This window comes from Shewanella alkalitolerans, from assembly GCF_019457575.1.
Classification (GTDB): Bacteria; Pseudomonadota; Gammaproteobacteria; order Enterobacterales; family Shewanellaceae; genus Shewanella; species Shewanella loihica.
Window position 1 is genome coordinate 517928 of record NZ_CP080422.1, and the last position, 230686, is coordinate 748613.

General features: G+C 54.7%; 195 protein-coding genes, 8 tRNA genes and 1 riboswitch (2 of these 204 cut by a window edge). Of the genes, 98 read left to right on the plus strand and 105 right to left on the minus strand.

The features are described 5' to 3' along the window. Positions 1-972, plus strand: partial view of a zinc-dependent metalloprotease gene (locus K0J45_RS02360; RefSeq protein ID WP_220044085.1) — the final stretch only. The gene continues 1428 nt to the left of window position 1, outside the view; 972 of the gene's 2400 nt are visible here — the last part of the coding sequence; the start codon falls outside the window, past its left edge; its stop codon occupies positions 970-972. A gap of 72 nt (positions 973-1044) precedes the next feature. On the opposite strand, the gene K0J45_RS02365 is transcribed toward K0J45_RS02360, so the two are convergent. Continuing rightward, entirely contained in the window at positions 1045-1584 is a 540-nt protein-coding gene (locus K0J45_RS02365; protein ID WP_220044086.1) for a hypothetical protein, read from the minus strand. Positions 1585-1893: 309 nt separating this feature from the next. Between K0J45_RS02365 and K0J45_RS02370 the strand changes: the two genes are divergently transcribed. Then, on the plus strand, positions 1894-2202 hold the full coding sequence (locus K0J45_RS02370) for a hypothetical protein (protein WP_258406748.1): 309 nt from the start codon (positions 1894-1896) through the stop codon (positions 2200-2202). A gap of 118 nt (positions 2203-2320) precedes the next feature. On the opposite strand, the gene K0J45_RS02375 is transcribed toward K0J45_RS02370, so the two are convergent. The 5 genes from K0J45_RS02375 to K0J45_RS02395 form a co-directional block, all read right to left on the minus strand. Continuing rightward, on the minus strand, positions 2321-2704 hold the full coding sequence (locus K0J45_RS02375) for a DUF6677 family protein (RefSeq protein ID WP_220044087.1): 384 nt from the start codon (positions 2702-2704) through the stop codon (positions 2321-2323). Between the two features lie 52 nt (positions 2705-2756). Continuing rightward, the gene (locus K0J45_RS02380) at positions 2757-3158 is read right to left on the minus strand and encodes a hypothetical protein (protein WP_220044088.1); all 402 of its coding nucleotides are present in this window, start codon (positions 3156-3158) and stop codon (positions 2757-2759) included. A gap of 163 nt (positions 3159-3321) precedes the next feature. Further along, a complete protein-coding gene (locus K0J45_RS02385) occupies positions 3322-3732 on the minus strand; it encodes a c-type cytochrome domain-containing protein (protein ID WP_220044089.1) in 411 nt (136 codons plus the stop codon). A gap of 195 nt (positions 3733-3927) precedes the next feature. After that, the gene (locus K0J45_RS02390) at positions 3928-7002 is read right to left on the minus strand and encodes an efflux RND transporter permease subunit (protein ID WP_220044090.1); all 3075 of its coding nucleotides are present in this window, start codon (positions 7000-7002) and stop codon (positions 3928-3930) included. Positions 7003-7005: 3 nt separating this feature from the next. Then, a complete protein-coding gene (locus K0J45_RS02395) occupies positions 7006-8088 on the minus strand; it encodes an efflux RND transporter periplasmic adaptor subunit (RefSeq protein WP_220044091.1) in 1083 nt (360 codons plus the stop codon). A 196-nt stretch (positions 8089-8284) separates the two neighbouring features. Between K0J45_RS02395 and K0J45_RS02400 the strand changes: the two genes are divergently transcribed. Next, a complete protein-coding gene (locus K0J45_RS02400) occupies positions 8285-9229 on the plus strand; it encodes a LysR family transcriptional regulator (protein ID WP_220044092.1) in 945 nt (314 codons plus the stop codon). 2 nt (positions 9230-9231) lie between these two features. Here the strand turns inward: K0J45_RS02400 and K0J45_RS02405 are convergent, their stop codons facing one another. Next, the gene (locus K0J45_RS02405) at positions 9232-9903 is read right to left on the minus strand and encodes a Qnr family pentapeptide repeat protein (RefSeq protein WP_220044094.1); all 672 of its coding nucleotides are present in this window, start codon (positions 9901-9903) and stop codon (positions 9232-9234) included. A gap of 16 nt (positions 9904-9919) precedes the next feature. After that, complete coding sequence (locus K0J45_RS02410; protein WP_220044095.1) at positions 9920-11287, minus strand: MATE family efflux transporter; 1368 nt, start codon at positions 11285-11287, stop codon at positions 9920-9922. A 227-nt stretch (positions 11288-11514) separates the two neighbouring features. On the opposite strand from K0J45_RS02410, the gene K0J45_RS02415 reads away from it, so the two are divergent. Together K0J45_RS02415 and groL are read left to right on the plus strand one after the other, a co-directional pair. After that, positions 11515-11805 (plus strand): co-chaperone GroES, encoded by a 291-nt coding sequence (locus K0J45_RS02415; RefSeq protein WP_011864277.1) that lies wholly within the window; start codon positions 11515-11517, stop codon positions 11803-11805. Positions 11806-11861: 56 nt separating this feature from the next. Next, positions 11862-13511: a chaperonin GroEL gene (gene groL, locus K0J45_RS02420; RefSeq protein WP_144199893.1), complete on the plus strand. Its 1650-nt coding sequence runs from the start codon at positions 11862-11864 to the stop codon at positions 13509-13511. 774 nt (positions 13512-14285) lie between these two features. Here the strand turns inward: groL and K0J45_RS19725 are convergent. The 4 genes from K0J45_RS19725 to K0J45_RS02440 all read right to left on the minus strand — a co-directional run bounded on the left by K0J45_RS19725 (position 14286) and on the right by K0J45_RS02440 (position 16980). After that, positions 14286-14513 (minus strand): hypothetical protein, encoded by a 228-nt coding sequence (locus K0J45_RS19725; RefSeq protein ID WP_258406749.1) that lies wholly within the window; start codon positions 14511-14513, stop codon positions 14286-14288. A 1-nt stretch (position 14514) separates the two neighbouring features. Then, positions 14515-15495 carry a GAF domain-containing protein gene (locus K0J45_RS02430; protein WP_220044098.1) on the minus strand — a complete coding sequence of 327 codons (981 nt, stop codon included), beginning with the start codon at positions 15493-15495 and terminating at the stop codon, positions 14515-14517. 282 nt (positions 15496-15777) lie between these two features. Beyond that, a complete protein-coding gene (locus tag K0J45_RS02435; protein WP_220044099.1) occupies positions 15778-16575 on the minus strand; it encodes an NYN domain-containing protein in 798 nt (265 codons plus the stop codon). Positions 16576-16605: 30 nt separating this feature from the next. Beyond that, positions 16606-16980 (minus strand): molecular chaperone DnaJ, encoded by a 375-nt coding sequence (locus K0J45_RS02440; protein WP_220044100.1) that lies wholly within the window; start codon positions 16978-16980, stop codon positions 16606-16608. 847 nt (positions 16981-17827) lie between these two features. On the opposite strand from K0J45_RS02440, the gene K0J45_RS02445 reads away from it, so the two are divergent. The 4 genes from K0J45_RS02445 (at position 17828) to K0J45_RS02460 (ending at position 21084) form a co-directional block, all read left to right on the plus strand. Next, the gene (locus K0J45_RS02445) at positions 17828-18064 is read left to right on the plus strand and encodes a helix-turn-helix domain-containing protein (protein WP_220044101.1); all 237 of its coding nucleotides are present in this window, start codon (positions 17828-17830) and stop codon (positions 18062-18064) included. Positions 18065-18066: 2 nt separating this feature from the next. Further along, a complete protein-coding gene (locus K0J45_RS02450) occupies positions 18067-19368 on the plus strand; it encodes a HipA domain-containing protein (protein ID WP_220044103.1) in 1302 nt (433 codons plus the stop codon). A gap of 87 nt (positions 19369-19455) precedes the next feature. Continuing rightward, entirely contained in the window at positions 19456-20544 is a 1089-nt protein-coding gene (locus tag K0J45_RS02455; RefSeq protein WP_220044104.1) for a tetratricopeptide repeat protein, read from the plus strand. 135 nt (positions 20545-20679) lie between these two features. Beyond that, entirely contained in the window at positions 20680-21084 is a 405-nt protein-coding gene (locus K0J45_RS02460; protein ID WP_220044105.1) for a hypothetical protein, read from the plus strand. 274 nt (positions 21085-21358) lie between these two features. On the opposite strand, the gene K0J45_RS02465 is transcribed toward K0J45_RS02460, so the two are convergent. Next, positions 21359-22003 (minus strand): lipoprotein, encoded by a 645-nt coding sequence (locus K0J45_RS02465; protein ID WP_220044106.1) that lies wholly within the window; start codon positions 22001-22003, stop codon positions 21359-21361. A gap of 459 nt (positions 22004-22462) precedes the next feature. Here K0J45_RS02465 and K0J45_RS02470 point away from each other — a divergent pair, with 459 nt between their 5' ends. Both K0J45_RS02470 and K0J45_RS02475 read left to right on the plus strand, forming a co-directional pair. Beyond that, the gene (locus K0J45_RS02470; protein ID WP_220044107.1) at positions 22463-23629 is read left to right on the plus strand and encodes a BamA/TamA family outer membrane protein; all 1167 of its coding nucleotides are present in this window, start codon (positions 22463-22465) and stop codon (positions 23627-23629) included. Between the two features lie 44 nt (positions 23630-23673). Further along, positions 23674-24444: a hypothetical protein gene (locus tag K0J45_RS02475; protein ID WP_258406750.1), complete on the plus strand. Its 771-nt coding sequence runs from the start codon at positions 23674-23676 to the stop codon at positions 24442-24444. Between the two features lie 146 nt (positions 24445-24590). On the opposite strand, the gene K0J45_RS02480 is transcribed toward K0J45_RS02475, so the two are convergent. The 5 genes from K0J45_RS02480 to K0J45_RS02500 all read right to left on the minus strand — a co-directional run bounded on the left by K0J45_RS02480 (position 24591) and on the right by K0J45_RS02500 (position 28323). Further along, positions 24591-25862 carry a hypothetical protein gene (locus K0J45_RS02480; RefSeq protein ID WP_220044109.1) on the minus strand — a complete coding sequence of 424 codons (1272 nt, stop codon included), beginning with the start codon at positions 25860-25862 and terminating at the stop codon, positions 24591-24593. Between the two features lie 40 nt (positions 25863-25902). Continuing rightward, complete coding sequence (locus K0J45_RS02485) at positions 25903-26508, minus strand: excalibur calcium-binding domain-containing protein (protein ID WP_220044110.1); 606 nt, start codon at positions 26506-26508, stop codon at positions 25903-25905. A 92-nt stretch (positions 26509-26600) separates the two neighbouring features. Further along, positions 26601-27617, minus strand: a complete 1017-nt coding sequence (locus K0J45_RS02490) for a permease (protein ID WP_220044111.1) — start codon at positions 27615-27617, stop codon at positions 26601-26603. Between the two features lie 27 nt (positions 27618-27644). Next, entirely contained in the window at positions 27645-27893 is a 249-nt protein-coding gene (locus tag K0J45_RS02495) for a thioredoxin family protein (RefSeq protein WP_220044112.1), read from the minus strand. A 70-nt stretch (positions 27894-27963) separates the two neighbouring features. Further along, on the minus strand, positions 27964-28323 hold the full coding sequence (locus K0J45_RS02500) for an ArsR/SmtB family transcription factor (RefSeq protein WP_220044113.1): 360 nt from the start codon (positions 28321-28323) through the stop codon (positions 27964-27966). Positions 28324-28600: 277 nt separating this feature from the next. Here K0J45_RS02500 and K0J45_RS02505 point away from each other — a divergent pair, with 277 nt between their 5' ends. Continuing rightward, on the plus strand, positions 28601-29029 hold the full coding sequence (locus K0J45_RS02505) for a hypothetical protein (RefSeq protein ID WP_220044114.1): 429 nt from the start codon (positions 28601-28603) through the stop codon (positions 29027-29029). A gap of 119 nt (positions 29030-29148) precedes the next feature. Next, positions 29149-31176 (plus strand): dipeptidyl-peptidase 5, encoded by a 2028-nt coding sequence (locus K0J45_RS02510; protein WP_220044115.1) that lies wholly within the window; start codon positions 29149-29151, stop codon positions 31174-31176. Between the two features lie 81 nt (positions 31177-31257). On the opposite strand, the gene K0J45_RS02515 is transcribed toward K0J45_RS02510, so the two are convergent. Further along, complete coding sequence (locus tag K0J45_RS02515) at positions 31258-31512, minus strand: DUF2999 family protein (RefSeq protein WP_160796138.1); 255 nt, start codon at positions 31510-31512, stop codon at positions 31258-31260. Between the two features lie 121 nt (positions 31513-31633). After that, complete coding sequence (locus K0J45_RS02520) at positions 31634-32140, minus strand: hypothetical protein (RefSeq protein ID WP_220044116.1); 507 nt, start codon at positions 32138-32140, stop codon at positions 31634-31636. A 254-nt stretch (positions 32141-32394) separates the two neighbouring features. Between K0J45_RS02520 and K0J45_RS02525 the strand changes: the two genes are divergently transcribed. Both K0J45_RS02525 and K0J45_RS02530 read left to right on the plus strand, forming a co-directional pair. Beyond that, positions 32395-33147, plus strand: coding sequence for a hypothetical protein (locus K0J45_RS02525; protein WP_220044117.1), 753 nt, complete (start codon positions 32395-32397; stop codon positions 33145-33147). Between the two features lie 223 nt (positions 33148-33370). Next, the gene (locus tag K0J45_RS02530; RefSeq protein WP_258406751.1) at positions 33371-34033 is read left to right on the plus strand and encodes an arginine N-succinyltransferase; all 663 of its coding nucleotides are present in this window, start codon (positions 33371-33373) and stop codon (positions 34031-34033) included. A gap of 354 nt (positions 34034-34387) precedes the next feature. On the opposite strand, the gene K0J45_RS02535 is transcribed toward K0J45_RS02530, so the two are convergent. Further along, positions 34388-35761 (minus strand): alanine/glycine:cation symporter family protein, encoded by a 1374-nt coding sequence (locus K0J45_RS02535; RefSeq protein ID WP_220044119.1) that lies wholly within the window; start codon positions 35759-35761, stop codon positions 34388-34390. A 241-nt stretch (positions 35762-36002) separates the two neighbouring features. Continuing rightward, positions 36003-36122, minus strand: a riboswitch (glycine riboswitch). A 530-nt stretch (positions 36123-36652) separates the two neighbouring features. On the opposite strand from K0J45_RS02535, the gene K0J45_RS02540 reads away from it, so the two are divergent. Continuing rightward, entirely contained in the window at positions 36653-39049 is a 2397-nt protein-coding gene (locus K0J45_RS02540; protein WP_220044120.1) for a PKD domain-containing protein, read from the plus strand. A 332-nt stretch (positions 39050-39381) separates the two neighbouring features. Further along, positions 39382-41091, plus strand: coding sequence for a C4-dicarboxylic acid transporter DauA (gene dauA, locus K0J45_RS02545; RefSeq protein WP_258406813.1), 1710 nt, complete (start codon positions 39382-39384; stop codon positions 41089-41091). A 5-nt stretch (positions 41092-41096) separates the two neighbouring features. Here dauA and K0J45_RS02550 read toward each other — a convergent pair whose 3' ends face one another. Continuing rightward, positions 41097-41726, minus strand: coding sequence for a flavin reductase family protein (locus K0J45_RS02550; RefSeq protein ID WP_220044122.1), 630 nt, complete (start codon positions 41724-41726; stop codon positions 41097-41099). A gap of 219 nt (positions 41727-41945) precedes the next feature. Between K0J45_RS02550 and K0J45_RS02555 the strand changes: the two genes are divergently transcribed. Both K0J45_RS02555 and K0J45_RS02560 read left to right on the plus strand, forming a co-directional pair. Then, positions 41946-42230, plus strand: coding sequence for a DUF134 domain-containing protein (locus K0J45_RS02555; RefSeq protein WP_160796126.1), 285 nt, complete (start codon positions 41946-41948; stop codon positions 42228-42230). Between the two features lie 9 nt (positions 42231-42239). Then, on the plus strand, positions 42240-42767 hold the full coding sequence (locus K0J45_RS02560) for a NifB/NifX family molybdenum-iron cluster-binding protein (protein ID WP_220044123.1): 528 nt from the start codon (positions 42240-42242) through the stop codon (positions 42765-42767). A gap of 5 nt (positions 42768-42772) precedes the next feature. Here the strand turns inward: K0J45_RS02560 and K0J45_RS02565 are convergent, their stop codons facing one another. After that, positions 42773-43114, minus strand: a complete 342-nt coding sequence (locus K0J45_RS02565; protein WP_220044124.1) for a thioredoxin family protein — start codon at positions 43112-43114, stop codon at positions 42773-42775. Between the two features lie 259 nt (positions 43115-43373). On the opposite strand from K0J45_RS02565, the gene K0J45_RS02570 reads away from it, so the two are divergent. After that, the gene (locus K0J45_RS02570) at positions 43374-44585 is read left to right on the plus strand and encodes an NnrS family protein (RefSeq protein WP_220044125.1); all 1212 of its coding nucleotides are present in this window, start codon (positions 43374-43376) and stop codon (positions 44583-44585) included. Between the two features lie 56 nt (positions 44586-44641). Further along, positions 44642-46018: an ammonia-forming cytochrome c nitrite reductase subunit c552 gene (locus K0J45_RS02575; protein ID WP_220044126.1), complete on the plus strand. Its 1377-nt coding sequence runs from the start codon at positions 44642-44644 to the stop codon at positions 46016-46018. A gap of 69 nt (positions 46019-46087) precedes the next feature. Here K0J45_RS02575 and K0J45_RS02580 read toward each other — a convergent pair whose 3' ends face one another. Then, a complete protein-coding gene (locus K0J45_RS02580; RefSeq protein ID WP_220044127.1) occupies positions 46088-47005 on the minus strand; it encodes a LysR family transcriptional regulator in 918 nt (305 codons plus the stop codon). A gap of 127 nt (positions 47006-47132) precedes the next feature. Here K0J45_RS02580 and K0J45_RS02585 point away from each other — a divergent pair, with 127 nt between their 5' ends. Further along, positions 47133-48224, plus strand: coding sequence for an alkene reductase (locus K0J45_RS02585; RefSeq protein WP_220044129.1), 1092 nt, complete (start codon positions 47133-47135; stop codon positions 48222-48224). 73 nt (positions 48225-48297) lie between these two features. Here the strand turns inward: K0J45_RS02585 and K0J45_RS02590 are convergent, their stop codons facing one another. Continuing rightward, complete coding sequence (locus K0J45_RS02590) at positions 48298-49455, minus strand: putative sulfate/molybdate transporter (RefSeq protein ID WP_220044130.1); 1158 nt, start codon at positions 49453-49455, stop codon at positions 48298-48300. A gap of 358 nt (positions 49456-49813) precedes the next feature. On the opposite strand from K0J45_RS02590, the gene K0J45_RS02595 reads away from it, so the two are divergent. Continuing rightward, positions 49814-50146 carry a hypothetical protein gene (locus K0J45_RS02595; protein WP_258406752.1) on the plus strand — a complete coding sequence of 111 codons (333 nt, stop codon included), beginning with the start codon at positions 49814-49816 and terminating at the stop codon, positions 50144-50146. Between the two features lie 52 nt (positions 50147-50198). On the opposite strand, the gene K0J45_RS02600 is transcribed toward K0J45_RS02595, so the two are convergent. The 7 genes from K0J45_RS02600 to K0J45_RS02630 form a co-directional block, all read right to left on the minus strand. Beyond that, positions 50199-58580 (minus strand): VCBS domain-containing protein, encoded by an 8382-nt coding sequence (locus tag K0J45_RS02600; RefSeq protein WP_220044132.1) that lies wholly within the window; start codon positions 58578-58580, stop codon positions 50199-50201. A gap of 9 nt (positions 58581-58589) precedes the next feature. After that, positions 58590-59915, minus strand: coding sequence for an HlyD family type I secretion periplasmic adaptor subunit (locus tag K0J45_RS02605; protein ID WP_011864317.1), 1326 nt, complete (start codon positions 59913-59915; stop codon positions 58590-58592). Then, positions 59908-62007 carry a peptidase domain-containing ABC transporter gene (locus K0J45_RS02610; RefSeq protein WP_220044133.1) on the minus strand — a complete coding sequence of 700 codons (2100 nt, stop codon included), beginning with the start codon at positions 62005-62007 and terminating at the stop codon, positions 59908-59910. The genes K0J45_RS02605 and K0J45_RS02610 overlap by 8 nt, the downstream gene beginning before the upstream one ends. Further along, positions 62007-63677, minus strand: a complete 1671-nt coding sequence (locus K0J45_RS02615) for an ABC transporter transmembrane domain-containing protein (RefSeq protein ID WP_220044134.1) — start codon at positions 63675-63677, stop codon at positions 62007-62009. The genes K0J45_RS02610 and K0J45_RS02615 overlap by 1 nt, the downstream gene beginning before the upstream one ends. Positions 63678-63943: 266 nt before the next feature. Next, entirely contained in the window at positions 63944-65350 is a 1407-nt protein-coding gene (locus K0J45_RS02620; protein WP_220044135.1) for a tetrathionate reductase family octaheme c-type cytochrome, read from the minus strand. 44 nt (positions 65351-65394) lie between these two features. Next, positions 65395-67107, minus strand: a complete 1713-nt coding sequence (locus K0J45_RS02625; RefSeq protein ID WP_220044136.1) for a DUF3373 domain-containing protein — start codon at positions 67105-67107, stop codon at positions 65395-65397. 64 nt (positions 67108-67171) lie between these two features. After that, positions 67172-67501 (minus strand): c-type cytochrome, encoded by a 330-nt coding sequence (locus K0J45_RS02630; protein ID WP_220045201.1) that lies wholly within the window; start codon positions 67499-67501, stop codon positions 67172-67174. Between the two features lie 512 nt (positions 67502-68013). Here K0J45_RS02630 and K0J45_RS02635 point away from each other — a divergent pair. After that, on the plus strand, positions 68014-69210 hold the full coding sequence (locus tag K0J45_RS02635) for a conjugal transfer protein TraF (protein ID WP_220044137.1): 1197 nt from the start codon (positions 68014-68016) through the stop codon (positions 69208-69210). 63 nt (positions 69211-69273) lie between these two features. Here the strand turns inward: K0J45_RS02635 and K0J45_RS02640 are convergent, their stop codons facing one another. Next, positions 69274-70014, minus strand: coding sequence for a sulfite exporter TauE/SafE family protein (locus K0J45_RS02640; RefSeq protein WP_011864324.1), 741 nt, complete (start codon positions 70012-70014; stop codon positions 69274-69276). A 78-nt stretch (positions 70015-70092) separates the two neighbouring features. Then, positions 70093-70407, minus strand: coding sequence for a met regulon transcriptional regulator MetJ (metJ, locus tag K0J45_RS02645; protein WP_011864325.1), 315 nt, complete (start codon positions 70405-70407; stop codon positions 70093-70095). 224 nt (positions 70408-70631) lie between these two features. Here metJ and metB point away from each other — a divergent pair, with 224 nt between their 5' ends. The 7 genes from metB to K0J45_RS02680 all read left to right on the plus strand — a co-directional run bounded on the left by metB (position 70632) and on the right by K0J45_RS02680 (position 78606). Beyond that, on the plus strand, positions 70632-71798 hold the full coding sequence (gene metB / locus K0J45_RS02650; protein ID WP_220044138.1) for a cystathionine gamma-synthase: 1167 nt from the start codon (positions 70632-70634) through the stop codon (positions 71796-71798). Between the two features lie 19 nt (positions 71799-71817). Next, complete coding sequence (locus K0J45_RS02655) at positions 71818-74211, plus strand: bifunctional aspartate kinase/homoserine dehydrogenase II (RefSeq protein WP_220044139.1); 2394 nt, start codon at positions 71818-71820, stop codon at positions 74209-74211. 264 nt (positions 74212-74475) lie between these two features. After that, positions 74476-75366: a methylenetetrahydrofolate reductase gene (gene metF / locus K0J45_RS02660; RefSeq protein WP_011864328.1), complete on the plus strand. Its 891-nt coding sequence runs from the start codon at positions 74476-74478 to the stop codon at positions 75364-75366. A 124-nt stretch (positions 75367-75490) separates the two neighbouring features. Then, complete coding sequence (locus tag K0J45_RS02665) at positions 75491-76090, plus strand: c-type cytochrome (protein WP_220044140.1); 600 nt, start codon at positions 75491-75493, stop codon at positions 76088-76090. 10 nt (positions 76091-76100) lie between these two features. Beyond that, complete coding sequence (locus tag K0J45_RS02670) at positions 76101-77162, plus strand: c-type cytochrome (protein WP_434086949.1); 1062 nt, start codon at positions 76101-76103, stop codon at positions 77160-77162. A gap of 82 nt (positions 77163-77244) precedes the next feature. Next, positions 77245-77460 carry a cysteine-rich CWC family protein gene (locus tag K0J45_RS02675; protein ID WP_258406753.1) on the plus strand — a complete coding sequence of 72 codons (216 nt, stop codon included), beginning with the start codon at positions 77245-77247 and terminating at the stop codon, positions 77458-77460. Positions 77461-77463: 3 nt separating this feature from the next. Further along, positions 77464-78606, plus strand: coding sequence for an NAD(P)/FAD-dependent oxidoreductase (locus tag K0J45_RS02680; RefSeq protein WP_350355021.1), 1143 nt, complete (start codon positions 77464-77466; stop codon positions 78604-78606). Between the two features lie 72 nt (positions 78607-78678). Here the strand turns inward: K0J45_RS02680 and K0J45_RS02685 are convergent, their stop codons facing one another. The 3 genes from K0J45_RS02685 to uvrA form a co-directional block, all read right to left on the minus strand. Beyond that, positions 78679-80478: a DEAD/DEAH box helicase gene (locus tag K0J45_RS02685; protein ID WP_011864337.1), complete on the minus strand. Its 1800-nt coding sequence runs from the start codon at positions 80476-80478 to the stop codon at positions 78679-78681. A gap of 247 nt (positions 80479-80725) precedes the next feature. Next, a complete protein-coding gene (locus K0J45_RS02690; protein WP_220044143.1) occupies positions 80726-81754 on the minus strand; it encodes a M28 family peptidase in 1029 nt (342 codons plus the stop codon). A 132-nt stretch (positions 81755-81886) separates the two neighbouring features. Continuing rightward, complete coding sequence (gene uvrA, locus K0J45_RS02695; protein WP_220044144.1) at positions 81887-84712, minus strand: excinuclease ABC subunit UvrA; 2826 nt, start codon at positions 84710-84712, stop codon at positions 81887-81889. Positions 84713-84914: 202 nt separating this feature from the next. Here uvrA and K0J45_RS02700 point away from each other — a divergent pair, with 202 nt between their 5' ends. From K0J45_RS02700 to K0J45_RS02725, 6 genes are all read left to right on the plus strand, one after another. Further along, positions 84915-86282: an MFS transporter gene (locus K0J45_RS02700; RefSeq protein ID WP_220044146.1), complete on the plus strand. Its 1368-nt coding sequence runs from the start codon at positions 84915-84917 to the stop codon at positions 86280-86282. 72 nt (positions 86283-86354) lie between these two features. Next, a complete protein-coding gene (locus K0J45_RS02705) occupies positions 86355-87008 on the plus strand; it encodes a single-stranded DNA-binding protein (RefSeq protein ID WP_220044147.1) in 654 nt (217 codons plus the stop codon). Between the two features lie 196 nt (positions 87009-87204). After that, positions 87205-88194 carry a tRNA dihydrouridine(20/20a) synthase DusA gene (gene dusA / locus K0J45_RS02710; protein WP_011864342.1) on the plus strand — a complete coding sequence of 330 codons (990 nt, stop codon included), beginning with the start codon at positions 87205-87207 and terminating at the stop codon, positions 88192-88194. Positions 88195-88480: 286 nt separating this feature from the next. Further along, entirely contained in the window at positions 88481-88759 is a 279-nt protein-coding gene (locus K0J45_RS02715; protein ID WP_011864343.1) for a hypothetical protein, read from the plus strand. A 180-nt stretch (positions 88760-88939) separates the two neighbouring features. Next, the gene (locus K0J45_RS02720) at positions 88940-89146 is read left to right on the plus strand and encodes a PspC domain-containing protein (protein ID WP_144199788.1); all 207 of its coding nucleotides are present in this window, start codon (positions 88940-88942) and stop codon (positions 89144-89146) included. A gap of 18 nt (positions 89147-89164) precedes the next feature. Beyond that, positions 89165-89524 (plus strand): hypothetical protein, encoded by a 360-nt coding sequence (locus tag K0J45_RS02725; protein WP_220044148.1) that lies wholly within the window; start codon positions 89165-89167, stop codon positions 89522-89524. 15 nt (positions 89525-89539) lie between these two features. Here K0J45_RS02725 and K0J45_RS02730 read toward each other — a convergent pair whose 3' ends face one another. Beyond that, positions 89540-90277, minus strand: coding sequence for an enoyl-CoA hydratase (locus K0J45_RS02730; RefSeq protein ID WP_220044150.1), 738 nt, complete (start codon positions 90275-90277; stop codon positions 89540-89542). Between the two features lie 49 nt (positions 90278-90326). Between K0J45_RS02730 and K0J45_RS02735 the strand changes: the two genes are divergently transcribed. From K0J45_RS02735 to K0J45_RS02745, 3 genes are read left to right on the plus strand one after another with little or no spacing between them, the layout of a single operon-like run. Continuing rightward, a complete protein-coding gene (locus tag K0J45_RS02735) occupies positions 90327-90794 on the plus strand; it encodes a copper chaperone PCu(A)C (protein WP_220044151.1) in 468 nt (155 codons plus the stop codon). 12 nt (positions 90795-90806) lie between these two features. Further along, positions 90807-91778 carry a DUF2333 family protein gene (locus K0J45_RS02740; protein WP_220044152.1) on the plus strand — a complete coding sequence of 324 codons (972 nt, stop codon included), beginning with the start codon at positions 90807-90809 and terminating at the stop codon, positions 91776-91778. A 4-nt stretch (positions 91779-91782) separates the two neighbouring features. Then, positions 91783-92541 (plus strand): TIGR04219 family outer membrane beta-barrel protein, encoded by a 759-nt coding sequence (locus K0J45_RS02745; RefSeq protein WP_220044153.1) that lies wholly within the window; start codon positions 91783-91785, stop codon positions 92539-92541. A 66-nt stretch (positions 92542-92607) separates the two neighbouring features. Here the strand turns inward: K0J45_RS02745 and tolC are convergent, their stop codons facing one another. Beyond that, positions 92608-93933, minus strand: coding sequence for an outer membrane channel protein TolC (gene tolC / locus K0J45_RS02750; RefSeq protein ID WP_041406334.1), 1326 nt, complete (start codon positions 93931-93933; stop codon positions 92608-92610). Between the two features lie 284 nt (positions 93934-94217). Between tolC and nudF the strand changes: the two genes are divergently transcribed. From nudF to parC, 7 genes are all read left to right on the plus strand, one after another. After that, positions 94218-94826: an ADP-ribose diphosphatase gene (gene nudF / locus K0J45_RS02755; protein WP_220044154.1), complete on the plus strand. Its 609-nt coding sequence runs from the start codon at positions 94218-94220 to the stop codon at positions 94824-94826. Then, complete coding sequence (locus tag K0J45_RS02760; protein ID WP_011864352.1) at positions 94823-95269, plus strand: DUF1249 domain-containing protein; 447 nt, start codon at positions 94823-94825, stop codon at positions 95267-95269. Before nudF ends, K0J45_RS02760 begins: the two co-directional genes overlap by 4 nt. Positions 95270-95278: 9 nt before the next feature. Beyond that, a complete protein-coding gene (gene cpdA, locus K0J45_RS02765) occupies positions 95279-96118 on the plus strand; it encodes a 3',5'-cyclic-AMP phosphodiesterase (RefSeq protein WP_220044155.1) in 840 nt (279 codons plus the stop codon). A gap of 194 nt (positions 96119-96312) precedes the next feature. Further along, positions 96313-96891, plus strand: a complete 579-nt coding sequence (locus tag K0J45_RS02770; protein ID WP_220044156.1) for a YqiA/YcfP family alpha/beta fold hydrolase — start codon at positions 96313-96315, stop codon at positions 96889-96891. A 48-nt stretch (positions 96892-96939) separates the two neighbouring features. Continuing rightward, positions 96940-98826, plus strand: a complete 1887-nt coding sequence (gene parE, locus K0J45_RS02775; protein WP_011864355.1) for a DNA topoisomerase IV subunit B — start codon at positions 96940-96942, stop codon at positions 98824-98826. An 86-nt stretch (positions 98827-98912) separates the two neighbouring features. Beyond that, positions 98913-100040, plus strand: a complete 1128-nt coding sequence (locus K0J45_RS02780; protein WP_258406754.1) for a PQQ-dependent sugar dehydrogenase — start codon at positions 98913-98915, stop codon at positions 100038-100040. After that, positions 100037-102304 carry a DNA topoisomerase IV subunit A gene (gene parC / locus K0J45_RS02785; RefSeq protein WP_220044158.1) on the plus strand — a complete coding sequence of 756 codons (2268 nt, stop codon included), beginning with the start codon at positions 100037-100039 and terminating at the stop codon, positions 102302-102304. Before K0J45_RS02780 ends, parC begins: the two co-directional genes overlap by 4 nt. 77 nt (positions 102305-102381) lie before the next feature. Here the strand turns inward: parC and K0J45_RS02790 are convergent, their stop codons facing one another. The 7 genes from K0J45_RS02790 to rsgA all read right to left on the minus strand — a co-directional run bounded on the left by K0J45_RS02790 (position 102382) and on the right by rsgA (position 110944). Further along, entirely contained in the window at positions 102382-102573 is a 192-nt protein-coding gene (locus K0J45_RS02790) for a bacterioferritin-associated ferredoxin (RefSeq protein WP_144199766.1), read from the minus strand. A gap of 340 nt (positions 102574-102913) precedes the next feature. Then, positions 102914-103840, minus strand: coding sequence for a D-2-hydroxyacid dehydrogenase (locus K0J45_RS02795; protein ID WP_220044160.1), 927 nt, complete (start codon positions 103838-103840; stop codon positions 102914-102916). Between the two features lie 231 nt (positions 103841-104071). Beyond that, positions 104072-104779, minus strand: a complete 708-nt coding sequence (locus tag K0J45_RS02800) for a glycerophosphodiester phosphodiesterase (RefSeq protein WP_220044161.1) — start codon at positions 104777-104779, stop codon at positions 104072-104074. Continuing rightward, positions 104779-107961 (minus strand): mechanosensitive ion channel domain-containing protein, encoded by a 3183-nt coding sequence (locus K0J45_RS02805; protein ID WP_220044162.1) that lies wholly within the window; start codon positions 107959-107961, stop codon positions 104779-104781. The genes K0J45_RS02800 and K0J45_RS02805 overlap by 1 nt, the downstream gene beginning before the upstream one ends. A 124-nt stretch (positions 107962-108085) precedes the next feature. Beyond that, a complete protein-coding gene (locus K0J45_RS02810) occupies positions 108086-108976 on the minus strand; it encodes a DMT family transporter (RefSeq protein WP_220044163.1) in 891 nt (296 codons plus the stop codon). A gap of 8 nt (positions 108977-108984) precedes the next feature. Next, positions 108985-109845: an archaetidylserine decarboxylase gene (asd, locus tag K0J45_RS02815; protein WP_011864363.1), complete on the minus strand. Its 861-nt coding sequence runs from the start codon at positions 109843-109845 to the stop codon at positions 108985-108987. 43 nt (positions 109846-109888) lie between these two features. After that, on the minus strand, positions 109889-110944 hold the full coding sequence (gene rsgA, locus K0J45_RS02820) for a small ribosomal subunit biogenesis GTPase RsgA (protein ID WP_220044164.1): 1056 nt from the start codon (positions 110942-110944) through the stop codon (positions 109889-109891). 115 nt (positions 110945-111059) lie between these two features. Between rsgA and orn the strand changes: the two genes are divergently transcribed. The 31 genes from orn to K0J45_RS02975 all read left to right on the plus strand — a co-directional run bounded on the left by orn (position 111060) and on the right by K0J45_RS02975 (position 138144). Next, the gene (gene orn / locus K0J45_RS02825) at positions 111060-111605 is read left to right on the plus strand and encodes an oligoribonuclease (protein WP_220044165.1); all 546 of its coding nucleotides are present in this window, start codon (positions 111060-111062) and stop codon (positions 111603-111605) included. Positions 111606-111791: 186 nt separating this feature from the next. Continuing rightward, a tRNA-Gly gene (locus K0J45_RS02830) sits at positions 111792-111867 on the plus strand. 45 nt (positions 111868-111912) lie between these two features. Continuing rightward, positions 111913-111988: transfer RNA gene (locus K0J45_RS02835), tRNA-Gly, on the plus strand. A 7-nt stretch (positions 111989-111995) separates the two neighbouring features. Continuing rightward, a tRNA-Gly gene (locus tag K0J45_RS02840) sits at positions 111996-112071 on the plus strand. A gap of 45 nt (positions 112072-112116) precedes the next feature. Next, positions 112117-112192: transfer RNA gene (locus K0J45_RS02845), tRNA-Gly, on the plus strand. Positions 112193-112231: 39 nt separating this feature from the next. After that, positions 112232-112338 (plus strand) — tRNA-Gly (locus tag K0J45_RS02850). Positions 112339-112377: 39 nt separating this feature from the next. Continuing rightward, positions 112378-112477, plus strand: a tRNA-Gly gene (locus K0J45_RS02855). A gap of 39 nt (positions 112478-112516) precedes the next feature. Beyond that, positions 112517-112613: transfer RNA gene (locus K0J45_RS02860), tRNA-Gly, on the plus strand. Positions 112614-112655: 42 nt separating this feature from the next. Next, positions 112656-112777, plus strand: a tRNA-OTHER gene (locus K0J45_RS02865). Between the two features lie 392 nt (positions 112778-113169). Further along, on the plus strand, positions 113170-113625 hold the full coding sequence (locus K0J45_RS02870) for a hypothetical protein (RefSeq protein WP_011864366.1): 456 nt from the start codon (positions 113170-113172) through the stop codon (positions 113623-113625). Between the two features lie 436 nt (positions 113626-114061). Beyond that, the gene (locus K0J45_RS02875) at positions 114062-115540 is read left to right on the plus strand and encodes an NAD(P)H-hydrate dehydratase (protein WP_220044166.1); all 1479 of its coding nucleotides are present in this window, start codon (positions 114062-114064) and stop codon (positions 115538-115540) included. 100 nt (positions 115541-115640) lie between these two features. After that, positions 115641-116114, plus strand: coding sequence for a tRNA (adenosine(37)-N6)-threonylcarbamoyltransferase complex ATPase subunit type 1 TsaE (gene tsaE / locus K0J45_RS02880; protein WP_011864368.1), 474 nt, complete (start codon positions 115641-115643; stop codon positions 116112-116114). Next, positions 116101-117420, plus strand: a complete 1320-nt coding sequence (locus K0J45_RS02885; protein WP_220044167.1) for an N-acetylmuramoyl-L-alanine amidase — start codon at positions 116101-116103, stop codon at positions 117418-117420. Before tsaE ends, K0J45_RS02885 begins: the two co-directional genes overlap by 14 nt. Before the next feature lie 9 nt (positions 117421-117429). After that, positions 117430-119325, plus strand: coding sequence for a DNA mismatch repair endonuclease MutL (mutL, locus tag K0J45_RS02890; protein WP_220044168.1), 1896 nt, complete (start codon positions 117430-117432; stop codon positions 119323-119325). Continuing rightward, positions 119318-120244: a tRNA (adenosine(37)-N6)-dimethylallyltransferase MiaA gene (miaA, locus tag K0J45_RS02895; protein WP_220044169.1), complete on the plus strand. Its 927-nt coding sequence runs from the start codon at positions 119318-119320 to the stop codon at positions 120242-120244. Before mutL ends, miaA begins: the two co-directional genes overlap by 8 nt. 92 nt (positions 120245-120336) lie before the next feature. Continuing rightward, positions 120337-120615, plus strand: a complete 279-nt coding sequence (hfq, locus tag K0J45_RS02900; protein WP_011864372.1) for an RNA chaperone Hfq — start codon at positions 120337-120339, stop codon at positions 120613-120615. 20 nt (positions 120616-120635) lie between these two features. Beyond that, positions 120636-121934: a ribosome rescue GTPase HflX gene (gene hflX / locus K0J45_RS02905; RefSeq protein ID WP_011864373.1), complete on the plus strand. Its 1299-nt coding sequence runs from the start codon at positions 120636-120638 to the stop codon at positions 121932-121934. Between the two features lie 43 nt (positions 121935-121977). Continuing rightward, positions 121978-123120 carry an FtsH protease activity modulator HflK gene (gene hflK, locus K0J45_RS02910; RefSeq protein WP_220044170.1) on the plus strand — a complete coding sequence of 381 codons (1143 nt, stop codon included), beginning with the start codon at positions 121978-121980 and terminating at the stop codon, positions 123118-123120. A 2-nt stretch (positions 123121-123122) separates the two neighbouring features. Next, complete coding sequence (gene hflC / locus K0J45_RS02915; protein ID WP_011864375.1) at positions 123123-124001, plus strand: protease modulator HflC; 879 nt, start codon at positions 123123-123125, stop codon at positions 123999-124001. Between the two features lie 334 nt (positions 124002-124335). After that, positions 124336-124926 (plus strand): ubiquinol-cytochrome c reductase iron-sulfur subunit, encoded by a 591-nt coding sequence (petA, locus tag K0J45_RS02920; protein ID WP_011864376.1) that lies wholly within the window; start codon positions 124336-124338, stop codon positions 124924-124926. Then, complete coding sequence (locus tag K0J45_RS02925; protein WP_011864377.1) at positions 124926-126140, plus strand: cytochrome b; 1215 nt, start codon at positions 124926-124928, stop codon at positions 126138-126140. The genes petA and K0J45_RS02925 overlap by 1 nt, the downstream gene beginning before the upstream one ends. After that, on the plus strand, positions 126140-126841 hold the full coding sequence (locus tag K0J45_RS02930; protein WP_011864378.1) for a cytochrome c1: 702 nt from the start codon (positions 126140-126142) through the stop codon (positions 126839-126841). The genes K0J45_RS02925 and K0J45_RS02930 overlap by 1 nt, the downstream gene beginning before the upstream one ends. Before the next feature lie 108 nt (positions 126842-126949). Beyond that, positions 126950-127579: a stringent starvation protein SspA gene (gene sspA / locus K0J45_RS02935; protein ID WP_011864379.1), complete on the plus strand. Its 630-nt coding sequence runs from the start codon at positions 126950-126952 to the stop codon at positions 127577-127579. A gap of 1 nt (position 127580) precedes the next feature. Next, positions 127581-128039 carry a ClpXP protease specificity-enhancing factor gene (locus K0J45_RS02940; protein ID WP_220044171.1) on the plus strand — a complete coding sequence of 153 codons (459 nt, stop codon included), beginning with the start codon at positions 127581-127583 and terminating at the stop codon, positions 128037-128039. A 206-nt stretch (positions 128040-128245) separates the two neighbouring features. Next, on the plus strand, positions 128246-128833 hold the full coding sequence (locus tag K0J45_RS02945; protein ID WP_220044172.1) for an aminodeoxychorismate/anthranilate synthase component II: 588 nt from the start codon (positions 128246-128248) through the stop codon (positions 128831-128833). Between the two features lie 169 nt (positions 128834-129002). Next, on the plus strand, positions 129003-131489 hold the full coding sequence (locus K0J45_RS02950) for a S9 family peptidase (RefSeq protein ID WP_220044173.1): 2487 nt from the start codon (positions 129003-129005) through the stop codon (positions 131487-131489). Positions 131490-131599: 110 nt separating this feature from the next. Then, entirely contained in the window at positions 131600-132745 is a 1146-nt protein-coding gene (locus K0J45_RS02955; RefSeq protein ID WP_220044174.1) for an HDOD domain-containing protein, read from the plus strand. A 614-nt stretch (positions 132746-133359) separates the two neighbouring features. After that, a complete protein-coding gene (locus tag K0J45_RS02960) occupies positions 133360-134577 on the plus strand; it encodes an aspartate aminotransferase family protein (RefSeq protein WP_011864384.1) in 1218 nt (405 codons plus the stop codon). Between the two features lie 136 nt (positions 134578-134713). Beyond that, positions 134714-135733, plus strand: coding sequence for an arginine N-succinyltransferase (gene astA, locus K0J45_RS02965; RefSeq protein WP_220044175.1), 1020 nt, complete (start codon positions 134714-134716; stop codon positions 135731-135733). A 9-nt stretch (positions 135734-135742) separates the two neighbouring features. Continuing rightward, a complete protein-coding gene (gene astD, locus K0J45_RS02970; RefSeq protein WP_220045204.1) occupies positions 135743-137203 on the plus strand; it encodes a succinylglutamate-semialdehyde dehydrogenase in 1461 nt (486 codons plus the stop codon). 140 nt (positions 137204-137343) lie between these two features. Beyond that, positions 137344-138144, plus strand: a complete 801-nt coding sequence (locus K0J45_RS02975) for a DUF1338 domain-containing protein (protein ID WP_220044176.1) — start codon at positions 137344-137346, stop codon at positions 138142-138144. Positions 138145-138269: 125 nt separating this feature from the next. Here the strand turns inward: K0J45_RS02975 and K0J45_RS02980 are convergent, their stop codons facing one another. From K0J45_RS02980 to crp, 4 genes are all read right to left on the minus strand, one after another. Beyond that, complete coding sequence (locus K0J45_RS02980; RefSeq protein ID WP_220044177.1) at positions 138270-139601, minus strand: ATP-binding protein; 1332 nt, start codon at positions 139599-139601, stop codon at positions 138270-138272. Next, positions 139598-140272 (minus strand): response regulator, encoded by a 675-nt coding sequence (locus K0J45_RS02985; protein WP_011864389.1) that lies wholly within the window; start codon positions 140270-140272, stop codon positions 139598-139600. The genes K0J45_RS02980 and K0J45_RS02985 overlap by 4 nt, the downstream gene beginning before the upstream one ends. Positions 140273-140382: 110 nt before the next feature. Then, entirely contained in the window at positions 140383-140721 is a 339-nt protein-coding gene (locus K0J45_RS02990; protein WP_220044178.1) for a PepSY domain-containing protein, read from the minus strand. A gap of 81 nt (positions 140722-140802) precedes the next feature. After that, positions 140803-141438, minus strand: a complete 636-nt coding sequence (crp, locus tag K0J45_RS02995; protein WP_011864391.1) for a cAMP-activated global transcriptional regulator CRP — start codon at positions 141436-141438, stop codon at positions 140803-140805. 444 nt (positions 141439-141882) lie between these two features. On the opposite strand from crp, the gene K0J45_RS03000 reads away from it, so the two are divergent. Further along, a complete protein-coding gene (locus K0J45_RS03000; protein WP_220044179.1) occupies positions 141883-142662 on the plus strand; it encodes a tetratricopeptide repeat protein in 780 nt (259 codons plus the stop codon). Positions 142663-142999: 337 nt separating this feature from the next. Here the strand turns inward: K0J45_RS03000 and K0J45_RS03005 are convergent, their stop codons facing one another. The 3 genes from K0J45_RS03005 to K0J45_RS03015 form a co-directional block, all read right to left on the minus strand. Then, positions 143000-143887, minus strand: coding sequence for a phosphoribulokinase (locus K0J45_RS03005; protein ID WP_220044180.1), 888 nt, complete (start codon positions 143885-143887; stop codon positions 143000-143002). 83 nt (positions 143888-143970) lie between these two features. Beyond that, positions 143971-144234, minus strand: coding sequence for a YheU family protein (locus K0J45_RS03010; protein WP_220044181.1), 264 nt, complete (start codon positions 144232-144234; stop codon positions 143971-143973). A gap of 2 nt (positions 144235-144236) precedes the next feature. Beyond that, a complete protein-coding gene (locus K0J45_RS03015; RefSeq protein ID WP_220044182.1) occupies positions 144237-145235 on the minus strand; it encodes a hydrolase in 999 nt (332 codons plus the stop codon). 134 nt (positions 145236-145369) lie between these two features. Between K0J45_RS03015 and K0J45_RS03020 the strand changes: the two genes are divergently transcribed. Together K0J45_RS03020 and K0J45_RS03025 are read left to right on the plus strand one after the other, a co-directional pair. Next, the gene (locus tag K0J45_RS03020) at positions 145370-145876 is read left to right on the plus strand and encodes a twin-arginine translocation signal domain-containing protein (protein WP_220044183.1); all 507 of its coding nucleotides are present in this window, start codon (positions 145370-145372) and stop codon (positions 145874-145876) included. Between the two features lie 80 nt (positions 145877-145956). Further along, on the plus strand, positions 145957-147546 hold the full coding sequence (locus tag K0J45_RS03025; protein WP_220044184.1) for a GMC family oxidoreductase: 1590 nt from the start codon (positions 145957-145959) through the stop codon (positions 147544-147546). A 24-nt stretch (positions 147547-147570) separates the two neighbouring features. Here K0J45_RS03025 and K0J45_RS03030 read toward each other — a convergent pair whose 3' ends face one another. Both K0J45_RS03030 and K0J45_RS03035 read right to left on the minus strand, forming a co-directional pair. After that, complete coding sequence (locus tag K0J45_RS03030; RefSeq protein WP_220044185.1) at positions 147571-148026, minus strand: TIGR02444 family protein; 456 nt, start codon at positions 148024-148026, stop codon at positions 147571-147573. Between the two features lie 67 nt (positions 148027-148093). Next, a complete protein-coding gene (locus K0J45_RS03035) occupies positions 148094-150004 on the minus strand; it encodes an ABC transporter ATP-binding protein (RefSeq protein ID WP_220044186.1) in 1911 nt (636 codons plus the stop codon). Between the two features lie 174 nt (positions 150005-150178). Here K0J45_RS03035 and K0J45_RS03040 point away from each other — a divergent pair, with 174 nt between their 5' ends. After that, the gene (locus K0J45_RS03040) at positions 150179-150379 is read left to right on the plus strand and encodes a YheV family putative zinc ribbon protein (protein WP_011864400.1); all 201 of its coding nucleotides are present in this window, start codon (positions 150179-150181) and stop codon (positions 150377-150379) included. A 16-nt stretch (positions 150380-150395) separates the two neighbouring features. Here the strand turns inward: K0J45_RS03040 and K0J45_RS03045 are convergent, their stop codons facing one another. Then, positions 150396-150707, minus strand: coding sequence for a hypothetical protein (locus K0J45_RS03045; protein ID WP_220044187.1), 312 nt, complete (start codon positions 150705-150707; stop codon positions 150396-150398). Between the two features lie 213 nt (positions 150708-150920). On the opposite strand from K0J45_RS03045, the gene K0J45_RS03050 reads away from it, so the two are divergent. The 5 genes from K0J45_RS03050 to K0J45_RS03070 all read left to right on the plus strand — a co-directional run bounded on the left by K0J45_RS03050 (position 150921) and on the right by K0J45_RS03070 (position 158041). Further along, positions 150921-152330 carry an MFS transporter gene (locus K0J45_RS03050; RefSeq protein ID WP_220044188.1) on the plus strand — a complete coding sequence of 470 codons (1410 nt, stop codon included), beginning with the start codon at positions 150921-150923 and terminating at the stop codon, positions 152328-152330. 225 nt (positions 152331-152555) lie between these two features. Beyond that, on the plus strand, positions 152556-153962 hold the full coding sequence (gene dbpA / locus K0J45_RS03055) for an ATP-dependent RNA helicase DbpA (RefSeq protein WP_011864404.1): 1407 nt from the start codon (positions 152556-152558) through the stop codon (positions 153960-153962). Between the two features lie 832 nt (positions 153963-154794). Then, positions 154795-155247 carry a protein kinase family protein gene (locus K0J45_RS03060; protein ID WP_220044189.1) on the plus strand — a complete coding sequence of 151 codons (453 nt, stop codon included), beginning with the start codon at positions 154795-154797 and terminating at the stop codon, positions 155245-155247. Positions 155248-155920: 673 nt separating this feature from the next. After that, the gene (locus K0J45_RS03065; RefSeq protein WP_220044190.1) at positions 155921-156580 is read left to right on the plus strand and encodes a hypothetical protein; all 660 of its coding nucleotides are present in this window, start codon (positions 155921-155923) and stop codon (positions 156578-156580) included. 807 nt (positions 156581-157387) lie between these two features. Further along, positions 157388-158041 carry a methyltransferase gene (locus K0J45_RS03070; RefSeq protein WP_220044191.1) on the plus strand — a complete coding sequence of 218 codons (654 nt, stop codon included), beginning with the start codon at positions 157388-157390 and terminating at the stop codon, positions 158039-158041. Between the two features lie 24 nt (positions 158042-158065). Here the strand turns inward: K0J45_RS03070 and K0J45_RS03075 are convergent, their stop codons facing one another. Both K0J45_RS03075 and K0J45_RS03080 read right to left on the minus strand, forming a co-directional pair. After that, positions 158066-158485 carry a GFA family protein gene (locus K0J45_RS03075; RefSeq protein ID WP_220044192.1) on the minus strand — a complete coding sequence of 140 codons (420 nt, stop codon included), beginning with the start codon at positions 158483-158485 and terminating at the stop codon, positions 158066-158068. 191 nt (positions 158486-158676) lie between these two features. Beyond that, complete coding sequence (locus K0J45_RS03080) at positions 158677-160152, minus strand: DEAD/DEAH box helicase (protein ID WP_220044193.1); 1476 nt, start codon at positions 160150-160152, stop codon at positions 158677-158679. A 271-nt stretch (positions 160153-160423) separates the two neighbouring features. Here K0J45_RS03080 and K0J45_RS03085 point away from each other — a divergent pair, with 271 nt between their 5' ends. Further along, positions 160424-160759 (plus strand): DUF3622 domain-containing protein, encoded by a 336-nt coding sequence (locus K0J45_RS03085; protein WP_220044194.1) that lies wholly within the window; start codon positions 160424-160426, stop codon positions 160757-160759. Between the two features lie 80 nt (positions 160760-160839). On the opposite strand, the gene nrfD is transcribed toward K0J45_RS03085, so the two are convergent. The 4 genes from nrfD to K0J45_RS03105 all read right to left on the minus strand — a co-directional run bounded on the left by nrfD (position 160840) and on the right by K0J45_RS03105 (position 165548). Beyond that, on the minus strand, positions 160840-161781 hold the full coding sequence (gene nrfD, locus K0J45_RS03090; RefSeq protein WP_220044195.1) for an NrfD/PsrC family molybdoenzyme membrane anchor subunit: 942 nt from the start codon (positions 161779-161781) through the stop codon (positions 160840-160842). Further along, positions 161778-162350, minus strand: a complete 573-nt coding sequence (locus K0J45_RS03095) for a 4Fe-4S dicluster domain-containing protein (RefSeq protein WP_011864413.1) — start codon at positions 162348-162350, stop codon at positions 161778-161780. Before K0J45_RS03095 ends, nrfD begins: the two co-directional genes overlap by 4 nt. A 12-nt stretch (positions 162351-162362) precedes the next feature. Beyond that, positions 162363-164645, minus strand: a complete 2283-nt coding sequence (gene phsA, locus K0J45_RS03100; RefSeq protein ID WP_220044196.1) for a thiosulfate reductase PhsA — start codon at positions 164643-164645, stop codon at positions 162363-162365. 303 nt (positions 164646-164948) lie between these two features. Continuing rightward, positions 164949-165548 carry a response regulator transcription factor gene (locus tag K0J45_RS03105; protein ID WP_220044197.1) on the minus strand — a complete coding sequence of 200 codons (600 nt, stop codon included), beginning with the start codon at positions 165546-165548 and terminating at the stop codon, positions 164949-164951. 356 nt (positions 165549-165904) lie between these two features. On the opposite strand from K0J45_RS03105, the gene K0J45_RS03110 reads away from it, so the two are divergent. The 5 genes from K0J45_RS03110 (at position 165905) to cydC (ending at position 175260) form a co-directional block, all read left to right on the plus strand. Further along, positions 165905-167689: a sensor histidine kinase gene (locus K0J45_RS03110; protein WP_220045205.1), complete on the plus strand. Its 1785-nt coding sequence runs from the start codon at positions 165905-165907 to the stop codon at positions 167687-167689. A gap of 423 nt (positions 167690-168112) precedes the next feature. Continuing rightward, positions 168113-168958, plus strand: coding sequence for a hypothetical protein (locus K0J45_RS03115; RefSeq protein WP_220044198.1), 846 nt, complete (start codon positions 168113-168115; stop codon positions 168956-168958). A 657-nt stretch (positions 168959-169615) separates the two neighbouring features. Next, on the plus strand, positions 169616-171016 hold the full coding sequence (locus K0J45_RS03120; RefSeq protein ID WP_220044199.1) for a S8 family peptidase: 1401 nt from the start codon (positions 169616-169618) through the stop codon (positions 171014-171016). Between the two features lie 705 nt (positions 171017-171721). Then, positions 171722-173485 (plus strand): heme ABC transporter permease/ATP-binding protein CydD, encoded by a 1764-nt coding sequence (cydD, locus tag K0J45_RS03125; RefSeq protein WP_220044200.1) that lies wholly within the window; start codon positions 171722-171724, stop codon positions 173483-173485. Beyond that, positions 173485-175260 (plus strand): heme ABC transporter ATP-binding protein/permease CydC, encoded by a 1776-nt coding sequence (gene cydC, locus K0J45_RS03130; protein WP_220044201.1) that lies wholly within the window; start codon positions 173485-173487, stop codon positions 175258-175260. The genes cydD and cydC overlap by 1 nt, the downstream gene beginning before the upstream one ends. Positions 175261-175374: 114 nt before the next feature. Here the strand turns inward: cydC and putA are convergent, their stop codons facing one another. The 4 genes from putA to K0J45_RS03150 all read right to left on the minus strand — a co-directional run bounded on the left by putA (position 175375) and on the right by K0J45_RS03150 (position 181708). Continuing rightward, positions 175375-178554 (minus strand): bifunctional proline dehydrogenase/L-glutamate gamma-semialdehyde dehydrogenase PutA, encoded by a 3180-nt coding sequence (putA, locus tag K0J45_RS03135; protein ID WP_220044202.1) that lies wholly within the window; start codon positions 178552-178554, stop codon positions 175375-175377. A 330-nt stretch (positions 178555-178884) separates the two neighbouring features. Beyond that, on the minus strand, positions 178885-179433 hold the full coding sequence (locus K0J45_RS03140; RefSeq protein WP_011864422.1) for a TIGR04211 family SH3 domain-containing protein: 549 nt from the start codon (positions 179431-179433) through the stop codon (positions 178885-178887). A 301-nt stretch (positions 179434-179734) separates the two neighbouring features. Next, positions 179735-181003: an inorganic phosphate transporter gene (locus K0J45_RS03145; protein WP_220044203.1), complete on the minus strand. Its 1269-nt coding sequence runs from the start codon at positions 181001-181003 to the stop codon at positions 179735-179737. Positions 181004-181027: 24 nt separating this feature from the next. After that, positions 181028-181708 (minus strand): TIGR00153 family protein, encoded by a 681-nt coding sequence (locus tag K0J45_RS03150; RefSeq protein ID WP_011864424.1) that lies wholly within the window; start codon positions 181706-181708, stop codon positions 181028-181030. Positions 181709-181961: 253 nt separating this feature from the next. Between K0J45_RS03150 and K0J45_RS03155 the strand changes: the two genes are divergently transcribed. Further along, entirely contained in the window at positions 181962-183449 is a 1488-nt protein-coding gene (locus K0J45_RS03155) for a CYTH domain-containing protein (RefSeq protein WP_220044204.1), read from the plus strand. A 121-nt stretch (positions 183450-183570) separates the two neighbouring features. Here the strand turns inward: K0J45_RS03155 and K0J45_RS03160 are convergent, their stop codons facing one another. From K0J45_RS03160 to K0J45_RS03195, 8 genes are all read right to left on the minus strand, one after another. Next, the gene (locus tag K0J45_RS03160; RefSeq protein ID WP_220044205.1) at positions 183571-184374 is read right to left on the minus strand and encodes an ion transporter; all 804 of its coding nucleotides are present in this window, start codon (positions 184372-184374) and stop codon (positions 183571-183573) included. Positions 184375-184454: 80 nt separating this feature from the next. Beyond that, positions 184455-184787 (minus strand): hypothetical protein, encoded by a 333-nt coding sequence (locus tag K0J45_RS03165; protein ID WP_220044206.1) that lies wholly within the window; start codon positions 184785-184787, stop codon positions 184455-184457. A gap of 60 nt (positions 184788-184847) precedes the next feature. Continuing rightward, positions 184848-185492, minus strand: coding sequence for a DUF4178 domain-containing protein (locus K0J45_RS03170; protein WP_220044207.1), 645 nt, complete (start codon positions 185490-185492; stop codon positions 184848-184850). A 182-nt stretch (positions 185493-185674) separates the two neighbouring features. Continuing rightward, positions 185675-186361: a PspA/IM30 family protein gene (locus K0J45_RS03175; protein WP_011864429.1), complete on the minus strand. Its 687-nt coding sequence runs from the start codon at positions 186359-186361 to the stop codon at positions 185675-185677. A 70-nt stretch (positions 186362-186431) separates the two neighbouring features. Further along, positions 186432-186845 carry a YjfI family protein gene (locus K0J45_RS03180; RefSeq protein ID WP_041508415.1) on the minus strand — a complete coding sequence of 138 codons (414 nt, stop codon included), beginning with the start codon at positions 186843-186845 and terminating at the stop codon, positions 186432-186434. An 89-nt stretch (positions 186846-186934) separates the two neighbouring features. Then, the gene (locus tag K0J45_RS03185; RefSeq protein WP_220044208.1) at positions 186935-188662 is read right to left on the minus strand and encodes a polyamine aminopropyltransferase; all 1728 of its coding nucleotides are present in this window, start codon (positions 188660-188662) and stop codon (positions 186935-186937) included. Between the two features lie 13 nt (positions 188663-188675). After that, a complete protein-coding gene (locus K0J45_RS03190) occupies positions 188676-189575 on the minus strand; it encodes a DUF350 domain-containing protein (protein WP_220044209.1) in 900 nt (299 codons plus the stop codon). An 11-nt stretch (positions 189576-189586) separates the two neighbouring features. Continuing rightward, the gene (locus tag K0J45_RS03195) at positions 189587-190543 is read right to left on the minus strand and encodes a hypothetical protein (protein WP_220044210.1); all 957 of its coding nucleotides are present in this window, start codon (positions 190541-190543) and stop codon (positions 189587-189589) included. A 265-nt stretch (positions 190544-190808) separates the two neighbouring features. Here K0J45_RS03195 and glnE point away from each other — a divergent pair, with 265 nt between their 5' ends. Then, positions 190809-193679, plus strand: coding sequence for a bifunctional [glutamate--ammonia ligase]-adenylyl-L-tyrosine phosphorylase/[glutamate--ammonia-ligase] adenylyltransferase (glnE, locus tag K0J45_RS03200; protein WP_434086950.1), 2871 nt, complete (start codon positions 190809-190811; stop codon positions 193677-193679). A 110-nt stretch (positions 193680-193789) separates the two neighbouring features. Then, entirely contained in the window at positions 193790-194500 is a 711-nt protein-coding gene (locus K0J45_RS03205; protein WP_223294757.1) for a substrate-binding periplasmic protein, read from the plus strand. A 2-nt stretch (positions 194501-194502) separates the two neighbouring features. Here the strand turns inward: K0J45_RS03205 and K0J45_RS03210 are convergent, their stop codons facing one another. The 31 genes from K0J45_RS03210 to K0J45_RS03360 all read right to left on the minus strand — a co-directional run bounded on the left by K0J45_RS03210 (position 194503) and on the right by K0J45_RS03360 (position 228768). Further along, the gene (locus K0J45_RS03210; protein WP_258406755.1) at positions 194503-195315 is read right to left on the minus strand and encodes an ABC transporter permease; all 813 of its coding nucleotides are present in this window, start codon (positions 195313-195315) and stop codon (positions 194503-194505) included. Between the two features lie 3 nt (positions 195316-195318). Then, positions 195319-196500, minus strand: a complete 1182-nt coding sequence (zapE, locus tag K0J45_RS03215) for a cell division protein ZapE (RefSeq protein WP_220044211.1) — start codon at positions 196498-196500, stop codon at positions 195319-195321. Between the two features lie 86 nt (positions 196501-196586). After that, positions 196587-198032, minus strand: coding sequence for an OmpA family protein (locus tag K0J45_RS03220; RefSeq protein WP_220044213.1), 1446 nt, complete (start codon positions 198030-198032; stop codon positions 196587-196589). A 67-nt stretch (positions 198033-198099) separates the two neighbouring features. After that, positions 198100-199557: a leucine-rich repeat domain-containing protein gene (locus K0J45_RS03225; protein WP_220044215.1), complete on the minus strand. Its 1458-nt coding sequence runs from the start codon at positions 199555-199557 to the stop codon at positions 198100-198102. Between the two features lie 97 nt (positions 199558-199654). After that, positions 199655-200056, minus strand: coding sequence for a hypothetical protein (locus tag K0J45_RS03230; protein ID WP_011864440.1), 402 nt, complete (start codon positions 200054-200056; stop codon positions 199655-199657). A gap of 233 nt (positions 200057-200289) precedes the next feature. Beyond that, the gene (locus K0J45_RS03235) at positions 200290-200985 is read right to left on the minus strand and encodes a hypothetical protein (RefSeq protein WP_220044216.1); all 696 of its coding nucleotides are present in this window, start codon (positions 200983-200985) and stop codon (positions 200290-200292) included. A 137-nt stretch (positions 200986-201122) separates the two neighbouring features. Then, positions 201123-201581 (minus strand): hypothetical protein, encoded by a 459-nt coding sequence (locus tag K0J45_RS03240; RefSeq protein WP_220044217.1) that lies wholly within the window; start codon positions 201579-201581, stop codon positions 201123-201125. A 136-nt stretch (positions 201582-201717) separates the two neighbouring features. Continuing rightward, the gene (locus tag K0J45_RS03245; protein ID WP_220044218.1) at positions 201718-202749 is read right to left on the minus strand and encodes a hypothetical protein; all 1032 of its coding nucleotides are present in this window, start codon (positions 202747-202749) and stop codon (positions 201718-201720) included. Positions 202750-202810: 61 nt separating this feature from the next. Then, positions 202811-203254, minus strand: coding sequence for a hypothetical protein (locus K0J45_RS03250; protein ID WP_220044219.1), 444 nt, complete (start codon positions 203252-203254; stop codon positions 202811-202813). A 128-nt stretch (positions 203255-203382) separates the two neighbouring features. Beyond that, entirely contained in the window at positions 203383-204060 is a 678-nt protein-coding gene (locus tag K0J45_RS03255; RefSeq protein ID WP_220044220.1) for a hypothetical protein, read from the minus strand. Positions 204061-204242: 182 nt separating this feature from the next. Beyond that, the gene (locus tag K0J45_RS03260) at positions 204243-208466 is read right to left on the minus strand and encodes an IPT/TIG domain-containing protein (RefSeq protein WP_220044222.1); all 4224 of its coding nucleotides are present in this window, start codon (positions 208464-208466) and stop codon (positions 204243-204245) included. A 78-nt stretch (positions 208467-208544) separates the two neighbouring features. After that, complete coding sequence (locus K0J45_RS03265; RefSeq protein ID WP_011864445.1) at positions 208545-209192, minus strand: pilus assembly protein; 648 nt, start codon at positions 209190-209192, stop codon at positions 208545-208547. Between the two features lie 32 nt (positions 209193-209224). Continuing rightward, the gene (locus K0J45_RS03270; RefSeq protein WP_220044223.1) at positions 209225-209707 is read right to left on the minus strand and encodes a tetratricopeptide repeat protein; all 483 of its coding nucleotides are present in this window, start codon (positions 209705-209707) and stop codon (positions 209225-209227) included. Next, on the minus strand, positions 209695-210039 hold the full coding sequence (locus K0J45_RS03275; protein WP_220044225.1) for a DUF192 domain-containing protein: 345 nt from the start codon (positions 210037-210039) through the stop codon (positions 209695-209697). The genes K0J45_RS03270 and K0J45_RS03275 overlap by 13 nt, the downstream gene beginning before the upstream one ends. A 1-nt stretch (position 210040) precedes the next feature. Further along, a complete protein-coding gene (locus K0J45_RS03280) occupies positions 210041-210904 on the minus strand; it encodes a type II secretion system F family protein (protein WP_011864448.1) in 864 nt (287 codons plus the stop codon). Between the two features lie 8 nt (positions 210905-210912). Beyond that, positions 210913-211764, minus strand: coding sequence for a type II secretion system F family protein (locus K0J45_RS03285; protein ID WP_220044227.1), 852 nt, complete (start codon positions 211762-211764; stop codon positions 210913-210915). Further along, positions 211757-213469, minus strand: a complete 1713-nt coding sequence (locus K0J45_RS03290; RefSeq protein ID WP_220044228.1) for a TadA family conjugal transfer-associated ATPase — start codon at positions 213467-213469, stop codon at positions 211757-211759. The genes K0J45_RS03285 and K0J45_RS03290 overlap by 8 nt, the downstream gene beginning before the upstream one ends. Positions 213470-213478: 9 nt before the next feature. Further along, positions 213479-214789, minus strand: a complete 1311-nt coding sequence (locus tag K0J45_RS03295) for a type II and III secretion system protein family protein (RefSeq protein ID WP_220044229.1) — start codon at positions 214787-214789, stop codon at positions 213479-213481. Next, a complete protein-coding gene (gene cpaB, locus K0J45_RS03300) occupies positions 214786-215682 on the minus strand; it encodes a Flp pilus assembly protein CpaB (protein WP_220044230.1) in 897 nt (298 codons plus the stop codon). Before cpaB ends, K0J45_RS03295 begins: the two co-directional genes overlap by 4 nt. 14 nt (positions 215683-215696) lie before the next feature. Next, positions 215697-215888: a hypothetical protein gene (locus tag K0J45_RS03305; RefSeq protein ID WP_220044232.1), complete on the minus strand. Its 192-nt coding sequence runs from the start codon at positions 215886-215888 to the stop codon at positions 215697-215699. A 7-nt stretch (positions 215889-215895) separates the two neighbouring features. Beyond that, positions 215896-216567, minus strand: coding sequence for a hypothetical protein (locus K0J45_RS03310; RefSeq protein ID WP_220044233.1), 672 nt, complete (start codon positions 216565-216567; stop codon positions 215896-215898). 4 nt (positions 216568-216571) lie between these two features. Next, positions 216572-217432 carry a hypothetical protein gene (locus tag K0J45_RS03315; RefSeq protein ID WP_220044235.1) on the minus strand — a complete coding sequence of 287 codons (861 nt, stop codon included), beginning with the start codon at positions 217430-217432 and terminating at the stop codon, positions 216572-216574. Then, complete coding sequence (locus K0J45_RS03320) at positions 217432-218832, minus strand: hypothetical protein (RefSeq protein ID WP_258406756.1); 1401 nt, start codon at positions 218830-218832, stop codon at positions 217432-217434. Before K0J45_RS03320 ends, K0J45_RS03315 begins: the two co-directional genes overlap by 1 nt. Positions 218833-218864: 32 nt before the next feature. Further along, positions 218865-219173: a Flp family type IVb pilin gene (locus K0J45_RS03325; RefSeq protein WP_220044236.1), complete on the minus strand. Its 309-nt coding sequence runs from the start codon at positions 219171-219173 to the stop codon at positions 218865-218867. An 85-nt stretch (positions 219174-219258) separates the two neighbouring features. Continuing rightward, positions 219259-219534: a Flp family type IVb pilin gene (locus tag K0J45_RS03330; RefSeq protein ID WP_011864458.1), complete on the minus strand. Its 276-nt coding sequence runs from the start codon at positions 219532-219534 to the stop codon at positions 219259-219261. Positions 219535-219657: 123 nt separating this feature from the next. Continuing rightward, on the minus strand, positions 219658-220278 hold the full coding sequence (locus K0J45_RS03335) for a helix-turn-helix transcriptional regulator (RefSeq protein WP_011864459.1): 621 nt from the start codon (positions 220276-220278) through the stop codon (positions 219658-219660). A gap of 375 nt (positions 220279-220653) precedes the next feature. Further along, on the minus strand, positions 220654-222096 hold the full coding sequence (locus K0J45_RS03340; RefSeq protein ID WP_220044237.1) for a M16 family metallopeptidase: 1443 nt from the start codon (positions 222094-222096) through the stop codon (positions 220654-220656). After that, entirely contained in the window at positions 222093-223523 is a 1431-nt protein-coding gene (locus K0J45_RS03345; protein WP_220044238.1) for a M16 family metallopeptidase, read from the minus strand. The genes K0J45_RS03340 and K0J45_RS03345 overlap by 4 nt, the downstream gene beginning before the upstream one ends. A gap of 24 nt (positions 223524-223547) precedes the next feature. Continuing rightward, positions 223548-225083 (minus strand): nitric oxide reductase transcriptional regulator NorR, encoded by a 1536-nt coding sequence (gene norR, locus K0J45_RS03350; RefSeq protein WP_011864462.1) that lies wholly within the window; start codon positions 225081-225083, stop codon positions 223548-223550. A gap of 174 nt (positions 225084-225257) precedes the next feature. Next, positions 225258-227549, minus strand: a complete 2292-nt coding sequence (locus K0J45_RS03355; RefSeq protein WP_220044239.1) for a nitric-oxide reductase large subunit — start codon at positions 227547-227549, stop codon at positions 225258-225260. A gap of 292 nt (positions 227550-227841) precedes the next feature. Beyond that, positions 227842-228768, minus strand: a complete 927-nt coding sequence (locus K0J45_RS03360) for an LpxL/LpxP family Kdo(2)-lipid IV(A) lauroyl/palmitoleoyl acyltransferase (protein ID WP_220044240.1) — start codon at positions 228766-228768, stop codon at positions 227842-227844. Positions 228769-228873: 105 nt separating this feature from the next. Between K0J45_RS03360 and hldE the strand changes: the two genes are divergently transcribed. Further along, positions 228874-230304: a bifunctional D-glycero-beta-D-manno-heptose-7-phosphate kinase/D-glycero-beta-D-manno-heptose 1-phosphate adenylyltransferase HldE gene (gene hldE / locus K0J45_RS03365; protein WP_220044241.1), complete on the plus strand. Its 1431-nt coding sequence runs from the start codon at positions 228874-228876 to the stop codon at positions 230302-230304. Continuing rightward, positions 230301-230686, plus strand: the beginning of a protein-coding gene (locus tag K0J45_RS03370; RefSeq protein ID WP_220044242.1) for a hypothetical protein. It continues 451 nt past the right edge of the window; the window shows 386 of its 837 coding nt (coding positions 1-386); its start codon is at positions 230301-230303; its stop codon lies beyond the right edge, outside the window. The genes hldE and K0J45_RS03370 overlap by 4 nt, the downstream gene beginning before the upstream one ends.

Sequence of the window (230686 nt, forward strand, 5' to 3'; positions counted from 1 at the left end):
AGCCCGGAGGATCAACAGGCTAAGCTGACCGAGCTGATGCAGGCGGTGGAGCGTCAGGGGCTAAGATATATCGGCGAGGCAGATTCGCGCCGCGCCGGTGCCAGCCATGCCTACGCCAGCCTGTGGGACAATGGCCAGGATCCTGTGGCCGAGCTGAGCCGCCTGGCCAAGGTGCGTGAGGTGGCCATCGATGGCTTTAGCGATGCCGCCTTGCTGCAAGGCCAGCCCTATGGCGAGCTGCGCGATGCCTTCGTGCCCATCTATCTGCTGACCCGCTATCAGATAGAAGCCGCTGCCAAGTTTATCGGCGGCACCGACTATACCTATTCCACCCAGGAGGGTGGGCGCAGCTGGCACTATATGGCGCCTGAGCTGCAAAAGAATGCGCTGGAGGCCCTGCTGCAGAGCCTGAGCGTGGATGCCCTGGCGCTGCCGACCAAGGTGACCGATGCCCTGGTGCCTAAGTCGGGCAACTATGGCACCACCCGCGAGAGCTTCGATAGCGCCACCGGCGTGGTGATCGACCCTATCGGCATGGCCGAGGTGCTGAGTCGTCACACCTGCGGGCAGCTGCTGCAGCCGATGCGACTCAATCGCGTCAATCAGGGCTACTTTGCCGACAAGGAGCAGCTCTCCGTCGTCACTCTGGTAAACAAGCTGCTGGCCAAGACAGTGTTTGCCGATGCCCCTAACGGTCAGGCTCAGGGGGTATGGATGCGGGTCAACGCCGTGGTGCTCGACGCCCTGCTGGCCAGCTACCACGACGCGACGAGTTCGCCCGAGGTGAAAGCGCAGCTGGCGGGCCGTCTGGCCTTCGCCCAGAAGCAGCTCAGCCGACTGGTGAAGCGCAGCAGCGACTATGAGGCAGCTCACTATCAATGGCTGCTCGATGGCCTGGAGAAGGGGCTGAAGGATAGCAAGCACAAGCTGATCCACAAGCCGCTGGCTATGCCGCCGGGCTCGCCGATTTAAGCTCTGTTACATTAGCTAAAAGCCCCGCATCGCGGGGCTTTTTTATGGTCTAAATTTTCCCGAGCCGGCAGGCTAGAGGCGCTGCACCGAATCGAGGAAGTTGCGGGCGGTCTGCTCTTCGCGGCTGGACTGATAGCTGGCCATCAGCAGCAATAGGTGGTCGTCGATGATATAGATGTGTTGCAGCATGCGGGTATCGTCCTTGGGAAGACGCATCTCTACCTCGTAGCCGCGCATGCCGTTGGTGTTGATATAGCCCTTGCTGAGGATCAACTCCTCGAGAATGGCGGCGACTTCAGGCCCCGCCATGGCGGTGTATTTATCCATCTCATACGGAAGAAACTCTAAGTCCTCTGGCTCGAAGCGTTCCATCGACGACTTGAAGGTCATCACGAACATGGTGAGCTTGTCATCGGCCTTTTTCTGGGTATTGAGGGACTCGAATTCCACTTGGGTGTTTTGCTTGTGCAGCACCTTAGGATCAGGCAACAGCTTAAGGCTTACGGGCACAGAGGTGAGGCGATAGGTTTGCAGCGGGTAGGGGGCAAACCAGTGTTGGTAGCCAAAGTAGAGCGCAGCCACCAGGGCCGCCAGTTTGATCAGGTGCGACATGTTTGTTTCCTTGTCTGCTTAGCCTGGGGCTAAGGGTTATCCGTAACGCGTCATTGGGTCTTGCTAGCCATATCTGCCCGACTTGCCATATTTGCTGTGCATTGCGCACTTGCCATGCAAATAGACTTGGGGGCCGCTGCAACCAAGTCAGTTTACCCAGCAAATCACTCAAATAGCAAATTTGCTGCTGGGTGGATTGCCATGCAAAAAGTGTAACAATTTGCAAGCCTTACTGTGATCTTGTTCAAAAAATGTGGGGTTTAGGTTAGTATCTTTGTTAGCTAATTGTGGTCAATAAGATTGGAGTACATGATGAAGTTGTTAGCCAGCACGACCTTAGCTTTAGCCTCTCTACTACTTACTACCCAGGCGTTTGCCGAGAGACCGGATTTCTCGAAGACCGCCGCGGCAAGAGCCGATTATCTCTTTGCCAACAACTCAAGTGCGCAGCTGGATCAGGTGCAGCGTTCAAGCAGTCGTCATGATTTTTCCAAGACGACCGCCGCCAACAGTGAGTATCGCTTCGCCGACAATCCTCCCGCCGATGAAACTGAGCTTGAGCCGAGAACGACTCAGCACGATTTCTCGCGCACGGAAGCGGCCAGGAAACAGAGCTAAAGCATTTTTGATCTTGTGAAGGAGCCGCTTAGGCTCCTTTTTTTATGGCTGTTTTTGCGGTTGTTTTGCAGAGTTAGCTAAGGATTTGAGTCGGTCATTTGAGCCAGTCTCTTGAACCCTAGCGGTTAGCCTCGGCGTGCGTCTCGCCCTGCTGTGCCTCCAGGCGCATCAGCTTCTTGCCCTGGCGATAGGCGTCTATGATGCCGATGAGCCAACCGAGGATGAAGGCCCAGGTGGCGGCCTCGACCCAGAAGGCCTCACCACCCTGGGGTGCCTGGCTGATGGCGGCATAGATAGCGCCATAGTCCAGCGGCAGCTCCCCCGACAGAATCTGGTCCGATACCGTCACGGCGCGGTTGACCGCCTGATACAGCAGGTAGGCGAGGCCACTCAGGCTGATGCAGGAGATCAGCGTCCCGGCGTTATAGCGCTTGAGGTAGAAGTGGCCCGAACCCGGGCAGACGAAGGCCGAAAGCAGGGTGGCTATGATGGCTTTATTCATAATGTTCGCTTCTGAGTTGTTTGGTTTCAGCCTCTACACATTAGTGGCTGAACTATTCCATGTCGATGCGCCTGATGGCGGCCCTGAGGTGTTCGGCCTTGGCCCGCATAGTCTCGGGTGCCCCGTCGCCATGGGCGGCGAGCTGACTCTCAATGCCGCTCAGCTCCTGCACCAGCCAGCCACGCACCATCACATAGTAGCGCGAATCCGTGCCGTAGCGGGCGATCACCTCTAGCTGCTCGGGCGATGGGCTGGCAATTGCCTGCTGCAGCGCCTGCACCATGGCCCCCAACTCTTGCTTCTCTGCCTGGAGACTAGATTGAGACTGAGTTTGGGACTGAGCCTGAGTTTGGGACTGATCTTGGGCCTGGCCGTGATGATTGGCGCAGCCGGTCAGCAGTCCGGTGATGAGCAGGTTGGCTGCAATTAGGGTGAGCAAAAACAGACGAGCCATGGGCGTGTCCAACTAAGTGGCCTATAAGTGAGTCTGATGATAACAGCTCTTTTGGGCCTGTTTAGTCTTATGGATTAATTTTTATGCAAGCTACACCCGCGCTGTTTATTTGTGAAGCAGAAAAAAAACCACCGCCTCGGGGCGGTGGTCAGCAGGTGGAATCTTAGTTCTGTTTCGCGCCTTCATCTATCCAACGCTTGATGAGGGCGATCTGCTCGCTGCTGAGGGGCTTTCCTTCGCCTTGCGCAAATTTATCACTGTGGTGGGGCGGCATCTGGATCTTGCTGTCGACCTTATGGTCGATCGCCAGATAGAGGGTGCTGGAGGCTGAGCTGCCGGGAACCACGACGGGGCCAAGCTGGGTACCGCGCATCACGCCCTGATAGCTATCCAGTGCCAGATGGGTTTTTGCCATGCCTTCGCCTGCACCCGAATGACAGCTGATGCAGGAGGCGTTGAGTATGGGCTGTACTTCGGATGAGAAGCTCACCGGCCGCTCACAGCCCAGTAGCGCCGTGGCGGCCAATGCTGCCACCAGTAACAGGCGCCTGTTGATGGAGTGATGAGCATACATAGTATCCTCCCAATAACCTTGTATTATGTACGGTTTAAGTATAGTCCCGCCGCGCCTAATCCTCCTGTGTGGTGAGTGAGACAAGGTGCCTGTGGTGAGCGGGTGTAAATCCAGCTTGCCGCTAATCCGAGATGAAACAAAGAAAAAGCCCGACTCTCTCGAGCCGGGCACGCCGGGAAGCGAAATGGAAAGGGGTTATTGCGCCTTAGGCACCTTGATGCCGAAGACCAGGGTGTAGGCCACCGGCAGCACCACCAGGGTGAGCACAGAGGCGAAGCCCAGGCCGAAGATGATGGTGATCGCCATGGAGCCGAAGAAGGCATCCGGTAGCAGGGGGATCATCCCCAGCATGGTGGTGATCGCCGCCATCAACACGGGACGCACACGACTCACCGAGGAGTCGAATACCGCGCGGTAGGCTTCCTTACCCTGGCTCAGCTCGAGGTTTATCTGATCCACCAGGACGATACCGTTCTTGATGATCATCCCGGTCAGACTCAGCAGGCCCAGCAGCGCCATGAAGCTGAAGGGGGCATCGAACAGCAGCAGGCCAGAGACCACACCGATCAGCGCCAGCGGCACGGTAAACCAGATCACCAGGGGCTGCCTGACCGAGTTAAACAGCAGCACGGTGATGAGGAACATCGCCAGGTAGCCAAGTGGGATCGAGCTAAATACCGACTGCTGCGCCTCGCTGGAGGTCTCATATTCGCCGCCCCATTCCAGCTCATAGCCGGCAGGTAGACTGATGGCCTCGACCTTAGGTCGCAGCTTTCTAAATACCGAGTCTGCGGTCTCGTTGCCGCCGTTCACCGGGTCAGCGAGCACAGAGATCACTCGCTTACGGTCGCGGCGCATGATCAGCGGATCTTCCCACTCAGTGGTGAAGTCGCTGACCACCTGAGAGATGGGCACGAAGACGTTGTTTTCCGTGCTCCACACCTGCAGCGCCGAGATGCTGTCGGCATTGAGACGTTCATCGGCCGGCGCGCGAGCGATAATCGGCAGCAGATGGCTGTTCTCGCGATACAGGCCGACATGCTTGCCGCTGAAGTTGGTCAGCAGGGCATTATCCAGATCTTGCTTGCTGATGCCAGTTTCCCGGGCCTGAGCCAGTGCCAGCTGTGGACGCACCAGGGTCACCTGATTACGCCAGTTGTGGCGCACGCTGGTGGCGCTCGGCTCGGCAAGGAAGATCTCGCTCGCCTGCTGGGCCAGCTGTCTCAGCACCTCTGGGTCTTCGCCGTAGAAGCGCGCCTCGATCTTGGCCGCCGGGCTGGGGCCATTCTCCATATACTTGAAGCGATATTCCGCCTCGGGATAGTGCTGTACCAAGTCCTGCTCCAGCTTACGCATATAGGCGTTGAGGGTCTCAAGATTGGTCATCTCGATCAGCAGCTGGCCATAGGCGGCGTAGCCCTTCTCCGGCACATAGGGCAGCACGAAGCGCTGGGCGCCCTGGCCGACCACGCTGGTGATGTTTACCAGGCCAAGATCCTGTTTTGCCTGCTCCGCCATCAGATCCTGCTCGATACGACCCAGCAGCGCCTCGGTGGCCTTGATGTCGCTGCCTTCCGGCATCCACACATCCACGAAGAAGATAGGGGTGTTTGAGGCCGGGAAGAAGACGTTCTTCACCTGACCGAAGCCCATCACCGAGCCCACCAGGGCCAGCAGCACGACCAGCAGGGTCAGGCCGCGAAAACGCATCGCCAGGCTCAGGCTGCCGCGATAGAGCTGGAACAGCCAACCCTTGTAGGGGTCGCTATCTGCCTCATCGGGGATCTCTCCATCCTTAAACAGCAGATTGCAGAAGAAGGGGGTCAGCGTCATGGCGGTGATCCAGCTGATAAACAGGGAGATCAGCAGCACCAGGAACAGTGAGATACAAAACTCACCCGTGGCGTTGTCCGACAGACCGATAGGTGCGAAGGCGATGATGGCAATAACCGTCGCCCCCAGCAGTGGCCACTGGGTCTGAGTGATCACCTGCTTGGCGGTCTCCAGGCGCGACTGGCCGCGCTTGAGGCCTATGATGATCCCTTCGGTTACCACGATGGCGTTATCCACCAACATCCCCAGGGCGATGATCAATGCCCCCAGCGAGATGATCTGCAGCTCGATATTGAGCACCTTCATCATGATGAAGGTACCGAGAATGGTGAGCAGCAGCACCAGTCCCATCAGCAGGCCAGATCTCAGCCCCATGAAGATCAGCAGCACGCCGATCACGATGGCGATCGATTCTGCCAGGTTTACCAGAAAGCCGTTGATGGTCTGATCCACCATCTTGCTCTGGTCATAGACTGTGGTGAGCGTCATGCCCACCGGCAGCTCGTCGCTCAGCGCCATCATCTTCTGGTTGACGGCTTCGCCCACCTTGACCACGTTGACGCCGCTGGAGAAGGCGATGCCCACAGACAGCGCCATGTTGCCGCCGCTGTGATACAGGTTGCTCGGGGTCTCGTCCATCGCCTTGTAGATGTTGGCGATATCCCCCAGGTAGATCAGCTTGGCGCTACTGGGCGCACTCACCACCAGGCGTGATAGCGCCTCGACGCTGTCGAACTCGCCCGTGGGGTGGATGCGGATACGGTTGTCGCCCACGCGAATGCTCCCCGCGTTAGAGACCACGTTCTGGCTGTTGATCAGGCCATAGATATAGTCCTGGTTCAGGCCTAAGGCGTTGATCTTCTGAGTGGAGATCTCCACCACCACCTGTTGGTCGACGATACCCGCGATATTAACGCGCTTGATCCCATCGACCAGCACCAGCTCGCGGCGCAGAAAGTCGGCGTAGTTTTCCAGTTCGCGTTCGCTGTAGCCGTCGCCGCTCAGGTTGAGCAGAATGCCATAGACGTCGCCGAAGTCGTCGATCACCTGAGGCGTCATGGCGCCGCTGGGCAGACTCCCCTGGGTATCGCTCACCTTACGGCGCACCAGATCCCAGATCTGCGGCAGCTTCTCGGCGTCGTACTTGTCTTCCATCTCAATCTGGATCTGCGACAGGCCGGCGCTGTTGATCGAGGTGATATGTTTCACCCCATCGAGCTGTTGCAGTGCGTCTTCCAGGGGCAGGGTAACTTCTTCTTCCACCTGCTCCGGCGAGGCGCCAGGGTAGGCGGTGACGACCAGTGCCTCTTTAATGGTAAATTCGGGAAATTCCAGCTGCCCCAGGCTCATGAACGATAGACTGCCACCTATGAGGAGCAGCAGGGCAAACATCCAACTGACCACCTTGTGGGTGATCGAATACTCGGCAAAATTCATCTGTTAAACACCTCGTTGCCAGCGCAGAGGCTTGACCTGCTGACTCTCGTGCAGCTGGGCCACACCGGCAACCACCACACAGTCACCTACCGCCAGGCCCTGGGTGATCTCTATGCCCTGACTGGTCACCTTACCCAGGCTCACTTTGCGGGCGCTCACCTGGCCCGTGCCCAGATCATAGGTCCAGACGATAGGCTCGCCGTCTTGATCCCGCTTGAGCACGGCGCTCGGCGGCACTATGGCGCTTTTCTTTTTGGCGTCGGGACCGGCGATATCCAAGATCAGTTGGGCACTCATGCCCGGCAGCACGCTAAATTCGGTCGGGGTCGGCAGGGTAAACACCACCTCGTAGCTCTGGGTGCCTGGCGTCACCTGAGTGGCGAACTCCTTGAGACGCGCGGCATACTGCTGCTCTGGGTGATTGCTAAAGGTCACCATGGGCAGCGAAGGCGAGTGTGGGTTAAAGGAGGTCACACGGCTGGCCAGCGACTCGGGCACCTGGATCACCACGTCGATGAAGCGATCTTTCTGCAGCACCAGAACCGGCTGGTTGGCCTGTACTATCTGGAAGTTCTCTATCTTGGTCTTGGCGACCGTGCCGCTGAAGGGGGCTTTGATCACCGTATAGCTCAGCTGATCCTGGGCGCTGGCCAGGTTGGCGGCGCTGGATTTCAGCTGGGCCTTGGCCAGGTCATATTCCGCCTGGGAGATCAGCGCCTGACGCAGTAGCTCGCCCTTACGGTTAAAGTCGGCCTGGGCCAGTTCATGATCTGCCTCACGGTTAAGCAGCTGGTTGCGTGCGTCTCTGTCGTCGAGGCGCGCCAGCACCTCGCCCTTGGTGACGCGCTGGCCATCCACCAGAGAGAACTCGACCAGCTGGCCCGATAATCTGAACGACAGTTCTGCCTGCTTGGTGGCGGCGACCTTGGCGGGGAAGCTTCTCAGGGTGCCGCTTCCCAACTCGGTGATCTCCAGCAGCTTAACGGGACGAACACTCTCGGGAGCGATCTCGGCAGATTCTGTGCTGCAGCCGGCAAGTACTAGAGTTAATACGAGTAGTGAAAGTGACGTGGTAAGGGGTTTCATATCGTAAACTCCATCATTTGTGACAAGGTGTATCTCATGGCGGCTAAGATAGCAGCGCGATACATCTATTAAAATGGAATTATGTGGAACCGTGAGTTCCAAAAATTGAAACTGTATTAACTTGATTTACCCTGGTGACTGTGTGCAAAGTAATAACAGAATCGGGTCTGCCGCCTGTTATTGAAGTGAGACTGTGATGAAAACCGAAGATATTGCCCTGTTCCACCGCATCGTCGAGACAGGCAGCCTGGTCGAGGCTGCCGATATCCTCAACGTGCCTAAATCGACCCTGAGTCGGCGCCTGCAGACGCTGGAAGATGAGCTCAATGTTAAGCTGTTTCATCGCCAGAGTCGCGCCATGACTCTCACCGCCTCGGGCAGTCATTTCTACAATAAAACCACGCCCTTGCTGGCGACTCTGGAGCAGACCTTCTCCGAGCTGTCGGGGAAGGAAGCGGCGGTTACCGGCCATCTACGAATACTGATCTTTCCGATCCCCGAGCTCTTGTATATCACTCAAGCGATATTCGAGTTTATGGATCTTAATCCGGCGCTCACGGTGGAGATCATCGTCAGCTCAGAGCCCAAGGATATGATCCGCAACAACATCGATCTGGCCTTCATGCTCGAAGATGCGTTTAACGAGAATGAGATGGTGGCGCGGCATATCATCAGCGAATTCGTGCATTTCTATGCCAGCCCGGAATACCTGGAGAGGGCGGGTAAACCCACCAAGCCGGAGGAGTTGCCCGAGCATAACTCCATTCTGTTTCGCTATCCCAACGGTAGGATCTTCAACGAGGTGCCCTTCGGCAAAGACAGGATACTGTCGGTAACGGGTAACCTGTGTGTCAACAGCCTGAGTACCTGTCTTGAGGCCGCCTTGATGGGGCGTGGCATCGCCATGATGCCGCTGCCGATCGCCCGGGAATATGTGGAAAATGGCAAGCTGGTGATGCTATTTGAAGATATCGAGCCCTATGAGGGTAAGTGCTTCCTCGTCTATCCGTCGCGGCGTTTCATTAGCCTCGCCAGCCAGCGCTTTATCGACCATGTGTTGAAGGCGTTAGATGAGTGTCTTCAAAATGGTGCCTGCGATCGTGAAGCCAGGACCAAGGGGGCGATTAAGCCGTTAATTTAACGCTATTCGCCACAGACAATTAAGCCGAAGGGCGCCAGCAGCTGACTCTGCTGCCAGGCGTCTATCATCACCCCTTCCAGTGCCACCTCGCGGGGATCAAGCCCCTCAAGATCCACCCTCGTCAGGTTGGCGCCCCTGAGATCGAACTCGCCCCACAGCTCAGGGCTAAACTCGCCGCCGCTGAGGTCACTGCTTTTAAGCGATGCCCCGGTCAGGTTGGCGCCGCGCCAGCGATTGTCGGTGAGTTCGCACTCTTCCAATATCGCCTGGGACAGGTTGGCGTAGGCGAGGTTACAGCCGCTGAACACGGCGCTGCAGAAGTAGTGGTTAATGCCTATCTGATTGGCGAAGCTGGCGCGGTAGAAGTCGGCGCCCTGCAGGTTAGAGTCTCGAAACTCTGCGCCGAAGCAGCGGGCACCCGTGAAGCGCGCCAGGTTGAGGCGACAGTCGCTGAACTTGGCGTTGATAAGTGTGGCGTAGCTAAAATCACCCCCCAGCAGATCGCCTGGCTCGACAAACTGGCACTGCTCGAAGTGGCAGTCGGTCAAATCCGCGCGGTTAAAGCTGCAGCGCACGAAGCGGCAGCGACGAAACTGCAGCCCCTGCATATCCTCACCGCTGAAGTCATGCTCAAAGTAATCCTGTTCAAGCGTCTCGTGTTGCAAATCATCCATGGCGGCTAGCCCTCTGTTAACGCTTGTAGATCTCGACGTGCTTGGGCGTGGTGTCTGGCTCTGTGATGCGACTGGCCAGGATATAACAGGCGATGCCCATCACGGCGTTGGTGATCGGCAGCGCCAGCAGCAGTCCCTTCACGCCGCCCAGATAGGAGCCCAGCGCCGCCAGCGGCAGCAGGAGCAGAAACAGGCGACAGACGTTAAGTACCAAGGAACTCATCGGCCTGTGATAGGCGTTGAGTGAGGTGGCGGTAAGGATCACCATCCCCAGCGGGCCATAGGCGGCGGGCAGGGCGATGATGTAAAAAGCGAGCCACTCGATCACCTGGGGATCTTTACTGAACAGCTGGGCGATAGGCGTCGCCATGAGTGCCAGCGGCAGATAGATGAGGGTTTGGAACACCAGCACGAAACGCAGCGACAGCATGAGGGCGTCGCGGGCGCGCTCCGTCTGTCCCGCCCCCAGGTTTTGGGCGATAAAAGGCACCAGGCTGGAGGAGAGCGCCATCACGGCGATCAGCAAAACCGACTCTAAACGGGTACCGGCGCCGAAGGCCGCCACCGCGCTGTGGTCGATGCGCGCCAGCATGGCCATTATGATGGCGTTGGCCACAGGGTTGAGCAGGTTCATCAGCGCCGCAGGCTGGGCGATATGGGCCAGCTGGCGCCAGTTGCAGTGAATACGCTCAAGGTTAAATTCGGCAAAGTCTACCAGGTTGCGCTTGATGATAAGCAGATAACCCGACAGAGACAGCGCAACTACCCAGGAGATCAGGGTGGCGATGGCCGCGCCCTGAATTTCCAAGCGGGGAAAGGGCCCCAGGCCGAAGATCAGCAGTGGGTCCAGCACCAGGTTGATCACCGCCGCCAGGGCCATGATCTTGGCCGGCGATTTAGTATCGCCGGTGGCGCGCAGTCCCTGGTTGCCCACCATCAAGAGCACCAGCAGCGGCGCCCCCAGATACCAGAGAAACATATAGTCGCGGATCAGCGGCAAGCTGTCGTCGTTGGCGCCCAGCAGGGTAAACAGCGGGCCGATAAACAGGCTACCCAGCAGTGACAGGGCGGCGATCATCCAGAAAGTGATCAGCAGGGCGTCGTGCAGAAACACCTTGGCCTTGGGGCTGTTGCCACTGCCGATGAGGCGGCCGAGGTTAGTCGATACCCCGGCCCCTATGCCGATGGCGATGCTGGAGACAATCAGGGTGACCGGAAAGGTAAAGCTGATGGCGGCCAGGGCTTCTGTGCCTAACTGGCTGATAAAAAAAGTGTCTACAAGGCTGAACCCAAGAATGGTGAGAATACCAATCAGGTTCGGAAGGCTCATATTTAGCAGTACACGACCAATTGGCTGGCTGAGCAGCCCGTGTCTGTCTCTCATGTATGTGGAATGCCTAGGTAACAGAAGGAGGGCAATTCTATCAGGAAAGGCTGATCTTTTATAAAACCCAGTTAAAAAAAATCAGATTTTTTTTGTAAAGCCCTTGGATCTGCTAAACCTTATCCCCATATATCGAACATCCCGCGGCGAAAGCGAAGTCGCCGCACTTTTAATTTGATAAACCGCCAACGTTTGTTGGGCAAAAAAATCATTAGGAGAGTCCGTAGATGAATATTCGTCCATTACATGACCGCGTCATTGTTAAGCGTTCTGAAGTTGAATCAAAGTCAGCCGGTGGCATCGTACTAACAGGTAGTGCAGCCGAGCAGTCAACTCGCGGTGAAGTTCTTGCAGTAGGCAATGGCCGAATTCTTGAAAATGGCACAGTGCAACCACTGGACGTGAAAGTGGGTGACATAGTGATCTTCAACGAAGGTTATGGCGTGAAGAAAGAGAAGATCGACGGCCAAGAGGTGTTGATCCTTTCTGAATCAGATTTAATGGCTGTAGTGGAATAATCCACTAAGTTACTCAATATCCCGTTTAACCAGAATTTTATTAAAGGATACAGAACATGGCAGCTAAAGAAGTTTTATTTGGCAATGACGCTCGCGTAAAAATGCTTGCGGGCGTAAACGTACTGGCTAACGCAGTTAAAGTTACCCTGGGCCCTAAAGGTCGTAACGTAGTTCTAGACAAGAGCTTCGGCGCGCCGCTGATCACCAAAGACGGTGTATCGGTCGCTAAAGAGATCGAACTGGAAGACAAGTTCGAAAACATGGGCGCCCAGATGGTGAAAGAAGTTGCTTCTAAAGCCAACGACGCCGCCGGTGACGGTACCACTACTGCAACCGTACTGGCACAAGCCATAGTTACCGAAGGCCTGAAAGCCGTTGCCGCTGGCATGAACCCAATGGATCTTAAGCGCGGTATCGACAAGGCGGTTGTGGCTGCCGTTGCCGAGCTGAAAACCCTGTCTCAAGAGTGTAGCGACACTAAGGCTATCGCTCAGGTAGGTACCATCTCTGCTAACTCTGACGAGTCAATCGGCGAAATCATCGCAACTGCGATGGAAAAAGTCGGTAAAGAAGGCGTGATCACAGTTGAAGAAGGTCAGGCCCTAGAGAACGAGCTGGACGTGGTTGAAGGTATGCAGTTCGACCGTGGTTACCTGTCTCCATACTTCATCAACAAGCCAGAAACTGGCAGCGTTGAACTTGAAAACCCATACATCCTATTGGTTGACAAGAAGATCTCTAACATCCGTGAGCTACTGCCTATCCTTGAAGGTCTGGCGAAAACTGGTAAGCCACTGATGATCATCGCAGAAGACGTTGAAGGCGAAGCCCTGGCGACTCTGGTTGTGAACAACATGCGCGGCATCGTTAAAGTAGCTGCGGTTAAGGCACCAGGTTTCGGTGACCGTCGTAAGGCGATGCTACAAGATATCGCTATCCTGACTGGCGGTACTGTGATTGCCGAAGAGATCGGTCTAGAGCTTGAAAAAGCGACTCTGGAAGACCTAGGTACCGCTAAGCGCGTGGTTATCACCAAAGATGACACTACCATCATCGACGGTACCGGCGAGCAAGAGCAGATCTCTGCCCGTGTTGCCCAGATCAAGATCCAGGCAGAAGAGTCTACTTCAGACTACGACCGTGAAAAACTACAAGAGCGTATGGCTAAGCTAGCCGGCGGTGTTGCAGTGATCAAAGTCGGTGCCGCTACCGAAGTTGAAATGAAAGAGAAGAAGGCTCGCGTAGAAGACGCGCTGCACGCGACTCGCGCCGCTGTTGAAGAAGGTGTGGTTGCCGGTGGTGGTGTTGCCCTGATCCGTGTTGCCTCTAAGATTGGCGAGCTGGACGTGGCTAACGAAGACCAGAAGCACGGTGTGACTATCGCACTGCGCGCCATGGAAGCGCCTCTACGTCAAATCGCGACCAACGCAGGTGAAGAAGCCTCAGTTGTAGCGAACAATGTTAAGAACGGCTCTGGTAACTATGGTTACAACGCCGGTAGCGATGTGTACGGTGACATGCTAGAGATGGGTATTCTTGACCCAACTAAGGTGACTCGTAGCGCGCTACAGTTCGCTTCATCTATCGCAGGTCTGATGATCACTACCGAAGCTATGGTTGGTGATGTACCGCAAGAAGCTGGTGCTGGCGATATGGGCGGCATGGGCGGAATGGGTGGTATGGGCGGTATGGGCGGCATGATGTAAATTTTACGGGCCTAAATCTGTGATAGCTGCGTTGCTTCACCACTCGTTTAGTGTACTAAACGTCGCGGTAAAGCGCCTTGCTCTAACAAGATTTATACCACGTAAAATACTCTGCTGGTCTTAAGCTCAGAAGCTTAGAACGTAAAATGAAAGCCCCGATACTTAACAGTATCGGGGCTTTTTCATATGGATATAATTGTCCCCGGAGTATATGGATATACGAAAAGGGGATTTTCTTTGTGGTGAGTGAGCAGCGTTGTGTTGCCACATGCTTGTAAGGTGTTAGTAGACAGCTAAACGTCGCGGCAAGATTCCTTGCTCTAAAACGATTTTTCCTGCGCTAGAAGCAATGCTGGTCTAAAGCCTAACAGCCTGAAACCAAATGAATATAAGCCCCGGTATCGTGAGATGCCGGGGCTTCTTCTTTGTATGTGTTGTCACATGCTTGTAAGGTGTTAGCAGACAGCTAAACGCCGTGGTAAAGCGCTTTGCTCTAACAAGATTTATCCCTCGTAAAATTTTTGCTGTGAATACCTAATAATCTGAAATAAAATGAAATTTTCAATGCTGTCGGTTATTGAGGATAATCAAGGTTTGTATTTTTTGATAGTTGACTTCGCTATCCAAAGCCTATCATCGGTATTTGAACTTAGCTTATTGAATATCCATCTAATAGACTACCTCTTGGCATTTAGGCTAGAGATAGTCTGAGCTTGATGGTGGAGTAGATCTGGTAGATATTGTTTTTGAGGAAAACAGCTTTATGGGTTTGAACTATTTTACATTTGCGGCAATTTCGTCGGAAAGTTTTCTAGTTCTTACTTCAATAACGCGCTGTAATCTTTCGAGTTCTTGCTCCAACTCATTGAGCATTTTTTGGGCGTCAGGTTTGTAAGTATTTGGAACAGTTGAATCATGGAAGTCGACTTTAAGTGTGTACCCATCATTAGCTGTTCCAACTACAGCTTGGCCCATTATGAAATGAGGACGTCTTTTACTCATTTTAGGTTCCCCCTTGGGCTGTGTTATCAGTATGATCGAAGTAAGTTTGAAGTTTTTCAACGAGGATGGCTATTAGATTAGCATAAGTCTGTAAAAAATGAGCGTCTCGATCTAAATTAAATTGCTCTGCGGCACTACTAGTCATAATTAAAACCCCTAAGGGTTTGTGATCATCTTCACTGGAGCCATCGATGCAAGGTACGATTGGAATTGCAATGATGCTTTTATAAGTTTCAATATCCCAACGACTATTGTGACCACTGTTGTTAGCAATTTTCGAGATATCTTCATAATATTTTATTGATTTGTAAACAAAAGATTCTCCAACCACGCCAATTCCAGGTTTCCAAGTTCGATTCTTAGGGACAATTCTATCATCATGCCTTCTCCATACCGATACTAATTCATCATTATTTTCGATCTCTGGTAAATAAATTGCAATATTCCACAGGGTTTCAGCCTCAAGTGAGAAAAGTTTTTCTCTGAAAATATGTAGAGGTCTAACTAAACTGTCAAGCATCGTATCGAATTCTTCTTCTGTAACTTCTCTATCTGCTGCTTCAACATTTCTTATTAAACCAATTGAATAGCTGAGAGAGTTTACGGCATTTCTTAATGCTGTTCTCTGACTATAAAAGCATGTTGAATCTTTAGTATATTGTGTTTTTAGGTTTTCAAACTCATTTTTTATATTTGTTAATGCAGCATTTTTGTCTCTATACTCCATTATCATTGTGTCAAAAGAGGAACCCTTGTGTTGAATAATTGCCACAAAAAACTGTATCATTATAAATATTGAAACTATTATCCAAACAAAAGTAGGTATTTCATCAACTTTAGTTTTTTTATCAAGGATGTAAGCCAGGAATACGCCAATTAGCAATGGCAGTACTAAGTTGTTCCAAGTGGTAACAGCTCTATTGAGGATCATTACGATGTTGTTTAATTTGGATATTATTTTATTCTCTTTTTCGAGGCTCATAATCTTTCCATTCTGGTTTGAAAGCAATTTTGTGATTTTCTAATTAATATTTATAAATCTTTTATATCTTTTAAAATACTGGGTCGTTTCCAGCTTGTGACTTGGTACCCATCCCGGAAATTAATTGACGCTAAAAGTATAATATCCTCGTAATATAAACCCTAAGTTATTAGTTGTTTTCAACTCACTTTAAATAATTAAACGTGGATGTTTCTTACTTTGTTTGCTATTTCAATGATCGAGCAGGCTTATTTCGTCGGTATTTTTTTGTACTCAGCCCACCTATTTCCCACTCTTCTTGGCTCGTTTGCTTTCTCTGATCCACATGACTGAACCGTTGGTTTTTCGCATCTCGAACAGGTCTATGGCGGCGAACAGATCGCTGAGTTTCTTGAAGCCATAGTTTCTTTGGTCGAATGAGCTGTGGTTCGAAATGTGAGAGCCAATTGGGCCGAGGCGTGACCAGCCGTCATCTTCTTCTGTTGCCTCAATTGCTTGTCGCAGTAGGTGAATTAACTTGGTGTCACCTTTAAGGTTTTGTTTACGGGGGGGACTGGCTTTTGTGGTTGTCGTGGCTGCTTTGTGTTCTTTCTCTGTTGCTGACTCAGTAACTTTCTCTATAGGCACTTCTGCTTCGGTTTCGACCTCGGGTTCTGCGTCTAGGTAGAGGAAGCGAGAGCAGCTGTTGACGAAAGCGGTTGGGGCTTTACGTTCACCAAAGCCGAATACCTTTTTGCCGTCTGAGAGCACTCTTGTGACCAAGGGGGTGAAGTCGCAGTCTGAGGAGATGAGGCACATAATATCTATGTCTTTGGTGTATAAGATGTCCATCGCATCGATCACCAAAGCGATATCGGTGGCGTTCTTTCCTTTGGTCAGGTCGAACTGTTGAATAGGTTGAATGGCATATTCGTGGAGAATATCTTCCCAATGCTTCAGGCCTGGGCTTTTCCAGTTGCCGTAGGCTTTTCGAATACTCACCACCCCATGTTTGGCAAGCTCAGCCAAGATCACATCAAACTTTCTTGCCGGTGCATTATCTGCGTCGATAAACACCGCTATTTTCGCTACGTCTTGCATCAGTTAGCCCCGAATTAGTCTTTATTAGAATTAGTTTTGACTCTTAATGGCAGAGAAGTAAAAGCCACAGATAGAACCTATGATGGCGCTCGAAAATGCAAGAATTTCAGAGAAGTACTTGTTTTCAAAAACTGCTGCCGTCGCAATGATGGCTAATAGGCTTGCGACGATAGCTATTGCTAGCAAAGGAGCGATTCGTTTGTTCATTCTCTCGGTTAATGGCTCTGCTTTACCTATGCCGCCACATGAGCCACATAGGAGTCCGTGCTGATTTTGTCTACGCCAGAAAGGGAGTTCGTTCTTCTTGGCACAGGCTTCACATGAACAATTATCTTTGCCGTTGGTGCAGGTACCTGTACCCGAGCAGTGTTGACAGTCATACAGGTTTACTTTGACTTCTTGCATCGAACTCATTCCTTTGAAAATGCTTTCAAGTGGTGCGCTGGAGCGTTGAGGGATTGATAAGGGCGATTGCTCGTAGAGCGCTCATGAGCGCGAACCATGGATGGTGAGCTGGCACTTTTGCATGGACGCAATTGCCTGTCGAAACGGTCCCCTTTCCCCCGGTGTGGTGTGGAACACCACGACTTTCGCCAAGCGCAGCTTGGCATCTAAAATCCAAAGCGTTGGCACTATCACAAGCGATAGCTACCGCCCGAAATTCTAGCTATTCCAGAGCGCGTTGAATCCAATTAATGCTAATAAAAACAAGGTTAAAGCTATCAGTCAGCTGCGGATAAAACCTTATCCAAGGTCAAAAACCATGCAGATTGGCTGAGCCAGAGCCAGAGCCAGAGCCTGGGCCAGAGCCAAGAGCCAGAGGAAGTGGTTTGAGGTGAGGTGTGAAAAGCTGTCCTTGCCTTATGCCGTCTCTCTGATGAGAGCGGCGCCATCCCTGACATTTATTCGCGTACTTTAGCTAACGCTTAAATGTTGTTTTAACAACAAAATATTAACTTATCCTACAGTATCGCCGCCGCGCAAAGCAATAGTGAAGAAGGCACCGCTTCGAAATGGTCGAGAGCCGTCAGATTAGTGTCGATGGTGTTTTGCGGTGTTAGAGACTCTAAAGGTGTAACAAGTGACACTTTTGGTTCATTTGCTAACTTGAATAGATAGAAGGTGTATGATGTTACACTTTTTGCTCTATTGGTCTTGTTAATACTCAAAAAGTGTATGTTGCTACACTTTTATGTTGAATCATCCCTTTATCGTGGCTAAAGTGTAGCAAAGTACACTTTATGGTGATCTTATGAGCTCTTCGTTAAACCAAGATTCGTTGGGATTACTGATTAAAACCCGCAGGAAGGAAGCGGCGCTGACTCAAGAGGTGGCGGCAATGTTGTGCGGTGTCACTAAGAAAACCCTGATTCGTGTCGAGAAAGGCGAAGATGTCTACATCTCTACCCTATTCAAGATACTTGATGGTCTGGGGATTCGGCTCGCTGTCGAGTCAAAGTCGGATGCCGGCTCAAGTGAGTGGTACTAGCCATGGCCGAATCACCAATCCTTGTGTTAGATATGCTACTTGGTGACCAGCTTATCGGCGCGTTGTCATTTGATCCAAGCGATGAGCGTTTTGCGGTCAGCTACACTCAAGCCTGGCAGCAAAGCGGTTTTCCGTTATCACCTATGATCCCTTTGGATGGCTCGGGTAGCAGTACGCAAATTGCCATGTTTCTGGTTAATTTACTGCCTGAAAATAAGGGGCTCGATTATCTTGTTGAATCGCTTGGTGTTGCAAAGGGCAATACCTTTGCGCTTATTCGAGCCATTGGCCTAGACACTGCGGGTGCCATCGCCTTTTCTTCTAAAGGTTCTGCATTTCCACCGACAAGATTCCGGACTATTAGTGACGATGAGATCGTTCAGCGACTGGAAGATCCTGAGTTCTGGCCGATGGAGGTTTGGGATGGTAGACCCAGGCTGTCGGTGGCTGGGGTACAGTCAAAGTTAAATCTCTTCTTTAATGGTGAGGAGTTTGGCTTCGGTGAAGGAGCACTGTCATCGACACATATCTTGAAGTTTGAACAGCATCCGCATCTGGTCATCAACGAGTTCCTTACTATGCGCTTGGCTAAGGCGCTGGCCTTGAATGTCGCGAATGTCGAGATTCGTTGTTTTGGTCAGTATAAATCCTTGTGTGTCGAACGTTTCGATCGTCGCTATCTGGCCGATGAAAACAGGGTGCAGAGGCGGCACATTATCGATAGTTGCCAAGCCCTTGGTTTTAGCGTCAACAAGAAATATGAACGTAACTTTGGTAGTGGACGGGATGTCAGGGATATTCGTGAAGGTGTCAGCCTGCCAAGGTTGTTTGGTCTTGCGAATCAATGTATTAATCCGGCTGCAGCCAAGCAGGATATGTTGCGGTGGACGCTGTTCAATTTATTGAGTGGCAATGCCGATGCCCATGGGAAAAACTACTCGTTTTTTATGACGCCTAAGGGGATGTCACCTACACCTTGGTATGACTTAGTTTGTGTCGCCCTGTATGAGGATTTTGAACAAGAGTTGGCAATGGCGATAGATGATGAATTCGATCCCAATAAGATTTATGCCTATCAGCTTGCCGCTTTTAGCGAAGAGGTGGGATTACCAAGAGCCTTAATCGTAAATAGCCTGGATAAGATGGTGGCTAAGATAAGGCTCGAAATTAATGGTGTCATCGCCATGCTCAATGACTTGGATGAAGATGAGCAGGCTTTTGTGGAGGCATATAAGGCACAACTGCTGGCCAGATGCGAACGTTATTCGGCGATCGCTCCTGACATCAAGGCAATTGAGCTTTAACCCTTAACAGGCCATCGGCATCAGCCGAGCTGTTTTTAATGATTAGGAAAAATTTCCTTAAGTGGATCTATGGTATGGATACACAACATGTATGAAGATCTTATGCCGGTTTTGATGATCGCCGTGATGCTGGCGCTGCTCGTTGCCGTCATGCTTTTTATCGAGGGGCGGCGTAAGCCGACCATAATGCCGGGCTGGTTAGACTTGCAGGGCTTTGAGCGTCTGTTCATCTACTGGGACGCGCCGAGCGCGAAGGAGTATGGCGAAAAGCAACCCCGCCGTTATCAGCGTCTGCTCGAGGCCTGGCAAGATTTGCCGCCAGAGGAGGCTTGGTTTCACTATAACCTCTCCTGCATCGGCGTGACGCCTGTGGGGGCGAGTGTGCGTAGTGCGAAACGTTGGTGTCAGAAGGCTTGGCTGAAGAAGCTGGATGTTGAGGCGGCCTATCATCTGGGGATGATGCAGCTTATGGGGTTGGGCGGGACGCCTAAATATCGCTCGGCGCTGGCACTGTTTGAGGCGGCGGAGCAGGGGGGCATCATACGCGCCACTACCGCTCGCGGCCTGATGTTGCTGCGTGACCCTGGTTTTATGAATAATGGCTGTGTAAATACAGGCGATGGCAACTCATGTATAGGAGATTCTGGCTTAGCAGACGACTGGCCAATCGAGGTGCCCAAGGCGCAGCGCCACGCCGAGGCGCTGGCGTGCTTCATGGGAGCGTTTGAACAGGGCGATATGTTGGCGGCGCTAAACCTGGGTTACATGTTGGAGCACGGCCTTGGTTTTGGCTCTGGTGTAGAGACCCGTTTAGAGAACCGTTTAGAGAATGGTTTAGAGGCTAGTACAGAAGCTAAAAGCGCGGCCAATCTGGATCGCGCCATCGAGAGTTATCTGCTGGCCGCCAATGCCGGCTTGCCCGCCGCTCAGTATCGTTTGTCTATGCTGTTTGAGGCTCGCGGCGAGCTGGTCGATGCCTATCGCTGGGCCTATATTGCCGCAGCCTGTTCTGAGTCGGACATTCCCATGGCCCGCAGCCAGAGGTTGGCGACATCGCTGGATAGTCGCACCCTGCAGCAGGCGCAGGAGTCGGCCAGAGCTACCGCCCACAGGATCATGACGCCACGTGTGCTTGCCATGCTACATAACCTTAAGCATCTGCGCAGCGCGGCCTAATCCTCTGTCTGGCCTTTGCGCTAACGCTCGGTTTTAACCTGAACAATTGAGCCATTTTTAAGATTTGCCTCAGCTTGCTTGGGTAGCATAGTGACTGTTTTGTGTCTGGAATGGTTATCAAAGGGAGCGAGCGGCATGGGAAATCAGCATTTAAATGGGACTAAGCGGGGGCCTTGGATGGCGATTGGGGTGAGTCTGGCCGTGGTGGGCCTGATCGCGCTGCTGCTTATGATGATGCCCAAGGGCTTTAAGGCGACCCATGAGGAGATAGGCAAGGGCACGCCGACCCTGGTGTTTGTCTACGACCCAAATCTGGCGGTGAGCCATACCCAGACAGAGCAGATGAACGAGGCGCGGGGGCATCTAGGCGATAATGTACTGTTTCTGCTGGCCAGAGTCGGCACCCCTGAGGGTGAGCAGCTGATCGCCAAATACCGCGCGGGCGCCGCCGAACTTCTGCTGTTTGATGGTTCGGGCAAGTTGGTTAAGCGCCAGCTCGCGGTACAAGACGCCAATCAGCTAATGCGTTGGGTACGTTAATAACAGCTTGGGTAATTAAGTAGACACAGGTGCAAATTCTTTGGGGGTAGTAAATAACGAGGTGATTACTTAGTTTGAGCTTTTCGATGTAGAGATGAAAATCTGCAAACAGGAGAAATGAATCTGTGTAGCAGTTTTGATAAACGTTTTATAGCACCTCATCGTTGAATAATGAGGTGCTATCAGAATGGTAGTGAAAAGTTTCACGTCTAGATATTAGGTGCAGATCTAATTCTCGCTACGGCAACTTTTCTTAATACTTTAAACCATTATATTAATTGGTTTTTGTTTCATTAACGAAAGCGCCTTTCCAATTACTTGGAATGTAGCTGTCGACAACCTTAGTTTCAAGATTCTCATTGGAAAGAGCTAACTCAACTCTTTTCATGGTTCTAGGAATGATCTGACTAGTATCGCCAACTATAGAGCGAGCTAACGATGCGCTTAGAGCATTTACAGATAATCCACCACTGCTTTGTTGAAAGGTTGAGTAAATATCAACGTGATAGCCTTGTTGATACTGAACAACGCAGATGAAGAACGAAGTTTTTTCACTAAAACCCTCGGTTGAGTCATCTGATTTCATTGTTAGCAGTGGATCTTGGCAACTAGGTACCTTAATCATGCCACCTTGAGATTGTACTAGCGCACCGAAAGCGGAATCTCCAAAAGGAGAAGTTAGTTTAAATCTTGTTGCTTTTTCGGGCAGTTCTGCCGGTGGAATGCCACGACTTACTGTTAGCGTGTCCATGCTTTTTTCTACAGAACTAACAACGGTATTTAAGACTCTCTCTCTGATCGAAGAGTCTCCCTTTACGTCGATAATCATGTAGGCTTGTTCAGTTGTATTTTTTTGTGCTGTAGAAGCACACCCTGAAAGAATTGCTAAACCAACGGCGAGTAATATGCTGCGTTTCATGAATTTGCTAAGTCCCTATAAGTTGTAATTTTTCAGCATCTATAAAAATTATGCGGCGAAATGTTTACACCTTTGCTCTTGTTTTTCAATTATTTATTTACAAATAAAAACAAAACTGTAACAAGTGTTGCAAAATGTGTTTGCTGTGGATTTATCTTCCTGTTTTTCATTCGTTTTTAGTTTTTTTTTCTAAGCGCAAAGAGTCGTTGTAGATCTGGAACTGCTTTGGCTTATCAAGTAATCAATCTGAGTTGATTGTTCATAGATGTTGTAGAAGCAATAAATAGCGACAAAGCTCCTGTTTTAATGATGAATTGTTAATCGAAAAAGTCGTTGTTGAAACCCGCTGGGGTGTTAAAATGCCGCTCGGCTTGCGGTTGCTGCTGTTTAACACAGCAACAAATACGCAGCCCATAACTCCTAACATCTTATTTTTCCTGACTAATCATTAGAGTGTTTATGAAACGGATTTTATGCTTGTCCCTGCTGGCCTTTTCTCAAATGGCCGCCGCCGTAGAGCCCCTGATTGAAACGCCAAAAGATATGCAGCCTACCTGGGTCGATGAGATCCTGGACGTCTTCGGCGCCGACGGTGAGTTTGACGAGAGCAAGACCATAGACATGAGCTACCTGCCGACCGCCTATTACACGCCCGAGAAGAAATTCGGCGTGGGCCTGCTGATGGTGGGCCTGTATAAGACAGATGGCGCGGCGCCCGAGGAGCAACCTTCCTCTTTGGTGCTGAACTCCTTTGTGTCGATGAACAACTCCTACGGCGTCGAAGTGGAAAACATGACCTTCTTCAACGGCGGCAAGCAGCGTCTGCTGCTGGGGCTGGAGCTGCATAACGAGGCGTCTGTCTACTACGGCCGTGGCATCGCAGACGGCAACATCGACAGCAATCACCATGAGTTCGACGAGCAGCTCTACAGCTTCACGCCGCGCTGGATGACTCAGGTGGCCGACAACTATTTTGTTGGTGTGGGCGCCGACTTCACCTACGCCAGTGCCGATAAGTTCACTCGGGTAGAGGGCGATATTTCCCTGCCATCCGACGGCATCTTGCCAAGCAACTTCAGCTCGGGCCTGGTGGTGACCAGCATCTATGATTCCCGCGACTATCGCCTCAACGCCACCAAGGGCTGGCTGTTCCAGCTCGATGCGGGTCTGTATCAAAACAGCGAGTACGACAGCTTCGCCAAGTATGACCTCGAGCTGGCCAACTATATCGATCTCAGCGCTACCTCTTTGTTAAGCCAGATGCCTGGGCTTATCGCCTGGCAGGTACAGGGCCACTTCACCAGCGGCGACGTGCCCTGGAACATGCTGCCGGATCTCGGCGGTTCAAGCGCCATGCGCGGCTACATCAAGGGTCGCTACCGTGACAAGCAGATGATGATGGGCCAGGTCGAGTACCGTCTGCCCATCTTCCAGCGTTACGGAATGGTGTTCTGGGGCGGTGTGGGTAGCGTGGCCGACAAGGTGAGCGATCTTAACGATGAGCTGCTGACCTCTTACGGCACAGGTTTCCGCTTTAAGATCAAAGACAACATCAACCTGCGTCTGGATGTGGGTGTTGGCGAGAACGAGACCAACTTCTACCTCAACGTCAACGAAGTCTTCTAGCCATGACTGTGCTGCCTGTTCGATTGTGTGTTAACGCCAAGCTTATGCTTGTCGCCTCTGCCGTTGTTGCGGCCCTGGCGACGAGCCATTGCGCGAAGGCGGGCGAGACTCAGATCCGTGATGCACAAGACAAGGCTGTTATCGATGCGGCCCCAAAGCAGCAGCCACAGTGTACTCGCCGCTCGGATTACGACATCTATCTCAGCGGCATACACACGGGCACCATGAGCCGCACGGAGCAGTGGCAGGGCAAACGCGCGGTAGTGACCTCAAACAGTGAGGCCAGCATCCTAGGCATAGGCACCCGCTATCGGCAGCGAGCCGAACTTAGCTGGTCAGAGGCCACAGAGGAGTGGATCACCCAGGCGTTTCATCAGCAGGTGAGCGGCTTTCGCGCCAGAGACATGCAGGTGCGTTTCAGTCACAATGGCCGCGCCGCGCGGGTGGATTTGGATGGTGAGGTGACCGACTATCGCTCCAAAGACAAGGCCCTGCGGGATGTGGACACCCTGGCGATAGAGATGCGCCGGCTATTGATGCAGGGCAGGCACCAGTTTGCCTTGGTTCGTCAGGCGTCCGATGCCATGGAGCCCTATCAATTTTATGTTAAGCCTCCGCAAGCCGCCGAAGTGGCGCCTTGGGGAGAATTGATGTTGGTGCCAGTGGAACAGACTGGCGCCGAAGAGGTGACCTACTACTTCGCCCCCGAGCTGGACTATCAGCTGATCAAGGCGCGCTATCACGGCATCTTGCTGCAGGGCCTCATTGAGCTGAACCACTACAGCTCGAGTTGCGACTTGGCCCCCTCGGCGTGAGTCGTCCGCTTTCTTTCTTATCCAAGCGCGGCGGCTAACATAAACGCTCAAGATAAACGCCCAAGATAAACGCCCAAGATAAACGCTCAAGATAAACGCTCAAGATAAACGCCTAGCTTAAGCGACTAATTTAACCCAAGAGCCTGCTAGTTGGTTTCGTAGTGGGCGATCGGCAGCTGGCTGACGCTATCGAGTCGCCAGGCGCCCTTCTCATACACAAAGCTGACGCTGTGCAGCGCATCCTTGAAGTCATAGCGCTCGCTTGATTTGGGCAAGGCGTCTTTAAATTCGACCTGAATGTTTTGGTAGCCTTGCTCGAGTGACATCTTACTCAGATGGCTGGGCAGGTCTATCAGGCGGCTCAGCGCCTTGTCTAACTCACGATCCTTAATTGGCAGCTTGAGTTTAAACTGCTCGCTGAACAGCGCCGAGAAGGCCTGTTTATCTTTGCTGTGGGTGTAGGCGGCGACAGTCCAGTCGGCCAGCAGCAGTTCGAATGCCTTGTCGGCCTGGGTGAGCGAGGCGATAGGCGTCTTGTTGTCGTTGGCGAGGTATGCCTTGAGGGTCGCCTCGGCTTCTTGGTAGCCGTCGATGAAGATCTGCGCCACCTGAGTCGCCGCCGGATCTTGGCTCGCCTTAAGCTCATCGGTTACGGTCGCAATGGCGTCCCCGCGGGCCTGCCAGCTGTCGAAGCCCTTCATCAGGCCTTGGAGTGAGGCCTTATGTTGTTTCACCACCTCGGCAACTGCCTTATCCTGTTGGCGCGCCTGCCTGATCTTAGTGCCGACATACTCGCTGTAGGTGCCGCCGAGCAGGCTGGCTGGCGACTCGAAGTAGAGACCCGCACCGCTATAGGGATCGACCCAGAAAGCGCTGCTATCTATCGGCGCCATGGTCTTGGGCGTCATGCCGTTAAAGTAGAGATCTGTGAGTGTCTTCTTGTGCTTAGCGTAGAAGGCCGCTATCGCCTTGCTATCCAATGCGGGCACTTGCTGGTATTGCGCCGCTAGTTGTTGCAGGCCAGGGGATGCCTGGATCCTCTGACTGGCATAGTAGCCGCAGCGCATGTCACAGGCCTGTTTGGTCAAGGTAGAGGCCGCACCTAAGTTTATCGCCTCGCTCTGCACGAAGACCTCGGCGGTATAGATACCTCTGGGGATGGCGCCGCTCTTATCCATCAGATAGATGGTATTGTTGGGGCTGTGGCGGCCGACGACCTGGAGATCTTGCTTGCTGGCGCAGAGGGAAAAGTCGCGGCTGGTGACCGGCAGCTCCTTGTTATAGGTGGAGACCACTAGCTTCTCCAGGCTGACGCCCTCGGGCACTGTGCCTGTGATGCTGAGGTCACACTGCTGAGCGTTAGCGCTCATTGTTATCGTGCCTAAGCCTAGGCCGATAATTAGACATCCTTGTTTCATAAAGCTTCCTTGTTGATTCAAACCGATTTTGTGTATTTTCTTAGCCGCACCACTGTCTTTCGCAGGGAATGCCATCGTGGTCACCATCCATTTCTGTGCCGGGACAATTGCGGAGGTAGAATTTGGCTTCCTCGCAGGATCGCATATGACTGCAATGTGTCTTGCCTGCCTCACAGCGAAACTTGGGGGTGGCCGGTTGCCACTCTTGAGCCTCTACGGCGGGGAGGTCTTCAAAGCTGGTGACAGGCGTGGCGTTGAGTGCCTGATATTGTTTAATGGCGAAGCTGCCAATACTCACCAGTATGATAATGAAGATCATCCGCTGCAGGCGTGAGCCGGAGCGGCGATGAGAATAGTGGGACGTGGGCGTATGGTCTCTATATTGGGAGCGAGTCGGTTTATTCGCGAGGCCAGAAGCTATGCCTGAAACCACGGCGACGCCTTCAATGCTGGCCTTGACCGCCTTTATCTTGCCATCGCTCTGTTGCTGGCTTTGATAGACAATTTCGTCGCCCACCACAGGCTTTCTGGCCATCTGTTTCAGGGCCGAGATATGGATAAACACATCTTGGGCATTGGGCGTGTTCGGCTTGATGAAGCCAAAGCCTTTGTCATCGTTCCAGCGAACCAGGGTGCCTCTTTCCATGGCTAAGATTGTCCTTTTATGAATTATTTGCCTGTTGATTCAGCAGCTAAGCAATATTGTTCGTCTATGCTATCGCGAATGCTCCTGCTTTGTCATCCGCTAATGGTGACCAGGTTCAGCACCCAACCCATTAGGGTGAAGGCGACCAGTAGCAGGGCAAACAGCAGGGCCAGTAGGCGCCACTGCATCACCTGTTTGAGCATGACAAATTCGGGAAAGCTGGCGGCGACCGTGCTCATGCAGAAGGCCAGTGTGGTGCCCAGGGGCACGCCTTGGATCAACAGGCTCTCCAGCACCGGGATCACCCCGGTGGCATTGGCATACAGGGGGATGCCCATCACCACGGCGATGGGCACAGACCACCACTGGCCGTCGCCCAGGTTGGCTTCAAGATAACCTGCGGGCACGAAACCGTGTAGCGCCGCGCCGATACCTACCCCAATAATCACCCATTTCCACACCCGGCCGAAGATGGTGAGCGTCTCCTCCTTGGCAAATTGGTGACGCTGGCGCCAGCTTATACCGGGCGTGCTCTCGCCTGGCGTGTAAGTGTCAGACACAGAAGTTGTGTTTTGCGTCTGGGTGGCGCCACGTCGGTAGGCGTTGGCGGCGAGGGGCTGTAGCCAGCGCTCAGCATGCAGTAGGTCGAGCAGGGCGCCGCCGAGCATGCCAATGGTGATGCCGGTGAGGGCGTAGAGCAGGGTGATCTTGGCCCCCAGCAGGCTAAACAGCAGCAAGATGGCCACCTCGTTGATCAGCGGCGAGGTTAGCAGGAAGGCCATGGTGATCCCCACGGGGATCCCCGCCGTGGTAAAGCCGAGGAACACGGGAATACTGGAGCAGGAGCAGAAGGGGGTGATGGCGCCAAAGCCGGCCCCCAAGCCATAACCCAGCAGCTTAGGCTTGCCCGCCAGATAGTCGCGCACCCGCTCGACATTGAGCGCTGCCCGCAGCCAGCCGATCAGGTAGATCATCACCACTAGGAGGGCGAAGATCTTGCTGGTGTCTTCAACGAAGAAGTGCAGCGCCTGCCCGGCGGCGCTTTGGCTGGAGAGGCCGAGCAGATCGTAGACCAAGAGATCGGCGAGTTGGGTAAACCAGGCTAGCATGGGGCCTCCCTAGAGGTGACTGAGGCGCTATTGCACCTTGTTAATCTTGGTCAGCAGCTGGGCGAGCTCGTCCTCGCTGGGCAGGCGGCCGGCGGCCAGGACTTCACCATCTACCACTATGGCCGGGGTCGACATCACGCCGTAGGCGGCGATCTGCGCCATGTCGGTCACCTTGGTCAGCTCTATGTTGAGGTTAAGCTCATCGGCGATCCTGGCGATGTCACTGGCGAGGTTAGTGCAGCGTTTACAGCCGCTGCCGAGTACTTCTATCTTCATCTGTTTCCCCTTGTCTAACGGATTGAATAGCTTTGGCTTTATCTACTTTGGCTTTATCTGTTTTGGCTGCTTATGAATTGGCGCAGCAGCCGGGTGATTGCGCTAGGGCGGCTTCGATACAGCTCAGCATGCCGAGCAGGCAAGGCGTCTCCAGCCGGTAGTAGATCTGCTTGCCCTCGCGGCGACTGGCGACTATGCCCGCCTGCCGCAGTAGCGCCAGGTGTTTGGAGACGGTGGAGATGTCGGCGTCGACGCCATCGGTCAGCTCGCAGACGCAGCGCTCCTGGTGTTCCAGCTGTTCAACCAGCCAGAGCCGGGTCGGGTGGGCCAGCGCCTTGAGCAGGGCGGCGCGGTTGTTGAGTCGCTCTTGGCTCTGGGCTTGCGTCTGGCTATGAGCTTGAGTCTGGATCTGAGCCGTCGTTGCTTTCATGGTGCGCCTCAAAAAGTGGAACCTTCATTTGGCATAATAGCCAAATGTTCTGGGGTGAGTCAGCTTTATATCAAGGGTTTAGCTTGGGTTTGTGATGGGCCTGTCAACTGCAGAAGGCTTTGTGAGCCCTGGCTGATTTGCAATATGAGTGAAGTAGATTTGCAGTTTGTGCAACTCTGCCTGGCCCACTGTGTGAGTGTGTTTGATGATGCGGCGAAAATTTGTACTTCGGCCACTTGGTGATAGAGTGAACAGATGCTGATCACAAGGAATTAAGATGAAGGCACTCAAATTATCCCAGGGGCTGACATTGGGACCCGCCCTGTTACTGCCTGCTTTGTTAATAGGGCTTGGCCTGTTTAGCGCCCAGGCGTCGGCCAGCAATGGTTTTAACAGTGAGGCGAGTCACGCCGCCGGAGGCGCCGCCATGGCCGGGGCGCTGGTGTGGGCATCGGATGCCTGGACACCTCAGTATGACAGGGCCTGGGTGGGCTTCTCCGTCAGCGCCGCCATCGGCATCCTGGTGCAATATCATGAGTACGACAAGGGCACCAACACCGCCAGCGAAGCCCTGCTGGACGCCGCCTCTCACACCCTGGGGGCTGCCATCGGCGCCTATGTGACCGACGGCTATCTGCTTAGCCCTGTGGTCAAGCCCGAGCCGGGCGGCAGTTATGTGGGCGTGGATCTCTCCTTTCGTTTCTAGCGCCGTCCCTCTTTGGTGACTGACGCCTGGATGGCGTTTGACAGATTAAGCTTGGTTTAAGTGTTAGGGCCGATCATGTTGGCCAAATCACAATAAAAACAACTTGAAGGAGAGGACGCGTGAAGAAGATAGCCATTTTGTTGCTGTGCATCTTGATGCCGGTGACGACGGTTTTTGCCCAGACGGGCAAGCCCCTGTCGGTGGAGGTGCTGTGGCAGCTCAGCCGAATAGGTAACCCCAGCATTTCCCCCAATGGCGATTACATCATCGCCCCAGTCACCGAGTACGATGTGCCCGAAGACAAGGGCAATACCCAGCTGTGGCTGTTTAGCCAGGATGGCAAGCAGCAGCGGGCGCTGACCGCCAAGGGGATGCGGGTGAGCGAGCCGGTATTCTCACCAGACAGCAAGACCCTGGCCTTTATCAGCAAGCGCGATAAGGATGAGGCGGGGCAGATCTATCTCTTACCTATGGATGGTCCCGGTGAGGCCCAGCGCCTGACCGATGTGCCCAGCGGCGTCTATGGCCTCAAGTGGGTGGGCGAGCATCTCTACTTCATCAGCTCTGTCTATCCGGGTAAGAATTGGAAAGAGATAGGCGAGCAGCTCAAGGCCGATAAGGACAACAAGGTGTCGGCCCATCAGTGGAACGCGCTGCCCTATTCGAGCTTCGATCACTGGATAGACGAAGGCCGTCAGGCTCATGTATTCCGTATTGCCGCCAAGGGTGGCGAGGTGGAGGCGGTGACCCTGCCCTTGAATATCGAGTTGCCACGCTCGTCTCAAGGCGCGGGCAGCTATGACATCAGCCCGGATGAAGCCTGGATCGCCTTCAACGCCAACGGCAGCGACAACCAGGTCAATCCTAAGCTAGATCTCTTCCTCGCGGCCATCGGCAGCGGCAAGGCGGAGAACATCACCCCAGATAACCTGGCGCCAGACGCCAGCCCGCAGTTCAGCCCTAACGGTAAGACACTGGCCTTCACCCGCCAGCACATTCAGGGCTTCTATGCAGACACCGCCAAGCTGATGCTGTTCGACTTGAAGAAGCGCAGCACTAAGATGCTTGCCAAGGAGTGGGATCGCTCGGTGGCCCGCTTCGTGTGGACCCCAGACAGCAAGGGCTTCTATGCCGCCATCGACGACGCGGCCACCAGGCGCCTGTTCCATATCGATGCCAAGAATGGCAAGGTGAAGGCGATCACTAAGGCGACCAACTTTGGGCAGCCGGCCATCGCCAACGATGGCACACTAGTGGCGTCCAACGACAGCTTCCTCTACCCGGCGCGCCTGGTGAAGGTGAATGGCAAGAATGGCAAGACCAGCCGTTTGGATAGCTTTAATGACGAGATCCTCGCGGATGTCGATCTGGGCAGCTATGAGTCAGTGACCTACAAGGGCTATAACGACCAAGAGATCCAGATGTGGGTGCACTACCCACCGGGATTTGATCGCAGCAAGAAATATCCGCTGATGATGCTGGTACACGGCGGGCCACACAACGCCATCTCGGACGGTTTCCATTACCGCTGGAACGCCCAGACCTTCGCCTCCTGGGGTTATGTCACCGCCTGGCCAAACTTCCACGGCTCCAACAGCTTCGGCCAGGCGTTTGCCGACAGCATCAACCCGGACTGGAAGAACAAGTCACTGGAAGATGTGCTCAAGGCGGCAGACTGGTTTAAGCAGCAGTCCTGGATCGACGACAAGCGCATGGTGGCCGGTGGTGCCAGCTATGGTGGTTACCTGACCTCTATCATCCTGGGGCAGAAGCATCCCTTCAACGCCCTGTTGATCCACGCCGCCGTATACAACATGTACTCGCAGATGGCGGCGGATTTCTCGGTGCACAGCCCACGCTTTGGCAACTACTGGGATAACCCAGAGATCTACCAGTCTATCTCGCCTCATTACGGCGCGGGCAATTTCAACACCCCGACCCTAGTGATCCATGGTCAGTTGGATTATCGCGTGCCTGTGGGCCAGGGGTTCGAGCTGTTCAGAACCCTGCAGACTCGCGGCGTGGAGTCGCGCATGATCTACTTCCCCGACGAGAACCACTGGATCATGAAGCCTAACAACTCCATCTACTGGTATCACCAGGTGAAAGACTGGATGACCCGCTTCGCCGAGCCGGGTGGCAAGTAGGCGATCAATCTAGCCATTAAGTCAGCAATAAAAAAGGCTGCCCCAATTACTGGGTGCAGCCTTTTTCGTATAACAATTTGCTTAGGATTTTTGTAGCTGGGCCTTGGCGGCCTCGACCTTGGCGAAATCCAGGCCTAGCTCGGTCACCGCCTCTTTGATCAGGGCGGGATTTTGCATCACCAGCGCCATCAGCTGCTGTAGCTTTTCCGGGGCGATCCCCAGTTGACCAATGGTGCCCATGGCCATCAGAGGGTTTTCGGTCAGGGCCTGAAACAGCTCCTGGATCTGCGCGTCGCTGACCTTGTGTTCTTTTAAGATCGCAATAATAGGATTCATTGCACTACCTTATCTCGGTTGAAAGTAAAACAGGCCGCAAGTGTAGCATCCTCTGCGACCAGCTCAAGCGATAGCGCCTTAAGCTCGCCGGATAGTCATTCACTATTAGTGCGGTGAGCGCCTAGAGGCGGGGATCGCCGGACTTGCTGTCGACCTTGCCGATCACCTCGATATTGCTCAGTTTAGAGAGTATGCCCCACTGTTGTATGGTCATCATATCCTTCACTTCCTGGGCCTTGAAGCTCAGGCGCAGGCCATCCTTGCGATACTCCTGGGGGAGGTTTTGCGGCAGTATGTGGCGGTCATCGTCGGCAACTATGCCCCAGAAACCACCCTCGAGATTGAAATACCTAACCGTGCCTTGTGTCATGGTGATCGCCTTCTGCTGTGAGTCGCTGGTCTCTTTAGATAAACCCTCGGCGACGATTTTAAGATCCTCGGCCTTGGGCTGAGCCTTGCTCGTTTCGACTTGAGTCGCCTTGGCCTCATCGGCCTTCATTGCGACTGTCTCTTCTGCGCTTTGCTTTGCCGCAGGTGGCTGCGCGGGGGCTGATTGCTCTTCCTGGTTACAGGCCGAGAGCGCCAGGGCGGCGAGTAGGGGGAGTGACAGCTTGGTGATTACACCCATAGGTAAGTTCCTCATGCACTTTATGTTTATCTTAATTACTCTAACAGAATCCCCAGGAATGCCTAGCCCAAGGAGTGGGGCAATGCTTGCAATAGCATTTGCAAGATAGCTCGCATCATTGCCGCCTCATAGCAGGCTAGTGCTATCACGCCAGTATCTATTGGTTTTTCGCATATTAACTGCCAAGGCGGATCGTCCCAGCGGGGATAAGATGGCGCCCCATTACCTCTGTGATAACCAATAAGAGAAGGCCCATGAAAAAATTACTCCTTGTTCCGGCGTTGCTCTCTGGCGCCCTAGTTGCCGCTACGCCGGCATCGGCGGCGACCATCATAGGTGGCCTAGGCTTCGAGTCGGCGCGCACAGTGCAGCCCATGGAGAAGAAGGAGAAGCAGCAGGTCGAAGCCATCTTACAGGCGGTGAATGTGGAGTTTCTCGGGCTTAACTGGAGCAACACCACGGCCGCCAAGATAAACCGTAACGGCGATATGACGGTGGCGCGCAACTGGGCCTACGGCTTCTGGAATGACAATTTCGCTGTCTCAGTGGATCTCATCAAGGGCGACTGGCTCGGCGCGGGCCCCAATATCGCCGCGGTGGGTCTCGCCTATCAGGATTGTTGGGACAAGTTTTGCCTGCGGGTTAACCCGACCCTGGCGGCGATCGACATGAAGGGCGCCGACGGTCAGATGTTTAAAGATAATGGTGCCCAGCTCAACCTTAAGGCGGACTATCAGTTTAACGATACCTTCAGCGCCACCTTTCATCCCCAGTATGCCAGCTGGAACGATGACGAATTGGGGCAAACCCTTAAGCTGGAGTTTAACCTGACCGCTAACCTGACGGACGATAAGCGTCATAAGCTGATGCTGGTGAACGAACATTTTCTGGTCAATAACGCTTCTACCGACCACAGAACCCGTTACATAGGCGAGAACTCTCCCTTCGGCGGTTATGTGGTGGGTACCGAGTCGACCCTGAAGCTGCGTTATTTTTACGTGTTTTAAATCAAACCTTTGCCTACAAATTTGCCGACACTACCCTCTCTCCTGGTGTCGGCGATCTCCGCCTGGGCCCACCCTTAGGGTGTGGCCCAGGTTTTCTTCTTCCCCTTAGCCAAGTACCATAGCCTGCAACAGACTGATTTATAGCGCCGCGAATGACCCCGTTCGGCGGCCAAAGGAAGGCGTGATGCTTGCTAACAAATTGCTTGCTAAAAAAAGAGGCCCCATGACCGCGATGCGCCGTCAGCGAGGCTTTAGCGGAATGCAGATCTTCTTGATCGTGCTCCTGACCATGGTGCTGACCGCGCTGGCCAGCTTCTTCATCATCAAGACCTATATCTTTCCCTCGCCCTTTACCCCAGTGACCCTCAATGCGAAGGAGGAGCAGCGGCTGGATAACAAGCTGTCCCAGCTGGGTTGGCAGGTGGAGCGCAAGGATGATCGCCAAGGCGGCGCAGGCAAACTCGAGCCCGAGCCCTATCGTGAGCGCGACGCCGATCGTCAGGTGACCTTTAGCGAGAAGGAGGTCAACGCCATGATAGGCCGTAACCCTGATTTTGCCGAGCGCGTGGCGATAGACTTCTCCGATAATCTGGCCAGCGCCAATATCTTGATCCCCATTCCCCAAGATTTTCCCATCATGGCCGGTGAGATCCTGCGGGTGAACGCCGGGCTGGATATCCATCTGGATGCCAGCCGTCGCCCCGTGGTTGTCCTGGTTGGTGTGAGCCTGATGGGCGTGCCTATCCCCAATGCCTGGTTGGGTAACATGAAAAACGTCAATCTGGTCGGGGAGTTTGGCGATCGCGGCTTCTGGACCGCCTTTGCCGACGGGGTCGAAGATCTGCAGATCCGCGATGGCGAACTCTATCTTAAATTACGCCGCTAGAATCGCCCGGCCCGGGCTGATTAGGAGGCAAAATAAAAGCCGGTGATGAGGGCCGGCTTTCGATGCAGTGGTGTAGGGAGATGGTGAGATGGCGCCTAGTCCTTGGTCTGCTGGGTGTCGGCCTCCTGCTCTGCTGCCTTCTCTTGTTTGCTCTCTTCCTGTTTAGGTTTCTCGGCCTGTCCGCCGCATCCGCCACAACAACTCATAACAACTCCTGTTGGTTCGATTAACTCGCCACAGAGTACTTGATTAAATTACTCGGGTATTTGATCTCGATCAGCTTTTGTCGACTTGTTGTGATCGCCGCCGCGCTCGGCAGCGATCCTTTAAGCGTTCTGGCGATCAATTAAGATCTCAGGCGGTCAGCTCCTGCTGCGCGCCTTGGCTGTCTTTGGCGGCGAAATAGCTCAGGGTGTCGGCTATGATCACCTTGCGTAGGCCGATGAGGGCGATCAGGTTAGGGATCGCCATCAGGCCGTTGACTGTATCGGCCAGCAGCCAGATAAGATCCAGCTGGATGAAGGCCCCCACGGCGATAAGGCTGAGGAAGATAAACTGGTAGATCTTAATCCCTCGCTCGCCCAGCTTGTGGCCGGTGAGATAGTACCAGCAGCGCTCGCCGTAGTAGTGCCAGCCCAGTATGGTGGTGAAGGCGAAGCAGACCAGGGCTATGGTCACCAGATATTGGCCGATGACGGCCGAACCGCCGGTGGCGAAGGCCGCGCTGGTCATGGCGGCACCTGCGGCGTCTCCGCTCCAGACACCTGTGATGATCAGCACTAGTCCCGTCATGGTGCAGATGAGCAGGGTATCGAAGAAGGTGCCCGTCATGCTCACCAGCCCCTGTTCGACCGGCTCCTTGGTCTTGGCGGCGGCCGCTGCGATGGGCGCGCTACCCAGACCCGACTCGTTGGAGAAGACGCCGCGGGCGATCCCTATCTGAATCGCCTGGGCGACCGTGGCACCCAGGAAGCCGCCGGCGGCGGAGATGGGGCTGAAGGCCGAGTGGATCACCAGCTGCAGCGCCGGGATGATCTGCTCGCTAAAGGTCACCAAAATCCACAGGCAGGCCAGCACGTAACCTAGGGCCATGCTGGGCACCAGCTTCTGTGCCACCTTGGCGATCCGCTTAACGCCCCCAAGGGTAACAGCGGCCACCAGCAGGGTGAGTACCAGGGCCGTGGCCCAGGCGGGCAGGTGGAAGGCGATGGTCATGGCATCGCTGATGGCGTTGACCTGGGCAAAGGTGCCTATGCCGAAGAAGGCGACGCCGACGCCGAACAGGGCGAACAGCTTGGCCAGCCAGCTCAGACCCAGGCCGCGCTCTATGTAATACATGGGGCCGCCGGCGATATTGCCGCGTGCATCTGTGGTGCGATACTTGAGCGCCAGCATGCACTCGCCATACTTGGTCGCCATGCCGAAGAAGGCCGCCAGCCACATCCAGAAGAGGGCGCCCGGGCCGCCTACCTTGATGGCGGTGGCTACGCCGACGATATTGCCCGTGCCTATGGTGGCCGACAGCGCGGTGCACAGGGCGGCGAAGGAGGAGAGATCCCCCTGGCCGCTGGCGGGTTTAAACAGCAGCCTAAGCGCCAGGGGCAGCTTGAAGACCTGGATTAGCCTGAGGCGCAGGGTGAGATAGAGGCCGGTACCGACCAGTAGGCACAGGGTGATGGGGCCCCAGACGATGGCGTTGATCTCGCTTAGTAACGCGTGAAAATTCATGATGTTCCTCGAATATTAAACTCTAGGGTCCGTAGACCCCCTAATATGGAGGAGGAAAAGAAATGTCTGTGTGGAGACCGGCGTTTGTGGCTAACGTGACACTTATTAGTAGTGACGGCTATTAACAGTGACACCTAGCGGCACCGATTAACAGCGGCAGGCTTTAACAGTGGCGCGCAGCTACTGGCAAAAGCACAAACGACAGTGACTGAATATAGCCGGGGCTATAACCGCTACAGTCATCCTCTCCTCTGTCCTTTTGCCTGAGCGTTTCGCGCAGCCATTGGGGCTGCACTTTCGCCTTCGGCGCCGTGATACCTAGGGGTTATCCTGGGCTCACAGTCTCTCCAGAGGCTCGTCCAGTAACAGTCCACGCCACAATATGGCACCTGAAAGAGTGGTTTCTCGCCGATAACGCCTGGCGACAAACTTGCCTCGTCGGTGTGGGGTTGACTCCCCACTCTCCTGCTACCTTCATCCGAACGGAATCCGGGGGCGGCAGCCCCCGGAGCCGTATAGCATGCGCTAAACACCGCGCCAGCTCAAGGGGATGAGTCACACTTTGCGCCGTTCATGCGCCAATTAGCGGCTTTTGGGCTTTAGGCCTGCGATTTGTCACCGCTAGCGAAGGCTACCTAGGAACACTTGCACATATTCTTAAGGTTGCAGGATCTATGCCCCGTCTACGCGCGGCAGCTCATACATTCGATGTATATCATTTGCCCTAGCTTTACATGTTTTACCCTCAGCTATAGGATTTACGGTGCAATTTGTCGAGCTACTTGCCCCAGAACTGTAGTGCTAATGGATGAGCATTTGGAAGTGTTACCTCAGTTGGCCTGATTTCTTTTCAGCGGCATGGATTATTTATTGATTATAGGATTAGTAATCATGTTGAAAAACAGCATACTTCCACTCGTTATCTGTGCCAACCTTCTCGGTGGCTGTGGTTCAGATAATGACGCGCCGACCGAAGTGGAGGCTAACAACCAGGCCCCGGTGGTGAGCGCAGACTTTGCCCCCCTGATAGAAAAGAACACGGCTAGTCTATCTGTGATCGCTGAGGATAGCGACGGCAGCATAGTCAGCTATGCCTGGTCACAGATCGCCGGCCCCGAGCTGTCATTTAGCGGTGGAGACACGGCGACCATTAACTTTACCGCGCCGAGCGTGGCGGTCGATACCCAGGTTAGTTTTACTGTGTCGGTGACAGACAACGATGGGGCCGTGACCCAAGTGTCTGCCGATACCAGCATAGCGCGCATCGAGAATGTCTATGATTTGAGTGGCCAGGTTGTCGGCTCGGCCTACAACGGGGCAATGGTGTCGACCTCTGTCGGTGACGAGTCGGCTGAGGCCGCAGCAGATGACAGCGGTCAATTCAGCGTTAGGCTGGCGGTCGATGATGATGTGCCGCTCACATCCAGTGTCAAGTTGACTGCGACAAGCGCTACTGGCCTGCAATTGGTGTCGCTGGTACCCTCCTTGGCACAGATAAGCGGTTTTATTGCCCAGCCCTCTAGCGTGAAGCGTCTGAAGGCTGCGGCCGTTGCGGATAGTCAGCCCATCGTTGTCTCCGCTGTGTCGACTGCCCTATATAGCCTGATTGTCGCCGCCAATGATGGTGTCGAGCCTGGTAATATCGATGTATTCGAGCTAGTGGAGAGTCAGGTTGACCCTGATGCCTTGATCGAAGCCGCTGCCGTGGTACAAATCCTCATTAACAGTGAGCAGCCAATGTTGCCAGAAGGTGCAGATCTGGTTAGCGTGCTTGCCGATGCTCAGCAGTACAATGCCCTAGTTGAGGTCATCGAGCAGGCGACTCCGGGGGCCATCACTGCTATGGTGGAAGAGATGTTAGAGGATCCTGTGTTGACCCCACCGGTCTCAGCGACTGATATTCCTCCTCTGTATTACCAGACCTCTCCGGTGGCCGAATCCTTTATTGCTCGAGGAGGCAGTCGTTATCAGTTCAATGCCGATAACACAGGGCAGAATACCACCAGTTATGGGGTACACACCTTTGAGTGGACGCTGCAAGAAGGCGATATTCTGCTTACTTACGAACAGGGGGCTGGAGCGATCAGTTATGAGGCCGTTGAGTCGGTGGCGGGACTCACTCAGGCGCAAAAGGATGCTCTGTATGAGGCGCGCATATACCAAGTAGAGGTGCGGATCGCGACAGTCACAGAGCGCATGAAGCGGCTAACTACTGGGGCGGCACTGGATACCTTCAGGGTCGAGAGCGTCTCCGAATCAACTATGACACCTGTGGATCTCGGAGCTGAAGTTATCACCACTGCTCCCTGGAGCCATAACAATGCGTCCGATGTATTAATGCGTAGATCGGCAGCGGGTGGAGTCGAATTTAAGGCGGCGGATATCGCCGGTCTCTGGGGGCTCGAGATATATAACCCGATATACTATCGTAGTAATGCCTTCGAGGTGTTGGAGTTTCTAGCCGATGGTACCGGCATTAGTCAGGATTCGGGATCCGGCTTCACTTGGTCAGTTAGCGAAGGGCGGCTGCAACTGGTATTTGAGACGTTTAACCAGAGCTTTTCGGTGATCAATAGCCAGGAAGGCGATCTGGCCGTCTACTCTGAGGTGTCCGACAAGGAGGGCAAACTGCTGGCCTCGCTGTTCGGTTTTGCAACAGAGATTGCTCAGGATACAGGCTTTAGCGATGACAACTTAGTTACCGGTGCAGAACATTATTGGCAAACTATGGTGAACCAGTGGACAGCGGGCTCCTGGGACGGTGATAAACTGTATTACTGCTACGAGAATGATTGCGACAATGGCAGTGTATTCTTCGGCTTCCAGGTATTGGCCGACAACACGTCAACCAAGCTTTCCTACGCTGAGGGAATGCCGCCGGTGTTAAGCAACTACAGTGGCACCGAGATGAACTGGTCTATCAATGACGACGGTGAACTGTCACTGGACTATCTCAGGGATTTTGATTTTTGTGAGGACAAGGCCGAGTCTTGCCATCAACGAACTTGGCGTCTGCTGAAGATAGTCGATGGCCGCCTGGGTAAGCGTATCTATGTTCAGGAAGCCGATCGATATCGAAGTAAGTCTACGGATGAGTGGAGCTATAGCATAGCTCCACGTTGGAACATGTACGAGCTAATTGAACTCGAGTATTTCAATAAGATCGCCGCAGTGAACGAAGCGCCCGCCACAGCCAGGCGACAAGGAGTGAGTGCGAGTCTCAATAGCGACCAGCGCTTACAGAGAAAGATTCTCGAGCCGACCAGAGTTACTCGGTTAGCCAGGTAGCCAGCAGACTCGTCTTAGCGTCTTAAAATGATATCCATGCCTTCGTCAGCGTCTGCTGGCGGAGGCATTTTTCTCTTGGCTTTCCTCGGTCGAGAAATTTTTTGCCTTACCCCTTACGCTTGAGTAGCCGCAGGGTTTAGAATAAAAGCTCATAATCACGTTGTGATTATACTGGCATTCATTGCTTAGCAGTCCAGCCTCTACGCTCACAGAAACTTCAGGTGTATCGTCACCTCACGACTTGCCATTTTTTGCCAAGTGCAGACAAGCCTTGATCTCGACTCGTTACACTCAGATGTTCGCAACTGTGTTGCGGCCGCAAGCATTATTTCATCGGGATCAACATGTTTTCAGCAGTCAAAAAAAGCATCAGCGCTAAACCCTCTTTTCAGGAGATACAGACCAACATCTTGGCGGGATTGACCGTGGGGGTGATTGCCCTGCCACTCTCTATGGCACTGGCGATCGCCAGTGGTGTGCCGCCTCAGCACGGCCTCTACACGGCGATGATCGCCGGCATAGTGATCGCCCTGTGTGGCGGCTCTAAGGTCAACATCTCTGGGCCGACGGCGGCCTTCGTGGTGATTCTGCTGCCAATCGTGCAGCAGTTTGGTCTGGGGGGACTCCTGCTGAGCGGCCTGATGGCCGGGGTGATACTGCTGTTGATGGGACTGGGTAAGCTGGGCAAGTTGATCGAGATAGTGCCTTATCCCGTGACCGTAGGCTTCACCGCCGGGATAGGCGTGGTGATAGCCACCTTTCAAATCAAAGACTTCTTCGGTCTCGAGGTGGCCGCCGGTGGCGAGCATTACCTGGAAAAGCTCTCCTATATCCTCCAGGCGCTGACCAGCATCAGTTGGCAGGAGACGCTGATCGGTGCCCTGACCCTGGCCGTGTTGCTGGCCTGGCCCAGGCTAAAGTCTAAGGTGCCGGCGCATCTGGCGGCGCTCTTGGTAGGCGCACTCATCGCCTGGATCATGACCCAGATGATTGGTGGTTTCTCGGTGGCGACCATAGGCAGCCGCTTTCACTATGAGCTCGATGGCCTGCTGGGCAGCGGTATTCCGCCCATCATGCCAAGTTTCGAGTGGCCCTGGAATCTGCCGGGCGCCGATGGTCAGCCCATAGGCATGAGTTTTGAGCTGGTGCGTGAGCTACTGCCCTCGGCCATCACCATCGCCATCCTGGGAGCGCTGGAATCCTTGCTGTGCGCCGTGGTGGCCGATGGCATGTCGGGCAAGAAACACAACCCTAACGATGAGCTGATCGGCCAGGGGCTGGGTAACATCTTGGTGCCTCTGTTTGGTGGTATTCCTGCGACGGCGGCTATCGCCCGCACCGCGGCCAACGTCAAGGCCGGGGGGAGCATGCCGCTGGCTTCCGTGGTCCATGGCCTGTTTATCTTGGCGGGTATCCTCCTGCTGGCGCCGCTGCTGTCATATATTCCTATGGCATCCATGGCGGCGCTGCTGCTGGTGGTGGCCTGGAACATGAGCGAGGCCAAACACTTCGCCCGCACCCTCAAGGTTGCGCCTAGAGACGATGTGTTGATCTTGGTGCTCTGCTTCGCCCTTACCGTATTGTTCGACATGACGATTGCCGTGGCGGTGGGCATGGGGCTGGCGGCCATGTTGTTTATTCGCCGCAGCATCAGCCTGACCGATGCCAGGGCGGTGGAGACCAACCATCAGGCCTATGAGGTGCCAGAGAGTGTGGTGGTGTACGACATCAATGGGCCGCTGTTTTTCGGCTCTGCCCACAAGGCGCTCAAGACCATCGCCCTGGTGCGTCCCGACGTGCGGGTGGTGATTCTGGATATGTCCGAGGTGACTCTGCTGGATATGAGCGCCATCGTCGCCATGGAGTCTATCGCCCAAGATCTGTCGGGCAAGCAGGTGGCGCTGATCATCAACAACCTGCAGCCGCGCATGTTGCTCAAGCTCAGGCGGGCGGGGATCCGCAAACGCCGTGGTCAGGTGGAGTACGCCCGCACCATGGATGACAGCTTCGCCCTGGCGCAGCGGATGACGGCGCAGGCATAAAGCGATTAGGGCACTTGGGGCCGCTGCATATCGAAGCGCAGCGCCTCAGAGATGCCGTAGTAGGCAGAGGGGCCGCCGGCCCTGAGGATAGGCTCGGCCTTGGCGGTCTGATAGCTGCCATCTTCTATCAGGCCGGGGTCGATGTGCACGGCGACCACTTCGCCCAGCACCAGCCAGGTCTCAATCTTCTCGCCAGCGGCCGATTGCAGCTGCAGCGACTGGGTCAGCCTGCACTCGAAGTTGACCGGGCTCTCGGCCACCCGATCGACCCCCACAATGCTACCCGGTACAGGCGTGAGCCCGGCAAAATCAAACTCGTCGCTGCCCGCTGGCAGGGCCGCCGAGGTGAGGTTCATCTTCTCGGCTAGCGGCCGGGTGGCCAGGTTCCAGACAAATTCGCCCGTCGCCAATATGTTGGCCAGGCTGTCCTTATAGCCGACGCTGGCGAAGCCTATGATAGGTGGATGGTAGTTGAAGCAGTTGAAGAAGCTGTAGGGAGCCAGATTTCTATGGCCCTCGGGGCTGCGAGAGGCGATCCAGCCGATCGGCCTGGGCCCGACGATGGCATTGAGCGGATCGTGCGCCAGCCCATGGCCCTTGCTTGGTTCGTAATAATACTTTGTCTGCTTATCCATCTTGCCCCTCCGATTGTCCTGTCTCGCATTTCATCTTCACATAGCATTATTTAATGCCGCTTAGCACCCAAAAACAACTCTCTTGTGATGTTGATTCAGCCACCGCGAATATAAGCCAGTGTGAGCCAGCCCTCAGTTTCATTTCATAAGATCTCCCACAATTCAGTTATTGGCGCACGCCAATAACTAGTCAACATTTAATCGATAAAGGGAACGGCCATGCCAAGACCCAAAAAATGTCGCCGTCTGCAGTGCCGTCCGCCCTGCAGCCTGTTTAAGCCTAATGGGATCCCAAGCGTGGAGCTGGAGAAGATCCAGCTGGAGGCCGACGAATTTGAGGCCCTGGCGCTGGGAGATGTGCAGCGTCTGAGTCAGTTGGAGGCGGCTGCGTCCATGGGGATCTCCCGCCAGACCTTCGGCAATCTGCTGGCCAGTGCCCGCCACAAGGTGGCGACGGCGATCACTCAGGGGCAGGCCATAGTGCTGCCGACATCGAACCAATAAGGAATCATCATGATAATTGCTATGCCCATGAGCAGGGGCCGTCTGGCGGCGCATTTTACCAAGGCGCAGCGCATCGGCTTCTTCAACGAATATCACCAGCTGATCACTAGCTTCGATAACCCGGCCATAGGTGGCGGTGGTTGTCGTGCCAAGAGTGAACTGCTCAGCCTGATCAAGGCGCAGAAGACAGACATAGTGATAGTGCAGCATATCGGCGAGCGCATGCTGGGTAAGTTGCTGGCGGCTGGGATAAGCGTCAGCCAGGGTGACAACGCTGAGAGTATCGAGGTGCTGCTTAGCCAGACCCAGTTGCTGGAGCATCGTCTGCTGGACGCCTCACAGGGACGGGCTTCCCTCAATCACGCCAAGAAGGGCGGCTGCTGTGCCAGCGGGGGAAACTGTGGTTCGGCCGAGGGCGGATGTGGCTGCGGCGGTCATAAGCCTATGTCTGAGGTATCGAGTTTGCTACAAAAGCCTGAGTCAGCCCAGGGTGAACAGGCGTCTGTCTCCTATAGCGGCTTTCGACCCCTGAGTTAGGCCCATCAGTCCAGCAATTGATAGGGGCGAGCGATCGCCTCTCTTACCTCGGCCATGGCAAACACTTTCACAAAGCGAGCAAACGCCTGACCCTGAAAGTAGAGCTCGACGACGGGAAGGCTGAACACCCTGTGGGCGGCGGCAATATCGGCCTGCTGCTCACAGTCGATATAGCAGAGGTGCATCTTGGGAAATTCCTCGGCCAGCATCTGCAGCAGCCTGGGCTTGATGCTCTGACAGACGCCGCAGTGGGCGCCGCCAAAGAGCAGGAGCACGGCCTCATGGGTGGCTAAGTAGTCGACCAAGGCGTCATTCGACTCTATGTTATCTGCAATTAACTGTGCCATCTGCATTACCCTTGTCTTTCATGCTCTCTTTCGCCTCGATGCTTTCGAGAGGCTTCGCAACCGTTACGCTACTTACTGAGTATGCCTCTAAAGAGGTATTTAAATTCAATATCATAGCCTAATTTACCTACTTGGTTCACACTTCTTTTGTTCGGCTCGAATATCCGTTGTCCGCTATCTCTCCTCTGAGTAGACTGGCGGCAATAAAGCTACATTCAAAATGTTTGTTTAGTCCCTTATTCAGACCGAGGCGCAGCAGATGCTAAATATCGATGATCCTAGCGTGGTCGACAAGACACCGGCGATTTGGCGCCTGGGGTTTAGGCCCTTCTTTCTGGGTGGCGCCCTGCTGGCGACCCTGTATGTGCCCCTGTGGTTGATCACCTGGTATCTGCCTGAGATGAGCCTGCTGAGATCTCAGTTCTGGGTCAAGGTGGTACCGCTGTGGTGGCATCCCCATGAGTTGCTGTTTGGTTTTGCCATGGCGATCGTCTCTGGCTTCCTGCTCACCTCGGTGCAGACCTGGACCAATCAGCCTAGCCTCAAGGGCTGGCCCCTGGCCTTGGTATTTGCCTGCTGGTTGCTGGCGCGGGTGCTGCTATTATCGCCGTTTGAGCTGCCGGTGTGGCTGCCGGCGCTGTTTGACAGCCTCTTTTTGCTGCTAACGGCGGCCAAGCTCTGGTCTTGCATCTACCGGGTCAAGCAGTGGCGCAACATAGGCTTTCCCATCATGTTGCTGGTGGCCACGGGGATCAATCTGCTGAGTTACTACGCCCTGAGCCAGCGCGACTTCGTGCTGAGCCACCATATCTGGCAGGGCATGCTCTGGTGGCTGGGGCTGTTGATCACCATAGTGGGCGGCCGGGTGATCCCCTTCTTTACCGCGGTGCGCGTCAAACAGGCCAAACCCGAGCCGATTAAGGCGTTGGATCTCAGCCTGATCGCCTTGATGATCTTGTTGATTGCTCAGGGGATCACTAAATACCTCGCGCCCGGGGGCGAGCAAGCTTTGCTGGCGGTGACGGCGCTGGCACACCTGCTGCGCTGGAGTCGCTGGCTGCCCCACAAGACGCTCGGCGAGCCCATGCTCTGGTCCTTGCAGCTGGCCTATCTCTGCTTGCCCCTGACCCTGGCGGCGCTCGCCTGGAATATTGACGATGAAAATGCCTATCGCCATCTGCTGCATCTATTTGCCATAGGCACCATGGCCGGGCTCTGCCTGTCGATGATCTCCCGGGTCTCTCTAGGCCATACCAGCCGTGATATCTATCAGGGCCCCAAGATGTCACTGGCTTTTATGGGCATCACGCTGGCGGCGCTGTGCCGGGCCGTGATGCCGTTGTGGTTTCCCGAATATAGCGAGCTGTGGCTGTGGATCGCCGGCAGCTGCTGGAGTCTAGCCTTCGGCTGGTTTGTCTGGTGCTACGCGCCCATATTAACCCGGCCTAGAGTCGACGGACGTCCGGGCTAGCCCAGACACAATCTATCCCAGACACAAGTAGTCATTTAAATGAGTGTGGAAGTGTAATGAAGAAACTAACTGCCATCGCATTGAGCCTGCTGGGCTGGTGCACCCTGAGCCAGGTGCTCGCCGCAGATATTAGCCCCGAGGCCATGGATAGTATGAGAACCATGAAGGCCAAATATCCTAATCAGTATGCCAGCTGGCAGGCGACTTCGACCCAGGCGGCGCGCAGCGACATGCTGGCCAGCTATCCCGCCGCCATTATCCTCTGGGCGGGCTCGGCCTACGCCAAGGAGTACCATAGCCCTCGGGGGCATCAGTTTGCGGTGGCCGACGTGACCCATACCCTGCGCACAGGTGTACCGCCTGGAGAAGGCAAGAAGGGGCTGTCGGCGAGCTGCTGGACCTGTAAGTCCCCCGACGTGCCAAGGCTTATCGATGAGCTGGGGGTCGAAGGCTTCTCGGCAAAGAACTTCACCGATCTCGGCACCGAGATGAACAGCGTGGTCTACTGCAGCGACTGCCACCAACAGGGCAAGGCGGAGTTGGCCCTGCCGCGTCCTCACGCCCGCGACGCCATGGCCAAGGTCCATCTGCCCTTCGACAAGCAGGATGAGGCGATGCAAGGGGCGCAGGTGTGTGGCCAGTGTCATGTGACCTATTACTTTCAGCCGGAGCGCAGCAACAAGGTTAACATTCCCTGGATCTTCGGCAGCAGCGCGGATCTTATTGAAAAATATTACGACACCCGCCGCTTCTACGAGTGGATCCATCCCGTCTCTAAGACGCCCATCCTCAAGGCGCGTCATCCGGAGTTTGAGCATTGGAGTCGCAGCGAACACGCCAAGGTGGGTGTCACCTGCGTGACCTGCCACATGCCGGCGGCGACCGACGGCGAGGGCAAGGCCTACACCAACCATCAGGTGGGCAAGGCACTGCCAAACTATGACGCCGTGTGTCAGGGCTGCCATGAGAATAAACAGGCCTTGATGAAACAGCTCACCTCGGCCAAGTCGCAGATTGCCGAGAAGGCGAGACGCGTGGAGCAGCTGCTGGTCAAGGCCCACTATGAGGCTGGAGCCGCCTGGGATGCGGGCGCGAGCTGGGCAATTATGAACGATGCCATCATGGCGATCCGTCATGCACAGTGGCGCTGGGACTTTGCCATGTCATCCCACGGCAGCTATGCCCATAATCCTCAGGAGGCTAACGCCCTGCTGGACACGGCGATCCTTCAGGCCGAACATGCCCGCCGCGCGCTTAGCGAAATCCTCAGCATGTTGTCTGTCACCCAGGTGAACTACCCGGACATCTCCACCAAGGAGGCGGCGCAGCAGGCGGTGGGGATCGAGCTGGATAAGCTGACCGAGGCTAAGCAGGCCTTTATCAAGCAAGAGGTGGACAAACACTGGCCCGCGGTGAGCCGAACTGGTTACTAATCTACTGGTTTTCAAGTTTACGTAATTAAAAGCACCGGCCTGGATATTGGGCCGGCGTTTTTTTTGTTGCTAGCGTTTGAGCAGCGGATATTGGTTGTCGAAGGCCTGGCATTTCTCTTTAAGAAACTCGATGCAGGTGCGGACCTTGTGGCTTGGGTATTCCGTCTGCAGATAGGTGAGCTGTAGGGGGATGGGCTCGGCCAGATAGTCTGTCAGCAGCAGCTCGAGCCTGCCCTCTGTGACCTCCTGGGCCACATCGAACCAGCTCTTGTAGGCGATCCCTTCTCCCGCCAGGGCCCACTCCTTAATCACGGCGCCGTCGTTGCAACTCTTGCTGCCCGTCAGCTCGACCTCGAGGGGCTGTTGTTTGTCGGTGAAACGCCACTTGTGCCATGGGGTATTGCCGCGGTTGAGCAATAAGATCTTATGCTGGCTCAGCTGCTGAGGGTGGCTCGGGCGACCATGTCGCGCTAAGTAGCCTGGGGAGGCCACCGCCACCCTGTGCATGCGCGCCAGCTGCCGACGCATCAGGGAGGAGTCCTGCAGTTCACCGTATCTCAGCGCCAGGTGGACATTTTGAGCGATGAGGTCGTCCAGCTGATCGCCGAAATAGAGCCTCAGGGTCAGCTCGGGAGCCTGGGTCGCTAGCTCATCCAGCCAGGCTCTTACCCGGTTGCGGCCAAGATCTGAGGGGAGGGCGATGCGTAGCTCGCCCCTGAGTTCGCCTCGCTTGTCGGCGAGGGCGTCGCTGGCGCCTTGCAGCAGGCTGAGAGCCTGACGGCCTGTGTCGATGAAGGCCTGGCCCTCCTCGGTGAGCTGCATCTTGCGGGTCGAGCGGGCGAACAGCTGACAGTTGAGCTTATGTTCCAGACGCTGTAGGGCGGCGCTGGCGGAGGCAGGTGTCATGCCCAACTCGCGAGCGGCGGCCGATACGCTGTGCAGATCGGCGATGCGGATCGCCAGTTGCAGATCTTTGAGATGATACATATCAAAAATTTTTTGAAAATGATTTCAATACTAGCCTAATTATCAAATTATGTAACGGGTAATAGACTCTGTTTCATCGAACAACTTGAACTACATCTGCCGCGACCTGTCGGCATAAGGAAACCCGATGAAACTCTTTAACTCCTACCAGATGGGCCAGCATACCTTGGCTAATCGTATCGTTATGGCGCCCATGACACGCTCACGCACCAGTCAGCCGGGCAACCTGCCCAACCAGATGATGGCCACCTACTATGCACAGCGCGCCTCGGCGGGGCTGATAGTAACCGAGGCGACCCAGATCTCAGGCGATAGCCAGGGATATTCCTTCACTCCTGGCATTTATACCCAGGCACAGATCGACGGCTGGCGTCAGGTGACAGATGCGGTGCACAGTGCGGGCGGTAAGATCTTCAATCAGCTCTGGCATGTGGGCCGGGTGTCTCATCCTGTCTTTCAGGGCGGCGAGGCGCCCATGGCACCCTCGGCCATCAAGCCAGAAGGAACCCAGGTCTGGGTGGTCGATGCTGCGCACCCCGAGGGGCAGATGCTGGATTGTCCGACGCCCAGAGAGATGACCCAGGCGGATATCGACCGTGTGGTCAAGGACTTTGCCGATGCGGCGAGCAATGCGGTGACCGCCGGCTTCGATGGGGTGGAGATCCACGGCGGTAATGGTTACCTCATCGATCAGTTCCTGCGTACCAACTCTAACAAGCGCCGGGATGCCTACGGCGGCAGCGGTGAGAAACGTATTCGCTTCCTGCTTGAGGCGGTGGCGGCTGTGAGCGAAAGAATAGGCGCCGGTCGGGTCGGCGTGCGTCTCGCCCCCTTTGTGACCTTCAAGGATATGAACTGCCCCGAGATCGTCGATACCATCTTGCTGGCAGCCGGCGCGCTGTCAAAGATGGGGGTCGCCTATATTCATCTGTCAGAGGCGGATTGGGATGATGCGCCGCAGATCCCCGAGTCCTTCCGTGTGCAGCTGCGCCACCTGTTCGACGCCACTATTATCGTTGCCGGACGCTACGATCTTGCCAGAGCCAGCGAGGTGCTGAGCAAGGGCTATGCGGATCTGGTAGCCTTCGGTCGCCCCTTTATCGCCAACCCTGACCTGCCCCACAGGTTGCAGCACAAGTTGCCGCTGGCAAGCTTCGACAAGGGGCCGCTGTTTGGCGGTGGCGCCGCTGGGTATACGGACTATCCCACCGCGCGTTAGGTACGATAAAAATCTGATGAGAGGTAATCCCCTAGCTCCAAGGGTTAGTACAAGGGCTAGAGGATTAATCGACTCAGTGTCTGAGGTCAGAGATCAGGTGCCACTGCCTGCGGCCCATCTCCAATATCACACCTACGGCGAGTCCGGCGGCGGTATTGATGGTCAGGCAGACGGCAGCGGTGGATAAGATCACAAAGATGCAGAAGGGTTTACCATCGAGAAAGCGTTTCGACCAGGCCAGTTGCAGGCCGGCGATCGCCAGCAGACTTCCCAGGATCGCAAGAGGGATCAGGGACAGCACCTGGGCTATGGTATCGCCCCAGCACAGGGCGACCAGCAGGCAGCAGATACCGAACAGGGCCGGGGCGCGCCAGCTGCGGGCACCAAAGTGATACTGCACCGCCAGGCCGCCCGCGCCATGGCACATGGGCGTGGCGCCCAGTGGTGCCAGTAGCAGGTTTGCCCAGCCCGAGCTGGTGGCCAGGCGCCGCGGCGCGAAACGTTTGTCATCGATTAGCCTATCTTGGGGAAACTTCTCTCCGGCCATGGCCGAAGTGGCGATCACCGCATTGGTGAGTGTGAGTGCCAGTTGCGGTAGCACTAACAGCAGGGCGGCAGATTGCCACTCGTCGATATTGGGCCAGCCCAGTTGCCAGTCAGTGGTGCCCGACAGGGTGAAACTGGGGGCCGAGCCCTGGTTTGCCTGCCACAGCACGCCTAGCACCAATACCAGGGGCATGGCCAGGTAGGGAAGCGGCATGAAACGGCTCATAAACAGGGCGCTGAAGGCCAGTATGCCGATGAGCCAGGTGCCGCTCATCATCTGCCCGCCCATCCAGATGAGTTGCAGGCCGATAGCCAGTTGTATACCTATGCTCACGGCGGGGGATAGCTGTTTGGCCATCCAGCCGATGGCGCCGCTATAGGCCAGCAGCAAGAGTATGAGTCCCATCAGGATACCGCTGGCCTGCAGCATGCCGGGCGTGAGTCCCTGGGCGATCACCAGCGCCGCGATCACCTTCATCGGCTGCACAGGAATGGGCCGACGATAGAAGTAGGCGGTAAAGAGGGCGAACAGGCCGAAGCCGAGAAAGATCCCCTGAGGGGAGAAATGGTTGATGGCGATCAGGCCGAGCACCAGTGGCAGAAAGGTGCCGAGATCGGCGAAGGCACCGCTGAATTCTCCTATGTGTTTGTTTAGCTGGTTAACGTCTTGGGTGTTACATCTCATATTACTTGCCGTGGGAAATCATCACTCATTTCATGGCAAATTTAATGCCATGTTTTTTGTAGGCTTTTATCGGTAAAACCGAGGCAAAATGGGCCATTTGGCTAAAGTGGGTGAGACAAGTTGTCACACTCTTGGTCGCCACTGGGTCAAGAGATCTCAACATTAATTATTGCTAATCATTCAAAAAGTGTGCGATTGCTGCGGATTTCTGGTCGGACGTGTGTGTTAGTGTTTCGCTTCTGTCAAATGAAAAAGGGGTCAAGTGATGGAAGAGAAGCAGTTAATCAAATTGGGGATTGTGCCTTTGATGGTGGTGACGACATTCTTGCTATCGGCTTGTGCCAGCCAGAGAGACATTATGATAGACCAAGGATATCCGGTCGCCTATGCCGATGGTTACGACGATGGATGCCATAGTGGTAATAAGGCGGGCGGCAGCCTGTTCGATCAGTTCAAGAAGGATGTCGCCAAGTTCGACGCCGATAAACAGTATGCTCAGGGATGGTCCGACGGCTTCAAGCAATGCGAGTCTGAGCAGGAAGCGATTCAGCGCCAGGTGAGACTGAATCTGGAGCAGCAGAAACTCGACGAGCAGAAGAAACATAATGCCTGGGAAGAGAAGAAGGCGATGGAGCGCGAGGCGCTAAAGGGGGTAGACACCAGCGGCCTGAAGAGCCTGTCTCAATCTTAGCGACTAAGCTTAGGTTAAATGCAAAGGCCCGCGAGCGGGCCTTTCTTATGCCTTAAAACTGGTTGTGCATATCGTTTAAGGCGTTGTGTAGCAGCTCGTCGTCATGGGCACTGGCATGCTGATCGTCTCTGGGATCGTCGATATCCACAAGCGATGGATGAGGCTTCTCTTTCTCATGCTCCTCCAGCAGCGGGTTGTCGAACTGATCCGCCGGGGTCAGGGTGAGATCGTCGGCGTCGAAGTGCTCCGTGGCCATCAGGGGCGTCTCCAGATCAGGCTGAGGCTTAGTGTGATTCTCGACTTGCGCCAGATCCTGCTGACTCAGCCCCACCATCTGCAGATAGTGATCCACGGGGGCGAGCGCCGCAGCCATAGCTGGGCGGGCGTCCGCCTCTGTATGAGAGGGTTCGGCGCCACTCGCCGCCAACTCATGGGGATGATTAACAGGCTTCTCATCTTGATCCGCCGGGTGCCGAGCATGCCTATCCTCTGCCTCGCCTTCGCTTGCCTGGATGACGATGACCTGGGCGTCATCACTGGCGTCCTGGTTGTCATCCCATTGGGGAGTATCGTGCAGCTCAGGCGGCGGTGGCGGCGGGGCTGGGCTAGTGGTGACAGGGGTGACCGTCATATCTACCAACTGGGTCGATAGTTGGTTATGACCACTGTGACCGTGAACATAGGTGATATCCAGATTCACTTCCACATCCACATTGGAGGAGTGGCTGTCGTGATAGAGGATATGAAAGATATCGTGATGGGTTTCCGAGGTGGTTTCCCCCGCCCAGTGGGTGCCGCCGGCAGCCTTGTCGCCAGGTGTCGGTGCCTGGTTATAGACATAATCCACATGGCCGGTATCTGGATCTATGGTGAGTGTGCCGTACTGGCCCCTGAGGCTCAGGGTGGGGTGACCATGACCGTCATCGATCGCCCAGGCGCCAGTGGTAGGGGCGTTGGGGGTAAGCTGTTGCAGTAGCGGCGGCGCAATCAGATCGCCCGAGATGTGGGAGCCTATGGCGCCAGTCCCCGTCGGCGTGGGCGGCGTAAGAAAACTCATGCTGGGGATCGGGTTTGCGTGGTCGACCACATACAGGGGGCTGCTCATCTGTGCCTGGTTACCCGCCAGATCGCTGACCATGGCCTTGATCTCTAGGCTGCCGCCCGGCAAGGCATCGACCTCGGCGGCGCTCAGCTGAGTGCTCCAGCAACCGTTATGCACGTTGGCATGGTATTGCTGTCCACCGATGGAGACGGTCACCCTCTGCCCCTCTTCGACATTAGTGACCGTGCCGCTGATGGTAAGGGCTTGATGCTGCTCGCCGGCCTGTAGCATGTTGTCGCCGGCGATGGGGTTCATGTCTATGCTGGCCTGGGTATCGACCCGGTATTGATGGCTCTCCGTGGCGCTTCCCTGGTTACCGGCAAGATCTGTGGTGGTCAGGGAGGCATTGATCTCATGGGCGCCGGCCAGCTCGCTACCGGGCACCTGCACGCTGAAATGCCCTTGGTTGTCCACCTGTCCCTGATAGGTCTGTTGCCCTATGGCCAGGGTGATTGGCGTACCGGCGGGCACCTCGCTGTTGACGCTGCCCGTGACCGCTATGCTTCTGCCTGCCTCGGCGGCATTGACCAGATTATCTGGCGTGATGGCGTCGAGTCGTATCTGGGGGAGCGGCGCCTGATTATCCAGCTCAAAGTCGAGTTGGGTGTGGGGTGATGCGTGGCCGAAGGCGTCGGTCTGGCGCACCCACAGTTGGTTGTGGCCCTGCACCGGGGTAAATTGCGACTGCCAATGCTGACCGCCGTCGATCGAATATTCCACTTGCATGCCCGCGAGCTGGCCACCTATGGTCAGGCTGGCGTCTGTGGTGATGCCATCGCTGCTGGATTGGCCGGTATCATGGGTCAGCGCCAGGGTGAGAGGGGGAATATTGGTGTTGAGGCTGAGCGGTAAGCCGTTAAATTGGCTGCTGCTGGCCGAGGCCTGATTGCCCGCTACGTCTTGCCCGCGCACGCTGATGGTGAGCTCGCCATCGGGCAGCGATGAGAGGTCGATATGCTCGAAATTAATATACTGATGATCGGGATGACTCACGCTGCCACCTATGGCGCCGTGATGTTGAGGGTCGATCACCAAGGGCTGACCGCCGCCACTGCTGCCGATCACCAGCTGAGTCAGCTCGCTATCCTTGGGCAGGTAGACCTGCACCACCAACTCGCCATGGCCATTCAGGGAGGCGCTATGTACGGCTATGTCTGTCTGGGTGTCGAGTGTGAACGCCAGCGGTGTGGACTGCACAGTTTGTTGATTGCCGGGGGCCTGGGCACTGGCAGTGATCTGGTGCGCGCCCTCGCTCAGGCCGCTGAGTGCGACGCTGTAGTGGCCCTGAGCATCACTTAACACACTGGTGAGCTTGTTGCCTTGCTCATATAGGGTGACCAAGGAGAAGGGGATGTCCGTCTGCCCTTCGACCACTGGGTGAGTGTCATGGGTGATCCCGTCGCTGTCAGAGGCGCCGGTATCGCTGCTATGACTCAGAGTGAGGGTGATGGCGTTGCCTATGGTCTGTGTCGGGGGCAGCTGTGGTTTAGTGTCCACCAGCTGCGATGGGCTGGTGACAGTGGCATGCAATTGGGGTTGCAGGCCTGCGGAGGTTGGCGCTGTGAGGCTAACCCTGGCATCGAAGCTGATAAATTTGGTCTCGCTGCCGCCATGGTTATCACTGACCCGCACCTCGAAGGTGTCTGTGCCTTGGTACTGACCGCTGGCCTTGTCGTAATGCATGCCGGCGACGCTCTGATTGAGGTGGTAGCTGTAGGCGCCTGTGTCTGGGTCGACAACCAGGGTGCCAAATTGTCCCGTTTGCTGGGCAACCGAGAAGCTGTGGCTGTCTTGGCTGTCGGGATCTTGTACCGTGAGATGCCCAGTGGTGCTGGAGAGCTGCGCCACGTCTAGCTTGGGAGCATCGTTGGTGCCGGTTATCTTGATGACGATATCCTGCGCCGTGCCGTCTAAGGTATAGACTCTGTGGGTAACCAAGACCTCCTGATGTTCGCTCAGCTGTTGTAGCCTGGCGTTGTCGACGTCGTAGGTCCAGCTGCCGTCGGCGCCGATATGTAGGCTACCGCCGAAGGGATCGTCCACTTGTGTCGCCGTGCCCGCTTGGAAGGCCGCCTGTCCCGCGTCGGGATCCTGCACATTGAGCTGGCCCGAGATGGCTATCTGGTTGTGGGCGTCCTGATGTTGATCTTCGACTAGCTCGCCCCGGGTATCCCCTGAGACCTGGGCCTGATCACTCACCGCTGCCAGTGTGGTGCTGGCGCCTGTGTGAGTCACTCCGCCGTGGGCATCTTTGACGTCATAGGTAAAGTGTACCTCGCCGTTGTAGTCTTTCTCTGGCGTGAAGGTGAAGCTGCCGTCGGGGTTGGTGGTGATAGTTCCATGATCGGCCTGGAGATTGGCGACCGTAAGTAGTCCGGCGTCGTTGTCGTCGATATCCTTGGCGTTGGCTAGCAACTGCGCCGGGGTGAGCCGCATCTGGGTATCTTCCTGGCCGGCTGGAAGTATCTGGGTGGCGCTAACCACGGGGGCATCGTTGGTGCCCTCTAGGGTGATCGTGATATCTTTACTTGTGCCATCGGCGCTGTAGACTCGATAGACGACCTGCTCAAACTGTCCCTTACCCAAGTGTTGGAGGGCGTTATTTGAGACTACGTACTGCCACACTCCATGCTTCTCGATATCCAGGCTGCCACCGAAGGGATCCGAGATTGCCTGAGCGTCGTGAGTCGCTCTAAAATAGCTCTCCCCCTTATCTGGATCATGAACGTCCAGGGACCCAGTGTAGTGCAGGGTATTGTGCGCATCGCCGGCAGGATAATAATCTTCCTTAAGGTTGCCCTTGTCTTCTCCCGTGATGACGGCGGCATCGTCTTGTCCTGAGATCTTGATAGTGATCGGCTGCTCTGTGCCATCGACGCTATGCACCATCAGGGTTTCGCTGAGGTACTTGCCAGATTTGAGACCTTGTATCGCGGGCTGGGCGTTATCCGCAGTGTAGGTCCAGTGGCCGAGATCGTTGATGGTGAGGGTGCCGTATTGGCCTTGCAGGCTGGTGGCGATGAACTGCGCTTCGCCATGATCGGCATCGGTTACGCTCAGGGCACCGTCCACCCTGAGCTGACCCTGATAGAGATCTCTGTCTTCGGTAACCGCCCCCGTTGCAGCACCGCCAATCACAGCCCTGTCGTCCGTGCCATTGATGGTAACCGTGACTTTCTGCTCGCTGCCGTCAATGCTGTGAACAAACAGGGTCTCGGTGAGTGACTCGCCGGACTTGAGCCCCTGAATGGCGGCCTGGGCATTGTCGGCTGTGTAAGTCCAGTGGCCTAAGTCATTGATTGTCAGGGTGCCGTACTGACCCTGAAGTGTGGTGGCGATGAACTGGTTTTGGCCGGTGTCGGCATCGGTCACCGTGAGCGCGCCATCGACTCTTAGCTGCCCCTGATAGAGGTCTTTGTCTTCGGCAACCGACCCGGTTGAAGCGTCGCCAATGACCGCCTTGTCGTCGGTGCCATTGATGGTCACGGTGACCTTCTGTTCGGTGCCATCGATTGAGTGTACATAAAGAGTTTCGGTGAGTGATTCGCCAGACTTGAGCCCCTGAATGGCGGTTTGAGAATTGTCGGCTGTGTAAGTCCAGTGACCGAGGTCGTTAATAGTGAGCGTGCCGTATTGGCCTTGCAAGCTGGTGGCAACAAATTGGTTTTGTCCGCTGTCGGGATCGGTGACAGTGAGCGCGCCATCGATCCTGAGTTGACCCTGGTACAGATCTTTGTCTTCGGTCATGGCTCCCGTGGCGGCGCCACCAATGACTGCCTTGTCATCAGTGCCATTGATGGTGACTGTGACTTTCTGCTCGCTGCCGTCAATTGAGTGAACAACCAGAGTCTCGGTGAGTGACTCGCCGGATTTGAGTCCCTGAATAGCGGTTTGAGCGTTGTCGGCAGTGTAAGCCCAGTGACCGAGATCGTTGATGGTCAGGGTGCCGTATTGGCCCTGCAAACTAGTGGCGACAAATTGCGCCTCGCCGTGGTCGGCATCGGTGACCGTCAGCGCGCCATCGACTCTTAGTTGGCCTTGATAGAGATCTCTGTCCTCGGTCACGCTGGCTGATGCGGCGCCGCCAATCACAGCCTTATCGTCGATGCCATTGATGGTGACAGTCACCTTCTGCTCGCTGCCGTCAATGCTGTGAACATATAGAGTTTCGGTGAGTGACTCGCCGGACTTTAGCCCCTGAATGGCGACCTGTGAGTTGTAGGCCGTGTAAGTCCAGTGGCCGAGATCGTTGATAGTCAGGGTGCCATATTGGCCCTGCAGGCTGGTGGCAATGAACTGGTTTTGGCCGCTGTAGGCATCGGTCACCGTCAGCGCACCGTCCACCCTCAGCTGTCCCTGATAGAGGTCTCTGTCTTCGGTAACCGCCCCTGTTGAAGCGCCACCAATGACCGCCTTGTCGTCCGTGCCATTGATGGTGACAGAAACCTTCTGCTCTGTACCATCGACCGAGTGTACATAAAGAGTTTCGGTGAGTGACTCGCCGGACTTTAGCCCCTGAATGGCGGCTTGGGAGTTATCGGCCGTGTAGGTCCAGTGGCCGAGGTTGTTGATGGTCAGGGTACCGTATTGGCCTTGCAGGCTGGTGGCAATGAACTGGTTTTGGCCACTGTCGGCATCGGTCACCGTCAGCGCGCCATCGACCCTTAGCTGCCCCTGATAGAGATCTTTGTCCTCAGTTACAGTTCCCGTGGCCGTGCCGCCTATTACCGCTTTGTCGTCGGTGCCATTGATGCTGACTGTGACCTTCTGCTCTGTGCCATCAATGCTGTGAACAAACAGGGTCTCTGTGAGTGACTCGCCGGACTTGAGTCCTTGAATGGCTGTTTGAGCGTTGTCGGCGGTGTAGGTCCAGTGGCCGAGGTCGTTAATAGTCAGAGTGCCATATTGGCCCTGTAGGCTGGTGGCGATAAATTGCGCCTCACCATGATCAGCGTCGGTGACCGTGAGCGCGCCATCGACCCTTAGTTGCCCCTGAAAGAGATCTTTGTCCTCGGTTACAGTCCCAGTGGCCGTGCCGCCTATAACCGCCTTATCGTCGGTACCATTAATGGTGACGATCACCTTCTGCTCTGTGCCATCGATTGAGTGTACATAAAGAGTTTCGGTGAGCGACTCACCAGCTTTTAGCCCCTGAATGGCGGTTTGAGAGTTATCGGCGGTGTAGGTCCAATGACCGAGGTCGTTAATGGTCAGGGTGCCGTATTGGCCTTGCAGGCTAGTGGCGATGAACTGGTTTTGGCCACTGTCGGCATCGGTGACCGTCAGCGCGCCGTCGACTCTTAGTAGGCCCTGATAGAGGTCTTTGTCTTCGGTCACGGCTCCCGTGGTGGCGCCAATCACCGCCTTGTCGTCTGTACCATTGATGGTGACCGTGACCTTCTGATCGCTGCCATCAATTGAGTGAACAACCAGAGTCTCGGTGAGGGACTCGCCAGACTTGAGCCCTTGTATCGCGGACTGAGAGTTGTCGGCTGTGTAGGTCCAGTGCCCCAAATCATTGATGATGAGTGTGCCGTATTGGCCTTGCAGGCTGGTGGCAATGAAGTGAGCATCGCCGCCATCGGGATCGATCACCGTCAGTTGCCCCGATGTCTGTAGCTGCCCGGCGACCAGGTCTCTGTCTTCTGTCACCGAGCCGCTGGCCATGCCATGGATGATGGCTCGCTGATCTGCGCCGTGAACTTCTATTGTCACTATCTGGCTGACGGGTTGTCCCGAGCTGTCGGTTGCCGTGACTCTGAAGGTCTCAGTGGCCACCTGGCCTGCATGTAGGGCCAGGGTGTTGGGCGAGCTATTATCGAGCCGATACTGCCAGACACCTGTATCTGGGTCGATCACTAGCTCGCCATAGACGCCTGATGAATGGGGCACCGCCCAATGAATGCTGTCTCCCGTGTCCGGATCCGTAGCGATCAATTGTCCCGATACCCGATCAACCGAGCCCAGCTCGTTGAGGCTGGCGTGATGAACTCCGGAGATCACCGGCAGATCGTTACTGCCCTCGACGGCGACGCATATGACGCTGCTGACTCTGTTGCCCAGATTGTCTGTGGCCGTAATGGTAAAGGTTTCATTGTGGTGCTCGCCTTCGAACAGGGCATTGGTCTTGGCATCGAAGTTATTGAGGTGATAGTGCCACTCACCCGTGCTGGGATTGAGCACAAGATCGCCATATTGCCCCTTGCTGGTCTCCACCGACCAGGTGACGGCGTCCTTAGTGTCGCCGCTGGCCGCGAGTTTGCCCGATACCGTATCGATAACACTATTTTCTTTAATCGTTTGAAAATCTTGTTGACTATCAATGTGTAACGGATTTTCATGCGTGCCAGTGCCAGTGCCAGTGCCAGTGCCAGTGCCAGTGCCAGTGCCAGTGCCAGTGCCAGTGCCAGTGCCAGTGCCAGTGCCAGTGCCAGTGCCAGTGCCAGTGCCAGTGCCAGTGCCAGTGCCAGTGCCAGTGCCAGTGCCAGTGCCAGTGCCAGTGCCAGTGCCAGTGCCAGTGCCAGTGCCAGTGCCAGTGCCAGTGCCAGTGCCAGTGCCCGTCAGCGAGACCTGTGGGTCGGTAGTGGGGCGGTCAGTTGTTGGGGGCTGAGTGCCTGTTTGCTGAGTGCCTGGCTGCTGTGTCGAGCCTGTGCTCGGCTGTGGTGGCTTATGAGCTTGTGTCTCGCTAATCGTCAGGGTCACCTGAAAGGCGGGCGGCTTGCCGTCTGAGGTGAGGGCGTGAGCAAGAGGCGTCAGGCTTGGGGTCTGGGCTGTGCCTTTTTCGAAGCCGCTAAACTCCTCTATTCCCGTGGTCTGCGCTGCGCGGTGGGCCAGCTTATTATGCGGCTGTGCCGCATTTGCTTGTGCTCCTGGCGCTTGAGCTTCCTGTGGCTGGGCTTCTTGTGGCTGAACCTCTTGGGACTGACTTTGCTGTGACTGAGCCGCTGACGCCATCTTATCGTCTAATTCTGTTGAGCTTGGTGTCTGCTCTGCCTGAGCCATTGGGCCCTGATCTGCACTATTTGCCAGATCTGCATCTAGTTGCTCTGGCTCTGCGCCTGCGCTGGCGGCTGTGTGCCAAGGCTTATCTGCCACCAGATCTTGATTGAAGCGGCTCGTTGTCTTGCCATCGCGATACTCTTCGGCTTTGAGCTTTTGGACCGCCTTGTCCTGCGCCCTGGCGAGACGTTTCGCCTCGCGCTCACGTCGCTGAGCCTCTGTTAACGGTTCCGGCTCGCTCGCCGCCTGCGAATTGGTTTGCGGCTTAGCCCGATTCCTAGCCTGACTAGATTCGTCCTGAGGTGGCGTGTTGGGGCGCTTATCTTGGCTCATGGCGTTCTCCTAACGTTCACCAAAGGCTTCGGTCACATTGGTAAAAACGGGCTTCCACAGGTATTGGAAGACTGTCTTGTCGCCTGTCACTATGTCGGCTTCTCCCGTCATGCCGGGGATCAACGCCAGCTTGTCGGGTTGGTCGCCGAAGTAGGGCTTGTCTATGGCGATCTGTACCTTGTAGAAGACGCCACCCTTCTCGTCGGCGTCCGTGCTGGGGGAGATCTTCTTCACCAGCCCATCGATGGCGCCGTAGCGGCTGTAGTCGAAGGCATCTATCTTGATGCGGGCCTTCTGCCCGACGGTGACGAAGCCTATGTCTCTTGGGGACAGTTTGGCCTCTAGCAGCGCAGTGGGTGTGGTAGGGACTATCACCGCCACGGTACCGCCTGGCTGGATCACGCTACCCGCCGAGTTGTTGGGGATAGATTGAATGATGCCATCTACAGGTGAGGTGACCCGGTTCTGCTGCACCAGGGAGTCAGAGGATTTGAGCCGGGCAACTATGCCCAGCAGTTCGGCCTGGGCGTCGGTGCGTTTCTCACCCACCTCGTTGAAGAGGCTCGCCTGCTTCTGGGCCAGTTGTTTCTCTTGATTGTCTATGTTGCGTTGCAGCACGCTGCGACGCCCCTCCAGCACCTTGAGCTCACGGATATAGGCGTCGAGCTTCTGTTGTGACTCCAGCATTCTAAGCTTAGAAACTGCCTGTTGCTCCTTGACCGAGTTCATCATCTTGAGGGTCTGTTCTACCGAGCGGATCTGATCCTTGAGCGGGGTGATCTCCTGCTCGACACTGGCCAGCTCAGCCTCAGACTTGGCCACATCAGATTCGGACAGGGCGATGATCGCCTGCTTCTCCTGATTCATACGTGCCAGGGCGTTGATGTGCTGAGCCACCAGGGCGGGGAAGCCTAGCTGATAGGCGTTGAAGTCGGGCTCGCGCTCCTCGAGGAAGGCGGTGTATCTCTCTATCTTCAGCTCCAGGTTGGCCTGCTTGCTTTGTAGCTCCTCCTTCAGCGCCTGGCTGTCGGTGGCGACAAAGTTAGCGATAAGGTCGCCCTTCTGGACCAGATCTCCCTCGGCGACGGCGATCGATGCCAGGGTGCCGCCGGTCTGGCTCTGGATCACCTGCCTGTGACCCAGAGGCACCACCTGGCCTTTGGCCTTGGCGATCTCCTCTATGTTGGTGAAGATAGACCAGATCAGCAGAATGAAGACGGCCGTGGCGATAAAGAAGGTGATGCGGCGAATGGCGCGCTTCTCGGCGGGCGCCTCGACGGCCTCGGTAAATTCGTGTTCAGGCCATGAACGCTGAGTGAGTTGGCTGTCATTCATTTTGTGAGGCCTCCATGCTGGGGGTTGAGTCCTGGTTGGTTGCACCTTGTGTCGTCACACTGTCTTGGTTAGGCAGCGGACCTGCGTAGACCACAGTGCCCTTGTCGAGGATCACCACCTTGTCGGCCTGTTGAATCAGTGCCTGATCGTGAGTGGTGAATAGGATGGTGGTCTTGCCCTTGAGATGCCTGAGGGTCTGGATAAAGGCCTGTCTGGCAAAGGGATTGCGATTGGCTATCGGCTCATCCATCACCAGCAGGGGGGAGCCTTTCAACAGGGCCCTTGCCAGGCTGATATAGCTGCTTTCTACCGCCGAGAACATGCTGGTGCCGCGGGAGAATAGGTTGGCATCTATGTTCTGTTTCAGCGCCTGCAGTAGCGAGGCGCCGCCGGCATCCGTGAGGGCCTGCTTAAGCTCTTCGTCGCTGGCCTCTGGCTTGGCCAGGCGCAGGTTGTCCGCCAGGGTGCCGGGTAAGATCTCGCTGTTGGTGGGGCTGTAGGCGGCCCACTGACGGAAGATCTCAGGGTCGAACTGTTTCAGGTTTTTGCCGTTGACGGTGACGAAGCCGGCCTGGGGCTCGATAACTCCTATGGCGGTGAGCAGCAGCGAGGTCTTGCCGCTGCCGTTGGGGCCTATGATGGCCACCGTCTCGCCGGCTTCGATGTCGAGGGTGACACCGGAGAGGGCGGGCTCGCTATCGGCGCTGTATCTCAGGGTCACATGCTTAAAGGAGAGCGTTGGTGTCTGGTTGAGATTTGGCGAGTCGAGCCTGAGCTCATTGAACTCTGTGGTCACGCCCATGAAACGGTCGAACTGATCGACGGCGCCCTTGAGCAGGGTAAATTTCTGCCGCGAGGCGAAGGCCAGCTGCGCCGGGCCTGTGATCCGCCAGATCAACATGACGCAGGCGATCAGCGCTCCCGGGGTGATGCTCTGGTTGAGCACCAGGAAGATGCCGGTAAACACTGTGGCTAGGGCGGCAAACAGCCCCATGGCATGGGCCACCGCCGCGTTGAGTCCCGCACGTTTGCTGTAGAGAAAGTTCTGCCGACAATTTTCCCGGGCGCGGCGCATAAATTGCTCGTACCAGGCACCACTCTCGCCGGCGCTCTTAAGCGGTAGCAGGTGAGTCGAGAGCTCGTTCAGGCTGTTCTGATATTCGCCGCTGATGGTGGGTGCGGCGGCCTGGGTAAATTTGTCCAGCGCCTTCATCACCAGATAGAAGAGCAGCAACATGCATAGCGGCACCAGCACCAAAACACCACTCAATAGGGTAATGGCGACCAGAGCGATGAGGGTAAAGGGCAGATCGATGAGGCCGCCTCCGCCAGGGCCGGCCACCAGGCTGCGTACCTTCTCGGCGTTGCGCATCCTAGCGATATGGCTGGAGAGGCCGACACGTGAGAGCAGGCTAAGGGGCATGCTCAGCAGGCGGTTGAAGGTAATGCCGGAAAGATCCCTTGCGAAGCGATTGCTAACATTGGCCAGCGCCTGTGCCCTAAGCAGTCGACTGGCGACAAAAATTCCCAAGGCCAGGGCCGCACCTAGAGCTATGCTGGGTAGGATCTGCGGCGCCTGACCGCCGATGACCCTGTCGTACACCGCCATGGTAAAGAGGGGAATGGCGAGGCCACTCAGGCTGGATAGCAGACTCAGCCAGAAGATGGGGCGATACCAGGGCCTGAGCTTGGCGAGATGGGAGGCAAACACGCTGCTGCTTCGGCTCTGGGCCGGTAGGCTCTCCACCAGAAACATATGGCCGGTGCTCGGCAGCTTGTCGAGTGTGAGCCATTGATTATCTTGGCTTAAGTATTGAAAACTGTGGTTGCTGCGCCTTGCCACCATAGGTTCGCCATCCTGTGGTAGCAAGATGAAAGGGTAGACGCTGTGGACCAGGAGGTTAGCATCCAGTGCCTGCACCTTGATGCCCACATAATGCTTCTTCAGCAGAATATAGGCTTCGAGATGGGTGAGCCTGTCGTGGAGATCGCTCTTGTCTATGTTGCTGGCCTGCACGCTAAGGCCCAGCTGATGGAACAGGGCGATCAGCTGCGACTTGGGCAGATGTATTGGATCCAGGTGCTGACTCATTAGCGCGCTCCTCCTTGACCTTGACCTTGACCTTGACCTTGGCTGGCCAGCTCGCCCTGCTCGCCGAGTGCGATCTGCATGTCGCTCAGCGCCGCGACCTCATCGAAATAGGAGGCGATGACAACCGTCATCTGCCCGCGTCGCTCCATTAACACCTGTAGCAGGCGGGCCTGGGAGTCGGCATCCAGTGAAACCATAGGCTCATCCAGCAGCAGGATGGAGGGGGACTGCGCCAGGGCCCGTACCAGGGCGATCAGCTTGATTGCGCCCTTGTTGAGCACCTGATTCTCATTGCTGCCCACCTGGGTCTGATAACCCGCCGGCAGCTGCGCCAGGGTGGCCGATAGGCCGAGTTGGTCGGCGATCAGCATGGCGCTGGCCTCACGCTCGCGGCGAAATAGCGTCATGTTATCCAAGATGGAGCCGCTGAAGAGGCTGGCCCAAGGGGGAACATAGCAGATGGATTGACGGTACTCGAAGCCGTCGTGATCCTGCTGCGGCACACCCGCGATGGCGATCTGTCCACTATCCAGTTGGTGATAGGCCCCTATGGTGCTCAGCAGCAGGCTGGCATGGGTCATGGGGTTGGAGGTGACGGTGGCGATGGCGCCTGCGGGGATGGTGAGGCTGATGTTGTCGAGCCGGGCGCTGGTCTTCTCGGCGCTGACACCCTCGAAGCGAATGGGGCCGAGGGGCAGTTTTTGTTGATAGCGGGTCTGGCCGTTAAAGGTCTCCTGAGGCGTCGCGATCAAAGCATTGACCTGATCCATCGCCTCCTTGGCGCTGACATATTTGGCTCTCAGGCTGCCGATGGCGCTTAAGGGGGCGACGGCGCGACCAGCTAGGATGGAGCAGGCCGCCAAGCCACCTGTGGTGAGGTTACCGTTGAGCACCTCGAAACAGCCTATCATCACCAGGCACAGGGTGGTGGCCTGGGCGGTGCCCTGGATCAGCTCCTGTAGTTTCGCCGACAGCCAGTCGACCTCCTCCTGCTGGGCGAGGCGCTGATGATTGATCTTCTTATAGGCGTAGGTCATGCGGGACTCGAGGGCCATCGCCTTGGTGGTAGTGAGCCCTGAGAGCACCAGCATCAAGAGGCGGGTACGTTCATCCTGGCTCAGGCTTAGCTCCTTAGTGGCAAGAGAGAGTTTCTGCCCCAGCTGCCACACCCTCACGCCGGCGATCAGCCAGACGACTAAGGGGATAAACACCAGCGGCCCGCCTATGTAGGCCACCAGGGCGAGGAAGATGATCACGAAGGGGAAATCCATCAGCGCCACGGCCGCCTGGCCGGAGTAGATGTCGCGCATGGCCGCTATGCTGTGGATGCCGTGGGAGATCTTGCCCGCGCCGAGATTCTCTATGTGGTGGTAATCGGCATTGAGGAGACGTTTCACCACCCGGGTGATGGTGTGCAGCTCATAGTTGGCTGCCGAAGCGCCCAGCAGCCAGCTACGGGCGTACCTGAGTATCAGCTCCAACAGGATGGCGATAGCGACTCCAATCACAAGAACCGTTGCCGTCCCGTGTGCCTCGTTGGGCAAGATACGATCGTAGATCTGTAACATGGTGAAAGGCAGGGCGAGTGAAAGCAGATTGATAAACACAGAGGTGAGGAGCAGTTCGTTGAACGACTGATTCTGTGCGAGCAAACGAAAGGTTTTAACCATCTATGCCGTCCCTTGGAATAATTGGTGATTAAACAAGAGTGTAGTTCAATGTTGCTAGGACTAAAGCTAGCAGCTAAGACAAGGGTTAGATATAAGACAAATTTCTATACTTTTGATTTAGCTGCAAAGCTTGCCTCGTCATTATTTTGAGCGGATTGGCAGCCTGGTGGATTGGTTTACTAAATGGGTGAGTTCGATGGGCAAAAAAAGAGGCCTGGTGAACCAGACCTCTTTGCTGCAGGGAGATGACGAAAGGGGATTACAAATTACTTGGCGTGTTTAGCGCCTTTCTTGTTCTTCATTGGGTCGCCGTCGTAACCTAAGGCTTGCCAATCTAAACGCGTGCCCTTGTTGTGGCAGTCGTTACACTTGAGCGCCTGGTCTTTTGGCGAAACCATGTGGTTAATGCGCCACCACATCTCGGTTTCGGCAAAGCCATGCTCACCACTGTACTTGATGCCTTGCTGGGCCAGTGCCTGGTTAGCCTCCATGCCAAGCTTGGCGGCCTTATCCCAGTCGAACTCTTTCCAGTAGCCGCCCTTGCCATAGACCTTGGCGGTAACGAAGATGTTCTGTTTCTTGTCGTAGATCTGCTTGCCGCGATGCACCTTGAATGGGTAGATCTTGGCGGTCTTGTCTGTGATATCACCCAGTGGCGAAGTCAACTTAGTGACCTTGGATGGATCCATCTTGTCACCCACCATGTAGGCATCGGCCTTGCCGTTGTACCAGGCGTACTCAGGCTTGACCATCTTGCCCCAGACGAAGCTGCCTTTCTTCTTCATGAAGGTGTGCTTGCCATACTCGTCCACGGTTTCCTCTTGATCGCTACCCGCGGTCGACCAGTCCCAGCTCATCTTGGTGGGTTCGTTACGGGCGAAGAATGGAATGTGACAGGTCTGACAGGCGACACTGGCCGTATGGGTGTTGAGGCGCTTGTTGGCGTGTGGCGCGCTATCGTGGCAGTTTTCACAGCCGATATCGTTCTCACCGCCTGGCGATACGCCCATGGCATTACCTGTGATCTGGTGTTGCTGTGTGGTGTGACAGGTCTGGCACTGGAAGTCATTGCCATCGCTGTCCATGTGCACGTCGGTGGCCTTGTCGGGATAGGCCATGGAGGAGTCGAGATCCCCATGCTTCACCGCGTCGCCGCCGCCACCGTAGAAGTGGCAAGAGCCACAGTTGTCACGTACCGGCATGCCGACATTTTGTGCCACCCGTTCCAGGTTGACCTTAGCCAGGGCCTCGCCGGCACCGGCAGGGTCTTTAACATAGGTACCTGTGGTGTCGTGACATACCAGGCAGTCAACCTTGGTCATGTCGCTAAAGTCGAAGTTGTTGTCTTTCCAGCCATAGCCTGCGTGACAGCTGGTACATCTAGGCTCGTTGCCGGCGATAGAAGTACAGAAGTTGTTGATGGCGTTTTTCTTACCCCGTTTAACTGTGCGCCCGGGCAGCTTCTGCTCCAGTTCCCAGGTCCAGTGAGAAGACTTCATAAAGTCTTTGGCGTGATCTTCATGGCATTCGATGCACTGCTCGGTCACCTGAGAGCCCTGAGTAAAGGGTCCCTGAATGGCTTCTTTGTGCGGGTTTTCGGCTGCCGCGCCTAGACTGGCGAGGCCGAAGACTCCGGCGGCAAAGATCGCCGTGAGAGAAAGTGTGTGTTTCATGGTCTGTTCCCTACCCCCGGCCTAGGCCGGGGGAGATAGCTTAGTTAGAAGTTGACGACGAGTGAGGCATTGATGTCATAGGCGGTATCGACTACTGGCAACATAGAGAAGGCAGAGCCAGCGATCACGTCATCCACCTTCTGCGGTGCGCCCACAGGGGTGCCGCTGCCGGTGTATTCGTAGTCGTAGTAGAGACCGGCGAGTTTGATAAACATTCTTGGGTTGATATCAAACATATAGTAGGCCTCGGCCACATGACCGCGTGTAGCCAGCTTGCTGCCAATAGGATCGTCTTGTGCCTGAGTAAATGGGGTCCAGTACTTGGAGCCATAGTTATACTCGAGGCCGAACTTGCCGTAAGGCGCAGGGATCTGAATGCCCACATAGATGCCATAGCCATCTTTGGTGTCATTGTCGTCGGCGGCGCTTGGCATCATGATGATCTCGCTGCCGTCGGCATTGAGCTGTGCTTCGAATACCGCATCGCTGAGCATGCCACCAAACATACCGGCATTACCGTTGCCTTCGGCGCGGGTCCAACCGAAAGAGGCGAAGACCTTGAAGTCTTCATCGCTCTCGTAGGCGTAACCGATGCCACCCAGGTACATGTCGCCGATCACGCCGCTAGGCTGTACTCGGGTCTGGAAGTTGAAGTTGCTGAACTTCTGCATGTCCTGATACATGGTGGGGGCAAAGATTCCCGCTAGCTGTGTTGGGAAGGCCATGGTGCCCTTGAAGCCATCGTTGATATCTTTGGCGCCAAAAAGAGTGAACTGCAGGAAGTGGTTACCGTCGTTGATGGCATCTATGTTAAAGCCGCCCAGGTGGGTGTCTTTGGTGACTATATCGCCAAACATCTCACCATTGCCCCACTGTGACTCGAAGCCCTGGCCATAACAGAAACGAACTACCTGACCTTCGATGCCGGTGATCTCACCCAGCTTGTAACCCAGAGTTAGACCATCGAAGTTGAAGTTAACCAGGTGACCCGATGGCGTACCGCCGCGTTTCTCGTTTTCACGATATTGGGTTGGTGGGCCATAGGTAGATGGACGACGACCGATAGAGAGGTAGGTGTTGCTGCCACCTATGTTCTTCCAGTCGAAGTAGGCGCGTTCGACCCTGAGCCAGTCGCCGCTAGTGTTACCACTGTTGGTGCCATCCATGGTGAAGGAGCGCCATGAGTCGAACACCTGCACGCCGGTAGAGTCACCCCAGTTTTTATACATGCTGAGACGGCCGGCGAAGCTGACGTTATCCCACACCTTGGCCTTGAGGTTGAGTCGCAGACGCGTGGTGTAGAAGATGTCGTTGTTGATATCTTGGGTGGTCTTGGGGGCCAGCACGTAAGGCATCACGCCTTGTAGCATGCCGCTCTGGAAGGCGGCGGCAAGATCCGGGTTGGCTGCCATCATCTGTCCCAGGGGGGAGTTGGGATCATTAGGCATACCAAAGGCACCAGACATGGCTTTAGCACCAAAATCGTTGAAGTCCACCTTGATTGCAGGGTTCCAGGTGACATTTTGGTAATGCAATGAATGGGCCTTGGTACGGAAATCGCCAGTGATCTCTAATCGGTCGAGAGCGGTGTGGCGCTCGTTCTTATCGACGCGGCTGTTGATAATGTCAATCTCTTCGGTGAGATCGGCAAGTTGTTGTTTAAGTTCGGCTATTTTTTGCGCATCGCTATCGGCGGCATAGACTGAGCCTGACATAGCCAGGGCGTTAGCGATCAATATAGACAGTAGAGTACGCATGTGAATCTCTCCTTAGGCGCTCATCGGGAGCGGTGAATGAGCGCTTCGATTTCGAAAGCTGTGGTTAACCGCAAGTCTGTGGCTGATCTGAGTCGGCCGCGTGGTCGTATAAGAACTGCTGGATATCAAGGCGTTCTTTGTCGGAGAGCTTTTTAAATACGTCTGGTTGGGCGCTGTGCATGTCGCGCTTGAAGAAGCGATCCCACTGGCTCATGGTCTTGCTCATGGGCGTGAGTTCACCGGCGGCATCGCCCTTGCTGTGGCAGGCTTTGCACTCTTTTTTATAAAGGTGTTTCCCTTTCTTAGGGTTACCACCGTCGACGGCGTAGACTTGTCCGCCTACGGTGAAGGCGAGGAGTAAGCATGTAGCTATTTTGGCAACGTTTTTCATCATCATTTTCCTTAATCGCTACTCTGAGCGATTTATTAACCTGAAACAAAATGCTTGTTTCTTGTTGGAAAATTTACCAAAAGGGGGTAGTTGTAAATTTGATGTTGATCACCTTCATGAAAAAAATCTAATTGATAAAAATATCATGGATAAAAATCTAATGGATAAGGTGTAATTCAATGAAATTTAATGGTTTTTGTTTTTAATGTTTTGCTGTCTTGTGATCTTGCTCTCGGGGAGAAACCACCTAGTTAGATCACACTTTATTATTTCAGCTCTCTCTAAATAGGTATTTTTGCTTGTTTTTGTATTGCAAATGGGCCTGTTTTGGCGGGTAGGGCGGTTAACTGAATCGGCAGGTTTCTCTGGCAATGGGAAGGGGCGACAAATTGATTTAAAAAAAAGTGTCTGATCGAGCTGTTTTGAGAGCACTTTTTAGTCGTCTTAGTCTATCTTTAAAGACGACTCGGGTAGATTCCCGAGCGAGAACAAAAATAATGAACGGGGTGAATGAGATGAAATACCTTAGCTTGGTCATCGCAGTGTTATTGTCTGGTAGTGCCTCACTGGCATCTGCCGCCTCCCTCTACAACGAGGCCCGTAGTGATGCCATGGGCGGAACCGGGGTCGCGGCCTCTAACCGCGAAGGTGCCGCCTTTATCAACCCCGCTCTGTTAGCCATTCATGCCCCCAAGTATTCCGGCGGCGCCGTGATGTTGCCCGTGCTGGGCGCCGAGGCTGCCAATATTGATAATCTGACCGACAAATTCGACGCCCTGCAGGCCTCCTATGACGGTCTGGAGGCGGCCATCAATGCCAGCGACGTCACTGGGATCACCAATTACCGCGATATGCTGGTCGCAGATCTTAAGTCCCTCGATGGTGAAAATGCCTATGGCAGCGTGGGGCTAGGTTTTTCCGTGGTTCTACCGACCAAGCGCATGCCTATGTCGATCTTTTACAAGACCTATATCGATGCGGTGAGCGTGGCGGTGATCGAGGATAGCGACATAGACGCCCTGACCAATCTCGACCCTAACAATCCGCCTGCGGTTACCGATCTGGATTCGCAGGGGGCCGTGGTGGCCGGTGCCATCTCTGATCTTGGTGTGGCCCTCAGCTTCCCGCTGTCGATCGTCAACATGCCGATCGCCGTGGGTATCTCTCCCAAGCTGCAGCGTATCGACACCTATAACTATGTGGTGAGTGCCAACAACTTCGATGCCGATGATTTCGACGACAACAAGTACCGCAACGACGATACCGTGGCAAACCTGGATATCGGCGTGGCCATTCAGCCACTCGAACGCATGACCATAGGCCTGTCGGGACGTAACCTGGTGAGCCAGAAGCTGGACACCGTCGAGGCGATGGGGCGCAAATTTACCTACCGTGTCGAGGCCCTCTATACCTTAGGTGTGGCCTATGATTGGGATAACTTCAGCCTGACGACTGATGTGGATCTCAATGGTCATAAGCGTTTCGATGAGATAGGCGAGACCCAGTATTGGCGCCTGGGCGGTGAAATGAGGGCGACCGATTGGCTGGCCCTGCGTGTCGGCTATCGCCACGATATGAAAGATACTAGCAGCAACCTCTATACCCTAGGCACAGGCTTTACCATAGGACGCTCCTTTAATCTGGACCTGACCGGCCTGGTGGGCACAGATGACGCCGTGGGCGGGGTGATTCAGACTTCCTATCATTTCTAGGAGTATGTTTCTCTAAGAATGAAAAGGCCGGCTGTGATGCCGGCCTTCTCTTGAGCCTAGGTGTTAGAGCAGGGCACTTAAGGACTTGGCGGCCAGCAAGATGGCGCTCAGGCTACAGAGCACCAGCGTCATGATGCGGGTCTTGTTCTTGTCTATGCGTCCCACCAGGCGATTGGCCATCAGGTAACCCAGCAGCACAGAGGGGAGCAGCAGCGCCGAGCAGTAGAAGTGATGCAGGGTCAGCAGCCCCGTAAGCCCCAGGATCACTATGGCGATAGTGGAGCTGAAGATGAAGAAGGCCGACAGAGCCGCGCGAAACTGCTTGGCATCTTTACCCGAGAGCAGTATGGCCAGCGGCGGTCCTCCGATGGCGGCGATGTTGCCGAAGATCCCCGAGATCACCCCAGCGATAAACAGGCTGCGGCGGTTGACCACCAGGTTGAGCCGCATCAGGCTTAGCAGTACGGCGATGGCAACGATAATGGCGATGGTCATGCCGAGCACGTCCTGGGGGGCGACCATGAGTAGGCCGGCGCCAATCAGTCCGCCGGGGATGCGTCCCAGCAAGGCATATTGCAGGCCGTTGAATTCCAGGGCGCCACGCTCACGGATCAGGGTCAGCAGGGCGATAGAGAAGCCCATCAGGATCACGGGCGCTGGCACAAGTGACGGCTCGATAAGGTAGAGCAGGGGCGCGGCGACGACCGCCATGCCGAAACCGATCAGGCTCTGGGTGAGGGCGCCGACGAAGACGATAAGCGAGGCTAGCGCCAGAATATGGGGATCGAGCGGAAGTGCAGGCACTGCAATGTTCCAGGCTAAGGTTGAAAACTAAAAGAGGGACCGCCTAGCGATCCCTCTATCGATTCGTGTGTGAGTGGATTACTCCATCTCTTCCCACTCTATGCCCATCTCGGTCATCAGACGTTTGACTTCGGCTGGGATGCTATCTGGCTTGTCTTTAGACAGGTCATCGTCTTGGGGGAGTGGTTGACCGGTGTAGGCGTGCAGGAAAGCCTCGCACAGCAGCTCGCTGTTAGTGGCGTGACGCAAGTTGTTGACCTGGCGCCGGGTGCGCTCGTCGGTTAACACCTTAAGCACCTTAAGAGGAATAGAGACAGTGATCTTCTTTACCTGCTCATTCTTCTTACCATGTTCAGCATAGGGGCTGATATAATCGCCATTCCACTCAGTCATTGACTCACCTGTAAATTCTAAAATTCGGTGCAGATTTTAAACCCTTACAAATTACAGTCAAATTATTGCCTCGAATTTTTGGCAAATGCAAATAGATTTCTAAATGTTTGGACGTCTAAACGTCCAAAAGTTGTTGACGCTCACTACCGGCTTAGGTACATTTAGACGTCCAGACATCTCTTTTGTCCGAGGTGCCTGCCCAGATCCATATTGAGGAGTTGAAGATGACAGCGCGTAAACTAGCCACCGCCGCCGTACGACGAGGCATAGAGTCAGACACTCAGCACGGTGCCGTGGTGCCGCCTATCTATCTGTCGACAAACTACTCGTTTGAAGGGCATCAACAGCCGCGGGCATTCGATTACAGCCGCTCAGGTAATCCGACCCGCTCCATTCTAGGTGATGCGATTGCCGAACTGGAACAAGGGGCGACCGGTGTGGTGACCTGTACCGGTATGGCCGCCATCACACTGGTGACTAGCCTGCTGGGCCCAGAGGATCTGCTGGTGGTGCCTCACGATTGCTATGGCGGCAGCTATCGCCTCTTCACCAACCTGGCCAAGAAGGGCGCCTTTAAACTCTTGGTGGTGGATCAAACCGACGAGCGTGCGCTTGAGCAGGCGCTGAGCCAGTCACCCAAGATGGTGTGGCTGGAGACCCCCTCTAACCCGCTGCTACGTGTGGTCGATATCGAGGCCATCGCCCAGGCGAGTCACAAGGTGGGCGCTCAGGTGGTGGTGGACAACACCTTCCTCTCTCCTGTGTTACAACAGCCGCTGTTGCTGGGGGCCGATATCGTGGTGCACTCGACCACTAAATATATCAATGGCCACAGCGATGTGGTGGGCGGCGCCGTGGTGGCCAAAGACCCTGAGGTGGGCGAGTTGTTGCACTGGTGGTCGAACACCCTTGGTCTGACCGGGTCGGCCTTCGACAGCTACCTGACCCTAAGGGGGCTGAGAACCCTGGCGGTGCGCATTCGTGAACACCAAGCCAACGCTCAGAAGGTATTGGCACTGCTTTGTGACCACAAGGCGGTGGAAAAAGTGTATTATCCGGGGCTTGCCGAGCATCCTGGCCATGAAATTGCGGCCAGACAGCAGAAGGGCTTCGGCGCTATGCTGAGTTTTGAGCTAAAAGGTGGCGAATCGGCACTCGTTGCCTTTTTAGATGCGTTACAATACTTCTCGGTAGCCGAGAGTCTGGGAGGCGTAGAGAGTCTGGTGGCGGTCCCCGCGACCATGACCCACAGAGCCATGGACCCAGAGGTGCGCCGTGAGGCGGGCGTGAAAGATACCCTGATCCGTTTGTCAGTGGGCATAGAAGATGGCGAGGATCTGGTGGCAGATATTCTTGCGGGTTTAGAAGCGGCTATCGCGGTAAGTAGTTAAAGGGTTTGAGGAGCAGATAATGACACGATGTCATTTGCATAAGTTTGGTGGTTCTAGTTTAGCGGATGCAGATTGTTACCGCCGCGTCGCCCACATTTTACTGACCCATGGCCACAGCGATGATCTTATCGTGGTGTCGGCCGCGGGCAAGAGTACCAATTTCCTATATCGCCTACTGGAGCTGTGCGACACAGATCAGCTGTGGCAGGAAGAGTTACAGGTGCTGGTGAGTTACCAGCAGAACCTGATCGAGCAGCTGCTCTCCAACGAGCAGGCGCGCAGCCTGAGAGAGCGACTGGCCACCGACAAGTCGCAGCTGACCAGCCTGTTGTCGCTTGATGAGCTCAACGACTATCAACGTAATCAGGTGGTGAGTTTCGGCGAGCGCTGGTCTTCCCGTCTACTGGCGGCGCTGCTGCGCGAGTCTGGCGTGGCGGCGACCGATGTCGATGCCCGAACTCTACTGGTCGCCGATGAAGGCGCCGTACCGCAGATCCGCCTGGGCGAGTCACGCCAGAAGGTGCAGGCGCTGCTCGAGGCCCATCCCCAGGAGCGTCTGGTGATCACCGGTTTTATCTGCGCCAACGAGCAGGGCGACACCCTGCTGCTGGGCCGTAACGGCTCAGATTTTAGCGCCACCTTGCTGGCTAGCCTGGCGGATATCGAACGCGTCACCATCTGGACGGATGTGGAAGGCGTATTTAACGCCGATCCTAACCGAATTAACGATGCCAAGTTGCTTAAGAGTATGTCGCTCACCGAGGCGAATCGCCTGGCGCACCTTGGCTCTCCGGTGCTGCATAACCGCACTCTGCAGCCCTTGTTCGATACCGAAGTTAGCCTGGCGGTGCGTTCAAGCTACGCACCCCATACAGATTTTACCCTGATCGCCCCTAAGAGCTCGTCGGCCAGTGCCCCTGTGGTGACCAGCCTCTCCAGCGTCAGTCTGTTTAGCCTGACCATAGGGGTCGAGTTGCCGCAGCTGCTGGCCTGTTTTGCCCAGGCTGGCCTGACGCCGCTGGCCTACTGGTCGCTGGCTCATGGCCGTGCCGAGCTGGCCTTTACCCATGAGAATCAGAAGCAGGCACAGGCCATCTTCGAGGCCAGGCGCAGCGAGCTGGGAATCGATGAGTTACAGCTGCGTGACGATCTCGGCCTGGTGGCCCTGGTAAGCGCCGATGCCAGCCTCTACCGCCGCGGCTTCTCGCGTCTGTTGAGCCGTGAGGCCCATCCTCTGTGTAACGATGGCTTGAGTCTGGTGACTCTGGTGCCTAAGGCGCAGGTAAACCTGTTGACCCAGAAGGTGCACAGACGCTGCGCCGGTCCGCGCAAGCGTATCGGTGTCCTGCTGCTGGGCATAGGCAACATAGGCGAAGCCTGGATCGATCTCTTCAAGCGTGCCCGCCCCGTGCTCAATAAGGAGCTTGAGGTCAGCGTCGAGTTGGTGGGACTCTTGAGTTCCAAGAAGGCGCTGCTGAGCGAGACAGATATTGACTTAAGCAGCTGGCAGCAGGCCTTCGAGGAGCGCGGTACCGGCTGGCAGTACACCCATCTGTTCGAGCAGTTACAGGCGTTAAATTGCGATGAGTTGATCGCCCTGGACATCAGCGCCAGCGCCGATCTCACCCTGCAATATCCAGAGTTTTTTGCCCGCGGCATTCATATCGTCAGCGCCAACAAGCTGGCGGGTTCTGGGCCGCTGGCCTTCTATCAAGAGCTGAAACAGCAGCTGGGCAATCGTCGTCTGTTCTGGCGTTATAACGCCAGCTGTGGTGCGGGCCTGCCGGTGCAACATGCGCTGAACGATCTGCATAACAGCGGTGACAGCATAGAGGCGGTCGGCGGCATCTTCTCCGGCACCCTGTGCTGGTTGTTCGAGCACTATGATGCCAAGAAGCCCTTCTCCGAGCTGGTGCTGGAGGCTAAGGGGCTGGGTATTACCGAGCCGGATCCCCGCGACGACCTCTCCGGCCGGGACATGCAGCGCAAGTTGCTGATCTTGGCCCGTGAGATAGGTTACGACATAGAGCTGGACGATATCGAGCTGGAGTCTCTGGTGCCGACTAAGCTGGCCGAGATCCCGCTGGATGATTTCATCAAGCGTATGGCGGAGCTCGATGGCGAGATGTTGCAGCAGTATCAGGCAGCGGCCGAGCAGAACAAGGTGCTCAGGTATGTGGCGTCATTGGATTCAGACCAGGGCCAACTCAAGGCCAAGGTGGGAATCCAGTGGGTCGATAGGAGCCACCCGTATGCCAATTTGACGCCGGGCGATAATGTCTTCGTCATTCGCAGCGATTTCTATCAGGACAATCCGCTGATCATACGTGGCCCGGGCGCCGGGCGCGAGGTGACGGCTGCCGCGGTGCAGTCGGATCTGGCGCAGATCTGCCGGGATCTCCTGCAAGAGTAATTTAAAGGGTCGATGCGTGCATCGGCCTTTTTTATAGCTTTTTCTCTTCTTCTTTATATCTCTCTTTCAGTACATTTCGCCGGATGAATTGGTGAGATAGGCCTGCCTGTGCCTGCCGTTTCACTTTCGGACTATCTTATAAACAGATTGTTTTTTATTGAGTCAGTTTTTGGGCTTGACATCACTCTGAGTTTCTCTAGTATATGGACATATAGACGTCCAAACGTCTAAAATATTTTTTGCTCTAGGTCTGAGGGAATTAAGATGGCTTTTCATCACGCACAACACGCCAATTCATTGAATCAAAGCTTGTCTGAGCTTAATGGTGATATCAATGTGTCATTTGAGTTTTTCCCACCGGCCACCCCCGAGATGGAAACCATTCTGTGGAACTCCATCAGACGCCTGGAGCCGCTTAAGCCTAAGTTTGTCTCGGTAACCTATGGTGCTAATTCTGGCGTGCGCGATCGTACCCATGGGGTGATCGAGCGTATTCAGAAGGAGACAGATCTGGTGGCGGCGCCCCATCTGACCCTGGTCGATGCCAGCGATGAAGAGCTGGTCGAGCTGGCGAAGCACTACTGGAACTCGGGTATACGTGACATCGTTGCGCTACGTGGCGATCTACCCGCGGGCAGCCCTAAGCCGACCCGTTTTGCCAACGACCTGGTGCGCCTGCTTAAGTCTGTGGCCGACTTCGATATCTCGGTGGCGGCCTATCCTGAGGTGCACCCAGATGCGCCCAATGCCCAGGCGGATCTGATTAATCTTAAGAAGAAGATAGACGCGGGCGCCAACCGCGCCATCACCCAGTTCTTCTTCGATGTGGAATCTTACCTGAGATTCAGAGACCGCTGCGTGGCCGCCGGTATCGACGTGGAGATAGTGCCGGGCATTCTGCCTGTGACCAACTTTACTCAGCTGAAACGCTTCGCCGGCATGACCAATGTGTCTATCCCAAGCTGGCTGCATAAGCAGTTTGAGGGGCTCGACGATGACCCGTCGACCCGCCAGATGGTAGGGGCCAACGTGGCCATCGACATGGTCAAGGTGTTGTCTCGTGAAGGGGTGAAAGACTTCCACTTCTATACCCTGAACCGCGCCGAATTAACCTATGCCATCTGCCATACCCTTGGCGTAAGACCCGGTAAATAGCACTTCGTTAACCAGAATAGACTTCTAGCCCCGCCTCGATAGGTGGGGCTTTTTTATACCTATTATCAATAGTCCTAGTGTGGTTTTTCTTCTATGATTGACCACAGCCAATAAGGAGGTTGATATGTATAGAATGCTTATCGGAGTAACAGCGCTTTTCCTGAGTAGTCAGGCGATGGCCGCCAACGAGATGCCACCGGCCGCCGCCCTGTGTGGCAGTTGTCATGGCCCGACCGGGATGGGGATAGAGCCTATCGCGCCGCGTATCGCCGGACTCTCTTCCGAATATATTGCCAAGCAGATCCACCTGTTTCAGCAAGGCGACAGACAAAATCCCAGCATGACACCCATGGCGATGACGGTGCAGGGAGAGGCCATCAATCAGGTGGCAGATTACTTTGCCGCTCAGCCACTGCCAGCCTTTTCCCTAGCCTTACGCGGTAGCCAGACTAGCTACCAGAGCGCGGCGGAAACCTTGGTCTATCAAGGGGACTGGCAGCGCACCCTGCCGGCCTGTGTCTCTTGCCATGGCCCCTCGGGGATAGGTGGAGGCCAGTTCCCGCGTCTGGCGGGGCAGCAGGCCAGCTATCTTAAGACACAGCTGATGGCCTGGCAGTCGGGCACGCGTAAGGGGGATATTGATAACATGATGGGCAATATCGCCAGCAAGTTGAGCCAAGATGAGATAGCGGCCCTGGCCGACTATTTTGCCACGTTGAAGTAGGGAGGCGGATATGAACAGGAATCTAATGACACTCAGCGGCCTACTTTTGTGTGCCCTTGGCAATAACGTACAGGCGGGTGACTTACCCGATAAGCAGGCTGAGCTGAAACTGGCGGCGCCAGCGCAGGATGCGGATTATCTTAAGATGCGCTCCCTTGCCAGCATCCCCGAAGGTGCCTTCGGCGACAAGGTACGCCTGGGCTATCAACTATTCGTTAATACCCAACAGCTTAGGGGCCAATATGTGGGCAACGAGCTGAACTGCGTCAACTGCCACATGGATGCCGGGCGCAGGGCCAATGCCTCTCCCTTGTGGGCTGCCTATCTGGCCTATCCTGCCTATCGCAAGAAGAACGATAAAGTGAACAGCTATCAGGAGCGGATCCAGGGTTGTTTCACCTATTCGATGAATGGCAAGGCGCCCGAGTCGGGCAGCGAACCTCTGGTGGCGCTGTCGGCCTACTCCTACTGGTTAGCCATGGGGGGCCTGATGGATAAGTATGGCGTGACAGGCGCCGTGCCTGAGCTGAGTGATGCCGAGCTGCTCAAAGGCGGCAAGCGGGAGGATTTTGTCTTGCCCGAGGCGATCGCCAAGGCGACTAGCCTAGATGAGCGCGCCAAGCTGCCGGGCAGAGGCTTCCCCGCCATCCCTAAACCCGAGCAGGCTTATTCGCCTGCACGCGGCGAGCAGGTCTATCGGGCCCACTGCCAGTCCTGCCACGGTGAAAAAGGTGAAGGGCTAGCCATGGGCGGTGTCTATAGCCTGCCGCCGTTGTGGGGACCGAACAGCTTTAACTGGGGAGCGGGCATGCACAGGGTCAACACGGCGGCCAATTTCATCTATGAGAATATGCCTCTGGGTAAGAGTGTGCAGCTTTCTCATCAGGAGGCCTGGGACGTGGCAGCCTTTGTGGTCTCCCATGAGCGACCACAGGACCCGCGACTGGAAGGCGATAAGGTGATGGAGCTGAGCAAGCGCTATCACCAGCATCAAGGCTATTACGGCAAGAGTCTGGATGAGGGGGCCGTTCTCGGCACTCAATCCTATCCTATCAATCCGGCTAAGCAGTAAGCCTAAGCAATAAGCCTTAAGCTTGTTCCGCCCGAGACTGAGTGTTAACGTTAACGGCTAACACTCAGTCTCTATGGATTCTATGCGCACCAATGCCAGTCAGTGCCCCCTGTGTCATCAGCCCAATCAGTGCGCCGTAGTGGAGGGGCATGGGAGTGATACCTGTTGGTGTCATCATCAGACGTTTGCGCCCAAGGCGCAGTTGTCCCAAGCCATAGCCCCAGATGTTTGTATCTGTCAGGCCTGCGCCGAGGCGCTCAGGCTGGAGGCTGAGTTAGGGGTTAAGCGAGTCGATTAATTGATGACGAGAACGACCATGGACAAGCTTGATGCGATCGTTATTGGTGCCGGTGTAGTAGGGCTAGCGGTGGCGGCTAGCTTGAGTCGGCGTTTTGGTAATGTGTTGATCATAGATCGCGCCGAGACCTTAGGTACTGGCATCAGCAGTCGCAACAGTGAGGTGATCCACGCAGGGATCTACTACCCGACGGGGAGTCTCAAGGCGCAGCTTTGCGTTGAGGGTAAACGGCAGCTGTATGCCTATTGTCGCCTCCGGGGTATCGCCGTGAATCCCTTGGGTAAGCTGATAGTGGCGACTCAGGCCGAGCAGGAGGCGCAGCTCGACTTCTTGCTGGCCCAAGCTCGGGCCAATGGGGTCGATGATCTTGCGCCGCTTAGTCATAAGCAAATGCAGGTGCTCGAGCCGGCGCTCAAGGCGTCTGCCGGGTTACTCTCACCCTCTACAGGTATCGTCGACAGTCATGGCTTGATGCTGAGTCTGCTGGCCGAGGCGGAGGAGTATGGCGCGATATTTTGCCCTCATACCGAGTTTATCACCGCCCAGGCCGATGCGAATGGCTTTAGGGTGGAGCTGATGCAGCAGGGTGAGCGGGTGAGTCTGGAGACCAGCTATCTGATCAACTGCGCCGGTCTATATGCCACAGAGGTGGCGACGCGTATTGAGGGGCTGGCAGAGCCCCTCATTCCACAGCTTTATTGGTGCAAGGGGCATTACTTTGCCTATCAGGGCAAGAGTCCGTTTGCGCATCTCATCTATCCCGTGCCCGAGCCTGGGCTGAAAGGCTTAGGGATCCACGCCACCTTAGATTTCGGCGGCCAGCTTAAGTTTGGCCCGGATACTCAGTATCTGACGCCCGACTCCCAGGAAGATTATCGGGTGCCAGCAGCGCTGCGCCAGCGTTTTTATCAGGCGATTTCGCGTTATTATCTTGGCTTAGATATCGATCGTTTGGTTCCGGATTACGCCGGGATCCGCCCTAAGCTGCAAGGGCCCGATGACACCGAGGTGGCTGATTTTATGATTCAGGGGGAGGCGCAGCATGGCATACCAGGCTTAGTGAATCTTTTGGGAATCGAATCACCCGGATTAACGGCGAGTCTGGCTATTGCTGAGCAGGTCTCCAAGCAGTTAGGCATGCCATGAAGCCATAAAAAAAGGAGCCGTTAGGCTCCTTTTATTGGGTTCACGCGCTTTAATCGCGCCAGTGACTGGGCGTTAGCCGTTGTCTCTGTTGCCCTTGCGGTGTGACTTGCGCTCACCCACAGGCTTACGACGACGTGGTGCTCGGTTGTCATCGCTGGCGTTGACGATTTCGCTGCCCGCTTCGCGGATGTTTAGCGGCTTACCACATACGCGTACCTTCTTCAGGTGTTGCAGGACATCCTTTGGCATGCCTTCTGGCAGGTCGATCGAGGTGATCTGATCGAACAATTGGATCTGACCTATGTAACGGCTGTCGATGTTGGCTTCGTTGGCAACGGCGCCGACGATGTTGCCTACACCCACGCCATGGTCACGGCCCACGTCGAGCACGTAACGGCACATCTTGACGTCTGGATGATCTTTCAGGGTATCTGCTTGGCCCAGGTTTGCCGGGGTCGGACGCGATTCGCGGCGGCCACGAGGAGCACGATCTGAGCGGTCGCCACGGTCGCGCGAGTTGCGCTCGTCACGGCTATCGCGCTGACGCTCCTGAATAGGAGGCAGCTGCAGAGGACGCTCCTGCTGCACCATGTTGAGCAGTGCGGCGGCAAGCACTTCGGTGTCCACTTCCAGTTGCTGACACAGCTGGGCAACGGCGCCATGCATGAAGTCCAGCGACTCGTTGTCTATGGTGTTCGAAACCTGCTCACCCAGACGTGACAGACGACGCTCGGCCACTGTCTCAGGGCTTGGTACGTTCATCGGTGAGATACGGCTCTTGGTCGCACGCTCGATGGTGCGCAGCATGCGCATCTCTCTGTGGGTGACGAACAGAATCGCCATACCGGTACGACCGGCGCGGCCGGTACGACCAATACGGTGTACGTAGGCTTCGGTGTCGTAGGGGATATCATAGTTGATCACGTGACCGATACGCTCAACGTCCAGACCTCGGGCGGCCACGTCGGTGGCGATCAGGATATCCAGCTTGCCACGCTTAAGCTGATCGACGGCGCGCTCACGAGCTTGTTGGTTCATGTCGCCATGCAGTGGCGAAGAGGCATAGCCGCGGGCTTCCAGCTTCTCGGCCAGTTCGACACAAGAATTACGGGTACGTACGAAGATGATGATACCTTCGGTGTTTTCAACTTCCAGTACGCGTACCAGAGCCTCGAGTTTGTTGTGCTGAGACACCTGCACGAAGCGCTGCTCGATAGACTCAACCGTGGTGTGGCTAGCGGCGATGCTGATGTGTACCGGCGTTTGCAGGTACTTGTTGGCGACGCGCTTGATCTGCTCAGGCATGGTGGCCGAGAACAGCGCCAGTTGGCGCTCCTGTGGCGTGTGCTCCAGGATCCACTCGATGTCGTCGATAAAGCCCATCTTGAGCATTTCATCGGCCTCATCGAGTACCAAGGCGTTGAGTGTCTCTAGCTTCAGGGTGCCACGACGCATGTGGTCCATGACACGACCCGGTGTACCCACGACAATCTGAGGGCCACGACGCAGGGCGTTAAGCTGTTGATGCATGCTCTGACCGCCGTAGATTGGCAGTACGTGCAGGCCTTTCATGAATTTAGAGTAGCTACCGAAGGCTTCGGCAACCTGTACCGCCAGTTCGCGGGTCGGCGCCAGTACCAGAATTTGTGGTACGTTGCGGTTAGGATCGATAGCGTTGAGCAGGGGCAGGGCAAAGGCACCGGTTTTACCCGTACCGGTTTGCGCCTGGCCTAGAATATCTTTACCCGCCATGAGGGGGTCGATACTGGCGGCCTGGATCGGGGTAGGTTTTTCATAACCTAGCTCGTCGAGAGCACGCAACAAAGGCTCGGACAGGCCGAGTTCGCGGAAAGTTTTTTCACTGGATGACATGGGTTGTAGCCTTGTGGTGTAACTAAAGTGCAGAGACTGCACCAAAAGATGTAAAAGACAGAAAATCAACCCCGTGTCGACTTCCCGCACCGAAAACGAATCAGTAAGCCGGTTATTATAACAGTAAGCCAGAGATCTTTCCACCGCCTGGCATAATTTTCGCAGTAAACTCAGGTGTCGTTAATTTAACCATTTAGTTAACAGTGAGTTACATTTTTCAAAAATACAAAAATCCCTGTGTTTTGTATTAGTTATTCAAGAGATAAGTGTCAATTATTAACAGTTTATAGGCGGTTTCCGTAACAGCGGCCAGAAAATTAACATCTATCTTACTCGCCTCGTCACTGGGTTGGTGGTAATCCTTGTGGGGCGGCACGCCGAAGTAGAGCCAGGGGATGCCCGCCTGATGAAAAGGATAATGATCTGAGGCTCTTAACCAATCGACCTTCTGTATCGTCTTGCCCGCTTCCGGGGGATGATTGGCGCGAATACAAAGATTGACCGTCTGCTCCAGCCGGGCCTTGATCTGTTCGAACTGGCCAAATCCACGGCGGCCCTCAAGGTAAATACGGCTGTTGCGCGCGGGGCGGCCTATCATGTCCAGGTTGACCATCAGCTCTATCTGACTGGCCTTGAGCTTGGCATCAGGGGTCATCAGGCCGTCGACAAAGGCCTTGGAACCATAGAGGCCCGGCTCTTCGGCGTCGGTGGCGATAAACATCAGGTTAGCGTCTCTTGGCAGGCTTGCGCTATGAAAGGCTATCTCAAGCACGCCGGCGACGCCCGAGGCGTTATCGTCGGCGCCGTGATAGAGCTTATAGCCCTGCTTGCCCAGATGATCATAGTGGGCGACCACCAGACGCCAACTGTCGCTGGGCTGACTTGCCGGCAATATGCCTATGATGTTGGTGCCAAGGCGGGTGCCGAACTGATAGTCGTACTCAAAGTCGTGATCGAAACGGCCCTGCCAGGGGGTGAGGCCGGCCAGCTGCATCTGACCGATTATGTAATCTCTGGCCAGGGCGGCGCCGTCTGTGCCTGTCTTGCGCCCGGCGAATTGATCGCTGCTGAGGGTCTCGACGTGGGCGAGGAGCCGTGCTTGATCGCTCCAGGCGAGCCGGTACTTATCGCCGCAGCGCCTATCGTTCGGGCTCTCGGCGCAGCCTACCAGGCCTAGCGTGAGTAGGCTTAGTGCGAGCATGTTCTGTGTTAACAGCCGCAGCAGTGGTGCGAGTCGCAAGTTGCGTTTATGGGCAAGGGCGTAGCGGCTTCTCAATGACGACAATCCTCGGGTGTGAATACTCCTAAGCTACCCCTGTTTGCCGGGGAAGGAAACAAAAAAGCCAGCCTGTCGAGGCTGGCTTCTTAAGGCCGTCGGCTTGAGCTGCTCTTTCAATAGCGGCTTGAGTTAGCCCTTTAACAGCGGCTTAAGGAAGCGCGCCGTGTGGGAGCTTGGATGCTCGGCGACCTGCTCAGGTGTGCCGCTGACCAGTATGGTGCCGCCACCGGAGCCGCCCTCTGGACCGAGGTCGACGATCCAGTCCGCCGTCTTGATCACATCCAGGTTATGCTCGATAACCACTATGGTGTTGCCATGGGCCTTGAGGCGATGCAGTACATCCAGCAGCAGCTGAATATCGGCAAAATGCAGACCCGTGGTTGGCTCATCCAGAATGTAGAGGGTCTTGCCGGTATCGCGTTTCGACAGCTCCTTGGCCAGCTTGACCCGCTGGGCCTCACCGCCAGAGAGGGTGGTGGCACTTTGACCCAGGCCGATATAGGAGAGACCGACCTCCATCAGGGTCTGTAGCTTGCGGGCGATGGCCGGCACGGCGTCGAAGAACTCCCGCGCCTCCTCGACCGTCATCTCAAGCACCTCGTGGATGTTCTTGCCCTTGTAGCGCACCTCCAGGGTCTCGCGGTTATAGCGCTTGCTCTTACAGCTGTCACAAGGCACATAAACATCCGGCAGGAAGTGCATCTCAACTTTGATTAGGCCATCGCCCTGACAGGCCTCGCAGCGTCCGCCTTTGACGTTGAAGGAGAAACGTCCCGGCTTGTAGCCACGGGTTCTCGCCTCCTGGGTGGCGGCAAACAGCTCGCGGATCGGGGTAAAGATCCCCGTATAGGTAGCCGGGTTAGAGCGCGGCGTGCGGCCGATGGGGCTCTGGTCAATATCCACCACCTTGTCGCAATGATCCATGCCTGAGACTTTCTGATAAGGCGCGGGTTCATCGACCGTGGCACCGTTGAGCTGGCGATGGGCGATCTTGTAAAAGGTGTCGTTGATCAGGGTCGACTTGCCCGAGCCCGATACCCCAGTGACACAGGTAAACAGGCCGACGGGAATGGTGAGGTCGACATGCTTGAGGTTGTTGCCCGAGGCGCCGAAGAGTTCGATCACCTTGCTGGCATCGTATTGCGCACGTTTCTCGCTGATATGGATCTGTTTCTTACCCGAGATATATTGGCCGGTGACCGACTCGTCGCAGGCGACGATCTCCTTGAGCGGGCCGTCGCAGATCACCTGACCGCCATGCACCCCGGCGCCCGGGCCGATGTCGATAATATGATCCGCCATGCGGATGGCGTCTTCGTCGTGTTCGACCACGATGACAGTGTTGCCGAGATCCCGCAAGTGGATCAAGGTGTTAAGCAGGCGCTCGTTGTCTCGCTGGTGCAGGCCGATGGAGGGTTCATCCAGCACATACATGACGCCGACTAGGCCGGCGCCGATTTGGCTGGCCAGACGGATACGCTGGGCCTCGCCGCCGGACAGGGTATCGGCCGAGCGTGACAGGCTCAGATAGTTGAGGCCGACGTTCACCAGGAAGCCGAGGCGATCGCGCACCTCCTTAAGGATCTTCTCGGCGATCTGTGCCCGCTGACCGGTCAGGCTCAGCTGCTCGAAATACTCCATCGCCTCGCCGATAGACCAGTCTGTGAGTCTCGGCAGGTTAAGGTCTTCGATAAACACATGGCGAGCCTCTTCACGCAGGCGCGAGCCGCCACAGCTGCTACAGGCCTGAGTGTTGATGTATTTGGCCAGTTCTTCACGCACCGCGTTAGACTCAGTCTCGCGGTAGCGTCTGTCCATGTTGTTGAGGATCCCTTCGAAGGGATGGTTACGCACCACCACGTCGCCGCGATCGTTAATGTATTTGAACGCTATGCTCTCCTTGCCCGAGCCGTGCAGCACTATGTTACGTATCTTGGCGCTCAGCTTCTCAAACGGCGCCTCGACATCGAACTTATAGTGCTCCGCTAGCGAGGTGAGCATCTGGAAATAGTAGAAGTTGCGTCTGTCCCAGCCGCGGATCGCGCCGCCGGCCAGTGAGAGTTCGGTGTTGGTGATCACCCTGTCGGCATCGAAAAATTGCTGCACGCCCAGGCCATCACAGGTGGGGCAGGCACCGGCCGGATTGTTGAAGGAGAAGATGCGCGGTTCAAGCTCCGCCATGGAGTAACCACAGTGAGTACAGGCAAAGTTGGCCGAGAACAGCAGCTCTTCGCTGTCGCCGTCCATGGAGGCGACCGTGGCGATGCCGCCAGAGAGTTCCAGCGCGGTCTCGAACGACTCCGCCAGACGCTGCTGCAGATCGTCACGCACCTTGAAGCGATCCACCACCACCTCAATGGTGTGCTTTACATGCAGCTCAAGCGCCGGGGGATCGGACAGATCGCACACCTCGCCGTCGATACGGGCGCGGATAAAGCCCTGGGCCGCCAGGCTGTCCAGCAGCTTGACGTGCTCGCCCTTACGGTCGTTGATCACCGGGGCCAGCAGCATCTGCCGACTGCCTTCGGGCAGGGTGAGTACCTTGTCGACCATCTGGCTGACGGTCTGCGCCGCCAGTGGTTGGTTGTGGGTCGGACATCTCGGCTCGCCGACGCGGGCAAACAGCAGACGCAGATAATCGTAGATCTCTGTGATGGTGCCCACGGTGGAGCGCGGGTTATGGGAGGTCGATTTCTGTTCGATTGAGATCGCCGGACTCAGGCCCTCGATATGATCCACATCTGGCTTCTCCATCAGGCTGAGGAACTGGCGCGCATAAGCCGACAAGGATTCGACATAACGACGCTGGCCCTCGGCGTAGAGGGTGTCGAAGGCGAGTGAGGATTTTCCTGAACCCGACAGGCCAGTGATCACAATAAGCTTATCTCTGGGGATCGTCAGGTTGATGTTTTTGAGATTGTGGGTGCGGGCGCCACGAACTTCAATCTTGTCCATCTGTCTCTCTGAATGTGCCGAAAAAGAGACTGATTATCGCATAAAAATTGAGTTAGGTCATAGAAAAGCCCAGCCTGTGATCTGGCCATGGGGGGAGGGCAATTGCGCATTTTGCTCGCATCTTCAACTTTTCTTTTTGAGCTATTTCTTCGCTTCGTGATAAACTGCGCGACTTATTTATGAATACAGATCAGGGCGAATAATGGCCAATAATGGACTGTCTAAGACTGAGAAAAGAGTCGCGTTTTCACTAGCCAGTGTATTTGGGCTACGCATGATGGGCTTGTTTATGATCATGCCTGTCTTTGCGTTGTACGGACAACACCTTGAGGGATTCTCTCCCCTGTGGGTGGGGATAGCCATCGGGGCCTATGGCCTAACCCAGGCCATCTTGCAGATCCCCATGGGGATCCTATCGGACAGATATGGCCGCAAGCCTATCATTCTTATCGGCCTGGCCCTGTTTGCGCTGGGCAGCCTGCTGGCCGCCTCGGCCGATTCTATCTATGGTGTCGTCGCAGGACGTGCCCTGCAGGGGATGGGGGCAATTGCCGCCGCCGTATTAGCCTTGGCCGCCGACCTGACCCGGGATGAGCAGCGCACTAAGGTGATGGCCATCATAGGCATGTGCATCGGCTTCTCCTTCGCGCTCTCTCTGCTGGTGGGCCCAATCGTGGCCGAGCATCTTGGTCTGTCGGGTCTGTTTGCCATGACGGCCGGTCTCGCCTTGCTGGGGATGGTGATAGTGCAGCTGCTGGTGCCTAACCCCATAGGTCAGGCGCCCAAAGGCGATACTGTGGCCGCACCAGCCAAGCTCAAGGCGATGCTCACCGATCCGCAGCTGTTCCGATTGGATGCGGGGATCTTCATTCTGCATCTGGTGCTGACCGCCGTATTTGTCGCGCTGCCGCTGGATCTGGTCGATGCGGGCCTGGTGAAAGAGAAGCACTGGATGCTCTATTTCCCCGCCTTCGTGGGGGCCTTCTTCCTCATGGTGCCGCTGATCATCATAGGGGTGAAGAAGAAGAACACTAAGGCGACCTTCCAGATTGCCCTGGTTATCATGATCGCCGCCCTGGCCGCCATGGCGCTGTTTGCCAACAGTCTGGTGGTGCTGAGCGTCGCCGTGGTGCTCTTCTTTACCGGTTTCAACTATCTCGAAGCATCCTTACCTAGCCTGATCGCCAAGTTCTGTCCCGTGGGCGACAAGGGATCGGCCATGGGGGTTTACTCTACCAGTCAGTTCCTCGGCGCCTTCTGTGGTGGTCTGCTGGGTGGCGGCGCCTATCAGCTGCTGGGAGCTGCCGGTGTGTTTGCCGTGGCACTGGGCCTGATGTGCCTGTGGCTGCTGCTGACTCTGGGGATGCAAAACCCCGTGCTGTTAAAGAGTTATACCTTGGAAGCCGAGGTGGAAGGTAAAGAGCAGGCCCGCGCCATGGCGACCGAGTTGTCGCAACTGCCCGGCGTGGCCGAGGCCATTGTGGTGCTTGAGGAGAAGGTCGCTTATTTGAAAGTTGATGAGCATTTCGATTTGAGACAGGCGCGAGCTGTGTTAGGCTCTTCCAATTAACAGATTCGCGGTCGAGTACGGCCGTGCATCTGTACCTAATTTAGATTTATAAGATTATCGCAGGAGATTTCAATGGCCAGTCGTGGTGTCAATAAGGTAATTTTGGTCGGTAACCTAGGGAAAGATCCTGAGGTTCGTTACATGCCAAACGGCAACGCCGTAGCCAACTTTACAGTGGCGACCAGTGAGTCTTGGAAAGACCAGCAAGGTCAGATGCAAGAACGTACAGAATGGCACAACATTGTAATGTACCGTCGTCTTGCGGAGATCGCCGGTGAGTACCTGAAGAAGGGCTCGAAAGTGTATCTGGAAGGTAAACTGCAGACCAGCAAGTGGCAGGATCAGCAGACCGGACAAGATCGCTACAAGACAGAGATCAACGTTAACGAGATGCAGATGCTGGATAGCCGTGGCCAAGGCGGTCAGGGTGGCCAACAAGGTTACGGTGCGCCGCAACAGCAAAACCAGTACGCGCCACAGCAGTCGGCGCCAGCCGCGCGTCCACAGCAGCCACAGCACTCGGCTCCTCAAGGTGGGTACGGTGCCCAGCAACAGGCTGCACCACAGCAGCAAGGTTATGGCGCTCAGCCACAGCAGGCTCCAGCCTATGCGCCTAAGCCACAGGCTCCGCAGCAACAGGCACCGCAGCAGCGTCCAGCACCTCAGCCACAACAGAACTTCACGCCGGATCTGGATGACGGTTGGGACGACGATATCCCGTTCTAGGATTAGGTCGACAAATGTTTGCTTAAAACCCTGCCTTGGCAGGGTTTTTCTTTTCTTAGACTCTGCCGCGCCTTGCTTTGCTTACCGAGCGCCGATTGGCGTCACCCTGTGGGAGTGTTCATTTACCGCCATGCGGTGTAAAATGCGCGCCCAGCCCGTAAAAAGGGCGACTGCTAAACTTGGGTTACCCTTATTTATGTCATCTGCCACTATGCCAACTGCTATTAATCGTACCTTCTCCATTGCGCCAATGCTCGACTGGACCGACAGGCATTACCGCTATTTCGCGCGCCTGATGTCTTCCGAGTTGCTGCTCTATACCGAGATGGTGACGACTGGGGCGATCATTCATGGCAAGGGAGACTATCTGGCCTATAACCAGGAGGAGCATCCGCTGGCGCTGCAGCTGGGAGGATCTAATCCTGAAGACTTAGCTAAGTGTGCCAAGCTGGCGGCGGAGCGTGGCTATGATGAGGTCAATCTCAATGTGGGCTGCCCATCGGATCGCGTGCAGAATGGCCGTTTCGGCGCCTGCCTGATGGCCGAGCCTGATCTGGTGGCTCAGTGCGTGGCGGCGATGAATGAGGTAGTGGATATTCCGGTAACGGTGAAGACCCGCATCGGCATTGACGAGCAGGACAGTTATGAGTTTCTCACCGAGTTTGTCGACAAGGTGAGCGCGGCGGGTTGCGACACCTTTATTATTCATGCCCGTAAGGCCTGGTTGCAGGGGCTGAGTCCCAAGGAGAACCGCGAGATCCCCGAGCTCGACTATGACAGGGTGTATCGCCTCAAGCAGGATTACCCTCAGTTGAGCATCTCCATCAATGGTGGGGTCAAGACACTTGAAGAGTGCGGCGAGCACCTTAAACAGCTAGACGGCGTCATGGTGGGCCGCGAAGCCTATCAGAATCCTTATTTGCTTGCTCAGGTGGATCAGCAGTTGTGCGGCCTGGACAAGCCAGTACTGAGCAGAGATGCCGTTTTGGAGAATATGATTCCCTATATAGAGAAACATCTAGTGTCCGGTGGCCGCCTTAATCATATTACCCGTCACATGACAGGCTTGTACCAGGGAGAGGCGGGTTCGCGCGCCTGGCGTCGATATTTGAGCGAGAATGCTCATAAGCCTGGTGCTGGTATCGCCGTGGTGCATGAGGCCAGAGCCAGCATGGAGCTAAAATAAAAACATAATACAAACAATGTATTGAACAAGATTATTGCAGAAAGCCGCTGATACCTCAGCGGCTTTTTTTGTCTAATTTTTAAACTTTTCACCAAAGGTGGTGAAAATTACCAGCCGGTAGTGAAACTCACTATCTTCTTAACCAGCCGCCTCAGTCCTAATGAATGCCTTAGCGGTATGAAATTTTATAAATCCATACTTATCATGTGTTTATATTGTTTTTATAAAGTTGGCACACCCCTTGTATTGTCATAGATGTCATAAACGAAATGGAAAGGAAGACATCATGAACAAGCTAACTAAAGTATCGCTAATCGCCTCTCTACTTGTAGGTGCTAGCTTCTCTGCCTCGGCAGATGACTTTATCCCAACAGATATCACCGCCAAGCTGGAGCGTCATTTGGCGACTCAGATGCAGGAGATGATGGTGACTGCTCAGCAAGAACTGACACTTTCACTGCAGGCGCAGCTGTCAGAGTCGCTATTCGACACTAACCTTAAGCTGGCAGAAACGGCGACCAAGAGTGAAGAAGCACCGATGAAGAGTGCGATGGTTAAGGAATAACTCTGGTAAAGGATTACCATAGTTTGGGGAATTGTTATGACTTATCTGTTTGAGTTGGCAGCACTGTTACTGCTCCCAGTATTGAGCTTCGCGCTCTGCGCAACCTTAGTCTGTACCTTGAAATGGCATAAGGTGTTATAGCCGGGGCTCCTGAATTTGTTGATAGTAAGGACAAGTATTATGAATATCGATGATCTGGTAAGAAGGCTAAAAAATCCTCGCAGCATAGTGTGTGGTGTGGCGGCGATGACGGCAGACAAATTTGCCTGGTCTTGCCTATGGACTCGCGTCGTGTGGGCCGTGGCAGCCTTTATGAATCCGGCCTTCGTCTTGTTAGTGTATTTTGTATTGGCACTCGTTCTGCCGAAATGGAAACCAGGCTACTAGCCGTTAGGAATTAAGAGCGTGAAGGGACGTACGAATTTACAAAAAGCGCTGGATATCTTGCTGGCCCTGGGTGTCATCCTTATAGTCGCAGCGGTGCTGATGATGCTGGGACATTACTTTGAAGCGCGTTGGTTTTATATCAGCCTGGAGTCGCCCCAGTGGATCGACATAGGCTTGTGGAGTACGGCGCTGGTCAGTGCCCTGTTATTGATTCTGTTACTCTGGCTTACCCTGGCCTTTAGTTTTATCGCCCTGGTTTCTTCTTTTTGCGTGCTAAGCGCCATCGCCATGCTGTTTGCCGGCTTTTCGCTGTTTTGGCCGATTCTCCTATTACTGCTGGCGGCCTGGGGTGTAGGTCAGGCTAGCCGGGTCGACTAGCCGGGCCCAATTTCTTTATCTGCTCAGGAAGGCATTAAACTGCGCCTTGGCCTCATCGCTTTGCAGGCGAACGGCAAACTCTTCCAACTCTTTTTGCATCTGCTCTCTGATGAGTTCGCTGTCGCCGCGTATTAGCCTGCGACTGGCTCTGAGTGCTTGAGGTGGCTTCTTCGCTAGCTTGACGCTTTGGCTCAGGGCATGACTCATCAACTCATCGCTTGGCAGCAGATCGTTGATAAGTCCCATCGATAGGGCGCTCTGGGCATCGAAGGCCTCACCGAGCAATAGCAATTCGCTGGCCTTGGTCTGACCGACTAGGCGGGGCAGTAGAAGGCTGGCACCGGCCTCGGGCACCAGCGCCAGATTGACGAAGGGCAGCTGAAACTTGGCCGTATTGTCGGCATATACCAGGTCGCAATGCAGCAGCAGGGTCGTGCCTATGCCGACCGCAGGACCGGCCACGGCGGCGACCAGAGGTTTAGTGAGCTCCAGCAGGGTGAACAGGAATCTGACGGTAGGATGATTCTGTCCTAAGTCACTATTTTTTAAAAAGTCGGCAACATCGTTACCCGAGGTGAAACAATCGCCTTCGCCTTTGAGGAGAAAGGCGTTAATTCCGTTGTCTGACTCCCCTTGGATAAGGTATTCTGTGAGCCGAGCATACATCTCAAGGTTAAGCGCGTTGCGTTTGTCGGGGCGATTGATCGTGATGATGCGTACGCCCTGCTCATCCTGAAATTGAATGTTACTCATGGGTCAATAATCCTTATTTGGCAGATGGGTTAAAAAGGAGTTTAAGGCATTGAAACAGATTTTCAAACACGCGTTTAATTTTGTCCTGCTATCATGCACTTCATTTTCCGTATTGGCAAACGTCATGTTTGTCGATGGCTATGTCAGGGCCATGCCGCCGAGTGTGCCCAATACCGCCGCCTATTTCACCCTGATGAACCATGGGCCTGAGGTCGATCTCGTTGGCGTCGACACAAAGGTAGCCGCCGAGGCGCAGCTACACACCTTGGTGGAAGAAGAGGGCGTAGTGAAGATGCGCCAACTCCCCAAATTTACCCTGGCCAGCCACGCTAACCTGGAGCTCATGCCCTCGGGTAAGCACGTGATGCTGCTAGGATTAAAAAAACCGCTGACGGAAGGACAGGAAGTGGTGTTAAGGCTAAAGTTTAGCGATGGCAGCGAGCAGCAGCTAACGCTGCCGGTGAGCAAGCAAGCGATAGCGACACAAGATGATGGCGAGCACCATCATCACCATTAATGGAGTAAGAGTATGCAGGTAACATGGAAACGGGTCAGCCTGGCGGCCGCCGTCTTATTTTTGATTGGCTACATCATCAGCGTATGGTGGAGCGTAGAGCCAGACAGCATAGAGCCCCATCAGCTCAATAACGAGACGGGCCATAAGATAGTGGGCTACGCGACCACTACCTCTTTGATTTTGACCATGGAAACCCTCCTCGATAAGAACGGTGGCTGGTTGTCTAACGATGTGATGCCTCCCTCGCTGTTTATGGATAACATGCCCGCCTTCGAGTTTGGCGCCATCGAGCAGGCGCGGGATCTGGCGCTGATAATGCGCAAGGAATTTAGCCGTTCCCAATCGCAGTCGACCGCCGACAAAGACCTGCTGGCGGCCCACTCTAAGCTGAATATCGAACACACCAGCTGGTTAGTGCCGAGCGCCGAGGGCGAGTATCGTGACGCCATCAAGCTGCTCAAGCTCTATCGCGCCCGAATCGCCGACACCAATAATCCCGATGCTCAGTTCTACGCCCGCGCCGATAACCTCAACGAGTGGCTCAAAGAGGTGCAGAAGCGCCTGGGCAGCATGTCGCAGCGCCTGTCTGCCAGTGTCGGCCAGGAGCGGATCAATACCGATCTCGCCGGTGACACTGAGGCCAGCCAGTCGACGCCTAATCTGGCCAGCCAGGAGATCAAGACCGGCTGGTGGCAGATAGACGATGTCTTCTATGAAACCCGTGGCGCCACCTGGGCACTGCTGAACTTTATGAAGGCTATTGAGGTAGATTTTGCCGACGTATTGAAGAAGAAAAATGCTGAGGTCAGCTTGCAGCAGATCATTCGTGAGCTGGAAGAGGCACAGCAGCCTGTGTGGAGCCCGATCGTGTTGAACGGTTCTGGGTTTGGCATAGTGGCCAACCACTCGCTGGTGATGGCCAATTATATTTCCCGCGCCAATGCCGCGGTGATCGATTTAACTAACTTATTGACTCAAGGCTAATTAGATGAAAAAAACACTACTTGCATGTGCTCTGCTCGGGTCTTTGGCAGCGACATCTGCACAGGCGGCTACTGTAGTTGGCTTCAAGGTGGGCGGCGACTACTGGAACGCCGACACCGAGGGTACCTTTGCTCAGAAGGGCCAGGCTCAACAAGAGTTTGATTACAGCTCTTCATCTCAGGGCAGCATCTGGGTCGCCATCGAGCATCCTATCCCTTTAGTGCCTAACCTGAAGATCCGCGAAAACCGCCTGGATGCAGATGGCAAGGCGACGTTGACCGGCGACTGGACATTCGGCGATCGCGTATTTAGCGACGATGTGACCACGGCAAGCAACCTGAGCAATACCGACTTCGTGCTCTACTATGAGCTGCTGGATAACGACATAGTGGCACTGGATCTCGGCGCCGCCTACAAGAAGATGCACGGCTCTTTCCGCGTACATCAGATCTCGCCATCTGGCGTGGTAGGGGCTTACGCGCAGAAAGATCTTAGCGACGGTGTGGTCATGGCTTACGCCAATGCCGAGGTGGGCATTCCTGGCCTGGGTCTGTATGGTTTTGCCGACGTGATGCAGGGCATTGACGAGAGCAGCGTCTACGATTATCAAGTGGGTCTGGGTTGGCAGTTTGACGGCGTGGCGCTAGATACCAAGGTGCGTGTCGGTTACCGCGACTTTAACTTCGACGTGAATGACTTCAATGGCGTGACCGCCAACATGCAGTTCAAAGGCTATTTCGCCGGGGTTGAGCTAGTCTTCTAATAGCTAGTTTGCAGACATAAAAAAACCGCCATGATGGCGGTTTTTTTGTATCTAAAGCCTGATCTCTTACTGACTGACTTCAGGGGCCTTCAGGCCATTGTTGATGGCGATGACATCGTCTTCGCTCAGGGTGCCAGTCGCTTGTTTCAACGCCAGGATAGAGTTGATATAGCCATAACGGGCGTTAGAGAGCTGACGCTTAGAGTCATACAGGTCACGGGTACGGTTGAGTACGTCAACGATAGTACGGGTACCCACCTCGAAACCTGCCTGGGTCGCTTTCAGTGCGCTCTCAGAAGAGATCACCGATTGCTCATAGGCGCGGATAGAGCTAATAGAGGCACCAACGTTGTTGAAGTTGTTGCGCACATCTTTTACTACCTTGCGGTAGGTCTGTTCCATCTTCTCGCTGGCTTCTACGTATTGGTACTGCGCCTGGTTGACCTTAGAGCTCACCTTAAAGCCTTCGAAGATAGGCACGCTCAGGGTCAGACCCACGTTGGCGTTGTCGTAATCGCTCAGATCACCTGCCTGATTTTTCTGATTTAGGTTGGTGGTGTAACCGGCATTCAGGCTCAGAGACGGCATGTGGCCCGCCTTGTAGAGCGAGATGGTCTGCTGGGCGATATCTTTACCGATACGCGTGGTTAACAGATCCACACTGCTGGTCTCGGCCATCTTCAACCAATCGTTTGGCATGGCTGGGGTTGGCGGTACCGCGGTGAAACGTGTGGTATCCAGAATATCGATAGACTTGTGGTCTATGCCGGTGATCTCTCTGAGGGCTTCGTAGCTGTTGATCAGCTGGTTTTCCGCCAGGATTTCCGATGCGCGGGCCAAGTCATACTGGGCCTGAGCCTCGTGTACGTCGGTGATCGCGGTGAGACCCACGGCGAAACGCTGCTTGGTCTGCTCGAGCTGACGCTCGATGGCACGCTTCTCGGCGCCTTTGAATTCATAGTTATCTTTCGCGGCTAAGACGTCGAAGTAGGCGCCTGTAACACGAATGATGAGTGACTGAAGTGTCGAGGCGTAGGCGGCATCGGCCTGTGACGCCGCAAGCTCCGCGAGGTCGAGTCCGACCCAGGCGCTGTGATCATAGATCACCTGCTTGAGTGACACTCCAGCATCGAGTCCGCTGTTGTACTTGTCATCATCAACATTGGTCCAGCTCTTTCCATAGCCTACGCTGGCGCTGATGGTAGGTAGCAAGGGGGCGCGGTTCTCTTCGATCTGCTCGTAGAGACGGTCGCGCTGCGCTTGTGCCTGGAGCGCAATCGGATCATTGGTAAGGGCCTGCTGATATATCTGCAGTAGATCGTCGGCATGCACGGCAGAAGTCGTTGCCGCGAGAGTCAACGCTGCACATAAGGTGCGGATCTTAAATTTCATTAGCTGTCCTTTTTTAGACATAAATACTCCGAGGCGGAGCCATTTACTTAATAAAGTTAAGTGATGCTTCAGCGCAAATCATTTGCGCGAAGCGGTTTGCGCTTCCCGACGCTTCCCGATACATCTAAACTTATTAAGGTTAAGATATTAAGAAATTAACCATTTTTAAGTCAACTAGGAAGTGTAACAGTTTTTAACGGTAAGTCTGCATTTTTTAGTGGTCTACATGGTATATTGAGAGCCCTTGGGGATAAGCATTTACTAACTGAGTCGCGGGACGGGTAATGAGTCAGAAATTCACCAATGAAGATGTACAGATGCTGGGAAAACGAACCCTTTTTCAGGGGTTCTTTCGTATGGAAGAGTACAGATTCAAACATAGGCTGTTTGCCGGTGGCTGGAGCCCGGAAGTGGTGCGTGAAGTGTTCGAGCGCGGCCATGCCGTGGTCGTGCTGCCCTATGACCCCGTGAGCGACAAGGTGGTGCTGATTGAGCAGATACGCATTCCCGTGGTGAATGCCGCAACCACCCCTTGGCTGCTGGAGTTTGTTGCCGGCATGATAGAGGAGGGGGAGAGCGCCGAGCAGGTGGCTCACCGTGAACTGCTCGAAGAGTCTGGCCTGGTGGCTAGCGAGATGCACTATATCAGTCAATATTTTTCCAGTCCCGGCGGCACCAGCGAGCGATTCGATTTCTACTGGGCCAGAGTCGACGCCAGTCAGGCCGATGGCCTGCATGGCCTGGATGATGAACATGAGGATATCAAGGTGCACGTGATGCCCCGTGAGGCAGCCTTTCAACTATTGCAAGATGGCACCATCAATAACGCCTCGACGGTGATCGGCCTACAGTGGCTGCAGCTCAACTACCAAACCCTAAGGGCCGCCAAGTGAGCCTGTCGTTAAATAAGCGCAAGCCGGACTATCAGGCAAACGTGAGTCGTTTTCTCGCCTTGTGTAGTCGTAACTACTTCAATATATTACGCTGGCTGCCAGCGGGCTATGAGCAGGGGCAGTCCTGGCAGGTCGAGGGAGACTTCGGTTGCCTTGAGGTTAAGCTGCTGGAAAACACCCAATATACCCAATTAATTGAGATCTCCCGTCCGCTGAAAATCGCGCAATACGTTGATACGCCTAAAGTTGTAGTGCGTGTTTACCATGACGCTAAATTAGCAGAAGTGTTAACTAGTCGACAGATTTATCGATTAAGACCAGTATATGATTATCCAAATATACGTATGTACCATAGAGACGAAAAGTATCAGGTAAATGCTTTTCTTGAAGAGTTACTCAAGATTGACAACCATGCCCGCATCATTTGTCAGTCCGAATCTTAGGGTTTTAATGTGCTAAAAGAGGCTATCTCTTATTCCATCGATCACGATGAGAGCGTAAAGCTGGTCCAGGTGACGGACCCTCATCTGTTTGCTGATCCCGAGGCGCAACTGCTGGGTGTGAATACCGCACATAGCTTGGATGCTGTGTTGAACACTATTAAGGCCGTCGATTATCCGGCACATCTCTTATTGGCCACCGGCGACATTAGCCAAGATTATTCCAATCAGTCTTACCATAACTTCGTCGCCGCGATCGAAAAATTAAACCTTCCTTGTCACTACCTGCCGGGCAATCACGATGATCCGCGCATTATGCATCTGCATATGCAGGGCCCCAGAGTCTACGGCGATAGGCGGATCCTGGTGGGAAAGTGGCAAATCATCATGCTGGACTCCACCGTTAGGGGGAAGCCTGGCGGGCATATGGCCGACAGCGAGATGGAGTTGATCGAGGCGGCGGTGGCGGCCCATCCCGAGCTGCATACCCTGTTGGTGATGCATCACAATCCGATTCTGGTGGATTGTAAATGGCTGGATCAACACTGCATGGACAATGGCGAGGCATTTCTCGACAGAGTGACGGCCATGCCTCAGGTCAAGGGCCTGCTGTGGGGCCATGTACATCAGAGCCTGGATCAGTTCTACCAGGGCAAGAGTGGCCCGGTGAAGTTGATGGCAACGCCTTCTACCTGCATCCAGTTTAAGCCCAAGTCTCCCTATTTCGCCCTCGATGCCCAGCAGCCAGGTTATCGCCTGCTTGAGTTAAAGCCAGACGGCAGCATCTTGGCCAACGTCTACCGGGTGCCCGGCAACAAGTTTTCACCGGACCACGACTCCAGCGGTTACTAGCTGCTCACTCTGGCAAGCAGATAGCGAGCAGTTTGCTTGGCATTGGCGGGGTTAATATTTGGTTAATCGCCGCGCCGGTGTTAGCATCTGGATGCCCGATACTTGGCTGCAGATGTTAGGCGCAGAGCCAATCTGCCCGCTAAGCCGTCGTGTAGGGAACACATTGCCGTTTTATCATTCGCTGCCGAGGAAATATGCTGCTCTATATTCATGGATTTAATAGTTCACCGCACTCAGACAAAGGTGTGGTCACTGCCCAGTATATTGCCAAGCATTTTCCCGATATCAATTTCGTTCAACCCCAACTCCCAGCCACGCCCAAGGCGGCCATGACGTTGCTGACAGATTTGGTCGAGCAGGCGCTGGAGAGGGGGGAAAGCCTGAGTTTCATAGGTTCATCCCTCGGTGGCTATTTTGCCAGCTATCTGGCGGAGCGTTATGGCGGGCGGGCCGTGCTGGTGAACCCGGCGGTGAAACCTTTCGAGCTGTTTGATGAGTTCCTCGGTCCCCAGTACAATCCCTACACAGAAGAAGATTATCAGATTCTACCCGAGCACAAGCTAGAGGTGGCTAAGTACGATACGCCGGCCATCTCACATCCAGATCGTTTCTTGGTGCTGCTGCAGTCTGGGGATGAGGTGCTTGATTATCGGCAAGCCGTGAATAAATACCAATGTTGTCAGATGCTCATCGAGGCGGGTGGCGATCACAGCTTCGTCGGCTACCAGCAGCAGATGCCGGGGATCTGTGATTTCCTGTTTCTTGACAAATAGACATGTAGGGCCGCAACATGGCCTGAATAACAATATATTGTGTGCGCTATGACTAACCAATACACTTCAGATGCAATTGAAGTCCTCAATGGACTCGACCCGGTAAAACGTCGCCCAGGTATGTATACCGACACCACACGTCCAAACCATTTGGGCCAAGAGGTGATCGATAACAGCGTCGATGAGGCCCTCGCGGGACACGCGACCAGAATCGACGTGATACTGCACAAGGACAATTCGCTTGAGGTGATCGATGATGGCCGCGGCATGCCGGTGGATATCCATCCCGAAGAGGGGATCCCCGGGGTCGAGCTGATCCTCACCAAACTGCACGCAGGTGGTAAGTTCTCCAATAACAACTATCAGTTTTCAGGTGGTCTGCACGGCGTAGGTATCTCGGTCGTAAACGCGCTGTCGAATCGTGTCGAGATCACGGTGAGGCGCAGCGGTCAGGTCTATGAGATGGCCTTTGAGCATGGCGACAAGGTGGAAGAGCTGACCGTAACGGGAACCTGTGGTCGACGCAACACGGGCACCCGCGTCCATTTCTGGCCAACCGCCAGCTATTTCGACTCGGTTAACTTCTCGATTCCCAAGCTTATCTATTTGCTAAGGGCCAAGGCGGTACTCTGCCCGGGGCTGCGTATCAAGTTTACCAACAAGCAGACCGGCGATGTCGAAGAGTGGTGCTACGAGAGCGGCCTGACCGACTACCTCAAGTCGTCGACGCAAGGTGCATTGACTCTGCCTGAAGAGCCTTTTATCGGCAGCATGGCTGGCAATACCGAGGCGGTCGACTGGGCCATCACCTGGTTACCTGAGGGGGGCGACTCCCTCAACGAGAGCTACGTTAACTTGATCCCCACGCCGCTGGGTGGCACCCATGTTAACGGTTTCCGTCAGGGTCTGCTGGAGGCGATGCGCGAATTCTGTGAGTTTCGTAACTTGATCCCCAGAGGGATCAAGCTCTCCCCCGAGGATATCTGGGATCGCAGCAGCTTCATTCTGTCGATCAAGATGCAAGATCCTCAGTTTGCGGGACAGACCAAAGAGAAACTCTCCAGCCGCCAGAGTGCGGCCTTCGTCTCGGGTATCGTCAGAGACGCCTTCAGTCTCTGGCTCAATACCCATACGGATCAGGCCGAGGCCCTGGCCGAGATGTGTATCAGCAACGCCCAGAAACGTCTGAAGGCGGCCAAGAAGGTGGCGCGTAAGAAGGTGACTTCGGGCCCTGCGCTGCCGGGTAAGCTGACTGATTGTAGCGGCCAGGACCCTATGCGCGGCGAGCTCTTCCTGGTGGAGGGTGACTCGGCGGGCGGTAGTGCCAAGCAGGCGAGGGATCGTGAGTTCCAGGCGATCATGCCGCTGCGGGGTAAGATCCTCAATACCTGGGAGGTGGAGGCCTCACAGGTGCTGGCCTCTCAGGAGGTGCACGACATCTCAGTGGCCATCGGTTGTGACCCGGACAGCAACGATATCTCAGAGCTCAGATACGGTAAGATCTGTATCCTGGCGGATGCGGACTCGGACGGTCTGCATATCGCGACCCTACTGTGCGCCCTGTTCATGAAGCACTACAAGGTGCTGGTGGAGAAGGGGCACATCTATGTGGCCATGCCGCCGCTGTTTAGGGTCGATGTGGGTAAAGAGGTATACTATGCGCTGGATGAAGCCGAGAAGCAGGGGATCTTAGATCGTATCAGCGCCGAGAAGAAGAAGGGTAAGGTGCAGGTGACCCGATTCAAGGGATTGGGTGAGATGAATCCATTGCAGCTGAGGGAGACCACCATGGATCCCAACACCCGAAGACTGGTACAGTTAACCATAGATGATGCTGAGGATACCCTGGCCATCATGGATATGTTGCTGGCCAAGAAGCGTTCTGGCGATCGTAAGACCTGGCTTGAAACCAAAGGCGACTTAGCCCAGCTATAGCTATGTCATTAAAATAAAAAGACAAATCGTTAGACAAGCTTAATATAATGCATAATAAAAGAGTTAGTTGTTATTTTCTGTGTGCGATGTTTGCCATGATGGCATCGGGCGTGTCCCTGACGGCGCGCGCCGAGCAGCCCATCATGATCACAGTCACCAAGGGATTTGGACTCTCCTTATATGCCTCAGATCTCGGTGATGCCAAACAGATGGCACTGGGTGACGAAGGCACCCTGTTTGTGGGTTCTTATAAGTCCGGCACCATACAGGCCCTGGTAGACAGCAACGCCGACGGTCGTGTAGACAAGCGCTACGTAGTTGCCAAGGGGCTGGAGTACCCAGAGGCGATCGCCTTTCATAAGGGGGATCTCTATGTCGCCGAAGAGGAGCGCATCCTACGCTTCGTGGATATCGAGAATCGCCTGAAGCGTCCCGGCCGCGGCAAAGAGGTTTACGACCGTCTGCCGGGTAAGACCAACAAGAGCCGCCGTGCCATGCGTTTCGGCCCCGATGGTCGTCTCTATGTTGCCATCGGCGCCCCCTGTAACGTGTGTGAGGCCCATGCACCCTTTGGCAGCATAATCGCCATCGACCTCGACAGCGGTAGCAGTGAGCAGATCGCCACCGGCATACGCAACGTCACCGGCTTCGACTGGGACCCTAAAGACAGCAAGCTGTGGTTTGCCGATTTGGGCCGTGACTGGATGGGCGACAGGTTGCCACCGGATGAGATCAACCGTGTCGATATCGTCGGTGCCCACTACGGCTTTCCCTATATTCACGCCAGCAGCGTGCTGGAACCCGCCTACGAGAAGCCTAAGGGGCTCAAGGTCACCACCCCCGTCTTCGAGTTGCCGGCCCACGTGGCGCCCATGGGGCTCGAGTTCTACCGTGGCGAGCAGTTCCCCGAGAAGTATCGTGACCAACTATTCGTGGCCGAGAATGGTTCCTGGAACCGCTCCAGTAAGATCGGTTATCAGGTCACCATGTTGACCCTGGAAGATGACAATATCAGCAAGCGCCAGACGGTGGTGAGCTTCCTCGATGGAGAGTTCCCCGTCGCCCGGCCCTATGACTTAATCATGGCGCCCGATGGAGCCATGTATATCTCAGACGATCTGAAAGGCAATGTGTATCGTCTGTTTTATAAAGAGAACGCGAGCGAAGAGATTGAATCGAGTGAAGCGAGTGAACAACAGGATCCTAATCAATGAGTGATGCGATAGATTTAAGCCTCGATGGCGTCGAACAGATGCCCTTGAGACGTTTCACCGAAGAGGCGTATCTGAACTATTCCATGTACGTCATCATGGATCGCGCCTTGCCGCATATCGGCGACGGCTTAAAGCCGGTGCAGCGTCGCATCGTCTACGCCATGAGCGAACTTGGCCTGTCGGCACAGTCAAAGCACAAGAAGTCGGCGAGAACCGTGGGCGACGTACTGGGTAAGTATCATCCCCACGGCGACAGTGCCTGTTACGAGGCCATGGTGCTGATGGCGCAGCCTTTCTCCTACCGTTATCCGCTGGTGGACGGTCAGGGTAACTGGGGCGCGCCGGACGATCCTAAGTCATTCGCTGCCATGCGTTATACCGAGGCGCGCCTGTCTAAGTTCTCCGAGGTGCTGCTGACCGAGCTGGGTCAGGGCACGGTAGATTGGGGCGTCAACTTCGACGGCACGCTCAAAGAGCCCATGGTGCTGCCCGCCCGTCTGCCACATATCCTGCTCAACGGCATCACAGGGATCGCGGTGGGGATGGCGACCGATGTGCCGCCCCACAATGCTCGCGAGCTGGTGGATGCCTGTGTGGAGCTGATTGACAACCCCAAGGCGGATCTGGAACGTCTGATGGAGCTGGTACCTGGCCCTGACTATCCTACCGAGGCGGAGATCATCAGCCCAAGAACCGAGATCGCCAAGATCTACGAGACGGGTCGTGGCTCCATCAAGGCCCGCGCCGTCTATACGGTGGAGTCCGGCGAGATAGTGATCACCGCGCTGCCTCATCAGGCCAGTGGCGGTAAGATTTTAGAGCAGATCGCTGCCCAGATGCAGGCTAAGAAGCTGCCCATGGTGGCCGACCTGCGCGACGAGTCAGATCACGAGAGCCCGGTGCGTATCGTTATCGTGCCTCGATCAAATCGTGTCGATTGCGATCAGCTGATGGCGCACCTGTTTGCCACCACAGATCTCGAGAAGAACTTCCGCGTCAACCTCAATGTACTTGGACTCAATGGCCGTCCTCAGGTGAAGGGACTGAAACAGCTGCTGACCGAGTGGCTGGAGTTCAGATTGACCACGGTCAGACGTCGCTTAGAGCACAGATTAGACAAGGTTTTGGCAAGGCTGCATATTCTGGAAGCCTTGATGATCGCCTTCCTCAACATCGATGAGGTGATCGAGATCATTCGTTACCACGATGATCCTAAGGCCGAGCTGATGGCGCGCTTTAACCTGACCGACGATCAGGCTAACGCCATCTTAGATCTTAAACTGCGTCATTTGGCGAAGCTGGAAGAGTTTAAGATCAAGACAGAACAGAGCGAACTCGAGGCCGAGCGTGAGAAGCTTGAGCAGCTGCTCAGCTCAGATCGCCGCATGAAGACGCTGATCAAGAAAGAACTTAAGCAAGACGCCGAGACCTATGGCGATGAGCGTCGCTCTCCGCTGGTCGAGCGCAGCGAATCCCGTGCCCTGTCGGAGCAGGAGCTGGTGCCAGCCGAGGCGGTAACCGTAGTGCTGTCGGAGAAGGGCTGGGTGCGCTGCGCCAAGGGCCATGATATCGACCCTACGGCGCTCTCTTACAAGGCGGGTGACGGCTTCCTCTGCGCCGCGTCTGGCAGGAGTAATCATGCCACCGTCTTTATCGGCTCGACGGGGCGCGCGTTTGCCACCGATACCCATACCCTGCCATCGGCCAGGAGTCAGGGTGAGCCTGTGACTACCCGCTTCCAGCTGTCACCGGGCGAGTCTATGGCCCATGCGCTGCTCGGGGAGGATGGACAATGCTTCCTGCTGGCCTCAGATGCAGGCTATGGCTTTATCGGCGATTACAAGGATATGGTGTCACGCAATAAGGCGGGTAAGGCGCTACTCAGCCTGCCGGCCAATGCTCAGGTGCTGCCGCCGAAACGCGTGGACAAGAGTCGTAGCGAGTCTATCTTAGCGATCACCAACGAGGGTCGCATGCTGCTCTTCTCCGTCGATGCTTTGCCGCAACTGGCTAAGGGCAAGGGCAACAAGATCATCGGCATCGCCAGCGACAGGGCTAAGAGCCGCGAAGAGCTGCTAGTGCATCTGCATGTGGTGCCGCAGGATACGGCGGTTACCCTGTGGGCGGGTAAGCGCAAGCTTACCCTCAAGCCGAGCGATCTCGAGCACTACCGTGGCGAACGAGGTCGCCGTGGCGCCAAGCTGCCTCGCGGTCTGCAACGTGTGGACAAGGTGGAGCTTGGCGAGGACGAGACCAGTCTCTAGCCGACTGTCAGACATAAAATCCGGATACAAAAAAAGCTGCCCTAGGCAGCTTTTTTTATGTCTGATGTAAGTAGGCCTTAAGCCACTTCGTAGAAGTTGGGGATCACATCGAGGCGGGCCTGGATGATCTCGGTGGCCATCTTGCTACATTTACCACATTGATTGCCAACACCCAGACGACGCTTAACGTCGGCAAGAGACATATCTCCTTGATCGACAGCTTCTTTTATTTGCTTGTCGGTAATGGCGTGGCAAAGGCAAACATACATACAGGTGACTCCCCTACTTCAGATGCATGCAATTATAAATGAAAACGATTCTCACTGCTAATAACTCCTGGTTATAGACTGTGCATTATGGCGCCTAAGCGGGGAATTAAAAATTGTGAGCTAGCCCACTGAATACGGGGCCTCCAGCCTATTGCTGGCGCGTATTTTACTTCGTTTTGTCTGGTTGTAGGCTAGGGCGGTAATGAGCGCAAGCGCGCATGAAAGATGCACTTACCCCAAGTTAAGATGGTTTATTTGCTGGCTTATGATGGGTTGGGGAGGCATTTACTGCTTAGATGAGGCGCTATCTTTGGCCGATAGCGCCAGGGAGGATTTAAGCTTAATAGCCGCGCTCGAAGTTGACCTTATGGCTCAAGGGCTCTCCCTTGATGAACTTGTGATAGTTATTGGCGAAGATCTCCACTACTTGCTCAGGGAAACTCGGGGCGGCGATATGGGGAGTGATGATCACATTCTCCAGCGACCAGATGGGATGCTCCTGGGGCAGGGGCTCCTGATTGAAGACATCCAGGATAGCGTTCTGCTGGGGATGAGTCAGCAGCTGGGCGTAGAGGGCGTCGAGATCCAACACGTCGCCGCGACCCAGATTGAAGAGGATCGCCTCCGGCTTCATCATGGCCAGTAGCTCCTGGTTGAGCGCCCCCTGGGTCTGAGTTGTGCTGGGTAGGATGGCGGCGATGGCGTCTGCCTTACCTATGTGGTGGGCCAGATTGGCCAGGGTGTCGACGCTGTCGAAGCCTATGGTTGGCTTAGCGCCGCGGTTGATGCCGGTCACCCGCATGCCGAAATGTTTGGCGGTCTGTGCCAGGTGTTTAGCGATATTGCCTGTGCCTAACAGCAGCAGCTCCTGCCCCTGCAGGGTGCGAAAGTTGCCCGGGCGCCAGATCTTCTCCGCCTGCTGGGACTGATATTGCTTGTGCTGACGCTGGTGGGCCAGCAGGTAGCCAAACAGGTACTCGCTCATCAGGGGGCCGAAGATCCCCCGCACATTGGTGAGTTGGTAGTCGCGGCGTAGCCTGGGTTTGACCAGGAGATCGACGCCGGCATAGGTGGATTGCATCCACTTGATCTGTTTGGCATGGCCCACCAAGGGGGCGGCCAATGGCGGTTCGGCGAGCCAGATATCGGCATCGAGAATACTCTGGGGATCGTCGCCTAGCAGCGTCAGGTGCGGCAGGTGACAGGAGCCGAGCAGGCTGCGGTATCTATCGTTATCGCTGGTCAGCAGCAGTAGCTTGTGTTCCATAGCGAGTCCTTTTGGCTGTTATTATTTTTGTATGAGACCCAGAAAATGGCTGGTTTATTTTGGTGGAGAATTTATTTCATTCGCACCTTGTCATTATAGATGCTCCCGCCTGGCTTAGTACTTAAGTGGGGGGCTAGTGCTACAGTTACAAAAAATGGGAGAGGTGTCCACCGATAGGGTGAGCTTTGCCTATTTGTTGAGCAGTTCAGGGTGAGTAGGCACTCGCTGACCCTAGCGGGTCAGCAGCAGTTGATGGACGCAGTCGGCGCTGACATCGGGGAAATTACTGAAGATGCCATCGACGCCCATCTGCGACAGATAGTGGATGTCGTCGCGATTATCCACGGTATAGACAAACACCTTGGCACCGCGGGCGTGGGCATCATCCACTAACTCCCGGGTGACGAAGTTGACGCTCAGGTGCAATGAGAAGGCCTCTAGTCGAGTGACTATGGCGGCCAGGTCTTCTGGTACCCCCTCGATGAGTGGCGCCAGCACAGCATCGGGAAAGGCCTGTCTCAGGGTGAACAGAAAGCCGTGATGGAAAGATGAGATCAGTAGCTGATCGGCGCGGTAGTTGAGCTTCTCCAGGATCTCAGGATAAAGGGCCATGAAGGGGCCGAGGGAGTTGAGCCCTTTGAGCTCTATGTTGATCAGGGCATCGAAGGGTTGTAGGTACTCCAGCAGCTCCCAGAGTTTAGGGATGGGCTCGCCATCAACGGTAACGCCGGCCAGATACTCCTTCGTCACCGCCTCGATAAGGCCTGTACCCGAGCTTTTGCCGTCGAGACGCCTGTCGTGAAACACATAGAGTTCGCCTTCGACGCTGTGGACGTCGATCTCCACGGCGTTACAGCCCAAGGCGATGGATTTCTTGATGGCGGCCAGGGTATTTTCGGCGCCATAGCCGCTGGCGCCACGGTGAGCATAGACACGCATTAGCTTCTAATTATCCCCTGAGTCTCTTTACTTTGACCACTAATATGCACCTCGAGCTGCGGATAGGCGAGCTCCAGATGATTCTCTCTCAGTTTCTTGCTGACCTGCTTGTGCAGCTTGTGTCGTAGCGGCCAGCGAGTGTTCATATCCTTGGCATAGGCGCGGATCTCATAATCCTGGGTATGCTGACCAAATCCGGCAAACCAGACCTCGGGCTCCGGCGTGGTCAGGGCATCGTCACACTCCTTAACCGCCTGATAGAGCGCCGCCTCGACCCGTGCGGGATCCGAGTCCCTGGCGACCGAGACATAGACGATCACCCTAGTGATAGGGTCTGACAGCGACCAGTTGATCAGCTGCTCGGTGATGAAGGCCTTGTTGGGGACGATTATCTCTTTTCTGTCCCAATCGACAATCGTGGTGGCGCGGATCTGGATCTTACTTACTGTACCCGTTAGCTCGCGTATGGTGACGGTATCACCGATGCGCACCGGTTTCTCGAACAAGATGATCAGTCCCGAGATGAAGTTGGCGAAGATCTCCTGCAGACCAAAACCCAAGCCCACCGAGAGCGCCGCGACCAGCCATTGCAGCTTAGACCACTCCATCCCCAGGGTCGAAAAGCCGCTGAGCATACCGAAGAAGACCACCAGATAGCGACTCACAGTGGTGATGGCGAAGCCCGTGCCCTGGGTGAGATCCAATCGTTGCAGAATCATCAGCTCCAGCAGGCCCGGCAGGTTGGTGGCTATCATCAGCGAGAAGCCGACGATGATAAGTCCCAGTAGCAGGGACTTGAGGGTGATAGGGATCTGCTGGGCGATACCGTCGACCGTGCTCGAGCTGGTCCACAGAGTAATGCCGTCCAAAAACGAGAAGATGGCGCTATGGGTCTGAGTCCAGAGGCCTATCAGGCTTATCAGGAAGGCCAGCGTTAGAAGTGAACGCACCAGCCCAAGTGACTGGCTGGAGATGGTCTCGAGATCCACCACAGGCTCTTCATAGGTGTCCGGCGGCTCGTTACTGTTGGGGTCATCTTCTTTCTCCCGCTGGGCCAAGATCTCGGCGCGTTTGGCCTTGGCGCGGTTGAAGGCGATACGGCGGCGCTCGATCAGCATCCAACGTTTAATCAACTGGTACAGCAGCATGAAGCTTAGGGATAAGATCAACGACAGCTGTAGCTGCAATAGCATCTGATAGGCGGTGAAGTAGTAGCCCCTGAAGGCCAGCACGGCGCAGGCCGGCGGCAGCAGTATGAGTATCGACCAGAGCAGCTTCTGCAGCAGCCGCTTATTCTTATCGTCCTGGTGGTAGTGATGTTCCTGCTTCGACAGGCTCAGCATGTCGCGGTAGAACCAGAACAGCATGAGGGCCAGCAGGATGAAGGCGCCTCGTCCCAGGCTATTGCGCACCAGCGAAGTCTCTAGCACCTCGGTGAAGCCGATCACGCCGACAATCGGCATCGCCAGTACGGTCAGGGCGCGTAGGCGTTGCTGACCGGCGCGTATGATCGCCTTGTCGCCCTTGAAGTGGCCGATCAACAGGCCCTTATCCAGCGCCAGCAGATAGGTGAGGCGATAGAGCTGGTACAGCATGCCTATGGCCAGTATGCCCATGCCCACCGAGGAGACCAGGTTATGGTTGCTGAAGTAGAAGATCAGACCGCCGCTGATCAGCGGCAGTGGCTTGATGCAGCTATAGAGCAGCGAGCCAATCAAGGTATTGAAACTATAGATAAACTTATCTTGCGTGACGTTACCTACATAGGTGACGTTCTTGGCCATCAGCTGAGTAAATTTAGGCGTGACCAGGTCCTGCATCACCAGACAGAGCACCATCAAGATCACCCACCAGGACCAGAGGGTGCTCTGTTCGCTTAGTGAGTCCTGTACCTGATGCCAAGGCGCCTGGGTCAGCAGCCATTGGGTACTCTGATACAGGTCGCCCAGCCAGTAGCCGTCTATGCTGTTGGCGTTGGCTACCCAAAACAGGTGCTCGTTGAGCGTGGTCTTAAGGGTCTGATACTGCTGGCCCAGCTGCTCATACAGCACCCTTAATTCGGCGAGCTCACCAAGGTAGAGATCATAGTTTTCCAGCAGCTGACGCTGCAGCTCTTTCTGGGCTCCGACCAGCTTGCTCTGCAGCGGCGTGAGCTGCTCGACGGCGCCGAGCAGTGGATGCAGTGTCTGGTCTTGCTCTATCTGGTAGCGGGCCAGACGGGCATTGGCGATCTCATTACTGATCTTGTCCTGGCTCGGCGGCTTGGGCAGTGAGTAGAGGATACGCAGGAAGCGCTCGCCGAAGGCCGAGTTAAGCTTCACCAGGGCGATCTGCTGCTGAATGTTGGTGATCTGCTTGGCCTGGAACTGGTATTGGGTCTCGGCCTGCTCCTGTAGTGTCATCACATTGGTGACCTCATGGGTCAGCTGTTTCAGTTGCTCGCCGTAGGCTTGGTTCTGCGCGTTCAGCTTGATGGCGATGGCGTCGTCTGTGATGGAGGTTTCTATCTGACTGGCGGCGATGGTGGCCGCCGTCGCCTTGTGACGCTGCTCGGCGATGGCGCCGTTGAGGCGTTCGATAAGGGCTTCTTGCTGCACCAGTTGGCTGCGCACCAGCGCCAACTGCTGCTGGGTGAGGGCGATCTGTTTCTGGCTGCTGGCCAGCTCAGACTCCAGGGTCGACAGGCTCTGAACATAGACCCGGCGTTGCATCTCGCTCAGGGGCTGATTGTCGTCGCTGGTCGCCTGTTTGTGCTTGGCCAGGGTCAGGTTGGCCTGGCTGATCAGGCTAGGTAGCTGTTGCTGGCGTTTGATCAACTCGTTGACCTGAGTGGCTAGGTTAGCCTCTGTCTCTTTGAGTTCAGACAGTCTCAGGTAGGAGAGTGACGCCTGCTGGCTAAGATCTTGATTGGGGTTGTATTCCAGCGGCGTGGCGGCTTCTTTAAGCTGTTGTGTCAGGGCCTGTTTCTGGCTCTGATACTGGTGAATGATGGCGTCGAAGCTGGACTGCAGGGCCTGTTGCTCGGTGAGCTGCTCCTCCAGCAGACTCAACTGCTCGGCGGTGCTCTTGCTGGCGACCTGAGGCTCCTGTCCTAATCCCAGGCGTTTATTGAGATTCAGGGGCGAATTTGCGGCGCCTGAGAATGAGATTAGACAGAGAATAATCAGTAATATACGAGACATAAGCCGCTTTGTTCACACCAGCATCAATGGACGCTTATATATTACCAAGTTAGTTCAAAAATGGTATCTATGAATCGGTTAATTTGACACGTGTGGCGTTTCCTTTGCCAGCGACGAAAATGCCTTAGGATTTGGCCTTTTGGGCGCGGTTAGCCCTGTGGCTCTTCTGGGTCTCATAGACCGCGGTGGAGACCACCAAGGCGCCGCCAATCAGCGTCTTCATGGCGAGTCCCTCACCCAGGATCAACAGGGCCAACAGGGCACCATAAAGGGGTTGCAGGCAGGAGACCAGGCTGACCGTCTTAGCGCTCAGCTGGCGCAGCGCCGAGGTAAACAGGGCGTGGGGTGCGGCGGTAAAGACGATACCTAAGAGGATCACCAACCACCAGACGTTGGCTTGGATGGCGCTTGGGTCGACCTTGAGCCAGGGCAGCAGGAACAGGGCGCTGACCCCTGTCTGGTAGTACATGGCTTGGGCGCCGCTGTAGCTGGCGAAGTAGCGCTTGTGCAGCAGGTTTCTGGCGGTGAACAGGGCAGCCGACAGAACGCCTATGATGATCCCCAGGGTGACATCGTTACCCAGGTTGGCTTCTGGGATCAGCAGGCTGACGCCGAGCAGGACACAGATGCCGCTGATGATATCGGCCAGCTCCAGGCGTTTGCCGGTAAAGAAAGGCTCCACCAGAACCGTCATCACGGGATAGGTAAAGAAGGCGATCATGCCGATGGCTACCGATGAGAGTTGCATGGCGGCAAAGTAGGTGACCCAGTGCAGGCTGACGATAACGCCGAGCCCCAGGGCGATGCCGTAGTCTTTACCGCGATTGAGCCTGAGGTGCTTGCCGCTGACCTTGACCAACAGAGCGAGGGCAAGGGCGGCGATGCAGCAGCGAAGTGCCGTGATATCCAGGGCATTGAGGGGAATCAGCTTGGAGAAAAGGGCCGTACCACCAAACAGGAGGACGGCCAGATGCAGTTCGATTAAGCCAGAGCGTTCGCTGCTACTTGTGTTCAAGATATCCTCTAATCGATTTTGGCGAAGGCCTGACCCATGCGGGTAACGGCCTTAGGCTCGACGCCATCGGCAAAGTGTTCCAGTGCGTCTTTGGCAAATAGCATGACTACAGTGCTGCCCAGTTTGAAGCGTCCCATCTCCTCGCCCTTGTCCAGAGTGATCGCCTCTGGGCCCTCGGTTGGGTAGTCCCAGGTGAAGACTTTCTTGCCTGTCGGCGGCGTGACGGTACCGGCCCAGACGGTTTCTATGCTGGCTACGATGGTGGCGCCAACCAAGACCATGGCCATGGGGCCGATTTCGGTTTCGAAAATGGCCACCACGCGCTCGTTACGGGCAAACAGGCCTGGCACATTCTCGGCCGTCAGCGGGTTAACCGAAAACAGCTCGCCAGGCACATAGGTCATCTTAGACAGGGTGCCCTTAATCGGCATGTGAATTCTATGGTAATCCTTAGGTGCCAGATAGATGGTGGCGAAGTCGCCGCCTTCGAAGCGCTTGGCATCATCGGCTTGATCGCCTAAAAGGGCAAGTGACGAATATTCATGTCCCTTGGCTTGAAAGATACGGCCTTCTTTGATCGGCCCGCATTGGCTGACGGCGCCATCTACCGGATGAACGATATAGTCGTCATCGTCACACAGGGGGCGGATGCCAGGTTTCAGCGCGCGGGTGAAGAACTGGTTGAAGCTGGCGTAGGCTTCGGGTGCACTCTGTGCGGCCTCGCTCATGTCTATCTTATACTGCTTGATAAACCACTTAATTACGCTTGTCGTTACTGCGCCGAGTTCGGCGGCTGCCAGTTTACCCACGAGTCGCGAGAGCAGGTGTTTCGGCATTATGTATTGCAAGGCAATCTTCAATTTGTCCACTGTCTGTTTTCCTTCAAATCCAGTTTGGCTGTTCTTAATTTAGTTAGTCGTTATCGTTTTTGAAATGACGGGCGTGGCGCTGCTCGTCCAGGCTGTCGATAATTCTGTGGTAGTTCTGGTACCTGTCATGGGCGATCTTGCCTTCCTCGAAGGCCTGGGTGATGGCGCAGCCAGGATCATTCTTGTGTTTGCAGTCTCTAAACTTGCAGGTGCCCAGGTAATCCCTGAATTCGACGAAGCACCAGCCGACACGCTCGGCTGGCAGGTGCCATAGGGCGAATTCACGCACACCGGGAGAGTCCACCAGATCGCCGCCGCTTGGGAAATGCAGCAACTTGGCCGTGGTGGTGGTGTGCTGGCCCAGGCCCGAGGTCTCGGACACGTCGCCAGTGATCAGCTCGGCTTCCGGCAGCAGGGCGTTGATCAGCGATGACTTACCCACACCTGACTGACCGACAAACACGCTGACCTTGTCTTTTAATAGGGTCTTGATCGCCTCGACCCCTTCGCCAGACTTGCTGCTGACGCGATATACCTGATAGCCGATGGCCTGGTAGCGCTCCAGCGCGGCCTCGACGGCAGGAGACTCTTCGTCGCTGAGTAGATCTATCTTGTTGAGTATGATGACCGGGGCTATGCCTGTGTCTTCGGCGGCCACCAGATAGCGGTCGATGATCTGGGTAGTAAAGCTAGGCACCACGGAAGAGACGATAAGTATCTGATCGATATTGGCGGCGATGATCTTGATGCCGTCGTAGAGATCCGGCCGTGACAGTGAGGAGTGTCTCGGGTGAACGGCCTCGACCACGCCGGCTATGGTGGCAGTGGTTTCACTGGCTTGGCGCATGATCACCTTATCGCCGGTGACAAGGCTTTGAATATTTCGGCGAATGTTACAGCGAACCAGTTCACCGTTTTCCGTTTCGATATCAGCGTGTTGGCCGAAGCGAGAGATGACGGTGCCCAGCTGTTCTGGCCCCAGTGAGCTATCCTGTAACTCAATGGTTGTTTCTTTTGCGTCTTTGCGCTGCAGCCGTTTCTCATGATTGGCGCGCATGCGGCGGCGTTGGCCTTGGCTTAGGGGTTTCTTTTTACTCACAGTGTCGTCATCGTCAAAATAAGGTTATTTTGTGTCTTCTAAAAAAGCAGTATGATACACGGTCTTAAATAAAAAAGCCTGAATTTAGGCAAACACGTATTGATAAGGCAGATATATGGCTGCAGATGAAACAAATCTGATCTGGGTAGATCTGGAGATGACGGGACTAGAGCCCGAGGTCGACAGAATCATTGAGATAGCTACGATTGTGACCGACAAGGAATTGAACATCTTGGCGGAAGGGCCGGTGATTGCCATCCATCAGAGTGAAGATGTGCTTGCGGCGATGGATGACTGGAACCAGAAGCATCACGGTGAGTCGGGTCTGATCGACAGAGTCAGGGCGAGTGACTTCAACGAGCAAGATGCCATCACTCAGACGATTGCCTTCTTATCCGAGCATGTACCAGCCGGTGTATCGCCAATGTGCGGCAACAGCATAGGTCAGGATAGACGTTTCTTGAATCGTTACATGCCGACTTTGGAAGATTATTTCCACTACCGCAACATAGATGTCAGCTCTGTCAAAGAGTTAGTGCGTCGCTGGAAGCCAGAGGTGATGGACGGTTTTAAGAAGCAGGGGACCCATCAGGCACTGGTTGATATCCAGGAGTCGATCGCCGAACTCCAATATTATCGTGAGAAAGTATTTAAAATTTGACCAAACGGTAGAAAATTTTAAATTAGGGGGTTGCAGAGGGGCGAAATTCTCCTATAATGCGGCCTCAACTTTTTACTGGCGTGTGCGCTGGTAAAGATTGAAATGCGACATTAGCTCAGTTGATAAAAGGTGAAAGGCGATACCTTTTGTTGATAATGACAGTTAATTTAGCTCGAAAAAATTTATGCGACATTAGCTCAGTTGGTAGAGCGATACCTTGCCAAGGTATAGGTCATCGGTTCGAACCCGATATGTCGCTCCAAATTACAAAAGTTTGGCTACACCAATATCCAGACTCACAGATTTTGCGACATTAGCTCAGTTGGTAGAGCGATACCTTGCCAAGGTATAGGTCATCGGTTCGAACCCGATATGTCGCTCCAAGTTTATGCGACATTAGCTCAGTTGGTAGAGCGATACCTTGCCAAGGTATAGGTCATCGGTTCGAACCCGATATGTCGCTCCAAATTACAAAAGTTTGGCTACACCAATATCCAGACTCACAGATTTTGCGACATTAGCTCAGTTGGTAGAGCGATACCTTGCCAAGGTATAGGTCATCGGTTCGAACCCGATATGTCGCTCCAAATTTTCTCCCGCTAGTACCAATCATCTAATTCGACATTGCGACATTAGCTCAGTTGACTCTCTGTATAGAGCAAGAGGGCGATACCTTGCCAAGGTATAGGTCGAGTTTTTAGATTTACCGATTCGAACCCGATATGTCGCTCCAAATTTTCTCCCGCTTGTACCAATCATCTAATTCGGCCTTGCGACATTAGCTCAGTTGACTCTCTGTATAGAGCAAAAGGGCGATACCTTGCCAAGGTTAGGCCATCGGTTGTTTGTTTCGAACCCGATATGTCGCTCCAAATTTTCTCCCGCTAGTACCAGCCATCTAATTCGGCATTGCGACATTAGCTCAGTTGACTCTTTGTATAGAGCAAAAAGGCGATACCTTGCCAAGGTTAGGCCATCGGTTGTTTGTTTCGAACCCTATATGTCGCTGCAAATTTTCTCCCGCTAGTACCAATCATCTAATTCGACATTGCGACATTAGCTCAGTTGACTCTGTGTATAGAGCAAAAGGCCGATACCTTGCCAAGTCTTAGATCGAGAAGACATAGGTCGAGTTTTTAGATTTACCGATTCGAACCCGTTATGTCGCGCCAAATTTTCCCCCGCTTGTTTCAGCTTCCTGTTCCCCTTGGTTTGTACCCTGAGAGTCATCTAGTCGTCTTTTTTGGCTGTAATCGATTCCGTGTCATGGCAATTACCCTGATGAATTTTTATTCATTTTCGGACGATTATTTTAGTGAGTCGTTCATGGTCTTTTTTGTCCATAAAGCCCTTAAACTAGCGATTATTGGCCCTTTATCGGCGTGAAGATCACAAAAATGCCATTTGCGTGATGTGAGATAAAATTCTTTAAGCTTGTCTAATGTAGCGACTTCAGAAGTGCGCAAACTATGACATTGTTCAAAAAAAACTGTGCTAATTACTCCCATAATGAAATTAAATCAGTATTAACGCCTAAAACTTGGCATCGATTGGAGAAGGAAAGATGAGATTTCAACAACTTAATGAACAGTTGGCATATGTCTCTAAGTGTCGCTTGGAAATGGCCCGTTTATATGCGCGTTTGCACAGTGCGGTAGACTCGTCTCGCGTGAAATTGATGCTGGAGTATTTGCAACAACATGAGAAAGAAGTTTCTCAGAAGATCGATGACTACATCGAAGAGGCGCCACGCCGTCTGCTGGAACTCTGGTACAACGATATCGTGTTTGAAGACTTCATCAAACGCTGCCAGGAGGTGATTCCTGCGGCCAACATGAACGAAGATGATCTGTTGGAGCTGCACCTGGATCTCGACAACCGTCTGATCGGCTTGTTTGAGAAGACGGCGGAATCCTCTGTACCGGGTGATGTGAAGAACGCACTCAACGATCTGGTGCGTGTCGAGAAGATCCAGCAGCAACGTCTGGTGCACAGCAGCCTGAGAATGGAAGACATATAATCTGAGCTCATTTAAGTTGAGCTTTCTAGCCGGTTGCTAGTGAGAAATTTAATAAAAAGGCGCCTTGGGCGCCTTTTTTTGTTTATGCCAGGACAATTGCAGTTAGGTATTTATAGCTAACTCTTTTTCATTGCTTTTTTATTCTTGCGCTAGAGCAAAATTTTCACTTTCTTGCATCTATATCGCGATTTTTAGCACACCTAGCTCAGTAATTTGACTGACTGATTAGCGAGTTCGATTCAGTTTGATGAAATGTTTTGTTATCGCCTCGTTGGCCTTTTTGTCGCTTAGTCGGCGAATTTATTGTGCCAGATCAAACTTCTTACATTCTCTGGTGTTTAAGCGGAATCTATTGGCGATTAAAAACTCAAATATCGAATATGCTTAGGCTTAGGGTAACCCGCCCCGGTGATGAGTCTTGTTAAGGAGAATCCAGATGTTATTTAGTGACGGGCAGCTACCATCGGCCTTATATACGGCGCAGATGATACGTGATGCCGAAGCGCGCTTGATCGCGTCCGGTGAGACTAACTTGTGCCAATTGATCGACAGCGCCGGACAGTCGGCCTTCGAGTTACTGCAACGAGAGGGCAAGCTCAATAGCAAAATTTTGGTATTGGCGGGTTATGGCAACAATGGCGCCGATGCCTATATCTGCGCCACCCTGCTGCTCGAATCTGGCTGTGATGTCGCCCTCTATGCGGTGGAGCGTCCAGAGCCGGGGGAGGGGATCAGCTACGCCAAGGCGGCCTTCATCGCCGCGGGCGGGCATCAGCTATCTGACTATGAAGAGGCGCTCAAGGAGGTCGAGGTCATCGTCGATGGCCTGCTAGGCACGGGGGTCAAGGGTGAGCTACGCGCCCCCTTTGCCGAGGTGATAGTGGCGATCAATCGTTATTCGCCCTGGATCTTATCCTTAGATGTGCCATCGGGTATCGATGTGGATACCGGCGCCGGTCAGCTAGCGGTAAAGGCCGATGTGACCCTGACCTTTGGCGCGCCGAAACAGGGACTGATCACGGGTAAGGCCAGGGACTGTGTCGGCAGGCTCTGGTTTGCCGATATCGGTTTGCAGGAGTATCTACCTGAGTCTAAGGTGCTTAACATTGCCCACAGACTGACCGATCTTGGATTGCCCGCCAGGGCGCAGAACAGCCACAAGGGGGCCTGCGGCAAGGTGACCGTTATCGGCGGCGATATTGGCATGGCCGGGGCGCCACGTCTGGCCGCCGAGAGCTGTCTGCGGGCGGGTGCCGGATTGGTGGCAGTGATCTCAAGGCCGGAGCATCTTACCGTGGTGAACTCGGGACGACCGGAAATTATGTTCTGGGGCTGCGAGCTGGTAGATATGGAGGTTTACCAACGCTTGGGTTGGGCGGATATTCTGCTGATTGGACCCGGACTGGGTAAACACGACTGGGGCTACAACCTGCTTAAGGCGACAGGCCTGAGCGACAAGCCCTGCGTGATGGACGCCGATGCGCTTAATCTGCTGGCGCTCGAGCCTTCACGCCAAAGCAACTGGGTGTTGACCCCTCACAGTGGTGAAGCCGCCAGGTTGTTGGGGATTAGCATCGCCGAGGTAGAGGCGGATCGCTTCGCCGCCGTCTATGCCTTGCAGGCTAAATATGGCGGCGTGGTGGTACTCAAGGGCGCTGGCACTCTTATCTATGATGGTAAGGTGTGTCATGTGGCGCCGGTGGGAAATCCTGGGCTCGCCAGCGGCGGTAGCGGTGATGTGCTAGGCGGCATCATAGCGGCCTTGATGGCCCAGGGAATGGCTAAGATGGAGGCGGCGAGCGCCGGAGTGGTGGTTCATGGGGCGGCAGCGGATCTGGCCGCGAAAGATGGTGAGCGAGGCATGTTGGCCTGCGATCTGTTTGCTCACATACGCGCCCTGGTCGATAAGATTTAGCCTCAGCATTAAAATACAGTAATGTCTGTTTAGATAAACGCCGGTTTAGGTTAAAGTATCTGGCTCAAAAAAGGATTGTCCTTAATTAGCGATAGATACGATGACACCAGTAAAAGTTTATCTTGAAAATGAAGCAGAAACCGTTAGCTTAGGTCAAAGGCTAGCCAGTGCGATCAAGCCGCCATTGACCCTCTATTTGAGTGGTGAACTGGGGGCGGGGAAAACAACCTTTAGTCGTGGCCTCATTCAGAGCCTGGGACATAAGGGGGCGGTGAAGAGTCCGACCTACACGCTGGTTGAGCCCTATGAGCTAGGTGATATTGATGTGTATCATTTTGATCTATATAGACTAAGTGATCCAGAAGAGCTCGAATTTATGGGGATTCGAGACTACTTTACCGAGTCGAGCCTGTGTATTGTCGAGTGGCCCGATAAGGGCGTCGGCTTACTGCCCGAGGCGGATCTGGCGATCCATATTCAGTATCATCAACAGGGCCGAGAGGTCATGCTGACGGCGCACTCGCGCGCCGGAGAGATTTTGTTAGATAGTTTACATAATAATGATAAGAACTGAGTCACTAATAAAACGCCTATTATTGATTGTCTTGCTATGCATTCCTTCCATTGCCTACAGCGCAAATAAATTGGAAGGTGTACGTATCTGGGCGGCACCAGAATCCACGCGGGTGGTGTTTGATCTGCGTGAGCCGCCAAAATATTCTCACTTCACCCTCACCAGTCCCTACCGTTTGGTGGTGGATCTGACGACCACGGCTACCGGGCTGGATCTCAATAAGATAGAGAACAACAGTAAGCTGGTTAAGCGGGTGCGTATCAGCAAGCCGCCCAATAAAGGCACCCTTAGGCTGGTGATCGATCTGGTTAAGCCTGCCAAGGCTAACCTCTTTGCCCTGTCGCCCACGGCGCCCTACGGCAATCGTCTGGTGGTGGATCTCGAAGGGGGCAACCAGAGTCCTAAGACGGTAAAGGTCGAGCCTGAGCAGAAGCTTAGGGACATCATAGTGGCCATCGATGCCGGCCATGGCGGCGACGATCCCGGCTCCATCGGCCCCTCTGGCACCTATGAGAAGAAGGTGGCGCTACAGATAGCTAAGAAGGTGGAGGCCAAGATCAACGCCACGCCGGGCATGCGCGCCATCATGACACGTTCCGGTGACTACTTTGTCAATCTGAACAAACGCTCGGAGATCGCCCGCAACAGCAAGGCCGACCTGCTGGTGTCGATTCACGCCGACGCCTTTACCTCACCGCAACCACAAGGAGCCTCTGTGTGGGTGCTGTCGATGCGCCGTGCCAACAGTGAGATCGGTCGTTGGTTAGAGCAGAAAGAGAAGCACTCTGAGCTGCTGGGTGGTGCCGGTGAGATTATCCAGAACGCGGATAACGAACAGTATCTGGCCATGACCCTGCTGGACATGTCGATGGACAGATCCATGGCGATCAGCCATAACATCGCCGGTGATGTGCTGGCTAATCTCGGCAAGGTGACTCGCCTGCACAAGCATAAGCCCGAGGCGGCTAGCCTGGCGGTACTCAAGTCGCCGGATATTCCCTCTATCCTGGTGGAGACTGGCTTTATCTCGAACCACAAAGAGGAGCGCCTGTTGACCCAGAGGGATCACCAGAACAATATCGCCAACGCCGTCCACAAAGGCGTGGTGCGCTATTTCGAGAATAACCCTCCGGCCAATACCATGATGGCCAGTAAGAGCGGCATCAAACATAAGGTGACCGCAGGTGAATCATTGTCTGTCATCGCCCACCGTTACCAGGTGTCGGTCGATAGCATCAAGAAGGCCAATAAGCTCAAGTCCAACACCCTCTACATCGGTCAGAAGCTGATCATTCCCCGGGCCTAAGGAGCCAAGATGACCATACGTATTTTGCCTCCTCAACTGGCTAACCAGATTGCCGCCGGGGAGGTGGTAGAGCGTCCTGCCTCTGTGATCAAGGAGTTGGTCGAGAACAGCCTGGATGCCGGAGCGACCCGGGTCGATATCGAAATAGACAAGGGCGGCAGCAAGCTGATTAAGATCACCGACAACGGCTCAGGCATCCCCAAGGAGGAGCTGAGCCTGGCCCTGTCCCGTCATGCCACCTCTAAGCTGGCCTCGTTAGACGACCTCGATGCCATCTTAAGCTTTGGCTTTCGCGGCGAGGCGCTGGCCAGTATCAGTTCGGTATCCCGCCTGACGTTGACCTCCCGCACGCAGGAGCAGAGTGAGGCCTGGCAGGCCTATGCCGAGGGCTCCGAGATGGCGGTCAGGGTTATCCCGGCGGCGCACCCTGTCGGTTCGACGGTCGAGGCGGCGGATCTCTTCTTCAATACCCCGGCCAGACGTCGCTTCTTAAAGAGCGACAAGACAGAATTTACCCATATCGATGAGTGGCTTAAGCGTATCGCTCTGGTTCGCAGCGAGATCCATTTTACCCTCAAGCACAATGGCAAGCAGGTGCGTAATTACCGCCCGGCCAAGACAGAGGCGCAGTATCTGCAGCGCTTGGCGCAGGTCAGCGGCAAGGCCTTCGCCGATAATGCCCTCAGGGTCGATTGTAATCATAATGGCCTTAGCCTCAGCGGCTACATTCAGTCGCCATTTAGCGAGATGGCGGTTGGCGATACCCAATATTTCTATGTAAACGGCCGCCTGGTGCGTGACCGCCTGGTCAATCATGCGGTGCGTCAGGCCTTTGCCCAGCAGCTGCAGGGGGAGCAGGTCGCCTTCGTGCTCATGCTGAACCTGGATCCCCATCAGGTGGATGTTAACGTGCATCCCGCCAAGCATGAGGTGCGCTTCCACGAGAGCCGATATGTGCATGACTTTATCCTGCAGGCGCTGGAATCGGCGCTGCATCAGTCGAGCGAGTTAGCCTTCGAGACCGCTCAGAAAAGTCAGGTAACTGACCAGGATAGTTCTGCATCCTATATTCGTCCGCTACAGACTCAGCAAAGTGACACAGGCTCCAATCAGATTGCCCATGGCGATACCGAAGAAAACGCGGTAGGGCTTGCGAATGAACGCCCAGCCTATGGCGAGCGCGAAGCCGGTCGCCAGGCAGGTGGCCAGAGAGTGCAAGAGACCCAGATGAGCAGCTATGGTGGCGGCCAGTCTGGCGGGCGAGGGCGCAGCTATGCAAGCGCGGAGCTTCCTAGCCAGGCGGCAGTCGATAGTTATGCCCAGTTGATGACCACGCCAGGCGTGTCGAGTCAGGAAAACCAAGCAGATGACAGCCATCTTGCGCCCATGCCTCAGGTGCTCGACGGTCAATATTGGCTCTTAGTCAGGGGAAGTGAGCTGGCGCTATTGAGTCTTAGCTGTGCGGCGCGCGAAGTGACCCGCCGCGAGATTGAAGCCAAGCTGGATGCGGGGCTGATTGGTCAGCCGCTGTTGATGCCTGTGTCGGTCAAGGTGGATGAAGATTGGCAGCAAACCTTGGTCGAAAGAGAGCTTTTGGTTAGAAAATTGGGTTTAGAGCTAACTATTCGCCTCGGCCAGTTGATAATTAAAAAAGTGCCCCCATATCTAAGGCAGAGTCAGCTGGCGAGCGTGATCCCTGAGTTTCTCCAGTGGATTCGCTTCGAAGAGCCGACAATGGAAGCCCTGGTTAACTGGTTGGTGAACCAGTCGGGTGAACAGTTTAATTCGGCGAGTCGACTCTGGGCCGACCTCATGGGGTTAGCCGAGTCGCAGCAGCAAGAAATTTTATCTTTGGCCAAGGTAATGCCTTGGCAAACATGGTTAGGTGAGCAAACGAGTGAATAGCGAGAGTCAGCCGACAATTATCACCCTGATGGGGCCGACGGCGTCGGGTAAGACAGCGCTCGCGATGGCATTGGCCGAGCAGCATAACTGCGAGATCATCTCGGTCGACTCGGCGCTCATCTATCGAGACATGGATATTGGCAGCGCCAAGCCGACCCAGGAAGAGCTTAGCCGGGCGCCCCATCGCTTGATCGATATTCGCGATCCCAGTGAGAGCTATTCGGCGGCGGATTTTCGCAGCGACGCCATCGCTAACATCGAAGCGATCCTCGCCGCGGGCAAGACGCCTCTGCTGGTGGGTGGCACCATGCTCTATTTCAAGGCGCTACTCGAAGGCCTGTCGCCATTGCCATCTGCAGATGAGGGGATTCGGGCCGAGATAGCCAAAGAGGTCGAAGCCAAGGGTTGGCAGGCGCTACATGACGAGCTGCGTCAGATTGACCCTGTATCGGCAGAGCGGATCCACCCGAACGATCCCCAGCGTCTGTCGCGGGCGATCGAGGTATACCGAATTAGCGGCAAGAGTCTGACCGAGTTGACCCAGGTGAAGGCCGATGCCTTGCCCTATAAGGTGGTGCAATTTGGCATAGCGCCGAAAGATCGCAAAGTGCTACACCTTGCTATAGCAGAAAGATTCAAATTGATGTTAAATCAAGGTTTCGTCGAAGAGGTGCAGCGGCTCAAGGCGCGAGAGGATCTGCATCTAGACCTACCTTCGATGAGATGTGTCGGATATCGCCAGGTGTGGCAGTATCTCGATGGGGAATATGACTATGATACTATGGTCGAAAAATCCATAGTTGCGACTAGGCAATTGGCCAAGCGTCAATTAACATGGTTGCGAGGATGGGCTGATCTAAATTGGCTGGAGAGTGGGGATGAATCTAATCTGGCGCGACTATTAGAGCATTGTCGCTAGCTAATTCATTCACTCTATATAATACTAAAACCAAACCAGAAATTGATGCTGTATTAGGTTTTAATTAATTTTAATAAAAAGGAAATTACATAATGGCAAAGGGGCAATCTTTACAAGACCCATTTTTGAACGCATTACGACGTGAACGCGTTCCGGTATCTATCTACCTAGTTAACGGTATCAAGCTTCAGGGACAAGTTGAGTCATTCGATCAGTTTGTTATTTTATTGAAGAACACTGTCAGCCAGATGGTTTATAAGCACGCTATCTCTACCGTGGTGCCTGCGCGTCCATTTAACGTGAGCAGCCATCACAACACGCCTAACCAGGCGGCGGGTTACAATGCATCACATGACGATAGCGCTGAGTAATTTCCTGAGGAGTTCGATTTTTGTTTGAACGCTATGAGGCGGGAGAAGCTGCAGTACTTGTCCATATCGACTTTTCAGATGAAGACAGTAGGGAAGATATTACCGAACTTCGTTTATTGGTCGAATCGGCAGGCGCTGAAACCGTTGGCGTGATCACGGGAAGTCGTCGTTCTCCAGATAGAAAGTATTTTGTTGGTACAGGTAAAGCGGAAGAGTTGGCAGCCATGGTTGCCGCCACTGACGCCAATGTGGTGATTTTTAACCACGCCTTGAGTCCTGCACAAGAGCGTAATCTTGAGCTGATCTGTCAGTGTCGGGTCTTAGACCGTACGACGCTGATTTTGGATATTTTTGCTCAGCGCGCCAGGACCTATGAGGGTAAGTTGCAGGTGGAGCTAGCGCAATTGCGCCACATGTCGACGCGCCTGATTCGTGGTTGGACTCACCTTGAACGGCAAAAAGGTGGTATCGGCCTGCGGGGACCGGGTGAAACCCAGCTGGAAACCGACAGACGTCTGCTGCGTGGTCGCATCAAGACCATCAACAAGCGGCTGGAAAAGGTCGATAAACAGCGTGAACAGAGTCGCCGGGCGAGGCAGCGAAGCGAGCTCGCCACCGTGTCTTTGGTGGGTTACACCAACGCCGGTAAGTCGACCCTATTTAACGCCTTGACCGTCTCCGAGGTCTATGCCGCCGACCAGCTGTTTGCGACACTCGATCCGACCCTGCGTAAGTTAGACTTACAAGACGGTTCGGTCATTTTGGCCGATACGGTCGGTTTCATCAGACACCTTCCCCATGATCTCGTGGCGGCGTTTAAGGCCACCCTGCAGGAAACCCGCGAAGCGGATCTTTTGCTGCATGTGGTCGACAGTGCTGATGAAAACATGGGCGACAATTTTGAACAGGTACAGCTCGTACTCAAAGAGATTGGTGCCGAAGAGATTCCACAGTTGATCGTCTGTAACAAGATAGATCTGTTGGAAGATGTGGGACCTAAGATCGACTATGACGGCGATGGGGTCCCTATACGTGTTTGGGTTTCGGCCCAGCAGAGTCTAGGCTTGGATTTGCTCGAAAAGGCCATCAACCAGTTGGTTGGACGGGCCATATTGGAGCTTACCTTGCGAATTCCGGCGACGGCCGGGCATTATCTTGGTCAGTTTTATCGACTGGATGTGATACAGCAGAAAGAGTATGACGATCTGGGGAACTGTATCTTGTCTGTTCGTTTGTTGGAGGCCGACTGGCACCGATTAGCGAAGCAGAGCCAAGGGGAGTTGGAAACCTTTATTGTTGAAACCGCAGCAATAGAGTAGTTTTTAGTAATCTCGTTTATTTCATACACCTATGGAGTGCTAAATGGCTTGGAACGAGCCCGGTAACAAGGGTCAAGACCCTTGGGGAAACAAGAACGGCAATGACAAGGGGCCGCCAGATCTCGACGAAGTATTTAAGAATATTTCGAAGCGTTTTGGGGGTAAAGGAAATGGCGCTGGCGGTGGATTCAGCGCGCTAGGTTTTATCATTGTATTAGGCATCGCCGTTGTCGTATGGGGCCTGTCAGGTTTCTATACGGTGAAAGAAGCCGAAAAGGGTGTGGCGCTACGCTTTGGCAAGTATATTGGCCAAGTGGAGCCGGGCCTACAGTGGAAGGCGACCTTCATCGATGAAGTCTTCCCGGTGAACGTGAGCAACGTTCGCTCAATTCCAGCCTCGGGCAGCATGCTCACCGCCGACGAGAACGTCGTCCTAGTGGAGCTGGATGTACAGTATATTGTGGTCGATGCCTATCGTTACCTGTTTAGCGCGGTCGATGCCAATTCGAGCCTGCGTGAGGCTACCGATAGCGCGCTGCGTTATGTGGTGGGCCACAACAAGATGGACGATATCTTGACCACAGGTCGTGATCAGATCCGTCGTGACACCTGGGAAGAGGTCGAGCGCATCATCAAGCCTTATAACCTGGGCATAGAGATCCGCGACGTGAACTTCTTGCCGGCTCGTCCGCCGGAAGAGGTGAAAGACGCCTTCGATGACGCTATCGCTGCACAGGAAGATGAGCAGCGTTTCATTCGTGAAGCCGAAGCTTATTCTCGTGAAGTTGAGCCTAAGGCTCGCGGTACGGTGCAGCGCATGGAGCAGCAGGCGAACGCCTATAAAGAGCGTGAGATCCTAGAGGCTCGCGGTAAGGTGGCTCGCTTCGAGAAGCTGTTGCCTGAATATAAGGCGGCGCCAGAAGTGACGCGTGATCGTCTCTACATCGATGCCATGTCTAATGTCCTCTCGGGTACCAACAAGGTGCTGGTGGATTCGAAGGCGGGCAACAACATGATGTATCTGCCACTGGATAAGTTAATGGAGCAGCGTCCACAGACCAAGACCAGCAAGCCTGTCGAGGTGGACTCGGTCAATGACTCAGTTAACAGCATAGTAAATAGTGTTGGCATGCCGTTAGATGGAAGGCCTTCTCGTAGCGACCGCACTCGCCAGGGGAGAAACTAATCATGGGTAGATTATCTGTTATTATTGCGGCCATCTTAGTCGCTATGGGTCTATCGTCCCTGATGGTGGTCAACGAGGGTGAACGCGCTATCGTGTCGCGCTTTGGTAAGATCATCAAAGATGAGGGTGTAACCCGCATCTATAAGCCGGGTCTGCATATTAAGTTGCCGGTGATCGATAAGATCAAGTATCTCGACTCTCGCATCCAGACCATGGATGGCGCGGCGGATCGCTTCGTGACCTCAGAGAAGAAAGACTTGATGGTCGATTCTTACGTGAAGTGGCGCATCAAAGATCACGAGAAGTACTATCTCGCGACCAATGGTGGTAATAAGGTTCAGGCGGAGTCTCTGCTTCAGCGTAAGATCAACAACGACCTGCGTACCGAGTTTGGTCGTCGCACCATTAAGGATATCGTCTCGGGTAGCCGCGATGAACTGCAACAGGATGCGCTGCGAAACGCCTCTGATAGCGCCCAGGATCTGGGTATCGAGGTGGTCGACGTGCGTGTTAAGCAGATCAACCTGCCTGCCAACGTGAGCTCTAGCATCTACCAGCGTATGCGCGCCGAGCGTACCGCTGTGGCTAAAGAGCACCGCGCTCAGGGTAAGGAGCAGTCTGAGATCATTCGCGCCAAGACTGATGCCAGCGTGACCATTCAGATCGCAGAAGCCGAGCGTAAGGCGTTGCAGGTGCGTGGTGAGGGTGATGCCATCGCCGCTAAGATCTACGCCGATGCTTATAAGAAGGACCCTGAGTTCTTCTCTTTCCTGCGTAGTCTTGAGGCTTATCAGGCGAGTTTCGGTAACGGCTCTAACGTTATGGTGCTCGAGCCGGAAGGTGATTTCTTCAAGTATATGAAGAGCGCAGACGCGAAATAGTTCTCATTGAGGATTATTGAGATTAAAGCCCGACGAGTTCGGGCTTTTTTATCGCTTATTTCTGCAAGTTACTAATTTAGTTTTGATTGTTATTCTCGTTTACCATTTTATCAGGTAAAATCCTGACAGTTTTATCCCGCTCTTGCTGCACATTTTCTTCTAGAATGAGCAATTTCCTAACATAGTTAACTTTGTGCTTTGTTTTACTATGATCTGCTTCTAATTTTTGGCTATAATGAGCCCCGCCTCAAATTTGATTTTTGCGCTTTGGGGTAAAACCCCAATTTCAAAAATTTTTAAAACAAAAATTCCAACACTCTCTGGAGATAAGTGGATGAGCAATGCGCCAGTCGATACCGGACGTCGCAGATTCCTGACCGCAGCAACCGCCGTAGTGGGTGGTGCTGGTGCCGTCGCTGTAGCGGTTCCTTTTATAAAGTCGTGGAATCCGAGTGCCAAAGCGAAAGCTGCAGGTGCGCCGGTAGAAGTAAATATTAGTAAGTTAGAGCCGGGTCAGCTGATCCGTGTTGAATGGCGTGGAAAGCCTGTATGGGTTGTCCGCCGCACTGAAGAGATCTTAAAGGGTCTTGCTACTCACGATGATAAGTTGCGCGATCCAGCGTCTAACGAAGAGCAACAACCTGCCTACGCGCAGAACGCCGTTCGCTCAATCAAGCCTGAGTACTTTATTGCCGTTGGTCTGTGTACGCACTTAGGTTGTTCTCCAACGTATCTGCCTGATACATTCGGTGAACAGGTTGAAGGCGTCGCTTCTGGTTTCTTCTGCCCATGTCATGGCTCTAAGTTTGATATGGCTGGTCGTGTATTCCAGGGTGTTCCAGCGCCGTTGAACCTAGTTGTTCCACCTCATCAATACATTGATGACGGCAACGTGATCATCGGTGTCGACCAGGGGGCTGCATAATGGTTAAGAATATTATCGATTGGATTGATGCGCGCATCCCTATGACGGCGACCTACAACCGTCACGTAGGTCAATATGCGACGCCGACCAACTTCAACTTCTGGTACTTCTTTGGCTCGCTAGCCATGCTAGTACTGGTTAACCAGCTGCTGACCGGTATCTGGTTGACCATGAACTATGTACCAACCGCAGAAGGTGCCTTCGCCTCTATCGAATACATCATGCGTGATGTCGAGTATGGCTGGTTGCTGCGTTACATGCACTCAACCGGTGCATCGGCCTTCTTTGTGGTGGTTTATCTGCACATGTTCCGTGGTCTGATCTACGGTTCTTATCAGAAGCCTCGTGAGCTGCTGTGGCTGTTCGGTATGTTGATCTTCCTCGTACTGATGGCTGAAGCTTTCATGGGTTACCTACTTCCTTGGGGACAGATGTCTTACTGGGGCGCACAGGTAATTATCTCTCTGTTTGGTGCTATCCCTGTTATCGGTGACGACCTGACACTATGGATTCGTGGTGACTTCGTGGTTTCTGGTGCGACACTGAACCGTTTCTTCGCGCTACACGTTATCGCGCTGCCATTGGTGCTTGTGGTTCTGGTGTTCCTACACCTGATCGCTCTGCACGAAGTGGGTTCTAACAACCCAGACGGTATCGAGATCAAGAAGAACAAAGATGAGAATGGCTGGCCGAAAGACGGTATCCCATTCCACCCTTACTACACAGTAAAAGATATCATGGGCGTCGCTGGCTTCCTGATCGTCTTCTGCTACGTATTGTTCTTCATGCCTGAAGGCGGTGGATACTTCCTCGAGAAGCCAAACTTCGAAGCGGCTAACCCGATGAAGACACCTGAGCACATTGCGCCAGTTTGGTACTTCACACCATTCTACGCCATCCTACGTGCGATTCCTGACAAGCTGTTAGGGGTTGTGGGTATGGGGCTAGCGATTGCCGTACTCTTCGTTCTACCTTGGTTAGATCGTTGTAAGGTTAAGTCAATCCGCTACCGTAGCATGATTCATAAGCTGAACATTGGTCAGTTTGCCGTATCTTTCGTTATCTTAGGCTACCTGGGTGCCGTACCTGCGACGCCAACGCTGACAATCGCTGCGCGCGTCTTCACTCTGACATACTTCGGTTTCTTCTTAGCGCTGTGGTTATACAGTAAGAATGAGAAAACTAAGCCTGTACCAGAGAGGTTGACCCACTAATGAAAAAATTACTGATTGCATTAGTTACATTAGTACCATCTCTTGCGTTTGCTGCAGGTGGTGCCCATGTTCATCTAGAAAGTGCTAACGTCGACCTGAAAGACAAAGAGTCACTGCAACGTGGTCTGGATACTTTCCAGCACTACTGCTCAGGCTGTCACAGTACTCAGTACCAGCGTTACAACCGTGTAGCAGAAGACCTGGGTATCTCAGTTGACGATATGCGTAACAAGTATATGCTCAACGGCGATGCCAAAGTCGGCGACCTGATGGAAAATGCGATTCCTGAAGTCGACGCGGCGAAATGGTTCGGTGCAGCGCCACCGGATCTAACTCTGGTTGCACGTGTACGTGGCGAAGACTGGATCTACACCTACCTGAAGAGCTTCTACAAAGATGAGACTCGTCCATTTGGTGTAAACAACACTGTCTTCCCGTCAGTGGCTATGCCGCACGTACTGCAAGAGCTGCAAGGTCTGCAGGTTAAGCAAGAAGACGGTAGCTTCGTTGCTACTGGTGGAAAGCTGACTGCCGAAGAATATGATCAAGTCGTTCGTGACATCACAGGCTTCCTGGTTTACTCAGGCGAGCCGGTAAAACTTGAGCGTGAAAGCTTAGGTTGGTGGGTAATGGGCTTCCTGTTTATTTTCTTTATTGTGGCCTACCTCTTGAAGAAAGAGTACTGGAAAGATGTACACTAACCCCCAATAGAGGTTAGAATATATTATCCGCATATTATAAACGGGGGGCTTTGCCCCTCGTTTGTTTTTGCTTTTTTAGCTTTCATATTTAAATCTTGGAGGGTATCAATGGCTGTTGCTGCCAATAAACGCTCAATCATGACCCTGTTTTCAGGCGCCGACGATCTCTATAGCCATCAAGTCCGTATCGTCTTGGCGGAAAAGGGAGTGACTGTCGATGTTCTGCAGGTGGATCCTAGCGATATGCCTGAAGATCTTATTGAGCTAAACCCATACAACACAGTGCCAACTTTGGTTGACCGTGAGTTGGTGCTTTATAACTCACGCATCATTATGGAATACCTGGATGAGCGTTTCCCGCATCCACCTCTGATGCCTGTCTACCCGGTTTCCCGTGGCCAGACGCGTCTGATGATGCACCGTATCGAAAACGACTGGTATAGCCTGGTCGATCGCATTCGTAAGGGTGACCGTGCCGATGAGGCGCGTAAAGAGCTTCAGGAGAGCCTGACCTCTATTGCCCCTATCTTCAACGAGATGCCTTACTTCATGGCCGAAGAGTTTGGTCTGGCCGACTGTTACCTAGGCCCACTATTGTGGCGTCTGCCTGTACTGGGCATCGAGCTGGACAGCCGTACCGCCAAGGAAGTTAAAGCCTACATGACACGTCTATTTGACCGTGACTCATTCAAGGCGTCTTTGACCGAGGCTGAGCGCGAAATGCGCATGGGTATCTAAGATGAAACCTATGACCCCTAACCGTCCTTACCTGTTACAGGCCTATTACGACTGGCTCATGGATAACGAGCTGACCCCTCATGTGGTGGTCGACGCTTATGTGCCCGGTACCCAAGTACCGCAGCAGTATGTGAAAGATGGACAGATAGTGCTTAATATTACCGCCAGTGCCGTGGGTAATTTGCAGATAGGTCATGACTTCATCGAGTTTAATGCCCGCTTCGGCGGCGTACCGCAACAGGTGGTACTGCCTATGGCCTCTATCGTCGCCATCTACGCCAGAGAAAATGGCGCTGGCACAGTTTTCGATCAGGAAGAAGCCTATCAGCTCGAGGCCGATGCCCGCGACTTGGGCCTCTCAGTGGTCGATGAGCCTAAGACAGAAGAACCGGCTGTGGCCGAAGCTTCTGCCGAGAATGATAAGCCGAAACGTCGCGGTCATCTCACCCTGGTGAAATAACCGGCGCGAACGAGAAAAAACCAGCTTAGGCTGGTTTTTTTGTGCCCGAGAAAAGGCAGGCATGGGTGAGGGCATAGCAGGAGGTAGGCCCGAGGCGTCAGTAGAATGGATGATCCCGCCTGGACTCTGTGTTAGCATCTGCGCCAGAAAAATGCGGCGTAACTCACACCCGCAACTCACCCCCAATATACACGAGCACTCTATTCATGATCCTGATGATCGACAATTACGACTCCTTTACCTTCAACCTGGTGCAGTATTTTCAGCAGCTGGGGGAGGAGATTGTCGTCAGGCGTAACGATGAGCTTAGCCTCGCCGACATCCAGGCTTTAGCGCCGACCAGGTTGGTGATCTCACCCGGTCCCTGTTCGCCTAACGAGGCGGGTATCTCCCTCGAGGCCATTAAGGCCTTCGCCGGTAAGCTGCCCATATTGGGGGTCTGTCTCGGCCACCAGGCGATCGCCCAGGCCTTCGGGGCACAGGTGGTGCGTGCCAAGCGGGTGATGCATGGCAAGACCAGCGCTATCGCTCATACTGGCAAAGGCCTGTTTACCGGGCTGAGTCAACCGCTCACCGTCACCCGTTATCACTCCCTCCTGGTCGAGCAGTTGCCTAAGGACTTTACCCTGGATGCTTGGTTCGATGACCCGGTTCACGGCCGGGAGATCATGGCCATGAGTCGGCCCGAGCTTGGCCTGTTTGGCGTGCAGTTTCATCCCGAATCTATCCTGACCGAGCAGGGACTCGAACTGCTGGCAAATTTCGTCAAGCAGAGCATTCCTTCCAGTAACTAAAAGGGTGCTCGAGCCTAGTGCCGCGATCGAATTAGGCCAATTCTTTTTCAAACTGTTACAAGTTTTATCCCGCCCACATCCTCGTCCGCCCCCCATTTTGTGATATAAAAGGCAGCAAAATAACAAGGCTGGGGCTTTGCCTCGGCGACATAAATAATAAGGAAGGACGATGACGGGCGCGTTTCGTGGATTTGGTCTCAGCATTTTGACCCTCACCATCTTGGGGGGCTGTGCAGCCACCCCTTCAAGCGATACTCAACAGACTCAGGTAACGACTCAGGCAAGCACTCAGGTGGCGTTAGCCACGCCGCCAAGCGTGGAGCAGCCGCTGACCCTCAAACAGATCATGGCCAATCCAGATTGGATGGGTATCCTGGCTAAGGGCGAATATTGGAGTGACGACAGCCAGTCGGTTTACTTTGCCCGTCAGGCCCATCAATCGCCGCTACTGGACTACTATCAACAGCCACTCGTCTCGGGTGAGGCCGCCAAGCTAGCGCTTGATGCCCTGCATCAGGCGGATCAACAGTATGGCGTGATGGACGAGGCTCGCAGCCGCAAGGCCTATATTTATCAGGGCAACCTGTTCGTTAAAGATCTGCTCAGCGGCAAGGTGTCGCAGCTGACCCGTCAAAACACTAAGGTGGACGGGGTGCGTTTCCTCACCAATGGCGATATCGCCTACTGGCAGGGTGAGCAGGTGTTCCGCATTCACGGCGACAGTGGCCTGTATGAACAGATCGCCAACATCAAGATGGCCAAGCAGCCCAAAGGGGTCGAGGCGCCTAGCAGCTATATCGCCAAGCAGCAGCATAGACTGATTGAATATGTCGCCCTCAAGCAGAACCAGGCGAAAGAGAAAGAGCAATATCAGGCGGAGCTGGCCAAGCAAGATCCTACCATGACGGCCAAGACCTGGTATCTGGGCGAGGAGGAAATCGTCTCCCAGATGAGCCTGTCACCGGACGGTCGCTACCTGCTACTGTCACTGGTGGACAAGAACTACAGCTGGCGCGCCGAGCATGACATCATGCCTAACTATCTGGGTAGCCAAGGTTATGTGGATGCCGTACCTGCAAGGGCGCGTGTGGCCGAAGATAAGTATCCCGGCGAGCGTCTGGTGCTCTTGGATCTCGAGCAGCATGAGAAGCGTGACATCACCATCGAAGGCCTGACCGGCTTCGATGAAGACGTGCTGGCCTCGGTAAAGGCTGAAAATGCCAAAGCCAAGGGCGAGACCTATAAGAGCGAGAAGGCACCGCGTAAGGTGCAGCTGATGCAGGACTGGGGCTGGACCCAGAGCGCCATGCAGTGGCAGGCCAAGGACAACAAGGTCGCCATCATGCTCGAAGCGGTGGACAACAAAGACAGATGGATTGCCACCCTCAACCTCAAGTCGGGCTCACTGAAGACAGAGCACAGGCTGCACGACGATGCCTGGGTTAACTACAACTTCAACCAGTTCGGCTGGTTGCCACAGAGCGATACCCTCTATTACCTCTCGGAAGAGACGGGCTATTCCCACCTTTACCTCAAGGCGAGCGGCGCTAAGCCAAAGGCCTTGACCAAGGGTAAGTATGTGGTCAGCGATATCACCCTAGGCCCCAAGGCCGAGTATATCTACTACAAGGCCAACAAGGACCATCCAGGCATAGACAACGTATATCGCGTCAACATTGCCGATGGCCAGAGCGAGCAGCTCACCCAGTGGGATGGCCAGCTGGATTACAGCCTGAGCCCAGATGGCAGCAAGCTGCTGCTCAAGGCCTCTCGTCGTACTCAGCCGAGCGAACTCTACGTGCAGGCGATCGGCGGTGAACTTAAGCAGCTGACCCACTACACCTCGGATGCCTTCAAGCAATATGCTTGGCAGGCCCCAGAGGTGGTTAAGGTGCCATCTAGCCATGGTGCGGGCGATGTCTATGCCAGAGTCTATCTGCCACAGGGCTTTGATAAGGCGCGGGCCGAGAAATACCCTGCGGTGATCTTCAACCATGGCGCCGGTTATCTGCAAAATGCTCACTATGGTTTCTCTGGTTACTTCCGCGAGTTTATGTTCCACAATCTGCTGACTCAGCAGGGCTATGTGGTGATGGACATGGACTATCGTGGCTCTAAAGGCTATGGCCGCGATTGGCGTACGGCGATCTATCGCAACATGGGCCATCCAGAGGTGGAAGATCTGAAGGATGGCGTTAACTGGATGGTGGCCAATACCCATGTGGATGTTAAGCGCGTCGGCACCTACGGTGGCTCTTACGGTGGCTTCCTCACCTTCATGGCGCTGTTTACCGAGCCAGAGCTGTTCCAGGCCGGTGCAGCGCTGCGCCCCGTGAGCGACTGGGCCCACTATAACGCGCCATACACCTCTAACATTCTCAACACGCCGGATGTGGACGCTATCGCCTATGAGCGCAGCTCGCCCATCGAGCACGCACAGGGACTGCAGAAGCCGCTGTTGGTGATGAGTGGTGTGCTGGACGATAACGTCTTCTTCCAGGACAGCGTGCGTCTGGTGCAGCGCCTGATCGAGCTGGAGAAGCCTATGTTTGAGACTGCCATCTATCCGGTCGAGCCCCACGGCTTCCGTCAGCCTTCGAGCTGGTTAGATGAATACCGCCGCATCTTCAAGTTGTTCGAGCAAGAGCTTAAATAACCGACCAGGGCCTCATACGAGGCCCTTTTTATTGCAAGGGGATCTGCCAAGTGCGTGATTTGGTGTAATATAAGCCTAATGCGCTCAATTAGCTGAGGAGAACGGCTTAGGTGGCAAAGTCCATTGCCGGTGGTGTCCGTCCGGGCATCATCATAGATATCGAACACAGGCTTCTGAAACAGATCATCGTGGGTAAGCAGAAGGCCGCGGCCTCCATGTTTGATGACTTAGACCGTGAACTGGAAAACGATGCCAATAAGCTCGCCATCGAGCGCGACGCCGTGTTCGAGCGCCTCTCCAAGCAGATCCAGGCCCGGCAGGTGTACGAGGCGGTATCCAAGCAGCTGATCACTACGGTCAACAGCACCCTGGACAATCAACTGGCGTCTCCCGAACTCTTGATTCAGCATGCCGGCATCAATCAGAGTCAGATGTTGATGCTGGAGCTGCTACAGCAGAAGAACCTGGATCTGAGTCGGTTGCGCCTGCTTATAGCCGATCTGCCCTGGCTGGCGCGGGATCTCACCAACATGGTCAACAGTCCTTCGTTTCGTCATAAGCGACAGCAGCGCTCGGATGTGAAGGTTACCGAGATAAAGCTGGTGCTCAACTTCATCGGTGTCGAAAACCTCAGGCTGCTGATCCCCTATTACTGCTTGCGTAACTGGCTGCCAACCGGGCATGCCAATCTGCTTTGGACCACACGTAAGCTGTGGCGTTACGCCATGGTTACCGGTATCGCGGCCAAGGCGCTGGCGCAGCTAAACGAGCAGGACATGGCCACCGCCTACACCAGTAGCCTGCTCTATCAGCTGGGGGTCTCGGTAGTGCTGAAAAATGGCGCCAAGGTCTACGAGAGCATCTGGGGTAACTGGCTTAGGGAAGCCAGCGCCAGTCGCGATAAGGAGCTGCATGACGCCGTGCTGGCCACAGAATTTCCCGCCGAGGATATCTACCAGCAGGTGCTGCAACATGCCCATACTCTCAACTGGCGTCTGCCTGAGCTGCTGGACTTCTCCGCCAGCGGACTGACCCAGACCCAGAGGGAGCTGGATACCTGTCTCAGCTATAGTGAGTTGTCGACCGAGGCGGCTCTGGTCGCCCGGGCCAGCTGTTATGCCAAGGTGTTGATGCTCGATGAGATGCGGCTGATCTCGCCTAAAGAGAAGCAGATGATGTTCGACTATTATCAGCTCTCTGAGCAGGAGCAGATCCGCCTCAAGGGACAGAACTATCGCAAGCTAGACCTTTATTAGAGCTCTGCTAGCACATCGCGTGCTGGCCTATAGCGCTTCGCGTTAGCCCTTAGCCCGTAAAGCGCAGCTTCTCCCAAGGCGCCCAAAACTCAGCTTAACAGTGGCGCCTTCTCCTTACCCTTCGCTATGTATCCCATTGATAGTGATGACATCATTCACCTTGCAGGCCGCGTCTGTCAGGTCACTCCCATCCAACTAATAAAGAGTGGAAACGGCGGTGTACAATAGGGCAGTGAGAATGAACTGTTTTACTGATGCTTTTTAGTGTTATTTGCTGTGGAAATGTTTTACTATCCACGCCACGTCAAAATGTGACTATATATTCATAAAAATTACATTATTAGTTGAATTTTGGGTCGATAAACTTTTTTCTGACTATTTATGCTCAAGCCTAGGTTATAAACGCTTGTATAACCTTTAAGCTCAAATCTTTATGCATTTGTTATGCACATGCTAAGAAGGCTCGACTGGAGGAACTGGTATTTTGATCACGTTTTCGCTATTAATGTCCCCCTAGATAACAAAATAACCGTCACCGATAGGCGTCGCTTTTTGGAAAAAGACGGGTACGACAGGCGATTGAAGCCTTCGGCAACATTGAAAGGATGAGTAGAATGAGCGTGAACCATAAGCTAACCCGAGCCCAGTTTGATGAAGTAATGGTGCCTAATTATGCACCTTCGGCTGTGATCCCTGTCCGTGGTGAGGGTAGCCGTGTTTGGGACCAGGAAGGCAACGAGTTTGTCGACTTCGCCGGCGGTATCGCGGTGAACTGTCTTGGTCATTGTCATCCTGCGCTAGTGGGCGCACTGAAAGAGCAGGGCGAGAAGATCTGGCACCTGGCCAACGTGATGACTAACGAGCCTGCACTGGCACTGGCTACCAAGCTGGTTGAGGCCACTTTCGCCGAGAAGGTTTATTTTGCTAACTCAGGTGCAGAAGCCAACGAAGCGGCCCTTAAGCTGGCCCGTCGTTATGCTCTGGATAAATTTGGCGCCGAGAAGGATCAGATCATCGCCTTCGATAAGGCCTTCCACGGTCGTACCTTCTTCACCGTGAGCGTGGGTGGCCAGGCGGCCTACTCAGACGGTTTTGGTCCTAAGCCACAGTCTATTACCCACCTACCATTTAACGACATCGCGGCGCTGGAAGCCGAAGTGTCTGACAAGACTTGTGCCATCATGCTCGAGCCACTACAGGGCGAAGGCGGCATCATAGACGCCGATCCTGAGTTCCTGCGCGCCGTGCGTGCCCTGGCAGACAAGCACAACGCCCTGGTGATCTTCGATGAAGTTCAGACTGGTGTGGGCCGTCTTGGTGAGCTTTATGCCTACATGCGCACCGAAGTGACGCCTGACATCCTCACCACAGCCAAGGCGCTGGGTGGTGGTTTCCCTATCGCGGCCATGCTGACGACTACTGAGATCGCCTCTCACCTCAAGATTGGTACCCATGGTTCAACCTACGGCGGTAACCCATTGGCCTGTGCAATCGGTAATGCGGTACTGGATGTCGTGAACACGCCTGAGGTGCTCGATGGTGTTAAACGTCGCGAGCAGCTGCTACGTGATGGTCTGAATCAGATCAACGAAAAGTACCATGTGTTCACCGAGGTTCGCGGTCAAGGTCTGCTGCTGGGCGCCGTGCTCAACGAGCAGTACCAGGGTCGTTCGAAAGATTTCTTGGTTGCCGGTACCAGTGAAGGCCTGATGTGCCTGATTGCCGGTCCAAACGTGATCCGCTTTACTCCTTCTCTTGTTATCCCTGAGGCCGATATCGCCGAGGGTCTTGCTCGTTTCGAACGTGCAGTAGCCAAGGTTGTAGCTGGCTAAGCGACAGCATAAGCGCGGCATAACAACCGCGCTTTTTTGTCTGAGAGAAAACCTTGAACCTCAAGCGTGGCATATAGGTCTTAATTGTTAAGGCTGTCTGCGTTTGAACGACAAGGACAAGTGAGGAGACCCGAAGATGTTAATTATCCGCCCCATACGATCGAGCGATTTCGATGCCTTGTATCAGATCGCCATCGAGTCAGGTCATGGATTCACGTCTTTACCCGTCAATGAAGAACTATTAAGAAATAAGATTGCCCGCGTCGAGGCCTCGTTCGTTAAAGAGATCGAGAAGCCCTTCGACGAAGGCTATCTTATGGTACTGGAAGACACAGAAACTGGCGAAGTGGTCGGTACCTGTGGACTCGAGGCCGCGGTCGGCATGGTCGATGCGTTTTACCACTACCGTCTGGGCACTGAGGTCTACTACTCTGAGCAGATCGACGTGCGCAACGAGGTGGAAACCCTGACCCTGTGTCACGACTACACGGGCGCCGCCGAGCTATGTACCCTGTTTCTGCGTGACACCTACCGTAAGAACAACAACGGGCGCATGCTGTCTCGCAGCCGTTTCCTGTTTCTGGCACAGCACGCCGAACGCTTCGGCGACACAGTGATCGCCGAGATGCGCGGCGAGAGCGACGCCGAGGGCAACTCGCCTTTCTACGGCTGGCTGCAGAAGAACTTCCTCGGTATCGACTTTGTACAGGCCGACTACCTATCGGGCTTGGGCCAGAAGGCCTTCATGGCCGAGATGATGCCGAAAAACAGCGTCTATGTCTGTCTGCTGCCCGAAGAGGCGCAGAAGGTGATCGGCGAGGTGCACACCAACACTCGTCCGGCGCTTAATCTGCTGCAGGCAGAGGGCTTTAGATGCCGTGGCTATGTGGATATCTTCGATGGCGGTCCAACGGTCGAGTGTAATCTTAACGATATTCGTTCGGTGAGAGAGAGCCGTCTGCTGACGGTCAAGGTGGGCGAGATGCCTGTCTCGCGCAGCAGTTTTATTATCTCAAATACTTTGTTAGCGGGTTACCGCGCCACCTCGGCCAACTTGATGGTCAGCGATGAAACCGACGAGGTGATCCTGTCACCTGAGCTCGCCGGTGCGCTGCTGGTGGCCGAAGGTGAACAGATCCGTGTCTTGGCAATGTAGGAATATATGATGAGTCAATTTATTAACGGCCAGTGGGTTGCCGGTCTGGGACACGACGTGGTCTCGAAGAACCCAGCAAATCAAGAAGTGATCTGGGAAAGCAAGACGGCGACCCCAGAGCAGGTTAACGCAGCGGTTGAGGCGGCGCGTGCCGCTCAGTTCGAATGGTTCATGCTGGGCTTCGATGCCCGCCTGGCGATTGTCGAAGCCTACCGTGACCAGCTCGAGGCTCACAAGGGCGATATCGCCGAGGTGATCGCTCAGGAAACCGGTAAGCCACAGTGGGAAACCGCCACCGAAGCGGGGGCTATGATCGGCAAGATCGGCCTGTCGGTAGCTGCTTACCATAAGCGTACCGGCACCTCAGAAAACGACACCCCAGCCGGCCGCGCCGTGCTGCGTCACAAGCCACACGGTGTGGTGGCAGTATTTGGTCCCTATAACTTCCCGGGCCACCTGCCAAACGGCCATATAGTGCCTGCACTGCTTGCGGGTAACACAGTCGTGTTCAAGCCATCTGAACTCACTCCTAAGACGGCCGAGCTGATGCTCAAGCTGTGGGAGAAGGCGGGTCTGCCGGCTGGCGTGATCAACCTGGTTCAAGGCGAAGTGGAAACCGGCAAGGCGCTGGCGTCACATCCGCAGATCGACGGCCTCTTCTTCACCGGTAGCTCACGTACGGGCCACATCCTGCACCAACAATACGCGGGTCATCCGGGTAAGATCCTGGCGCTGGAGATGGGCGGCAACAACCCGCTGATCATCAAGGGCGTCAAAGACACCCTGGCGGCGGTTCACGACATCATTCAGTCGGCCTATATCTCATCGGGTCAACGCTGCACCTGTGCCCGTCGTCTCTATGTGGAGAAGGGCGCCGAGGGCGATGCACTGCTGGCTAAGCTGGCCGAGGCGGTTAAGCAGATCAAGGTGGGTCCTTGGAATGCGCAGCCACAGCCATTCATGGGTTCTATGATCTCTGAGGCCGCGGCCAAAGGCATGGTAGAAGCTCAACGTAACCTGATCAACCTGGGCGGTACACCGCTGGTTGAGCTTAAGCATCTGGAAGCCGGTACCGGCCTTGTGTCTCCTGGTCTTATCGATGTGACTCAGGTGATCGAGCTGCCAGACGAAGAGTACTTCGGCCCACTGCTGCAGGTGGTGCGCTACACAGACTTCGACGAGGCGATCAAGCTGGCGAACGACACCCGCTATGGCCTCTCTGCCGGTATCTTGGCGGACAGCCGCGAAGACTACGACTATTTCTTGGCGCGTATCCGTGCGGGTATCGTCAACTGGAACAAGCAGATCACAGGCGCATCAGGTTCGGCACCTTTTGGTGGCGTTGGCGCCTCGGGTAACCACAGGGCGAGCGCCTTCTATGCCGCCGACTACTGTGCCTATCCGGTCGCTTCGGTCGAGGCCGATGCCCTGGCCATGCCAGCCAGCCTGAGTCCGGGTCTGACCCTTTAGTAAACAAGCATGGGAGTGGGCGTCTTGTCTGCTCCCATTTTTATAGGCGTACACGAAAACTCTCGTTGTACTTATATCGTGAAAACAAACAAACCGGCGCGATAACGACCGGTAACACGATGATGTTAAGGAAGAAATTGATGCATACCGATGTAAACCAGCTATTTGCCGCCCTATGGGACGACTATGTTGAAATGACCCCCTCAGCCGCCAAGGTACACCAGCTATTGGCCAAGGGTGAGACCATCATCAACGATCATATCGCCCTGCGTACCTTCAACATTGCCAAGGTGAACCTGAGCGTTCTGGCGAAGCATTTCGAGTCTCTGGGCTATGTGGCCTGTGGCGACTACGACTTCGAAGCCAAGAAGCTTAAGGCCAAGCACTTCGAGCACCCGGATCCGACTCAGCCTAAGGTGTTTATCTCTGAGCTGATGGTCGAAGCCTTCAGCCCTGAGCTGCAAGCCATAGTTCATGGTCTGGTAGAGCAGGTGGATGAAGCCGCGACCACTGCGGATAACTTCCTCTACTCAGGCCGTCACTGGGAACTGGATTACGCAACCTACGAGCAGCTACTGGCCGAGAGCGAGTACGCGGCGTGGGTGGCGGCGTTCGGTTACCGCGCAAACCACTTTACCGTGTCGATCAACCACCTGCCTGGATACAACACCATCCTTGAGGTGAACGACACCCTGAAACAGGGCGATTTCGTGCTGAACAGCGTCGGCGGTGAGGTTAAGGGTTCGGCGGACGTACTACTCGAGCAGTCATCGACCATGGCCGACAAGGTTAATGTTGCCTTTAAAGACGTTCAGAAGACGATTCCAAGCTGTTTCTACGAGTTTGCCTTGCGCTACCCTAAGGCTGACGGCGAGCTTTACACAGGCTTCGTGGCGGCCTCTGCGGACAAGATCTTCGAGAGCACCAACAACGCAGGTTAATCCTGCGGTGAGTCTCTGACAGCAAAAAGCCGATGCAGTGCATCGGCTTTTTTGTGGGCGTAAGTTAGCCTATCGTATTTGCTAAGATTTGAAAGCAATTGCCCTTAAAACCAATTCCTTACAGTTTAGCTTTTAAAGCCAAGGGTGATCTTCAGTCCGCCCAGCTGCTGGCTATGCTCGAAGGCTAGGCTTATCTCATACTGCTCGGCAATATCCTTGACGATGGAGAGCCCAAGGCCATGGCCCATGATTGCCTCATCCAGGCGCTTGCCCCTCTGGGTCAGCTGACTGAGGGCCTCATCGGCGACGCCCGGGCCATCATCTTCTATGGTCAGCAATATCTGCTCATCGACTTGCGTCGTCGATACCGCCACCCGGCTGTCAGCCCACTTGAAGGCGTTGTCCAATAGGTTACCGATAAGCTCCATGCCATCTTCGCGGTGGATAGGCAGGCGGCTTAAGCGCTCGTCCAGGCTAAACTCGCAGGCGATCGCCTTGTGGCCGTGCACCTTGGTGAGGGTCTGGGCCAGATCTTGTAGATCTTTGGGTAGCTGCATCTGCGCCGCGGGCAGCATGTCGCCTGTGATCCGCGCCGCCGCCAGCTTGCGCTCTATCATCTTGTGGATCTGATCCAGCTGGCTCTGCATGGCGTTGGCGGCCTCGGGATCTTTCAGTCCCAGCACCTCTACCTGCTGCTGCATCACCGCCAGCGGTGTCTTGAGGCCATGGCTGAGGTTGCCCAGGTTGTTGCGGCTGCGCTCCATCTGCTTGCTCGAGTATTGCAGCAGCTCGTTGTAGGTCTGTGCCAAGGGCGCCAGCTCTGGTGGGATCTTGCTGGTGTCCAGCGCGGTGATCTCTCCCTCTCTGAGCTTCATCAGCGCCCGCTGCATGTCGTTGATCGGCTTGAAGGATTGCCGTAGCAGAATGAAGATCCCCGCAACCATGGTAAGCAGCATGGCCAGGTTGACCGACAGCTTAGTGCCATAGACCTGGGAGAATACCTGGCGGCCGATACTGAGATCCTGGGCGACCGTGAGCGTCGCCTGTACCTTGGCATCGGCGCTGCTCAGCCCCAGAGACAGCAGCTGAATATCGTGATTCTGCGGCCCCTTGGTTTGCCACACCCGGGTCTGGCCCTTGGAGAGGGGCTCTATCTCCAGGCGTTGATCCCAAAGGGAGCGGGATCTCAGCTCAATATCTTTGAGGTTGAGTTGGTAGTAGCGCCCGGAATAGACGGGCTTGTAGAAGTTAGAGACCTGGTTGGGGTCTATGCTGATGTCGCCGTTGTCGAACTGAATCGCCAGTAACACCTGCTCTAAATCCTCTTCGAGGCGGTCAATAATAGAGTCGTGAAACGCCTGACGCAGCATGGACTCGAAGATGACGATCGCCACGAAGGTGGAGATGATGACTAAGGCCGACAGCCAGAGGCTGAGCTTAGTGCGGATCGATATCATGGCTTGAGGCCGTGGAAGATGTAGCCCTGTCCCCTGCGGGTCTCGATGGCCGTCTTACCCAGCTTCTTACGCAGGTGAGTCACATAGACCTCCACCACGTTACTCTCCTTCTCGTCGTCAAACTGATACAGCTTGTCGGTCAGCTGCGCCTTGGAGAGCAGTTTCTTGGGCGACATGAGGAAGATCTTCAGCAGGCGAAACTCCATGGCGGTGAGTTCGAACTGCTGCTCGCCAACGGTGACGCTCTGCTGGCTCTCATCCAGGGTGACTCCCTCGAAGCTCAGCTCCTTGGTGGGGCTGTTGGTCTTGCCGTGGGCACGATTGATCAGGGCGTGAATCCGCGCCAGCAGCTCCTGGCTGTGGAAGGGCTTGCCCAGGTAATCGTCGGCACCGGCGTTGAAGCCTTCGACCTTCTCGTGCCACTGGCTGCGGGCGGTGAGCATGATCACCGGCGTGTCTATGCCCTGGTTACGCCAGGTCTCCAGCAGCTGCAGGCCGTTGCCGTCGGGCAGGCCGATATCCAGGATGACACAATCATAATGGGTTTCTTTGATCAGGTAGTCGGCTTCGGCGGCTCTGTCGGTGACATCTGTGACATAGCCGGCCTGCTTCAGCTGTTTGGCAAGCTCATCGACCAGTAGGGTGTTGTCTTCAACCAGCAGCAATTTCATCGTTTTTCTCTACCTTAGCGCGGCAGGCGCTTCTGTCTACATGGAGGCGGCCGAGTCGCATCGACCTGAATTGATAATACACTTTTTCACCCTAAGCGGATATTTCGGCGCTAGTTTTTGTGCGGTACGCAGGCCTGGGGCAGGGGCTTGTTGGCGCTGTGACGGCCGGTGGTGGCGTCGATATCCAGGGAGATTAGCTCGCCATTGGCCGATTTGATCTGCAGATCGTAGCGCCAGTGGCCCTGGGCATGAAACAGGTGAGCGTCCACCAGTTTGCCATCGCAGTAGGCCTGTACCTGGCTGAGGGTGAGATCGAGAGAGAGGATTTTGCCTTCGCTGACCAGCTCTTGGGCCTGGTTGTGCTCCAGTTCGATAACGGCGGTCGCGGCAGGACTGAGCAGTGAGCAGACACTAAGCAGTAAGGTGCTGATAACGGCGGTCGGTTTCACTGAGGCTGTCCTAAAAAAATGGCCTGACTAAGGAGTCAGGCCACTTTAACTAAGATCTATTAAATCTAACTTAATGCTAGCTTAGCGGGTACCGTAAACCACGATAGTTTTGCCGTGTGCTTGGATCAGATTCTGCTCTTCAAGCATCTTGAGGATACGGCCCACGGTTTCGCGAGAACAGCCCACGATCTGACCAATCTCTTGGCGAGTGATCTTGATCTGCATGCCGTCTGGATGGGTCATGGCATCTGGCTGCTTAGCCAGGTGCAGTAGCGTCTGTGCGATACGACCGGCAACGTCCAGGAAGGCAAGGTCGCCCACTTTCTGGCTGGTGCTTTGCAGACGGTAAGCCATCTGAGAAGAGAGCTTCATCAGGATCTCAGGATTTACCTGGATCAGCTGCTTAAATTTCTTGTAAGAGATCTCAGCGATTTCACAGGCTTGCTTGGCACGAACCCAAGCGGTACGCTCGGCTTGCTCTTCAAACAGACCCAATTCACCGATGAAGTCACCTTGGTTCAGGTAAGAGAGGATCATCTCTTTGCCTTCTTCATCTTTAATCAAGACGGCAACAGAACCCTTCACTATGTAGTACAGCGTGTCAGAGTCTTCACCCGCATGGATCAGAGTGCTTTTGGCTGGGTACTTATGAATGTGACAGTGTGATAAAAACCATTCCAACGTTGGATCAGGTTTAGGCTTACCAATCAGAGCCATGCCTATGTTCCTCGACTGATTAATGTAAATACAAGAATATGCTAAATAAGCAGATTACGTCAATTAGGGCCAAAAAACCTCGTCAGAGATCAAATTATTGCAATAAGTATGCAGCCGGTAACGTAATTTACTTTGCTGTCAATAGTGGGAGTTCATTTTGATACATTAGTAATATATGTCAACTAATACCGTAATCGGGCCAGTTTATTTGGCCGACAATGTTGCCCATATCACATCTGCCTAGGTGCTTATTGTCCGCCCTGGAGATAACACCTGTGATTTTCACGCAGTAAAACACGGTTTTTACTCGACTTGACTGGGGGATTATTGATAGTGTTAGCCTCTGCGCCGCCGAATATAATTCGGGCCCGGGCAGCTCAAAGATGTGGCTATTTCGTGTGGTCTCCCTAGGTGACACGAACTGGTGAAGGAGAGTTCTGAATCGTGACAAAGCATGTTTGGAAATTGGCCGCAGGCCTACTGGCCCTGTTTGCCGTGCAGCAGTCAGCACTTGCGTTTTCTGTGCCCGCTACCGAAGCGGCGGCGCCTGCCAGTAAGTTGGCCCATATTCAGCTAAAAGCCAGCCAAGGTGAGTCTGAGGCGCAATTTCTTCTCGGTTTGATGTATCTCTCCGGCCGTTTCGTTAGCCCGGATCCTCAGTTGGGTGCCAGCTGGGTCGAACGCGCCGCCGAGACCGGCCACAAGAAGGCGGCCCAGACCATAGCGGATTTGGCCTTCGACGGTAAGATCATTCCTCGCGATCTGGCCCTGGCGGAGCGTTGGTATCTGAGCCTTGCGAGCGAGCAGGACAAGTGGGCCCAGTTCCGTTTAGGCTTTATCTATGCCGCCGGCGGTAATGGTGTGGCGCGCAACTGTGGTAAGGCGGTCGATAACTTTATGGCGGTGGGCGATGAGATCTCCCTGGGCAACGTGGTGTGGATCCTCTCTACCTGTCCCGAGGCCAAGTATCGTGACGGCGGTAAGGCCCTGGCCATAGGCAAGGGGCTGGTCGAAGCCAACAAGCAAGACCCGACTAACCTAGATAATCTGGCGGCGGCCTATGCCGAGATTGGCGATTACAGCTCGGCGGTGGATCTGCAGAAGCAGGCGATCAAGGCGCTCAAACAGACGGCCGAGTTCGACAAGTCAGATGAATTTGAATTAAGGCTGGAAAACTATCGCCAGCAGAAGCCATACCGTGAAGTGGTACCGCTGTCGCAGTAGCTCTTACGCCAGTAAATACCGGTTTCCTAAAGATTAAGACGTCGACTCGGGTCGGCGTTTTTTTATGCCTGAAAGCTTTATGTTTGAAGTATTCGGCCTGAAATAGTTAGGACGGTAACGCAGGGAAATTAATGCAGAGTGGCGTGCAAGATGAGGTGTCGGGACGCTAGCATACTCGAGGAAGCAAACAGATCAAGATGGGGGAATTCACTCCCAAGAGTATACTAACTATCAGTCTTTCGCCTGAAATCCCGATAGCCAGCATTGTATGTGAGCAGACTTAAATAAAGCTTAAGCGAATCTATCTCTGACTGAAGCTGGCGCGAGCGGTGAAAATTTATTCGCTATCCAGATCCAACAGGTGCTGACGCTTCTCCAGTAGATCCCTAATCAGCGGCGTGAGGATCAGCTCCATCGCCAGCGACATCTTGCCGCCGGGCACCACCAGGGTGTTGATGCGCGACATGAAGGAGCCGTCGATCATCTTCAGATAATAGGGAAAGTCGACGTTCTTGATGCCGCGAAAACGGATCACCACGAAGCTCTCATCCAGGCTGGGGATGGTCTTGGCGCTGAAGGGGTTAGAGGTGTCTACCGTAGGGACCCGCTGGAAGTTGATATGGGTGCGGGAGAACTGCGGCGTCATATGGTTGATATAGTCTTCCATGCTGCGCACGATAGAGCCCATCACCTTCTCGCGGCTGTGGCCTCTGTCCGAGGTATCGCGGATGATCTTCTGGATCCACTCCAGGTTAACTATGGGCACCATGCCGATCAGCAGATCCACGTGCTGGGCCACGTCGCAGTCGTCGGTCACCACGCCGCCATGCAAGCCTTCGTAATAGAGCATGTCGGTGTTTTCCGGCAGCGGTCGCCACTGGGTGAAGGTACCGGGCATCTGGTTGAAGGGCACGGCCTCGTCGAAGGTGTGCAGGTAGGAGCGGGTCTCGCCCTGACCTGTAGAGCTGTAGTCGCTAAAGCACTGCTCCAGCTTGCCAAAATCGTTGGCCTCTGGGCCGAAATAGCTGATGTTGCGGTTCTCGTTCTGGGCCTGACGGATCTTCAGTTCCATCTCGGGACGCGTGTAGTGGTGAAAGCTGTCGCCCTCGATCATCGCGGCATTGATCCCCAACTGACGGAAGATATGGCTAAATGCTGTCGTGGTCGTCGTGGTGCCCGCTCCAGAGGAGCCGGTTACGGCAATAATGGGGTGTTTAGCAGACATTCTTTTACCTAAATAGCGCTAAGCTGATGCCCGATAACGGGCAATTGTGAACCAATAGTTATACGGCACGGATAACCTAAAGGTCAACAGGGCCCGTCATCTTGGCTCTGTTGTGTCAGGGTATCTTGCCGGTGGCGTATGGCGATAGATTCATCTTCTTCGCTGTATTCGACCACAAGTTCGCTGCTGGCCAACGCCTGGCGGCACTGTTTGATGGCGCGGGCCAAGGCCTCGCCATCCAGGCTGGCGAAACTGCCATCTTCGGTCTGGGTGAAGAGAAACTCCTTGATCAGATTATCTAGGGTCTCGGCCGGCAGTTGCAGCAGGGATTGATAGGGGACCAGCATGGTTAAGCCTCTAGCAGAAAATGGACGATGCGCTGCTCCAGATAATATCTGGGTTTGAAGGGATGGCCGCCGTCGATAAAGCCGACGTGACCGCCCTGCGGGTGCAGCTCGTAGGTGACCTGGGGCGAGAGCGCCTCCTGAGTCGGGATCACCTCATCTGTCATGAAGGGATCGTCCTTGGCGTGGATCACCAGGGTCGGCTTAGCCACTTGGCTTAGGTAGGGCAGGCCGCTGGCGCGCCGGTAATAGTCTTCGACGCCATCGAAGCCGTGCAGCGGCGCGGTGACCCTGTCGTCGAACAGATGAAAGGTGGTCAGGCTCTCCACCTCGGCCTGGGTCACCGGCATCTGGGCGCTCAGATTTGGCATGGCCAGCTTGTCGCGCACCTTCTGCTGTAGCTGCTTGATGAGATAACTTTGGTAGACCTTGGAGAAACCGTGTCTGAGGCGTTTGGCGCAGGCCCCCAGCTGCAGCGGCGCCGAGATCACCACGGCGCGATCCACCAGGCTGTCACTGCCATGCTCGCCCATATATTTGGTCAGCACATTACCGCCCAGGCTGTAACCCACCGCCAGCAGCGGCGAGTCGGGATAGTCCTTTCGCAGCAGGCTAAGTGTGGTGTGCAGGTCTTGCGTATCGCCGCTGTGATAGCTGCGGGCGAGGCGATTGGTCACGCCAGAACAGCTGCGATGATGATGCACCAGGGCGGCAACCTTGTGCTCGCCCAGCAGAGTCAGCAGACGCCTGGCATAGTGAGAGTCTGCGCTGCCTTCCAGCCCATGTACCAGCACGACTATCGGTTCAATTTGTGTGGGCTCAGCCTGTGTAGGTTCCGTCTGTGTGGGTTTAGCCAGCCAGTCTAGATCGATAAAGTCGCCGTCATCCAGCTCCAGGCGCTGGCGTGTAAGGGCGGGCTTATTCACCTTGGTCAGCACCGGCAGGATAGTTTGCACATGGGGATTTCTTGCCCACCAGGGGGGCGTGAAGGTACGCTGGGTCATAAATCGCTGTTGCCGAAAATTAAAACATGTGTTTAATTGTTAGTTATCTAGCTAGTGTAACATAGATTCGAGTTGCTCCTTGTTTTCGAAGGGGGCTCATGGAATATCGCTAATCACAGAGCACAGGGAATAAGATGAATCGACGCACCTTTCTAACCACGGCCCTGGTGGGGACAGGCGCCCTGGCACTGGGGGTAAACCTGTATCACCCGCCGCAGGTGAGGGTGAGTGCATCCCTGGATCAATCCCATCGTCTGCTGTTTAGCCTGCTGGTGCCGGTGTTTCTCGACGGCGCCTTGCCCCATACCCAGTCGCTGCGCGTGGCGGCGCAAAACCGCACCTTAGATGCCATAGTGGCGACCATGGATCTGCTACCCGAGGAATCCCGAGACGAGCTTGAGCAGCTGCTGGAGCTGCTTGAGTCGCGCCTGGGACTGCTACTGCTTACCGGCAACATGACCCCCTTGCTGATGCGTCAACCCCAGGAGCTGGTGGCCATGCTGGAGGCTTGGCGGACAAGTTTTCTCGACCTTATGGTCACCGCCTATCAGGGGCTGCGGGAGCTGGTGCTGGCAAGCTACTACAGCTGCCCCGAGCATTGGACGCGACTAAATTACGAGAAGCCGCGGCTGTTTAATTGAGCATTTTGGCTACAGAGAAGCCGAGCGATTAGCCTCGGATAGATAAATACAGACCCCGATAACGGGGCAAAGGAGCGCCATTGGCCATCGAAGATCCCATAGTGACCGGCCTTGCAAACGGCTGGAAACATATAGATGCCAGTCAACTGACCCAAGACCAAACCCTTGAGGCCGATGTGGTGATCGTCGGCAGCGGCGCCGGTGGTGGCGTGGCGGCCGAGATCATGACCGAGGCGGGGCTGTCTGTGATTATCGTCGAAGGTGGGCCACTGAAATCTTCCGAGAGCTTCAACATGGAGGAAAGGCGCGCCTACCCCAACCTCTATCAGCAGGCCGCCTCGATGAAGACCAAGGACAAGGCGATCGGCATCTTTCAGGGACGCGCCGTCGGCGGCTCCACCACCATCAACTGGACCACCTCCATTCGCACCCCGGAAAATGCCCTGGCGTTCTGGGCCGAGCATAAGTCGGTCGAAGGTCTCTCCAGAGAGGCGCTAACGCCCTGGTTCGAGAAGATGGAGCAGCGGCTGAGTATTACAGAGTGGCCCTTCGAGCCCAACCGCAACAACATGGCGCTCAAGCAGGGTTGTGAGGCATTGGGCTGGGACTACACCGTCATCAAACGCAACGTGGCCGGCTGCTGGAACACTGGCTACTGCGGCATGGGCTGCCCGGTCAACGCCAAGCAGTCTATGCTGGTCACCACCATACCCGCGGCGCTGGATCGCGGCGCGACCCTGGTGAGCCGCGCCAAGGTGAGCAAGATAGAACACCATAACGATAAGGTGTACGCCCTCAAGGCCCAGGCGTTAACCGAGTCGCTGCGCCCCAGTGGTGTGCAGCTGATGTTAAAGGCCAAGCACTATATTCTCAGTGCTGGCGCCATCCATACGCCGGCCCTGATGATGCGATCCCGCCTGCCGGATCCGCAAAAGCTGCTGGGTAAGCGCACCTTCCTGCACCCAACCGTACTCAGTGGCGCCCTGTTTAACGACGCCATCAATGGCCATAGTGGTGCGCCGCAGTCTATCTATTCGGATCAGTTTGTCTGGCAAGATGGCGCCGACGGCGAGCTGGGCTATAAACTGGAGGTGCCACCCATTCATCCAGTGTTAATCGCCTCGAAATCCCTGGGATATGGTCAGAGTCACGCCGAGCTGATGGCCCAGTTTAATCAGTTGCAGGTGACCATAGCCCTGATGCGGGATGGCTATCATGCCGACAGCCCGGGTGGCCAGGTACAGCTGACAGACAAGGGCTATACCCTGGATTATCCACTGACCGACGCCTTCTGGCGGGCCGCGCGGCGCGCCTTCGCCAGCATGGCCGAGCTACAGTTTGCCGCCGGTGCTCAGAAGGTGCTGCCCATGAGCGAGGGGATGCCTTATCTGCCGAGCTGGCAGGCGGCCAAGGAGGCTATCGCCGATATGCCCCTGGCACCCTTCAAGACTGTGGTGGCCTCGGCCCATGTGATGGGCGGCTGCCCGCTGGGCGAAGATAAGCAGATGGCCATGGTGGATAGCCGGGGCCGCAGCCATTATCTGGAGAATCTGTCCGTGATGGACGGCTCGCTGTTTCCCACCAGTCTCGGTGCCAATCCTCAGCTCTCCATCTATGGCATCACAGCTCGCAACGCCAGCCTGCTGGCCGAAGAGCTGAGCGGCGCTTAAATAGCTTGGCTTAGGTTTTGATTCTTAGCCTTGTCGAATCAGCGTCTGTGCCAGCTGGTGGTACTTGTCTATCTCAATCTGAAACAGGCCGAGATAGCGGGGCAGATTCGCCTGGCCCTGCTCATCGGGGAGCTGTCTGAGTTGGCGCAGTATCATCCCCTGGGACTTGCGCTCCAGCATGAGTTCCACCTCTAGCATCTGGCGATACTCGGCTTCGGCCAGGTTGTGTTTGCTGAGCTTTCTCAGCCTTCGGTAGGGCTTGAGCACCTTCTGCTCCCATGTCTCGACCTGCTCGCTGAGCTGGCGCCAATCCTGGTCGCTCAGGTAGTAGTGCTGCTCGTCGAGCCACTGGGCCAGCAGCAGGAGATTGACGTTGAGCCCGTAGTCATCTTGCAGCTTGAGGTAGAGCAGCTGCCCCTTCTCATAGAGGCTGTCGCAGGTCTGCCACAGGTTGGCGTCAAAATGATTTACATGGCTCATACTTCATCCTTGTATCGCTTAGGTTTTTCCTTAGGTAATGGTCGAGCTAGAGGCTTAGCCAAGATAGTTAGCTTTGCAGCTTGGCCTCTTGCTCTATGGTCTCTATGTTCTCTTGCAGCTCGAGCCACTCCATCTCGCTCTCTTCAAGCTGTTGAGTATGCTGGGTCCGCTCGGCTAGGATCTGGGTGAGCCTGGCCTTGTTGTCGGCCTCATACAGGCTGGTGTCGGCGAGCAGGTTTTCCAGCTCGGCCAGCTTGTCGCTGCAATCTTGTTGGATCTTCTCAAGCTTTGCCTGAGCCTTCTTCAGCGGTGACAGCTTCTGTCTCAGCTCAGCCTCCAATCGTTTCTGCAGCTTCTTGTCCTGGGCCGGTGTGGCATCATCCTGGGCGGCCGGTTTGTTGGCCTCCTTGGCGGCGTCCAGCAACCACTGATGATAGTCGTCGAGATCGCCGTCGAAGCTCTTCACCTCGCCGCCATCTACCAGGTAGTAGTCGCTACAGCTCAGGCGCAGTAGGTGTCTATCGTGGGATACGATGATCATGGCACCTTCGAAGTCCTGCAGCGCCATGGTCAGGGCGTGACGCATCTCGAGATCCAGGTGGTTGGTGGGCTCATCGAGCAGCAACAGGTTAGGGCGTTGCCACACCAGCAGCGCCAGCACCAGACGGGCCTTCTCGCCGCCGGAGAAGGGGCGAACCGGAGACAGGGCCATGTCGCCATTAAAGCCGTAGCCGCCGAGGAAGTCCCGCAGCTCCTGCTCCCTGTTGTTTGGGGCGAGTCGCGTCAGGTGCTGCAGCGGCGACTCATCCAGGTGCAGAAACTCCAGCTGATGCTGGGCGAAGTAACCGATATTGAGGCCGGGATTTGGCTCATACAGGCCGCTCATGGGCTTAAGTTGTTCGGCCAGCAACTTGATAAGGGTCGACTTACCCGCGCCGTTACGCCCGAGCAGGCCGATGCGGGCACCGGGCACCAGGTTCAGGTGCACATGGTTGAGGATCGCCTTGTCGCCATAGCCGACTGAGACCTGCTCCATCTTCACCAGCGGGTTGGGCAGAGCCTCGGGGGCACGAAACGCCATGTAGAAGGGGCTGTCGGCCTTGGAGGGCAGTAGCTCCGTCATCCGCTCCAGCGCCTTGAGGCGGCTCTGGGCCTGCTTGGCCTTGCTGGCCTTGTAGCGGAAACGGTCGACGAAAGATTGCATATGGGCGCGCTCTTTCTGTTGGCGCTCATAGGCCACCTGTTGCTGGGCCATACGCTCGGCGCGGATGCGTTCGAAGGCGGTGTAGTTGCCCTTGTAGTAGTTGAGCTTATGGTGCTCGACATGCACTATCTCGTCGACGATGGCGTCGATAAAGTCCCTGTCGTGGCTGATGAGGATCAGCGTGCCCTGATAGGCCTTGATCCAGCTCTCTAACCAGTACATGGTGTCCAAGTCGAGGTGGTTGGTGGGTTCGTCCAGCAGCAGGAGTTCGGAGCGGCACAGCAGCGCCTGGGCCAGGTTGAGACGCATGCGCCATCCCCCCGAGAAACTCTTCACCGGATTTTGCTGCTCGGCCTCGCTAAAGCCCAGACCTGCCAGCAGGCTGGCGGCGCGGGCGCGGATGCTGTAGCCGCCGATGGCGTCTATCTTGCCGTGCAGCAGGGCGATCTGGTGACCGTTATCCTCCAGCTGAGCCTTGTGCAGCGCCTCCTCCAGCTCGCGGTATTCGCGGTCGCCGTCGATCACATATTCCAGCGCACTCACCTCCAGCGCCGGGGTCTCCTGGGCTACTGTGGCGATCTGCCAGCCCGTGGGCACGCTGATCTCGCCCTTATCCAGGCTGAGGTGTCCCATGATCAACGCAAGCAGAGATGACTTGCCCGTGCCGTTGGCACCCACCAGGCCCACCTTGTGGCCGGGGTAGACAGTCAGAGAGGCTTCATCCAATAGGGTCTTGGAGCCGCGAATAAGTTGCGCTTGGGTAATGGTGATCATTGAGGTCGACTTGATGCATAGCTAAGGATTAATAGGCTTGGGATGATAGCCCAGTTGGGGGGCCGCTTGCCACTCTTTAGCCGGGACATTTTGAATCCGATAGGGTGTTTTGCCGCGCCTTGTGGCAAAATGGCCCCATCGACAGAGTTTTTATCCCAACAGGTTGAGTCAAGCGTGAGTAGAGTCAGAGTCAAGAAGCGTTTCGTTGCCGGTGCCAAGTGCCCCAAGTGTCATGCCCAGGACAGCATAGTGCTGTTTAAGGAGCAGGGCGTCGAGACGGTCGAGTGCGTCGAGTGCGATTACCGTGAGCAGCAGGCCGAGGCCGAGGTGGCCAAGCAGGCCACTGGCGCAGTGATCGGGGTGTTTAAGCCCTAGCCTTAAGGCGAATAGCTTAGTCTTGAAAACCCTGTTGTAGAAACAGGTGGCGCGTCTGATTGAAGCGCGCCTCGTCGGCGAGGATGAAGTCGATCGCTAGCTGGGCATTTTCCTGCCTGAACTTCTCCGTCTTGGCGATCTCATATTCGTTCATCACTATGTTCATCGCCTCCACAGTCCATTCGCATTCCCCCTGGCCTATGCTGACCTCGTCGGGATCATAATGGGTCACCATCCAGTCCTGTAACTCTTCGTTATCTATCTTGCCCTGCTGCCAGGCGGTGAGCTGGTCGATGAGTTGCTGTTTGCTGATGTTGGCTTGGCTCATAGTTTTCTGTTGCTGAGGAATTTTGCCGCTAGCATAGCGATAAACATTGATAATTGCGATGCGCGTCAGCGGCTAATAATCACAATGAGCCTCTGCGATTGGGCCGACCAGTAGCGGGTGTTGCCGAAAAATTGATCCCCATCATGACGCTAAGGTTGCGTCTGGGAGCGGCTCGGGGTAGTTTGAGGTGTTTTTTTGCCTGGAAGACTAAAAATGAATAATAACTCTAAGTCCACAGAGGCGCCGCGCTTCCCCAGAATCTTCTGGATCGCCAACGGCGTCGAGCTGCTCGAACGAGCGGCCTATTACGGTGTGTTCATCGTTATCACCCTCTACCTGTCACGTATTCTCGGTTTTAGCGACGTCGAAGCCGCCTGGCTGGCGGGCTCTTTCTCGGCCGGTCTCTACTTTCTACCCACCTTCAGCGGTGCCTTGGCCGATAAGATTGGCTTTCGCGGCGCCCTGTTGCTGGCGTTTGGCCTGTTAACTATAGGTTATGCGTCGCTGGCGATATTCCCAGCGCTGATCGAATCTCAGGGGCTGGTGATATATGGCAAGGAGACCATATATCACGGCCTGAAGGAGGCGGATATTCGCTGGGCGATCGTGCCTATCCTGATCGTCATCATGATAGGTGGCTCCTTCATCAAGGCGGTGATCACAGGTACTGTGGCGCTATCGACCACGGCCGAGACCCGCGCCAAGGGCTTCTCTATCTTCTACATGATGGTCAACATTGGCGCCTTCTCGGGTAAGACTGTGGTGAAGCCGCTGCGTGAATCGATGGGCGACCTGGGTCTGATTAACCTAAACTACTTCGCCGCCACCATGACGCTGATCGCTTTCTTTAGCATCATGCTCTTCTTCAAGAGCACGGAGGAGAACCGCTCCGGCAAGAGCCTGGGCGAGATCTGGCAGGCGCTGCTCAAGGTACTGTCTAATGGTCGATTGATAGCCCTGATCTTGATCATCACGGGCTTCTGGATGGTGCAGCATCAGCTCTACGCCACCATGCCTAAGTATGTGCTGCGTATGGCCGGTGAGGGCTCATCGCCGTCCTGGTACGCCAACGTCAACCCTCTGGTGGTCTTCCTCTGCGTCAGCTTCGTCACAGGTATGATGGCCAAGCGCAGCGCGCTGACCTCTATGACGGTGGGCATGTTTATCATGCCGGTATCGGCGCTGCTGATGGCCTCGGGCAACATGTTTTCCGGCAGTGAGACCATCTTGGGCATGCACCCCATCGCCGCCATGATGATCATAGGCATCGTATTCCAAGGTTTGGCCGAGTGTTTCATCTCGCCGCGCTTCCTGGAGTATTTCTCGCTACAGGCGCCTAAGGGCGAAGAGGGTCTCTACCTGGGCTTCTCGCACCTGCACTCATTCATCAGTTCATTGCTGGGCTTCGGTCTGTCGGGTTACCTGCTGGAGGCCTACTGTCCGGATCCGCGCGTCTTCAACGACCACGCCGCCTGGGTCGAGGCTTCGGCACATGCTCACTACATCTGGTATGTGTTTGCCGCTATCGCTAGTGTGTCGGCGGTGTCACTCATCATCTATGGCGCCGTGATCAAGCGTATCGATGCCAAGAATGACACCGACGCCGAACTGGCAACCGCCTAACTGTTTGACTCAGTTTTGGTTGGTTTAACCCTGAATGCCGTCGCGATCCCTCGCGGCGGCTTTTATTTTATTCCCCGTCTAATTGGCGCATTGCCGCCCGATTGCTGCTATAATCGCCGCCATATCCACGCACGCCCTTGAAGATTCATCGGCTGCTGCCATCACATAGCTTTATTTGTGCCTGATCTAACTCAGTTTTTCTCGGCACAGCATTAGGAAATTACCGTGAGTCAATCTGACGCTACTACGCCAAGCGGGGCTTTTGACAGTCTGCCGCTTAACCCCGCTTTGCTCGATACCCTGAAATCTATCGGCTTTCACCAGATGACGCCTATTCAGGCCCAGAGTCTGCCAGCCATCCTCAATGGGCAGGACGTCATAGGTCAGGGCAAGACGGGCTCGGGCAAGACGGCCGCCTTCGGTTTAGGCCTGCTGAACAAGCTGGATGTGAAGCGTTTTCGTATCCAGACGTTAGTGCTATGTCCTACCCGTGAGCTGGCGGATCAGGTGGCGGCGGAGCTTCGCACCCTGGCGCGCGGCATCCATAACATCAAGATCCTCACCCTGTGTGGTGGCGTGCCCATGGGGCCGCAGATAGGCTCGTTGGAACACGGTGCCCACATTATCGTCGGTACGCCGGGTCGTATCATAGATCACCTGGACAGAGGCCGCTTGGATCTCGACAACGTCGATACGTTGGTGCTGGATGAGGCGGATCGCATGCTCGAGATGGGCTTTCAGCGTGAGCTGGATGCCATCATGCAAGAGGTGCCCCGTGAGCGACAAACTCTGCTGTTTAGTGCCACCTTCCCCGAGCAGATCCAAGGGCTTAGCGAGCAGTTCATGATCGATCCCCTCATGGTGAAGGTCGAGGTACAGCACGGCGGCGAGAGTATCGAGCAGCACTTCTACGAGTGCGGTAACAATAACGATCGCATGAAGGCGCTGCAGCTTCTGCTGCTCAAGCATCAGCCCGAGAGCGCCGTGGTTTTCTGTAACACCAAGCGTGAGACCAAGGATGTGGCGGCCAAGCTGACCAATGCCGGTTTCAGCGTGGTGGCCCTGCATGGGGATCTGGAACAGCGGGATCGTGACCAGATGCTGCTAAAGTTTGCCAACAAGAGCGCCAGCGTCATGGTGGCCACTGACGTGGCGGCCCGCGGCCTGGATATCGACGCCCTGGACATGGTGGTCAACTACCATATGGCCTATGACACTGAGGTGCACATTCACCGCATCGGCCGTACCGGCCGCGCTGGCAGCAAGGGCGCCGCCCATACCCTCTTCAACCATGAAGATGGCTACAAATTATCCCTGCTGGCAGATGCACTTGGCCGCGAGATAGACGGCGAGGCGCTGCCAGGTGAAGCCCTGCTGGACACCATGCCGCCGCAACCCAGAATGGTCACGATTCAGATAGACGGCGGGAAGAAGCAGAAGGTGCGCCCTGGGGATATCCTCGGCTGTCTTACCGGTGACAATGGCATCGAGGGTAGTGAAGTCGGCAAGATCAAGATCACCGAGTTCCGCTCCTACGTGGCGGTGGATCGCAAGGTGCTGCGCAAGGCGCTTAACAAGATTGTGAAAGGCAAGCTTAAGGGCAAGAGTTATCGGGCGTGGGAGTTAAAGTAACTCGTCACTTTAGCCAGTGATTCAGACTTATCTAGCGATGACGATATAGCCCTGCGGGTGTAATACACGGTAGGTGGTTATTTACATTTTATTGATGAAAGGAGCTGACTGAGGTTAGCTCCTTTTTTGTTGTCTGGGGTTTGGTGGGGGGGATTGGTTGAGTTTGTTTGAGTAGCTTTTGGCTGCATGTTTATTTGTTGAGTGAGTTTGAAGGTCGATCCTTCATAGCAATCTAACGCCTGCCCGGCGGGGGACGTGCAAGCACTCTTTTGGCACGCCGAGATTCCGTCCTTGGAGGCTTCACGGCGGCATCCGTGCCGCCGAGAGCCAAAAGCGTGCTTACACCCGTATCTAAACGTCTCTTCGATTTGGCAGTGTTTGGTGTGAAGAGGGAAGGCGAAAAGCTAACTTGGTTTTGCCCCAAAATGAGTTAACACTTTGTCGGTGGAGCAGTACCTAACGGACTTTCTGGCCTGGCAATTTGTCATCGCTACACCTGCGTGATCTAATTCACTACTCCCCAACCTAAAAAACTGGATAACTATACAGTCATATTCAAATCACAAGAATTTTGAACGACTTTTATCCTGTATTTGTGCGCGTTTTCTCATTTCGGTATAAATAAATGGCTTTAAAATTAACTGCTTATAATATTCGTTAAGTAGATAATAGGTTTGGAAAACGCGCATGCGCGTTTTCCCAGATGGTATATTTGGCAAAATGCTGATAAGTTCATTACATACAGATAGTTAGCTATGCGCGTATTCACTGGTCCAATGAGGTAAACGCGCATGCGCACTAATAAAATGTTAGGCGAACCTGGAGGCACGGTATGAGCTCTCTACTTGATTCGACTGGAAATGATTTCCCTGAGAAATATTCGACTGACAAAGCTTTTGAGGACTTTGTTGCAGAAGAGTGCGAGCCTATCGGAAAGGGAACCTCAAGGGAGGTGTTCTCTGTCAAAGGCAAAAACTATGTAGTAAAGAAGGCTCTTAAGGAGTCTGATACGACATGCAATTGGCGCGAAGTCACATCATACCTAAACTATGTCGAAGATAGGTATCGACTTGCGCAAATACACTCATGGAGCGAATCGGGAATGTATTTGGTAATGGAGAAGATTGAGGTGGATTCGGTGGCAACCTCCAGTTTCGATTATCCAGCATGGGTCACAGACAGAAAACCGACAAACATTGGAAGGGCATACGACAAAACTATTAAGTTGTGTGACTACGCTTCGATCAAATCACCAGATTTGGTATATAAATCAGAGTTCGCTTAATGATTCACTATAGGCGCGATCGCTCTGACGAACGGCGGTATGAGTTAATACGTTAGGTGATAAAATTTTTACAGAAGGTTGGAAACGTATTAAAGGCAAAGGAGGGTGGGATATAGAATAGTAGAAATTCATGTCAAATAAGCTTTACCCGAATCTCGATTTTGAACGTAATCTAAATTAATAATAACAGTTAATAGAATCAATAATGTTAAAATAAATTTTCTAAAAAAACCTGTATCTAGCAGGTTAATCTTATTTTCTTTTACGCTCTTTCTACTCATATAATCATCCTTAGAAATATAAAAATTATTACATCTTATTTCGCGGGTTTTATGATTACATTCGTATCGAGAAATCTCCTGTCTTAAATATATATAATAAGGAGTCCCCTCCTGGGGCAGTGACTCTATTACTAGTTGAGCCTCGGGATTCGAGTAAAGCTTACTCGACTAATGCAGGATTATGCCATTATTTAGTTTTTGGGTCAATATAAATATTGCATATCTAGGGTTTGGATGGTAATAGGTATTGAAATACGCCTAACAAACGGCTGCAGCGCGAAGCCCAACACTCCAGTTGCCTTGTGTTGATTCGCTGCGCTCCCAACTTAACACAAGGCAACTTCCGCATTGGGCTCGGCTGAGCCGGGCGTTAGGCATATAAGGGGAGAGGTTTGAAATACGAGAATCTGTCAGATATCGCATCAGCTCTCATGGACCTAAAGCATGAGTTAATAGTCATAAACCTTGTTGTGGTTTGCTTGGCTATTGTTGGTGTTTACTTTCATGCAAGAATAAGGAAATCAGCAGAGCTGAGGGAAATCAATAACAATTTTACAGAAGTGCTTAAGCAGCAGAAGGAATTAACGTCTGTTACAGGAAAGATAAAACAATCACTAGAGCATGAATCTATAAGCTATCAAATTCGCCTTAACGCTTATCACGAAAAGAGTATTGAGGCTATTAACGACATATATGTTTCCATCATTAAATTACGAGACGAAGCTAAAACCGTGACCTTCAGTCAGGAGGATGTGATTGTTCAACAGTTTATTTCGTCAGTAACTGAGTTTAGAAACACCTTCGATACTAGAAAAATATGGATTCCAAAAGATCTATCAGCTCACATAGAAAGTGTTGCCAAAGACATTGACAAGCGAACACATAAATTTATCTATGCATGCAAGCGCATCAACAACCTTCAAGGCCTGTCTGAAAAACGAATAGATGCGCTTTTTGAAATTCAGGATGGGTTTTACGATTATGTAAATGAAGAAATGGGGCTGGTGTTTGATAAGCTGGTTGAAAAGGTGGCTGAACATGTTGGCATGTAAATGCCTAACACGGCGCTTCAGGTCGACCCACTGCCGCGCTGCTCCTATCGTCGCTATGCGGCAGTGGTCGCCTGAGCTGGGGCGTTATCCCATAGAAATTTTTATCCGAAACTGACAGGTTAGAGTAAAGGTTTTAACTCGAAAATGTCTAAAAATAAGTCAGCTTGTACGAGTTACACAATTAACGCTAAATCGAAGAGACGATAGATACCCAGTGTAGATACGCTGGTGAGCTTCCGTGACAAGGATGTCACGGCAGAGCCTACAGGGAACGTACTTGCGGCGTCTCACAAGCGTATCTGCACATGAGCACACCGCAGGTGATAAGTACACCATGAAGCCATGGTTCGAAATCCCCATCTCAAATGGCAAAGTTCGTTGAAATTTACCAATTGAAAACAGCTAAAAAACCTACCATCAGTAACGTGAAATCGAAGATACGGGGGGCACAAAAGGCCGTTTACTCACATCCATGTGATCACGACATTGCTGCATCCATGTCATTGCGGCATTTGTGAATCCATTCACATCAGATGTCACGGCATAGTCTACAGGGAACTTACTTGCGGTGTCTCACAAGCGTATCTGCACATGAGCCCTGTGCAGGTGATAAGTACACCATGACGTCATGGCTCAACATTCCCAGCTGTATTCGCCCTACCGGGTTAAGAAAACGTATGAAGCTGGATGTGACTGGCAGCCGCCAGCGTTAACCTTAGTATGGTCATTTTGCGTAAGGTAATTTTGCCTTGCTGGGCGTTTTAGTATAGATTCCTCCCTCGTTAATCTATTGGTATGTAAGAAAAAATGAATAAAGATGCCGTTGTCGCGGGTCAGGCGATCTACTCCAAGAGTGTGCTCGCCATCTATGATCTCTGGGTGCTGGGATTTTCCAATCACTATCTGTGGAAGTGTCCTACCAGGCTGATCGCCGAGCAGTTTGCCGCCCTGACCTCGGCCAATCACCTGGATGTCGGCGTCGGCACCGGCTACTACCTCAAGCATCATCTGCCCGCGCATACCCGGCGCATCGCCTTGATGGATCTTAATGAGAACAGCCTGGCATCAGCCTCGGCCGTGGTGCGTCATCTTTCCCCTGAGATCTATTGCCGCAACGTTCTGGCGCCGCTTGAGCTAACATGCGATGGCTTCGATTCGGTCAGCGTTAACTATCTGCTGCACTGCCTGCCGGGCACCATGACAGAGAAATGCGAGCTCTTCTCTCATCTCGAATCTGTGATGAAGCCGGGCGCCGTGCTGTTTGGCAGCACAATTCTAGGCACTGGCATCACGCCCAATGCCTTCGCGGCCAGGCTGATGGCTGTCTACAACAAGAAGGGGATCTTCTGTAATCAGGCCGACGATATCGATTCCCTGACCCAGGCGCTAAACGCCAGGTTCGATCGGGTCAACATCAGGCAGGTGGGCTGCGTCGCCCTGTTTAGCGTCGTGAAGCGCTAGAGGTCGTTTCTTTCTAAACCCGCCTCAGCCTTCACTGCGGCTCTGGCGGTATCTGGGGAGGTCGTCGGCAATCTTGAGCCAGTCTGGCTGATTGCCCGTGTAGATGTGATATCTGGGGGCGACGGCGTTGGGATCGTCCAGGCTGGCGATGCTCAGGGTGTAGTAATCTGGGTAGTCGGTACTGCGATAGCTGATGCTGGTGCCGCACTGCTGGCAAAAGCCGCGACGTATGGTGTCTGAGGAGACGTATTCCTTGGGCGCCCCCTGTAACCATGTGACCTGGTCGGCCTTAAAGTCCATCCAGCAGGCGGCCATGGCGCCGGTACTCTTTTGGCACTGGCTGCAGTGGCAGTAATCGCTATCAAACGGCTGCGCCGACACCTTGTAACGCAGCGCGCCGCACAGGCAACCGCCTTGTAAATACTGATCGTTCTGTGTCGTCATGTCCGGCTCCTTGTTCGCTAAAGGCTCCCTGTTCGCTAAAGGCCCCTTGCTGTTTAAGGGCTACTGTCGGTAAATCGTCCCGATAAGTCAATGCCGTGATCATCCTATCGCAACTAAATGCTTAAGTGGGGATATGAAAAAGCCTGTCGGATGACAGGCTTTTAGGCGTTCGTCGTTAAGTGCTAGCTCGACTAATTAGTGGCCAGTTTAGGTGTGCCCTGGCTAGGACGACGACGTCTGCGGCGGCGAGCGGGGGCATTGCCGTCCCTGTGCTCTTGCTTGCCTTGGTTTTGCGCTTGGTGACCTTCGCTAGCAGGCTTGCTCGTACCAGTACTTGCGCCTGTTCGGCGACGGCCCTGACCCTCTTTGTTGCCCTGAGCTTGATCGCCGCGGCGAGGCTGTCCAGCCTTGTCTGAACCCTGGTCGTTGCTTGAGCGATTGCTGCTGCGTTGGCTGTTGCTTTTAGGCTTAGGGTTACGTGGTCCCTTGTGCTGGCCGTGGCGCTTAGGCGTCAGGTTGGTCTCGGGCAGGGTGTGTGTAGGCTCGAAGCCCTCTACTTCAGCACGCGGTAGCAGCTTGCCGATCAGGCGCTCGATATCCGCCAGCAGTTTGGCCTCTTCGTCGCTCACCAGGGAGACAGCTTTGCCGTCGGCGCCGGCGCGGCCGGTACGACCGATGCGATGCACATAATCCTCGGGCACGTTAGGCAGGTCGAAGTTGACCACTTGAGGGAGCTGATCGATATCCAGGCCACGGGCGGCGATGTCGGTGGCTACGAGCACGCGCACGTCGCCCGACTTGAAGTTAGCCAGCGCCTTGGTGCGGGCACCCTGGCTCTTGTTACCGTGGATAGCTGCGGCGGTGATCCCTTTGGCCTCGAGATGCTTAGCCAGACGGTTGGCGCCATGCTTGGTACGGCTAAATACCAGCACCTGTTGCCAGTCACCTTGCTGGATAAGCTTGACCAAGGCTGCGGATTTCTTGTTTTTGTCTACCGGGCAGATCAGCTGCTGTACCGTGTTGGCTGTGCTGTTTCGCGGGGTGACCGAGATCTCCACCGGATTGTTCACCAGTCCCTTGGCCAGGGTGCGGATCTCATCGGAGAAGGTGGCGGAAAACATCAGGTTCTGACGCTTGGGCGGTAAGATGGCGAGGATCTTCTTGATGTCGTGAATAAAGCCCATGTCCAGCATGCGGTCGGCCTCATCCAGCACCAGAGTCTCCAGCTGAGAGAAGCTCACGGCATCTTGCTGATAGAGATCCAACAGGCGGCCCGGTGTGGCTACCAGGATATCGACACCGCGTTTAAGCTGACTGATCTGTGGGCTGATGCCGACACCACCGAACACCACTGCGCTGCGAAGCGGCAGATGCTGACCATAGGTGGTGACGCTTTCTGCGATCTGGGCCGCCAGTTCGCGGGTTGGCGTCAAGACCAGGGCACGCACCTGTTTGCTGCGGGCGCGTGGGCCCTTGCTCAGTAGTTCCAGTAGTGGCAGGGTAAAACCGGCTGTCTTGCCTGTCCCTGTCTGCGCCGCCGCCATCACATCTTTACCCGACAATACTGCTGGGATAGCCTGGGCCTGAATAGGCGAGGGGGTTTGATAACCTTTGTCGGCTACAGCTTTGAGAATGGGGGGGGATAACCCCAGGGAGGTAAAACTCATAGATGGATCTCTTGGGCGACGGGCCGGATAATTGGGAGCCAGCGTGCTGGCGGGCGTGCAGCTTACATTAAGCGATAGCAAAGTGCTATCGAATTCGCCAGTTTTGCCTGGTTGAAGGGAGCAACTTTTTCGTATTTTGTGCGCGCTAATGATTGAGTTTTATCCAGAGGAGACTACAATAGCCGCCTTTCTGACGACAGTGGTATATTAGACCGCTGTTTCCCTCAATGAGCGCCACGTTTGCACTCGAAGATCGAATTAGGAAATTAACATGACACAAAACAAGAAATACGGTCTTCGCGTGAGCGAAGCCGAAGGTAGCTGGACTGCCGAAGTCACCCGTCGTATGACGGCGCGCAAGACAGTGGTAACTAAGGCGCAAACTGGTTTTGCCAGCGAAGCCGAGGCCACCGCCTGGGGCGAAGAGACCCTCAAGGGCATAGTCGATAACCTGATGCTGCGTAACGAGCGCCGTGCCAAGCAGCGCATCGAGCGTAACGAGGCCGCTGCCGCCAAAGAAGCCGCCGCCGAGAAATGGCGCGCCGAGCGTGATGCCGCCGGCGACAGCGATCTGGATGACGACTTCTTCGATGAAGACGACGAGTAGTCGGACGAAGACGAGTCGTCGCCAGTTAAGATAAAAAAAGCCCAGCAGATGCTGGGCTTTTTGCGTTTGTGGATATGAGATTAGCTGATATAGCTTTGACCTGCGTAGATCACGAAGTGTCTCAGGGCCAGCACGCCGGTGAGGCTGCAGCAGGCCACGGCGATCATCACGCCCTTGCTGTGACGTGTCTGCGACGGCATCAACATGGTGAGCAGCGGGATGGCAAAGCCGATACCGACCACACCGACCCAGAACACGCTGGCCCAGACACCTGTGGTGAGTGACGCCAGCGCCGCCGCGGCCGCACCGCCCTTGAAGTAGAGGGCGCAGAACAGCATGAAGAGGAACATGATCTCGCTCAGCATCACGGGCAGTTCCAGGCCATGCATCTTGCTCAGGTTGGCATCATGGCTGTGGGTGTTAAACATCAGCAACGCGCCGATAGCATTAGCCGCCGCGCCGGCTGACAGGCCAGACACCAGGAAGAGCGCCGGCAGCACAGCCGTGTTCAGCAATGGGTAAGCGTTCATCGCCGAGATGAGGAAGCCGGTATAGGCGCCCACACCTATGGCCAGCACAAACAGTACTACCTCTATCGCTTTGCGCATCGGCATGATGGCGTTTGCCACAGGTACCAGGAAGCCCAGCTTCCACTTGGCCAGCTCGTCTCGTAGCACGATCAGCGAGTAGGCGATGCCGATCGGCGAGTAGAGCAGCAGCGCCAGAACCCCGATAGACATGACAGAGCTGAAGTTGTAGTTGACCAAGATCAGCCAGAACTCAAACGGCTTGGTCAAGTCAAACACCAGACAGGCCAGGCCTAAGGTGATGGCTAGCGGACTGATGATGGCTGCGGCCTTTAAAATCGCGCTCTCTATCGCCTTCTCCTTGCTGTACCAGCGCAGGCCGATACCGATCAGGATAGAGCCCGCCGAGAGGCCCGCCATAAACAGGTAGACTGCGATAACCCAGTTCCAGGTGACTGGATCATATTGCGCCATATCGCCCCAGGTATTGTTCATGACTGTATCCCCCCACGTTTCGTTGGAATGCGATAGACCCTAGGCTTGGTCCCCAGATGGGTCTTCTCTTGATAGGTCGCTTTGGTGTTGATGAGTTTGGCTACCTCGCTGCTCGGGTCATTGGCATCGCCAAAGGTCAGTGCATCTGTGGGACACACGGTCACACAGGCGGGCAGTTCGCCGCGGGCCAGGCGGGTGTCCTTACAGAAGTTACACTTGTCGGCCGCCTTGGTTTCAGGGTTGATGAAACGCACCTTGTAGGGGCAGGCCGCCACGCAATACATGCAGCCGACACACTTATCTTCCTTGATGGAGACCAGGCCATCGTCGCCCACATAGGCCGCGCCAGTCGGACAGACTGTGACGCAGGGGGCGTTCTCACACTGCTGGCAGGAGACGCGGTTATATTTAAAGTGCAGGTGCGGCGCATCGCCGAAGGGGCCTTCTACGCGCACTTGCAAGCGGGTGACTCCCTCGGGGACGCCGTTTTCGCTGCGACAGGCGACGCTACAGGCCTGACAGCCGATGCAGCGATTCTCGTCGTGCACCATTACATATCTTTTACTCATACTGGACTCCTATTAGATCTTGGCTAGCGTGATGCCAGTAGTGTGGATATTCATGCCGCACACGGCCGCGGTTTTGTTGGGTAGCAGGTTACCGCAGTGAATCCCCTTACCGGTCGCTCGGGCGAGCTCTTTGTTTTTAGAGCCAAAGCCCATGTAGGCGAACACGGTATCCTGACGAATACCCGGGGTGACCAGGGCCGTACCCTCTTCGCTGCCGACGCTGCTGGTAAGGCGGATTCGATCGCCGCTGGAAATGCCTAAGCGTCCTGCGGTGATAGGGTGGATCCACACGCCGTTGTCAGACATTAGGTTGGCCAGCATGGGCACGTTGTGGGTGGCACCATTGGTGTGCACCGCCACCTTGCCTTGGATGAAGTAGAGCTCGTTGTCCTGTTTGAGTTTGACCTCGCGGTACTTGATCACCCCGCGTCCGGCAGCCATCTTCTCGACCTTGTCTGAGCTGAGTTCAATCTTGCCGCTCGGGGTCTTGAAGCTCATGGCGCTGGCATAGGTGCCGTCATCATCTGTGGGCTTGGCATTGGGGTATTGCTTCACAAATGCGGCTACCATAGACGGTTCGCGCAGCATCAGCGGCTTGCCGTAGCTGACATAACCCTTCTGCTTGATCTCGTTGAAGCGGGCCATGTCGCGATCGACTTGCAGCAGTTGCAGGCTCTCCATGTTCTCCCAAGGGAAGTATTGCCCCAGGCCCATCTCGTGGCCTAATTCTTTAAAGATCTGCCAGCTTGGCTTAGTGTCGCCTATGGTTTCGACCACACGTTGGCGCACATAGTAGGCCGGGCTCTTGCCTGACTTGTCGGCGATCTCTTCGTCCCGCTCCAGATAGGTGGATTCGGGCAAGATGATGTCGGCGTAGGCGGCGGTCTCGCTGATGTAGACGTCGCAGCTGACCACAAAATCCAGCTTCTTCAGGGTCTCGACCACCAGGGCCCTGTCTGTCATGGTCTGCATCGGGTTGGTGCGGCTCATCACCCAGGCCCTGAGCTGATAGGGCTGGGCCTTGAGGGTGGCATCGAGGATGGTCTGATAGATACCGCCCGATGACCACATCATGGCGTACTGCTCATCCACCTGATCGATACGTTTGGCCGCAGGCTTAGGCATGCCCTCGACACCGGGTTTCCCCAGGCCGGGTGCGACCTTGTCGCCGGCAAACTTGTTATAGGTCTTAGCCTTCTTACCCAGGTAGAGGCCGCCCTTACGCTCAATGTTGCCGATTAACACGTTGGCGGCAAACAGGGCGCGGCGCATCTCGAACTCTTCTGGGGTGAAGGTGGCGCGGTGACCGAAGTCCACCACGGCGTGAGGCGCCTTGGCGGCAAATTCGTGGGCGATGCGGCGGATGTCCTTGGCGGGCACGTCGCTTATCCCCTCGGCCCACTCTGGAGTATAGGCTTTGACCTCCTTGGCGAAGGCATCGAAACCTTCGACATGGCGCTCAATGAAGGCCTGGTCGTAGAGGTTGTCGTAGATCAGCACATGACACAGGGCCAGGGCGACGGTGACATCTGTCCCCGGACGTATGGCAAACCATTCGTCGGCCTTGTCGGCCACAATTGAGAAGCGTGGCTCGAATACCACCAGCTTGGCGCCCTTGCTCATCTGCGCCTTCATCAGGCCGCGGGTCTCGGACATGTTGATCCCTTCATAGAGATTGTGACCGAAGTTGATGATGTACTTGGAGTTACTTAAGTCGCGTTTCACCTTAGTGCCAAACATCGCCTTGGCGGCGATCACATAGCCACCGGGGCAGGTGGAGGCGTGGGTGAAGGTGTTGGGTGAGCCGAAGGCCTTGCCCAGGTGGAACAGGTGTCCCGACAATGAGCCGGACTTGGAGGAGAAGGCCACGGCCTCTGGGCCATGTTGCTGCTTGATGTCGTTAAGCTTGTGGGCGATCGTCTTATAGGCCTCTTGCCAGCTGATCTCTTCCCACTTGCCTTCGCCGCGCTCGCCCACCCGGCGCAGTGGCTTAACGATACGCTGTGGATCGTACAGCAGGCTGTGACCTGCGCCGCCACGGGCGCACACCTTGCCGCCGAAGGATTTAGCGGCGCTATTGCCCTGGATAAACACATTCTTGCCATCGACGACCCGCGCCGAGATAGGGCAACGTGTCGAGCACATCTCACAGATGCTGGCGACTTCCTTGCCCATACCCTGTAGGGGTTTCTGTTCCAGCGCTGCCAGCGAACCGGGTAATAATGTTGCCAGCGCACAGCTTGCACCCCCTGCACCGGCACCCTTAATAAACGTTCGTCTATCAAGCTCTATCATGGTTTCCTCCTTCATCTGCAAGGGCAGATGAAATCACACACTGTTATTGGTTTTTGTTCCCTCCCGCAGGAGGTCTGAGTCCATTGTTATCCCGCACAAAATTAAGGGGTATTGTGGTAAACCACATAGGCGGGGGGCGCGTGATCTGGCGCAGCGATTTTTAGCCAGAATGTGAAAAAAGTGTGACCTTTATTCACACCGGGCTTTGGGAATCGGGCCTAATAAGAAAGGCTTATGACTGGTGCTGAGGACTGGGGCTAAGGAAAGAGGGGGAATAGAAAACTAGGTTGCTACTTATCAGTCTCAGATCTGGCTGTACTTGGCTAATTCGGCCAGGTTGTGCACCTTGAGCTTCTTCATCACGTTGGATCTGTGTACCTCTATGGTACGCAGCGACAAGAACAGCGCCTCGGAGAGCTGCTTGTTGGTCTTGCCCTGGATCAGCAGCTCAAGCACCTGATGCTCGCGATCGCTCAGGGTGGCCAGGTTGTGACTCAGCTGCAGTGCCTCGAAGGCCTTTTGGCTGTGGAGCATGCTCTTGTCGATGGCGGCCGCCAGGGCCTGACCCGATACCGGCTTCTGAAAGAAGTCGCAGGCGCCCTGACGAAAGGCATTGACCGCCATGGGCAGGTCGCCATGGCCGGTGAGGAAGATGATCCCCAGAGGGCTCTGCTTAGCTAACAATTCTTGCTGCAGCGCCTGACCGCTGATGGCCGGCATGCGGCTGTCGAGGATGACGCAGCCTGGCTGACTCAGATCTACCTCTTCCAGGAAGCGCAGGCCAGAGACGAAGGTGGTCATCTCATAGCCGAACTGGCGCAGCATGAAGCTGAGGGAGTCGAGGACGGCTTCGTCATCGTCCACCAGATAGAGGGGCATAGGTTGCGGTGTGGCTTGCGGCATAGCTTTAGTGGGTCGTTAGCCTTGGGTTACACCTAGCCTAGCGCCTCTATTTGAGGCTGGCAAAAGGGGCATTTGGGCCTTTGAGACAGATCACTAAATGATAATTTTCTGATGGAGACACAAGGGGATGTTTGCACCGCCTCACATCAAATCGCCGCTTTCTTGCCTAGAGTAGTAGGCTTAACTCAGTGATTGGGCGAGCGATGAAAGGGCGATTGGGATTTGCACTCATAAGGTGTTGGAAGGGGGGCTTAGAGCGGCTCAAGGGCGCGCTGATCTGCCTCTTATTGCCTTTCTGTCTGCTGCAGGTCGGCAACGTCTTGGCTAGTGAGAGCGCCAATGAGATAGGCGATGCGATGGTCGATGCCTCGATTAGCGACAAGGCGAACCTGGTGCACCTCAGGGTCGGGGTGCTGGCCAATCACGGAGTGCAGAAGGGAATAGAGCGCTGGCAGCCCATGATGGACTATCTGTCGCAGGAGGTGCCTGGCACACATTTCGAGGTGGTGCCGGTGGATTTCGACGAGATGAGCCGGCAGCTGCTGGAGCATGAGCTGCAGTTTATCGTCACCAACCCGGGGCAATACTTTAACCTCAGCAGCAACTTTCCCCTCTCTTGGTTGGCGACCATGAAGAGCCATATGCATGGCGGCGCCACCTTTGCCATCGGCTCCACCATCATAGTGCGCGCCGACAGCCAGATCTACACCCTTAAGGATCTCGAAGGCAAACACCTGGTGGCCAGCGATCCCCAGGCCTTGGGGGGCTATCAGGCCGCCATCGGCCTGCTACATAAGATGGGTTACAACCCGGAGAACTATTTCGGCTCGCTGCGCTTCCTGGGCTTTCCCCTGGAGCCTATCGTCTATCAGGTGCGTGACGGCACGGTCGATGCGGCCATCACCCCCTTTTGTACCCTGGAGGAGATGATTCAGGACGGTCTGGTGAAGAAGGAGGATTTCAGGGTGATCCACCCCACCATGCCGGCGGGCTACGAGTGTCTGGTGAGTACTCAGCTCTACCCCAACTGGTCCTTTGCCGCCGCCGATACCGTGCCGCCGGCCATCACCCAGAAGATCACCCAGGCCCTCTATGCTCTGGGGCCAGATCATCCCGCCGCCATTCAGGCCAAGACCCTGGGCTGGACGGCGCCCATCAGTCAGCTCAAGGTGATCAAGCTGTTTAAGGAGCTGCAACTCAAGGCGCCACCGCCGCCGCTGCACTACACGGTATTGAAGTGGATGGAGAAGAACAAGGAGTGGGGCCTGGCGCTGCTGTTGCTGTTTCTGGTGTCCACCGTCTATCACCTCTGGCTGGAGTATAAGTTCAGGCAGAAGAGCGACTTTCTGATCGACACAGAGCGTCAGCTCAAGGATAAGGCGCTGCAGGTGGAGCGGATGAAGAGTGCGGCTATTCTCGGCGAGATAGGTTCGGGCCTGGCCCATGAGCTGAATCAGCCCATCGCCGCCATTACCCAATACAGCGAGGGGGGCATGATGCAGCTCAACAGCCGCGGCGATGCCGACTCAGATCTGTATGAGCTGCTGGCCAAGATCAATGCCCAGTCTGCCCGGGCCGGCGCCGTGGTGCACCGCATTCGTGGCCTGCTCAAGCGGCGCAAGTCCCAATTTGAAGCCCTGTCTCTGGATGAGGTGGTCACCAACACACTGGCGCTGTTTCGCCGCGAGTTTCAGCAGCAGGGGATAGTGCTCACCCAGGAGGTGCGGGGCGAGCCCTACAGCCTGTTTGGCGACGCAGTCGGCCTGAGTCAGGTGCTGGTGAATCTTATCAAGAACAGCCTGGATGCCATGGCCGAGATGAAACCCGACAGGGAGAAGCGACTGCTGCTGACCCTGGAATATGGCGCCCAGCAGGCGACCCTTAAGCTGGTGGACAATGGCCCCGGCCTCAAGGGCAAGGCCCAGGATCTTATGGCATCCTTCTACTCCACCAAGGACGACGGCCTGGGACTCGGCCTCGCCATCTGCTGCGACGTGATGCGTCAGCACAAGGGACAGTTCACCATAGATAACTGCGCCAATCATGCCGACCTTCCCTGGCGGGAGGGATGCGTGGTGAGTTTGAGTTTGCCAAGAAACTCGGGGACTTGTGAGAGGGGGAAGTTAGCCGGTTTGGGCTAATCGGCAAATTAGCCTTTTTGCTGGCTGCATCGGGATTTAGCTACTTTGTTGTAGCGTTAACCTCAGCTGTCATCAATAGCCTGCGGCTCGCTTATGTGCAGATACGCTTGTGACACGCTGTGCGCCATCCCTGGCCGCTCTACGGTTTCATCCCTGAAACCGAAGGTCACAGTCGTATCTGCACTGGGTATCTAACGTCTCTTCGATTTGACGGTATTTGGCGCGAGTAGCGAATCTAAAGGCTGGGTTATTTTGGCCTCATTGCGCGTTTTTCCAGATGGTATATTTAGTAAAATACTGATAAGTTCATTACATACAGATAGTTAACTGTGCGCGTTTCACTCTTCCAATGAGGTAAACGCGCATGTGCACTAATAAAATGTTATGTGAATTGAAGTTTCAAGCCAGAATGGACTAATTACTATGGCACAAAAAGAAAATAAAGATTGCTTTATCATAATGCCTATCAGTGATGCTGATGGTTATGATAAAGGTCATTTTGAACGAGTTTACGAAGATATTATCAAGCCTGCAGTATCAACTACAGAATTCACCCCTCGGCGTGCGGATGAGGTAAAAGAAACAAACTTCATTCATCTAGATATACTTAAGAAATTGATTGATGCGCCAATCGCAATTTGTGATCTAAGCTCTCGTAATCCCAATGTTTTATTTGAACTTGGCATACGACAAGCATTCGATAAGCCTGTCGTCCTGATTCAGGAGAAAGGAACCCCAAAAATCTTTGATATTGGCCCTTTACGATATTTAGAGTATGACAAAGGAATGAAATATCACGATGTATTAAGGACTCAGAAAGAGTTAACTGAGGCAATTGTTGCCACGAAAGCAGCAGAAGGCCAACAAGGAAATGTAAATTCTATTGTTCGCCTAATGGCCTTGAGTAATCCTGCGAGCATTCCGACTTTAGAGGGTGACAATAAAGAAGCTTTCGCAATCGACGTTTTACAAACTCAGTTAAATGACATGCGGAAGATGATGGAAATATCACTGATGGAGAACAGAAGAGGTGTATCGAAAGGAGGCATTTCTTCAATTGAGTATGAAAGAATATCCAACAAGTTAGACAAGTTGCTTAGTACAAGAAAAAATACGCCAAGAGAGGTTCTGGAAAAAGAATTTCACAGGCTAATGATGGAAACCGAAGAACTTTCTATGCATTGCGATGAAAAGACAGATCACCGTATGTTTCGCTATCTAATGGAGCGAATTCACCGAGCAATGATGAACGAGTTTGATGAGGAGTAATATTCACATAACAAAAAAATTCAGCTGACGCTAAAAAGCGCGGCTGATTTAAGCGTTAACCCATAGAAATTTTTATCTGAAACAGACGCGTTAGAGTTAAGGCTTTAACTCGGAAATGTCCAAAAATGTTCTAGAGCTAGGTTGTCCAATAACGTCAAATCGAAGAGACATTGGATACCGAGTGTAAACACGTTTTCGGCCTTCGAAATCAGGGCTGAAAATGTTCCCGACATTTTTCTGCATTCCCTACATCCATGTAGGTCAGATTATTTCGTAGAGCCCACATGGACGTGCTTGTGGTGGGCCAAAAACGTGTTTGCACATGAGGTCACTCCATCACATCCATGTGATCGTGACATTGGTACATCCATTTACCGCACCCGCCGGGAAGGCGATAGATAGCCATGAAGGTACGACCTTCAGTCTCTCGAATTAATTCAAATTCAGATTAAAGCTAAGTCCATAGCTAAACCCATAGTAGTAGCCGTCTGCCTATCTATCTTTGTTTGTATTTTAAACAATTATGTTCGCTGGACAGAGTTGTATCCCCTGAAATGTTGGGATAATGTTATGGGTCTTAGCGTCGAGTCGAAGTATGTTGTGTCCGGCGAATAGAGATTTATTTGGTTCATTATCACAATAATTCAAGGATGCGACATGAAAAAGACTCTGCTCGCTATGGCTGTACTCTGTGCTGGCCAAGCCTATGGGATGGATTTCATTTACGATGTAAATGGCAAGTTTGATCAACAAAAAGTAGCCGCCGATATCGCCGCTAAAGGTGGTGTGCTTAAGAGCTGTATTGCGCAAATTGGCGTATGTCAGGTTGCCTTTTCCTCCGTGGACAGTGCGGCGGCGACAGGCCTGGCCCTGGTTCCAGATGCCACAGCCTTCGTGCCTAAGGTGGCAGAGGCGATGGCTGACACAGAACAGTTATCTGTGAGTATGGACGCTATTTATAGTAATCCTCCGGCGAGCGGAGATGATGATCGCTTCTTTGACTTGCAATGGGGGCATGTTGCGGTTGGTGCCGTGGATGCCTGGAATGCGGGCTATCGAGGCCAAGGCGCTCGCGTTGCCGTACTAGATAGTGGTGCCGATGGGGCTCATCCAGATTTAGCGCCCAATATTAATGTCTCGCTTAGCCGCTCATTTGTAGAGGATGAAGCATGGGATTATGCCGGTGCTTCCGTTGGCAATCATGGTTCTCACACCGCAGGTACCATTGCTGCCGCTGACAACGGTTTTGGTACTATTGGGGTCGCCCCAGAGGCTGAGCTGGTTATCCTTAAAGTCTTATCTGCCGATACCGGAAGCGGTAGCTCCTACGGCACCATGCAGGCCATGGTCTACGCCGCCGACAATGACGTGGATATCATCAACATGAGTTTAGGCCTGGCAGTACGCCGTAATGGTTATTTCGACCTGAATGACACGCCTTATGATACCTCCGATGATGTTCGCTTCGAGGTAGGGGGGAAAGACGGTATTGCCCAGTTTATTGCTACTTATTCTAAGGCGGCAACCTATGCGAGGCAGCATGGCGTGACCCTGTTTGCTTCTGCGGGTAATGAAGCAACTGATTTAGACAAGACAGACAGCCTGATGCATCTGCCTTCAGGTTTACCTGCGGTGAATGCTGTATCGGCCTTGGGGCCTCAACTGTGGGGAGCTAATCCTGGTGCCGATTTAGATAAGTTGGCCATCTATTCAAATTATGGTCAATCTGAGATCCACTTTGGTGCGCCAGGTGGCGATTACAGCAGCCTGTTTATTCCTGGTGGTGATTCATCTTGTACTGTGGCTGGTATTACCCGCGACTGTTATGTATTTGACTTTGTGTTTTCAACGGGTAACGGTGGCTGGTATTGGTCTGTGGGAACCTCTATGGCCTCTCCTCATGCCGCAGGCGTCGCAGCATTGATTGTCAGTGCCAATGGTGGTCATATGGACCCACCTAATCTGGAAGCGGAAATGCGTCGATTGGCGCAGGACTTGGGTAAACCTGGCCGCGATGATGTCTATGGTCACGGTAAGGCATACGCCCCAGCTAATTGATAATGCCATTACTCGGTTTATGAGTAAGCAGATAATCAGCCACAACCTTTGTTGTGGCTGATTTTTTATGTGTAAGGATCAATTCTCAACAAGTCACCGCCAAATTTACCTCGAATAAAGTGAGTTTTTAAAAGCGACAGAGAATAAGGCTGTTCAGCCAAAGACCTGTTTTGCCTCTGAGGTCGCGCTATCAACCCCATATACAGCATCTGCGGTAGGCTATTAACTGATATAGGTGGGGTGCTAACTCCTTATAAGCATTGGATAAGGTCAAATCGAAGAGGCGTTGGATACCGAGTGTAGATACGCCGGTGAGCTTCCGAAACAGGGATGTTTCGGCAGAGCCTAAAGGGATTTATTCACGGCGTCTCACAGGCGTATCTGCACAACCCCCGCCGGGTAGGCGTTAGATAGCCTTAAAGGTGCGCTCATCAGTTAACTATCCAATATCAATACGGCTTAGTTGCTTCATGGCGTTACGTGAAAATGGGTCAAGGTCCGCCTTCTGGGACAGGCAATAACTTGCCAACAAATTCCATCTCCAAGACCAAACTCGATAAAAACTGAGTTCCCGGTTTTTTTGATCTAGCTCAATTTTTGTGAGCCTACTAACAATTCCCCATCCGCTGGTTTATTCCTGTGCGCGAGCCTGCGATACTCTTGCCATCGAACTTAGTGTCCCTGCCTGATAACGCGCGGAGCTCAATGGATAAGACCCTCGAAAAAGTCCTCGGCCGCTGGCTTAAGCAGCAAAAATCGGCCTGTGGCGCCTACCTCAATCTGACCGTGTTGTTTGGTGTGCTTACCGGCTTCGCCTTGGTGGCCCAGGCCTATCTGCTGGCGACCATGCTTCATGGCCTGATCATCGAAAACCTGCCTCGTGAGGCCTTTACCAACGAATTCATCGCCCTGATTGGTGTGATAGTGCTGCGGGCGGCGCTGGCCTATGGCCGTGAGCGCATCAGTTTCAAGGCGGGCATGTTGCTGCGCAGTCAAATTCGTGAGAGTGTGCTCAATAAGTTGGTGGAGCTGGGGCCTGTGTTTATCAAGGGGCGTCCGGCGGGGAGCTGGGCCAGCATAGTGCTGGAGCAGGTGGAAGACCTTCACGATTTCTACGCTAAATACCTGCCGCAGATGATGCTGGCGGGCTTTATTCCCCTGAGCATATTGGCCGTGGTGTTTCCCATCAACTGGGCGGCGGGGATCATTCTGCTGGCCACCGCGCCGCTGATCCCTCTGTTTATGATCTTGGTGGGCATGGGCGCCGCCGATGCTAACCGCAAAAACTTCGGCGCCCTGTCGCGTCTGAGCGGCCACTTCATGGATAGGCTGAGGGGGCTTGGCACCCTGCGTCTGTTCCACGCGGGTGAGCGGGAGCAGCAGGCGATCGAGAGCGCCTCGGAGGAGTTTCGCAGCCGTACCATGGCGGTGCTGCGCATGGCGTTTCTTAGCTCGGCGGTGCTGGAGTTCTTCGCCGCCGTCTCTATCGCCGTGCTGGCCGTCTATTTCGGTTTTAGCTTTTTAGACCATCTCGATTTTGGCCACTACGGCGCGGGTATGACGCTGTTTATCGGCCTGTTTGTGCTGATTCTGGCACCTGAGTTTTATCAGCCCCTGCGGGATATGGGCACTCACTATCATGCCAAGGCCCAGGCCATAGGCGCGGCCGAGGCGCTGATGGAGCTGCTCAATCATAGACGGGATGAGGCTGATGATACGCCGCGCTCAGCTTTTGCCAGCGAAACGCCTTTGAGCATTAAGCTGCAAGGGGCCGAGGTGTTAAGCCCGGATGGCCAGGTGCTGCTTGGGCCGATAACGGCGGAGATCACCGGCGGCGAGCAGCTTGCCATCGTCGGGCCGAGCGGGGCGGGCAAGACCAGCCTGCTCAACATGCTACTGGGCTTCTTATCCTATCGCGGCAGTGTCCTGATAAATGGTGTGGAGCTGAACAGCTTAGACAGGGAGAGCTATCGTCATCACCTCGCCTGGCTGGGGCAGGAGCCGCAGCTGTTTCACGGCACCATTGGCGACAACGTCGCCATGGGTAAGACGATGACGGAAGAAGCCATTTATACATTGCTGGACATCGCCCGTATCGGCGATTTTGTGCGGGCACAGCCTCTTGGGCTCGCTCACCCCATAGGGGAGCAGAGCGCCGGGGTGTCCGTGGGGCAGGCGCAGCGTCTGTGTCTGGCAAGGGCCCTAGGTCAGTCGGCCAAGCTGTTTGTGCTCGATGAGCCGACCGCCAGCCTGGATAGCCACAGCGAGGCGGCGGTGATGCAGGCGCTGTTCGATGCGCGCCAGGGCGCCACCAGCTTGCTGGTTACCCATCGCTTCGATGCCCTCATCGATATGGACAGGATCTGGGTGCTGGATGGTGGCAAGCTGGTGCAGCAGGGGGATTATCACACCCTGATGGCCGAACCCGGACTGTTTAGCGACCTGTGCCATCGACAGGAGGAGGCGTAATGAAACACCTGCTGCCTTTTATCAAGCTGTTTAAGCGCCAGTGGCTGATGATGCTGGTGGGGCTGCTGCTGAGCCTGACTACCCTGATGGCGGGGATCGGCCTACTGTCACTGTCGGGCTGGTTCCTGTCGGCCACCGCGGTGGCGGGGCTGAGTGTCGTGACCGCCCAGGCCTTTAACTATTTCACCCCGGCCGGCGGGGTACGTTTCCTCTCCATCGCCCGTACCGCCAGCCGCTATGGCGAGCGTTTGGCGACCCACGAGGCCACCTTCCGCCTGCTAACCGAGCTGCGCACCTGGGCCTGGGGTAAGCTGATGCCACTGAGCGCCAAAGATCTCAGTCATCTGCGCGGCGGCGATCTGCTCAATCGCCTAGTGGCCGATATCGACACCCTGGATCATCTCTATCTGCGGCTGGTAACGCCGCTGCTGGCCTCGCTCTTGATGATCGCCGCCCTGTATGGCTTTCTTTCCTGGTTCGATAGTGAGCTGGCGCTGACCCTGTGCGGCGTGTTGCTGAGTTTATGGTTCCTGCTGCCCCTGGTTTTTTATCGTTTGGGCCACAGGCCGGGCATCGCCCAGCTGGAGAGCCGCCGCCAATACCGGGTGCTGCTGCTGGAATACCTGCAAGGTCAGGCGGAGCTGACACTGTTTGGCGCCGAAAAGCGCTTCAGGGCCGAGCTGGATAGTGCCCAGGCCAAGCTGTTTACTAGCCAGTCCACCATGACGGCAGTGACCGCCCTGAGTCAGGCGCTGCTGATCCTAAGCCATGGCCTGGCGCTGGTGCTGCTCTGTTATCTCGCCGCCGATGGGGTGGGGGATAAGGTGCCGCCTGGGCCGCTGCTGGCGCTGGTGGTGTTTATGACCCTGGCCTGTATCGAGATGTTGATGCCGCTGGCTGGCGCCTTTCAGCACCTGTCGGCCTGCGTGCAGGCGGCCGAGCGGGTGAGTGAGATCACCGAGCGTCGCCCCAGCATCGGCTATGGCGAAGAGGCTAGTCTGGCGGCGAGTCGCGGCGCCCTGTCTATCGCGGGTGTCAGCTTCGGCTATCAGCCGGGCCAGCGGGTATTGGACGATTTGAGCCTGGAGGTGGAGCCGGGCGAGAAGCTAACCCTGTTGGGCCAGACCGGCTGCGGCAAGTCGAGCCTGTTGTCGCTCATCACCCGGGAGTGGACGCCCGAGTCGGGCACTATCCTACTCGATGGCCGCCCCATCGAAGATTACAGCGAGCAGGCGCTGCGCCGCGCCATGACGGTAGTGAGTCAGCGTATCTATCTGTTTGCCGGCACCCTGCGCGACAACCTGACTCTGGCGCAGTTTGAGCAGGCGCCCTCTGGTAGCCGCGCCGAGCGCAAAGCATGGCGTGAGGCCAACGATGCCAAGCTGATTGAGGTGCTCCAGCGTGTCGGCCTAGGGACATTAACCCAAGGTGACAAGCCGCTGGATAACTGGATAGGCGAGGGCGGCAGACAGCTCTCCGGCGGTGAGCGTCGCCGTATCGGCGTGGCCAGGGCGCTGCTGCGTGACGCGCCATTATTGCTGCTGGACGAGCCAACCGAGGGGCTGGATCAACGCACCGAGCGAGAGATAATGGCGCTGTTGCTCGATTTTGCTAAGGATAAGACCATGGTGATGATAAGCCACAGACTGACGGCCATGGACAAGATGGATAGCATCCACCTGATGGAGGCGGGCAAGATCCGCATCAGCGGTACTCACCAAAGTCTGCTGGCACAGGATGCCCACTACGCCAGCCTGAACCGCGTGCTAAGTTAAGGCGTTTTCTTCGCCTTGAGTGCTTAGCTCTTAGTCCTAGTGACGGGTAATAAAAAAGCCAGTGGCAATCCACTGGCTTTTTTGTTTGTCGCTTAACGAGAGCGCTTAGCGAGATTATTCTTCGCTGTCACCCAGAGAAAGAAGGGTGGCGTTACCACCGATGGCGGTGATGTTGTTGGTGCGCGTCTTCTCGGTGACGAAACGGGTCAGGTAGTGTGGACCACCCGCCTTAGGACCCGTGCCCGACAGGCCTTGGCCGCCGAACGGCTGCACGCCAACTACGGCGCCGATCTGGTTACGGTTGATGTAGACGTTACCCACGTTGACCTTGTCGGCCACTTCCAGGGCATGGCCCTCGTTGCGGCTGTGGATGCCCAGGGTCAGACCGAAACCGGTTGAGTTGATGTCGTCGATCACCTTAGGCAGGTCGGCTGCCTTGTAGCGGATCACGTGCAGGATAGGACCGAAGTGTTCCTTCTCCAGCACCTTGATAGAGTCGATCTCTACCGCAGTCGGCGCCACGAAGTGACCATTCTCGGTGCCTGCTGGCAGCTCCAGCTGGTTGATCAGACGACCTACCTGCTTGATATGGTCTATGTGGGCGTTGAGGTTCGCCTTGGCGGTGGCGTCGATAACCGGGCCGACATCCGTCTTCACCGAACCTGGGTTGCCTATGGTCAGCTCGTCCATTGCGCCCTTCATCACGTCGATCACGCGATCGGCGATATCTTCCTGTAGATAGAGCACGCGCAGGGCCGAACAACGCTGACCAGCGCTGGTGAACGAAGAGGAAACCACGTCGTTAACCACCTGCTCTGGCTGTGAAGTCGAGTCCACCACCATGGCGTTTTGACCACCCGTTTCGGCGATCAGCGGGATGATGGCGCCGTCACGCTGGGCCAGTGTCAGGTTGATGCGCTTAGCGGTCACGGTAGAGCCGGTAAAGCAGACGCCGCCGATACGCTCATCGGCCGTGATGGTCGCGCCAACGGTCGCACCCGTACCAGGCAGGAACTGCAGGGCTTCCTTCGGAATACCGGCTTCATGGGCCAGCTGCACCGCGCGGTAACCTACGATAGAGGTCTGCTCGGCAGGCTTGGCAACCACAGTGTTACCCGCCGCAAGGGCTGCGGTGACCTGACCTAGGAATATCGCCAGTGGGAAGTTCCATGGGCTGATACAGACGAATACGCCACGACCCTGCAGGAACAGCTCGTTCAGCTCACCCGTTGGGCCAGGCAGCAGCTCAGGCTTGCCCATCATCTTCTTGGCTTGTACCGCGTAGTAGCGACAGAAGTCGACCGCCTCGCGCACCTCGTCGATGCCGTCTTGAATGCTCTTACCCGCTTCACGGGTACAGAGAGCGATCAGCTCTTCGCGGTTCTCTTCAAGCAGATCCGCCAGCTTCTGTAGTGCGTTGGCACGTACTTCAACCGGGGTTGAGCACCAGCTGCCGAAGGCGTTGTGGGCGCTGGCCAGAGCCTGCTCGATCGCCTGATTGTTGGCGAAGGCAACCTTGCCGACGATCTGTGTGGTGTCGTATGGGCTCTTCACCTCAATGGTTTCACCGCTGAGGGTTTCGCCATTGACGATAGGGCCGGCAGACCACTGTTGGTCTTTGAACTTGTCCAGCGCGGCGAAGAAAGGCTCAGATTCTGAGATGATGTTCATGTTGATTCCCTTGGAGTTTTTACGTTCGGCGCCGAAGATGTCGATCGGCTGAACGATTTTATTGTTGGCTAGGGTTTTATAGCTTTGTAGGGTCGTCAATGGGTGGACAACCAAAGATTCGATCGGTGTCTTAGGGTCGACCAGCTTGTGTACGAACGAGGTGTTGGCGCCGTTTTCCAGCAGGCGACGCACTAGGTAAGGCAGCAGATCTTTGTGGGCACCCACAGGGGCGTAGATACGAACCGTGCTTACGCCGCTCTCGGCCAGCAGGGTATCGTACAGCTCTTCGCCCATGCCGTGCAGGCGCTGGAACTCATACAGACGGTCGCCGGCCATGTCGGTGATGGCGGCCACTGTCTGGGCGTTGTGGCTGGCAAACTGCGGGTAGATGGCGCCGCGGGTGGCGTCAGACAGCAGGTAGCGCGCACAGGCCAGGTAAGAGACGTCTGTGCCTGCCTTGCGGGTAAACAGCGGGTATCCGCCTTCGCCGGCAACCTGAGCCCATTTCAGCTCGCTGTCCCAGTAGGCGCCTTTCACCAGGCGTACAGGGATCTCATCGCCCTGATCTTTGGCCAGACGGGTGATCCAGCACAGCACGGGTAGGGCGCGCTTAGAGTAAGCTTGTACCACGAGACCCAGCAGGCCCCAGCCCTTGGCGGCGTCTGAGTTATACAGCTTCTGGAAGAGTTTCAGCGACAGCTCGAGACGGTCAACCTCTTCGGCATCGATAGAGACGCCGACGTTGAGGCTGCGCGCCTGAGACACCAATTTTACGAGCGTGTCATACAGCTCTGTCATGGTTCTGTCTTCGTTGGCCACCTCATAGCGAGGGTGCAGCGCCGATAGCTTGATAGAGATGGTCGGGCGTGGCGCCTCGCTCTCATCGTACTGCTGGGCGCCCAGTGCCGCGATGGCATTGGAGTAATCTTGGTAGTACTTCTGCGCGTCTTTCATGGTCAGGGCGGCTTCGCCCAGCATGTCGTAGCTGTGGGTGTAGCCCAGCTTGCGCTTGTCTGCACTGTTCTTCAGCGCCTCTTGTACCGTGCGGCCAAGTACGAACTGCTTACCCATGATCTTCATCGCCGCCAGCATGGCTTGGCGGATCACAGGCTCACCCAGGCGGTTGACCAGACGGTTTAGCAGGCTGCTTGGCTTGCCGTCTATGCTCTTGTCCAGGGAGATGATCTTACCCGTGAGCATCAGGCCCCAGGTAGAGGCGTTAACCAGGGTAGAGTCACTCTTGCTCAGGTGCTCGTCCCACTTGGCGCCCGAGAGTTTGTCGTCGATCAGGGCGTCGGCGGTGGCCGCATCAGGGATACGCAGCAGAGCCTCGGCCAGACACATGAGGATGATCCCCTCTTGGGTCTCCAGGCTGTACTGTTGTAGGAAGGCGTCGATACCGACCATGAGTCCTTTCTTGTCGTATTGACGCACCTTGTGCACCAGGTCGTGGGCACGCTTGGTAATACGTTGAATCTCGTCGTCGCTCGAGGGAACAAGCTTAATCAGTTCAGAGAGGTACTGCTCTTCGTCGACAATATAGTTGTTGGTGATCGCTGTAAATAGCTCATCTAGGGTAGCTGAGTCGTAACGACCAGTCAGAACTTCACTTGCTTTGAACATAGTAATCACTTCCACCTGGACCTAAATAGGGACAGTTTTGGCTTGAACAAAAGGTAAGTTTTCAGGCGTTTAGTATTATTTTTGTATACAATCTGGCGCCATTTGCGCGCCGATTATACCTCCAATATGTGACGAGGGACACTCTTGTGTGGGTGAATGTGACCTTTGTTTGATCTCGTCCGGCCAGAAGGCGGCTAAGGCCACTGTTTATGGGGATTGTGGCGGCGCGCTATGAATAAAATTCAGGGTGTTTTATGGCTATTTTAGCCATAAAAAAGCCAGGGACTCAGCCCTGGCTCATTATGCTCGCTCGCGGTAAAGCCTAGATGATCACCAACGGTTCTTCTGGCGACGACGTGGACGCGGCAGGTAGACCAGAATTACACCGATCAGCACGCCGATACCGGCGATCATGCCGCCTTGCTTCATCAGCTCGAAGCGCTCGTCGTTTTTCAGCTTGGTCAGCTCGCGGGTGGCGCTGTCGCGCTCGCTCGAGGCCTTGGCCAGGGCTTCTTCGGCATTGGCTAGTTGCGAACGTAGCTGGCGGATCACCTGAGTGCTGCTGTCGCTCTCGTTGGTGATGTTCTCAAGCTCGGCCTTGACTCTGTCGAGTTCGGCCTGAACCTCTGGCAGCTGCACACGGAAGCTCTTGCCAGAGTCCAGCATCTTGCTGTCGACCCAGCCTTCGCGGCCCTTGTGGTCGACGACCTTGGCGTAGTCGTTTTGCATCTCACCCAGGTAGGTGACCGGTTGACCGGCTTCGACGCTGCCCAGAATACGGTATTGGGTGCCAGGACCACCGTGAATGAAGGTGTAGACGTTATCTGAGATATAACGGGTCTGCTCTGCCGCCATCAGAGTCGATGATATTAGCATCATGGCGAGAATAGATAGGAGTCTTAACACTTTGAGTTCTCTTCAGCGAAATATTGGCACATGCTAGGGATTTAGCCACCTATTTGCAAGTGCAACATGGGAAGTGTTACCAGGAATTAATCTTCGTAGTAGGTAAGTGTGGCAGACAAGTTGCACAAGGATTTGCTAACAAGTGGCGAGAGCTTTACCTGGTAAGATCCGCAAGCTTTGGCGAGTAAGCTGGACAGAAGATATCCGCTGAAACAGGCAACAAAAAAGGAAGCCCTGAGGCTTCCTTTTTATTCTCTCATGAATAGGGCTTAGCTTAGCTAAAGATCCCCTTGATCATGAAGAAGAAGATGATCGACAGGCCCGCGCCTGCAGGCAGTGTGACTACCCAAGAGACCACGATGTTACGTACCACGCCGATGTTGATGGCGGCGATACCACGTGCCATACCAACACCCAACACGGCACCAACCAGTGTCTGAGTGGTCGAGATAGGCAGACCCGTACCCGAGGCGATAACCACGGTCGAGGCGGCAGCCAGTTCGGCGGCAAAACCACGGCTAGGTGTCAGGTGAGTGATGTTCTTACCGATAGTCTGCATCACACGCTTACCGAAGATAGCCAGACCCATGACGATACCGAAGGCACCCAGTGGTAGGATCCACCAGACTAATTCAGCCTTGCTGGCGATCTCGCCACCGCTATTTACCACGGATACCACGGCGGCCAGAGGGCCAATAGCGTTGGCGACATCGTTAGAACCGTGGGCGAACGCCATACAACAAGCGGTCACAACCATCAGAATAGCGAATACCTTCTCCACGTTACCAAACTGCGTCTGACGATCGGCGCTCTGGCTCATCTTTAGACGTTTGATGGCAATCATACCGCCAATGCCCACCAGGATCGCGATAACGACAGCCAGTGAGTAGGCTTCGACGTTGGTGAAGTGCAGACCTACGTGTTTCAGACCCTTCTTGATGGTCACCAGCGACATGACGAAACCGGCCAGTGCCATGTAGAAAGGCACGTAACGCTTGGCGTTTTCCAGCGGGTTGTCAGTGTTGAAGATCAGCTTCTGTACACTTTGGAAGATGGTAAAGGCGATAAAGCCAGAGATCGCCGGGGTGATGATCCATGACCCCACGATACCCAATACCTTGCTCCAGGCAACAGAATCGGCGCTCACACCCACGGCGGCGAAACCTACGATAGCGCCAACGATAGAGTGAGTGGTCGATACCGGCCAGCCCAGGGCTGATGCGACAACCAACCAGATACCGGCAGCCAGTAGCGCCGAGATCATGCCGTACACCAGCAGCTCAGGCGAGTCGACAAAATAGGCCGAATCTATGATCCCTTTACGGATCGTGCTGGTCACTTCACCGCCTGCGAGGTACGCGCCGGCAAATTCGAAGATCATCGCGATGATGATCGCTTGTTTAATGGTGATCGCGTTTGAACCTACTGAGGTTCCCATAGCATTAGCGACATCGTTTGCGCCAATACCCCACGCCATTAAAAATCCAAATGCAGCCGCAATGGCAATTAGCCACGGGCCATTGGTGATTAATACATCAACCATGTTGATACCTTGATAACTTTGTTTTTAGACGCGAGCTAACATTAGCTCTAGGCGGGAACCGACACGCTCGGCAAGGTCTGCCAAGTCTCCAACCCACTCAATTATCTTATAGAGGAACATCACATCCACAGGGTTTAGCTGATTCTCGATGCTAAACAACTGACGACGGATTTTGATTTGTAGATCGTCGGTGTCCTCTTCAATTTTGTCGAGTTCCACGATCATTTTAGCGACAAGATCGACCTCACGGCCTCTGAAACCTGTTTCTAGCAGGTCATCGAGTTCGTTAATGGCTTGCTTAGCCTGAGCCACTGCATCGAGACAGCGTGCCAGGTAGGCATTAAAGGTATCTTGAATTGCTTCTGGGACAAGTAGCTGACGGCCGATAACGCGACCTGAAATGTCTTTCGCCTTGTTGGCGATTTTATCTTGCTGGGTAAGTAGCTCCAGTAAGTCTGTTCTTTCAACTGGCATAAACAGGCCGCCGGGAAGCGTTAAGCGGATCTCACGCTTGAGTTCGTCTGCTTCACGTTCTGATTGGCTGATTTGCTTACGGAGTTGAACCGCTTTGTCCCAGTCACCTGCGACAGTAGCGTCAAAAAATGGTACAAGGATCGAGGCACAATCGTGCACCTTGTCGATATGATCTTGTAATGGTTTAATTGGCGATTTTGCAAACACGCCCAAAATAGAGTTTACTGGCATTGCCGTGTACCTATTTAGGTTATTCCACTGTTGGAAAATGCGGGCGCATGTTAACCCAAGCGTCCGCGTATTGAAACTGTGTTTTTATATAAAAACCCACAGTTTTTATTCTAACGAGTTATATATAAACTGCAATGCGAGATACTAATGGTCGATTATGACATTAATATGACATTGTGAAATTTTCATTAAAGTATAATGACACATTCATTACAGTTCCGAGTCCTAGATTAAAAAAGTGAGCAGCTGGCGAATGGAAGCCGAGATAGAGCTAAAACTATTTTTCCCCGAAAACAAACGCGAAGCCTTGGTATCACTGCTTAACAGTCTACCCCATAGCGATGCAAAAGGCGCGATTCATCTGACCAACAGTTACTACGATACCCCAGATCTTCAGCTCAGACGCTGGGACATGGGACTGCGTATTCGTGGTCGAGACGGTCAATTTGAGCAGACGATCAAGACCGCCGGCACTGTGGTAGGCGGGGTGCACTCCCGTCCCGAGTACAATATTGATATCGATCAAGCAAAGGTCAATTTGTCGCTTTTCCCCACTGAGATCTGGCCAGAGGACGCCGAAATCGGCCCGGTGCAGGATGCGCTGGTCTCACTGTTCGACACAGATTTTACCCGCATGAGCTGGCATATCTATCTAGATGAGAGCCTGGTAGAGGTGGCGCTGGATATCGGCAGCATCAGTGCCAATGGCCAGTGCGAGCCTATCTGTGAGCTGGAATTTGAGTTGCTGGCGGGAGATGCCCAGGCGCTATTGGCGCTGGCGGAGCGGGTGACAGAGCAGATCCCGGCGAGACTTGGGCGTGCCAGCAAGGCCCAGCGAGGCTATCGCCTGGCGGCCATGGCCAGCCCACTGCAGCTAGATACCCTGGCCTTTATCGCCCTGCCAAAGAAGGGCACTCCGAAGCAGGCCCTGGTGACCCTACTGGAAACCGGTCTTGATCGCTGGCAGCTGCTGGAAGAGATGCTGCTGGAATCCCGTCAGGCGGCGCGTCAGCTGCCGTTGCTTGGCTATCGTCTGCGTGCCTGCATTCGCCTGCTGCGTTGCACCCTGGCGCAGTTTTCCCTGTTGGATGACAAATTGCTGCAGGCCTTCGATGCCATAGAGTCGCAGCTGAGCTTTGTCGACAAGGGGCTGAGTCTGTGTGAGCTGCTGGACGGCGACGGTGCCCTGCTGAGTAACCTGAGTGAGTCCGAAGGCTTGCTGGATGCGGTGCGCCATGAGCTGGCCGCCCTGGAGATGCCGCAAAAGATAGATGCCATGCTTAACCATGTAACCTATGGCCAGCTGCAGGTGCGTCTGGTGAGCCTCTTGATGGCGGTGAATGCCGGGCAGGTGTATATCAGCGAGCAGCAGAGCCTGCAGGCCTTTGCCGATCGGCTGCAGGAAGCTTCCTGGCAACAGATTGTCGATTTAATGCCCTCCAATGCCGAGCTGAGCAGCGAAGATTATCAATCTTTTGCCAAGGCGCTGGATGAGAGCATCCTGGTCGGGGTCGCCTATGGTGAGCTGTATAAGCATAAGCCGCGGGATCAGTTCCGCGCCCCCTGGCAGGACTTGGTATTAGGCATACGCACCCTGGGTGCCTACCACTGTCTGAGGCAAACCGCCGCCACGCAGGGGCGGGATATCGGTGATTGGCTCGACAGTAAAGAGCAGAGCCTGCTGTTTGCCATGGAGCATTCGCGCCGCTCGGCCCTCAAGGTACAGCCCTATTGGCGTTAAGGCTTATAGCGGTTAGTGGGCAGGGGAGTTAAGGTGTTAGTGCGCTCGGCTTACGCGCTAATACTTACACACTTCCACTCAAACTCACATTCGCACCCTGACTCGGCGCCTAGGCGCCGAGTCAGTCTTTAGCCTCTTTCTTTTCATCCAGCTGGCGCTTGAGGGTTGCTATCTCCGCCAGCAGGGTCTCCTGATTCTTCTCCATCCGCTGCAGCACTATCTGTAGCTCGTCACGCATCTGTTGGCTCTGAGCCTCCTGATGTTGCTTGCTGTCTGGTGCGATGAAGATAGAGGCCATGTAACCCGAGATCACCCCGAAGAAGCTCACCCCACAGACGATCACTAGGCCGCCGATGAAGTGGCCTATCGTGGTGACAGGATAATAGTCGCCATAGCCCACGGTAGAGATGGTCACCAGCGCCCACCAGATGGCATTTTCTGCGGTGTGGATATTGGCATTGGGGTCGCCACTCTCCACCAACAGAATCATCACAGAGGCGAGGGTGAGTATGGTCACCATGGCCACCAACAGGCTGGCGAGGGTGGTCTCCTGGCGCTGGCGCATCAGGGGGATAAGAATAGAACGGGTCATGCGGATCAGGCGGATCACCCGCAAGATCTGGAAGAAGCGGGCCAGCCTCAAGGCTTCGATGGCGGGGATACTGGCCACCAGGTCGATCCAGTGGTGCCTGAAGTAGTCACGCTTATCTTCGGCGCGAAACAGGTTGATAAAGAAGTAGCTGATGAAGATGACGCAGATGCTGGTGTCGATGAAGAAGAGTAGGCGGCGGGTCTCGCCATCCAGCTTGGCGAAGGTCAACATGAGCACCACGATGACAGAGATCAGGGAGAGCAGCATCATCGCCAGCTCGAAGGGAGTGGGGTTCTGGTTGATGGGCAGAAGCCAGCGCTTTCTATCGATCATGATATCGATTCCTTTTTGGCGGCGGCGCTCAAGCCGAATTTCCCTGTGAGTCGCCCTTGATTTGTGATCAGCCCATGATCTTATTCGTTTTTGTCGACAAAATGAACCAGGTCATCCAATACGCGGCGTTTTATTTCCAGTTGCTCATCGGCGGCCAGGCCATATTTCTCCGCCAGCAGTTGATAATCTTCCGGGCTGAGGGAGACGGTGAGGCGTGGACGCTTGGGCCGCTTGGTGGTGGCCAGCCCTAGAATGCTGCGGATCTGATCTGAGGGGCTGACACCGGCATCTAGCGCAGCCTTGCGGATAGAGTATTGAAACTTCTCGTCCAGATCGAAGGCGACCTGGGTGGCCTTGGCGGCTTTCTGATTCTGCTGCCACTGTTCGGGAAGCAGCTTCTTATTCTTGGTCATTAGCTTGCCTTAAGGTGCTGTGAATCTTGCAAAGTGGGCGGCAAGACCGCCCTGTGTTGTTTATAGCTGTCCCGGCCAATATTGGCGAATATCGCTCAATGGACGGTAAATAGTGAGGCTGACATCTGTGTCGCCCCCTTCATACACCTCGACCTCGACGGCGCGGTTTTCCTCTTCATCCAGCAGCAGATAGCTCTCGAACGGCTCGCCTGAGCTCATCCCCTCGTCTTGAGGCGGACGCATGCCGCGATAATCGACGCGGTGGAAATAGCCAAACTGGGCGAAGTTTACCTGATGATAGCGCTCACCCAGCCATCCCATGAGGGCGGCAGGGGTCTCTTTGACCTCAAGCTCGGCGTGCGAATCCTCTTCGAAGATCTCGCTGAAGGCGTCGAGATCGAACAGCTGCTCCACCTGGCTGCGGGGGATCTTGATGGAGAAGGCCAGATAGGTTTCGTCGTCTTCATCCAATGAGAGGCAGAGGCTGTCGTTGCCGTGGCCCTTGAGCACCCATTCGCAGAGCTGTTTGCGCTGGTATTCGTAGGTGTTGATCCCTTCGACTCTCAGCTGTTGGCCTCGCAGTTGCTCTGGCAGGGCGAAGCTGTCATCCAGGCTGATAATATCGCCTTTTTGCAAATGATTAGGATGGTTGAGTTGGCGTTTGGGCGCCTCTTTCTTACCAAACAATCCTTTTAAGAATCCCATGAGCGGCCCTCAAGATGAATAAATAGTTAATACCAACCGCAATAAATAAATGCTCATTCTAGCTCGTAAAACCCTGTCTGGTTCTTAAGGGTTTTGCTAGGCCATTTCTGATCATTTACTGTGATTGGCACAAAAGCACCTTGGGCAGAGCCGCAAGGTGCTATTGCTTGATTTAGCCTGTGTTATTTACGGGCTTTGAGGCGATCCAGTACCGCGTTGGCATTGGACTTCTGCTCGCCGATACCCGCCTCGGCCAGTTTGGCCTGTAGCGACTTATCGCTGTTCTCGTCGGCCAGGGTTTCGGCGGCCTTGAGGCGGTCGTCGAACTGTTGCTGACGCGCCTTGATTCGCTCCAACGAATCCTTGGCGTTCAGCAGCTTAGAGTTGCTGCTGGCGAAGGAATCGGTAATGGTCGCCGTGGCCTTCTGCACGCTTTCCGTGGTCTTGACCATGCTGAGCTGACGTTGGTAGTCGGCCAGCTGGCGCTCTGTCTTGCGCACCAGGTCTTTTAGACGGGCGGCGTGGGCGCTAAAGCTGTCGTTGGCGCTCTGGTGTTCAGAAAGCTCTTGCTCAAGCTGAGCGATCTTCTCGGCCACTTCTAGGGCCAAGGCTTCGTTTTCTTTCTCCAGCGCCTGAGTCGCATAGCCTTCGTGCTCGGCGATGGCGCGCTTTAGGCGATCCACTTCGCGGCTGGCTTGCATCTCTTTGGCCATGACGTCGGTCAGCTCGCGCTTGGCCTTGGTCAGGTGTTTCTCTGCGTCACGGATCTCTTGTTCGAAGATGCGTGTCGAGTTGGCGTCGACGATACTCTGGCCAACTTCGGTGGCGCCACCGCGAAATGCGGTGAGGATCTTGTTCAGTATGCCCATAATATGACTCCTCTTGGGGTAATGGCGTCGCCTTTTGCGTAAACCATCACATGACTAAATTGGTTAGCGGTTACTTTAAGAAATCGGCCAGCTCGTCGATCACTTCCAGACAGTTGTCGGACAGGACTGACAGCTCTTGCTCTATCTCTAACATGCTCGATTGCACAGACAGGGCTCCATAGACCACATACTTGTCGTCGACCTTAGCGAAGGAGGACAGTGGCATAGGGATGTTGAGTTCGAGCATGGTTTCAAACATCTCGCTGCGACGTTCTTGCTTAACTTCGTCTTCGCCCCATAGGTAGCTGATGCACAGGATTTGGTTGTCCGTTACCGATACAAACACAGGGATCTCTTCGCGTCCCACAACGTTGACTTGCAGTACTTCGACGTCGCCATCTATGGGATAACAATCGAATTGAAAGCCGGTGTGGCTGTTGTCGCCAAGTGCATTGAGGTGGTTGGCAATGTTGTGAATGTTCATATTTATCCTCTTTGACATATTATGTCTGCGATTAAAGATAGCACTGCGACATAATATGTCAAGCGCTATTTTTGTGTTCCATTTTACCGTCAGTCGAGCGTCAGGTTTTCATCCTCTGACCAGGCGCGCTGATGGTAGCGATACAGATGCATTGAGCCTATATCGTTGACCTTCACCTGGTCTGCATGTTCATAATAATTTTTAGGAAATTCAAAAGCCGCCCTGATAAGTCCAGGCGTGAGCCAAGGGTCATCGACCGGCAGCTCTGTCATTCTCGACAGTCGCTGTTTGGCATCCTGTCCCCTTAGGGTGCCTATGCTCCAGCCCCATTCGCCGAAACTGGGCACATTGTGGTGATACTGCTTTACTTGAAAGCCTGCGGCTTGCAGCGTCTTACCGACCGAGATGAAGGCCTTGGCGGCGTGATAGGGGGAGGTCGACTGCACCGAGATCGCCCCGTCGCTGCTCAGTAGCTCCTTGAGCTTGCGATAGAAGAGATCCGAATAGAGCTTGTTGAGATCCGGATGGCTGGGGTCGGGCAGATCCACGATAATGGCGTCAAACTTCTCGCCGCGTCTGATCAGCCTGTCGGCGCCGTTAAAGGCATCGTCTATCAGCAGCTCGACTCGCGCATCGTTAAAGGCGTCGCCATTAAGTTTTAGCAGCGCGTTTGATAGTCGCGGCGGCATCTCTGGGTCGCCCTCCTTGAACAGCCTCACCAGATCCGCGTCGAGATCCATCAGGGTGACCTGCTTGGGTTGCCAATTGAGCACCTGCCTCAGGCCCAGACCGTCGCCGCCCCCTATGATCAACACCTTATCGTGACGGGCACTGGCGGCTAGCGTCGGGTGTACCAAAAAGGCGTGATAGATATGCTCATCCTGGCTGGAAAACTGCAGGCGGCCATTGATATACAGAGAGTAGACAGGCGCCAAGTGGTTGCCCCGCAGACGCTCGGTAAAGGTGAGCTGCTGAAAACGGGTCGCCTTGGCGTAGACCACCTTGTCCTTATAGAGCAGATTGTTGAAGGCCTGATCCCACTTGGGGCCATGAATAGCCAGTACCAGCAATATACCTGTGGCAATCAAGTGGCCTGCCAACAACAGTCGGTTGAAGCGGATCTTGGACCAGAAGCGCCAGATAAACAGGAAACCCGCCAGCAGGTTAAAGCTGGCGGTGAGCGCCGCGGCCAGCTGGATATCCAGCGCCAGCATGAAGATCACCCAGATGGCGGCGCCGACGCCGGCACCTATATAGTCGGCGCCATAGATGGTGCCGGCGTTATGCATCAGGTGTTCTTCACAAAGTGACTGACGTACCCGGGCGATCAGGGGGATTTCCATGCCTATCATCAGGCCAAGCAATACGCCCCAGGCGTAGGGCAGGTATTCGCTCAGCTTCTGCAGCGTGCCGATAAAGCCGCCCTGGGGCAGCTGATCCGGCGGCAGGCCTATGGTGCTGGCGATGATGATGGGTAGCTGCTGGCCGAAGCCGATCACGGCGGCGGTGATCAGAATCGCCAGGGCGCCACAGAGGGCGACGCACAGCTCCAGCATGGCGAAGCCGGTGAAGGCGCAGCGGATCTTGCGCGCCGCGAAGGCGCCGACGCCCATGGAGACGATCATCAGGCCGATCATTGTATAGATGGCGGCCTCCAGGGCCCCCAGGATCCGCCCGGCATAGTGGGACAGCAGGTATTCATAGATGAGGCCACAGGCGGCGAGTACCGCCATGATCCCCAGCAGCAGGAGATCGTCGAGCCAGCTTAATGATTTAACGCCTGCAGGAGCAGGCGTTGTGGTGTGTGTCGATTGCATTCAGGGTAGCGTCTTAGGCCATCAGGCTGGTGAGGATCAGGGCGATGGCCACGCTGATGGCCAGCTCGACAGTGGCGATACCTATGTTGTGCTGCTCTTCGACCTCTGCTTTCAGGTTGATATTGGCCAGTACCAGCTTCTTCACCAGGGCCAGTAGCAGTGAGAGGGCGAGCAGCATGATCACCGAGAAGATCAGCCAGCCGAGTATGTTGGTGACATAGGCGGTCGGCATGAAGACGATGAAGTGGCTGGCGGCGTTGAAGCTCAGTGCCATGGCGAGCATATAGCCGCTGTGACGAATCGCCACCGCGATATGCCCCTTGGCCAGGGCCTCTTGCATCGAGCTGTCGTTGTGGCGCTTGGCATAGCTACGCTCACGCAGACGAGTCAGCAGCACTAGCATCAGCTGTGAGATGGCAAAGGCGCTGAAGATGGCGATAAAGGTGTCCAGGGTCAGATCTTCGGCCCACAGCAGTACGGAACGTATGATGATGGCGGTGGCGATGGCGGCGGTGGCATCTACTATGGCTACTGAGATATTGCCCTTTAAGATCATGGCGTTCTTATCTATCTCGTTAAGCGCCACCTTGTCATGCAGGAAGCGGCCGAGTTTAATCAGAATAAGGCCGAAGATGCCGTAGGCGCTCATGCCGATGGCCTCGACGAGATAAGACTGGGCCGCCTCGCCGGTGATGGCGCCGGTAAGTACGATACCTAGGCCTGCTACGGCACCGGCGGTGCTGATGCCGAAGGCGAAGTTATCCCGCTCGGACAACTCATGGGTGCTGTTGACTTTAATGGTCCAGCCTTGCAGGTAACGCATGGCCGTGAGCAAGACGATGGCGATAGTCAGATCTATGGCCAAGATGATTGCCAGTTCCTGGGTCAGACCGTAGTGTTGAAAAAATGTCATCTTAATATCCTTTATTTGCCCCGACGAACACTGCGCGTCGTACGACTGCTAGAGTTTCTGAAGTTACTGTTCTTAGAGTAGTTTGAGCGGAACTTGCTGCCGCCAGTTGCCCGTCCTGTGGTGCTGGCCTTAGGTGTCGAGGCGCTTTGACGCGACAGGCTGGTGGAGCCAGAGCGAGACTTGGCGTAGGGGCTGTCGAATTGCTTACCCTGACGGTTGAATTGCTTCTTGGTGCGCTCGAAGGTTTGGTTCTGGGTGCGAGCCTGTTTGGGCGAGGTGTAGCGATAGCGGCCCACGTCGTTGTAGTAGCTGTAGTTGCGGCGGCTCGACCATCTGTCGTAGTAGATGGGGCCATGGACCAGGTTGGAGAACATGGAATACATGCCATACCAGGCCCAGAAGGACATGCCGTTGCTGCCGGTCTGCCAGCTACCGTAGGCCGGGTTGCCCACCAACTGGCTGCCGGCCCCCAGATCTTCACCGCCATTGGCGAGAATATCCGCCTCGCGGCTGATGGCGTTTACCCTGGCGAGGGCGCCATCTGACATGTCGGCGACCACGTTTACCGGGTCAGACAGCATGTCGTTATACAGGCTGGGATCGGCCGCCTGGTAGAGGTTTTCCGCCTCGTCGAGCTGCTGGTCTAGATCGACGAAATTGCTCTCGTTGCCCAGCTCCTGTAGACGCCGCTTGAGCGAAGCATACATGGGGCCCTGGCTGCTGGCGTCTTTAGACAGCTCCTGCAACAGGGGGGCGACGTCTGGCTTGGTTGATGCGAGGATATCGGCATATTGCTTGAGTAGGTTGGCGTTGCGCACCTCGCCGTTATCCAGCATCTGGCCTAGGGTGTCGACCCTGGCCTGGGCCAGCTGTTGAAACTTGGCGATCTTCTCTGGCCTGTCGTCGCCGCATCCCGCCAGGGCGAAGACCAGGGTCAGCGCGAGAACACGCATTAGCATCACTGCCATGTTTTCTCCATAAATTTAGTTGAGATTGAGACCGATAAATGAGTGATCAGTCTGCGACTTCTTTGCATAATATAGCGATAAGCTGGGTTATAGTAACCTGTAGTGCAGGATAAAAAGCCATCTTTACTTCCCCTGATAATATGGATGAGTAATTTGGATGACAATTTTATGCCAAGATGATTACCGCTTGGTTGCATTAACAGCTTATCTATAGCATTGATGACATAATATGTCGACCGTTTAAGGCTGAAGGATTTTTCTGGCGATGGAAAACATGAGCGAGCAAGCGTTACCCCATGAAGTCAATCAGGTTGCCGAGCAGCATTGGCAACGCCTCGCCGAGGCCTGGCCGGATATCTCCGAGCAGCTCACCCCGGAGCAGACCAAAGAGCTGAAAACCATCTTCGGCCTCAGCGACTTTGTCGCCGAGCAGCTGTGTCGCCACCCCAACTGGATAGTCTCTCTGTTCGAGGGGCAACTGAGTATGCTGGCCCGGGACAGTTTCAGCGCTGAGCTGCACTCCATCCTGGCGGGGGCCAACGATGAGGAGCAGGTCAAGGCGATACTGCGCCGCTACCGTAACCGTCAGATGGTGCGTCTCGCCTGGCGGGACTTCTTAGGCTACGCCGAGCTGAACGACTCCCTGCTGGATCTCTCGGCCCTGGCCGAGGCGCTGCTCATCGCCGCCCGCGACTGGCTCTATGGTCAGATGTGCCAGCAGTATGGCACCCCCTGCGACAGCGAGGGCAATCCTCAGCCCTTGATGATCTTAGGCATGGGCAAGCTGGGTGGCCGCGAGCTCAACTTCTCTTCCGATATCGACCTTATCTTTACCTTCCCCGAACACGGTGAGACTCAAGGCGGTCGTCGCAGCCAGGACAACCAGCAGTTTTTTATCCGCATGGGACAGCGCCTGGTCAACCTGCTCAATCAGGTGACGGTCGATGGCTTCGTCTACCGGGTCGACATGCGCCTGCGCCCCTACGGCGAGAGTGGCCCTTTGGTGGTCAGCTTTAGCGGCCTTGAAGACTATTATCAGGAACAGGGCAGGGACTGGGAGCGCTACGCCATGGTCAAGGCTCGTGCCCTGGGCCCCTGGAGCGCCTACAGCGACGAGCTGCATGACATGCTGCGTCCCTTCGTCTATCGCCGCTATATCGATTTCTCGGCCATCGAATCCCTGCGCAAGATGAAGCAGTTGATCACCCAGGAGGTGAGACGCCGACGCCTGACCGACAACATCAAGCTGGGAGCTGGTGGCATCCGCGAGGTCGAATTCGTGGTGCAGAGTTTTCAGTTGATCCGTGGCGGACGTGAGCCGGCACTGCGGCAGCAGAGCCTGTTTGGCGCCATAGACACCCTCTATAAGCTGGGGCAGTTGGAATACCTGGCGGTGGATGAGCTCAAACAGAGCTACCTCATGCTGCGCCGGGTGGAAAACCTGCTACAGGCCATAGGCGATCAGCAGACCCAGACTCTGCCGCAACACCTGCTGGATTGGCAGCGTCTCTGCTTCGCCTTGGGTATGGCGGGCGAGGCCGAGCTGCGCACCCATATCGAATCGGCGATGGCCAAGATACATCGTTACTTTAAGGAGACGGTGGGCGGTCAGGAGAGCGACGAGGTGGCCGAGCAGTGGACTGCCCAGCTGTGGAGCCTGGTTGAAGATGAAGATGCCGAGGCCCTGCTCAAAGAGCATGGCGTCGAGGAGAGCGAACTCTGGCCCGCCCTGAAGAGCTGGCGTGGCACAGTCGCTAAACGTACCATAGGCCCGCGCGGCCGAGAAACACTCGATAAATTAATGCCTTGGCTGCTGCAGGAGTTTATTCAGCTGCCTACGCCCACCAAGGCCTTTCTGCCGGTGAGTAAGGTGCTGGATCAGATCCTCACCCGCACTACTTACCTCGAGCTGCTGTTCGAGAATCCAGGTGCCCGCCAGCAGCTGGTGAGCCTCTGCATGGCCAGCCCTTGGATTGGCGAGCAACTGGCCAAGTTCCCTATGCTGCTCGACGAGTTGATCGACCCCGCGCAGCTCTATGACACTACCTCGCTCGATGACTACCCCAGCGAGCTGCGCCAGTACCTGCTGCGGGTGCCAGAGGAGGATATGGAGCAGCAGATGGAGGCCCTGCGTCAGTTTAAGCTGTCGCAGCAGCTGAAGATCGCCGCCGCCGATGTGACCGGCGTGCTGCCTGTGATGCAGGTGAGTGACCATCTGACCTTCCTCGCCGAGGCGATCATAGAGCAGGTGGTGCTGCAGGCTTGGCAGCAGGTGAGCAAGCGCCACGGAACGCCGCCTTATCTGGCACCTGAAGAGATGGGTTTTGCGGTGATAGGCTACGGCAAGGCGGGTGGCCTGGAGCTGGGTTACGGCTCGGATCTGGACCTGGTGTTTCTGCACAACTATACCCGTGACAAGTATCCTGAAGCGCAGCAGACTAACGGCGATCGCCCCATCGACATTGGCCACTTCTATCTCAAGTTGGCCCAGCGGATCTTGCATCTCTTCTCCACCCGCACCACCTCGGGGGAACTCTACGAGGTAGATATGCGTCTGCGCCCCTCGGGGGCTTCGGGACTCTTGGTGAGTGAGATCGAATACTTCGGCAGTTATCAACGCGAAGAAGCCTGGACCTGGGAGCATCAGGCGTTGGTGCGGGCACGCTTCCTGTTTGGCGATAATCGCCTGGCCGCTCGCTTCAGCGAACTGAGGGCCGACGTGCTCGCCATGGAGCGGGACAAGGCTGAGCTGGCTAAGGAGGTGCGTGAGATGCGCCAGAAGATGCGCACCCATCTACTCAAGGTCGATGAGGGCTGCTTCGATCTCAAACAGAGCCCGGGCGGGATTGCCGACATCGAATTTATCGCCCAGTATCTGGTGCTGGCCAACACCCATGACCATCCCGAGCTGGCGATCTGGTCCGATAATGTGCGCATCTTTGAGGTGCTGTCTGAGCTGGAGCTGCTGCCCCACCTGAGCGCCCAACATCTGACCCAGGCCTATTGCTACCTGCGCGACGAGAGTCACCGTCTGACGCTGCAACAGGCGCCGGGACAGCTGCCTCAGGAGAGTGTTGATCTGCATGTGCAGCGGGTGCTGGCCATCTACGAACAGGTGCTAAATAGCGGCCAATAGCCTTTCTGCTACACTCAAATTAGGTCGGTGACTGATGGGGTGGGCATGTGGCTATATGTCGGGCGTTGATCCTCGCTGTTGTGGCATTTTTTAGCTGCAATGGCGAGTTATTGGCCCTGAACAAGCTGTCGCAGCTCAGCTATTACACCGAATCCTACCCGCCCTATAATTACCGTGAATCCCATCAGTTAAAGGGGATCGCCGTGGATCTGCTGGCCGCGGCGGCCCGCAGGGTCGACGGTCGTTTCGACATCCACAGCATACAGCTGGTGCCCTGGGCCAGGGGCTATAAGCTGACCCGCACCGGCAAGAACACCGTGCTCTTCTCCACCACCCGCACTCCCTATCGCGAGCCGCTATTCGATTGGGTCGGCCCCATCTCGGCGACCCGTATCGTGATCTTCGCCCGTGCCGATCGCGTCATCCATATCACGGATGTGGAGCAGCTCAATCAATACAGCATAGGGGTGATCGCCCAGGATATCGGCGAGCAGGCCTTGTTGGCGGCTGGCATCGCCCGTGAGCAGTTGCGCCGCGCCCATGAGGCCACCTCTTTGGTGCATATGCTCAGGCGTGAGCGAGTCGATCTCTGGGCCTATGAGGAGGTGGTGGGTCGCTACCTGATGAAACAGGAGGGGGTCGACACCGACGAGTTTGAGGTGGTCTTCACCCTCAAGGTGAGCGAGCTTTACTACGCCTTCAGCCGGGATAGTGATCCCGAGCTGCGTCGTCGCCTGCAGCAGGGGATAGATAAGGTGAAGGCCACCATAGAGGCCAACGGTAAGACCCAATACGAGAACATTCTAGCCAAGTATCGTTAGTGCTAGTTCTTGAACGAATCAACGCGTTTTATCAGTAGCTTACCGCTGTGATTCAGGCATTGGCGTACCGCCAGACTGAGGGCGCTGGCGACGCTCAGACTCAGCATCACCAAGATGGCCAGCATGATCACTACCTGATATTTCACCGCGACTAAGGGGTCGCTGCCGCCGAGGATCTGTCCCGTCATCATGCCGGGCAGGGTCACCAGTCCCATGGTGCCCATGGCGGCGATACTGGGGGCGAGGGCCTGTTGCAGCGCGCCTTGTATGAAGGGAAAGGCCGCCTGCCAGGGTGTTGCGCCCAGGGCGAGTCGCCCCTGATAGTCCTCCTGTTTCTCCTCGAAGGTGTTAAACAGACGCTGTAGCGCCAGAATATTCCCCGAGAGGCTGTTACCCAGTAGCATGCCTGCCAGGGGGATCATGTACTGAGCCTGATAGACAGGCGAGGGTTGCAGCAGCGCCAATAGCAGGAGTGCCAGCAGGGGTAGCAGGCTGACGCTAAGACTAAAGAGCAGTGGCAGCATTAACCTGGCCTTAGGTAGCCGGGCACCGCCCAGGATGGCGCTGGCGCCTACTAGCAGCATGACACTCAGCCAGAGCAGATTAACCCAGAGACTCTCCAGGCTAAAGAGAAACTTGAGGTAGAAGCCGACTAACAATAGCTGCGCCGTCATCCGCGCGGCGGCTAGCAGCATCTCGCCACCCAGTTTTAGATTAAACAGCCTGCCTATTCCCAGGGGCACAAGCAGCACCAGCATGAAGAGCGCAAGCGCTAGCCAGCCGATATCCAGACTCGCCTGCATCTGGTTTGCCATGGTTTAGGCCTCGCCCGCGGAGCGGTTTGCGCTCAGGTATTGGCGCGACTGCATCTCAATGAGGCGACTCATAGTGCGTCTGAATTCGAAGGCCAGGGCGCCCGGGGTGTAGAGCTGCTCAAGCGGCAGACAGGCCTCTAGGTAAAGTATGACCCCTTGATCGTAGAGCTCGTCCACCAGGGCGATGAAGCGCCGGGCCGGATCATCGTTGGGCGCGTAGTTGAGCTGGCGATCCCCCGCGGCTACCGCGGCTGCGCCATCTTCTGTGCCCCTGGCGCGGATCCAGCTGCGTGGTGTACCGCCAAGGGGCGGTACCTGGCTCAGGAGTAGGGTATCGAATTGACTGGCGATGGCGATATAGTCGAGCTGTGAGCGTGGGCCGCCGCACAGGGCGTCGAAGTCGAGCCAGAGGGTTGAGGTGCCGCGGCGAATAACGGCTATTTCCCTGCCTAAGATGGTCAGCGGTGTGTCGCTGCCACCGCCAGGCTCCAGGGCATCGAAACGCCTGGAAAACTCCCCCTCATCTTGCCAAAAATAGGTCTGTACCTTGTCGAGGTGGCGCAGGCGATGGTCCATGCCGCCATCCAGGTGCAGGGCATCCGTGTGGGCTGCTAACAGGGCGATGCAGGGCAGAAACCTGTCTCTTGCCAGCCCATTCTCATAGAGGTGCTCTATGGGGGTATTGGAGGTGGCGACCAGGGTGATCCCTTGATCAAACAGGGCCTCAAACAGGCCCGACAGTATCATGGCATCGCCTATGTCGCTGACGAAAAACTCATCGAAGCAGATCACTCGATAACTCTGAGCGAGCCTGCTGGCGATGCGCCTTAGGGGATCGCGCTTGCCGCTCTCGGCCTTGAGCTCCTTATGAGCCCGCTCCATGAAGCGATGAAAATGCAGCCTGAGAGCCATCCCTTCGGGCAGGCTCTGACAGAAGAGATCCATCAGCATTGTCTTGCCGCGACCGACGTCGCCCCATAAATAGAGCCCCTTAGTCGGCGCCTGATTACTTGGATGTAGAGTACCGGGCTTGCGAGAGCCTAGCTTATGAGCGCCAGAAGGCGTTGCTTTCAAGGCCTGATAGAGGGCTTCCAGGCGCAGTATGGCCTGCTGCTGAGCCGGGTCGTCGACAAACTTCTCCTGGGTGAGTTGATGTTGAAAACCTTGGAGGGGAGAGCGCGACATGAGATGACCCAGGTAGTGAGCGGACGGTCATTATATCAAGATGTTATGAATTAAACAGCGCCCACAGGGGGCGCCGTTTTGATGGACTATTGCATGTCTGAGCGCAATACCAGTTCGACACGGCGATTACGCTGTCTGCCCGCCTCATCCAGGTTGTTGGCTACAGGCACATATTCGCCCACGCCCATGGGGCTGAGCTGAGCCTTGTTGATGCCATGAGATTGGGTGAGGGTGGCGACCACCGCCTTGGCCCGCTGCTCCGACAGCCCCTTGTTGTAGCCCTGTTTGCCTTGGTCGTCCGTGTGACCCACCACATAGAAGTGCTGCTTGGGATGGCTCTTGAGGTAGGTGGCCAGGGTGGTGATCACTTCGTCTGCCTCGGGCAGCATCTGATCGCTGTTGAACTTGAACAGCAGGCCATCCAGCGCCACGTGGCCTTGTTGGGCGATCTTATCCTTAAGCCCCTCGAGATCTATGACCACTCTGTCGTCGATGAGTTTGGTCTCCTCCACCACCTTTATCTCGCCCCACAGGCCGCCGCTGAAGCCTGTAATATACACCATGGCGTGCACGGCGCCCTCGGGGCGATCGAGTCGATATAGGCTGTAATATTGGTTGTCATCTGGACCTATTTGGATCAGTGTCTTGATCCGGCGTTCGATGAGCTGTTTCTTCCCACAGGCTAAGCCCTGGCAGTGAAAGCCCCGGACAAAGCCAAGCTTTTCCAGCGCCGCCTTATAGTTAGCGTCGACTTCATACTCCGAATAGCCTCTGGGGAGATTGTAGGCAATGTCGGTGACCTTACCCTCTAACGTCTTAATCTTGTGCTGGCCCTGTTCAACACCGTCAAATACCAAGGTCTGTGTATAGCCCTGCTGCTGATACTCTTGGATGAAGGCGCCGGGCAGCCTGGCGATCATAGGGTGATCCTTTGAGTTTTGTGTGTCCCTGTTGCTTCTGTCCTTAAACTCGCTCTGGCTGACCTCGCTTGTCAGGTATGCCTGGTTGGTGGCAAGCAGATCCAGGGGCTCGTCAATCACCTCGACGATATCCATCTGCAGGCCGGTGTCGTGAATCCAACTTGCGCTGTAGACAGAGAGGTAGAGCTGTTTCTTGGCAAGCGCTAGCTTGGCGGTTAGCAGCGCTGGTGTCTGCTTGGGGATATTGTTGAGCGGCGCTATCTGTTTTGAGAGTTTGTGGTCATCGCCGCAGCCCTTCTCCTGGCACTCGAACAGTATTGTGCCGCCGAGCTTCTCTATTTGCGCCTTATAGTTGTTGACGGCGTGGGACGCCATGTAGCTGCTTGGCAGCTTGTAGTTGACCCGTTTTAGCTGACCGGCAACCGTCTGCGTCTGATAACTGCTCTTGTCGACGCCAATCACCAGGTCGAAGGGGGTGTAGTGGCGCTCATCTTGTTTGTTGAGCTTAGCCTCCGGCAGGGGCTGAAAGGGGAGGTCATTGGCCAGTGCTAGTCCACTAAGGCCTAAGCCGCCACATAAGGCGAGTGTGCAGGCGAGAGTTTGGGGTTTCATCTTAATTCCCTTTAAGTTTCTGAAAGTCGTTTTATCAATATCTGCTTGGTCATATTGCGTGCACCAGCTAAGGCGCCGGGCAATCGGTCATTATGGTGAGCCCCTGCATAGATGCCTGGCGTTGCATCAGGTCGGCCATGGCCTGTGGCGATAGGCCTTTGTAGAGCAAGGCAACATTTGGCTGATTTGCTAATGGTTTTAAGGCGTCGCAGCGCGTCGGCGACATGATGGCGATCGACTCGGCCTGAGCGTTTGCCAGTGCCTGCCAGTCTTGGCTATCGACCTCGTTGAAGCTGAGGTTGCCCTTAAGCGCCTTGAGATCGCCAAAGTTGGTGATTTGACTCTGCTCAATGTTCAGTAGGCTGAGATGGCTAAGGCCAGCCAGCGCCGACAGGTCGGCCAGCGCGCCGCCCTGTAGGCTCAGGATCTCCAGGTTAGACAGTTTGCTCAGGGCTTTTAGGCTGACCGAGTCGCTGGATAGGCGGCAGCTCAATACAGTGAGCGCCTGTGCCGATGTCAGCCCCAGTTGCGAGACCTGCTGATCGATACAGGCATCGAGCGTGTTACCTTGCAGGTCGGGCTGCTTAGGCGTCGTTTTCTCTTCTCGTTGGTTAAATGCTTCACTGTCTACAGGACTTGAGCCTTTAGTAATTGAATCACCAAGGATTGTACCTGCTGCATTGGCGTCTGAACGGCTTGCATCATTGCTTTTGGGTTCGGACCCGTTATGAGTGGGTTCGTTTAGCTCTGGTCTGTTAAGCTTTGGCTCGTTAAGACTAGGTTCGTTAAGGCTTGGCCCTTCAGGCTCGGATGCCGACAGATTGGCCGTCTCTACTATTTCGGGGAGCCGCTCGGCCATGAGTCCTTCGAGCAATAAGATATCCTGGGCAGCCGCCGGCATGGCCTGGGTAACATAGCAAAGCTTGCTGGTCTCCAGCAGGTTGACCAGCACGGCCGCGCGGCTCTGGCCGATATTTATCGCCATCAGTGCCGCGTAAGCCTCCCCCAGCTCCTGGGTCTGAGTCAGGCCTTGCAGCTGGTTGAGGTAGTCTTGTACCTCGTCTCTGGTCTGCTGAAATTGTTCGAGTCGCTTGGGCTGATAACAGCTGGAGTTTTTGTCGATTCGGGTGAGGAAGGCGCGATAGCGAGGCAGATACTCATTGGTCAGGGTTAACATCTTGTTCGCGGTGAGCGCCATCTCACCGATTAAGGCATCTTGCAGTAGTGGCCTGGCATCTTGGTATTGGTCAAGCTTGTTAGAGAAAGTCTCCATCTGCTCTCTGTGTCTGCGACTCAGCTGACGGGCACGCTCGGTCAGTGGCGTCGTTTCGAGTTGAAACTGTTTGATGGCTTCTCTGTCGGTATCTTTGTCGGTTCCTGTGCCGGTTCCTGTGCCGGTATCGGCAGAGGCTAGGCCGCTAATTGAAACTAAGCTCAGCGCCGAGGTCAGCGCCAGTGCGCGCAGCACCTTGCTGCTGAAATTGGAGATGCTTTGGGGGATCCTAAGGTCTTGATCAAATAACACGACTTAGCCTTATCAGATGGCGAGCGTTGAGGGGCGTCAATCTTGCGATTGAGCCGCCATGGCATAGACGCTCGTGCTTATGCCATGGCGATTAACTTTAGAAGTAAAGGTTGTCTACTAGCTTTTCGTTGACATAGAGCTCGCACTTATCTGCGGTGCTGCTCTTAGAGGATTGAACTATACCCGCGATGGCGCCGAAGGCACCGCCTTGCTTACCCAGCACAGACCCGAAGTAGCAGTGGCTTTTAACGGCAAAGTCTTTGTAGTTAGCCTTAAGGTTTTGGGTTGGGGTGTAAGGGGGGAATCGGCCCTGCATGATAGGATCGCCGTTGACGCTAAGGATCAAGATGTTCTTCTTGTCGTGGTAGCTGCCGTTAAATTTAAGCACTGTGCCATCGACTTCGACCGTCTTTTCCAGTGCCATGCGTGGGCCGGGATCTGAGGCGCAGGCGGTCAATAACAGGGCTAAGGTCAGGGCAGATAGTGAAGCAATTTTCATTGATATAGTCCTTTATATGGGAAGAAAAAGTCCTGAGTGGTTGAATGGTTTTGAGGATGAAATGCCTCTCAATATGCTTTATTCACAACCACTTAAAATAAGCCTTTAGGTTTATTCGTAGCGATCCTATCGTAAAATATCGGCCGGAAACATTATTCTTTCGGGTGTATTTTGGCGGTTTAATCGGCAAAAAAATCATCGTTATGCACCGCCTAAGCGCTTTCAGCGTCAAGTTAAGGGCTGATGAAAATCATCCATAGATTTAGCAGCAAGACGCTTGTCCCCAGGACGAGGAGAAAGCTACCCAGTCGCTCCTTGGGTGGCGTGCTTTCCTCCATGACGATAGGGTAATCGAAGAAGATGGCCAGATAGAGCAGGCTTCTGAGGGGATAGGCCATGCTGGATAAGCTATAGCTTTGCCCCCGTTTCAGCTTGATGACGAGCCTGTGGGCGCGCTTACACTCTATCTGGTTGCTGTTTTGGTAGCTGTGCCAGTCGAACTGCAACTGGGCTATCTCTTCTCGGCCTATGCTTTGCGACGACCCAGAGTTGTTGGTGAGAAAGCGGGGCAAGGTGATGCCTGATTGGCTAATGATGATCTGCTGATTTGTCTGGCTATCGGCCTCTATCCCCAGGTGTGTTTTAACCTGGCGTTTACGGATAATGGCGTAAACCAGCAGGCCTATTATGGTCAATATTGGGAAGCGCAAAAAATCGAATCTGGGGTCGACAGAAGGCATGAACAGTGTCAATAGAATGAACGGGAGCAGACTTGTGGCGAGCAGGAACTCTTTCTTAAGCGGCAGGGCAAAGAAGTTAAATGAGATGGGGAGCTTTTTCGTACTCTGCTTGTCGAGACCTAGGTATTGGCTCAAGAAGACGGTATCGAACCATTGCAGATTTTCCAGTAGGTGATTGAGTGAGTTCATCTCGATGAAAAGTCCCTTTTTCTTAGCATTTGTGTCGAGCATCAATGCTCTGATTGCCGCGTAATAGATCAAAAAGGGCAATCAAGTTGCCCTGATTCGTACTAAGAATGTCTCAGATAATCGCTGTTGACTCAAGGCTATAGCCGTAACGAGCGGAAATACCAGCTGTCACCTATGCGTAGGTATTTGCAAGCCGTCGAGCTACTGTTGCCTTTGTTACTGGCGATATAAAGGTCGATCTCCTTGGCCTCTAGCGCACCTAACTTCTCTTGCTCGATTTTGGCAACCTTGGCAGGCGTTATTGCCTTGATTTTTATGGTATCAGGCTTAGCCTGGTAGTCTTTAACATATTTACCATGGCGATCGGCGAGCTGTTTCTTCAAGGTTTTTTCACCGAAGATGCCTAGCCAGGGCTCGGGAAATTCTGCCACATAGGCGTCGAAGTCCTCTGCGGCGTAGATATCCAGCATCTTGATGCAGCGCTGAGCCAAGGGGTCATCACTGAAATTTTGCTCGGTCGATGCCTGGAGGTTGGTTGATATTAGCGTTCCCGCTAATGTTCCCATTAATGCTAATGCCATCCATGGTTTGTTCATCTGGTTAAATCCTCTTTAAATCATACTGCAATGGAGTTGTGGGGAACTGTGACAGTTGCCGAGCCCTTTTGCCTGTTGAAGTTTGGTAATCCTTCAATATTACCCGATTTACTATTTTCGCTATTATTATCCATAGTTAAGGTTTCAGGTAGGGTGCTAACCAGCTGTGAATGGCATAGCTGTACTTGGAGGATATTTTATAGGCTAATGATTCTGTGCCTTGACGAGTGATCAAATAAGTAATTTTAGCGATATTGGTAACACCAATAACGTCAGATAATGGGTAAGATTTTGTCTTAAAAAAGCGTTTTTTGACAATCAAACTACCATGGTCAATCTTTAGTTGAGTCGGGATACTACGGTTTATCATCGAAAAACTGACAATACTCACAAAGGCGATTGCTAGAAAATACTGTAAAGGTGCTGGGATAAGGTCGAAATTTTCTAGCGCAGATGAATATAGCAAAAATGACACTGTGGCTGTACTCCACAGGATACAGCTAATAGAAGCTGTCCATAGTTTGAATTTCCCCATTCTGCCTGTTCCTATGGTTAGTTGTTGAAACGCAGTTTCTTTTAGTACTCCATCTTCGGGCAAGGGAGTGGATTGATGGTTTCTCAATAGTCCTTTAGAACTAAATTTCTGTCGTTGGTTTTTTACAGCTATGGCCAAATCAGTATCGAAGTGTTTTTCAAAAAATAGTGCAATATTAATCAAGGTTGAAATGTCCCGAATCACTAGGTTCCACTCAGGGTGACTATAAAATTTTATGCTGTAGTGATGATTAGCTCTTTTTAAGGTGTCAAAAAATGCTGAGAATTCACCAGTAGTAAATCCAGACATTTCCAGTAGAGATAAGTTGTTATTAGTCACAATCTCTTTTTCAGCAGTAATACCGAACCAAGATTTTGTTTTTACAACCTCTTTACGGATCGCATCAATCGTTAACCGGTTACGCTTAAACACAGGGAAGAATAAACAACTACCGACTAGGGCAACGATGAGTGGCATGAATATTTCGCCCGTATCTTGGTAGCCAAACCAACCTAAATAGATGATACCAGCACCTATGGCGGCTAAAACAGCACCAAAAACAAAGTCTATAACGCCACCTGTGTCCTGCAGTACGATCTGTTCATCGGTCTGCTTGTAAATTTTATAGCTCATAAATCCCTTTAGTAAGCTTTAGATATAAAAAACAGAACCCTGTTAATAACAGGGGTGCTGGTTAAGGTTTTTGAGCAAAGTACCAGCGCTTATCTTCGAACTGTTCGAAAGAGCAGGAGCTACCTTTATAACGTTTCATTATCCCCGCTTTGTATTTAATGCTTATGCTTTTGATTGCATGACCTTTATAGAATGAATCTCGAAATTCATCTTCCATTTCGAAAATATCGTATTTACTCAAAGGTTCACTGCCAAATCGTTTTAAATGACCTTCATACCACTTTTTTTCCAGTCTTTCAGTGCGGCTTACCATTGATTTAGGCAATAAATGGAAAAAAAGCTCAGGATCATTTTTTAAATAACTGTTGACCATATAATCCTTACAAACCGCCTTTAGGTTGGCATCGGAACCATCTTCAATGCCGGCGAAGCGCTCTAAAGCATGTACTGAAGCACACACTAGCATGATGCTAGATATTGTTATAAGGCTCGCTGCTAATCTCATATTAATCTCCTTTTAATACCTTGATGCCTGGATTTTCGGGGCGACTATGGTTCCTGCAAATGTTCCCATTAATCTAATTACCATCCATGGTTTGTTCATTGGTTAAGTTCCTTTTTAAGCTGATGGGCTTACAGAAAATACTCTTTAAACAGCAAGCCGGTTACCGCCACAAGGGCGACTAAGGGAAAAGCTACAAACAGGCTACGGGCGACTATGGCCAAAGAGTGTCGGCGCTTTTGCAGCGTGATTGGGTAGTCGAAATAGACCAACAGGAAAAGAAGTGGCTTAATCGGGAAGTAGAGGCTCTTCAAACAGATTGATTGGCCCGATTCAAGCGTGATGATGAGTTCGCTGACATCGTAGGTGGTGCGCACGTCGCGCGTGCTGGGCCAATAACGCACGCCTATCTCCTTTATGTCTCGTCGCTGCATTTCCAAAGGGCCCGCTTTGATATCGATAAGGGGACTGCCGGGAATACAGAGCCTTTCAGCGTTAATCTGGCAAACATGGGCTTTCGCCCGACCATAAATACTATTGATAAACAGTTTCTTGAGAAGCAGATAACTTATGGTGGCGCCGATATTTAGCATCAGCCAGGCCTCTGGAAGCATAAGGCTAGGATTGATAAAGGGCAGAATGGCCAATGTCAGTGGGCCAATGAAAAAGAGTATTTCTAACGGCAAGGGCAGCGGGTAGAGCAACCTGGATGACTTGAGGCGAACGTCGCTGTCGCTAGTTAGTTGGTTCTTTCCCTTGAAGTCTGTGGTACCAAACCAGGGGGTGTCGTCAAGGGCTAGCTTTTCCATGCTTATCGGGTTCCTTTTATGCCAAGTGAGCCTGTGAATGCCGCTATTTGAGTAAATAAATCATGTCGTGACAGTCGCCTTGTGGAGCGCCGCGGTAGCTAACCAAAGTTATCAATACTACGAGTGGTTTTAACATTTTTTTATCAGGGATAAAAAATGGCCCCTAGGGGCCATTTTGTCCTTTATTGGTTGGCCTTGGGACACTCTGTTGGTGTCTCGGTTGCCATATTGGCATACTCGGGTTGCAATATCATTGGCTGTATCTGTGCTTTTAACGAAGCCGATTGCCCTGAGCTGTCAGCGCCGCTGGCGATGGTGACTTTATAGGTCTTATGTGTATTTGGACATAAGTCTCTACCCGTTAACGCATCACCGCTGACATTGACAACATCACCAGCAAATTCAATGTAGTAGGTGGCAATACCGTCGTCGGCGCGAATACCTGTTAACTGGACTGTATGTTCACCTTCCTCAAGCGAGACGTTTAGTGGGCCCACCTTGCGTTGAGGTTGGTTGTTGTCATACATCACCTTGTTATTGACCGATAATTTAAACACATCGTCGTTAAAGTTACCATTGTCACCAAAGGTGATCAGTAGCTGGCTTGGTCCAACGAATGGGTATTGATTACTCAATATATTGGCGACCTCCACGGTGATATACCCAGTCACTGCACCATTAGGCACGATAATCACTAGGGTATCTGTGGTGGCAGACTTTACCGCAGCTCTAATACGTTCCCCATTCGCACCGCTAAAGGTGACGATATTGCCCATTGGTTGTTTACTAAAACCAATGCCACTTATCTCTAACTCTGTGCCGGGAGAAGCCTTGTTAGGCGTTATGTTAGTGATCGTGAGATCTGTGCCGATTAGAATTTCATAAGGTACCTCGGCCACCTCATCTCTGTGGTGAACCTCAACCTTTAAGGGGCCTACAGCATTCTCGATTTGGCTTATGTCATTAAGGTCAAAGGTCAGTTCCGTGCCCAGTTTATTGACGCTTACGAAACTGGTGTCGAGCTGCTTCTCACCCTTGCCCAGATCGAAGACTTTCACTTCTGGTTTGGTATCACCAAATACCCCTTTAACGACGGCCATGCCACTTCCGACTATGGTAAATCGCTTAGTTTCTTGGGTCTTCTCAATGGCTCTTGGCGTGATATCTGAGGCCTTTAGTCCCCAGGTAACGATATAGTCGAGCTTGGTCGGCACATCGACCAGATCGTCTATGGTTTTGGCCATATCGACCATAGAGTCCGCAAGCTTACTGGCTTCATATACCGAGGTAATAGTCCCCCAGCCAGGAATAAATTTTTGGGCGACCTTTTGCAGCATTTTGTTGATGAAGTATTTCTCGTCAACCTCTAATGCAGTCAGAAGTGCCATGGTGACTGGGCCGTAGGAGGCACGATTGGTTGGATCTGAGATCACCGCCTTGATCTCTTTGCTGTATAACTCCTTCCCTAGATTAGCCGCAAGGGTCTGCCAGTCGTCAAAACTTGGCTTATCCTTGGCCATTAGTTTGTCGATCTCTGTGCTGATGGCTGGCAGGTATTGATAAACGGCCTTGACGATTGCCAGGGCTGTTGCCTGTTTCTTGTATTTGCTGTCGTTGAGGTCTATGCCCGCCGCATCGAATAATATGGAGTAAAACCGAATGACGACATTATCTATAATGGTCCTGATCGCCAACATCTTACGGGCATCTTGAGCTCGCTTATCGTAGGCCTCTTGTCCCCTGAAGCTGAATGGGCTGGGGCCGAAAATGCCATCAACGCCAGGTGTGATGATCTGGTATAGGCAATCTGTATAGACGCACTTGTCGATAAGGGAATCACTCGACCAGAGCGAAATGCCTAACCAGGTACCAGATTGCGGCCCCATCATGCCCGAATCCCAAGGGGTAGTGATATGGTCGGCAATCGGTTTGTTGAGAGAGGCTAGATCTGTTTTTATCTCTCCTGTTTTGGAATCGATAGGATAGATTCTGGCGCTTAGGTAGAGCTGACTGCGATTTCTTATTTCAACGCAGCCATCGGCATTCAATACTTGGTACCACTTGGGATCGACCCCTTCGCCACAGTTATTCATTATCTCTGTACTGTTTTCGGCGAAGGTTGTGGCCGCCATCGACATGTCGAAGGCTTGCCAAGTGCCATTAGTCTCTGGATAGGAGACTATGCTGGGTTCAATAGCCGATAGTGCCTGGTTGGTACTCGATCCCGCGGCACTGTCATCTAGAGGGGTAAACCTAGCCTTGGAGGGTGACAACGAGGATTTCAGCAAACGCTTTGAGGTTAGCTCTTCCTTGATTTTGGACTCAAACCGATTGAGTAGATCGTAAGCTTCAGCTTTTCTCGCCTTATAGCCGAAGAAGCTCGTATCTTTGGCTAGTGCCGCTTTGGCCTCTGCGAGGTAAGCTTGGTATGCCTGTGTTGTCTGCACTATTTGCATGAACTTCTCTGTGCCGACACCTTTTGCCTCATAGTAATAGTTCATATGAAGTACCAAGCTTGCCAAGGCTGTCGATTCGAAGCTCAATGAGATACTGTCTTGGTTCATGGAATAGACTGTACTCAGGTAGGCTTCGAGTTGGCCGTCGGCACCCTGGGTATAAGAGAAGATGACTTCCGCCTCACTCCCCATTTTCTCCAATTCGAAGCTATTACCATTAAGCGCCTTGGCCATCTCGGGATAGATGCCCCCTATCGCAGCTAAAGGTTTGGCTGAAGGTTCGAGGACGTTAACGGCTATCTCTTGTGTGATGATGAAGGTGATGGGGTTACTCTGTCCGTGAGCATTGCTGACAGAGTAGCTACCACCACTCAATGTCTCTGGCACTGTGGTTCGAACAGTGTTTTCATCGACGAACTGGGCATTGACAGGTTGGTTGTTGAAGAAAACGCTGGTGTCTTCATCAAAGTTGTCACCACTAAGTGTTATCTGTTGGCCTGGTTTGAGGCTTTTAGGGTTAGAACTCATGAGTAGTGGCAGTTCAGCGTCGCCAATTTCAATTGGAAATGGGTCTGATTTATTTGTGCCGATAACAATCGAGAGCGCGCCCTTACCCATATCCTGGGGAAGTAAAAATCTTAGGTGGCTTCTTTGCGATGCGTGTTCGACCTGCTTTGGAAATAGGTTGTAAATTCTGCCATTTATGTTCACCACTAACAGCGTGTTTTCAGACGCACTAGACACTCCTTCGACGGTGAGTTCGAATTCATCCCCGGCTCTGAGATAGTTTTTGATCTTATTCTGCTGGAAGAGGGTGTGCAGAGATTCGATAAAGAGATCGCCTGGCTTGGTCCAGGAGACAATAGTGGCCGGGATTAAACGTTGAGCGTCATTCTTGTCGAAGATATCGTCGTTGTCGTCGTCGTTGTCTAAGTGATCAATGAAATTATCGTTATCCGTGTTAGTGGGATCATTGCTGTTGCCACTTTCTAGTTGATCATCAATACCGTTACCGTCGGCATCGCGCTCAAGGAAGTTGGGGGCGCCGTCATTGTCCAAATCTTCCATGCCTTCGATGGAATCGTTGAAACTATCGCCGTCTGAGTCGGTATCTAACCAATTGGGAATGCCGTCCCTGTCTGTGTCTAGCCCTAGACTCTCCAAGGCCATACTGAATTCGATACCGTCAATGATCTTGTCTTTATCTTGATCATTTTCATTGATATCTGCGCCTAAGGCGGGCTCTTTCGTATCGTCGAATCCGTCGATATCCTGATCGTTAAACATAGTCACTTGATAGGTGAGGTCGCTACCGCCAGCATAGTTCTCATCTATGATACTGAGCTGATAAGTACCTGGTGTATAGACGGGAAAGTTCACTACATAGGTATTTGCACGAGTGTATCGATATAGTTGAATGTCATTAATGACCAAACCATTGGCATCTGAAACATAAACCTGAGGTTTAAACCTTGCCGAAGGTGAAGTGAAATAGGCTGTGTAAGATTGCGGCTTATCGACATGGAATTTAAACAGGTCGCCTTTATCAAACTCTGAGTCAATGACACCTTGTACCCTGACGCCGAGATCGATTTCGATTGGGGTGGCTACCGCAGGATTGTCATTTGGCTCTTGTTCTACAAACAGAGGATAAGCATGCTTGCTGGCATCAAACGGATAATCATCCAATTCATCCACCACGCCGTCACCATCTTCATCCCTGTTTTCCCAGGTGCCCACCTGAGGTGGCTCTGTGGGATCGGTAGGATCCGTAGGTTCGGTCGGCTCAGTTGGATTGGTGGGATCTACAGGGTCCACAGGATCTGTCGGCACCTGAGAGTTAGGGCCTTCTCCCTCTTTGAGTTCGCCGTTACACCCCGTTATTGCCAGGGTCGAGGTCAGCATGAGTGCCAGCCAATGTTGCTTGGTCAGGCGAGACGTGTGTTTCATTTTATATATCCCTATGATTTTACAAGGTCCAGAATTCTTGTTTGGTATTGAATATTGGGTTTAGCTGTTTCGCTGAGCTTACATTCGAAATGGTGTCTGCATACGCATCAGTCCCTGAGCCGTGATTGCCAAATACGTATCACCTGTTGCCAATCCCAGCACGTTGCAGGCCAGCTGTTCCCGGCTTGGGTTATAGAAGGGGGAGGTGACTATCTCCTTAATGAGGTAGTTGGCAAAGGGGACGATCAGCTTTTGGCACCAGCGCACCTCTATCTGCAGCAGGTTGGCGTCCTGCACATTCAGTTGTCGGTTATTGCCCACGTTCTTGGGGGCTGGGTCACGAAACATCAGGTTGTTGTTGGGGATCTCATAGCGAGAGCCTGTGTCATATCGACTTCGCACCTTGAAGCGGTCGAAGGTTTCTCTGTCAGGGCTGAGTATGGTTATTTGACTTTGTACCAAGGTGGCGAGTCTTGCCTTGGCGAAGGCCTGAACCGTGTCACTCGTGCCCGTGCCGTGGGCAAATAGCGGCATCATCCCCTGGGCCAGCCCTTTGCGCATCTCGTCAATATTGCCATGGTGTAGGGTGCCGGCCCGAACGGCGGCAACCGTGGCCGCATCCAGGGTGCTCTTGCTGGTATAGATAAAGGCCCACTGCACGATCAACATCATGGCAACCAGAATGATGGGAATAAGAAACGGCAGGGCAAGGCTGAACTCAAACATACTCTGCCCTCGCTGTTTCGATCGTGCCGCTATCATAGCCCCGCCTGTGCCGTCGTTTGTGGCTGGCTCTGCAGCTGATTGAGGGCGTCGAGCAGCGCCTTGATTTGACGGCCCACGGCAGAGTCGGCATCGCCCTGGTTGCTGGCGGTATTGAGCGCATTGGTGGACTGCTTGATACGCACCAATCCCATGTTGTACCAGGCTTTTTGGTTATTTGGCTCTAGCTCGATGCAGCGTCGATAGGCGGCGATGGCCGCTTCATGGCGGTTGGTACGGGTATAGATGTTACCCAGGCGAAACCAGGCGGGCGCATAGTTAGGTACGCTCTTTAGCACCTCGAGATAGAGGCTCTCCGCTTGGTCCAACATGGCCAGTTTGTAGGCATGCTCCGCCTGAGACTGAATCGCCATGATCTGCTCGTTGCCCTGGTGCTCAGGCTTCTGAGGCGTCGATGAACAGGCGCCGAGTAGTGCGGTAACGGCGACGAATAGCGAGAGGCGTATTAGTTTGCCCATGTCAAAATATCTCCGGGTTTTATCTGTTTGTGGATGGAGTTGCCTGCGGCCAGCTCCAAAACCTGGGTGGCACCTCGACAAGCACTGCTGCGCCAGGGCTTAAGATTTCGGGTGATCTTAAGTACCTTGTTGTTTTTATTGAGGTAGACGATATCTAGCGCATAGCGCATCCCTAAGGTATGCACCGAGCTGCAGGGAGCGATAAGCATCCCCTGCTCGTGAGAGAGGGGGCGACGACCTAACAGTCCTCTGAGTCTGAGCCAGGGAGTATCGGCCACGAAGACTTCGGTGATCGCCTGTCCGTTTGGGGTTTTCAGTGTGGTTTTCTTCATGTTAGAGCTCATACATAAACTTCATGGCAATCGGGAAGGCCAAGATCATAAAGGTCACGGGAAAGATGAAGACGATCAGCGGGAAGACCAGCTTGACTGGTGCCTCCAGAGCCTTCTTCTCGGCGCGCTGAAAACGCTCTATTCGGCGTTGATCCGACTGGATCCTCAGTGTCTGGCCCAGGCTGGCACCGGTTCTTTCCGCCTGTGCCAGGGCGCTGACCAGGCTGTTGACCTCGGTCACCTGCACACGATCGGCCATGTTACGAAACGCCTGGGCACGTGACATACCGGCGCGCATGTCGCGAATTACCTTCTCAAATTCGATGCGCAGTGGTCCGGCGGGGCCGCGCTCGACCGCCTGACTGAGTGCGCCCGTCATGTTGAGGCCCGCCTCGATCGACATGGTGAGGTAGTCCAGATACACGGGCAGGCTCTTGACGATCAGCCCCTGGCGTTTCTTACGCAGATCGTTGAGGGTCATCACAGGCAGAAAGTAACCGAACACGGCGGCCAGCAGCAGATATTGAGGCACATAGGCGTCGAGCATGGCACTACATATGAGCGTCAGCCCCAGGCTAAATAGGGTGCTCAGGATGCGGATGGCAAAGTATTGCTCGGCGGTCATTATGTAAGATAACCCTGAGACCTGGAGCTTCTTGGAGACCCGCTCCAGATAATCGACGCTGAGGTTCTCACTGACATAGAAGGCCAGCAGGCGCACCAGGGGCCAGATAAGCTTAAGACCCGGCGAAAGCGGGTCCATAAATTCACGGTTTTCCTTCGGGACTCTGTGGTAGATGCGAGCGCAGCTTACGGTCAGGAAAACGAAGGAGATCACGAAGCAGGCGACAATAAGATTGACCATGATATTTCCTATACGTCTATCGCGACGATCTTACGGATCGACAGGTAGCCACTGGTGAGCATGATGATGACCAGGGCAATCAGGGCCCACCCCATAGGCTCGGTGAGAATACGGCCCATGGCGGAGGGCTCCATGTGGTAGAGCACCACGCCGATAAAGACGGGTAGCAGGGTCATCACTATCCCTTGCATCTTGCCCTGAGAGGTCAACGCATCGATCTTGCCTTCCATCTCTATCTTCTTACGCAGGGTGGCAGAGAGTCGCAGCAGCACCTCCGCCAGGTTGCCCCCGACCTCGCGGGAGATCTGCATGCCAGCGGTCACCAGCTGAAACTCCTCTTCGGGGATACGCTTAAACATGTTGTCCAGCGCCGTGTTGAACTCCACCCCCAGGCGCTGCTCGCGCAGGAAGAGCTGAAACTCTTGCTTGATCGGCGCCTCCATCTCTTCGGCCATAAACTCGATGGCGTTGCTGACGTTGGCCCCCGACTGCATCGAAGAGGCGATCATGTTGAGTGCATCGGGCAGCTGGTGGACAAACTTGCGGCGACGGCGCTTATGCAGGAACTGATAGGCGAAGCGCGGTAGCAGCGCCAGTGCGATACTCAGTAAAATCCCCAGCACCCAGGAGCCGAAGAAGAGCCGCACCAGGAAAGGCACCGCCAACAGGGTCAGCATGTTGATGACAAACAGCTGCCTAGGTTCGATAAACAGGAACATATCGAACAGGTTGGTGCGGGCCGAGCTGGTAAAGGTTTCCTGATAGCGTTTGGCGAAGCGTGTCGACAGATGCTTAAGCGCCCACACCAGTATGGTGACCGAGGCGAATGCCAGCATGGCGGCGATTAACGGACTACTCATAGCGGCTATCCTTGTCGAAGATATCCAGACGCACGGCGATCCCTTGTTTTCTTAGCTGTTCGTAAAACTCGGGCAGAGTGCCGGTTGCGGTGTAATAGCCCTGTACCTTGCCCTGCTCGTCGAAGCCGGTCTGCTGGAATTTGAAGATCTCCGACAGTTGCACCACAGTGCCTTCGATGCCAGTAACTTCACAGATGCTGGTGACTCGGCGCGAGCCGTCACAGAAGCGCGACTGCTGCACTATGATGTTGACCGCCGAGGTGATCTGCTCGCGGATCGCAGTGACAGGTAGATCCATTCCCGCCATCATCACCATCACCTCGAGACGTGAGATACAGTCTCTTGGCGAGTTGGAGTGGGCCGTGGTGAGCGAGCCGTCGTGACCCGTGTTCATTGCCTGCAGCATGTCGAGCGCCTCACCGCCACGACACTCACCGATCACCACGCGATCGGGACGCATCCGTAGGCAGTTCTTCACCAGATCGCGGATCTCGATGGCACCTTTGCCCTCCTGGTTAGGGGGACGGGCCTCAAGGGAGACCAGGTTAGGCTGATAGAGCTGAAGTTCGGCGGCATCTTCCACCGTAACGATACGTTCATTGTCTGGAATGAAGTTAGACAGTACGTTCAGCAGGGTAGTCTTACCCGAGCCAGTCCCCCCGGAGATGACGACGTTGCGCTTCTGCTTCACGGCGATCTCAAGAAACTCCGCCATGGCCTGGCTCATGGAGCCAAAGGCCACCAGATCGTTGCAGCTCAGGCGTCGCTGCATGAATTTACGTATGGTGATGCAGGGCCCCTTGAGTGCCAGCGGGGGGATCACCGCATTCACGCGGGAACCATCCTTGAGGCGGGCATCCACCATGGGGGAGCTCTCATCGATACGTCGGCCTATGGGGGTCACGATTCGTTCGATGGCGCCGAGTACTGCCTGATCGTCGGAGAAGGCGATATCCGACAGGTAGAGGTTACCCGCCTTCTCATAGAAGATCTGATCATGGCTGTTGACCATGATCTCAGTGACATCCGGGTCGGCAATCAGCCCCTCGAGCGGCCCTAGGCCTATGGTCTCGTCCAATACCTCTTTGGTCAGCGCCGAGATCTCGATATCGTCGGGTAACTTAAAGTTGTCGATGATCTGCTTGAGCAGCACCTCACTCTGTGCGCGCAGCTCGGTATCACTCATCTCGTTAACGTTAACCCGGCGTAGATCCATCTGCTTGAGTAGCTCGGTATGCACCTTGCGGCGCCACTCGTTGCGTCTCTGAATCTGGGCGCTCTGCTCCGTCACTATTGGAGGCTGCGCCTCGGCAGAGGTTACGGCTGCAGCGGCCACGGGAGCGGCTGATGCCACGACGGGCGCTGCAGGTGGCGGTGGCGTCTCGGCGGGGGCACTTGCCTGAAATTGCGGATCGCTGCTCTGTACCCTGAGTTGATAATCGCCCACCTGAATCTTGTCGTTGAGGGTGAGGGGACCGAACTCCTGATGTTTCTCGTCGTTCACGCGTACGCCGGTACGGCTCTTGTTGTCGACGATGAAGATCCCCTCCTCATTTTGCCGCAGGGTGGCGTGATGCTTGGAGATCTTAAAGCCCCGAAGGACGATCAGCTGATCGGGATCTTTACCCACACGGCATTCGCGGTGGATACATTGAAACTCGCCGACCTTGGTGCCCTTGGTGGTGCTGACTAAGATGTTAAACATGAGCTGCTCCTAGTCCAAGATATAGAAAGCTTCGAGCTTGGTGGCTTCTTCCGCCATCTCCATGCCGCGATTGAGTTGAGTGTCATGCTCCTCCTGCCCCGGATAGACCACCACAGGGGTGACGAAGATGACCAACTCTGTCTTGTCGTCTTTAAAGTCGCGGGACTTGAAGAGTTCACCCAGGATGGGGATATCGCCAAGCAGAGGGAACTTGTTGACTATCTTGGACATTTCACTGTTGACCAGGCCAGAGATCACTATGGTCTCGTTGTTCTTCACGTTGATCACAGACTCGGTGCGGCGGGTCAGCATACCTGGCACACCATCGACGGCTACAGAAGGATCGATTGAGCTGACTTCGGCCATGACCCGGCTGACGATATTTTGTTGCTCGTCTACCACAGGCTCGATGTCCAGCTTGATGCCGTACTCTTTATATTCGACATCCACGGCGCCCAGGCCGCTGACGCTGCGGATAGGGAACTCGCCACCGGCCAGGAAGCTGGCCGACTCGCCGCTGCGGGTGGTCAGATTAGGCTGCGCCAGCAGGCGGGCATCGCCCTTTTCAGATAGCAATTGGATCTGGCTGCCGATACCCGAGACGATACCCAGCGAGCTCCAGCCACGGGTATCTAAGACGCCTATGTTCTCGGTAATGGATTTGGTGATCGCCTCTGTGTATTGGCCGGGTGAGGCGACGTTGAAGATAGGGTTGGCGGTAAAGCCTTTGGCCACACCATATGCCGGACCGGCCATGGAGGTTTCCCACTTGATGCCGACGTTGTTGAGGGTCGATTTGTTGAACTCGACTATCTTGACCTGCATCTTCACCATGGGTGACATTGTCTTGGCAAACTTGAGGTATTTCACCAGGGAAACGACGTTAGGATCGCCTTCGAGGATCTTCTCCAGCTGTTCTTTCTGGGCAAGGTCGGCTTCGCCCTGAACTATGATCAGGCCATCGCTCTCTGAGACTGTGAGCGACGGGAAGGCGGCGAGCATCTTCTTGACCATGGTCGTGGTACGCAGGCTGTTGTCTGGGGTGACGGTGAGGCTGAGCTTGATCAGCTTGCCATCTTTCTGCCATAGCTGCAGGTCGGTATTGCCCGGAGCCTCGCCGATCAGCAAGACGCCCTTGTTGTCGACGACCTTGGCGCTGAGCACCTTGCCGTTACCCACGACGATACGCTCGACGTTGGCGGCCTTATAGAGTTCGACTGCGCCGACATAGAGCTTCATGGGGCGGTTGTTGTGCGCCATGCTGGAGGCGGGCAGCAGTAGACATATCCAAAAAAATGCGAAAATTTTCAATGTTTTCATAGTACGGCTTTATCTTTTTGTTGGCTGAGTTGCTCTAGCATCTCTTTGGGAAGCGGGTAGGTTTGGGTACTGGTCTTGATGCCACTGCCACCGGTGATCACCTCAACGGCAAGCTCGTGGTTTTCCTCATCGCGATTAAACAGCTGGCCTTCATGCATAGAGATAAACTCCAGCGCGCTAGACTCCTTCTGATTTCTAAGCAGGGTGACAAAATCGCCTTTCTGTTTTGCCAGTGAGACGCGCGCCGCATCGTTGACCGATAGCGCCAGAGTCACTGTGTTATAGGCGTTGGGGTTGTCGTAAAGGGTGTCGACCAACTCGGGATTGACATCTATGCTGCGTCTGCCTGTGGCCAGCACAGTGACATCTTCCAGTAGTAGCTGAAGTCGTTTTCGCTCGCCATCGCGTCCCTCTTCTTTGAAGGAGAGCAGCAGGTCGATATGATCCGAGGGCACCAGCATGCCGGCACTCGAGTTAATCTCATCAATATCTATGGTGACGGCACGTTGGCCCTCTTTAAGAATGTCGGAGAACTGCGCCACGCGCATGCCGGGCAGATAGGTCTCGATCAGCGGGCGGCCCGGTGCCATGGGTTGTAGCAACATCTGACCTGAGACCTCGCCGAAGCGGCTGGGGTGTATGGCGTCCAGGGGCAGGGTATCGGCGCGGATCTGACGCACAGACATGTTGGCCTGGGAGATGATGTCGCCCTTTTTCAGAGGCTGGGTGGCGACGATGACGTCGGCCATCGCAATGTTGTCCTTGGTTAACTCATCTCTGAGTTCCTGCTCTTTGGTTATGAAGTAGTTCTTGGTCGCCCAGGCCGAAATACCACCTAAGATCAAGGCAATAACTAGCAGCACCCAATTGAAGTCAATTGATTTTAATTTCATCGTTAAACCTGAAGTTAGTTGGGGAGTATCGAGAGCGATTTCGTATAGGCAAACGCCGTATACCACTCGGTGAGGGCATCGGCGCAGAGATCTAGTACATTGTTATCATTGCTGACGGGGGTGAGCATAGCGGCGACTAAGGCGCCGCATACCACCAGGTATTCGACGCTGGCCTGGCCCCGACAGCGGGTGTTGCTTAACTGCATGGGTTCATCATCCTTGTTTCACTTGATTGGCAACTATGTAAACTTGCGAATTACGGGTGTCGAAACTGATGTCGACGCTGTTGGTTCCCTGGCTCATCTGAAGAGCGGCCTTGCCCGATTGGGTATCGAGTATGGCGGTCTCTTCCACCCAGCCCCGCTGCTGATAGTGGCGACGGTAGTAGTGATAGTTGCTGGAAAGGCTACGAGTGCTGCTCAGTATGATAGTGCGCCCCTGCTTGTAGAGGTCGGTGGAGGCGATATCTGACAGCACTGTGGCGCCGCTGGGCTGGGGGAAGGTGTTGCGTCTAACCCTAGCCAGTTCATTTTCTTCCATGTTCTTAGTGATGCCGACAAAGGCGGTGACGCCATCTAATTGCTGGCTGATGCGGGCGGTCAGCAGATAAGGGGGTTGCAGACTGTTGATCACTAAGTCGCCGTTAAAGGGGCGGGAATCGAAGCGTTCGCTATCTTTCTGCCAGGCCTTAGTAAAAAAGGCTGCCAGCTGGGCCTGGGTCTGGGTGTCTTTGACCACCCAGGTCTTCATGGGGTAGCCGTTGTAGCGCATCTCATCGGCGACTATCTCTACCTTGGCGGTGTCGGGAAAATTTACTTCAGGCCAGTCGCTTGCCTGTGTAAGGCCGGTGAATAGGACGAGAATAAGGGGGAAAAGCGATTTCATGGGGTCAGCCTCCACAGTTCTTGGTGCCATAGGTACATAGGCGGTTGGCGGGCAGCACATCGGGTTCGACGAAACCTAGCTTCAGCGAGTTGGACTTGATCTCCTTGCCGAAGGGGATAATGCCGATAAGGTTCTGGGCGGTGCGGATCACGCCAACGTCCATATAGTTGGTCAGCACCAAGCGTCTTACCCGGTTTCTCACATGGTAGGGGCCGGCGGCGTTCCAGCCTGAGGCGAGCAGGGCGCTTTGCCCCTCGACGCTCAGGTTTAGTTGGTCGAATGGACTCATTTCGAGGTTTTCCAGATCTGTCTTGACCTGGGTGCGATAGAACTGATCTCTGGGCAGTTTAAAGCCGGTAAAAGAGAGCATGCCGACGGCTCGTTCGACACTTGCGCCATAGGTCCCAGGTGTTCCAGAACCTTGCTGACTGCCGCTAATTCTGGCCAGTTCCTGTTCATCTTTGGCCGACTCCTGCAGGTTCTTTAACAGCAGGCTATTTGTGCCGTCGCGCTTGAGGGGATATTTGAGTAGCGGGTGGACATTATTGTCCCAGCTCCATTGATCCTTTTGGCGGGTCGCTATCTTGCGGCCATCTTGCTGATAGAAGCGCCAGGGCAGGTATTGCATCTGCTCTTCATCTGAGCGAATGGCCACATAGAGGCCGCTGCGGCTTGGCATTCTGTCGGGGCGTCCCTCTTTCCAAACGGTGCGTTCCCAGGCGTTATAGTGCGCGGCCTGATCTGCCCTGTGCTGGGCGCTAGAGACCTTAGCCAGTAAGGGGAAGATGATCAGCAGGGGGACAATCACAAAGCTGAGCCCTACGACACTCTCGACCAAGGCCTGGCCCTTTTGTCTGTTGGCCATTAGAGCATCCTCGTTAAGGCCAGCACTGTGCTGCGCTCGCCGTTGGTGGAGTCGGTCAGACGGGTCTGCCAGAAAGGGTTATAGAGGTTGCCATATTCGTGGCGGCCATCGCGTCTAGCCCAGGAAGAGGTGATTTGCATCAGATCTCTTGGGCGTGAGTAGTAGGCCTGCGCTGTCGCCAGGGCCGTCATGCGATTGCCGAGCATCTCTTCGTCTTTTGCCGGGTTAAGGCCATCGCCCACCAGTTGCACACTGCTTGATGTGCCGACATTGTTGCGTTTTTTAGAGACCACAATGGCGATGTTATCCGTCTGACTCTTCTTGTTGGCGCTGCTTGAGAGACCGAAGAAGGGGCGGACACCATTGTAATCGCCACGGGTTTCCTGGGCGTAACCTGCGTATCGGGATGCAGTACGGTTGATGCGGCGACTGCTGCCCCAGGTTTGGCGATCACCTTCGCGGGGAATATCGGCGCGATCATCCGAGCTGGTCGAGCCCCAGCCGAGCGGGATCTCTCTGTATCCGCGCCAACGGCAACCGGACCAACTACAACGAAACTTGGAGAGGTGGAAGCTGATGGTATCCATAGAGGTCCAGGATTCAGCCTGCCTATCGTCGTAGGCTATCAGATCGCTACCACCGGTTTTCTGGGTCTTCCAACGTATAGGGAAGACGGTCATCGACCAGATCCCCCCAAGTTTATAGGTTCTGTTTTTACTGAAGGGATCGCGTGACGCCAGAGTCACACCGATGAAATCTTTAAACTGGGTCTCTTTGCTATTGGGGTTGCGGCTATGGCGCTTCTGGAACGATATCCAGGTATCTTTCACATCGACAAACAGTAGTGGATTTTGCGCCAGATCCAGCCTGGCATCGCTATCATTGGCCTTGACCACCTTGCCGGCCGATTCGATGCTGGAGGCCATGCCAGCGTAGTGGATAACCTGTTGTGAGCTGCTCAAGGTCCAGAGAATGGCGTCTTCGGCGTAGATCAAGCCTTCAAATACGGGTTGCGCCACCTGATTGATGGTGCCGACCGCCTTCTCGATGCCTGCGAGCACCTGGCCAAGATAAGGTACCCAGCAGAGGGTTGTGCAGGCATTTTGTGCGAATTGGTCTGTCATGTTGAACCAGGAGGAGAGCCCGACCATCTGGGCGATGGCGACTTGATTCGCGACAGATGCACGGTTGGTATAGGCCTTGAAGTTGAAATCTCGGGCGGCAAAGGTCGCGACGCTGTAGGCCGTGTTGTCGGCAGTATTCTGCAGCTTGGTCGCGTTGAGATTGACCTTGGTTGTATTAAAACTGTAGAGCACAGACATGAGTGCGAGCGACATCAGCATTAAAGACAATGCCATGGCCTGCCCTCGCTGTTTGGAGCGCATGGTATTTGGTTTCATAGGAGTCTCTTGGCTAGTCGAAAAGGCTGGGGTTAATCTACGCCGCTACCTGAGCCACTACCTGAGCCGGTACCACCACTGGCACTATTCGCCCCTTGGTCATAGTTACCTAGGTTGTAATCCTGGTTGGCCACACCATTTGCTGCGGTGGCTGCGCCTTGTGCTTGACCTATTTGACCGTTAGCGCTCTGCCCTGAGACCTCGGCGGAAAGGCCGGCGACTTGATTACGCACCGTCTTGCCGAAGAAGCTGTAGACGCCAATTGCCGAGACGGCGATTAAGGCGACTATGATGATATATTCGGTCATGCCCTGACCTTGTATGTGTATCTTTTTCACCATAAGTTCCTTTTATGATTTATGGAAAGGCAAGTGCCTTGGCACTTGCCTTAGTCTTGACCCCAAAACAGGTTTAACGCTTATAGGGTTAGTTAGTACCACCAGCGCTGCTGTTTGCAGCTTGGTCGTATGTACCTAGGTTGTAATCCTGGTTGGCAACACCATTTGCTGCGGTGGCAGCGCCTTGTGCTTGACCAATTTGACCGTCGGCGCTTTGACCTGACATTTCGGCAGACAGACCGGCAACCTGGTTACGGATCGTCTTACCGAAGAAGCTGTATACCCCGATGGCAGATACGGCAATCAGTGCGACAATGATGATATATTCGGTCATACCTTGACCACGTTGCTTTTTCTTTAACATCTCTTTTCTCCTTGAGAATATATAATTAAGACTCGGTTATTTTATCGTCATACCTTAGTGTCTCAATTATCCCTAGGAATAATATTGCCCAGTTGAACCTACCCGTTATTATTATTTTCCTACCTATAACTGATTATATTTAACCAGGAGTTGTCCTCGGCTCTTACAATCGGTTTTTTTGTAAATGTTTTGTAAATGCATCTTGATGGTATTTATTGAAACGTTCATTTTATTTGCGGCTTCTGAGTTACTCAGGCCTTTACAGATAAAAGAGAGCACCTCTTTCTCTTTCTTGGTGATCCCTTGAAACAGTGCATGTTGCTCTGAGGCTTTAGCCGGTTTTTGTTGTGTCTGAATATAGTGTGACAGGGCGCTCAGGCTAAAAAACAGGTTGCCCTCGAGTACATTGTCGAGCATCTGCATGATGGCATGTGCCGGGCTGCACGCCTTGGTTGCACCACTAAATCCATGTTTTATCAGGGTGAGCTCATCATCCATCGAGAGGTTTTCGCAGATGGCGATATGTTTGCCTGCCGACAGAAGCTCAGGATCTATCTGACCGAGTTCGCCGTGAACGTCTTTGAGGAAATGAAACAGAATCTTGGGGGCTTTCTGTGGGTTGTGCCAGGCCGCTAGCGGCGTAATGCTGGCATTAACCTTTAAATTGAGTAGCCCAGAAATATTCTTTAACAGCTGAATATTTTTCGGCGACCGGCTTAGGGTAAATAATTCACCATTATACATTTCACGTCCTTATGAGATTTATAATGTACTACTTTGTTACTAATAGGGTTTGTTTATTTTTTTCGAGCGTAAGACTTTATTATGACTAAATTATTAAACGCTCGTTTATTTGTTCACATTCTATATAAGAAGGAATTAATATCAAGAGGCGATAACTTATGACTTATATCCTTTCGGGCAGGGATCAACTCCTTGCACTCGTGATCAGGCATAGCTTGTTCGGTGCCTTTGTGTCATACGACAGCTGATGTGGGACTAAGATGTGGGATGAAGTTGTGGGGAGAAGATGAGCTGCACAGAGGCGACAGCTTGTCGCCCCTTTTGGATGCCCTGTCTTTGGCGCCCTCTCTTTAGCGCCTGATCATTGGAATGAGGTTAGTCTACCGAGGTGACCTTGAGCTGCCAGTCGGGTAGCTTCTCTTCGAGATCCGGCCTGATACGTGCTAGATCGCCGCGGATGACGATTACAGGCTCTTGGCCAAAGTGTGCTTGTGCCAAGGCTTGTAGCGCCTCTGGGGTTAACGTTTGCCAGCGTTTGAGTCGCGCTGTCATAGCGTCGCTGCCTGCTTGGCGTGCAATGGCCTGGCTGTAATCTTCGATGCGATGGCCAGGATCGTCTTGGCGCAGGGCGATCTGGCTAAACTGCGAGGTCTTCAGCGCGGCAAGCTCCGCCGCTGAAGGCGGGGCTTCTGCCGCCAGTGCCAGGTGATCCAAGATGCCACGAATAAAGGCGCCAGTATGTTGCTGTTGGGTGGCGCCGTAGTATTTGAGGATGCGCGCCATAGGATTGTTGAAGCAGCGGCCATAGATGCCATAGGTAAGACCCCTCTGCTCCCTGAGATCGAAGTAGAGGCGGCCAGAGAAGCTACGCCCGAGCCAGCGACTCAGGGCTTCGCAGGCAAACGCCGAATCCTCTTGGTCATCTAATCCTATAGGCAGGTGATAGCCGATCCGCACCTGAGTCTGTACCGTGTCCGGCGCATCGATGACAAACAGCTGCTTGCCATAGGGACTAAAGGTATCGACGAAGCGCTCTCTCTGCCTCTGCTGAGCACCCAGTTGGCTCAGGCTCGCGGTAAGTTGCTCCCTTAAGCTGTCATCCACCTGAGGGACGCCCTCCAGTAACAGATGCCATTGGCTCTGTGCCTTGGTTTGTTCGAGTAGGGCCAGCAGCTGAGGCGTGTCCAGGCTTTGCTGAAGCTCCCTGTTATTCAGGGCCTTATTGTAGGGATGAGCGCTGCCGAGGATCTTGTCGGCCCAGACCTCTTCTATCTCGCTGCCATTAAAGGCTCTGATATGTTTATCCAGGGCCAGCTGACGTTTGAGTCTCGGCAGATCAAGCTGGCCGTAGGAGTCTGACGACCAGCTCTGGGCCAAGACATCGACCGCCTGCGCCAATTCTGATGCCGGGCATTTGAGGCTGAGCCTGAGACCATGGATGCTGGGGTGTATGGTCAGTCCTTCGATACAGGGCAGGTCGTGCTGGTTGGCCAGTTTGACGCTAAGCTGCTGCAGCGCCGTATGCATAATATCGAGATTTTCATAGGGGGCATCCGGGCTCACGGCTAGCAGGTGTATGCCTACCAACTGGGAGGGCGTGCCGGGGAGTAGATGCAGGCTTAGCTCGTCTGACAGCGAGATAACCTCAGGCGGCGCCAAAGGCGTAAACTCTTTTTTCGCCAGCGTCGGCGCATTGGTCGGCGCGGTAAAACTCGGTACCTTAGGCGCTTCAACCTGGGTGAAGCTTAAGCGGGTCTGCTGGCAGCCACCACTCCAGAGGCAGCCAATGAGGATGAGGAGTACGCTTATGGGTCTCATAGCACCTTCTCCTCCAGTGAATCGGACAGGCCTTCGGGCAGCCACTCTAATATCGCCTTGCCCCAACGAATATACCAGGGGGGCAGCAGGTCGAGGCGAACATACCCGGGGCTTAGATAGTACTGGGTGACCCGTTTGATATCCTCTTGAGTTACCGCCGCAATGCGCTCCCAGGGGGCGGTGAGGGGATGTTCTCTATCCCTTTGTTGGCTGGCGCTGAGTAGATTGGCCAGGCTGACATCATTGTCTAGCTTGCTCAGCTGGGTGAGTAGCCAATGGCGTTTGAGTTGATCGAGCTCGAGCGGCGTTACCCCCTGGCTTGCCAGAGTATCCACCATGCCAGTGATGCGCTGGCTGAGATCGTCGAGGGAGATCTTGGCTCTGGGCACTAGGATCAGGTTCATCACGCCAAGGTGCTCCATGGAGAGGGGGACAGAGTAATGCAGCAGGGTGTCGGGCGCCTTGAGGTTCATCTGCTCCAGCATGCTGGTGCGGTTCTGCAGCAGATAATCTTCGACCAGGGTGATGGCGGCGGCATCGGGATGTAAGGCGCCTACCGTGTGCCAGGCCAACATCAGCCCAGGCCAGGGGCCACGGCTATCGACTATCTCGCCTCGCACCGGCTGGCGCTCGACGGCCAGCGGCGAGAAGTGTGCCTGGGGACGCTTGGGTTTCTGCCAACTGCCGAAGTACTTATCTACCCAAGATAAGGCTTGCGGCGGCAAGTCGCCGACGATGGCCAGTTGCATGGCATCGGGGCGGTAGAAGTCATGGTGGAACCGATTCAGGCTGGCGGGCGTGGCCGCCGACACATCGTCAACTGAGCCGATCACCGCATGGCCATAGGGGCTGCCCTTTACCTGATTGAGCAGGAAGGTCATGGCTGGGCGGATATAGGGCTGGTTGTCTATGGTGGTGGCCATCTCCTCGAGTACCGTCTGCTGTTGATTGCGCACCGTTTCGTCGCTGAGCAGGGGACGGATGAAACGGTCCGATTCGAGCCAGAGTGCCAGCTCTAGCGCCTGACTGGGGAGGTTGACATAGTAGTTGGTGGCATCGAAGAAGGTGCTGGCGTTGAAATAGCCACTGTTGGCGCTCATGGTCTGGCCATAGCTGTCGCCCGGGGCATTTTCGCTGCCCTTGAACAGCATATGCTCGAACAGGTGGGCGTAGCCCGACTCACCCTCGAGTTCGTTGCGCGAGCCTACCGCAAACTGGCTGGATAGGGCGACGCTCTGCTTGTTGGGCAGCACCAGCAGATAGAGGCTCAGGCCGTTATCCAATTCGTGCCGGCTAAGTTGCTGCTCCAGCTGATAGAGGGGCGCGGCCAGTGTCTCCAGGCTGGGCTCGCTGGCCATGGCACTCACGCTCACGCCTATGAGGCTGAGCAGGGAGGCGAGCAGGGAATAGCGTGTCGGGCTTGGCATCTTATTGTATTTTCTGAAATTGACTTACTTTAACCCTATCCGTTTTGCTAGGCGGTGTAAATTACCCGAATCGACCTCGAGATCCCTGGCGGTGGCGGCCCAGTTATTATCGTGCTGGCTCAGGGTTTGGCGTATGTAGTCGGCCTGAAAGGCTTCGGTCGCCTGCTTGAGGCTGCCGCTAAATTGCGGCGCCAGGGTTTTACCGCTGCTTTGGACGGCGCGTGGTGCCTGGTTGGCGAACTCGAAATGCTCGGGATTGATGACGCCGTTACTGCCGGACGACTGGGCCCTCGCCAGAATGGCCGCCCGGTAGATGCTGTGCTCCAGCTCCCTGACGTTGCCGGGCCATTGGTAGCACTCCAGCATGGCAAGACTGGTCGGGCTGAGCCTCAGGGTCTGCAGCCCAAGTTGTTGACGGCAGCGCTCGACGAAGAAGCCGCTCAGCAGGGTAATGTCTTGCTCACGCTCTCTCAGTGGCGGCGCGATCAGCGGGAAGACGCTGAGTCTGTGATAGAGGTCGGCGCGAAAGCGTCCCGCCAGCACCTCGTTCTTCAGATTCTTGTTGGTGGCGGCGATGATCCTCACATCCACCTTGAGGCTGCGATCGTCGCCGACTCTTTGTAGATCGCCATATTGCAACACCCTCAGCAGTTTAGCCTGTAGGGTCAGCGGCAGCTCGCCTATCTCATCGAGAAACAGCGAGCCCTTGTCGGCCATCTCGAACTTGCCGCTGCGATTGCTGACGGCGCCGGTAAAGGCCCCTTTGACATGACCAAACAGCTCACTCTCGGCCACAGATTCGGGCAGGGCGGCGCAGTTGAGGTAGACCAGCGGCTGGCTGGCGCGCATGGAGCCCTGGTGGATCTCATGGGCGATCAACTCCTTGCCTGTGCCTGTCTCGCCCATGATGAGCACGTTGAGATCCGTCGGCGCCACCACGGCGATCTCCTGCTTAAGGTTGTTCATCACCTGTGACTGGCCGATGATCTCCTTGGTGCCTTCCTTACTCTGGCTAGTGCTGTCGCCCTTGTCCCATTGTGCCTGCAGCGCCTGCTTCTCCAGCTTGTCGATCAGCAGGGCGTTGTTGAGCGACGCCGAGGCGATGGCGCTGATTCCCCGCAGCTGCTCGTTGGTGAAAGACTTAAACTGATCCGGATCGAAGCCGTCTATGGTGACGGCGCCTATCAGGCTGCCATCGGCCAGCAGCGGCAGGCCGATACAGGCGTGTACCGTGAGGTTGTCCCCCTGATTGGGGATCAGGCCGTCGTAAGGATCGGGCAGATCGCTGTCGGCGGGAAAGCGCACCACATCACCGGCGCGGGCAATCGCCTCGAGCCTTGGGTGTTCATGGAGCACGAAGCGGCGGCCCAGTACATCTGGGCTAAGGCCGTTGATGGCCAATGGGGTAAACTGCTGACCCTTAAATTCCAGCAGTGCGGCGGCGTCGCACTGCATGCTTTCCCTGATGGTGTCGAGCAGGCGTGAGAACCTGTCATGATTGGACAATCCCGAGGTGATATCTAACGCCATCCGCGTTAATTGGGTTTGACTTAATGCCATGGGGTCTCCGAAATATCGCGCCAGTGCCAAAGGACATCCTTTTTCATCGGCAGGCTGCGGCTGTACTAGGAATTAGTATATGTCAATTTAACAGTAATGTTTATTGTCATTTTTACACTTGCTTTGAGGGTAAAAAGGGGTCGATATGACCCCTTTGTCGAGTGATGTCAGGTGTTATGCGTTGGCCGACAGCGGCGCATCGGCAATGGCTTGGGTGCCTTTGGCGCCGATGGCTTTTCTGATGATGTCGAACAGGAAGGCGCCGAGGAACAGGCCGCCTGCACCGAAGATGACGTCACCAGGGACACGCATCCATACCAGGGTTTCAACCAGTGGGCTGTGGATCACCTCTGGTGAGCGGGCGAACCAGTAGCCATTTTCGATGACGGCGAAGAACTGAGTCAGACCCACAGGCAGCAGTGACATGAAGACCATGGCCGCCAGACCGATATTCAGGCTCCAGAAGGCACCCTTAAGCAGCTTGTCGCTCCACTGGATTTGGCCTGTGAGACCGCGCAGACAGAAGAGCATCAGGCCTACACCCAGCATGCCGTACACACCCATGAAGGCGGCGTGGCCGTGGGTCGCAGTGGTGTTCAGACCCTGGATGAAGTAGAGCGAGATAGGTGGGTTGATCAGGAAGCCCAGTACGCCCGCACCCACTAAGTTCCAGAAGGCGGTAGCCACGAAGAACATGATGGCCCACTTGTAGCGGATCATCCAAGGGCTGGCGTTACGCATACGGTAGCTCTCGATGGCTTCGAAGCCGATGAGGGCTAGCGGAACCACTTCCAGTGCCGAGAAGATGGCGCCCCAGGCGATCACACCCGTTGGTGTACCTGTGAAGTAGAGGTGGTGCAGGGTACCGATAAGACCGCCGGTGAGGAAGATGACCGTGGCGAATAGTACGGCGCCGTTGGCGCTACGAGCACGGATGAGTCCCAGACGAACCAGCATCAGGGCGATCACCGAGGTTGCAAAGGTCTCGAAGAAGCCTTCAACCCATAGGTGAACGACCCACCAGCGCCAGTATTCGGCGATGGCCAGGTTGGTGTGTTTGCCCATGAAGAGGCCGGCACCGTAGAACAGACCGATGGCGACACACGAGGCGTACAGTACCCAGATCACGGGGCGCATCTCGCCTTGAATCTTAAGGGCCGGGCGCATAGCTGCGGTGACCAGGGTTAGCCAGATCAACAGGCCTGCCAGTAGCAGTACCTGCCAGACACGGCCGAGGTCGATATATTCATAGCCTTGGTGACCGAAGAGGAAGTTGGTATCCAGGTCGAAGTACTGCTGTACGCCAATCCATTCACCGGCCATAGAGCCCAGTACCACAACAACCAGGGCTACCCAGAGGACGTTGACGCCCAGGCGTTGGAACTTAGGCTCATATCCAGATAGCGCAGGCGCTATGTAGAGGCCTGTGCCGAGCCAGGCGGTGGCGATCCAGAATACCGCTAGCTGGGTATGCCAGGTACGAGTGACCGAGTAGGGCAGTATCTCTGCCAGTGGGATGCCGTAGAAGTTTTGCCCTTCTACCGCGTAGTGCGCCGTCACGCCTCCTAGGAGGATCTGCAGCAGGAAGAGGCCGACCGCGGTGACGAAGTATTTACCCACTGCCTTCTGTGAGGCGGTAGGCTTTTTGAGGAACAGAGGATCTTGCTCGGCAGGCTTAGGCAGCTCTTCATGTTTGCCTGAGGCGTGGTGCCATACCAGGGCGCCAATACCGGCGATAAGGGTGACGATACTCAGGATAGACCAGACGATGTTGTCTGAGGTTGGGGTGTTACCCAGCTGAGGATCGAAAGGCCAGTTGTTGGTGTAGGTATACTCTTGTCCTTCACGCTCTGTGATGGCGGCCCAGGCGCCCCAGAAGAGGAAGGCGTTGAGCTGTTGGCGACGCTCAAGGTCAGGCACTGTGCCTTCCTTCATCGCATACTGTTCGCGCAGGGTTGAGAGCTCAGGATCGTCGCCAAACAGAGACAGATAGTGGTCTGAGACCTGGGCGATGGCCTGAATACGGGTTTCAGACAGGCTGATGCGTATCTCGCCATTGGCCGAGGTAGTCAGGGTGTTGCGACGTAGGTCGTCACGCAGCGACTGCTCAAGACCGGCCTGTTTGATAGAGTCCAGCTCGTTGAAGCTTCTGCCATATTGCGCCTTGGCGGTGATATCCAACCAGGCCTGCGCCTCACGGTGCAGCCAGTCGGCGGTCCAGTCAGGGGCGACGTAAGAGCCGTGACCCCAGATAGAGCCTAGCTGGTGTCCGCCCATAGAGCGCCAAACCAGTTGACCGCGCTCAATATCGTTTTGGGTGAACAGGGGTTGACCCTGCACATCGGTAAAGGCGGTGGGGATTGGAGGTTTTTCGCGATAGATCTGACTGCCTATGCTCAGCAGTACAGAGAAGGAAGCGATAAGTACTATCAAGAGTGCTATCGCCGTTAGCCGTTGTTTATTCATAGAGCCTCTCAGCGCAATATATTGTAGGTGTGGAGTACCCTGCTATAGCAGCTAACGTGCCATACTTTTAAATCGTTGATTATTATAGAATAAGAATATATTAGTGTCTTATTAAATTGTCATAATGACAATCTAGTTAAAGTGTGAAAATGACACCGCGTGTCAAAAAGACAGTGTGTGTTTTATCTGTGTCGATTTGATACTTGTTGGGTTATGGGGAGATGTGCGGCAAATAAAAAAGCCAGCCTAAATGGCTGGCTTTTACCGAGCGACTAACGCTTTGGCAATCGGGCTAGCGATAGAGCGAAGGGTCATCCTTATTGGGACGGGTCTTGAAGCGTCTATGCAGCCACATGTATTGCGCCGGGCTGCGTTCGATGATCTCTTCTATGATGCGGTTACCCCGCTTGGCATCTTCCAGCTCGTTCTCGCCGGGGAAGTCTTCCAGCGGCGCTTGTATCTCTATGGTGTAACCCTTGTCATCTTCGTTTCGCACCACAATGAAGGGCAGCACCTTGGCCTTGCCCAGTTTGGCTAGGGTGGTGGCGCCCGTGATAGTCGCGGCCTCAGGCACGGCGAAGAAGGGGATAAATACGGCGCTTGAACGGCCGAAATCTTGGTCCGCCGTATACCAGATCACATCGGGATTGCGCAGGCTGCGCACCATCTGTCTGAGATCCCGCTTGGGAACCAGCCCTTTGTTGGAGCGCAGACGCCCCTTAACCTGAAGGTATTCCATCAGCGGATTATTGTGGGGGCGGTAGACGCCTATGCCCGGCTGAAACTGGCCGAATATGCGTGCGCCCATCTCCAGCGGCAGACAGTGTACGGCGAAGAGGATCACGCCCTGTCCGGCGGCCAGGGTCTGCTCTACATGCTCGCGGCCTTTAATGGTCATGTGGCGCTGAATGCGCTCGTCACTCCACCACCAGGCGTTGGCGATGTCGAATATCGCCTTGCCCGTCTCTTCGAAGTTGCGGGTCAAGAGTTGCTGCTGCTCGGCCTGGCTCATCTCGGGGAAACAGAGTGCTATGTTGCGCTTGGCGGTATTGACGCGACTGCCGGCTATCGCCATGGCCAGGCGGCCTATGCCTTGTCCCAATTTCATCTGGGCTCGCAGGGGCAATAGCTGGGTCAGACGCATAAAGCCGACACCTAACCAGATGAGCCAATACTTGGGATTGAAAAATTGAGCGGAGAATTGAGCGTTTTCGACCACGGTTGACCCTATGGGGTTTACAAAAATTACTGCTTATTCTAACTCAATTTGTTGGGAAAATTAGGTATAATCAGGGATTAATTTTCGCAAAAAGATAAGTGCCATATGAAGATTTCTCTGCCAGCTTTCGAAAAAGCAAACGTTCTGGTTGTCGGTGATGTGATGTTAGACAGATACTGGAGCGGTCCTACGGGGCGCATTTCGCCCGAGGCACCTGTGCCCGTGGTACGAGTGAATCAAATCGAAGACAGACCCGGCGGGGCGGCCAACGTTGCCTTGAACATCGCCACCCTAGGCGGTCAGGTGAGCCTGGCGGGCATCGTGGGTGAGGATGAAACCGCAGCGGCCCTGACCCAGGGCATAGAGGCGCTTGGCGTCGTGCCTAAGTGGCACACTGTGGCTGAGCTTCCCACCATCACTAAGCTCAGGGTGATGTCGCGTAATCAGCAGCTGATTCGCCTCGATTTTGAGGAGGCCTATCCGGCCGAGCAGAGTCTGGCACTGCTGTCGAGCGCCGAGAAAGAGCTGGATAAAGTGGCTGTGGTAGTGCTGTCCGATTACGCCAAGGGCGCCATCGATAAGCCCGAGGCTTTCATCGCCAAGGCCAAGGCCAAAGGGGTCAAGGTGCTGGTGGATCCTAAGGGCAGCGACTTTTCCCGTTATCGCGGCGCGACCCTGCTGACGCCTAACATGAGCGAGTTCGAACAGGTGGTCGGTAAGGTTGCCGACGAGGCGGATCTGGTGACTAAAGCCAAGGAACTCCTCAAAGAGTTCGACTTCGAGGCCCTGCTGGTGACGCGCTCCGAGAAGGGGATGACGCTGATCACCGCCGATGCCCCCGAGCTGCATATTCCGACCGTTGCCCACGAGGTCTATGACGTGACCGGCGCCGGTGACACGGTGATCTCGGCCCTGGCCACCTCGCTGGCGGTAGGTTGTGAGCTGCCAGTGGCCTGTGCCCTGGCCAACACGGCCGCGGGCATAGTCGTCGGCAAGCTGGGCACCTCTACCGTTAGCCGTATCGAGCTGATTGCAGCGCTTAATCTGAGTCATGGCGAGAGCGGCTACGGGGTGGTGAGCGAAGATCAACTGGCCTATGCCCTGGAGCAGGCCAAGCTGAAGGGGGAGCGCGTGGTGATGACTAACGGCTGTTTCGACATTCTCCATGCCGGCCATGTTAGTTACTTACAGCAGGCGAGGGCGCTGGGTGACAGGCTTATCGTGGCGGTTAACGATGACGACTCAGTGAAGCGCCTCAAGGGCGAAGGCCGTCCGGTCAACAAGCTGGAGCGCCGCATGGCTGTGCTGGCGGGTCTGGCCTCGGTCGACTGGGTGGTGCCATTTAGCGAAGACACGCCGCAGCGCATCATCTCAAGACTGCTACCCAACAAGCTGGTGAAGGGCGGCGACTATAGTGTCGAGGATATCGCCGGTGGCAAAGAGGTGATCGCGGCTGGTGGCAGCGTCGAGGTGCTGGGCTTCGAAGATGGCGTCTCTACCACGGCCATCATAGAAAACATCATGGCTAAGCAGTGATCCCAGGGACGTTACTGATCGCCAGTGCCTGGTTCTGGGCGCCCATGCCCCAAGGCCAGGCCCTGGTGTGTCAAACGTCTCACGTTAAGGAGTGCCTTGGGCAGTTACCGAGTAATGCCAGGGCACAATTACCCCTAAATCCTCAGACGCTTTTGAGTCAGATGGGTCGGCGCGGCGCCATGGTCAGGCCGTTGACTGATCCCAATGTTACCGGTCTGGTGTTGCTGCATGATGAGCGGATCCCAAAGGCATATTCGGCGCTGTGGAATGGTCAGGTCTATGCCCTGCCGATAGAGCAGGCCTACCAGATGACCCTGGCTCATGAGCTGGGGCACCTGGCGGTGAGCCGCTCGAGCTCCGCCTACCTAAAAGCCGACAAGCT

Coding starts and splice junctions, on each gene's coding strand:
- K0J45_RS02455 (WP_220044104.1), top strand. CDS start 19,456: ATGTATGAAGATCTTATGCCGGTTTTGATGATCGCCGTGATGCTGGCG.
- K0J45_RS02575 (WP_220044126.1), top strand. CDS start 44,642: ATGAAGAAACTAACTGCCATCGCATTGAGCCTGCTGGGCTGGTGCACC.
- K0J45_RS02430 (WP_220044098.1), bottom strand. CDS start 15,495: ATGAGCCTCGAAAAAGAGAATAAAATAATATCCAAATTAAACAACATC.
- K0J45_RS02615 (WP_220044134.1), bottom strand. CDS start 63,677: ATGGTTAAAACCTTTCGTTTGCTCGCACAGAATCAGTCGTTCAACGAA.
- K0J45_RS02485 (WP_220044110.1), bottom strand. CDS start 26,508: ATGGAAAGAGGCACCCTGGTTCGCTGGAACGATGACAAAGGCTTTGGC.
- K0J45_RS03150 (WP_011864424.1), bottom strand. CDS start 181,708: ATGCCAGTAAACTCTATTTTGGGCGTGTTTGCAAAATCGCCAATTAAA.
- K0J45_RS02370 (WP_258406748.1), top strand. CDS start 1,894: ATGATGAAGTTGTTAGCCAGCACGACCTTAGCTTTAGCCTCTCTACTA.
- K0J45_RS03080 (WP_220044193.1), bottom strand. CDS start 160,152: ATGAGTTTTACCTCCCTGGGGTTATCCCCCCCCATTCTCAAAGCTGTA.
- K0J45_RS02440 (WP_220044100.1), bottom strand. CDS start 16,980: ATGCAAGAAGTCAAAGTAAACCTGTATGACTGTCAACACTGCTCGGGT.
- K0J45_RS02375 (WP_220044087.1), bottom strand. CDS start 2,704: ATGAATAAAGCCATCATAGCCACCCTGCTTTCGGCCTTCGTCTGCCCG.
- nudF (WP_220044154.1), top strand. CDS start 94,218: ATGAGTCAGAAATTCACCAATGAAGATGTACAGATGCTGGGAAAACGA.
- K0J45_RS02625 (WP_220044136.1), bottom strand. CDS start 67,107: ATGCGTACTCTACTGTCTATATTGATCGCTAACGCCCTGGCTATGTCA.
- astA (WP_220044175.1), top strand. CDS start 134,714: ATGTTAATTATCCGCCCCATACGATCGAGCGATTTCGATGCCTTGTAT.
- K0J45_RS03290 (WP_220044228.1), bottom strand. CDS start 213,469: ATGTTTAACATCTTAGTCAGCACCACCAAGGGCACCAAGGTCGGCGAG.
- K0J45_RS03050 (WP_220044188.1), top strand. CDS start 150,921: ATGAATAATAACTCTAAGTCCACAGAGGCGCCGCGCTTCCCCAGAATC.
- K0J45_RS03280 (WP_011864448.1), bottom strand. CDS start 210,904: ATGGTCAATCTTATTGTCGCCTGCTTCGTGATCTCCTTCGTTTTCCTG.
- K0J45_RS03250 (WP_220044219.1), bottom strand. CDS start 203,254: ATGAGATTAGCAGCGAGCCTTATAACAATATCTAGCATCATGCTAGTG.
- cydC (WP_220044201.1), top strand. CDS start 173,485: ATGAAACACCTGCTGCCTTTTATCAAGCTGTTTAAGCGCCAGTGGCTG.
- metB (WP_220044138.1), top strand. CDS start 70,632: ATGACAGCGCGTAAACTAGCCACCGCCGCCGTACGACGAGGCATAGAG.
- K0J45_RS02610 (WP_220044133.1), bottom strand. CDS start 62,007: ATGAGTCAGCACCTGGATCCAATACATCTGCCCAAGTCGCAGCTGATC.
- K0J45_RS02985 (WP_011864389.1), bottom strand. CDS start 140,272: ATGAAATTGCTGCTGGTTGAAGACAACACCCTACTGGTCGATGAGCTT.
- K0J45_RS02365 (WP_220044086.1), bottom strand. CDS start 1,584: ATGTCGCACCTGATCAAACTGGCGGCCCTGGTGGCTGCGCTCTACTTT.
- K0J45_RS03010 (WP_220044181.1), bottom strand. CDS start 144,234: ATGCTGGTCCCCTATCAATCCCTGCTGCAACTGCCGGCCGAGACCCTA.
- K0J45_RS02460 (WP_220044105.1), top strand. CDS start 20,680: ATGGGAAATCAGCATTTAAATGGGACTAAGCGGGGGCCTTGGATGGCG.
- K0J45_RS02700 (WP_220044146.1), top strand. CDS start 84,915: ATGGCCAATAATGGACTGTCTAAGACTGAGAAAAGAGTCGCGTTTTCA.
- K0J45_RS02560 (WP_220044123.1), top strand. CDS start 42,240: ATGATAATTGCTATGCCCATGAGCAGGGGCCGTCTGGCGGCGCATTTT.
- K0J45_RS03165 (WP_220044206.1), bottom strand. CDS start 184,787: ATGACCAAGAATAAGAAGCTGCTTCCCGAACAGTGGCAGCAGAATCAG.
- K0J45_RS02620 (WP_220044135.1), bottom strand. CDS start 65,350: ATGAAACACACACTTTCTCTCACGGCGATCTTTGCCGCCGGAGTCTTC.
- K0J45_RS03255 (WP_220044220.1), bottom strand. CDS start 204,060: ATGGAAAAGCTAGCCCTTGACGACACCCCCTGGTTTGGTACCACAGAC.
- K0J45_RS02400 (WP_220044092.1), top strand. CDS start 8,285: ATGAAAACCGAAGATATTGCCCTGTTCCACCGCATCGTCGAGACAGGC.
- mutL (WP_220044168.1), top strand. CDS start 117,430: ATGACCATACGTATTTTGCCTCCTCAACTGGCTAACCAGATTGCCGCC.
- K0J45_RS03060 (WP_220044189.1), top strand. CDS start 154,795: ATGAGCTCTCTACTTGATTCGACTGGAAATGATTTCCCTGAGAAATAT.
- K0J45_RS02470 (WP_220044107.1), top strand. CDS start 22,463: ATGAAACGGATTTTATGCTTGTCCCTGCTGGCCTTTTCTCAAATGGCC.
- K0J45_RS02665 (WP_220044140.1), top strand. CDS start 75,491: ATGTATAGAATGCTTATCGGAGTAACAGCGCTTTTCCTGAGTAGTCAG.
- K0J45_RS03330 (WP_011864458.1), bottom strand. CDS start 219,534: ATGTTAAAGAAAAAGCAACGTGGTCAAGGTATGACCGAATATATCATC.
- K0J45_RS02520 (WP_220044116.1), bottom strand. CDS start 32,140: ATGGGTGTAATCACCAAGCTGTCACTCCCCCTACTCGCCGCCCTGGCG.
- K0J45_RS03340 (WP_220044237.1), bottom strand. CDS start 222,096: ATGAGACCCATAAGCGTACTCCTCATCCTCATTGGCTGCCTCTGGAGT.
- K0J45_RS02535 (WP_220044119.1), bottom strand. CDS start 35,761: ATGAATTTTCACGCGTTACTAAGCGAGATCAACGCCATCGTCTGGGGC.
- K0J45_RS02490 (WP_220044111.1), bottom strand. CDS start 27,617: ATGCTAGCCTGGTTTACCCAACTCGCCGATCTCTTGGTCTACGATCTG.
- K0J45_RS02745 (WP_220044153.1), top strand. CDS start 91,783: ATGAAAAAAACACTACTTGCATGTGCTCTGCTCGGGTCTTTGGCAGCG.
- K0J45_RS19725 (WP_258406749.1), bottom strand. CDS start 14,513: ATGAGTAAAAGACGTCCTCATTTCATAATGGGCCAAGCTGTAGTTGGA.
- K0J45_RS03325 (WP_220044236.1), bottom strand. CDS start 219,173: ATGGTGAAAAAGATACACATACAAGGTCAGGGCATGACCGAATATATC.
- K0J45_RS03170 (WP_220044207.1), bottom strand. CDS start 185,492: ATGGGATTCTTAAAAGGATTGTTTGGTAAGAAAGAGGCGCCCAAACGC.
- K0J45_RS02390 (WP_220044090.1), bottom strand. CDS start 7,002: ATGAATTTTGCCGAGTATTCGATCACCCACAAGGTGGTCAGTTGGATG.
- K0J45_RS02600 (WP_220044132.1), bottom strand. CDS start 58,580: ATGAGCCAAGATAAGCGCCCCAACACGCCACCTCAGGACGAATCTAGT.
- K0J45_RS03260 (WP_220044222.1), bottom strand. CDS start 208,466: ATGAAACACACGTCTCGCCTGACCAAGCAACATTGGCTGGCACTCATG.
- K0J45_RS03270 (WP_220044223.1), bottom strand. CDS start 209,707: ATGGGCAAACTAATACGCCTCTCGCTATTCGTCGCCGTTACCGCACTA.
- K0J45_RS03195 (WP_220044210.1), bottom strand. CDS start 190,543: ATGGCAGTGATGCTAATGCGTGTTCTCGCGCTGACCCTGGTCTTCGCC.
- K0J45_RS02450 (WP_220044103.1), top strand. CDS start 18,067: ATGGCCGAATCACCAATCCTTGTGTTAGATATGCTACTTGGTGACCAG.
- K0J45_RS02410 (WP_220044095.1), bottom strand. CDS start 11,287: ATGAGAGACAGACACGGGCTGCTCAGCCAGCCAATTGGTCGTGTACTG.
- K0J45_RS03045 (WP_220044187.1), bottom strand. CDS start 150,707: ATGAGCCAAGCCAACATCAGCAAACAGCAACTCATCGACCAGCTCACC.
- groL (WP_144199893.1), top strand. CDS start 11,862: ATGGCAGCTAAAGAAGTTTTATTTGGCAATGACGCTCGCGTAAAAATG.
- K0J45_RS02930 (WP_011864378.1), top strand. CDS start 126,140: ATGAAAAAATTACTGATTGCATTAGTTACATTAGTACCATCTCTTGCG.
- hflC (WP_011864375.1), top strand. CDS start 123,123: ATGGGTAGATTATCTGTTATTATTGCGGCCATCTTAGTCGCTATGGGT.
- K0J45_RS02950 (WP_220044173.1), top strand. CDS start 129,003: ATGACGGGCGCGTTTCGTGGATTTGGTCTCAGCATTTTGACCCTCACC.
- K0J45_RS02685 (WP_011864337.1), bottom strand. CDS start 80,478: ATGTCATCCAGTGAAAAAACTTTCCGCGAACTCGGCCTGTCCGAGCCT.
- K0J45_RS03120 (WP_220044199.1), top strand. CDS start 169,616: ATGAAAAAGACTCTGCTCGCTATGGCTGTACTCTGTGCTGGCCAAGCC.
- K0J45_RS02415 (WP_011864277.1), top strand. CDS start 11,515: ATGAATATTCGTCCATTACATGACCGCGTCATTGTTAAGCGTTCTGAA.
- K0J45_RS02945 (WP_220044172.1), top strand. CDS start 128,246: ATGATCCTGATGATCGACAATTACGACTCCTTTACCTTCAACCTGGTG.
- K0J45_RS02495 (WP_220044112.1), bottom strand. CDS start 27,893: ATGAAGATAGAAGTACTCGGCAGCGGCTGTAAACGCTGCACTAACCTC.
- K0J45_RS03315 (WP_220044235.1), bottom strand. CDS start 217,432: ATGGCCAACAGACAAAAGGGCCAGGCCTTGGTCGAGAGTGTCGTAGGG.
- K0J45_RS03160 (WP_220044205.1), bottom strand. CDS start 184,374: ATGATCGATAGAAAGCGCTGGCTTCTGCCCATCAACCAGAACCCCACT.
- K0J45_RS02730 (WP_220044150.1), bottom strand. CDS start 90,277: ATGAGTAACATTCAATTTCAGGATGAGCAGGGCGTACGCATCATCACG.
- zapE (WP_220044211.1), bottom strand. CDS start 196,500: ATGTCGCGCTCTCCCCTCCAAGGTTTTCAACATCAACTCACCCAGGAG.
- K0J45_RS03020 (WP_220044183.1), top strand. CDS start 145,370: ATGAATCGACGCACCTTTCTAACCACGGCCCTGGTGGGGACAGGCGCC.
- K0J45_RS02790 (WP_144199766.1), bottom strand. CDS start 102,573: ATGTATGTTTGCCTTTGCCACGCCATTACCGACAAGCAAATAAAAGAA.
- uvrA (WP_220044144.1), bottom strand. CDS start 84,712: ATGGACAAGATTGAAGTTCGTGGCGCCCGCACCCACAATCTCAAAAAC.
- K0J45_RS03345 (WP_220044238.1), bottom strand. CDS start 223,523: ATGCCAAGCCCGACACGCTATTCCCTGCTCGCCTCCCTGCTCAGCCTC.
- K0J45_RS03295 (WP_220044229.1), bottom strand. CDS start 214,789: ATGAAAACATTGAAAATTTTCGCATTTTTTTGGATATGTCTACTGCTG.
- K0J45_RS02500 (WP_220044113.1), bottom strand. CDS start 28,323: ATGAAAGCAACGACGGCTCAGATCCAGACTCAAGCTCATAGCCAGACG.
- K0J45_RS03075 (WP_220044192.1), bottom strand. CDS start 158,485: ATGACGACACAGAACGATCAGTATTTACAAGGCGGTTGCCTGTGCGGC.
- K0J45_RS02525 (WP_220044117.1), top strand. CDS start 32,395: ATGAAAAAATTACTCCTTGTTCCGGCGTTGCTCTCTGGCGCCCTAGTT.
- sspA (WP_011864379.1), top strand. CDS start 126,950: ATGGCTGTTGCTGCCAATAAACGCTCAATCATGACCCTGTTTTCAGGC.
- tsaE (WP_011864368.1), top strand. CDS start 115,641: ATGACACCAGTAAAAGTTTATCTTGAAAATGAAGCAGAAACCGTTAGC.
- K0J45_RS02885 (WP_220044167.1), top strand. CDS start 116,101: ATGATAAGAACTGAGTCACTAATAAAACGCCTATTATTGATTGTCTTG.
- K0J45_RS02805 (WP_220044162.1), bottom strand. CDS start 107,961: ATGTCTCGTATATTACTGATTATTCTCTGTCTAATCTCATTCTCAGGC.
- K0J45_RS03035 (WP_220044186.1), bottom strand. CDS start 150,004: ATGATCACCATTACCCAAGCGCAACTTATTCGCGGCTCCAAGACCCTA.
- K0J45_RS03275 (WP_220044225.1), bottom strand. CDS start 210,039: ATGAAGAAAACCACACTGAAAACCCCAAACGGACAGGCGATCACCGAA.
- K0J45_RS02465 (WP_220044106.1), bottom strand. CDS start 22,003: ATGAAACGCAGCATATTACTCGCCGTTGGTTTAGCAATTCTTTCAGGG.
- K0J45_RS02405 (WP_220044094.1), bottom strand. CDS start 9,903: ATGGATGATTTGCAACACGAGACGCTTGAACAGGATTACTTTGAGCAT.
- K0J45_RS03190 (WP_220044209.1), bottom strand. CDS start 189,575: ATGACATTTTTTCAACACTACGGTCTGACCCAGGAACTGGCAATCATC.
- metJ (WP_011864325.1), bottom strand. CDS start 70,407: ATGACTGAGTGGAATGGCGATTATATCAGCCCCTATGCTGAACATGGT.
- K0J45_RS02630 (WP_220045201.1), bottom strand. CDS start 67,501: ATGATGAAAAACGTTGCCAAAATAGCTACATGCTTACTCCTCGCCTTC.
- nrfD (WP_220044195.1), bottom strand. CDS start 161,781: ATGAACAATACCTGGGGCGATATGGCGCAATATGATCCAGTCACCTGG.
- norR (WP_011864462.1), bottom strand. CDS start 225,083: ATGGCATTAAGTCAAACCCAATTAACGCGGATGGCGTTAGATATCACC.
- crp (WP_011864391.1), bottom strand. CDS start 141,438: ATGGCTCTGATTGGTAAGCCTAAACCTGATCCAACGTTGGAATGGTTT.
- parC (WP_220044158.1), top strand. CDS start 100,037: ATGAGTGATGCGATAGATTTAAGCCTCGATGGCGTCGAACAGATGCCC.
- K0J45_RS02605 (WP_011864317.1), bottom strand. CDS start 59,915: ATGAATGACAGCCAACTCACTCAGCGTTCATGGCCTGAACACGAATTT.
- K0J45_RS02800 (WP_220044161.1), bottom strand. CDS start 104,779: ATGCGTGTCTATGCTCACCGTGGCGCCAGCGGCTATGGCGCCGAAAAT.
- cpaB (WP_220044230.1), bottom strand. CDS start 215,682: ATGAAATTAAAATCAATTGACTTCAATTGGGTGCTGCTAGTTATTGCC.
- K0J45_RS02395 (WP_220044091.1), bottom strand. CDS start 8,088: ATGAAACCCCTTACCACGTCACTTTCACTACTCGTATTAACTCTAGTA.
- K0J45_RS03285 (WP_220044227.1), bottom strand. CDS start 211,764: ATGAGTAGTCCGTTAATCGCCGCCATGCTGGCATTCGCCTCGGTCACC.
- K0J45_RS02480 (WP_220044109.1), bottom strand. CDS start 25,862: ATGAAACAAGGATGTCTAATTATCGGCCTAGGCTTAGGCACGATAACA.
- K0J45_RS02980 (WP_220044177.1), bottom strand. CDS start 139,601: ATGATATCGATCCGCACTAAGCTCAGCCTCTGGCTGTCGGCCTTAGTC.
- K0J45_RS02475 (WP_258406750.1), top strand. CDS start 23,674: ATGCTTGTCGCCTCTGCCGTTGTTGCGGCCCTGGCGACGAGCCATTGC.
- K0J45_RS02550 (WP_220044122.1), bottom strand. CDS start 41,726: ATGGATAAGCAGACAAAGTATTATTACGAACCAAGCAAGGGCCATGGG.
- K0J45_RS02505 (WP_220044114.1), top strand. CDS start 28,601: ATGAAGGCACTCAAATTATCCCAGGGGCTGACATTGGGACCCGCCCTG.
- K0J45_RS03115 (WP_220044198.1), top strand. CDS start 168,113: ATGGCACAAAAAGAAAATAAAGATTGCTTTATCATAATGCCTATCAGT.
- hldE (WP_220044241.1), top strand. CDS start 228,874: ATGAAGATTTCTCTGCCAGCTTTCGAAAAAGCAAACGTTCTGGTTGTC.
- hflK (WP_220044170.1), top strand. CDS start 121,978: ATGGCTTGGAACGAGCCCGGTAACAAGGGTCAAGACCCTTGGGGAAAC.
- K0J45_RS03175 (WP_011864429.1), bottom strand. CDS start 186,361: ATGGGCATACTGAACAAGATCCTCACCGCATTTCGCGGTGGCGCCACC.
- K0J45_RS02670 (WP_434086949.1), top strand. CDS start 76,101: ATGAACAGGAATCTAATGACACTCAGCGGCCTACTTTTGTGTGCCCTT.
- K0J45_RS03220 (WP_220044213.1), bottom strand. CDS start 198,032: ATGAAACCCCAAACTCTCGCCTGCACACTCGCCTTATGTGGCGGCTTA.
- K0J45_RS03305 (WP_220044232.1), bottom strand. CDS start 215,888: ATGCAGTTAAGCAACACCCGCTGTCGGGGCCAGGCCAGCGTCGAATAC.
- orn (WP_220044165.1), top strand. CDS start 111,060: ATGGCTGCAGATGAAACAAATCTGATCTGGGTAGATCTGGAGATGACG.
- K0J45_RS02570 (WP_220044125.1), top strand. CDS start 43,374: ATGCTAAATATCGATGATCCTAGCGTGGTCGACAAGACACCGGCGATT.
- K0J45_RS03240 (WP_220044217.1), bottom strand. CDS start 201,581: ATGAACAAACCATGGATGGCATTAGCATTAATGGGAACATTAGCGGGA.
- K0J45_RS02530 (WP_258406751.1), top strand. CDS start 33,371: ATGACCGCGATGCGCCGTCAGCGAGGCTTTAGCGGAATGCAGATCTTC.
- K0J45_RS02380 (WP_220044088.1), bottom strand. CDS start 3,158: ATGGCTCGTCTGTTTTTGCTCACCCTAATTGCAGCCAACCTGCTCATC.
- K0J45_RS02705 (WP_220044147.1), top strand. CDS start 86,355: ATGGCCAGTCGTGGTGTCAATAAGGTAATTTTGGTCGGTAACCTAGGG.
- K0J45_RS02595 (WP_258406752.1), top strand. CDS start 49,814: ATGATAGACCAAGGATATCCGGTCGCCTATGCCGATGGTTACGACGAT.
- K0J45_RS02565 (WP_220044124.1), bottom strand. CDS start 43,114: ATGGCACAGTTAATTGCAGATAACATAGAGTCGAATGACGCCTTGGTC.
- K0J45_RS02580 (WP_220044127.1), bottom strand. CDS start 47,005: ATGTATCATCTCAAAGATCTGCAACTGGCGATCCGCATCGCCGATCTG.
- K0J45_RS02435 (WP_220044099.1), bottom strand. CDS start 16,575: ATGCAAGACGTAGCGAAAATAGCGGTGTTTATCGACGCAGATAATGCA.
- K0J45_RS03085 (WP_220044194.1), top strand. CDS start 160,424: ATGACACAAAACAAGAAATACGGTCTTCGCGTGAGCGAAGCCGAAGGT.
- K0J45_RS03335 (WP_011864459.1), bottom strand. CDS start 220,278: ATGTATAATGGTGAATTATTTACCCTAAGCCGGTCGCCGAAAAATATT.
- K0J45_RS02655 (WP_220044139.1), top strand. CDS start 71,818: ATGACACGATGTCATTTGCATAAGTTTGGTGGTTCTAGTTTAGCGGAT.
- cydD (WP_220044200.1), top strand. CDS start 171,722: ATGGATAAGACCCTCGAAAAAGTCCTCGGCCGCTGGCTTAAGCAGCAA.
- K0J45_RS02555 (WP_160796126.1), top strand. CDS start 41,946: ATGCCAAGACCCAAAAAATGTCGCCGTCTGCAGTGCCGTCCGCCCTGC.
- metF (WP_011864328.1), top strand. CDS start 74,476: ATGGCTTTTCATCACGCACAACACGCCAATTCATTGAATCAAAGCTTG.
- K0J45_RS03185 (WP_220044208.1), bottom strand. CDS start 188,662: ATGCAATCGACACACACCACAACGCCTGCTCCTGCAGGCGTTAAATCA.
- K0J45_RS02925 (WP_011864377.1), top strand. CDS start 124,926: ATGGTTAAGAATATTATCGATTGGATTGATGCGCGCATCCCTATGACG.
- K0J45_RS03005 (WP_220044180.1), bottom strand. CDS start 143,887: ATGTCTGCTAAACACCCCATTATTGCCGTAACCGGCTCCTCTGGAGCG.
- K0J45_RS03155 (WP_220044204.1), top strand. CDS start 181,962: ATGGAAGCCGAGATAGAGCTAAAACTATTTTTCCCCGAAAACAAACGC.
- K0J45_RS02680 (WP_350355021.1), top strand. CDS start 77,464: ATGACGAGAACGACCATGGACAAGCTTGATGCGATCGTTATTGGTGCC.
- K0J45_RS02770 (WP_220044156.1), top strand. CDS start 96,313: ATGCTGCTCTATATTCATGGATTTAATAGTTCACCGCACTCAGACAAA.
- K0J45_RS03230 (WP_011864440.1), bottom strand. CDS start 200,056: ATGAAAATTGCTTCACTATCTGCCCTGACCTTAGCCCTGTTATTGACC.
- K0J45_RS03105 (WP_220044197.1), bottom strand. CDS start 165,548: ATGCCGCAAGCCACACCGCAACCTATGCCCCTCTATCTGGTGGACGAT.
- K0J45_RS03235 (WP_220044216.1), bottom strand. CDS start 200,985: ATGAACTCACTCAATCACCTACTGGAAAATCTGCAATGGTTCGATACC.
- K0J45_RS02720 (WP_144199788.1), top strand. CDS start 88,940: ATGAATATCGATGATCTGGTAAGAAGGCTAAAAAATCCTCGCAGCATA.
- K0J45_RS02715 (WP_011864343.1), top strand. CDS start 88,481: ATGAACAAGCTAACTAAAGTATCGCTAATCGCCTCTCTACTTGTAGGT.
- astD (WP_220045204.1), top strand. CDS start 135,743: ATGAGTCAATTTATTAACGGCCAGTGGGTTGCCGGTCTGGGACACGAC.
- K0J45_RS02585 (WP_220044129.1), top strand. CDS start 47,133: ATGAAACTCTTTAACTCCTACCAGATGGGCCAGCATACCTTGGCTAAT.
- dusA (WP_011864342.1), top strand. CDS start 87,205: ATGTCATCTGCCACTATGCCAACTGCTATTAATCGTACCTTCTCCATT.
- K0J45_RS03095 (WP_011864413.1), bottom strand. CDS start 162,350: ATGAGTAAAAGATATGTAATGGTGCACGACGAGAATCGCTGCATCGGC.
- K0J45_RS03140 (WP_011864422.1), bottom strand. CDS start 179,433: ATGATGCTAATATCATCGACTCTGATGGCGGCAGAGCAGACCCGTTAT.
- K0J45_RS03015 (WP_220044182.1), bottom strand. CDS start 145,235: ATGACCCAGCGTACCTTCACGCCCCCCTGGTGGGCAAGAAATCCCCAT.
- K0J45_RS03145 (WP_220044203.1), bottom strand. CDS start 181,003: ATGGTTGATGTATTAATCACCAATGGCCCGTGGCTAATTGCCATTGCG.
- K0J45_RS02975 (WP_220044176.1), top strand. CDS start 137,344: ATGCATACCGATGTAAACCAGCTATTTGCCGCCCTATGGGACGACTAT.
- K0J45_RS02875 (WP_220044166.1), top strand. CDS start 114,062: ATGTTATTTAGTGACGGGCAGCTACCATCGGCCTTATATACGGCGCAG.
- K0J45_RS02870 (WP_011864366.1), top strand. CDS start 113,170: ATGAGATTTCAACAACTTAATGAACAGTTGGCATATGTCTCTAAGTGT.
- K0J45_RS03180 (WP_041508415.1), bottom strand. CDS start 186,845: ATGAACATTCACAACATTGCCAACCACCTCAATGCACTTGGCGACAAC.
- K0J45_RS02675 (WP_258406753.1), top strand. CDS start 77,245: ATGCGCACCAATGCCAGTCAGTGCCCCCTGTGTCATCAGCCCAATCAG.
- K0J45_RS03355 (WP_220044239.1), bottom strand. CDS start 227,549: ATGAATAAACAACGGCTAACGGCGATAGCACTCTTGATAGTACTTATC.
- K0J45_RS03310 (WP_220044233.1), bottom strand. CDS start 216,567: ATGAAATCGCTTTTCCCCCTTATTCTCGTCCTATTCACCGGCCTTACA.
- K0J45_RS02590 (WP_220044130.1), bottom strand. CDS start 49,455: ATGAGATGTAACACCCAAGACGTTAACCAGCTAAACAAACACATAGGA.
- K0J45_RS02445 (WP_220044101.1), top strand. CDS start 17,828: ATGAGCTCTTCGTTAAACCAAGATTCGTTGGGATTACTGATTAAAACC.
- K0J45_RS03320 (WP_258406756.1), bottom strand. CDS start 218,832: ATGAAACCAAATACCATGCGCTCCAAACAGCGAGGGCAGGCCATGGCA.
- K0J45_RS02795 (WP_220044160.1), bottom strand. CDS start 103,840: ATGGAACACAAGCTACTGCTGCTGACCAGCGATAACGATAGATACCGC.
- K0J45_RS03030 (WP_220044185.1), bottom strand. CDS start 148,026: ATGAGCCATGTAAATCATTTTGACGCCAACCTGTGGCAGACCTGCGAC.
- tolC (WP_041406334.1), bottom strand. CDS start 93,933: ATGAAATTTAAGATCCGCACCTTATGTGCAGCGTTGACTCTCGCGGCA.
- K0J45_RS03070 (WP_220044191.1), top strand. CDS start 157,388: ATGAATAAAGATGCCGTTGTCGCGGGTCAGGCGATCTACTCCAAGAGT.
- parE (WP_011864355.1), top strand. CDS start 96,940: ATGACTAACCAATACACTTCAGATGCAATTGAAGTCCTCAATGGACTC.
- petA (WP_011864376.1), top strand. CDS start 124,336: ATGAGCAATGCGCCAGTCGATACCGGACGTCGCAGATTCCTGACCGCA.
- K0J45_RS02940 (WP_220044171.1), top strand. CDS start 127,581: ATGAAACCTATGACCCCTAACCGTCCTTACCTGTTACAGGCCTATTAC.
- K0J45_RS03210 (WP_258406755.1), bottom strand. CDS start 195,315: ATGGCAAACCAGATGCAGGCGAGTCTGGATATCGGCTGGCTAGCGCTT.
- K0J45_RS02960 (WP_011864384.1), top strand. CDS start 133,360: ATGAGCGTGAACCATAAGCTAACCCGAGCCCAGTTTGATGAAGTAATG.
- K0J45_RS02540 (WP_220044120.1), top strand. CDS start 36,653: ATGTTGAAAAACAGCATACTTCCACTCGTTATCTGTGCCAACCTTCTC.
- phsA (WP_220044196.1), bottom strand. CDS start 164,645: ATGATAGAGCTTGATAGACGAACGTTTATTAAGGGTGCCGGTGCAGGG.
- K0J45_RS02515 (WP_160796138.1), bottom strand. CDS start 31,512: ATGAATCCTATTATTGCGATCTTAAAAGAACACAAGGTCAGCGACGCG.
- K0J45_RS03265 (WP_011864445.1), bottom strand. CDS start 209,192: ATGTTTGAGTTCAGCCTTGCCCTGCCGTTTCTTATTCCCATCATTCTG.
- K0J45_RS03110 (WP_220045205.1), top strand. CDS start 165,905: ATGGTCGATGCCTCGATTAGCGACAAGGCGAACCTGGTGCACCTCAGG.
- glnE (WP_434086950.1), top strand. CDS start 190,809: ATGGAAAACATGAGCGAGCAAGCGTTACCCCATGAAGTCAATCAGGTT.
- putA (WP_220044202.1), bottom strand. CDS start 178,554: ATGTTCAAAGCAAGTGAAGTTCTGACTGGTCGTTACGACTCAGCTACC.
- K0J45_RS03245 (WP_220044218.1), bottom strand. CDS start 202,749: ATGAGCTATAAAATTTACAAGCAGACCGATGAACAGATCGTACTGCAG.
- K0J45_RS02385 (WP_220044089.1), bottom strand. CDS start 3,732: ATGTATGCTCATCACTCCATCAACAGGCGCCTGTTACTGGTGGCAGCA.
- hfq (WP_011864372.1), top strand. CDS start 120,337: ATGGCAAAGGGGCAATCTTTACAAGACCCATTTTTGAACGCATTACGA.
- K0J45_RS02635 (WP_220044137.1), top strand. CDS start 68,014: ATGAAATACCTTAGCTTGGTCATCGCAGTGTTATTGTCTGGTAGTGCC.
- K0J45_RS02780 (WP_258406754.1), top strand. CDS start 98,913: ATGTTTGCCATGATGGCATCGGGCGTGTCCCTGACGGCGCGCGCCGAG.
- K0J45_RS02740 (WP_220044152.1), top strand. CDS start 90,807: ATGCAGGTAACATGGAAACGGGTCAGCCTGGCGGCCGCCGTCTTATTT.